Source organism: Pseudomonas fluorescens (genome assembly GCF_019212185.1).
Classification (GTDB): domain Bacteria; phylum Pseudomonadota; class Gammaproteobacteria; order Pseudomonadales; family Pseudomonadaceae; genus Aquipseudomonas.
Genome location: NZ_CP078138.1, coordinates 2,683,211 through 2,913,896 on the forward strand (window position 1 = coordinate 2,683,211; position 230,686 = coordinate 2,913,896).

At 62.7% G+C, this 230,686-nt stretch carries 175 protein-coding genes, 2 tRNA genes and 6 pseudogenes (2 of these 183 cut by a window edge); 103 read left to right on the forward strand and 80 right to left on the reverse strand.

What is annotated here, in order from left to right; translation table 11 throughout:
- Window positions 1–1,202, forward strand: the 3' portion of a protein-coding gene (locus KW062_RS12255) for an amino acid deaminase (RefSeq protein WP_105755725.1). 13 nt of this gene lie to the left of the window's left edge; the window shows 1,202 of its 1,215 coding nt (coding positions 14–1,215); its start codon lies off the left edge, out of view; its stop codon occupies window positions 1,200–1,202.
- A 10-nt stretch (window positions 1,203–1,212) separates the two neighbouring features.
- Here the strand turns inward: KW062_RS12255 and KW062_RS12260 are convergent, their stop codons facing one another.
- The 13 genes from KW062_RS12260 to KW062_RS12320 form a co-directional block, all read right to left on the reverse strand.
- On the reverse strand, window positions 1,213–1,488 hold the full coding sequence (locus KW062_RS12260) for a peptidylprolyl isomerase (protein ID WP_027620338.1): 276 nt from the start codon (window positions 1,486–1,488) through the stop codon (window positions 1,213–1,215).
- A 52-nt stretch (window positions 1,489–1,540) separates the two neighbouring features.
- Window positions 1,541–4,075 (reverse strand): PAS domain-containing hybrid sensor histidine kinase/response regulator, encoded by a 2,535-nt coding sequence (locus KW062_RS12265; protein WP_105755726.1) that lies wholly within the window; start codon window positions 4,073–4,075, stop codon window positions 1,541–1,543.
- A 196-nt stretch (window positions 4,076–4,271) separates the two neighbouring features.
- Window positions 4,272–6,227 (reverse strand): acetoacetate--CoA ligase, encoded by a 1,956-nt coding sequence (locus tag KW062_RS12270; RefSeq protein ID WP_105755727.1) that lies wholly within the window; start codon window positions 6,225–6,227, stop codon window positions 4,272–4,274.
- 39 nt (window positions 6,228–6,266) lie between these two features.
- Window positions 6,267–7,040: a 3-hydroxybutyrate dehydrogenase gene (gene hbdH / locus KW062_RS12275; protein ID WP_027620335.1), complete on the reverse strand. Its 774-nt coding sequence runs from the start codon at window positions 7,038–7,040 to the stop codon at window positions 6,267–6,269.
- Window positions 7,041–7,047: 7 nt separating this feature from the next.
- Window positions 7,048–8,439, reverse strand: coding sequence for a GntP family permease (locus KW062_RS12280; RefSeq protein ID WP_027620334.1), 1,392 nt, complete (start codon window positions 8,437–8,439; stop codon window positions 7,048–7,050).
- Window positions 8,440–8,725: 286 nt separating this feature from the next.
- Window positions 8,726–10,141, reverse strand: coding sequence for a sigma-54 interaction domain-containing protein (locus KW062_RS12285; RefSeq protein WP_105755728.1), 1,416 nt, complete (start codon window positions 10,139–10,141; stop codon window positions 8,726–8,728).
- 31 nt (window positions 10,142–10,172) lie between these two features.
- A complete protein-coding gene (locus KW062_RS12290) occupies window positions 10,173–11,750 on the reverse strand; it encodes an ABC transporter ATP-binding protein (protein ID WP_105755729.1) in 1,578 nt (525 codons plus the stop codon).
- 14 nt (window positions 11,751–11,764) lie between these two features.
- On the reverse strand, window positions 11,765–12,787 hold the full coding sequence (locus tag KW062_RS12295) for an ABC transporter permease (protein WP_105755730.1): 1,023 nt from the start codon (window positions 12,785–12,787) through the stop codon (window positions 11,765–11,767).
- On the reverse strand, window positions 12,787–13,851 hold the full coding sequence (locus KW062_RS12300; protein ID WP_027620330.1) for a microcin C ABC transporter permease YejB: 1,065 nt from the start codon (window positions 13,849–13,851) through the stop codon (window positions 12,787–12,789). Before KW062_RS12300 ends, KW062_RS12295 begins: the two co-directional genes overlap by 1 nt.
- On the reverse strand, window positions 13,851–15,719 hold the full coding sequence (locus tag KW062_RS12305) for an extracellular solute-binding protein (RefSeq protein WP_105755731.1): 1,869 nt from the start codon (window positions 15,717–15,719) through the stop codon (window positions 13,851–13,853). The genes KW062_RS12300 and KW062_RS12305 overlap by 1 nt, the downstream gene beginning before the upstream one ends.
- Window positions 15,720–15,810: 91 nt before the next feature.
- On the reverse strand, window positions 15,811–16,092 hold the full coding sequence (locus KW062_RS12310) for a peptidylprolyl isomerase (protein ID WP_008369704.1): 282 nt from the start codon (window positions 16,090–16,092) through the stop codon (window positions 15,811–15,813).
- A 130-nt stretch (window positions 16,093–16,222) separates the two neighbouring features.
- Window positions 16,223–17,104 carry an esterase/lipase family protein gene (locus tag KW062_RS12315; protein ID WP_027620328.1) on the reverse strand — a complete coding sequence of 294 codons (882 nt, stop codon included), beginning with the start codon at window positions 17,102–17,104 and terminating at the stop codon, window positions 16,223–16,225.
- Between the two features lie 192 nt (window positions 17,105–17,296).
- On the reverse strand, window positions 17,297–18,382 hold the full coding sequence (locus KW062_RS12320; RefSeq protein WP_027620327.1) for a 3-deoxy-7-phosphoheptulonate synthase: 1,086 nt from the start codon (window positions 18,380–18,382) through the stop codon (window positions 17,297–17,299).
- Window positions 18,383–18,995: 613 nt separating this feature from the next.
- On the opposite strand from KW062_RS12320, the gene KW062_RS12325 reads away from it, so the two are divergent.
- The 7 genes from KW062_RS12325 to KW062_RS12355 all read left to right on the forward strand — a co-directional run bounded on the left by KW062_RS12325 (window position 18,996) and on the right by KW062_RS12355 (window position 25,714).
- Window positions 18,996–19,754, forward strand: a complete 759-nt coding sequence (locus tag KW062_RS12325) for a carbon-nitrogen hydrolase family protein (RefSeq protein WP_105755732.1) — start codon at window positions 18,996–18,998, stop codon at window positions 19,752–19,754.
- 163 nt (window positions 19,755–19,917) lie between these two features.
- Window positions 19,918–20,559: a response regulator transcription factor GacA gene (gacA, locus tag KW062_RS12330; RefSeq protein ID WP_027620325.1), complete on the forward strand. Its 642-nt coding sequence runs from the start codon at window positions 19,918–19,920 to the stop codon at window positions 20,557–20,559.
- A 2-nt stretch (window positions 20,560–20,561) separates the two neighbouring features.
- Complete coding sequence (gene uvrC, locus KW062_RS12335) at window positions 20,562–22,385, forward strand: excinuclease ABC subunit UvrC (protein ID WP_027620324.1); 1,824 nt, start codon at window positions 20,562–20,564, stop codon at window positions 22,383–22,385.
- Window positions 22,386–22,417: 32 nt separating this feature from the next.
- Window positions 22,418–22,978, forward strand: coding sequence for a CDP-diacylglycerol--glycerol-3-phosphate 3-phosphatidyltransferase (pgsA, locus tag KW062_RS12340; RefSeq protein WP_027620323.1), 561 nt, complete (start codon window positions 22,418–22,420; stop codon window positions 22,976–22,978).
- A 62-nt stretch (window positions 22,979–23,040) separates the two neighbouring features.
- Window positions 23,041–23,116: transfer RNA gene (locus KW062_RS12345), tRNA-Gly, on the forward strand.
- A 230-nt stretch (window positions 23,117–23,346) separates the two neighbouring features.
- Window positions 23,347–24,444 (forward strand): carboxynorspermidine decarboxylase, encoded by a 1,098-nt coding sequence (locus KW062_RS12350; RefSeq protein ID WP_027620322.1) that lies wholly within the window; start codon window positions 23,347–23,349, stop codon window positions 24,442–24,444.
- 28 nt (window positions 24,445–24,472) lie between these two features.
- Complete coding sequence (locus KW062_RS12355) at window positions 24,473–25,714, forward strand: saccharopine dehydrogenase family protein (RefSeq protein ID WP_027620321.1); 1,242 nt, start codon at window positions 24,473–24,475, stop codon at window positions 25,712–25,714.
- A 246-nt stretch (window positions 25,715–25,960) separates the two neighbouring features.
- Here KW062_RS12355 and KW062_RS12360 read toward each other — a convergent pair whose 3' ends face one another.
- Together KW062_RS12360 and KW062_RS12365 are read right to left on the reverse strand one after the other, a co-directional pair.
- Window positions 25,961–26,467: an AAA family ATPase gene (locus tag KW062_RS12360; protein WP_105755735.1), complete on the reverse strand. Its 507-nt coding sequence runs from the start codon at window positions 26,465–26,467 to the stop codon at window positions 25,961–25,963.
- Window positions 26,468–26,542: 75 nt separating this feature from the next.
- Window positions 26,543–28,282, reverse strand: a complete 1,740-nt coding sequence (locus KW062_RS12365) for a dipeptidase (protein WP_105755736.1) — start codon at window positions 28,280–28,282, stop codon at window positions 26,543–26,545.
- 325 nt (window positions 28,283–28,607) lie between these two features.
- Between KW062_RS12365 and KW062_RS12370 the strand changes: the two genes are divergently transcribed.
- The 9 genes from KW062_RS12370 (at window position 28,608) to KW062_RS12410 (ending at window position 37,653) form a co-directional block, all read left to right on the forward strand.
- Entirely contained in the window at window positions 28,608–30,026 is a 1,419-nt protein-coding gene (locus tag KW062_RS12370; RefSeq protein ID WP_105755737.1) for an LLM class flavin-dependent oxidoreductase, read from the forward strand.
- Window positions 30,013–30,960 carry an AMP-binding protein gene (locus tag KW062_RS12375; protein ID WP_105755738.1) on the forward strand — a complete coding sequence of 316 codons (948 nt, stop codon included), beginning with the start codon at window positions 30,013–30,015 and terminating at the stop codon, window positions 30,958–30,960. The genes KW062_RS12370 and KW062_RS12375 overlap by 14 nt, the downstream gene beginning before the upstream one ends.
- Window positions 30,957–31,724 carry an ABC transporter ATP-binding protein gene (locus tag KW062_RS12380; RefSeq protein ID WP_105755739.1) on the forward strand — a complete coding sequence of 256 codons (768 nt, stop codon included), beginning with the start codon at window positions 30,957–30,959 and terminating at the stop codon, window positions 31,722–31,724. Before KW062_RS12375 ends, KW062_RS12380 begins: the two co-directional genes overlap by 4 nt.
- On the forward strand, window positions 31,724–32,605 hold the full coding sequence (locus KW062_RS12385) for a branched-chain amino acid ABC transporter permease (RefSeq protein ID WP_027620315.1): 882 nt from the start codon (window positions 31,724–31,726) through the stop codon (window positions 32,603–32,605). The genes KW062_RS12380 and KW062_RS12385 overlap by 1 nt, the downstream gene beginning before the upstream one ends.
- Before the next feature lie 4 nt (window positions 32,606–32,609).
- Entirely contained in the window at window positions 32,610–33,674 is a 1,065-nt protein-coding gene (locus tag KW062_RS12390; protein WP_105755740.1) for a branched-chain amino acid ABC transporter permease, read from the forward strand.
- Window positions 33,675–33,749: 75 nt separating this feature from the next.
- Complete coding sequence (locus tag KW062_RS12395; protein WP_027620313.1) at window positions 33,750–35,090, forward strand: ABC transporter substrate-binding protein; 1,341 nt, start codon at window positions 33,750–33,752, stop codon at window positions 35,088–35,090.
- Between the two features lie 54 nt (window positions 35,091–35,144).
- Window positions 35,145–35,921, forward strand: a complete 777-nt coding sequence (locus KW062_RS12400) for an ABC transporter ATP-binding protein (protein WP_027620312.1) — start codon at window positions 35,145–35,147, stop codon at window positions 35,919–35,921.
- A gap of 129 nt (window positions 35,922–36,050) precedes the next feature.
- The gene (locus tag KW062_RS12405) at window positions 36,051–37,283 is read left to right on the forward strand and encodes an SfnB family sulfur acquisition oxidoreductase (protein ID WP_105755741.1); all 1,233 of its coding nucleotides are present in this window, start codon (window positions 36,051–36,053) and stop codon (window positions 37,281–37,283) included.
- A 10-nt stretch (window positions 37,284–37,293) separates the two neighbouring features.
- Window positions 37,294–37,653: a hypothetical protein gene (locus KW062_RS12410; protein ID WP_027620310.1), complete on the forward strand. Its 360-nt coding sequence runs from the start codon at window positions 37,294–37,296 to the stop codon at window positions 37,651–37,653.
- 46 nt (window positions 37,654–37,699) lie between these two features.
- Here KW062_RS12410 and KW062_RS12415 read toward each other — a convergent pair whose 3' ends face one another.
- Window positions 37,700–38,941, reverse strand: a complete 1,242-nt coding sequence (locus KW062_RS12415) for an acyl-CoA dehydrogenase family protein (RefSeq protein WP_105755742.1) — start codon at window positions 38,939–38,941, stop codon at window positions 37,700–37,702.
- Between the two features lie 264 nt (window positions 38,942–39,205).
- On the opposite strand from KW062_RS12415, the gene sfnG reads away from it, so the two are divergent.
- The gene (gene sfnG, locus KW062_RS12420) at window positions 39,206–40,300 is read left to right on the forward strand and encodes a dimethylsulfone monooxygenase SfnG (RefSeq protein WP_105755743.1); all 1,095 of its coding nucleotides are present in this window, start codon (window positions 39,206–39,208) and stop codon (window positions 40,298–40,300) included.
- Between the two features lie 97 nt (window positions 40,301–40,397).
- Here the strand turns inward: sfnG and KW062_RS12425 are convergent, their stop codons facing one another.
- The 12 genes from KW062_RS12425 to KW062_RS12480 all read right to left on the reverse strand — a co-directional run bounded on the left by KW062_RS12425 (window position 40,398) and on the right by KW062_RS12480 (window position 55,061).
- Window positions 40,398–41,498 carry a sigma-54 interaction domain-containing protein gene (locus tag KW062_RS12425; RefSeq protein ID WP_027620307.1) on the reverse strand — a complete coding sequence of 367 codons (1,101 nt, stop codon included), beginning with the start codon at window positions 41,496–41,498 and terminating at the stop codon, window positions 40,398–40,400.
- 9 nt (window positions 41,499–41,507) lie between these two features.
- On the reverse strand, window positions 41,508–42,695 hold the full coding sequence (locus KW062_RS12430; protein ID WP_027620306.1) for an acyl-CoA dehydrogenase family protein: 1,188 nt from the start codon (window positions 42,693–42,695) through the stop codon (window positions 41,508–41,510).
- 17 nt (window positions 42,696–42,712) lie between these two features.
- On the reverse strand, window positions 42,713–43,276 hold the full coding sequence (msuE, locus tag KW062_RS12435; RefSeq protein ID WP_027620305.1) for an FMN reductase: 564 nt from the start codon (window positions 43,274–43,276) through the stop codon (window positions 42,713–42,715).
- A 321-nt stretch (window positions 43,277–43,597) separates the two neighbouring features.
- Entirely contained in the window at window positions 43,598–43,822 is a 225-nt protein-coding gene (locus KW062_RS12440) for a hypothetical protein (RefSeq protein ID WP_105755744.1), read from the reverse strand.
- A 127-nt stretch (window positions 43,823–43,949) separates the two neighbouring features.
- Window positions 43,950–44,900, reverse strand: a complete 951-nt coding sequence (locus KW062_RS12445; protein ID WP_105755745.1) for a LysR family transcriptional regulator — start codon at window positions 44,898–44,900, stop codon at window positions 43,950–43,952.
- A gap of 216 nt (window positions 44,901–45,116) precedes the next feature.
- Window positions 45,117–46,466, reverse strand: a complete 1,350-nt coding sequence (locus tag KW062_RS12450; RefSeq protein WP_105755746.1) for an amidohydrolase family protein — start codon at window positions 46,464–46,466, stop codon at window positions 45,117–45,119.
- A 529-nt stretch (window positions 46,467–46,995) separates the two neighbouring features.
- The gene (locus KW062_RS12455; RefSeq protein WP_218424842.1) at window positions 46,996–48,396 is read right to left on the reverse strand and encodes an NCS2 family permease; all 1,401 of its coding nucleotides are present in this window, start codon (window positions 48,394–48,396) and stop codon (window positions 46,996–46,998) included.
- 206 nt (window positions 48,397–48,602) lie between these two features.
- Complete coding sequence (locus tag KW062_RS12460) at window positions 48,603–49,238, reverse strand: glutathione S-transferase family protein (RefSeq protein ID WP_105755557.1); 636 nt, start codon at window positions 49,236–49,238, stop codon at window positions 48,603–48,605.
- Window positions 49,239–49,250: 12 nt separating this feature from the next.
- Window positions 49,251–50,963, reverse strand: a complete 1,713-nt coding sequence (locus KW062_RS12465) for a Rieske 2Fe-2S domain-containing protein (protein WP_105755558.1) — start codon at window positions 50,961–50,963, stop codon at window positions 49,251–49,253.
- Window positions 50,960–51,835 carry a (2Fe-2S)-binding protein gene (locus KW062_RS12470; protein WP_105755559.1) on the reverse strand — a complete coding sequence of 292 codons (876 nt, stop codon included), beginning with the start codon at window positions 51,833–51,835 and terminating at the stop codon, window positions 50,960–50,962. Before KW062_RS12470 ends, KW062_RS12465 begins: the two co-directional genes overlap by 4 nt.
- 213 nt (window positions 51,836–52,048) lie before the next feature.
- Window positions 52,049–53,833, reverse strand: a complete 1,785-nt coding sequence (locus tag KW062_RS12475) for an IlvD/Edd family dehydratase (protein ID WP_105755560.1) — start codon at window positions 53,831–53,833, stop codon at window positions 52,049–52,051.
- Window positions 53,834–53,879: 46 nt separating this feature from the next.
- Window positions 53,880–55,061, reverse strand: a complete 1,182-nt coding sequence (locus tag KW062_RS12480; protein WP_027620296.1) for a fumarylacetoacetate hydrolase family protein — start codon at window positions 55,059–55,061, stop codon at window positions 53,880–53,882.
- Between the two features lie 113 nt (window positions 55,062–55,174).
- Here KW062_RS12480 and KW062_RS12485 point away from each other — a divergent pair, with 113 nt between their 5' ends.
- From KW062_RS12485 to KW062_RS12525, 9 genes are all read left to right on the forward strand, one after another.
- On the forward strand, window positions 55,175–56,125 hold the full coding sequence (locus KW062_RS12485; RefSeq protein WP_105755561.1) for a LysR family transcriptional regulator: 951 nt from the start codon (window positions 55,175–55,177) through the stop codon (window positions 56,123–56,125).
- A gap of 243 nt (window positions 56,126–56,368) precedes the next feature.
- A complete protein-coding gene (locus KW062_RS12490) occupies window positions 56,369–57,949 on the forward strand; it encodes an aldehyde dehydrogenase (NADP(+)) (RefSeq protein ID WP_105755563.1) in 1,581 nt (526 codons plus the stop codon).
- 95 nt (window positions 57,950–58,044) lie between these two features.
- Window positions 58,045–59,415: an MFS transporter gene (locus KW062_RS12495; protein ID WP_027620293.1), complete on the forward strand. Its 1,371-nt coding sequence runs from the start codon at window positions 58,045–58,047 to the stop codon at window positions 59,413–59,415.
- Window positions 59,412–60,152 carry an SDR family oxidoreductase gene (locus KW062_RS12500; protein WP_105755564.1) on the forward strand — a complete coding sequence of 247 codons (741 nt, stop codon included), beginning with the start codon at window positions 59,412–59,414 and terminating at the stop codon, window positions 60,150–60,152. The genes KW062_RS12495 and KW062_RS12500 overlap by 4 nt, the downstream gene beginning before the upstream one ends.
- Window positions 60,153–60,181: 29 nt before the next feature.
- Window positions 60,182–61,030 (forward strand): ureidoglycolate lyase, encoded by an 849-nt coding sequence (locus tag KW062_RS12505; protein ID WP_105755565.1) that lies wholly within the window; start codon window positions 60,182–60,184, stop codon window positions 61,028–61,030.
- 191 nt (window positions 61,031–61,221) lie between these two features.
- A complete protein-coding gene (locus KW062_RS12510) occupies window positions 61,222–61,674 on the forward strand; it encodes a YMGG-like glycine zipper-containing protein (RefSeq protein ID WP_027620290.1) in 453 nt (150 codons plus the stop codon).
- 174 nt (window positions 61,675–61,848) lie between these two features.
- A tRNA-Gln gene (locus tag KW062_RS12515) sits at window positions 61,849–61,923 on the forward strand.
- A gap of 141 nt (window positions 61,924–62,064) precedes the next feature.
- Entirely contained in the window at window positions 62,065–62,445 is a 381-nt protein-coding gene (locus KW062_RS12520) for a RidA family protein (protein ID WP_105755566.1), read from the forward strand.
- A 117-nt stretch (window positions 62,446–62,562) separates the two neighbouring features.
- Window positions 62,563–63,204 (forward strand): hypothetical protein, encoded by a 642-nt coding sequence (locus tag KW062_RS12525; RefSeq protein WP_027620288.1) that lies wholly within the window; start codon window positions 62,563–62,565, stop codon window positions 63,202–63,204.
- A 20-nt stretch (window positions 63,205–63,224) separates the two neighbouring features.
- Here the strand turns inward: KW062_RS12525 and KW062_RS12530 are convergent, their stop codons facing one another.
- From KW062_RS12530 to KW062_RS12545, 4 genes are read right to left on the reverse strand one after another with little or no spacing between them, the layout of a single operon-like run.
- The gene (locus tag KW062_RS12530; RefSeq protein WP_105755600.1) at window positions 63,225–63,488 is read right to left on the reverse strand and encodes an Ada metal-binding domain-containing protein; all 264 of its coding nucleotides are present in this window, start codon (window positions 63,486–63,488) and stop codon (window positions 63,225–63,227) included.
- Window positions 63,485–64,096 carry a DNA-3-methyladenine glycosylase family protein gene (locus tag KW062_RS12535; protein WP_105755567.1) on the reverse strand — a complete coding sequence of 204 codons (612 nt, stop codon included), beginning with the start codon at window positions 64,094–64,096 and terminating at the stop codon, window positions 63,485–63,487. The genes KW062_RS12530 and KW062_RS12535 overlap by 4 nt, the downstream gene beginning before the upstream one ends.
- Window positions 64,097–64,132: 36 nt before the next feature.
- A complete protein-coding gene (locus KW062_RS12540) occupies window positions 64,133–64,885 on the reverse strand; it encodes an SGNH/GDSL hydrolase family protein (protein ID WP_105755568.1) in 753 nt (250 codons plus the stop codon).
- Between the two features lie 9 nt (window positions 64,886–64,894).
- The gene (locus KW062_RS12545; protein WP_105755569.1) at window positions 64,895–65,515 is read right to left on the reverse strand and encodes a LysE family translocator; all 621 of its coding nucleotides are present in this window, start codon (window positions 65,513–65,515) and stop codon (window positions 64,895–64,897) included.
- Between the two features lie 265 nt (window positions 65,516–65,780).
- On the opposite strand from KW062_RS12545, the gene KW062_RS12550 reads away from it, so the two are divergent.
- Window positions 65,781–66,716 (forward strand): LysR family transcriptional regulator, encoded by a 936-nt coding sequence (locus KW062_RS12550; protein ID WP_105755570.1) that lies wholly within the window; start codon window positions 65,781–65,783, stop codon window positions 66,714–66,716.
- Here the strand turns inward: KW062_RS12550 and KW062_RS12555 are convergent.
- The gene (locus KW062_RS12555) at window positions 66,701–67,147 is read right to left on the reverse strand and encodes a GlcG/HbpS family heme-binding protein (RefSeq protein WP_105755571.1); all 447 of its coding nucleotides are present in this window, start codon (window positions 67,145–67,147) and stop codon (window positions 66,701–66,703) included. The two genes, KW062_RS12550 and KW062_RS12555, sit on opposite strands and share 16 nt — an antisense overlap.
- Window positions 67,148–67,158: 11 nt before the next feature.
- A complete protein-coding gene (locus KW062_RS12560; RefSeq protein WP_105755572.1) occupies window positions 67,159–68,508 on the reverse strand; it encodes a metal-dependent hydrolase family protein in 1,350 nt (449 codons plus the stop codon).
- A 249-nt stretch (window positions 68,509–68,757) separates the two neighbouring features.
- On the opposite strand from KW062_RS12560, the gene KW062_RS12565 reads away from it, so the two are divergent.
- On the forward strand, window positions 68,758–69,141 hold the full coding sequence (locus KW062_RS12565; RefSeq protein WP_027620279.1) for a nuclear transport factor 2 family protein: 384 nt from the start codon (window positions 68,758–68,760) through the stop codon (window positions 69,139–69,141).
- 155 nt (window positions 69,142–69,296) lie between these two features.
- Here the strand turns inward: KW062_RS12565 and KW062_RS12570 are convergent, their stop codons facing one another.
- Both KW062_RS12570 and KW062_RS12575 read right to left on the reverse strand, forming a co-directional pair.
- Window positions 69,297–70,454 carry an alpha/beta hydrolase family protein gene (locus KW062_RS12570; RefSeq protein WP_105755573.1) on the reverse strand — a complete coding sequence of 386 codons (1,158 nt, stop codon included), beginning with the start codon at window positions 70,452–70,454 and terminating at the stop codon, window positions 69,297–69,299.
- 58 nt (window positions 70,455–70,512) lie between these two features.
- Window positions 70,513–71,475, reverse strand: coding sequence for a LysR family transcriptional regulator (locus tag KW062_RS12575; RefSeq protein WP_027620277.1), 963 nt, complete (start codon window positions 71,473–71,475; stop codon window positions 70,513–70,515).
- Between the two features lie 257 nt (window positions 71,476–71,732).
- Between KW062_RS12575 and KW062_RS12580 the strand changes: the two genes are divergently transcribed.
- The 13 genes from KW062_RS12580 (at window position 71,733) to KW062_RS12640 (ending at window position 87,515) form a co-directional block, all read left to right on the forward strand.
- Window positions 71,733–72,671 (forward strand): VOC family protein, encoded by a 939-nt coding sequence (locus KW062_RS12580; protein WP_027620276.1) that lies wholly within the window; start codon window positions 71,733–71,735, stop codon window positions 72,669–72,671.
- Window positions 72,672–72,828: 157 nt separating this feature from the next.
- On the forward strand, window positions 72,829–73,239 hold the full coding sequence (locus KW062_RS12585; protein ID WP_105755574.1) for a Rieske (2Fe-2S) protein: 411 nt from the start codon (window positions 72,829–72,831) through the stop codon (window positions 73,237–73,239).
- Between the two features lie 87 nt (window positions 73,240–73,326).
- Window positions 73,327–74,451 carry an FAD-dependent oxidoreductase gene (locus tag KW062_RS12590; RefSeq protein WP_105755575.1) on the forward strand — a complete coding sequence of 375 codons (1,125 nt, stop codon included), beginning with the start codon at window positions 73,327–73,329 and terminating at the stop codon, window positions 74,449–74,451.
- Between the two features lie 57 nt (window positions 74,452–74,508).
- Window positions 74,509–76,206, forward strand: coding sequence for a DUF1302 domain-containing protein (locus tag KW062_RS12595; protein WP_105755576.1), 1,698 nt, complete (start codon window positions 74,509–74,511; stop codon window positions 76,204–76,206).
- Window positions 76,207–76,218: 12 nt separating this feature from the next.
- Window positions 76,219–77,607, forward strand: a complete 1,389-nt coding sequence (locus KW062_RS12600) for a DUF1329 domain-containing protein (RefSeq protein WP_027620272.1) — start codon at window positions 76,219–76,221, stop codon at window positions 77,605–77,607.
- A gap of 63 nt (window positions 77,608–77,670) precedes the next feature.
- Entirely contained in the window at window positions 77,671–78,777 is a 1,107-nt protein-coding gene (locus tag KW062_RS12605) for a WD40/YVTN/BNR-like repeat-containing protein (protein ID WP_105755577.1), read from the forward strand.
- A gap of 3 nt (window positions 78,778–78,780) precedes the next feature.
- Window positions 78,781–81,240 carry an efflux RND transporter permease subunit gene (locus tag KW062_RS12610; RefSeq protein ID WP_105755578.1) on the forward strand — a complete coding sequence of 820 codons (2,460 nt, stop codon included), beginning with the start codon at window positions 78,781–78,783 and terminating at the stop codon, window positions 81,238–81,240.
- Window positions 81,230–82,474 carry an MFS transporter gene (locus tag KW062_RS12615; protein WP_105755579.1) on the forward strand — a complete coding sequence of 415 codons (1,245 nt, stop codon included), beginning with the start codon at window positions 81,230–81,232 and terminating at the stop codon, window positions 82,472–82,474. Before KW062_RS12610 ends, KW062_RS12615 begins: the two co-directional genes overlap by 11 nt.
- A gap of 13 nt (window positions 82,475–82,487) precedes the next feature.
- Window positions 82,488–83,069, forward strand: a complete 582-nt coding sequence (locus KW062_RS12620; RefSeq protein ID WP_105755580.1) for a cupin domain-containing protein — start codon at window positions 82,488–82,490, stop codon at window positions 83,067–83,069.
- On the forward strand, window positions 83,066–84,049 hold the full coding sequence (locus KW062_RS12625) for a fumarylacetoacetate hydrolase family protein (protein WP_105755581.1): 984 nt from the start codon (window positions 83,066–83,068) through the stop codon (window positions 84,047–84,049). The genes KW062_RS12620 and KW062_RS12625 overlap by 4 nt, the downstream gene beginning before the upstream one ends.
- Window positions 84,050–84,059: 10 nt before the next feature.
- Window positions 84,060–85,064 carry an NAD-dependent epimerase/dehydratase family protein gene (locus KW062_RS12630; RefSeq protein WP_105755582.1) on the forward strand — a complete coding sequence of 335 codons (1,005 nt, stop codon included), beginning with the start codon at window positions 84,060–84,062 and terminating at the stop codon, window positions 85,062–85,064.
- Complete coding sequence (locus tag KW062_RS12635; RefSeq protein WP_027620265.1) at window positions 85,042–85,836, forward strand: cyclase family protein; 795 nt, start codon at window positions 85,042–85,044, stop codon at window positions 85,834–85,836. Before KW062_RS12630 ends, KW062_RS12635 begins: the two co-directional genes overlap by 23 nt.
- Before the next feature lie 44 nt (window positions 85,837–85,880).
- Window positions 85,881–87,515 (forward strand): arylsulfatase, encoded by a 1,635-nt coding sequence (locus tag KW062_RS12640; RefSeq protein WP_105755583.1) that lies wholly within the window; start codon window positions 85,881–85,883, stop codon window positions 87,513–87,515.
- Between the two features lie 213 nt (window positions 87,516–87,728).
- Here the strand turns inward: KW062_RS12640 and KW062_RS12645 are convergent, their stop codons facing one another.
- The 3 genes from KW062_RS12645 to KW062_RS12655 all read right to left on the reverse strand — a co-directional run bounded on the left by KW062_RS12645 (window position 87,729) and on the right by KW062_RS12655 (window position 91,596).
- A complete protein-coding gene (locus tag KW062_RS12645) occupies window positions 87,729–88,964 on the reverse strand; it encodes an aromatic ring-hydroxylating oxygenase subunit alpha (protein WP_027620263.1) in 1,236 nt (411 codons plus the stop codon).
- Between the two features lie 199 nt (window positions 88,965–89,163).
- On the reverse strand, window positions 89,164–90,501 hold the full coding sequence (locus KW062_RS12650) for an MmgE/PrpD family protein (RefSeq protein ID WP_105755584.1): 1,338 nt from the start codon (window positions 90,499–90,501) through the stop codon (window positions 89,164–89,166).
- Between the two features lie 135 nt (window positions 90,502–90,636).
- The gene (locus KW062_RS12655) at window positions 90,637–91,596 is read right to left on the reverse strand and encodes a LysR family transcriptional regulator (protein ID WP_027620261.1); all 960 of its coding nucleotides are present in this window, start codon (window positions 91,594–91,596) and stop codon (window positions 90,637–90,639) included.
- A 372-nt stretch (window positions 91,597–91,968) separates the two neighbouring features.
- Between KW062_RS12655 and KW062_RS12660 the strand changes: the two genes are divergently transcribed.
- The 9 genes from KW062_RS12660 to KW062_RS12700 all read left to right on the forward strand — a co-directional run bounded on the left by KW062_RS12660 (window position 91,969) and on the right by KW062_RS12700 (window position 102,610).
- Window positions 91,969–93,003: a quaternary amine ABC transporter ATP-binding protein gene (locus tag KW062_RS12660; RefSeq protein ID WP_105755601.1), complete on the forward strand. Its 1,035-nt coding sequence runs from the start codon at window positions 91,969–91,971 to the stop codon at window positions 93,001–93,003.
- Window positions 93,004–93,048: 45 nt separating this feature from the next.
- Entirely contained in the window at window positions 93,049–94,002 is a 954-nt protein-coding gene (gene proW, locus KW062_RS12665; RefSeq protein ID WP_027620259.1) for a glycine betaine/L-proline ABC transporter permease ProW, read from the forward strand.
- A gap of 57 nt (window positions 94,003–94,059) precedes the next feature.
- Window positions 94,060–95,085 carry a glycine betaine/L-proline ABC transporter substrate-binding protein ProX gene (gene proX, locus KW062_RS12670; RefSeq protein ID WP_027620258.1) on the forward strand — a complete coding sequence of 342 codons (1,026 nt, stop codon included), beginning with the start codon at window positions 94,060–94,062 and terminating at the stop codon, window positions 95,083–95,085.
- The gene (locus KW062_RS12675; RefSeq protein WP_256351003.1) at window positions 95,042–96,196 is read left to right on the forward strand and encodes a GlxA family transcriptional regulator; all 1,155 of its coding nucleotides are present in this window, start codon (window positions 95,042–95,044) and stop codon (window positions 96,194–96,196) included. Before proX ends, KW062_RS12675 begins: the two co-directional genes overlap by 44 nt.
- Before the next feature lie 138 nt (window positions 96,197–96,334).
- A complete protein-coding gene (locus tag KW062_RS12680; protein WP_027620256.1) occupies window positions 96,335–97,651 on the forward strand; it encodes an NAD(P)/FAD-dependent oxidoreductase in 1,317 nt (438 codons plus the stop codon).
- Between the two features lie 67 nt (window positions 97,652–97,718).
- Window positions 97,719–99,047, forward strand: a complete 1,329-nt coding sequence (locus KW062_RS12685) for an MFS transporter (protein WP_105755586.1) — start codon at window positions 97,719–97,721, stop codon at window positions 99,045–99,047.
- Window positions 99,048–99,113: 66 nt separating this feature from the next.
- Window positions 99,114–100,016, forward strand: a complete 903-nt coding sequence (locus tag KW062_RS12690) for a dihydrodipicolinate synthase family protein (protein ID WP_027620254.1) — start codon at window positions 99,114–99,116, stop codon at window positions 100,014–100,016.
- Between the two features lies 1 nt (window position 100,017).
- The gene (locus KW062_RS12695; protein ID WP_027620253.1) at window positions 100,018–101,508 is read left to right on the forward strand and encodes an aldehyde dehydrogenase; all 1,491 of its coding nucleotides are present in this window, start codon (window positions 100,018–100,020) and stop codon (window positions 101,506–101,508) included.
- Between the two features lie 88 nt (window positions 101,509–101,596).
- Window positions 101,597–102,610, forward strand: a complete 1,014-nt coding sequence (locus tag KW062_RS12700) for a GlxA family transcriptional regulator (RefSeq protein WP_027620252.1) — start codon at window positions 101,597–101,599, stop codon at window positions 102,608–102,610.
- A gap of 83 nt (window positions 102,611–102,693) precedes the next feature.
- Here KW062_RS12700 and KW062_RS12705 read toward each other — a convergent pair whose 3' ends face one another.
- A complete protein-coding gene (locus KW062_RS12705) occupies window positions 102,694–103,272 on the reverse strand; it encodes a DJ-1/PfpI family protein (RefSeq protein WP_105755587.1) in 579 nt (192 codons plus the stop codon).
- Between KW062_RS12705 and KW062_RS12710 the strand changes: the two genes are divergently transcribed.
- On the forward strand, window positions 103,214–105,034 hold the full coding sequence (locus KW062_RS12710; RefSeq protein ID WP_256351007.1) for a lytic transglycosylase F: 1,821 nt from the start codon (window positions 103,214–103,216) through the stop codon (window positions 105,032–105,034). The genes KW062_RS12705 and KW062_RS12710 overlap by 59 nt on opposite strands.
- A 525-nt stretch (window positions 105,035–105,559) precedes the next feature.
- On the opposite strand, the gene KW062_RS12715 is transcribed toward KW062_RS12710, so the two are convergent.
- Window positions 105,560–106,609 carry an NAD(P)-dependent alcohol dehydrogenase gene (locus KW062_RS12715; protein WP_105755588.1) on the reverse strand — a complete coding sequence of 350 codons (1,050 nt, stop codon included), beginning with the start codon at window positions 106,607–106,609 and terminating at the stop codon, window positions 105,560–105,562.
- Between the two features lie 160 nt (window positions 106,610–106,769).
- Here KW062_RS12715 and KW062_RS12720 point away from each other — a divergent pair, with 160 nt between their 5' ends.
- The 4 genes from KW062_RS12720 to KW062_RS12735 all read left to right on the forward strand — a co-directional run bounded on the left by KW062_RS12720 (window position 106,770) and on the right by KW062_RS12735 (window position 111,539).
- A complete protein-coding gene (locus KW062_RS12720; RefSeq protein WP_105755589.1) occupies window positions 106,770–107,678 on the forward strand; it encodes an AraC family transcriptional regulator in 909 nt (302 codons plus the stop codon).
- 81 nt (window positions 107,679–107,759) lie between these two features.
- Window positions 107,760–108,215, forward strand: a complete 456-nt coding sequence (locus KW062_RS12725; protein WP_027620248.1) for a (2Fe-2S)-binding protein — start codon at window positions 107,760–107,762, stop codon at window positions 108,213–108,215.
- Window positions 108,215–110,464: a xanthine dehydrogenase family protein molybdopterin-binding subunit gene (locus tag KW062_RS12730; protein ID WP_105755590.1), complete on the forward strand. Its 2,250-nt coding sequence runs from the start codon at window positions 108,215–108,217 to the stop codon at window positions 110,462–110,464. Before KW062_RS12725 ends, KW062_RS12730 begins: the two co-directional genes overlap by 1 nt.
- A 37-nt stretch (window positions 110,465–110,501) precedes the next feature.
- Entirely contained in the window at window positions 110,502–111,539 is a 1,038-nt protein-coding gene (locus KW062_RS12735) for an XdhC family protein (protein WP_105755591.1), read from the forward strand.
- A 546-nt stretch (window positions 111,540–112,085) separates the two neighbouring features.
- Here KW062_RS12735 and KW062_RS12740 read toward each other — a convergent pair.
- On the reverse strand, window positions 112,086–112,568 hold the full coding sequence (locus KW062_RS12740; protein ID WP_027619455.1) for an Lrp/AsnC family transcriptional regulator: 483 nt from the start codon (window positions 112,566–112,568) through the stop codon (window positions 112,086–112,088).
- 135 nt (window positions 112,569–112,703) lie between these two features.
- Between KW062_RS12740 and KW062_RS12745 the strand changes: the two genes are divergently transcribed.
- Window positions 112,704–113,333 carry a LysE family translocator gene (locus KW062_RS12745; protein WP_105755592.1) on the forward strand — a complete coding sequence of 210 codons (630 nt, stop codon included), beginning with the start codon at window positions 112,704–112,706 and terminating at the stop codon, window positions 113,331–113,333.
- 187 nt (window positions 113,334–113,520) lie between these two features.
- Here the strand turns inward: KW062_RS12745 and KW062_RS12750 are convergent, their stop codons facing one another.
- The 5 genes from KW062_RS12750 to KW062_RS12770 form a co-directional block, all read right to left on the reverse strand.
- Window positions 113,521–114,144: a glutathione S-transferase family protein gene (locus tag KW062_RS12750; RefSeq protein WP_027618193.1), complete on the reverse strand. Its 624-nt coding sequence runs from the start codon at window positions 114,142–114,144 to the stop codon at window positions 113,521–113,523.
- Between the two features lie 154 nt (window positions 114,145–114,298).
- Complete coding sequence (locus tag KW062_RS12755) at window positions 114,299–114,913, reverse strand: LysE family translocator (protein WP_105755593.1); 615 nt, start codon at window positions 114,911–114,913, stop codon at window positions 114,299–114,301.
- Between the two features lie 151 nt (window positions 114,914–115,064).
- Window positions 115,065–116,378 (reverse strand): NAD(P)/FAD-dependent oxidoreductase, encoded by a 1,314-nt coding sequence (locus KW062_RS12760; RefSeq protein ID WP_105755594.1) that lies wholly within the window; start codon window positions 116,376–116,378, stop codon window positions 115,065–115,067.
- Between the two features lie 693 nt (window positions 116,379–117,071).
- The gene (locus KW062_RS12765) at window positions 117,072–118,295 is read right to left on the reverse strand and encodes an FAD-dependent oxidoreductase (protein WP_105755595.1); all 1,224 of its coding nucleotides are present in this window, start codon (window positions 118,293–118,295) and stop codon (window positions 117,072–117,074) included.
- A 181-nt stretch (window positions 118,296–118,476) separates the two neighbouring features.
- Window positions 118,477–118,899, reverse strand: coding sequence for an NUDIX hydrolase (locus KW062_RS12770; RefSeq protein WP_105755596.1), 423 nt, complete (start codon window positions 118,897–118,899; stop codon window positions 118,477–118,479).
- Window positions 118,900–119,031: 132 nt separating this feature from the next.
- On the opposite strand from KW062_RS12770, the gene KW062_RS12775 reads away from it, so the two are divergent.
- From KW062_RS12775 to KW062_RS12785, 3 genes are all read left to right on the forward strand, one after another.
- Complete coding sequence (locus KW062_RS12775; protein WP_105755597.1) at window positions 119,032–119,553, forward strand: sigma-70 family RNA polymerase sigma factor; 522 nt, start codon at window positions 119,032–119,034, stop codon at window positions 119,551–119,553.
- Window positions 119,550–120,515 carry a FecR domain-containing protein gene (locus tag KW062_RS12780; RefSeq protein ID WP_105755598.1) on the forward strand — a complete coding sequence of 322 codons (966 nt, stop codon included), beginning with the start codon at window positions 119,550–119,552 and terminating at the stop codon, window positions 120,513–120,515. The genes KW062_RS12775 and KW062_RS12780 overlap by 4 nt, the downstream gene beginning before the upstream one ends.
- Before the next feature lie 96 nt (window positions 120,516–120,611).
- Window positions 120,612–123,080, forward strand: coding sequence for a TonB-dependent siderophore receptor (locus KW062_RS12785; RefSeq protein WP_105755599.1), 2,469 nt, complete (start codon window positions 120,612–120,614; stop codon window positions 123,078–123,080).
- 144 nt (window positions 123,081–123,224) lie between these two features.
- On the opposite strand, the pseudogene KW062_RS12790 reads toward KW062_RS12785, so the two are convergent.
- The 6 genes and pseudogenes from KW062_RS12790 to KW062_RS12825 form a co-directional block, all read right to left on the reverse strand.
- Window positions 123,225–124,210 (reverse strand): annotated as a pseudogene (locus KW062_RS12790) (peptide ABC transporter ATP-binding protein).
- Window positions 124,210–125,190 (reverse strand): annotated as a pseudogene (locus KW062_RS28905) (ABC transporter ATP-binding protein). Before KW062_RS28905 ends, KW062_RS12790 begins: the two co-directional pseudogenes overlap by 1 nt.
- Before the next feature lie 10 nt (window positions 125,191–125,200).
- Window positions 125,201–126,114 (reverse strand): annotated as a pseudogene (locus tag KW062_RS12810) (ABC transporter permease subunit).
- 10 nt (window positions 126,115–126,124) lie between these two features.
- Window positions 126,125–127,148 (reverse strand): annotated as a pseudogene (locus tag KW062_RS12815) (ABC transporter permease subunit).
- A 75-nt stretch (window positions 127,149–127,223) separates the two neighbouring features.
- Window positions 127,224–128,825: an ABC transporter substrate-binding protein gene (locus tag KW062_RS12820; protein WP_105755320.1), complete on the reverse strand. Its 1,602-nt coding sequence runs from the start codon at window positions 128,823–128,825 to the stop codon at window positions 127,224–127,226.
- A 361-nt stretch (window positions 128,826–129,186) separates the two neighbouring features.
- Window positions 129,187–129,753, reverse strand: a complete 567-nt coding sequence (locus KW062_RS12825) for a helix-turn-helix domain-containing protein (protein WP_027618482.1) — start codon at window positions 129,751–129,753, stop codon at window positions 129,187–129,189.
- A gap of 160 nt (window positions 129,754–129,913) precedes the next feature.
- Here KW062_RS12825 and KW062_RS12830 point away from each other — a divergent pair, with 160 nt between their 5' ends.
- From KW062_RS12830 to KW062_RS12840, 3 genes are all read left to right on the forward strand, one after another.
- Complete coding sequence (locus KW062_RS12830) at window positions 129,914–131,131, forward strand: M24 family metallopeptidase (protein WP_105755319.1); 1,218 nt, start codon at window positions 129,914–129,916, stop codon at window positions 131,129–131,131.
- A gap of 604 nt (window positions 131,132–131,735) precedes the next feature.
- On the forward strand, window positions 131,736–133,106 hold the full coding sequence (gene chrA, locus KW062_RS12835) for a chromate efflux transporter (protein WP_105755318.1): 1,371 nt from the start codon (window positions 131,736–131,738) through the stop codon (window positions 133,104–133,106).
- A 175-nt stretch (window positions 133,107–133,281) separates the two neighbouring features.
- On the forward strand, window positions 133,282–133,941 hold the full coding sequence (locus KW062_RS12840; RefSeq protein WP_105755317.1) for a carbonic anhydrase: 660 nt from the start codon (window positions 133,282–133,284) through the stop codon (window positions 133,939–133,941).
- 110 nt (window positions 133,942–134,051) lie between these two features.
- Here the strand turns inward: KW062_RS12840 and KW062_RS12845 are convergent, their stop codons facing one another.
- From KW062_RS12845 to KW062_RS12855, 3 genes are all read right to left on the reverse strand, one after another.
- The gene (locus KW062_RS12845) at window positions 134,052–135,266 is read right to left on the reverse strand and encodes an aldose 1-epimerase family protein (protein ID WP_027618474.1); all 1,215 of its coding nucleotides are present in this window, start codon (window positions 135,264–135,266) and stop codon (window positions 134,052–134,054) included.
- 105 nt (window positions 135,267–135,371) lie between these two features.
- Window positions 135,372–135,746: a tautomerase family protein gene (locus KW062_RS12850; RefSeq protein WP_027618473.1), complete on the reverse strand. Its 375-nt coding sequence runs from the start codon at window positions 135,744–135,746 to the stop codon at window positions 135,372–135,374.
- Between the two features lie 6 nt (window positions 135,747–135,752).
- On the reverse strand, window positions 135,753–136,088 hold the full coding sequence (locus KW062_RS12855; RefSeq protein WP_027618472.1) for a carboxymuconolactone decarboxylase family protein: 336 nt from the start codon (window positions 136,086–136,088) through the stop codon (window positions 135,753–135,755).
- 107 nt (window positions 136,089–136,195) lie between these two features.
- Here KW062_RS12855 and KW062_RS12860 point away from each other — a divergent pair, with 107 nt between their 5' ends.
- Entirely contained in the window at window positions 136,196–137,074 is an 879-nt protein-coding gene (locus KW062_RS12860; protein WP_027618471.1) for a LysR substrate-binding domain-containing protein, read from the forward strand.
- 16 nt (window positions 137,075–137,090) lie between these two features.
- Here KW062_RS12860 and KW062_RS12865 read toward each other — a convergent pair whose 3' ends face one another.
- The 5 genes from KW062_RS12865 to KW062_RS12885 form a co-directional block, all read right to left on the reverse strand.
- Window positions 137,091–137,474: a DUF6632 domain-containing protein gene (locus KW062_RS12865; RefSeq protein ID WP_027618470.1), complete on the reverse strand. Its 384-nt coding sequence runs from the start codon at window positions 137,472–137,474 to the stop codon at window positions 137,091–137,093.
- A gap of 302 nt (window positions 137,475–137,776) precedes the next feature.
- Window positions 137,777–138,214, reverse strand: coding sequence for a GNAT family N-acetyltransferase (locus tag KW062_RS12870; RefSeq protein ID WP_090326913.1), 438 nt, complete (start codon window positions 138,212–138,214; stop codon window positions 137,777–137,779).
- A gap of 226 nt (window positions 138,215–138,440) precedes the next feature.
- Window positions 138,441–139,061, reverse strand: a complete 621-nt coding sequence (locus tag KW062_RS12875) for a tyrosine-type recombinase/integrase (protein WP_105755316.1) — start codon at window positions 139,059–139,061, stop codon at window positions 138,441–138,443.
- Between the two features lie 356 nt (window positions 139,062–139,417).
- Window positions 139,418–140,317 (reverse strand): DMT family transporter, encoded by a 900-nt coding sequence (locus tag KW062_RS12880; protein WP_105755314.1) that lies wholly within the window; start codon window positions 140,315–140,317, stop codon window positions 139,418–139,420.
- Window positions 140,318–140,396: 79 nt separating this feature from the next.
- Window positions 140,397–141,476, reverse strand: a complete 1,080-nt coding sequence (locus KW062_RS12885) for an SDR family oxidoreductase (protein WP_105755313.1) — start codon at window positions 141,474–141,476, stop codon at window positions 140,397–140,399.
- A gap of 74 nt (window positions 141,477–141,550) precedes the next feature.
- On the opposite strand from KW062_RS12885, the gene KW062_RS12890 reads away from it, so the two are divergent.
- Window positions 141,551–141,940 (forward strand): MerR family transcriptional regulator, encoded by a 390-nt coding sequence (locus KW062_RS12890; RefSeq protein ID WP_027618465.1) that lies wholly within the window; start codon window positions 141,551–141,553, stop codon window positions 141,938–141,940.
- 101 nt (window positions 141,941–142,041) lie between these two features.
- Here the strand turns inward: KW062_RS12890 and KW062_RS12895 are convergent, their stop codons facing one another.
- A complete protein-coding gene (locus tag KW062_RS12895) occupies window positions 142,042–143,082 on the reverse strand; it encodes an alpha/beta hydrolase family protein (protein WP_105755312.1) in 1,041 nt (346 codons plus the stop codon).
- 228 nt (window positions 143,083–143,310) lie between these two features.
- On the opposite strand from KW062_RS12895, the gene KW062_RS12900 reads away from it, so the two are divergent.
- The 6 genes from KW062_RS12900 (at window position 143,311) to KW062_RS12925 (ending at window position 152,950) form a co-directional block, all read left to right on the forward strand.
- The gene (locus KW062_RS12900; RefSeq protein WP_105755311.1) at window positions 143,311–146,592 is read left to right on the forward strand and encodes a non-ribosomal peptide synthetase; all 3,282 of its coding nucleotides are present in this window, start codon (window positions 143,311–143,313) and stop codon (window positions 146,590–146,592) included.
- 40 nt (window positions 146,593–146,632) lie between these two features.
- Entirely contained in the window at window positions 146,633–148,297 is a 1,665-nt protein-coding gene (locus KW062_RS12905; protein ID WP_105755310.1) for a cyclic peptide export ABC transporter, read from the forward strand.
- A gap of 72 nt (window positions 148,298–148,369) precedes the next feature.
- Window positions 148,370–150,589 (forward strand): TonB-dependent siderophore receptor, encoded by a 2,220-nt coding sequence (locus KW062_RS12910; protein ID WP_027618462.1) that lies wholly within the window; start codon window positions 148,370–148,372, stop codon window positions 150,587–150,589.
- Window positions 150,590–150,823: 234 nt separating this feature from the next.
- Complete coding sequence (locus KW062_RS12915; RefSeq protein WP_105755309.1) at window positions 150,824–151,132, forward strand: hypothetical protein; 309 nt, start codon at window positions 150,824–150,826, stop codon at window positions 151,130–151,132.
- A complete protein-coding gene (locus KW062_RS12920; protein WP_105755308.1) occupies window positions 151,132–152,679 on the forward strand; it encodes a PepSY-associated TM helix domain-containing protein in 1,548 nt (515 codons plus the stop codon). The genes KW062_RS12915 and KW062_RS12920 overlap by 1 nt, the downstream gene beginning before the upstream one ends.
- On the forward strand, window positions 152,672–152,950 hold the full coding sequence (locus KW062_RS12925) for a DUF3325 family protein (protein WP_105755307.1): 279 nt from the start codon (window positions 152,672–152,674) through the stop codon (window positions 152,948–152,950). Before KW062_RS12920 ends, KW062_RS12925 begins: the two co-directional genes overlap by 8 nt.
- A gap of 288 nt (window positions 152,951–153,238) precedes the next feature.
- On the opposite strand, the gene KW062_RS12930 is transcribed toward KW062_RS12925, so the two are convergent.
- Genes KW062_RS12930 through KW062_RS12955 form a run of 6 tightly spaced genes read right to left on the reverse strand, consistent with a single transcriptional unit; the run spans window position 153,239 to window position 176,743 of the window.
- Window positions 153,239–157,864: a non-ribosomal peptide synthetase gene (locus tag KW062_RS12930; protein WP_105755306.1), complete on the reverse strand. Its 4,626-nt coding sequence runs from the start codon at window positions 157,862–157,864 to the stop codon at window positions 153,239–153,241.
- A 55-nt stretch (window positions 157,865–157,919) separates the two neighbouring features.
- On the reverse strand, window positions 157,920–158,972 hold the full coding sequence (locus KW062_RS12935) for a TauD/TfdA family dioxygenase (protein WP_105755305.1): 1,053 nt from the start codon (window positions 158,970–158,972) through the stop codon (window positions 157,920–157,922).
- Window positions 158,973–158,975: 3 nt separating this feature from the next.
- The gene (locus tag KW062_RS12940) at window positions 158,976–163,745 is read right to left on the reverse strand and encodes a non-ribosomal peptide synthetase (RefSeq protein ID WP_105755304.1); all 4,770 of its coding nucleotides are present in this window, start codon (window positions 163,743–163,745) and stop codon (window positions 158,976–158,978) included.
- Between the two features lie 4 nt (window positions 163,746–163,749).
- Entirely contained in the window at window positions 163,750–166,824 is a 3,075-nt protein-coding gene (locus tag KW062_RS12945; RefSeq protein WP_256351012.1) for a non-ribosomal peptide synthetase, read from the reverse strand.
- Between the two features lie 8 nt (window positions 166,825–166,832).
- Window positions 166,833–175,760, reverse strand: coding sequence for a non-ribosomal peptide synthetase (locus tag KW062_RS12950; RefSeq protein ID WP_105755302.1), 8,928 nt, complete (start codon window positions 175,758–175,760; stop codon window positions 166,833–166,835).
- A 5-nt stretch (window positions 175,761–175,765) separates the two neighbouring features.
- On the reverse strand, window positions 175,766–176,743 hold the full coding sequence (locus tag KW062_RS12955; RefSeq protein ID WP_105755301.1) for a TauD/TfdA family dioxygenase: 978 nt from the start codon (window positions 176,741–176,743) through the stop codon (window positions 175,766–175,768).
- Window positions 176,744–176,944: 201 nt separating this feature from the next.
- On the opposite strand from KW062_RS12955, the gene KW062_RS12960 reads away from it, so the two are divergent.
- Both KW062_RS12960 and KW062_RS12965 read left to right on the forward strand, forming a co-directional pair.
- Complete coding sequence (locus KW062_RS12960) at window positions 176,945–177,160, forward strand: MbtH family protein (protein WP_027618454.1); 216 nt, start codon at window positions 176,945–176,947, stop codon at window positions 177,158–177,160.
- 25 nt (window positions 177,161–177,185) lie between these two features.
- Window positions 177,186–178,580 (forward strand): diaminobutyrate--2-oxoglutarate transaminase, encoded by a 1,395-nt coding sequence (locus KW062_RS12965; RefSeq protein ID WP_105755300.1) that lies wholly within the window; start codon window positions 177,186–177,188, stop codon window positions 178,578–178,580.
- Between the two features lie 243 nt (window positions 178,581–178,823).
- Here KW062_RS12965 and KW062_RS12970 read toward each other — a convergent pair whose 3' ends face one another.
- From KW062_RS12970 to KW062_RS12980, 3 genes are all read right to left on the reverse strand, one after another.
- Window positions 178,824–179,480, reverse strand: coding sequence for a hypothetical protein (locus KW062_RS12970; protein WP_146118237.1), 657 nt, complete (start codon window positions 179,478–179,480; stop codon window positions 178,824–178,826).
- A gap of 61 nt (window positions 179,481–179,541) precedes the next feature.
- The gene (locus tag KW062_RS12975) at window positions 179,542–179,721 is read right to left on the reverse strand and encodes a hypothetical protein (protein WP_105755298.1); all 180 of its coding nucleotides are present in this window, start codon (window positions 179,719–179,721) and stop codon (window positions 179,542–179,544) included.
- An 808-nt stretch (window positions 179,722–180,529) separates the two neighbouring features.
- A complete protein-coding gene (locus tag KW062_RS12980) occupies window positions 180,530–183,166 on the reverse strand; it encodes an N-acetylmuramidase domain-containing protein (RefSeq protein ID WP_218277060.1) in 2,637 nt (878 codons plus the stop codon).
- Window positions 183,167–183,461: 295 nt separating this feature from the next.
- Between KW062_RS12980 and KW062_RS12985 the strand changes: the two genes are divergently transcribed.
- On the forward strand, window positions 183,462–184,283 hold the full coding sequence (locus tag KW062_RS12985; protein WP_027618453.1) for a hypothetical protein: 822 nt from the start codon (window positions 183,462–183,464) through the stop codon (window positions 184,281–184,283).
- A gap of 338 nt (window positions 184,284–184,621) precedes the next feature.
- Here the strand turns inward: KW062_RS12985 and KW062_RS12990 are convergent, their stop codons facing one another.
- The gene (locus KW062_RS12990) at window positions 184,622–186,931 is read right to left on the reverse strand and encodes an Ig-like domain-containing protein (RefSeq protein WP_105755296.1); all 2,310 of its coding nucleotides are present in this window, start codon (window positions 186,929–186,931) and stop codon (window positions 184,622–184,624) included.
- A 35-nt stretch (window positions 186,932–186,966) separates the two neighbouring features.
- Complete coding sequence (locus tag KW062_RS12995) at window positions 186,967–188,358, reverse strand: hypothetical protein (protein ID WP_105755295.1); 1,392 nt, start codon at window positions 188,356–188,358, stop codon at window positions 186,967–186,969.
- A 500-nt stretch (window positions 188,359–188,858) separates the two neighbouring features.
- Between KW062_RS12995 and mnxG the strand changes: the two genes are divergently transcribed.
- From mnxG to KW062_RS13050, 11 genes are all read left to right on the forward strand, one after another.
- The gene (gene mnxG / locus KW062_RS13000; protein WP_256351015.1) at window positions 188,859–194,687 is read left to right on the forward strand and encodes a manganese-oxidizing multicopper oxidase MnxG; all 5,829 of its coding nucleotides are present in this window, start codon (window positions 188,859–188,861) and stop codon (window positions 194,685–194,687) included.
- Window positions 194,688–194,858: 171 nt separating this feature from the next.
- Window positions 194,859–196,313 (forward strand): PAAR domain-containing protein, encoded by a 1,455-nt coding sequence (locus KW062_RS13005; RefSeq protein ID WP_218277059.1) that lies wholly within the window; start codon window positions 194,859–194,861, stop codon window positions 196,311–196,313.
- On the forward strand, window positions 196,310–196,921 hold the full coding sequence (locus KW062_RS13010; RefSeq protein ID WP_105755294.1) for a hypothetical protein: 612 nt from the start codon (window positions 196,310–196,312) through the stop codon (window positions 196,919–196,921). The genes KW062_RS13005 and KW062_RS13010 overlap by 4 nt, the downstream gene beginning before the upstream one ends.
- Window positions 196,918–197,526: a hypothetical protein gene (locus tag KW062_RS13015; RefSeq protein ID WP_218424862.1), complete on the forward strand. Its 609-nt coding sequence runs from the start codon at window positions 196,918–196,920 to the stop codon at window positions 197,524–197,526. Before KW062_RS13010 ends, KW062_RS13015 begins: the two co-directional genes overlap by 4 nt.
- A gap of 41 nt (window positions 197,527–197,567) precedes the next feature.
- Complete coding sequence (locus KW062_RS13020; protein ID WP_256351122.1) at window positions 197,568–198,131, forward strand: hypothetical protein; 564 nt, start codon at window positions 197,568–197,570, stop codon at window positions 198,129–198,131.
- On the forward strand, window positions 198,116–198,739 hold the full coding sequence (locus tag KW062_RS13025) for a hypothetical protein (protein ID WP_218424843.1): 624 nt from the start codon (window positions 198,116–198,118) through the stop codon (window positions 198,737–198,739). Before KW062_RS13020 ends, KW062_RS13025 begins: the two co-directional genes overlap by 16 nt.
- A 41-nt stretch (window positions 198,740–198,780) precedes the next feature.
- On the forward strand, window positions 198,781–199,347 hold the full coding sequence (locus tag KW062_RS13030) for a hypothetical protein (RefSeq protein ID WP_256351123.1): 567 nt from the start codon (window positions 198,781–198,783) through the stop codon (window positions 199,345–199,347).
- Complete coding sequence (locus tag KW062_RS13035; RefSeq protein ID WP_371321453.1) at window positions 199,344–199,955, forward strand: hypothetical protein; 612 nt, start codon at window positions 199,344–199,346, stop codon at window positions 199,953–199,955. The genes KW062_RS13030 and KW062_RS13035 overlap by 4 nt, the downstream gene beginning before the upstream one ends.
- Complete coding sequence (locus tag KW062_RS13040) at window positions 199,952–200,560, forward strand: hypothetical protein (RefSeq protein WP_105756138.1); 609 nt, start codon at window positions 199,952–199,954, stop codon at window positions 200,558–200,560. Before KW062_RS13035 ends, KW062_RS13040 begins: the two co-directional genes overlap by 4 nt.
- Window positions 200,557–201,168 (forward strand): hypothetical protein, encoded by a 612-nt coding sequence (locus KW062_RS13045; RefSeq protein WP_371321435.1) that lies wholly within the window; start codon window positions 200,557–200,559, stop codon window positions 201,166–201,168. Before KW062_RS13040 ends, KW062_RS13045 begins: the two co-directional genes overlap by 4 nt.
- Window positions 201,165–201,773 (forward strand): hypothetical protein, encoded by a 609-nt coding sequence (locus tag KW062_RS13050; protein ID WP_105755323.1) that lies wholly within the window; start codon window positions 201,165–201,167, stop codon window positions 201,771–201,773. Before KW062_RS13045 ends, KW062_RS13050 begins: the two co-directional genes overlap by 4 nt.
- 39 nt (window positions 201,774–201,812) lie before the next feature.
- Here KW062_RS13050 and KW062_RS13055 read toward each other — a convergent pair whose 3' ends face one another.
- The 3 genes from KW062_RS13055 to KW062_RS13065 are packed head-to-tail and all read right to left on the reverse strand — an operon-like array spanning window position 201,813 to window position 204,691.
- A complete protein-coding gene (locus tag KW062_RS13055; protein WP_105755293.1) occupies window positions 201,813–202,376 on the reverse strand; it encodes a TetR/AcrR family transcriptional regulator in 564 nt (187 codons plus the stop codon).
- 6 nt (window positions 202,377–202,382) lie between these two features.
- Complete coding sequence (locus KW062_RS13060; RefSeq protein WP_105755322.1) at window positions 202,383–203,711, reverse strand: spinster family MFS transporter; 1,329 nt, start codon at window positions 203,709–203,711, stop codon at window positions 202,383–202,385.
- Complete coding sequence (locus KW062_RS13065; RefSeq protein WP_105755292.1) at window positions 203,708–204,691, reverse strand: flavin reductase family protein; 984 nt, start codon at window positions 204,689–204,691, stop codon at window positions 203,708–203,710. The genes KW062_RS13060 and KW062_RS13065 overlap by 4 nt, the downstream gene beginning before the upstream one ends.
- Before the next feature lie 171 nt (window positions 204,692–204,862).
- Between KW062_RS13065 and KW062_RS13070 the strand changes: the two genes are divergently transcribed.
- The 5 genes from KW062_RS13070 (at window position 204,863) to KW062_RS13090 (ending at window position 212,476) form a co-directional block, all read left to right on the forward strand.
- Window positions 204,863–206,326: a coniferyl aldehyde dehydrogenase gene (locus tag KW062_RS13070; RefSeq protein WP_256351124.1), complete on the forward strand. Its 1,464-nt coding sequence runs from the start codon at window positions 204,863–204,865 to the stop codon at window positions 206,324–206,326.
- 113 nt (window positions 206,327–206,439) lie between these two features.
- On the forward strand, window positions 206,440–208,008 hold the full coding sequence (locus KW062_RS13075) for an amidase (protein WP_105755290.1): 1,569 nt from the start codon (window positions 206,440–206,442) through the stop codon (window positions 208,006–208,008).
- Between the two features lie 271 nt (window positions 208,009–208,279).
- Window positions 208,280–209,995 carry an FAD-dependent oxidoreductase gene (locus tag KW062_RS13080; RefSeq protein ID WP_105755289.1) on the forward strand — a complete coding sequence of 572 codons (1,716 nt, stop codon included), beginning with the start codon at window positions 208,280–208,282 and terminating at the stop codon, window positions 209,993–209,995.
- A gap of 10 nt (window positions 209,996–210,005) precedes the next feature.
- The gene (locus KW062_RS13085) at window positions 210,006–211,703 is read left to right on the forward strand and encodes an FAD-binding protein (RefSeq protein ID WP_105755288.1); all 1,698 of its coding nucleotides are present in this window, start codon (window positions 210,006–210,008) and stop codon (window positions 211,701–211,703) included.
- A complete protein-coding gene (locus KW062_RS13090; RefSeq protein WP_105755287.1) occupies window positions 211,700–212,476 on the forward strand; it encodes an SDR family oxidoreductase in 777 nt (258 codons plus the stop codon). Before KW062_RS13085 ends, KW062_RS13090 begins: the two co-directional genes overlap by 4 nt.
- A gap of 149 nt (window positions 212,477–212,625) precedes the next feature.
- Here the strand turns inward: KW062_RS13090 and KW062_RS13095 are convergent, their stop codons facing one another.
- Window positions 212,626–213,411 carry an enoyl-CoA hydratase gene (locus tag KW062_RS13095; protein WP_105755321.1) on the reverse strand — a complete coding sequence of 262 codons (786 nt, stop codon included), beginning with the start codon at window positions 213,409–213,411 and terminating at the stop codon, window positions 212,626–212,628.
- A 142-nt stretch (window positions 213,412–213,553) separates the two neighbouring features.
- Between KW062_RS13095 and KW062_RS13100 the strand changes: the two genes are divergently transcribed.
- From KW062_RS13100 to KW062_RS13150, 11 genes and pseudogenes are all read left to right on the forward strand, one after another.
- Window positions 213,554–214,339 (forward strand): SDR family oxidoreductase, encoded by a 786-nt coding sequence (locus KW062_RS13100; RefSeq protein ID WP_105755286.1) that lies wholly within the window; start codon window positions 213,554–213,556, stop codon window positions 214,337–214,339.
- Window positions 214,340–214,395: 56 nt separating this feature from the next.
- Window positions 214,396–215,364, forward strand: coding sequence for a bifunctional MaoC family dehydratase N-terminal/OB-fold nucleic acid binding domain-containing protein (locus KW062_RS13105; RefSeq protein WP_105755285.1), 969 nt, complete (start codon window positions 214,396–214,398; stop codon window positions 215,362–215,364).
- A 9-nt stretch (window positions 215,365–215,373) separates the two neighbouring features.
- Window positions 215,374–216,507 (forward strand): acyl-CoA dehydrogenase family protein, encoded by a 1,134-nt coding sequence (locus tag KW062_RS13110; RefSeq protein WP_105755284.1) that lies wholly within the window; start codon window positions 215,374–215,376, stop codon window positions 216,505–216,507.
- Complete coding sequence (locus KW062_RS13115; RefSeq protein ID WP_105755283.1) at window positions 216,479–216,898, forward strand: MaoC family dehydratase; 420 nt, start codon at window positions 216,479–216,481, stop codon at window positions 216,896–216,898. Before KW062_RS13110 ends, KW062_RS13115 begins: the two co-directional genes overlap by 29 nt.
- 17 nt (window positions 216,899–216,915) lie before the next feature.
- On the forward strand, window positions 216,916–218,094 hold the full coding sequence (locus KW062_RS13120; protein WP_105755282.1) for a lipid-transfer protein: 1,179 nt from the start codon (window positions 216,916–216,918) through the stop codon (window positions 218,092–218,094).
- A 10-nt stretch (window positions 218,095–218,104) separates the two neighbouring features.
- Entirely contained in the window at window positions 218,105–219,274 is a 1,170-nt protein-coding gene (locus KW062_RS13125) for an acyl-CoA dehydrogenase family protein (protein ID WP_105755281.1), read from the forward strand.
- A 68-nt stretch (window positions 219,275–219,342) separates the two neighbouring features.
- Window positions 219,343–220,548: an acyl-CoA dehydrogenase family protein gene (locus KW062_RS13130; protein ID WP_105755280.1), complete on the forward strand. Its 1,206-nt coding sequence runs from the start codon at window positions 219,343–219,345 to the stop codon at window positions 220,546–220,548.
- Window positions 220,545–221,687, forward strand: a complete 1,143-nt coding sequence (locus KW062_RS13135; protein WP_105755279.1) for an acyl-CoA dehydrogenase family protein — start codon at window positions 220,545–220,547, stop codon at window positions 221,685–221,687. Before KW062_RS13130 ends, KW062_RS13135 begins: the two co-directional genes overlap by 4 nt.
- Before the next feature lie 193 nt (window positions 221,688–221,880).
- Window positions 221,881–223,563 (forward strand): class I adenylate-forming enzyme family protein, encoded by a 1,683-nt coding sequence (locus tag KW062_RS13140; RefSeq protein ID WP_105755278.1) that lies wholly within the window; start codon window positions 221,881–221,883, stop codon window positions 223,561–223,563.
- Window positions 223,564–223,655: 92 nt separating this feature from the next.
- Entirely contained in the window at window positions 223,656–225,038 is a 1,383-nt protein-coding gene (locus KW062_RS13145) for a DUF1329 domain-containing protein (protein WP_105755277.1), read from the forward strand.
- A gap of 112 nt (window positions 225,039–225,150) precedes the next feature.
- Window positions 225,151–226,115: pseudogene (locus KW062_RS13150) on the forward strand (IS3 family transposase); the annotation flags it as partial.
- 7 nt (window positions 226,116–226,122) lie between these two features.
- Here the strand turns inward: KW062_RS13150 and KW062_RS13155 are convergent.
- Entirely contained in the window at window positions 226,123–227,499 is a 1,377-nt protein-coding gene (locus KW062_RS13155) for an IS30 family transposase (RefSeq protein ID WP_081786355.1), read from the reverse strand.
- 64 nt (window positions 227,500–227,563) lie between these two features.
- Between KW062_RS13155 and KW062_RS13160 the strand changes: the two are divergent.
- Window positions 227,564–227,824: pseudogene (locus tag KW062_RS13160) on the forward strand (integrase core domain-containing protein); the annotation flags it as partial.
- Between the two features lie 274 nt (window positions 227,825–228,098).
- Here KW062_RS13160 and KW062_RS13165 read toward each other — a convergent pair.
- Together KW062_RS13165 and KW062_RS13170 are read right to left on the reverse strand one after the other, a co-directional pair.
- Complete coding sequence (locus tag KW062_RS13165) at window positions 228,099–228,533, reverse strand: nuclear transport factor 2 family protein (protein ID WP_105755952.1); 435 nt, start codon at window positions 228,531–228,533, stop codon at window positions 228,099–228,101.
- 70 nt (window positions 228,534–228,603) lie between these two features.
- Window positions 228,604–229,932 (reverse strand): spinster family MFS transporter, encoded by a 1,329-nt coding sequence (locus tag KW062_RS13170; RefSeq protein WP_105755953.1) that lies wholly within the window; start codon window positions 229,930–229,932, stop codon window positions 228,604–228,606.
- Window positions 229,933–230,164: 232 nt separating this feature from the next.
- On the opposite strand from KW062_RS13170, the gene KW062_RS13175 reads away from it, so the two are divergent.
- Window positions 230,165–230,686 carry the beginning of an alkene reductase gene (locus KW062_RS13175; protein WP_105755954.1) on the forward strand. Its footprint extends 552 nt past the window's final position, so 522 of the gene's 1,074 nt are visible here — the first part of the coding sequence; it begins with the start codon at window positions 230,165–230,167; the stop codon falls past the right edge of the window.

Consider the following 230,686-nt stretch of genomic DNA (forward strand, 5'->3'; position numbering starts at 1 on the left):
TGAATACGGTCGTGGAAAAAGGCGCGGCGCCAGCGGGTGCCCATTTGGTGCGCGACGTCAGTCTGCCGGCATTGGTGCTGCACCGCGAGGCGCTGGAGCACAACATTCGCTGGATGCAGCAATTCGTCACGGCCAGCGGCGCCGAGCTGGCGCCCCACGGCAAGACCAGCATGATCCCGGCTTTGTTCCGCCGCCAACTCGACGCTGGCGCCTGGGGCATCACCCTTGCCACTGCCGTGCAGACCCGCGCCGCCTATGCCCATGGCGTGCGCCGGGTGTTGTTGGCTAATCAGTTGGTCGGCGCGCCGAACATGGCCTTGATCAGCGAGCTGTTGAGCGACCCAGACTTCGAGTTTCATTGCATGGTCGATCACCCGGACAACGTCGCCGAGCTCGGGGCGTTTTTCGCCGGGCGCGGTCAGCGCTTGAACGTAATGATTGAGTACGGCGTGGTCGGCGGGCGCTGCGGCTGCCGCACTGAGGCCGAGGTGCTGGCCCTGGCGGCGGCGATCAAGGGGCAACCGGCGCTGGCACTCACCGGCATCGAGGGCTATGAAGGGGTGATTCACGGCGAGCAGGCGGTCAGCGGGATTCGCCAGTTTGCCCATTCGCTGGTGCGCCTTGCGGTGCAACTGCAGGACAGCGGCGCCTTTGCCAGCGAGCGGCCGATCATCACCGCCTCGGGCTCGGCCTGGTATGACCTGATCGCCGAATCCTTCGCCGCGCAGAACGCCAGCGGGCGCTTCCTTAGCGTGTTGCGTCCCGGCAGTTACGTGGCCCACGACCACGGCATCTACAAGGAGGCGCAATGCTGCGTGCTGGATCGACGCAGCGATCTGCACGAAGGCCTGCGCCCGGCGCTGGAAGTCTGGGCCCATGTGCAGTCGCTGCCGGAGCCGGGCTTAGCCGTCGTCGCACTGGGCAAGCGCGACGTCGCGTATGACGCCGGGTTGCCGGTGCCGTTGCTGCGTTACAGGGCTGGTGTTTTACCGGCATCAGGGGATGACGTCAGCGCCTGTCAGGTCACCAAGGTGATGGACCAGCATGCGTTCATGACCGTTGCGCCGGGAGTCGAGTTGCGGATCGGCGACATCATCGCCTTCGGTGCTTCCCACCCCTGCCTGACCTTCGACAAATGGCGCAGCGTCTTGTTGGTGGATGAGCAGTTGCAGGTGATCGAGAGCCTGGACACCTGCTTCTAGTCGGCATGCTTCAGTCGCGGAAAAACACCTGCACCAGGTGGTAGCCGAACTTGCTCTTGATCGGCCCGTGCACCACCCGCAACGGCTTCTTGAAGATCACCGCATCGATGGCGCCGACCATCTGCCCCGGGCGCACTTCGCCGAGGTCGCCACCGCGCTTGCCGGAGGGGCAGATGGAGAACTTCTTGGCCAGCACGTCAAAAGCTTCGCCCTTGGCGATGCGCTGTTTGAGCTGTTCGGCCTCGTCAGAGGTCTTCACCAGAATGTGGCGGGCTTGGGCTTTCATGGGGCAAATACCTTGCAGCGGTGGTGACGGCGGGGCGCGATTATGCCTGATCTCAGTCGTTGTGGCTGATCATCTGACGAATCTTGCCGGCCAGTTGTTCAATGGTAAACGGCTTGACCAGCAGGTCCATGCCCTCCTCGAGAAAGCCCTGGCGCTCGGCGGCCTTTTCCGCGTAGCCGGTCATGAGCAGCACCTTGAGCCCGGGGCGATGCTGGCGGGCGATCTCGGCCAACTGCCGGCCATTCATGCCCGGCAGGCCAACATCGGTGACCAGCAAATCGATGCGCGTCGGCGATTCCAGCAGCGGCAGGGCACTGTTGGCGTTTTGCGCTTCATGGGTGGCGTAGCCCAGTTCGTGCAGTACATTGAGCACCAGCAGGCGCACCGCCGGGTCGTCCTCGACCAGCACCACGCATTCGCCGGCGGCGGCAAAATGGCTGTCGAGCTTCAGTGAGTCGTCCGAGATCGGCTGCGTCGGGTTGTGCAGGCGTGGCAGGTACAGGCGCACGCAGGTGCCCTTGCCGGGTTCGCTGTCGAGGGTCACGTGGCCGCCAGACTGCTGGGCAAAACCGTAGATCATCGACAGCCCGAGGCCGGTGCCCTGGCCAATGGGCTTGGTGGTGAAGAACGGATCGAAGGCCTTGGCCAGCACCCGCGCGGTCATGCCGGAGCCGTTGTCGCGCACGCCGAGCATCACATAGTCGCCGGCCTTGACCGGTTCCAGGGTGCTGATGTCGCTGCCGTCGAGGTAGCTGTTGGCGGTTTCGATCAGCAACTTGCCGCCGTCGGGCATGGCGTCGCGGGCGTTGATCACCAGGTTGAGCAGGGCGTTCTCCAGTTGCCCGGCGTCGGTGTTGACCGGCCACACGTCCGGCGCCAGTTCGAACGTGAGCTCGATGTGTTCGCCCTTGGTGCGGCGGATCAGTTCTTCCAGCGAGCGCACCAGGGTGTTCGGGTCCAGTGGCCGGCGGTCCAGCGACTGGCGCCGGGAGAACGCCAGCAGGCGGTGGGTCAGCGCCGCCGCACGGTTGGCCGAGGACACGGCTGCGTCGGCAAAGCGGCCGATGTCCTCGATGCGACCTTCGCCGATGTAGCGCTGGATCATGTCGAGGCTGCCGATGATCCCGGTGAGCATGTTGTTGAAGTCGTGGGCGATACCGCCGGTGAGTTGCCCCACAGCTTCCATTTTTTGCGCATGGCGCAGGGCGTCTTCGGCCCGTTCGCGCTCGAACATTTCGTTCTGCAGGCGATGGTTGAGCTCGGCCAACGCCTCGGTGCGGGTGGCGACCCGTTCTTCCAGGGTTTCATTGAGATTGCGCAGGGCTTCCTCGGTCTGTTTGCGCTCGGTCTCGTCGATCACGAAGATATAGAAACCGTTGACCGCGCCGTCGGGACCGAAACGCGGCAAGTATTTCATCAGTGCATAGCGTGGCCGGCCATCGCGGTGCGGCGAGTAGGCTTCAAAGCTGCACGGCTTACCGGCCAGCGCGGCGCGTATGTGTTCGACGCGGGTGGCATAGATCTCCGGCCCGAGCACTTCGAGAATGGTCTTGCCGTACAGCTCCTGCGGGGTCTTGCCGTACCAGTCGAGGTAGGCACTGTTGTTCAGGCGAAAGCGTTGCTCGTGGTCGACATAGCTGATCAGCACCGGCATGGCGTTGATGATCAGTTGCAGTTCGGTCTGGCTCTGGCGCAGTGCCTGTTCGGTGTGCTTGCGTTCGGTGAGGTCGAGGGCCGCGCCAAGAAAGCGCATTGGCCGGCCATGGTGATCCTTGTAGCAACGGCCCCGAGCGAACACCCAACGGACCTCGCCATCGGCTTGTTGCAGGCGGTATTCCTCGGCGTATTCGGTGCCTTGGCTGATGCAGTGCTTGATGCTGCGCGCGACGATAGCGCGGTCTTCCGGGTGGACGCCGTGCAGGTACTCGCTGATCGGTAGTTGATTGGCCAGCGTCGGGTCGACGCCGTGCAGCTGGGCGAAGTGCGCGTCGGCGATGAAGCGGTCGCTGCCGATATCCCAGTCCCAGGTGCCCACCGCTTCGGTGGCGGCGAGGGCCAGTTGCAGGCGCTGCTCGCTGTCCTGCTGGGCGCGCAGGCTGGCTTCGGAACGCTGCTTGAGTTCGAGGGCGATGCGTCGGCGTTCGTTGGTCTCGATAGCGGTGACCAGGATCCCGGCGACCTCGCCGAGTTCGTCGCGGATCGGGCTGTAGGTCAGGTCGAGGAAGAATTCCTGCTCGTGCTGTTCGCGTTGCAGGACGAAGCGCTGCTCGCTAAAGAAACGCACCTGGCCTTGTAGTACGGCATCGTAGATCGGCGTGGTGAACTCGCGAAGCTCCGGCCAGGTGTCGTGGATCGGCTGACCGAAGGCATGCGGGTGCTTGTTGCCGGCCAGCAGGGCAAAGCCGTCGTTGTAGATCTGCGACAGCTGCGGGCCCCAGAGCAGGAGCATCGGCATCGGCGAGTGGATCACGATGTCGACGGCGGTGCGCAGGCTCTGCGGCCAGTGACTGGCGTCGCCCAACGGGCTGCGTGCGCCATCGAGTCGGGCAATCAGGGCCTGGGCGTCGCCGGTAGGGGATCGGTTCATCGAGGTTCCTGAGTCCTTCATCCAGTGCGTGTTGAGGATGTAGACGTCGGCGGGCGGGAAAAGTCTCGTTGGATGTGTATTTGAGTGTTGGGCGCGGCTCAGTTCCTTTGTAGGAGCCAGCCTGCTGGCGATGAAGTTGATGCGGTATGGCTGATGGCCTCATCGCGAGCAGGCTCGCTCCTACAGGGGGGGGGGGTCAATCCCGCAATTCCGGGCGATCGCGGTATTGCTCCAGCGCCTCGGGATTGGCCAGGGCGTCGGTGTTTTTTACCTGCTGGCCATGCACCACATTCTTCACCGCCAGCTCGACGACTTTGCCGCTGATGGTGCGCGGGATGTCGGTGACTGCGACTATCTTCGCTGGCACGTGGCGCGGGGTGGTGTTGGCGCGGATCACCTGGCGAATCTGCTGCTGCAACTCGTCGTCGAGCACCACGCCATCCTGCAAGCGCACGAACAGCACCACGCGTACGTCGTCCTGCCATTGCTGGCCGATGGCGACGCTGTCGAGCACCTGCGTGACTTTCTCGACCTGGCGATAGATCTCGGCCGTGCCGATTCTCACCCCACCCGGATTGAGCACCGCATCGGAGCGCCCGTGGATCATCCAGCCTCCGTGGGCCAATTCCTCGGCATAGTCGCCTTGGGCCCAGACTCCCGGGAACTGGCTGAAATACGAGGCGCGCAGCTTTTCCCCGTCCGGGTCATTCCACAAGCCAATCGGCATGGCCGGGAAGTGGCGGGTGCAGACCAGTTCGCCTTTCTCGCCGATCACCGGCTGCCCGGCGTCGTTCCACACTTCGATGGCCATGCCCAGGCTCTTGCCCTGCATCTCGCTGCGGCGCACCGAGGTCAGCGGGTTGCCGTTGACGAAGCAGGAGACAATGTCGGTGCCGCCGGACATAGAGGCCAGGCACAGGTCAGCCTTGATCTCGCGATAGACGTAGTCGTAGCTCTGCGGCGACAGCGCCGAGCCGGTGCAGAGCAGGGTTTTCAGGCTGCTCAGGTTGTGGCTCAGGCGCGGTTGCAGACCCTGGCTTTCCAGGGTGGCGAGGTACTTGGGACTGGTGCCGAAGACGGTGATCGACTCGCGGTCGATGAGGTCGAGCAGGCGCTGCGGCCCGGGCTCGAACGGCGAGCCGTCATACAGTACGACGCTGCTGCCCACCGCCAGGGCCGAGACCAGCCAGTTCCACATCATCCAGCCACAGGTGGTGTAGTAGAACAGTCGATCGTCATGGCCGAGGTCGGTGTGCAGGCCGTGCTCCTTGACGTGTTGCAGGAGCACGCCACCGGTGCCGTGGATGATGCACTTCGGCACCCCGGTGGTGCCGCTGGAATAGAGGATGTACAGAGGATGGGCGAAGGGCACCGGGACAAATTCCGGTTCGCCGCCGGCCTCGTAGAACGCGTCCCACAACGCCACTCGGGCCTCGGTGTGATAGTCCGTTGGCTGCGCCTCGGGGCGGGCGTAAGGGACGATCAGCAGTTGCCGCAGCGACGGCAGGCGGGCAAGGATTTCGTTGACCTTGGCGGTCTGGTTGAGGGTCTTGCCGGCATAGCGATAACCGGCGCAGGTCATCAATACCTTGGGTTCGATCTGGCCGAAACGGTCGATCACCCCCTGGGTGCCAAAGTCCGGCGAGGAGCACGACCAGACGGCGCCGAGGCTGGTGGTCGCGAGCATGCCGACCAGGGTCTGCCAGGTGTTGGGCATGCACGCCGCGACCCGGTCGCCGACGCCAACACCGGCGGCTTGCAGGCTCTTTTGCAGGCCGGCGACGTGGGATGCCAGTTCGGAAAAGGTCAGTTGTTCGCGCTGGCCGTCCTCACCGATTGCCACCACCGCCACGCCGTCGTCGCGGCGGCGCAGCAGGTGTTCGGCAAAGTTCAGGGTCGCTCCGGGAAACCACTCGGCGCTGGGCATCTTTGGGCCTTCGCGCAAGACCGTAGCGGGCGGTTCGACGAAGCGCACATCGAAGAAATCAACGATCGCCTGCCAGAAGTCTTCGCGATGCTCGATGCTCCATCGATGCAAGGCCGGATAGTCGTCGAGGTCCAGCCCGAGGCGCTGGTTGCACAGGCGCCGGAACCCATCCATGCGTGTGTTGGCGATGCGCTCGGCGCTGGGTTGCCACAAGATCTCTGACATTGGATTTCCCTGATTTTTATTGTTGTCGGGTGTCGCTGTTTACTGCGCCAACCAACCACCGTCGATGTTCCAGGCTGCGCCACGCACCTGGCTGCCGGCCTCGCTGCAGAGGAACAGTACCAGCTCGCCGAGTTGCGGCGGGGTGACGAATTCCAGTGACGGCTGCTTCTCGGCCAGCAGGTCGTGTTGTGCCTGTTGCGGGTCGATGCCACTGGCGATGCGGTCGTCGATCTGCTTCTGTACCAGCGGCGTCAGCACCCAGCCGGGGCAGATCGCGTTGCAGGTGACATTGCTGGTGGCGGTCTCCAGGCCAACCACCTTGGTCAGGCCGATCACCCCGTGCTTGGCGGCGACGTACGCGGCCTTGCCCAGCGAACCGACCTGGCCATGCACCGAGGCAATGTTGACGATCCGCCCCCAGCCCTTGGCGCGCATGCCCGGCAAGGCCAGACGAGTGCTGTGGAACACCGACGACAGGTTGATCGCGATGATCGAATCCCAGCGCTCCACCGGGAATTCTTCCACCGCCGCGACGTGCTGGATGCCGGCGTTGTTGACCAGAATGTCGACACCGCCGAACTCGCGTTCGGCGTAGGCGAGCATGTCGGCGATCTGAGTCGGGTCGCTGACGTCGGCCGGGTGATGGCCGACTTTTCCGCCAAATTGTGCGACCTCGGCAATCACCTTCGAGGCGTCGCCGAAGCCGTTGAGAATCAGGTTGGCGCCAGCCTTGGCCAGGCTCAGGGCGATGCCCAGGCCGATGCCGCTGGTGGAGCCGGTGACCAGTGCGGTCTTGCCATTCAGGGTGGTCATGGTTGCCTCACACAATGCCGGTGGCATAGAAGGTTGCGATTACGACGAAGACCGCCAGCGTCTTGATCAGCGTAATACAGAAAATGTCTTTATAGGCTTCGCGGTGGGTCAGCCCGGTGACCGCCAGCAGGGTGATCACCGCGCCGTTGTGCGGCAGGGTGTCCATGCCGCCGCTGGCCATGGCGGCGACCCGGTGCAGCACTTCCAGCGGAATGTTCGCGGCGTGGGCGGCGGCGATGAAGTCATTGGCCATGGCGGCCAGGGCGATGCTCATGCCGCCGGACGCGGAACCGGTGATACCGGCCAGCAGGGTCACGGTGATCGCTTCGTTGACCAGCGGGTTGGGGATGCTTTTCAGCCAGTCGGCCAGTACCAGGAAGCCTGGCAACGAAGCGATGACCGCGCCGAAACCGTATTCCGAGGCGGTATTCATCGCCGCCAGCAAGGCGCCGCTGACCGCGCTTTTGCTGCCTTCGGCGAGCTTGCTGCGAATCGCCTGGAAGCCAAACACCAAGACCATCAGGATGCCCACCAGCAACGCCGCCTGAACCGCCCAGATCGCGGTGAGCTTGGCGATTTCGGTGGTCACCGGTGCGCTCATGCCCGGCAGGCTGAGGCTGTGGGTCTTGCCATACCACTGGGGAATCCAGTGGGTGAACAGCAGGTTCATGACGCCCACCGCCAGCAGCGGCGAGATCGCCAGCCAGGGGTTCGGCAGTTTCAGGTCTTCAGCGGTTTCCGGCTCGTTGCGCAGTTCAGTGCCGTAGCCTTCGCCGTTGCGCAGCGCCTTGTTGCGCTGGCGCTGGAGGAACAGCATGCCGGCGCAGAACACGAAAATCGTGCCGATCAGGCCCAGCCACGGTGCGGCCCAGGCGGTGGTGTTGAAGAAGGTGCTGGGGATGATGTTCTGAATCTGCGGGGTGCCGGGCAGGGCGTCCATGGTGAACGAAAACGCACCGAGGGCGATGGTCGCCGGGATCAGCCGCTTGGGGATATTGCTCTGACGGAACATCTCGGCGGCAAACGGGTACACCGCGAACACCACCACGAACAGCGACACGCCGCCGTAGGTGAGCAGGGCGCAGACCAGCACGATCACCAGCATCGCCTGGCGGGTGCCGAGCACGCGGATGGCGGCGGCGACGATCGAGCGCGAGAAGCCGGACAGCTCAATCAGCTTGCCGAACACCGCACCGAGCAGGAATACCGGGAAATACAGTTTGATGAAGCCGACCATTTTCTCCATGAACACGCCGGTGAAGGCGGGCGCAACGGCGGAAGGGTCGGTGAGCAGGACGGCGCCAAGGGCGGCAATGGGGGCGAAGAGGATAACGCTGTAGCCACGGTAAGCGGCGAGCATCAACAGCGCGAGGGCTGCCAAAGCGATGATCACACTCATGGTGTGTCTCCTGGATTGTTATTTTTTTGAGGTGAAGCGTGTGGGAGAGTGCTATAGCGGGATTTGTGCCAGGTTTATAAGTTGTTGATTTATAACAATTAGTTTCTATTATTGTGATGTTTTCTCAAGATTTATCTCTGTTTTGAGATGTTTGTTGGCTGTTCCGGCCCTTTCGCTGCGATGCGGCGACCCGACAAACCAGCCAAGGGCACGCGCGGCCCCCTGTAGGAGCTGGCTTGCCAGTGAAACGCGTAAAGCGCGTCTCTAAAGGAAGACTTGGGTCTCTCTATTGAGACTCGCCAATCCCCAACGCCACCATCTTCTTATACAAGGTTGATCTGCCCAGCCCCAACCGCGCCGCCGCCTCGATCACCTTGCCGCCACATTGCGCCAAAGCCTGCTCAATCAACTGCCGGTCAAAACGCTCGCGGGCGGCGCTGAAGGTCTCGTTCGCCAGCGGTAGAATGGCGGTCGAGGCGCTGTGCGACACCGGGACCAGGCTGCCAATCGCCGCACGAATTTCCCCGGCGTCAAGCACCAGGTCATCACTCAACAGCGCCGCCCGCTCCAGCACATTACGCAACTCACGAATATTCCCCGGCCAGGCATGCTGGCCCAGCAACGTCAGCGCTTCGCCATTGAGTTCATGTTGGCTGCGCAACTCTTCAAGAATCGCTTCGCTGAGTGCGGGCAAATCATCGAGACGTTCGCGCAGCGGTGGCACCTGGATCGGCAGGACATTGAGCCGGTAGTAGAGGTCGGCGCGGAACTCGCCACGGCGGATCGCCGCTTCGAGGTCGATGGAGGTGGCGGCGATGATCCGCACATCGCTCTGCAGCATTTCATTGGAGCCCACCGGTTCGAATTCCTTCTCCTGCAACACCCGCAGCAACTTGCTTTGCAGTGGCAGGGGCATGTCGCCGATTTCATCGAGAAACAGCGTGCCGCCCTGGGCGATCTGCAGTTTTCCTGGGCGGCCCTTGCGGTCGGCGCCGGTAAAGGCGCCGGGGGCGGTGCCGAAGAACTCGGCTTCCAGCAAGGCCTCGGGAATCGCCGCGCTGTTGATGCTGACGAAGGCCTTGTGCGCCCGTGGCGACGCACCGTGGATCGCCTGGGCAAGCAATTCCTTGCCGGTGCCGGTTTCGCCCAGCAGCAACACCGGTGATTCGGTGCTGGCGCTACGTCGTGCGCGGCGCTTGACCTCGAGGCTGGCGGCACTGGTGCCGATGAAGTGGGCAAAGGTGTACTTGGCCTGGCGCGCCCGCAGCAGTGACCGGGTCGAGGCCAGTTCCTGTTGCATGCTCAGGTAGCGCTTGAGCATGGGCGACAGGCTGTGCAGCTCGTCGAACAAGGCAAAACCAATGGCGCCGATCACCGCGCCGGCGTCGTCGTGAATCGGCAGACGCATCACCACCAGCGGCTCTTTGGGGGTGTCCTGCATGTCCAGCAGGATCGGCCGCCCGGTGCGCACCACCTGGCGCAACAGGCTGCCGGGGATCACGCTTTCACAGGGCTTGCCGATCGCCACGTCGGCCGACTCGAGGCCAAAGCGCCGGGCGTAGCGCTCGTTGATCCAGACGATATTGGCGTCACGGTCGACCATCACCGTGCCCTCGCTGGACTGCTCGATGATCTCGAACAACGAGCGGATCGCCAGGCTGCGGACTCGTTCGTAGTCGGGGAGGGCGTCGGGGGTGGTCATGGGGGTGTCCAAAGGTTAATTGTGCTCAAGATCAGGCGCCAGGATGCGCCGCCGCCAGCAATTCCCGGGTGTACGGATGCTGGGGCTTTTCAAACACATCATGACTGGCACCACTCTCCACCACTTTGCCATCCTTGATCACGATCATGTCATGGGCCAGGGCGCGGACGACCGAGAGGTCGTGGCTGATGAACAGGTAGGTCAGGCCGTGTTTGTCCTGGAGTTGGCGGAGCAGGGCGACCACCTGTTTCTGCACGGTGCGGTCGAGGGCCGAGGTCGGTTCGTCGAGCAGGATGAGTGCCGGCTTGAGCACCAGGGCGCGGGCGATGGCGATGCGTTGGCGCTGGCCACCGGAGAACTCGTGGGGGTAGCGGTGGCGGCTTTGCGGGTCGAGGCCGACTTCCTTGAGCGCCTGGATCACCTGCGCATCGCACTGCTCGGCGCTGGAGTGGCTGTGCACTTCCAGGCCTTCGCTGATGATTTGCGCCACTGACATGCGCGGGCTGAGGCTGCCGAACGGGTCCTGGAAGACCACCTGCATTTTCTTGCGCCACGGCCGCAGTTGCTTCTGATTGAGGCGGTCGAGGGCTTCACCCTGGAAGCGGATACTGCCCTCGGAGTCGAGCAGGCGCAGGATCGCCTGGCCGAGAGTGGATTTGCCCGATCCCGACTCGCCGACGATGCCCAGGGTCTTGCCGCGCTGCAGGCTCAGGCTGATGCCGTCCACGGCCTGCAGCCACTGCTTGCGCTGGAACAAGCCGCCACCCAGCGGGAACCGCACGCTGAGGTTGTCGACTTCCAGTACCGCCTCTCGCTCGTCGCGGGCCAGGGCTTCGCCTTCCGGCTCGGCGTTGAGCAGCACGCAGCTGTAAGGGTGCTGCGGCGTGCTGAACAAAGTCTCGCAGGGCGCTTGCTCGACGATCTCGCCGGCGCGCATCACGCAGACGCGCTGGGCGATGCTGCGCACCAGGTTGAGGTCGTGGCTGATCAACAGCAACGACATGCCCAGGCGCTGCTGCAGCGACTTGAGCAGCAGCAGGATCTTGCGCTGCACCGTAACGTCCAGCGCGGTGGTCGGCTCATCGGCAATCAACAACTCCGGCTCGCAAGCCAGGGCCATGGCGATCATCACCCGTTGCCGCTGGCCGCCGGACAGTTGGTGCGGGTAGGCCTTGAGGCGCTCAACAGGTTTCTTGATGCCCACCAACTCGAGCAGTTCGAGGATGCGTTGTTGCGCCGCCTTGCCGCCCAGGCCCTTGTGCACCAGCAGGGTTTCGCCGATCTGCTTTTCGATGCTGTGCAACGGATTGAGTGAGGTCATCGGCTCCTGGAAGATCATCGCAATACGATTGCCGCGCAACGAGCGCAGCACGCTCGGATCGGCGCCGAGCAATTGCTGGCCGCGATAGCGAATGCTGCCGGACGATTTGGTGCCGGTTTCGGGCAGCAGTTGCAGGATCGAGTGGGCCGTCACCGATTTGCCCGACCCCGATTCGCCCACCAGCGCCAGGCACTCGCCGGGACGGATATCCAGGCACAGGTTGCGCACCGCCACCTGGCCGTTGAAGGCGACGCCGAGGTCACGGATTTCGATCAGGTTGTCGCTCATGGCTAAAGTCCGCCTCAAGACCTGGGATCATAGGCGTCGCGCAAGGCTTCGCCGATAAACACTAATAAAGAAAGTATCAGCGCCAGGGTAAAAAACGCCGTCAGGCCGAGCCACGGCGCTTGCAGGTTCTGCTTGCCCTGGCCGATCAATTCGCCCAGCGACGCGCTGCCGGCGGGCATGCCGAAGCCAAGGAAATCGAGGGCGGTGAGGGTGGAGATCGCCCCGGTGAGAATGAACGGCAGGTAGCTCAGGGTGGCGTTCATCGCGTTCGGCAGGATGTGCCGCACGATCACTTTGCGGTCGCTCAGGCCCAGGGCGCGGGCAGCCGTGACGTACTCCAGGTTGCGCCCACGGAGGAACTCGGCGCGCACCACGTCCACCAGCGCCAGCCAGGAAAACAGCGCCATGATCCCCAGTAGCCACCAGAAATTCGGTTCGACGAAACCCGACAGAATGATCAGCAGGTACAGCACCGGCAACCCCGACCAGACCTCAAGCAGACGCTGGCCGATCAGGTCGACCCAGCCGCCGTAATAACCCTGCAGGGCGCCGGCGGCGATGCCGATCAGGGCGCTGATTAAGGTCAGCGCCAGGGCAAACAAGATCGACACCCGCGCGCCAAAGATCACCCGCGCCAGCACGTCACGCGCCTGGTCGTCGGTGCCCAGCCAATTGACCCGGGACGGCGGACTCGGCGCGGGCTGGTTGAGGTCGTAGTTGGGTGTGTCGTCGCTGAACGGGATCGGCGGGAACAGCATCCAGCCGCCGTCCTGCTTGATCAGCTTCTGCACATATTCACTGCGATAGTCGGCCTGGAACGGCAGTTGCCCACCAAACTCCTGCTCGGTGTAGCGCTTGAAGGCCGGGAAATACAGGCTGTTCTGGTAGCTCAGCACCAGGGGTTTGTCGTTGGCGATCATCTCGCCGCCGAGGGTCAGCAGGAACAGGCCGATAAACAGCCACAGCGACCACCAGCCACGGCGGTTTTTCTTGAAGCGTTCGAAGCGGCGGCGCGCCAGGGGCGAGAGCGTGAGCATCAGGCGTTCCTCGCGGCGAAGTCGATACGCGGGTCGACCAGGGTATAGCACAGGTCGCCCACCAGCTTTATCAGCAGGCCGAACAGGGTGAAGATGAACAGCGAACCGAACACCACCGGATAGTCCCGCGACACCGCCGCCTCATAGCTCATGCGCCCGAGGCCATCGAGGGAGAAGATCACCTCGATCAGCAGCGAGCCGGCAAAGAACACGCTGATGAATGCCTGGGGAATCCCCGAGACCACCAGCAGCATCGCATTGCGGAACACGTGGCCATACAGCACCCGGCGCTCGCTCAAACCCTTGGCGCGAGCGGTGACCACGTACTGGCGGGTGATTTCGTTGAGGAACGAGTTCTTGGTGAGGATGGTCAGGGTGGCGAAGCCGCCGACCACCAGCGCGGTCACCGGCAGCACCAGGTGCCAGAAGTAGTCGGTGATCTTGCCCAGGGTCGACAGCTGTTCGAAGTTTTCCGAGACCAGGCCGCGCACCGGGAACCAGTTGAGCGAGGTGCCACCGGCGAACACCACGATCAGGAACATGGCGAACAGGAAAGCCGGCATCGCGTAGCCGAGAATAATCGCGGTGCTGCTCCAGACGTCGAACGAGCTGCCGTGATGCACCGCCTTGCGGATGCCCAGCGGGATCGACACCAGGTAGGTGATCAGGGTCGCCCACAAGCCGAGGGAAATGGTCACCGGCATTTTTTCGAGGATCAGATCGGTGACCGTGGCGCCGCGAAAGAAGCTCTTGCCGAAGTCCAGTTGCGCGTAGCTCTTGAGCATCAGCCACAGGCGTTCGTGGGCTGGCTTGTCGAAGCCGTACTGTTTCTCGATGTCCTTGATCAGTTGCGGGTCGAGGCCACGACTGGCCCGCGACCCTCGGCTCAGGCCATCCCCGGAACTGCCGACGACACTGGCGCCGCTTCCGATCCCCTGAAGGTGGGCGATGGCTTGTTCCACCGGGCCGCCGGGTGCGGCCTGGACGATGATGAAGTTGACCAGCAGGATGATCACCAGCGTTGGAATGATCAGCAGCAGGCGCCGCAGGACGTAGGCCAGCATCAGTGAGGTCCTCCGGGTTGGCCGCGCTTGATGCGCTCGGCGGCCATCTGCTCATTGGTCAGCGCGGTGCTGCTCATTTCCCACCAGGTCTCGATGGCTTCGTCGTTGCTCGCCGGAATCGCCGGCATGCCGAAGCGATTCCACCACACGGTGGAAGTGCCTGGCGGGTAGTAATTGGGGATCCAGTAGTAGTTCCATTGCAGCACCCGATCGAGGGCATGGGCATGGCGGAGCATGTCGGTCTGAGTGGTGGCCCGAACCAGGCCGCTGATCAATCGATCGACCGCAGGATTTTGCAGCGCCATGTAGTTGTTCGAGCCAGGGTCGTTGGCCGCCGCCGAACCAAAATAGTTGAATAGCTCGCCGCCCGGCGAGGTGGTGACCGGGTAGCCGGTGACGATCATGTCGTAGTCGCGGCTCATCAGGCGGTTGACGTATTGCGAGGCGTCGATCAGGCGAATGTTGAGGTTGATGCCGATCTGCGCCAGGTTGCGTTTCCACGGCAGCAGCAGGCGGTCCATGCCGTTCTGGCTGATCAGGAAAGTGAATGCCAGCGGCTCGCCCCGGGCATTTACCAGGCGATCGCCGTCGGGTTTCCAGCCGGCTTCCTCGAGCAGGGCCAGGGCTTGCAGTTGCTTGTCGCGGATCAGCCCGCTGCCATCGGTTTTCGGTGCTTCGAAGACCTGGCTGAAGACCTCGTCGGGAATCTGCCCGCGCAGCGGTTCGAGAATCGCCAGTTCGGCGGCATCCGGCAACTGGCGGGCGGCCAGTTCGGTGTTGGAGAAGAAGCTCTGCTGGCGGATGTACAGGTTGCGCATCATCTGCCGGTTGCTCCACTCGAAATCCCAGAGCATCGCCAGCGCCTGGCGCACGCGGCGGTCGTGGAAGATCGGATTCTGCAGGTTGAACACAAAACCCTGGGACGGCTGCGGACCCTGTTTGGCCAGATGGGCCTTCTGCAGGCGGCCATCGCTCAGGGCCGGGCTGTCGTAACCGATGGAGTAGGCGGTGGCGGAGAACTCGCGGTTGTAGTCATAGGCACCGCCGCGCAGCACCTGGCGGGCGACGTCGGTGTCGCCGAAGTACTCGATGCTGAAGCGGTCAAAGTTGTGCAGGCCGCGGCTCACTGGCAGGTCCTTGCCCCACCAGTCAGGGTTGCGCTGGAAGCTGATGCTGCGCCCCGAATCGACCTTGCTCACCCGATACGGACCGCTGCCCAGCGGGGCTTCGTAGCCGCCGCCGTTGGCGAAGTCGCGGGTCTTCCACCAATGCTCGGGAAACACCGGCAGGGTCGCAATGTCCAGCGCCAGGGTACGGTTTTCATTGTTCTTGAAATCAAAGCGAACGACGCGCGGCGATTCGACTTCGACGCCTTTGACGTCGGCGAATTGTGCCCGGTAGCGCAGGCTGCCCTGGGTCATCAGCAGGTCGAAGGTGTAACGCACATCCTCGGCGGTGATCGGGGTGCCATCGGCGAAGCGCGCCTTGGGATTGAGGTAGAAACGCAGCCACAAACCGTCTTCGGCGCGCTCCATTTTTTCCGCCACCAGGCCGTACACGGTGTAGGGCTCATCGAGGGAGCGCTGGGCCAGCGGCGAATAGACCATGCCGTCGAGCTGACTGACGCCGATGCCTTTGTCGATGTAGGGCGAGACATGGTCGAAACGACCGATTTCAATCGCCGAGCGACGCAGGCTGCCGCCCTTGGGTGCGAGGGGGTTGGCGTAGGCGAAGTGGCTGAAATTGGCGGGGTATTTGGCCGGTTCGCCGTACACGGTCAGGGCGTGCTGGGGACTTGCGTTCACGGCTGCGGCGTTCAGCAGCAAGGCCAGGGCGGTGAATATGAAGGAGGAGAAAGCCAGTCGCATTGTCAGCCTTAAGAGCCGGGTGATCGATGGTCCTATACAAACACAACGGCCCACCAAAAGGTGGGCCGTTGTTCAACTCAGGCGCGAGGGATCAATCCTGGCGGCTGGTCACTTCCAGCAGGTGGTAGCCGAACTGGGTCTTGACCGGGCCCTGTACGGTGTTGACCGGTGCGCTGAACACCACTGTGTCGAATTCCTTGACCATCTGGCCAGGACCGAACGAACCCAGGTCACCGCCCTGGCGGCTCGATGGGCAAGTGGAGTTGGCTTTGGCAACTTCGGCGAAATCAGCGCCGCCTTCGATCTGGGCCTTGAGTTCGTTGCACTTGGCTTCGCTGGCAACCAGGATGTGACGGGCAGTGGCTTTGGCCATGGGAAGAATCTCCTTTCAATGTTCGGTAAAGATGCTGAGCCTACCGGATTCAGTGGGCTATTTCTTGTCAATCTAACGCCTGATCCGCCAGCAACCGGCCGCTGGTCGAAAATAACCTGCAACAGGCGGATCAAAGCCCCTGCTTTTTCAAGCGCTCGGCGTGTTCAAGGTACAGGTCGACGGGGTCGATGCCGCTGCGTACCAGGCCGGCAGTCTGGTTGATGCTGTCCATGTGGTCCATGGGGTAGTCGGAGCGCAGCACGGTGCCCAGGTGCGAGCTGAAGCGTCCGACCATGCCGTCGTTCTGCCCGGCTTCGCGATCGAAGAACTGCGAAAACCCACGACAGAATGTGTGAAGCGGGTCGAGGGCATTGAGGCCTTCCTTCCATATCGGTCCCTGCAGCGTTCCGCTCCAGGAATAGTAGTGAACCTCGTTGACGATTTGCGCGCCCTGGCCACCCCAGGTGCTCGGCAGCCCTTGGGGGTACTGTTCGTTGAACAGGGCAACGCCTTCGGTGGTCAGGGCGTTGAGGGCGGCGATGGCATTGTGCGGGATCTGTTGCCGGCCACTGAGGTAGCCGAGGAATTCGACAAACAGCGTCGAGGCGGCGACGGCGATGTACTCGGGCAGCTCCCCGGGCTTGAGTGCCTTGCGCAGACAATCGGCCAGTTCCGAGCCGTGGTTGGGACCGCTCACCGAAGTGACCGAAGCCACCTTGTCTGGCGCCACCGCCCCGGCATAACGCGCCGCGAGAGCGCCCTGGCTGTGGCCGATCAGGTTGACTTTGCGTGCTCCTGTACCGGCCAGGACCCGGTCGATCTGCTCGAGCAATTGTTGCCCGCGCATTTCATTGCTATGGGTGGCCGAAAGGAACGGGATGAACACCTGGGCGCCGGCATTTCTCAGGGCCTGGCGGATTCCATGGAAGAGATCGAATTTGCCGATGCTGTCGAAGCCGAAAAGGCCATGCACCAGCAGGATGGGATAGAGCGTGCTTGCATTCCGTTGCATAGGCGTGCCTGTTTGTGAGTTCTGAGGGGGTGTCACCGCCTAACTCTAATCCAGGCCCGCCAGGGGCGGCTGTGTGAAAAAGCCGCTGTCAATAGTCGAAGACGTAGCAGTGATAGTAGGAGCAATCGCCGAGGACGCCTGCCCAAGCCTGCTAACAGAGGCGAAAGCGGCATCCGTCGGTCGGCGTTGGACTCAGGCGTTCGCCACCCTGGCGCATGCCCGCAATTGCTCGCTTGCGCCCCGCAGCATACGCTCGGTCGCCTCCCAGCCCAGGCAGCCGTCGGTCACCGAGACGCCGTAGCGCAAGTGTGCGCCGAGCGGCTGGCAGCCTTCGAACAGGTGGCTCTCGATCATCATGCCGATCAGCGACCGATTGCCGCCCAAACGCTGGGCCAGCACGTTGGCGAAGACCTCGGGTTGGCGCAGCGGGTCTTTGCCGCTGTTGGCGTGGCTGCAATCGACCATGATCCGCGACGTGATGTTCAAACGCTGCAGGTCGCCCTCGATCTGCGCCACGCTCTGCGCGTCGTAGTTGGGGCCGCGATGTCCGCCGCGCAGCACCAAATGGGTGTCGGGGTTGCCCGGGGTCTGGATGATTGCCGGGTGTCCCTGGCTGTCGACGCCGAAGTGGCGGTGCGGATGGGCGGCCGAGCGCATGGCATCGGTGGCCACGCCAACACCACCGTCGGTGCCGTTCTTGAAGCCCACGGGCATGCCCAGGCCGCTGGCCATTTCCCGGTGAATCTGTGACTCGGTGGTGCGCGCGCCAATCGCCACCCAGCTCAACAGGTCGTCGAAGTAGCTGGCGGCCATCGGTTGCAGTAGTTCGGTGGCAATCGGCAGACCGAGCCGCAGCATTTCACGCATCAGTTCGCGGGACAGGGTCAGGCCGCCGACCATGTCGTCGCTACCATCCAGGTGCGGGTCGTAGGCCAGGCCTTTCCAGCCCACGGTGGTGCGTGGTTTTTCGACGTAGGCGCGCATCACGATCAGCATTTCATCGCTGACGTCGGTGGCCAGGCGAGCCAGGTTGGCGGCGTATTCGAGGGCTGATTGCGGATCGTGAATCGAGCAGGGACCGACTACGACCAGCAGGCGCGGGTCCGTGCCGTCGAGGATGGCGCGTACGGCCTGGCGATGGGCGGCGACCTGTTGGCTCAGGGCCAGGGTCAGGGGCAGTTGTTGCTTGAGCTGCAATGAGCTGGGCAGACGCTGGGTCAGGGCTTCATTGGCCGAATTCAGGGTGGTCAGTGGCAACGCGCAGATGGACGAGTTCATGTTCAGGCTTCCTCGGCTGGCGGCGGGTTCATGCCCGCGCGCTCGGCCCTACAGGGGTGTTCGACAATTGGCCGTATTGGCCGGATGTGAGTGCGTGCCACCGATAGGCGACCGATCGGAGGCGGCAGGCTGTCCCGAACGGAGCTTGCTAAATCGCCAGGCGCTGAAGTCGTAACGGTAATAAGTGGCGTAGTTCATGTCGTTGTTCCTTGAAGTCAGTGATGTCGCGAAAAGTTGAGGGGCTGAAAAAACAAAACCCCCGGTCGGGGAGCCGACCGGGGGTTGAGAATTCTCTGGCAGGCGACCCCTTGAGTAGTGGCCGCCGTGTCGGTATCAGGCGCGCCAGTGGCTAAACCAATACCCAAAATAAAACGCTGCCGGAGTGCAGACACCGTTCGCCCGCGCAGCCGCAACCGAGCGCAGGGCGCTGACGGTGGATAGCTGGGAAGGGCAATGCAACATGGGGTCTGTCTCCGTTCAATTCGTCGAGCTTACTAGAGGCAGGTGCAGGGTTTCAATGGGAAATTGCTATCGCGGTGAATGACTGAAGTCGAGCAGCGCTTTATGCCAGACTCGGCGATTGCTTCACGCACCCCATCAAGGAAAAGCACTGATGAGCACGTTGACGATCGCCGCGGCCCAATCGATCTCCATCGCCGGCGACCTGCCGGCCAACATCCTCCGGCACCAGCGCTTCATCCAGGCCGCCGCGGAGCAGGGCGTGCAGTTGCTGGTGTTTCCCGAATTGTCGCTGACCGGTTACGAGCCTGACCTGGCCGCAGACCTGGCAATCGCCCCGGACGCCGCAGTATTGCAGCCGTTGCGCGAACTGGCGCGGGAAATGGCTGTCACGGCGGTGGTTGGCATGCCGATTCGCCTCAACCCCGAGGGACCGGTGCTGATTGGCGCGCTGGTGCTGGCTGCAGATGGCTCATTGGCGGTCTACAGCAAACAGCATCTGCACCCGGGCGAGGAGCGGGCGTTTGCCGCGGGCAACGGTGGTGCGCCCTTGACCCTGGATGACACCCGGGTGGCGCTGGCGGTGTGCGCGGACTTCTGCCATGCCAGTCATCCCGCTGCGGCGGCGGCCGACGGCGCCCAGGTGTATGCCGCTGGCGTGCTGATCAGCCCTGCGGGCTACGGGGTGGACAGCGCACTTCTGCAAGGCTACGCCGCCACGCACTCGATGCTGGTGTTGATGGCCAACCACGGCGGTGCGACCGGTGGCTGGGAGTCGGCGGGACGCAGTGCGGTCTGGACGGCGGACGGCGCGTTGCTCGCTGCCGCTCCCGGCGTCGGCGATGGGCTGTTGATCGCCCGGCGTGAAGTGCAAGGCTGGGGCGCTGAGTGGCGCTCGTTGGCGGACGCTTGAAGATCGGTATCCAGGACTGTGACGAAACGTCTGTAAGGCGTTTGCCACAAGCGCTGCAAGTTGTGTCGAAAGCTTTTTTTATCGCGCCTGCCGCTAGGTCTGCCGGATGCTTTTTGCTAAGGTGTCCGGCAACCAACAAAAGACTATATCGCGGGGTGTCTGCTTGATTAGGGTGCTAGTAGTCGATGACCATGATCTCGTTCGTACAGGTATCACGCGAATGCTGGCGGACATCGATGGCCTGCAAGTAGTCGGCCAGGCCGAGTCAGGTGAAGAATCCCTGCTCAAGGCGCGCGAACTGAAACCCGATGTCGTGCTGATGGACGTCAAGATGCCTGGCATCGGCGGCCTCGAAGCCACCCGCAAACTGCTGCGCAGCCACCCGGACATTAAGGTCGTGGCGGTCACCGTCTGCGAAGAGGACCCATTCCCCACGCGCCTGCTGCAAGCAGGCGCCGCCGGCTATCTGACCAAGGGCGCCGGGCTCAACGAAATGGTCCAGGCGATCCGTCTGGTGTTTGCCGGCCAGCGCTACATCAGCCCGCAAATCGCCCAGCAACTGGCGATCAAGTCGGTGCAGCCGAGCAACGACTCGCCGTTCGACAGCCTCTCCGAGCGCGAGATCCAGATTGCCCTGATGATTGTCGGCTGCCAGAAGGTGCAGATCATTTCCGACAAACTCTGCCTGTCGCCAAAAACCGTTAACACCTACCGCTACCGCATTTTCGAAAAGCTTTCGATCAGCAGTGACGTCGAGTTGACGCTGTTGGCGGTGCGTCATGGCATGGTCGATGCCAGCCTCTGACAATGACTGATCCGTTCGATTCTGCTGCCTTCCTCTCGACCTGCAGTGGCCGCCCCGGTGTGTATCGCATGTTCGACAGCGATGCGCGCCTGCTCTACGTGGGCAAAGCCAAAAACCTGAAAAAACGCCTGGCGAGCTACTTTCGCAAGACCGGTCTCGCGCCGAAAACCGCCGCCCTGGTGGGGCGTATCGCCCAGGTCGAAACCACCATCACCGCCAACGAGACCGAGGCGCTGCTGCTCGAGCAGACGCTGATCAAGGAATGGCGGCCGCCCTACAACATCCTGCTGCGTGACGATAAGTCCTATCCGTACGTGTTCCTCTCGGATGGCGCGTTCCCGCGCCTGAGCATTCATCGCGGCGCGAAAAAGGCCAAGGGCAAATACTTCGGCCCGTACCCCAGCGCCGGTGCGATCCGCGAAAGCCTGAGCCTGCTGCAGAAGACCTTTTTCGTCCGCCAGTGCGAAGACAGTTACTACAAGAACCGTACCCGGCCGTGCCTGCAATACCAGATCAAGCGCTGCAAGGCTCCCTGTGTCGGCCTGGTGGAGCCCGAGGTGTATGCCGAGGATGTGCGGCACTCGGTGATGTTCCTCGAAGGCCGCAGCAATGCCCTGACCGACGAGCTGTCGGCGAGCATGGAGCAGGCGGCCAGCACCCTGGACTTCGAGCGCGCGGCGGAATTTCGCGACCAGATTTCCCTGCTGCGCCGGGTCCAGGACCAGCAGAGCATGGAAGGCGGCACTGGCGATGTCGACGTGGTCGCCGCGTTCGTCAATCCGGGTGGCGCCTGCGTACACCTGATCAGCGTGCGCGGTGGCCGGGTGCTGGGCAGCAAGAACTTTTTCCCGCAGGTGGGTATCGAGGAAGAAGTCGCCGAGGTCATGGCGGCATTTCTCGGACAGTATTTCATCAGCAGTCCGGAACGCGACTTGCCCAGCGAGCTGATCGTCAACGTGGTCCACGAGGACTTCCCGGCACTGATCGAAGCCATTCACGAGTTGCGTGGTCGCGAGTTGACCATCAGCCACAGGGTGCGCGGCACGCGGGCGCGCTGGCAGCAGCTGGCGGTGACCAATGCCGAACAGGCGCTTAGCGCGCGCCTGGCCAATCGTCAGCACGTCGCCGCACGCTTCGACGCCCTGGCCGAAGTGCTCAAGCTGGATGAGCCACCGCAGCGCCTGGAATGCTATGACATCAGTCACTCCAGCGGCGAAGCCACGGTGGCGTCCTGCGTGGTGTTCGGGCCGGAAGGGCCGCTGAAGTCCGACTACCGACGCTACAACATTGAAGGCGTGACCCCGGGCGATGACTACGCGGCGATGCACCAGGCCCTGACCCGGCGCTTCAGCAAACTCAAGGACGGCGAGGGCAAGTTGCCGGACATCCTGCTGGTGGACGGCGGCAAGGGCCAGTTGTCGATGGCCCGCGATGTGCTCAATGAATTGGCGGTGCCCGACCTGATTCTGTTGGGCGTGGCCAAGGGCGCGACGCGCAAGGCCGGCTTCGAAACCCTCTACCTGAATGACGCCGCCCACGAATTCACCCTGCGCGGCGACTCGCCGGCGCTGCACCTGATTCAGCAGATCCGTGACGAAGCCCACCGTTTTGCGATTACCGGTCACCGTGCCCGTCGTGGTAAAACCCGTCGCACCTCGACGCTCGAAGGCGTGGCTGGGGTAGGGCCGACCCGTCGTCGCGACCTGTTGAAACATTTTGGTGGATTGCAGGAGCTGTCTCGTGCAAGCATCGAAGAGATCGCCAAAGCACCAGGGATCAGTAAAAAGCTCGCAGAGTTGATTTATGCAAACCTGCACAGCGAGTAGAATGCCCCCTCACCTCGTAGCCAGTTGTGCCGATGAATATCCCTAATCTGATCACCGTTCTACGCGTCCTGCTTATCCCGATCTTTATTTTGCTGTTCTACATGCCATACCACTGGAGCTATATGGCTGCCAGTTCGGTCTTTGCCTTCGCCGCGGCGACGGACTGGCTGGATGGTTACCTGGCGCGCCGGCTGGAACAGAGCACACCGTTCGGGGCGTTTCTCGACCCGGTGGCCGACAAGCTGATGGTCGCCGTGGCCCTGGTGTTGCTGGTCCAGGAGCACGCCAACCTGTGGCTGACTTTGCCAGCGGCGGTGATCATTGGTCGCGAAATCGTCATCTCCGCCTTGCGCGAGTGGATGGCCGAAATCGGCGCACGGGCCCAGGTGGCCGTGTCCAACCTCGGCAAATGGAAAACCGCTGCGCAAATGCTGGCGCTGGTGATCCTGCTGGCCAATCCGTCGGACTTCAGCTTTTGGGTGTTGGTGGGCTACGTCCTGCTGATGCTTTCCGCCGGCCTGACCTTGTGGTCGATGGTGCACTACCTGCGCGCCGCCTGGCCGCACCTGAAAACCGATCTGGACAAAAAATAAAACTATTTTGAATCAAGGGCTTGACGCGTATTCGAATTTCGCTAGAATACGCCCACCAAGACGCGGGAATAGCTCAGTTGGTAGAGCACGACCTTGCCAAGGTCGGGGTCGCGAGTTCGAGTCTCGTTTCCCGCTCCAAGTTCTAAAAAAGCCACTCAATCGAGTGGCTTTTTTTTGCCTGAAATTTGAGTTCAAGTGGACCCCCGCACTGTAGGAGTGAGCCTGCTCGCAAAAAAACTACGGCATTTCCCCTCCCTCAAAGCCCCACCCACCGGCCCTGCAGACCGCTTGCAACCGAATGCCTTTCGATATCCGTCCGTTGTAGGCACAATACCGCTCTTTTTTGGCTGGCCTAGCCGGAGGCTGGAATGATCAAGACCCCTTACTACCTCATCGATAAAACCAAACTGCTGACCAATCTGCAGAAAATCGCCTACGTACGCGAGCAATCCGGGGCCAAGGCTCTGCTGGCGCTCAAGTGCTTTGCGACCTGGTCGGTGTTCGATCTGATGCAGGAGTACATGGACGGTACCACCTCGTCGTCGCTCTACGAGCTCAAGCTTGGCCGCCAGAAGTTTGCCGGCGAGACTCACGCCTACAGCGTGGCCTGGGCCGATGACGAGATCGAGGAGATGCTCGACAACAGCGACAAGATCATCTTCAACTCCATCAGCCAGCTGCAGCGTTTTGCCGAACGCAGCGAAGGCAAGGTGCGTGGCCTGCGCGTCAACCCGCAGGTGAGCAGCTCCGACTACCTGCTGGCCGATCCGGCGCGTCCGTTCAGTCGCCTGGGCGAATGGGATCCGGTGAAGATCGAAGGCGTGATCGAGCAGATCTCCGGCTTCATGTTCCACAACAACTGTGAGAACGGCGACTTCAGCCTGTTCGACAAGATGCTGTGCACCATCGAAGAACGCTTCGGCGAACTGCTGCACAAGGTCAAGTGGGTCAGCCTCGGCGGCGGCATTCACTTCACCGGTGAAGGCTATGCCCTGGACGCATTCTGCGCGCGCTTGAAGGCGTTTTCCGAGAAGTACGGCGTACAGGTTTACCTGGAACCGGGCGAAGCGGCGATCACCAACAGTGCCTCGCTGGAAGTCACCGTGCTCGACACCCTGTACAACGGCAAGCACCTGGCCGTGGTCGACAGCTCCATCGAAGCCCACCTGCTGGACCTGCTGATCTACCGCCTGAACGCCAAGCTGGCGCCGAGCGACGGCGAGCACACCTACATGGTCTGCGGCAAATCCTGCCTGGCCGGCGATATCTTTGGCGAGTATCAATTCGACCGTCCATTGGCTATCGGCGACCGCCTGTCGTTCATCGACACTGCGGGCTACACCATGGTCAAAAAGAACTGGTTCAACGGCCTGAAAATGCCGTCCATCGTAGTGAAACAACTCGACGGTACAGTCGAAGTGGTTCGTGAGTTTGGTTACAACGACTACCTGTCCAGCCTTTCGTAAGCTGGCGCAAGAAGGAGAGAGAGAGAAATTGAAGAAGAACGTACTTATCATTGGTGCAGGAGGTGTCGCCAAGGTGGTGGCCCACAAGTGCGCGCAGCACAACGACGAACTCGGTCGTATTGCTATCGCGTCGCGCAACATCTCCAAATGCCAGGCCATCATCGACAGCGTCAACCTCAAAGGCAGCCTTAAAGTGCCTGCCGAGATCAAAGCCTATTCGCTCGACGCGCTGGATATCGAAGCGACCAAGGCACTGATCCGCGACACCGAATCACAGATCGTGATCAACGTCGGCTCACCTTTCATCAACATGTCGGTGCTGCGTGCCTGCATCGATACCGGCGTGGCTTACCTGGACACCGCGATCCACGAAGAGCCAGGCAAGATCTGCGAGACCCCACCCTGGTACGGCAACTACGAGTGGAAACACCTCGAGGAATGCCAGCAGAAGAACGTCACCGCCATTCTTGGCGTGGGCTTCGATCCGGGCGTGGTCAATGCCTATGCGGCACTCGCGCAACAACAGTATTTCGACAGCATTGATTCGATCGACATTCTCGACGTCAATGCCGGTTCCCACGGCAAGTATTTCTCGACCAACTTCGATCCTGAAATCAACTTCCGCGAATTCACCGGACAGGTATGGAGCTGGCAGAACAGCCAGTGGACCAGCAACACCATGTTCGAAGTCAAGCGCACCGACGACCTGCCTGTGGTTGGCGTACAGAACCTGTACCTGACCGGTCACGACGAAGTGCACTCGATCTCGAAGAACCTCGGCATCGCCAACGTGCGCTTCTGGATGAGCTTCGGCGAGCACTACATCAACGTCTTCAGCGTCCTGAAAAACCTCGGCCTGCTCTCCGAGCAACCGGTCAAGACCGCCGAAGGCCTGGAAGTCGTGCCGTTGAAAGTGGTCAAGGCCGTGCTGCCGGATCCAGGCTCCCTGGCCCCGGGCTACACCGGCAAGACCTGCATCGGTAACCTGGTCAAAGGCACCAAGGATGGCCAGCCGCGCGAAGTGTTCATCTACAACGTCGCCGACCACGAAGAAGCCTTCGCCGAAACCGACAGCCAGGGCATCTCCTACACCGCCGGCGTGCCTCCTGTCGCCGCCGCACTGCTGGTCGCCCGTGGCGATTGGGACGTCAGCCGCATGGTCAACGTCGAAGAGCTGCCCGCCGAGCCGTTCCTCGCGGCACTGGAAGTCATGGGTCTGCCGACCCGCATCAAGGACGAAACCTCGGACCGCGCGCTGAACTTTGCCTGATAGCAGACAAGGTTATTGAACGACGGTTTCCGGCCGACTGCTGCGCTTTGTGGGCGTGGTGGTTGGGCCGGGGGTTGAGTCCTGTCTCCGGCATCAAATCCCTGTAGGAGCGAATCTGTCGAATCGTCGCACCGTAGCGATGGACGTCAACGATAACGCGTGCTGTCTGTATGCACGCGGCGGCCTCAGGTTCATCGCGAGCAGGCTCGCTCCTACAAAATGGTGCTGCTAGAACTTTTCGCGACGCTATCGCTCGAGCCGCAACCGCTCGACAATAACCGCAACGGCTTGCGCTGCAGATGCTTGAGCAGTGTCCAGGCAAAACACCGCCTCATTCCACTGTTCATATTCGTGGCCCAGCACTGACTCCCAGGTCGGTGGCATCAGGCCCGGTATGTCAGAAATCCTGGTTTCGACACGGCGCCGGTGTTCATCTGCATCGGAGCAAATCACCTGCACATTGGCCAATTCCACCCCCGCGTTGGCGGCGATATCGCTCCATGCGCTTCGGCTTTCTGCGACGGGGTTGACGCAATCCACGACAACGGTTTGGCCAAGCAGAAGGTTGCTCAGCGCCAGCTCATTGGCGACTCGGTAGCCACTGCATCCAACGTCTCGCGCAAGTACCTCCGAATTGCGAATCGCTTGCTCGATCGTATCGACCCTCAGGTAAACGGCAGCCGTTGCAGCGGCGAGCGCCTTGGCGATGGTGGTTTTTCCTGTGCCGGGAAGTCCGCTGAAGACGATTAGCATGCCGTGCCCTTGGATTTATGAGATGGCCCAGTGTACGCGGCGGACCCACCCCAACAGCAAGCCCGCACCCATCCATCAAAGCTTCGGCAACTGCCCAATCCGCCCCATCATCTCGGTCACAATCTGCAGATCCAGCATGAACTGTTCAACCGTCTTGAACTCGTTGTCGTTGTGCCCGGTGTATTTGACGTCGGGCATGGCCAGGCCGAATTGCACGCCGTTGGGCAGTTCGTGGACCGAGGTGGCGCCGGCGGAGGTGCCGAATTTGTGCGGCATGCCGAGGTTTTCCGTGGCCACGGCGAGCAGCGCCTTGACCCATTCGCCTTCGGGGTTGCGGTACATCGGTTCGGCGATGGAGTAGTCGAAGGTCACGGCGGTGTGGGTGCTCTTGCTCCAGGCGCTGAGTTTGTCGGCGATCTCGGTCTTGAGGGTTTCCGGCGATTTGCCTTTCGGTACGCGCAGGTTCACCGCCAGTTTGAAGGCCTTGTTGTCATTGCCGACGTAGGTTAGCGAGGTGGTCAGCGGGCCCATGAAGTCATCGGCAAAACCGACCCCCAGTTTGTTGCCCAGGTAGTCCAGGCCCCAGTTGTCGGCGGCGTAGCGTGCGGCGTCGGTGTAGGCGTTGTGCTTGAGGGCGACCTTGCCGTCGAGGCTGTTGAGCAAGTCGAGCATCCGCGCCACCGGGTTGACCCCTGACTCGGGCTCGGAGGAGTGGGCGGACACGCCGGTGACGACCAACTGCACATCCTTGCCGACCACCTTGGCGCTGACCTTGAAGTCGCCGCCATTGCGTTTGGCGTAGTCACTACCGGCCTGTTGCAGGCTTGCCGCCAATTCGGCGGGCTGCTCAGTGACCAGGGTCACCACCGAGGTCGAGGGGATCTGGTTGGTCGCCAGGCCGCCGGTCATCGAAGTGATCTCGGCGCCTTTGCCCTCGGCCTTGCGCAAAGGGAAGTTGGCCATGACCGTGCCGTAGCCTTTCTCGGCAATCACCACCGGGTAGCCACCGTCCAGCGCCAAGTTGTAGTTGGGCGTCGGGTTGTGCTCGAAGTAGTAGGGGATGGCATCGCCGGTGGTTTCCTCGGTGGTGTCCACCAGCAGTTTGAAGTTGCGCGCCAGCGGCAGTTTTTCTTCCTTGATGATCTTCATTGCGTACAGGGTCACGACGATGCCGTTCTTGTCGTCTTCGGTGCCGCGCCCGTACATGCGGTCGCCGATCAGCGTGACCTTGAACGGATCGAGCTTGGTGCCGTCTTCCAGCACCCAGTTTTCCGGCGTCACCGGCACCACGTCGGCGTGGGCGTGAATGCCCACCACCTCGTCGCCGCTGCCGGGCAGGGAGATTTCGTAGACGCGGTTGTCGACGTTGCGAAAGCTCAGGTTGAAGGACTCGGCCAGGCTCTTGATCTTGTCGGCGATCTTGATGAATTCGGGGTTGTCGTGCTGGGCCACGCCCTCGACCTGAAAGGTGGGGATGGCCACCAGTTCGCGCAGGGTCTCGGTGGCGGCACTGCCGTATTTCACTCGGGCGTACAGGCCCAGCAGGCGATAGATTTCATTCTGCTGTTCGGCGCTCAGGCTCTTGTTGTCGAGGAAAGCATTGATGGCCGGGCGGAGGTCGTCAGTCTTGGACAGATCGCTTTTCGCCAGGCTACCGAGGAAATCGCGGAAGTCCTTCACTGATGGGTCGTTGAAGGTCTTGAGAATGGCCGCACTCTGTTGTGGGGTGATGTTGGCCTGGGCCGGCGTGGTGACCGCCGCGAGGCTGGCGAGCATCAGGGTGGTGGCGGCCAGGTGCTTGAGTGAAAAGTCCATCGTGGGGGGCATTCCTTTGCGGAGTATTGAGTAGGAAGTGTCGTGCAAATGAAACAGGACATTTCCAAGCTAACACCACGAAGATAAGTACGGCAGTCCCACAACTGCGATCTGTCCCACAGAAATACAAAAACGACGCATAAACCTACTGTCCGTGCAGCAACAGTCGTTCAACAGGCTGTTGTCGTGCAGGCATTGCTTCGGGCATTTAAGAACTACATAACCTATTGAATATAAACAATTAAATTTATTGGCATGAATCCTGTTTAGCTGAATCAAGACGCGTCGCAAGATGCCATCAAGTTCAGCGAAAAGGAGCTGCACCGTGCCCCGTGAAATCCGTTTGAATGCCTTCGAGATGAACTGTGTCGGCCACCAGTCACCTGGCCTGTGGGCGCACCCCAAGGATCGCTCCTGGCAATACAAGGACCTGGAGTACTGGACCGATCTGGCAAAGTTGCTGGAGCGCGGCAAGTTCGACGGGCTGTTCATCGCCGATGTGATCGGCATTTATGACGTGCTCAATGGCAATGGCGAGGCTGCCATCCGCCAGGCCACCCAGGTGCCGGTCAACGATCCGCTGGCGCTGATTACGCCGATGGCGGCGGTCACCCAACACCTCGGCTTCGGCCTGACCGCCTCGCTGAGCTTCGAGCATCCGTATCCCTTCGCCCGGCGCCTGTCGACCCTCGATCACCTGACCAAGGGCCGCATTGGCTGGAACATCGTCACTTCGTATCTGGACAGTGGCGCGCGCAACCTCGGGCAGAAAGCGTTGAGCGATCACGATGCCCGCTACGACTACGCCGACGAATACCTTGAGGTGCTGTACAAACTCTTCGAAGGCAGTTGGGAAGACGACGCGGTGCTGCGTGATCGTGAGCATCGAGTGTTCAGCGATCCGAGCAAGATTCACGAGATCCGCCATCAGGGCAAATACTTCCAGGTGCCCGGCATCCACCTCTGCGAACCCTCGCCGCAGCGCACGCCGGTGCTGTACCAGGCAGGCGCTTCCAGCCGTGGCAAGAGCTTCGCGGCCGGGCACGCCGAGTGCGTGTTCGTCGCCGCACCGTCGAAAGTGATCTTGAAAAAAACCGTGGCCGATATCCGCCGCCGCGCCGCCGAGGCCGGGCGTGATCCGCGCAAGATTCTGATTTTCAACCTGCAGACAGTGATTGTCGACGAGACCGACGCCAAGGCCCAGGCCAAGTGGCAGGAACTCAAGTCCTACACCAGCTACGAAGGCGCGTTGGCGCTGTTGTCCGGCTGGACCGGGATCGACTTCGGCCAGTACCAGCCCGACCAGGTGCTCAAACACATCCATACCAACGCGATCCAGTCGGCGGTCGAAGCCTTTTCCACGGCCGACCCGAACAAGCAATGGACCGTGCGTGAGTTGGCCGACTGGGTCGGTATTGGCGGCTTCGGGCCGTTGACCGTCGGCAGCGCGCAGACCGTGGCCGATGAGTTGCAGGCCTGGGTCGAGGAAACCGACGTCGACGGTTTCAACTTCGCCTACGTCCTGGCCCACGAAACCTTCCGCGACGTGGTCGAACTGCTGGTGCCCGAGCTGCAAAAACGCGGGGTGTACAAAACCGAATACGCCGCCGGCACCCTGCGCGACAAGCTGTTCGGTGACGGCCCGCGCCTGGCCGACAACCATCCTGCCGCCAGTTATCGCGACCTTGGCAAGGGCCACAGCACCAGTGCCATCAAGCGGGAGCCAGCCCATGAGCGTGCATGAACTCAGTCCGCGGCAGGTCGATGACGTGCCGGATTTCGCCTTGAGCGCCTTGCGCCGCTGGGCCACCGAAAAGCCGCTGCAGATCGCTTTGCGTCACCGTCGCCAGGGCGTGTGGAAGGCCTGGCGCTGGATCGACGTGCTGCGGGAAGTGGAGCGCGCGGCGGCCGGTTTGCGTCAGCAGGGTTTTACCGACACGTCGCGCCTGGCCTTGAGTGGAGCCTACGAACCGTCGTTGCTGATCCTCGCTCTGGCGGCCCATAGCCTCGGCGGGATCAGCCAGGTGATCAGCCCACAGGCCCGTGGCGAAACCCTGCAACGCCAGGTGCGGCTGCTACGTCCCGATTTCGCTTTCGTCCAGCGTCGCGAAACCGTGGCGCTGTGGCGTGAGGCCCAGTTGCAGCGCTTCGCTCCGTTGCAGGTGTTCAGCGCCCAGGCCAGCAAGGCCGGCGAGGGCGGGCTGCACGCGGCGCCCTTGAGTGTGTTGTTCAGCGGTCCGCTGGAGCAGGCGCAGCAGGGCTGGTCCCAGGTCGCCAGGGACCCGGTGGTATGGGTCGACGAAGACACCCACTGGCCGCTCGGCCTGCAGCATGTACTCAGCCGCTGGTTGCAAAGTGGCGAAGGTCTGGCGTTCCCCGAAACCCTCGAGTCCGCCAGTCGCGACCGCCAGGACATCGCCCCGACCGCGCTGTTGATGTCCAGCGAGCGCGCCCGTCAGGTGGCCGATGAGATCGAGGCACGGCTGGCGCCCCAGGGCACCTGGCGCCGGCGTCTGTGTGAGTGGGTGCTGGCCGATCCGCGTCGTGGTCTGCGCCGCTGGCTCAAGGCTCGGGTGCGACACTTGCTGGGTTTGCACCGGGTCAGCCGTATCGACACGCCGGCCAGTGCGCCGGCGCGTCTGGACTGGCTGCACGACGTGCTGGAGCGTGCGGCATGAGCGCATTGTTGGAGGTGCGCAATATTTCCCTGTCGTTCAAGGGCGTGAAGGCGATCAACGATTTATCGTTCGCCGTACAGCGCGGCGAGATCTGCGCCTTGATCGGCCCCAACGGTGCCGGTAAGAGTTCGTTGCTGAATATCCTCAATGGCGTGTATCGCGCCGACGCCGGTGAACTGCTGTTCGACGCCGAGCCGTTACGCCGGCCCCATCCCCTGACTGCTGCGCGTCGCGGCATCGGACGGACCTTCCAGAACAACGCGCTGTTCAAGAAGATGAGCGTGCTCGATAACCTGCTCACCGGCCTGTCGCGCCTGCAACGCACGCTGTTCATCGAACAGGCGCTGGGTCTGCCACGGGCGCGGCGTGAGGCGCGGGAGTTCAATGCGCGGGCCGAGCAGGTGCTGGATTTTCTCGCCCTGCAACCCTGGCGCGACGTGGCAGTGGGCAGCCTCGCCTACGGCCTGCAAAAGCGTGTGGAGTTGGGGCGGGCGCTGATCGCCCAGCCGACCCTGCTGTTGCTCGACGAGCCCATGGCCGGGATGAACGCCCAGGAGAAACAGGAGATGAGTCGGTTTATCGCCGACATCAATCGCGACCTGGGCACCACGGTGATTCTGATCGAACACGACATCCAGGTGGTCATGGACCTCTCGGCCCACGTGGTGGTGCTCGACTACGGGCGCAAGGTCGGTGACGGTACGCCCGCCGAAGTCCAGGCCAACCCCGAGGTGATCGCGGCTTATCTGGGGACGGTGCACTGATGAATCTGTTTCTTGAAACCCTGATCGGCGGCCTGCTCGCCGGCACCATGTACTCGTTGGTCGCCATCGGCTTCGTGCTGATCTACAAAGCCAGCGGTGTGTTCAACTTTGCCCAGGGCTCGATGCTGCTGTTCGCCGCACTGACCTTTGTCAGCCTGCACGAGCAGGGCGTACCGTTCGCCCTGGCGCTTGCCCTGACCCTGCTGGTGATGATCATCGGCGCGCTGCTGATCGAGCGCCTGGTGCTGCGCCCGCTGGTCAATCGCTCGCAGATCACTCTGTTCATGGCCACCCTCGGCCTGTCGTTCATCATCGAAGGCTTGGCCCAGGGCCTGATGGGCGCCCAGGTGCGTGCGCTGGACCTGGGCATCGACGATGTGCCGGTGTTTCTCGGCGAGATCATGATCAGTCAGTTTGACCTGGTTGCCGCCGGGGTCTGTGCGGGGCTGGTGACGGTGCTGGCGCTGCTGTTCAACAAAACCCGGATCGGCATCGCCCTGCGCGCCGTGGCCGATGACACCCGGGCCGCGCTGTCCCTGGGGATCAACCTCAACCGCATCTGGCAGATCGTCTGGGCCGTGGCCGGGATGGTCGGGCTGGTGGCCGGGCTGCTCTGGGGCGCGCGCCAGGGCGTGCAGTTCTCGCTGTCGCTGGTGGTGCTCAAGGCGTTGCCGGTGTTGATCATCGGCGGCTTTACCTCGATTGGCGGGGCGATTGTCGGCGGGCTGATTGTCGGCGCCGCGGAGAACCTCGCAGAAGCCTATATCGGTCCGCTGATCGGCGGCGGCATCACCCCCTGGTTCGCCTATTTCCTTGCCCTGGCGTTTCTCTATATCCGCCCGGCCGGCCTGTTCGGCGACCGTGCCATCGAGCGAGTGTGACCCCATGACGACGACTACCACGGGCATTCCCGCGAGTTTCGACGATGCGCCCCTGACCCTGCTGCGCCGCCGCTGGCCGCTGAGCCTTGGCCTGTTGCTGCTGGTGGCCTTTGTCGGCCTGCCGCTGCTGGGTAATGACTATTGGCTGAACGCGATCCTGATCCCGTTCCTGGTGCTGTCACTGGCCGGCCTCGGCCTCAACCTGCTGACCGGCTACACCGGGCAGACCTCGGTGGGTGCTGCCGGCTTCATGGCCGTCGGCGCCTTCGCCACCTACGGTTTGCTGCTGCGGGTGCCGGGCATTCCACTGCCTTTGGCGCTGCTGGGCGGCGGTTTGATCGCGGCGTTTGTCGGCCTGCTGTTTGGCATTCCCAGCGCGCGGATCAAGGGCTTCTATCTGATGGTCACCACCCTCGCGGCGCAGTTTTTCCTCGAGTGGGTGTTTGCCAAGTTTCCCTGGTTCTACAACTTCGCCTCGTCCGGCACCATCAGCGCGCCGCGCTTGGAACTGTTCGGCTACAGCCTGGCCTCGCCGGTGGGGCGCTACCTGCTGACCTTGAGCTGCGTGGTGCTGCTGACCTGGGTCGCGGTCAACCTGGTGCGCAGCCAGGTTGGGCGCAACTGGATGGCGATCCGCGACATGGACACCGCCGCCTCGGTAGTCGGCATCCCGGTGGATCGCTACAAACGACTGGCCTTTGCCGTGAGTTCGTTCTACCTGGGCATCGCCGGCGCGCTCTGGGCTTTCGCCTACCTGGGCACCGCCAGCGCCGGCAGTTTCGACATCAACCGCTCGTTCCAGATCCTGTTCATCATCATTATCGGTGGCATGGGCAGCATCGCCGGCAACTTCATCGGCGCGGCCTTTATCAGCCTGCTGCCGATCCTGCTCAACCATGGCGGGCAATGGCTGTTCGGCGGCAGCGTCGACGCCGGACAGTTGCAGAACCTGCAGAAAATCATCTTCGGCACGCTGATCATCTGGTTCCTGATCAAGGAGCCGGAAGGCCTGATCCGCCTGCTTGGCGACCTGCGCGAACGGCTCAAGACCTGGCCGCTGCGCTTCTAGACATTTCATCTTCCACGCCTTGACCCGACGACGGGAGGGGACACCTCACACCTCATGCAATAGAAGTGATCCCTCATGCGCAAACCCTTGCAACGTACCCTTATCGCAGCGGTGCTCGGCCTCGGCCTGCAGGCCCTGCTGCCGACCCTGGTCCAGGCGGCCAGCGACGAACAATTCATCCCTATGGCCACCTACCGCGTCGGTGCCTACGCCTCCAGCGGGATTCCGGTGTGGGCCGGGATGATCGATTACCTGCGCTACATCAACGAAGTCGAGGGCGGGATCAACGGGGTCAAGCTGGTCTGGCAGGAGTGCGAGACTGAATGGACGGCGGAGAAGGGCATCGAGTGCTACGAGCGCTTTAAGAACGGCCTCAATGGTGCGCCGGTGGCGGTCTATCAACCCAACGGTGCGCCGGCGGCCTATGCCCTGGCGAGCAAGGCCGAGGCCGACAAGATCCCGCTGATTACCCTCGGCTACGGACGCACCGAAGCCACCGATGGCAGCATTTTCCCCTACAACTTTCCGGTGATGCTGACCTTCTACAGCGAGGCTTCGGCCTTCATCAATTACGTGGCCCAGCGTGAAGGCGGGCTGGACAAACTGCGTGGCAAGAAGATCGCCACGGTCTACCACGACTCGGCCTATGGTCGTGAAACCCAGGGCCCGCTGGCGCTGCTGGCGGAGAAATATGGCTTCGAAAATATCCAGATCCCGGTGGCCGATCCGGGCAATGAGCAGGCCGGGCAGTGGCGGCAGATCCGCCAGTTGAAACCGGACTGGGTGTTCCTGCGCACCTGGGGTGTGTCGACCCCGGTGGCGATCAAGACCGCTGCACGTTTCGGCTTCCCGGTGGAGCGTATCGTCGGTGACATCTGGGCCAGTTCCAACGAAGACGTGTTGCCCGCCGCTGAAGCCGGCAAAGGTTATCTGGCGCTGACGCCGTACCCGGGCGGGAGCAATTTCGACATCCACCAGCGCATCAAGGAACACATCCTCGACAAGGGCAAGAGCGACCTCAAGGACCCGAAAAGCTTCGGCAGCGTGTACTACAACTCTGGGCTGGTGAACGCAGCGATTGCCGTGGAAGCGATTCGAGCCGGACAGAAAAAGTTTGGCAACCGACCGCTCAATGGCGAGGAAGGACGCTGGGGCCTGGAGCACCTGGACCTGGGCGATGCGCGGCTCAAGGAGATCGGTTTTCTCGGCCTGATGCAGCCGCTCAAGCTGTCCTGCAGCGACCATGAGGGCGGCGGCGCGGCCAAGGTCCAGCAGTGGGATGGTGCGCAGTGGACGCTGGTGACCGACTGGATTCAGGCGGATCGCGCGACCTTGCGCCCGTTGATCGATGCCAAGGCGGCCGAGTACGCCAAAGAGAAGGGCGTGACGGCCCGCGATTGCAGCGTTGAGCAGTAACACCGAGCACCCACTGATCAGCGGGCGCTTGCTGTGCCCGGGAGGTATGCCGTGATGAACCCGCGTGTTCAGCCCGTCATCAGCGCCAGCGAATTGTTGGCGGTGGACGACATCGAAGTGATTTACGACGGCGCCATTCTGGCCGTCGCCGGGGTGTCGCTGAAGGTCGAGCAGGGCGGCATCGTCGCGCTGCTGGGAGCCAACGGCGCCGGCAAGAGCACCACTCTCAAGGCGATTTCCGGGCTGGTCCAGGCGGATCGCGCCAAGGTCAGTCGCGGACAGATTCGTTTTGCCGGGGCGGATACCGCCGGGGTCGCGGCCAATCAGCTGGCGCGCCAGGGCATCGTCCATGTGCTGGAGGGGCGACATGTTTTCGCCCACCTGACCATCGAGGAAAACCTGCGCAGCGGCGGCTTCCTGCGCAAGCCGTCACGACTTGAACTGGAGCAGGACCTGGAGCGGATCTACGCCTGGTTCCCGCGGCTCAAGACCAAGCGCAAGACCCAGGCCGGCCTGACCTCTGGCGGCGAACAGCAGATGCTCGCCATCGGCCGCGCCCTGATGACCCGGCCACGCCTGGTGCTGCTCGACGAGCCGTCCATGGGACTTGCGCCGATCATTGTCGAGGAGATATTCGAGATCGTCGCCCAACTCAACGCCCGCGAAGGCATGAGCTTCCTGATCGCCGAACAAAACATCAACGTCGCCCTGCGCCATGCCAGCCATGCCTACATCCTGGAAAACGGCCGGGTGGTGGGTGAGGGCGCGGCGAGCGAGCTGGCGGCGCGGGAGGATATTCAGCGTTTTTATCTGGGGGGTAAGGCGGGCTGAAGTGCCCTGACCAAGCCGGACCACTGCGGTAAATGCAGACATCACGCTGTTCACCCAGCCACACCGCTTCAACACTTTGCATGGGCGCGTGCTCGTGCTTCCAGAACCGCCATCGAATGGAGTCAACCCATGAGTGCCACATCCCCATCCCACCTGCCCGAGCAGGCCACATCGGCTCCCAGGCGCCCGGCCCATATCATCCGCAGTGACGCCGAAGCCATTGAGGTGGCGCAGCGGCTTGCCGAGGATTTTGCCCGTGAAGCCCTGGAGCGCGACCGTGACCGGCGCCTGCCGTGGGCCGAGCTGGAGCGTTTTTCCGAAAGTGGCCTGTGGGCTATTACCGTGCCGCAAAGCCATGGCGGCGCCGGGGTGTCCTACCGCACCCTGACCGAAGTGGTGGCGATTATTTCCGCTGTCGACTCGTCGCTGGGGCAATTGCCGCAGAACCACTTTGGCGTGCTCAACAACCTGCTGCTCACCGGCAGCGAGGCACAGAAAACCGAATACCTGGCCAAGGTGCTGGCGGGGTATCGCTTTGGCAATGCTTTTTCCGAGGCCAAGAGCAAGACCGTCACCGCCTTTGAAACGCGGATCCGCTTCGACGGCGACAGTGCCGTGCTCGACGGCGAGAAGGCCTACTGCACCGGCGCGTTGTTCGCCCATATCGTGCCGGTGGCCGGTGTCGACGAACTGAACCGGCCGTTCGTAGCCTTTGTCCCGCGCGAGACACCGGGCCTGCAAGTGATTGACAGCTGGGACGGTTTCGGTCAACGCATCACCGCCAGCGGCAAGGTTCTGCTCGATGGCGTGCGCGTTCCCGCCAGCGCCGTCATACCGGCCTGGAAAGCCTACGATCAACCGACCGCCGACGGCCCGGTGTCGCAGATTATCCAGGCCGCCGTAGACACCGGCATTGCCCGTGGCGCCTTTGCCGAGACCCTGCGCGTCGCTCGCCTGGCCCGACCCTGGGCCGACAGCGGCCTCGAGCAAGGTCGCCAGGACCCCTTGAGTCAGGCCGCCATCGGTGACCTGGCCTGGCGCCTGCGCGCCGCCGAAGCCATTCTCCAGCGCTCGGCGCAAGCGGTCGATCTGGCCCTCGCCGAGCCCAGTGAAGACAGCGTCGCCCACGCCTCGGTGATCGTTGGCCAGGCCAAGGTGCTGTCCACCGAAATCGCCTTGCTGGCGTCCACACGCCTGCTGGAACTGGGCGGCACGCGCACGGTGACCGCCAGCCAGGGTCTGGATCGTTTCTGGCGCAATGCCCGCACCCACACCCTGCACGACCCGGTGCGCTGGAAGTTTCACCTGATCGGTAATCAGCGCCTCAACGGCGTCAAACCTTCTCGCCATTCCTGGAACTAAGGAGCCTCCCATGCCTAATTCAACTCGCCGCGCCGATTTGCAATTTGCCGAAAACACCCTACGGGCGCTGGTCGAGCACCTGCAAGCAGGGCCATTGAAAAACGACAGCCTGGCGATCGCCGCTGTCGGTGATCTCGAGGTGCGGGTCGCCGCCGCCCAGGCCCTGCTGGACTGGGCCGAGCACTCGCCAGCCGCGGCCATCGAGGCGCGTCTGGCCGCCGCTGAAGCGGCGCAACGGGGCAGCGAACTGCATCTGGAATGGAGTGGCCGGGCACTGCACAGGCCGAGTGCCGAAGGGCAAGGTGTACCGCCGGCCCATTTGCGTCGCCGCCTGGGTGACCACTACCTCAATGGGGCGGCGCTGGACTGACCGAGTTAATCCGAGGCGCCCCGTCGAATGCGGGGCGCCTTGGGTTTCAGCCTTGCTTGGCGCCACCACCGATCTGCCACACATAAGGCGGTTCGGTACCGTTGACGTGCCAGTCGCCGATGATCCGTTCCTTATAGATCACCGGGTTGTGGGAGGCCGCGGTGCGCGCGTTGCGCCAGTGCCGGTCAAGCTGCTTGGCGGTGCTGGTCCCCGACGCGCCGAGTGTGTTGAACAGGTCGCTGGTGGCGCGCAGGATCAGCTCGACCGCCGCCACTTGGGCTTGGGCTGACTCCAATTCAGCGGCGATATTGGCCTGGCGTTCGGCCTCAGCGTCGCCGGCGAAGTGCGCGAGGTAGGCCTCCTGTGCCGCCTGGGCGGCGCGCAGGGTGGCGGCCTCGCTGGCATAGACCTGGCCGGAAGCCTTGCCGATCACTTGCTGGATCTGCGGGTCCTCGGCGGTGGACGCGGCAGCGCCATGACTGAACACCCGGGTGCGCTTGCCCACCTCGTGCGAGAAGTCGCGCAGGGCGGCGCGGCCGGAGCCCACCAGTACCGCGAGCAAGACCAGTTGATAGAAGGCGGTCTGGTATTTGAAGCGAGTGCTGAAGTCGATGAGGTTTTCTTCCTCGACCACGGCGTTGACAAATACCGAGGTGCCGCTGCCGGTGGTGCGCTGGCCGAAACCGTCCCAGTCGTCGCTTTGTTGGACGCCCGGTTGTTGGGTGCGGATGGCCGCAATGACGTCGGCGCCAGTGTCGTCGCGGCGGGCGAACAGATCGATCCAGTCGGAATAGAGGCTGCCGGTGCTGTAGTACTTGGTGCCGTTGACCCGCCATTGATCGCCCTGGCGCGACACTCGGGTGATGACCTCACCGATCTTCACCGCGCCGATTTCGGTCCAGGCACAGCCCACCAGATCACCCTCGACGAAGCGCTGCAACCACACCGCCTGCGAGCCGCTGGCCTGGGCGTTGAGCCGGTCCTCGACAAAGGCGAAGTGGCCGCGCAGGGCCTGGGCAATATTGGAATCGGCTTCGGCCAGTTCGATCAGCAGTTGGAACAATTGCGGCAGGGTCGCGCCGCCGCCACCGAATTCAAGCGGTACGCGCACGGCGCCGAAGCCGGCTTCCTTGAGCCACTGGATCGGCTCGTGGGGCAAGCTGCGCTCGCGCTCGCGGGCCACCGTACCGGCGGCAATCCGCGCAAATATCGGGCGGAATCGTGCGGCGAGGGTGTTGTAGTCGACGCTGCTGGCGAGCGACGGCAGGTGTTGGGCTTGGGCAGTCATGTGAACTCTCCTGGGACGGCAATCTGGACCTGAGTCATTGCACAGGCCGTGCCGTTACCGGGAAGTCCGTGTTTACAGGGGATTGCTCGGCGAGGTGGGCATGCGGACTGTTGAATCCTCGGACAGCTTGTTGATGCACTGTTGATGGAGCAACAGCTGCGGGGCTACGTATTTGGCCTATCTTATTGAAATAAAACACAATTTATACCTGGCACAGTTGCTGCTCCCGTTATGAGAAACCGAGTCATCACTGGAGTACTTGCCATGAGCCAACAACCGATCAAATTCGCCTACTGGGTACCCAACGTCAGCGGTGGCCTGGTGGTCAGCAAGATCGAACAGCGCACCCGCTGGGACATCGACTACAACCGCGAACTGGCACGGATAGCCGAGCGCTCGGGGTTTGACTACGCGCTGTCGCAGATTCGTTTCACCGCCGGCTACGGCGCGGATAATCAGCACGATTCAGTGGTCATCAGCCACGCGTTGCTGGCCGCCACCGAGAAGCTCAAGGTGATCGCCGCGATCCTGCCGGGCCCGTGGACGCCGTCGCTGGCGGCCAAGCAATTGGCGACCATCGACCAGTTCACTCAAGGACGGGTGGCGGTGAACATTGTCTCCGGTTGGTTCAAGGGTGAGTTCCGCGCCATTGGCGAGCCGTGGCTGGACCATGACGAGCGCTATCGTCGTTCGGAGGAATTCATCCGCGCCCTCAAAGGCATCTGGACCCAGGACAATTTCAGCTTCTCCGGCGATTTTTATCGCTTCCACAACTACAGCCTCAAGCCCAAACCGCTGCAGCGTCCGCATCCGGAAATCTTCCAGGGGGGCAGTTCGCGAGCTGCCCGGGACATGGCTGCGCGGGTCTCCGACTGGTACTTCACCAACGGCAATACCGTGGAGGGCATCAAGGCACAGGTCGACGATTTGCGGGCCAAGGCGGCGCTTAACGGCCATTCGGTCAAGGTTGGGGTCAACGCCTTTATCATCGCCCGTGAAACCGAAGCCGAAGCGCGGGCAGTGCTCGCCGAAATCATCGACAAGGCTGACCCGCAAGCCGTGCAAGGTTTTGCCGGCGAAGCAAAAAACGCCGGTGCGGCCAGCCCGGAAGGCGAGGGCAATTGGGCGAAGTCGAGCTTTGAAGACTTGGTGCAGTACAACGACGGTTTCAAAACCAACCTGATCGGCACCCCCCGGCAGATTGCCGAGCGTATCGTCGAGTTGAAAGCCATTGGCGTCGACCTGATCCTCTCGGCCTTCCTGCATTTCCAGGAAGAGGTCGAGTACTTCGGCAAACACGTGTTGCCGCTGGTGCGCGAACTGGAGCAGGCCCGCGCCGAGGCGCTGGAACCGGTGTAACACCTGCGGCCGGTGGTGATACGAAAATCCCTGTAGGCGCTGGCTTGTCGGGCCGCCGCATCGCTGGCTAGCCAGCTCCTACAGGAATCGCAGCCCTTCAAATCGACAGATTGATCACCCGGTTGCCCTGTGCACTTTGCCCCGGGCGCCGCTTGTTGACCATCAGTTCGCCAATGCGGATCAGGTGTGCGCGGGTGATGTTGCGCGACAGCCCGAGCAGGCTGGCGGTGTGAACCTGGTTGTGGTGGCAGAAGCGGTAGGCGGTGCGCAACAACGCATCCTCGACCTTCTCGTGCAGCGCGCCGCTTTGTTCCTCGAAGAGTTTGTTGAAGGCCCGTTGCAGCAGTTCTTCGGCGCTTTCCTCGCGCGGACGGTCGTCGTTTTCACGGGCGATCCGCAGGTTCGACAGGTGCAGGTTATCCGCGCGAATCAGGCGGTCGCGGCAGATCAGCAGGGTGTGGTGAATGACGTTCTCCAGCTCGCGGATGTTGCCCGGCCAGTCGTAGCTCGCCAGGCGCTGCACGGCATCGTCGGCGAGGCTGACATCCTGATAGCCGAGACGGCGGCTGTATTCGGCGATGAAATGGCGGGCCAGCGGCAGGATGTCCCCCGGGCGATCACGCAAGGGGTGCAACTGCAGGCTGACCACATTCAGGCGATAGTAGAGGTCTTCGCGAAAGTGCCCGGCGTTGATCGCTTTCTCCAGGTGGACGTTGGTCGCCGCCAGCACCCGTACATTGATCGGAATGCTCTTGCGCGAACCCAGGCGCACCACTTCGCGCTCCTGCAGGACACGCAGCAGCTTGACCTGAATCGGCATCGGCAGATCGCCAATTTCATCGAGAAACAGCGTGCCGCCATTGGCCTCCTCGAACCAGCCGGCCTTGGCCGCCAGGGCGCCGGTGAAGGCGCCTTTTTCATGGCCGAAGAGTTCAGCTTCCACCAGATTTTCCGAGAAGGCGCCGCAGTTGACCGCCATGAATGGCCCGTTGCGCCGGCCACTGAGGTTGTGGATGTGGCGCGCGACCAGCTCCTTGCCCGTGCCGGTCTCGCCGATGATCAGCACACTGGCTTCACTTGGCGCGACCTGCTGCACATGGGCCAGCAACGCTTGTGATCGCGGGTCTTCGAAGACCTGGGCGGTGGCCCTGATCGAAGTGGCCAGGGTCGGGGACGGGGGCAGGGTCAACAGTTGCATAAGCGTGCCTCAGGAATAGAAAGACGGAATTGGGCGTTTGCCGCTCAGCGCCCATTCACCCAATTCGTGCACGCGGTAATCCACCGGGTCGTGCAGGGTCTGGGTGCGCAGGTTGCGCCAGTGGCGGTCGAAGCGCAGGGATGCGTGGGTGGCTCGGGCGCCGGTGACTTCGAACAGGCGGTTGCAGATGTCCAGGCCGTTGCGGGTCGCGGCGACCTTGGCGGTGCCGATAGACAACGCCAGTTGTGCACGCTCCTCGGCGCTCAATTCCTCACCCTTGGCCCAGGCCGCATCGAGCTGGGCGGCGGCCCGTTCGATCAGCAATCTGACGCTTTCCAGGCCGACCCAGAACTCGCCGTAATGGCGCAGCACGTAAGGGTCTTCGCTGCTATGGGCGGCGCTGGAACGGAACCACGGGCGACTTTCCTTGAGCGTGTAATTGCGCGCTTCCTCGAAGGCCCCTTCGGCGATGCCGAGAAACAGGTTGGAGAAATGCAGCTGTGCGATCAGCGGCCGCAGACCGGCGAAGGGCGTGCTCAACGGACCGGGATCGAGCAGCAGTTCGCCGTGCTCGACGCGCACCCGTTCGAAGGTCGCGCTGCCGCTGTCGGTCTGGCGCTGGCCAATGTTGTCCCAGTCGCCGTGCAGGGTGATCCCGGAGCGAGCGCTGGGAATCGCCGCGATCAGTAGCTTGCCACCGGCCCGTTCGTCGATGGCCGAGGCGATCAGCATCTGCGAATCACTGGCGCCGGAGCAGAAGCTTTTCTGCCCGGAGAACTCGTACCAGCCGTCGAAGGTGCGCATCACCGTGCGGGTGTCCAGGGGGTTCAGGGCGTTGCCCCAGAACCAGTTTTTGCGCGCGGTCTGCTCGAACCAGGGTTGCCATTGCTCGGGGCGCGAGAACAGGCGCACGGTGGCCAGCATCAGGTGGTGAAACCCGAACACGTGGGCCAGGGAACTGTCGACCCGGGCGAACTCGCGGGTCACTGCCAGGGTTTCGCTCCAGCTGGCGCCCAGGCCGCCGTATTGGCGGGGGATGCTCAGGGCCAGCAGGCCACTGGTGCGCAGGGCATCGCGCTCGATCTTGGGCGTGCCGCCGCGGGCATCGCGCTCGACCGCGGTCTCGGCAAATTGCGCGGCCAGCAAGCGCGCGGTCTGCAGCGGGGTCGACTGCGCAGGGTGAAGATGAACACTCATGTCGGCTTCCTTGCTGATCAGGCAGTCTTGCGCAGGGCGCGGGCGGAGTCGGCGAACAGCGCGGCGGCACGCTCGGCGGCCAGGCGAATGCGTGTGGCCAGGGCTTCGCTGTTGATGCGGTAGTCGAGGAAATCGCCCTGGCTGGCGTACACGCCAATCGGCAGGGTCAGCGCCTGGAGGAAGCTGAACAGCGGCCGCAACTGGTGATCGAGCACCAGCGCATGGCGATCGCTGCCACCGGTGGCAGCCAGCAGCACCGGGGTATCGACCAGCGCGTCCTGTTCGATCAGGTCGAACAAATGCTTGAAATGCCCGGGAAAGCTGCCGCGATAAACCGGCGAGGTCACCAGCAGCAGGTCAGCGTTTTCGATCAGGCGCAGTTGCTGCTCGACCTCGGCCGGCAGCTCCGAGCGCCATAGCGCAGCCCCGAGCGGACGGGCAATCTCGCCCAGTTCGATGAGGTGGATTTTCACCGGCAGGTGCTGACTCAGTTCGGCCAGGATCGACTCGGTCAGTGCCAGGGTGCGCGACGGGCGGCCGGTGCCGCCAGAGACGGCGACGACATTCAACGGTGTGCTCATTTCAGGTAGTCCTGTTGTCTGTTGCGAGGAGTACAGAACACAGAGCAAATGTTGTGCCTGCTTGATAATTACTTATTAATCAATAGGTTGTCGTTATGATTCAACAGTCACGATTGTTGCTGTCGAAGCTGTTCTGCTGATCCGCTGTTGCCCTGCGGGCACTTCAACGAATGTTGGTACGCGGACAGTGATAAAGGATTTTTGATATTTCTAAAAATACTAACTGGTAATATTTAAATAACATTTAGAAATATGTCGGTGGGCATCGGGTCAAAGCGAGGCCCGAACGGTTCGCAGCGGTGGGCGTGATGGGGAGGCGCGTCAATCGTCGCTGTAATCGACTTGCCGTTCGCTTGATGGCGGTGTGCCAAGGGGCGGCGGGGCAGGCTCGTATTCACTGAGAACAGACAATTCAATGCGTTTGCAGCGCGGGCACAAGGCTCGGACCTTGGCCTTGGCGTGGCGATCAGAGTCGGCGAGCACTTCACCGTAGATGGCGTGGTCGGTTCGTTTACGTGGATAGGCGGTGTAATCGTAGAGGCGCATGCTTCAAGCCGTCCCTGAAAAGCGTGCACCTTGGCATGGCTCGCCGGCGCCGAATTCAAGGTATAGGTGGCCGTGCCGGGTTCGTCCACTGTCAAAGTTGACAGGTGCCCAACGGCAAGCTTTTGGCTCAGACTGTCGAGGCGCTTTGTGTGGCGCGAAACTGTTGCAGTTCCTCGGTGATTTCCTGAGCCACCGCGTTGATTTCGCCCCGCAGCCACTTGTGTGCGGGGGCGGCGTGCAGGCGTTCGTGCCAGACTTGGGACACGGTGAAACCGGCCACGGCCACCGGCGGTTCAAACACTTGCAGGGGAATCTCCCGGGCGATGCGCAGAGCGGTCAGCTCAGCGATCATGCCGATCATGTCGGTCTGCGATATCAGGATATGCGCCAGCAGGAAGTGCGGCACCGTCAGCGAGGTCTTGCAGCGGATCTCGTGTTGTTCGTAGAGGCTGTCGATGGCCTCGCGCACTGCCCCGTGATTGCTGCTGATGCGCAGGTGCTGACCGTTGCGGAACTGTTCCAGGGAGAGGCTGCCGTTGATCTGTGGGTGGCCGACGCGTACCACCGACTTCAGGCGGTCGCTGAACAAATCGCGCACATGAAAGTTCGCCGGGGCGCTTTTTTCGTTCCAGATGATCAGGTCGAGCTTGCCGTCCTTGAGCAGGTTCAGGTCTTCTTTCGGGCGCAGCGGCTGGATGTTCAATTCGGCGCCGGGCGCGTTCTGCGCCAGGCGTTGCATCAGCCGGGGCAGGAGGATGAAGCCGATGTAGTCGGTGGTGGCGATTTCAAAACTGCCCTCGAAGCTCAGCGGGTCGAAGGTTTTGATCGGCTCGATCAGCTTGTGCAGTGCATCCAGGCTTTGCTGCAGCGGCTCCACCAACGCCAGGGCACGACTGGTGGGCAGCATGCCGCGGCCCATCGAGACGAACAGCGGGTCATTGAACAACAACCGCAAGCGCGCCAGGGTATGACTGACCGCCGACTGGGTCATGTTCAGTTGCTGCGCGGTGCGGGTGACGTTGCATTCGTTGAGCAGGCAGAAAAATACCTGCAGCGCTTTCATATCGACGTTTTGCATGGGCCGGGCCTGAGGGAGGGCGGCGGTCACTGTACCGGGGATTGCTCATAAATGCAGGCGTGCGCCGATTTTGTGATCCAGCACAAACCCCTGTAGGCGCTAGCTTGCTAGCGAAGGCGTCGTGTCAGTCGACATTAATGTTGAATGTGCTGGCCCCATCGCGAGCAGGCTCGCTCCTACCGTTTTAGATCAGGTCAGCTCGGTGCGCCGCCTGCCTCAAACCATCGGCACCAGCGTATGCGCAAAATCCTTGCGTCGTTCCATCAGCAGCAGGGTCTGCGCCTGGGCAGCTGCGAGCACGGCGGCTTCGTCGACCTGGGTGCTGCGGCCGTTTTCCAGGAGGATCTTGCCGTCGACCATTACGGTCTTCACATTCGAGCCACGGGCCGAGTACACCAGGTTCCACAGCACGTTGGTGTTGGTGCCTTCCCAGACCACCGGGCACATGTTCGGCTGGGCGAGGTCGAGCAGCAGCAGGTCGGCGCGCTTGCCGACTTCGATCGAGCCGATTTCCTGGTCCATGCCCAGCACTCGAGCACCTTCGATGGTCGCCATGCGCAGTGCGACGTTGGCTGGCAGCGCGGCGGCGTCCAGGCGGTGGGCCTTTTGCAGCAGCGAGGCGAATTTCATTTCTTCGAACAGGTCGAGGCTGTTGTTGCACACATTGCCGTCGGTGCCGAGGCCGACGCGGATGCCGGCGGCGAGCATGTCCGGGACCCGGGCGATGCCGCTGGCCAGCTTGGCGTTGCTGCTCGGGCAGTGGGCGATGGCGGTGCCGGTGTCGGCGAGGCGGCGGATTTCTTCATCGTTGAGCCATACGCAGTGGGCGATCAGGGTCTTTTCACCGAGGATGCCCATTTGGTCGAGCATGGGGATCGAGCGTTTGCCAAAGTGTGCGAGTACGGCGGCTTCTTCTTCCTTCTGCTCGCAAGCGTGGGTGTGGATGCCGATCCCGTAGTCGCGCGCGCAGTCGCGGGCGTGGGCATAGGATTTCGGTGAGCAGTAGAACAGGTGTTCCAGGCCCATCCACACCCGCACGCGGCCGTCGTGGGCCATGTGGTGGGTTTCGATGAGTGTGCGGTTGGCTTCGGGGCTTTCGAAGAAGTCTTTGCCCGGCAGATCGGCGGCGTAGGGCGCGAGGTGAACGCGGATGCCGATTTCCCCGGCGGCGTCGGCGCAGCGGTGCATGAAGCGGTACATGTCCATGACGCAGGTGGTGCCGCTTTTCAGCGCTTCGAGGTAGCACAGGCGTGCGGCGTGGTAGGCGTCCTCGGCGTTCATGGCGCGGTGTTCGAGTTGGTAGTAGGGCAGCCATTGCATCAGTGGCATGTTTTCGGTGATGCCGCGCATCAGGCTGGAGTGGGAGTGGGCGTCGACCAGGCCGGGCAGCAGGGCCATTTGGCCTTTGCAGTCGATGATGGTGGCGTCGGCGGGCAGGGGCATGTGGTCGCCCTGGCCGATGGCTTCGATGCGGCCGTCGCGGATGACCACGTGGCCGTTGGCGAGGACTTGGTCCTGGGGGTTGATGGTGAAGATGATTGCGTTGCGGATCACGGTGTAGGTCATGGCTGGGGCCTTGTTTTAATGGGGGTTGATCGACCACTGTGGGAGCTGGCTTGCCAGCGATGGCTGCTTAACGGTGTACACATCCCTTCCTGCAGAAACGCGCGTTGAACTGTAGGAGCTAGCCTGCTAGCGATGGCGTACTGACGGTGTACATATCCATTCCTGCGGTAACGGCTAATTATGGTTTCGCTTTTACAGCGAGTCCCTTTTCCAAACGCCGAAAAGGAACCAAAAGGCTTTGCCCCAGCGTCCGGCCCCTCGCTTAGGCTCGGGGTACCTTCGCTCCGGCATCCATCCGTGGGTCATCGCCTCCGGTTGGCTTCGCTGGCACCTCCTCTCGATGACTGCGGCTTCGCCGCACCGCGCTACGCGCTCCCCCCGGATGAATACCTCCACTCAGCCTTCCGATGGGGCCTGTGGATCAAGATCACAAGCCAGATCAAAAGCCAGATCAAGAGCGGCAGGCGAGCTAACGCTCGGCCTGTTGAGTGGTTGGGTTTGTCCGGTGATTGGTGTGGTTATCTTTTTTTTAGTACTGCACTCGCATCACCAAAAACACCGACAGCGCCGCCACCCACCACATAATTGGCTTCACTGTATTGGCCTTGCCAATCAGCAGTTTGAGCAGCACGAAGACGATGAAACCGAGGGCGATGCCCAGGGTAATGGAGTACGTCAGCGGGATCAGCAGGATCACCAAAAACGCCGGTATCGCTTCCTCATAGGAGTGCCAGTCGATTTTGGTGATGGTGTCCATCATGAACACGCCGATCATGATCAGTACCGGGGCGGTGGCGATGGATGGCACCAGGGACAGCAGCGGCGACAGGAACAGAAACGGCAGGAACAGCAGTGCCGCGACCAGGGCGACCAGGCCGGTGCGGCCGCCTTGGGAGATGCCGGCGGCGGATTCGATGTAGGCGGTGGCGGGGCTGGTGCCCAGGGGGGCGGAGGCGAGGGCGGCGAGGGCGTCGACGTGCATCGATTGTTTGATGTTGCGCGGGTTGCCGTCGGCGTCCTTGAGGTTGCCGGCTTCGGAGATGCCGAGGAAGGTCGACAGCGATTCGAAGAAGTTGGTGAACACCAGCACGAAGATGTACGGCAGGTATTCCAGGCGCAGCGAGCCGAGCAGGTCGACCTGGCCGAGGAAGCTGAAGTCCGGTGCGGCGAACAGGCCGCTCCAGTTGACCAGGGTCACGCTGGCCGCGCCTTCCGGCCAGTAGGCAGTGGCGTCGCCCCACAGGCGGCCGATCGGGATCGCCATCAGGGTCGTGGCGATGATCCCGAGGATCAGCGCGCCGGGGACTTTGCGTGCGACCAGGGCGATGGTCACCATCAGGCCGGCGAGGAAGGTCAGGATGATCGGGTTGAAGGGCGCGGCATGGACCACGGTAAACGGGTCGGCGCTGATGAACTTGGCGTTGACCAGGCCGATTAGTGCGATGAACAGGCCCATGCCGCAGGAGATCGCATTGCGCAGACTGGCCGGGATGCCGTCGATCACGGCCTGGCGGACGTTGAAGAAGGCCAGCACGGTGAAGATCACGCTGCCCCACAACACGCAGCCTAGTGCGATTTGCAGGGGGATCTTGGCGCCGACCACCATGGTGTAGGCGAATAGGATGTTGATGCCCATTCCCGGCGCGATCAGGATCGGGTTTTTCGCGTACAGCGCCATCGCCAGGGTGCCGAGGAAGCTCACCAGCACCGTGGCCGTGACCCCGGCGGAGAACGGGATGCCGGCCGCCGAGTTGATGTCCGGGTTGACTACGATGACGTACGCCGCGGCGAGGAAGGTGGTGGCGCCGGCGATGACTTCTCGCCTGAGCGTCGAGCCCTGACCTTCGATGCCGAAGTAGTTTTCCAGCCAGAACCTGAGTTTTGCGATAAAGCCGATGGGCGTATCGCGCAAACTGACCGGTTGGTTCATGTTTATCTCCTCACATCCGCCAGGCATGGGTGCCCAATGTCCACCAGTCAACCTGCAACACCTGTGGGAGCGGGCTTGGCCGCGATGAGCAACGCTTGCGCATTCGGGGCTTTCGCTGGCAAGCCAGCTCCTACGGGGTTCTCTTGTTGCACATTCGATTGGCGGTTATCAGGCTTATTTTTTTAGGGTGTTGAAACGGTCCTGCTTCACGCTGCCGTGGCAAATATCCCGGACATCACGATAAATCCGGGCAAGCGTTTGATCCGGTCGGTCCAGCGTCTGATCGCCGGGTAGTCGATCAGGCTGATGCCGCCTTCGTCCGAGAGCATCACGTAGGGAAAGCAGGCGATGTCGGCCACGGTCGGCCGCTCGCCGCTGCAGACCCAACCCGAGTGCTCGCGCTCGTTGAACCACAGTTGTTCTTCCAGTACTCGCAGCAGGGCATGGGCGCCAGCGCGGGCTTTTTCGGCGTCGAGATCATAGTTGAAAACATCTGCCAGGCGTGCGGCCGATGCGGTGCCGGTGAGGCTGTCGGCGAACGCCAGCCACATGTTCACTTCACCCAGGCGCTTCGGATCTTGCACCGGGTACCAGTGGCCGCTGGCATCGTAACGGGCGGCCAGGTAGGTGAGGATCGCCTGGGCATCGCGCAGTACGTAGCCATCGTCGTCGAGCGTCGGCAACTGGCCCAGCGGGTTGATGGCGAGGAAGGCTTCGCCCTTGTGTTCCTTGCCCGGGTAGAACTCCAGGTCCACGGTGCGGTAGCTCAGGCCCAGCAGGTTCATCAGCAGGCGCAGCTTGTAGCAGTTGCCGGACAGTTCGTAGTTGTAGAGGGTGATCACGTCGCTGCTCCTTTAAAGATCGAGTACCAGCAACTCGGATTTGCTGCGCGACACGCAGGGCATCAGGCAGCGGTTGGATTGCTGTTCGCCGCGACTCAGGCAGACGTCGCGGTGATCCGGTTCGCCATCGATGACCTCGGTGCGGCAAGTGCCACATACCCCTTGCTCGCACGAGGTATCGACTGCGATCCCGTGGGCCTTGAGGCAGTCCGCCAGGCTGACCCCGGCGGGCACGGTGAACTGTGCGCCGCTGCGTTGCAGGCGTACGTCGAAGGGGCGGTCCTGCGCGTGGCTGACGGTGTTGGCAAACAGTTCGAAGTGGATGTCCGCATCGTTCCAGCCGGCCTCGCGGGCCAGGCTGCTGACCACGTCGATCAACACCTTGGGGCCACAGACGTAGAGCTGAGTCTGCGGGTCCGCCTGCTGCAGGACGATGCGCAGTCGCTCGCCGGTCTGCTCGGGGCTGAGGCCGGTGTGGATGCAGTTGTGGCGCAGGCGATGCAGGCGCTCGGGGAAGGCAACGTGGGCCTCGCTGCGCACGAAGTAATGCAGCTCGTAGGCCTGGCCGCAGGCTTGCGCAGCGGCGCCCATGGCCAGCAAGGGGGTGATGCCGATGCCGCCGGCAATCAGGATCGCGGCGCGTTCGGGGACCAGGCGGAAATGGTTTTTCGGTTGGGATATACGCAGGCGATCGCCGGCTTTCAATTGTTCATGCAGTGAACGCGAGCCGCCGCGCGACGCTTCTTCGAGTTTGATCCCGAGCACCAACTGTTCGCGTTCATCCGGGGCGTTGACCAGCGAGTACTGACGCACATGGCCGCTGGGGGTGTGCAGGTCGATGTGCGCGCCGGCCTCGAAGGTTAGGGCGCTGTCGGCGGGTAGCGCGAGTTTCAGCCCGAGGATTTCACCGGCGGTGTTCCAGCGTTCGACCACCGTAGCTTCCAGGTGCTGGGGGTCGCGGCGTTGGCCGGGGCTGGTGGCTGCGGGCCTGCTGTCTTCAGTGTGCGAGCGGGCGATCACGCCGTTGCTGTTTTCCAGGCGACGTCGAGCATCGGTCAGCAGGCGGTTGTGCCAGCGCACCTCGTCGATGCCCAGGCGCAGGTCGGCGGTGCTGCTGTGGACGATGGTGCGCCGGGCGCTCGCCGGTTGCAGGTAGAAACGCACCTGGCACAGCTGCTCGCCACTGCGCCAGGTCAATTGCAGTTCGTGCTCGGTCTGTTGCAGATGCAGCGAGTCCACCACGCATTGCGGGTCCAGCAAGGCGTAGCCGGCCAGGGCTTGGCGCACCTCGGCCAGCGGGGCATGGAAGGGCAGACTGCGCAGGCGCTGTGCAAACGGGGCGAAGCTGGGCGCCGGCAGGTCGCCGGGGACTGCCGGTTGCAGCTTGATCCAGATGAAACCGTCCTGTTCGCGCACCGCGTAAGGCTGTGCGCACAGACTGGCCGGCGGCGTGCTGTTGGACGCGGCCGGGATCAGCGTACAGCGGCCATCGCCCGCCTGATACTGCCAGCCGTGGTATTGGCAGCGCAGCCGCGAGCCCATGTTGACCCCCAGGGTGAAGCGCACGCTGCGGTGCGGGCAACGGTTCTCCCAGGCGTTGACCTGCTGCTGGTCGTCGCGCCACAGCGCCAGTTCGACACCTTGCAACTGGCCGTGGAAGACGTGGCGCGGCACCAGATCGTTGCTCTGGGCCACCGGAAACCACGGGTTCTGCTGCTGATTCATGCCTGGACTCCTGCCTGTTCGACCGGTTGATAGGTGCCGTAGCGCACGCCCTTGTCGCGCAGCCAGCGGCGGTAGGCGCTGGACATGGCGTCGGCGCGGGTCGGGATTTCGAACTTGGGGTCCAGTGGCAGGGTGCGCGGCAGGTGGTTGGAAAGGATCATCAGGTCCTGGCTGAAAATGGTCTGCTGGAACAGCCGCAGGTCGCGGTCGCTGCTGGTGCTGTCGATGTACGCCAGCACCACGTGGGCGATGCACCATTGCTCGTCCAGCGGCTGCACAAACAGGCAGATCGCATCGCGGCGCTCAGGTTGTTCGGGGCTGGTTTTGTAGAGGATTGCGACGTAAGGGCGGGTGACGCGATAGACGTAGTGCGCCTCGATCGCTTCGGTGGACGCGGCGGCCGCCATGGGCTGGAAGATCCGGCAATCGGTGGCGAGGATTTCATCCAGCAACGGATCGACGTCGACCTGATAGGCGCTGATATCGGTGTAGGGTTCGGCGCCGAGAAAACCGGCATGCACGTAGGGGAAGTGGGCCATGTCGAGAAAATTCTCCACCACCCGCAGGCCCGAGGCATGCACTTTCATCGACCCAGCACCGAGCACCCGACGATCCGCTTCGGCGAATTCGGGAATCAGGAAGAAGGCGTCGCAGGCTTCACCGAGGCACACCCAGTGGGTGTGATAAAGGGTCTTGCTGGTGTATGGGTGGCCGCTGTCATCGGCCTGCCATACGCTGAAATGGCCATCGGCATCGCACTGGTAACTCAGTTCTACTCCCAAGAGGCGGGTGCGATAAATCTGGCTAGCCACCAGGTCCTCGACAACCGCCAGTGGATACCACTGGTTCCAGATGCAGGGTTCGATACTCATGGGGTCTCACCGGGCTTATTCTAGTTTGCCCCGAGAGTAGAGATATCCATGGCATGAAACTAACGAGTAATGCTAATGGCAGGTATGAAGGAATGTACTAGCTCGTTTCTCGATTCCTGTGTAGGAGCTGGCTTGTCGGGCCCCTTCGCTGGCAAGCCAGCTCCTACAAGGATCGGGGCGCCCCCTCAATTCACATCCGGGGGCGATCCACCATCAATGCGAATGCCGCGGCTCACCGCTGCGGGCGATGATGCGCAGGTGCAGGGTCGCCGGTTCCAGACAGCCGCCGGTGGAGAGTTGGCCGACCAGTTGCCGGTAGAGCTCCTGCCACGGGGTTTGCGAGGCCGGGATGTTCGGTTTCCACAGCGCCCGGCGGCGGGCCATTTCGGCTTCGTCCACCAGCAGGTTGACGCTGCGGGCGTTGAGGTCGACCACCAGTCGGTCGTTGGTTTCCAGCAACGCCAGGCCACCGCCGACCGCTGCTTCCGGTGACATGTTGAGGATCGACGGGCTGGCCGAGGTGCCGCTCTGGCGACCGTCGCCGAGGCAGGGCAGGGAGTCGATGCCTTGCTTGATCAACGCTGCCGGCGGCGCCATGTTCACCACCTCGGCGCTGCCCGGGTAGCCGACGGTGCCGGCGCCACGGATCACCAGGATGCAGCGCTCGTCGATGTCCAGCGCCGGGTCGTTGATTCGGGCGTGATAATCCTCCGGACCCTCGAACACGATAGCCCGCGCCTCGAATGTGTTCTCCGCGCCAGGTTCGGACAGGTAGGTCTTGCGGAAGGCCTCGCCGACCACCGACATTTTCATGATCGCGCTGTCGAAGAAGTTGCCGCTGAGCACGATAAAGCCGGCGCGGTGTTTCAGCGGGGCTTCGAAGGGGTGAATCACATCGGCGTTGCTGGTCAGGGAATCGCGGACGATCTGGCCGATGGTCTGGCCGCTGACCGACGCGCAATCTTCATGCAGACGCCCGGCCTTTTGCAGTTCGTGCATCACCGCCGGAACGCCGCCGGCGCGGTGGAAACCTTCGCCCAGGTATTTGCCGGCCGGCATGCAGTTGACCAGCAGCGGCACGTCTTCGCCGATCCGCTGCCAATCGTCAAGGCTCAGTTCGACGCCCATGTGCCGGGCGATGGCGATCAGGTGCGGCGGGCAGTTGCTCGAGGCGCCGAGGGCCGAGGCCACGGCAATCGCGTTCTCGAAGGCTTCGCGGGTCATGATCTGAGACGGCCGCACGTCCTGGCGCACCAGCTCGCAAATACGCTTGCCGGTGGCATAGGCCATTTGTCCGCGCTCGCGGTACGGCGCCGGAATGCTCGCGCAACCGGGTAGCGACATGCCCAAGGCTTCGGCCAGAGCGTTCATCGACAACGCCGTGCCCATGGTGTTGCAGTGTCCCACCGACGGCGAGGCGGCGGTGGTCATTTCCATGAAGCCTTCGTAGTCGATTTCACCGGCGGCCATCAGGTTGCGTGCATGCCAGAGCACGGTGCCGGAACCGATCAGCTCACCCTTGTGGTGACCGTCGAGCATCGGCCCGCCCGAGAGCACGATGGCCGGCAAGTCGGTGGTGGCGGCGGCCATCAGGCAGGCCGGGGTGGTCTTGTCGCAGCCGGTGGTGAGCACCACGCCGTCCAGCGGATAGCCATGGAGGATTTCCACCAGCCCCAGGTAGGCCAGGTTGCGGTCCAGGGCGGCGGTGGGGCGGCGAGTCTGTTCGGCGATCGGGTGCACCGGGAATTCCATGGGAATGCCGCCGGCGTCGCGGATCCCGGCCTTGATCCGTTGCGCCAGTTCCAGGTGGTGGCGGTTGCACGGAGTCAGGTCGCTGCCGGTCTGGGCGATGCCGATGATTGGCCGGCCCGACTGCAACTCTTCACGGGTCATGCCGTAGTTCATGTAGCGCTCGACGTAGAGCGCGGTCATGTCGGCATGGGCAGAGTCGTTGAACCATTGCTCGCTGCGCAGCGGGCGTTTTGGAATGTCGGTCATGTTGTTTTTTCTCTTGTAATGGGCGAATCGACAAGCTGTCTGGACGTTATCGGGCAAGCAGGCCGCGGGCTGCCAGGTTGCGCATCAGCGCGCTGACGCCAAAGGTCCAGGGTGCTGCGGTGCTGCTATGGGTCACGCGGTTGTGCAGGCTTCCGAGCAACGGGCTGCTGATGCGTACCTGGTCGCCGAGCTTATGGGTAAAGCCGCTGCCGACGTGATCACGATCCTCGGTCGGGGCGAACAGGGTACCGAGAAACAGCAGGAAGCCGTCGGGATATTGATGGTTGGCGTTGAGCGTCTGCCCGGCCAGGTCCGCCGGATCGCGGCTGATCTGGTTCATCGAACTGGAGCCGTGCAAGCGATAACCGTCCTCGCCCTCGACCTGCAGATCGACCACACAGGCCCGCACATCGTCGAGGCTGAACTGCTCGTCGAACAGGCGAATAAACGGGCCGATGGCGCAGGAGGCGTTGTTGTCCTTGGCCTTGCCCAGCAACAGCGCGCTGCGGCCTTCGACGTCACGCAAGTTGACGTCGTTGCCCAGGGTCGCGCCGTGGATCTGCCCACGGCTGTTGACCGCCAGCACCACTTCCGGCTCGGGGTTGTTCCATTGCGAGCCGGGGTGAACGCCGATCTGGCTACCCGTGCCGACGGCGGCCAGCAGCGGAGACTTGGTGAAGATCTCGGCGTCCGGGCCGATGCCGACTTCCAGGTATTGCGACCACATGCCCTGTTCGATCAGCAGTGCTTTCAACTGCAGAGCCTGGGTTGAACCCGGGACGATCGAGCGCAGATTGTCGCCGATCACCCCGTGGACGATCTCGCGAACTTCTTCAGCCTTGGCTGCGTCGCCACCGGCCTGTTCCTCGATTACCCGCTCGATCATGCTCGCGGCGAAGGTCACCCCGGCGGCCTTGATCACTTGCAGGTCCAGCGGCGGCAGCAGGTGGGCCTGGTTCGGGTCGGCATGGGGGCCGGTGTTGGCCAGTAACGCCTCGACGCTGCCGATGAACGTACCCGGGCTTCGGCGCACGGCCGCCACGGGTTCTTCGGTTTCCAGCAGGTCGCTGAGGGTCGGGAAATGCGCCGAGAGGTCGAACACACCATCGCCGCGCAGCACGATCAGCGACGGCCCGGCAATCGCCCCTGGCACCCAGGCGCGACCAATCAGGGTGCCGGATACGCCGTCGATCGGCAGGGTGTTTTCGGGGGTGAGCAGTAGCGACATGGCGAAACTTCCTGGTGGGTGAAGGCTTCACGCTATGACTGGCAGTCGATAAACTCCAATGAGATCTTTTCAGTAATCGATAACGTATGGTTATTGTTCGCCGAGGAACCCCCATGTCGGAACTGTCCTTCTCCAGCTTCTGCGGCTGGCTCAAATTCAGGCACCTGCTACTGATCGACACCCTGGGGCGCACGCGCAACATGCACCTGGCGGCGCAGCAGATGAACCTCAGCCAGCCGGCAATCAGCAAGATGCTCAAGGAAATCGAAAGCTTGCTGGGCTTCGCCCTGTTCGAACGCCAGCCGCGCAGCATGCCGCCGACGGCGCTGGGCGAGCACGTGTTGCGTTACGCGCAGATTGCCTTGAACGATGCGCGCTCGTTCGTCGAGCAGATCGGCAGCCTGCGCGAAGGCGGGCATGGCCATCTCAAGGTCGGCGGGATCTTCGCCGCCACCGCCATTGCCTTGCCCGAGGCGATCCTGCAGATCAAGCAGCGCTGGCCGCTGTTGTCGATCGAGGTGGTGGAGCAGACCAGCAACCACCTGATGGAAATGCTCGAAGAGAAAAAACTCGACCTCGCCGTGGCGCGCTTCACCGAGCAGGGCCAGCAGCAGCGCTACGACTTCCAGCCGCTGGCCCCGGAGCCGTTCTGCATCGTGGTCAACAGTCAGCATCCGCTGGCGGAGGCGGGGCCGACCTCGTTGCAGCAACTGGTGGACCTGCCGTGGATTCTCTACCCGGTGGGCACGCCGATTCGAGCGCGCATGGAGCGGGCGTTTGCCGAAGCCGGGGTGGCGATGCCGAAAAACACCGTCGACACCATTTCCATGCAGACCTTCCTCCAGGTGCTGCGTCGTGGCCCGATGATCGGCATGCTGCCCGATGCGATGGTCGACTCGCTGCTGGAAAGCGGCCAACTGAAAACCCTCGACACGCCCCTGCACCTGGCGCCCCAGGATTACGGGATCCTGACGCGCAAGGGTGAGCCGTTGGTGGGAGCGGCGCTGGAGTTTGCCGAGATTCTCAAGGAAAACGCGCGGTTGGCGGGGAATGCGGTTGGGTGATAGGGGAGTAACTCGACAGTCCCCTGTAGGAGCGAGCCTGCTCGCGAAGGCGGTATATCAGCCCACATTCATATTGGATCTGACGCCGCCATCGCGAGCAGGCTCGCTCCTACAGGTACTGCACCAATCCAGGCAAAATTCGATAACCAAACGTTATCACTTAATCCAAAAATGCCATTGGGAATGAATCGATTCGCGGCAGTAGAGTACCGACCAGATTTCACTCTGGGTCAGGAGACTGTCATGCCCGAACTGTCTGGTCACAACTTCATCGGCGGCGCCCGCAGCGCGGCTGGCTCCGTGGTCCTGCACAGCGTTGATGCGACTACCGGGCAGTCATTGCCCACCGGCTTTATTCAGGCCACCGCAGAAGAAGTGAATGGCGCCGCCCAGGCGGCCCATCAGGCCTACTCCGTCTACCGAAACCTGCCAGCCACGCGTCGCGCTGAATTCCTCGACGCCATTGCCGATGAGCTGGACGCCCTGGACGACACCTTCGTCGCCCTGGTCTGCCGCGAAACCGCCTTGCCGACAATGCGCATTAAAGGTGAGCGGGCGCGAACCAGCGGCCAGATGCGCCTGTTCGCCCAGACCCTGCGCCGTGGCGATTTCCTCGGCGCCCGCATCGACCTCGCTTTGCCGCAACGCCAGCCCTTGCCGCGGGTCGACCTGCGCCAGTGCCGCCTGGGCGTTGGCCCGGTGGCAGTGTTCGGTGCGAGCAACTTCCCCCTGGCTTTTTCCACCGCTGGCGGTGACACCACCGCCGCGCTGGCCGCCGGTTGCCCGGTGGTGTTCAAGGCCCACAGCGGCCACATGGCGACCGCCGAGCAAGTGGCCGAGGCGATCATTCGCGCCGCCGAAAAGACCGGCATGCCCGCCGGTGTGTTCAACATGATCTTCGGCGCCGGGGTCGGTGAAGCGCTGGTCAAGCACCCGCTGATCCAGGCCGTCGGTTTTACCGGCTCGCTCAAGGGCGGCCGGGCACTGTGCGACATGGCCGCCGCCCGTCCTCAACCGATTCCGGTGTTTGCCGAGATGAGCAGCATCAACCCGGTGTTGGTATTGCCCCAGGCGCTGCAGGTACGCGGCGAGCGTATCGCCAGCGAACTGGCAGCCTCGGTGGTGATGGGCGCGGGCCAGTTCTGCACCAATCCCGGGCTGGTGATCGGCATTCGTTCGCCTGAATTCAGCTTGTTCCTGCAGTCCCTCGGCGGGCTGATCGCCGAGCAACCGGGGCAGACCATGCTCAATGCCGGCGGCCTGCGCAGCTATGTGCAGGGTTGCCAGGGCTTGCTCGAGCATCCACAGATCACTCATCTGGCCGGGCAGCCGCAGCAGGGCAATCAGGCCCATGCGCAACTGTTCCAGGCCGATGTCGAGCTGCTGCTCAGCGGCGACGAACTGCTTCAGGAAGAAGTCTTCGGTCCGGCCACCGTAGTCGTCGAAGTGGCTGACCGCGCGCAACTGCTGGCGGCCCTGCAAGGCCTGCGCGGTCAGTTGACCGCGACCCTGCTGGGTGAGCCGGACGAACTGGCACAGGCCGGCGATCTGGTGGCGCTGCTCGAGCAAAAGGTCGGTCGCGTGCTGGTCAATGGCTACCCGACCGGTGTCGAAGTCTGTGATGCCATGGTCCACGGCGGCCCCTGGCCGGCCACCTCGGATGCCCGTGGCACTTCAGTGGGCACCCTGGCCATCGACCGCTTCCTGCGCCCGGTGTGCTACCAGAATTTCCCCGACGCCTTGCTCCCGGAGGCCCTGCAAAACCGCAATCCACTGGGGCTGATGCGCCTGGTCAACGGAGAAAAAACCACCCAGGCACTCTAGTCCGACGGCACTTCAACGCCGGGTGCGATACCCGCCCGGCGTGACCCATTCGATAAAAACAATCAGGCATGTCCACATGCCCAGGGGTTACCTACATGCAAACCGTATCCGAGCATCTGCCCGCTCAGGCGCACGCCAGCGAACTCGATTTCGAGGACCGCACTTACCGCAAGGTCATCTGGCGCATCCTGCCAGTCCTGTTGCTGTGCTACATGGCGGCCTACCTGGACCGCGTCAACATCGGCTTCGCCAAGCTCGACATGCTGGCCGAACTGCAATTCAGCAACACCGTTTATGCCCTCGGCGCCAGCATGTTCTTCTGGGGCTACTTCCTGTTCGAAGTGCCGAGCAACCTGTTGCTGCATCGCTTCGGCGCGCGCTTCTGGATCGCCCGGATCATGCTCAGCTGGGCAGTGATTTCCATGGCGGTGGCCTACACCGTGCCACTGGCCGCGTTCTTCGGTATCGAATCAAGCACCATGTTTTACGTGCTGCGCTTCCTGCTGGGGATCTGTGAAGCCGGGTTCTTCCCAGGCGTCATCCTCTACCTCAACTACTGGTTCCCGACCCATCGCCAAAGTCGCGTGATGTCCGGGTTCCTGATGGCCATGCCGATCAGCCTGACCCTCGGCGGCATTCTCTCCGGCTGGCTGATGACCAGCATGCAGGGCGTGCACGGCCTGTCCGGTTGGCAGTGGATGCTGATCATCGAGGGCATTCCGTCGATCATCATGGCCTTCGTGATCATCGTCTGCCTGTGCGACAACATCGATAAGGCCAAGTGGCTCAACGCCGCGGAAAAAGCCTTGCTCAAGGCCAATCTGCAGACCGACAACCAGGGCAAGGTGTCGCGCCTGAGCGAAGTGTTCTTCAACCCGCGCGTATGGCTGCTGGTGCTGATCCTGCTGACCTTCAACACCGGTTTCTACGGCCTGGCGTTCTGGATGCCGTCGATCATCAAGAGCACCGGCATCACCAACAGCCTGCACATCGGCCTGCTGACCGCGATTCCCTACGGCGTGGCGACCGTGGTAATGCTGCTGAATGCGCGGCATTCCAACCGCACCGGCGAGCGTCGTCTGCATGCGGCAATCCCGGCGTTCATCGGCGGCCTGGGGCTGATCCTCAGCGCGTTCTTCGCTGACAATCTGGTGCTCTCGGTGCTGTTCCTCAGCGTCGCGGCCTCGGGGATCCTCAGCCTCATGCCAATCTTCTGGACCCTGCCGGGCACCTTGCTCTCGGGTGTGGCCGCCGCAGCCGGGATCGGCATGATCAACGCCATCGGCAACCTGTCGGGCTTCACCGGTTCGATGATCACCGCCGTCGCCGAGAACCTCACCGGCAATATCAACAACGGCACCTACGTCCTCGCTCTGTGCCTGTTCGTCAGCGGCGGGCTGATCCTGGCGATTCCTGCCGGCATGCTCGGCAAGGCGGCGAAAAGCACAAAAATGGAGAAACAATGAACATGCACAACAAGCGGGTGCTGGTGACGGCAGCCGGGCAGGGCATCGGCCGGGCGAGCGCCATCGCCTTTGCCGAGGCGGGCGCGCAGGTGTTCGCCAGCGACATTGATGTGACGGGGCTGCAAGGTATCGCCGGGGTCGAGGCGATCACCCTCGACGTGACGTCGCCCGAGGCGATCAACGTAACCTGCCAGCGAATCGGCGGCCTCGATGTGCTGTTCAACTGTGCCGGCTATGTGCACAGCGGCAATATCCTCGACTGCGACGAAGCGGCCTGGGCGCGCTCCATGGAGATCAATGTCACGGCCATGTACCGGCTGATTCGTGCGGTGCTGCCAGGCATGCTGGAACGTGGCGGCGGCTCGATCATTAACATGTCGTCGGTGGTCTCCAGCGTCAAGGGTGTGCCCAATCGCTTTGCCTACGCCGCGAGCAAGGCGGCGGTGGTCGGCCTGACCAAGGCGGTCGCCGCCGACTTCATCGGCCAGGGCATTCGCTGCAACGCGATTTGCCCGGGCACCGTCGAGTCACCGTCGCTGCGCCAGCGCATCGCCGAACAGGCGGCACAGCAGGGCGTCGCCGAGGCGCATGTGTACCAACAGTTTCTCGCACGTCAGCCCATGGGCCGCATCGGCAGCGCCGAAGAAATCGCCCAACTGGCTTTGTACCTGGGCAGCGACGCCTCGGCCTACACCACCGGTGGCGTGCACGTCATCGATGGCGGCATGAGTATCTGAAGCCTCTTTATCTAGTAGCAGGAGATCCCATGAAATTATTGCGTTATGGCGAAAAGGGTGCGGAAAAACCCGGACTGCTGGATGTCCACGGGCAGATTCGCGACCTCTCGGCACACGTCCCGGACATCGCCGGCCTGGCGCTGGGCGCCGACAGCCTGGCCAGATTAGCGGCCATCGATCCGCAGAGCCTGCCTCTCGTGTCGGGCCAGCCACGGATCGGTGCCTGCGTCGGTCAGGTCGGCAAGTTCATCTGCATCGGCCTGAACTACGCCGACCATGCCGCCGAGTCGAACATGGAAGTGCCGAAGGAGCCGATCATCTTCAACAAGTGGACCAGCGCCATCTGCGGCCCCAACGACGACATCGAGATCCCGCGCGGGTCGGTCAAGACCGACTGGGAAGTCGAGTTGGGTGTAGTGATCGGCAAGGCCGGGCGCAACATCGATGAGGCCAACGCCATGGAGCACGTGGCCGGCTACTGCGTGATCAACGACGTCTCCGAGCGCGAGTGGCAACTGGAGCGCGGCGGTACCTGGGACAAGGGCAAGGGCTTCGACACCTTCGGCCCGATTGGCCCGTGGCTGGTGACCCGCGACGAAATCGCCGACCCTCACGCCCTTGACCTGTGGCTGGAAGTCGACGGCCATCGCTACCAGCAAGGCAACACTCGCACGCTGATCTTCAACGTGCCGCAACTGATCGCCTACCTCAGCCGCTGCATGAGCCTGCAACCCGGCGACATCATCTCCACCGGCACCCCACCGGGCGTCGGCCTCGGCATCAAGCCCAACCCGGTCTACCTGCGCCCCGGCCAGACCATGCGCCTGGGCATCGCCGGGTTGGGTGAGCAACGGCAGGTGACGGTGCAGGCAGACTGATGACTGCTTATCAGGCGCTGCAGGTGTTGGATGTGCCGGCTTGTCTGGCACACCGAGGTGTTTGAATCGCTGCGATGCGGCGTCTCGACAAGCCAGCTCCCACAGGGCTGTGAACTGCACCCCGGCACAACCCTCCAGAACAGGTGATCTACACTGCATTGACCCAATGCAATCACCGCTCGGAGGTCATCATGAACAGGTTGTCGTCCATTAGCCTGTGCGTCGCGTTGTCGGTCGCCGCCACCCAGGGATGGGCTGAAACGGTGGTGCCGATGAAGGGCCAGAACTCGCAGCAGGTCCAACTCGATATCAACGAATGCCACAGCATCGCCGCCAGCCAGGGCACTTCGACCACCGGTACTTCCGGTGGTCGCCTGCGTGGGGCGGCCGTCGGCGCGGCGGCGGGTGCGGTGGGCGCGCAGGTCCGGGGTAATCAGCGAGACGAGGTGTACGACCGCGTCGATGACGACGTCAAACAGGAATACCGCCAGGATCGCGCCAAGCAGACCGCCGCTGCCGGTGCCGTGGTCGGCGGCTCGCGGCAACGCCAGGAGCGTCGGGCGGACGCCAAGGCCGGTAGTTCTGCCAGCTCCAGCGCCTACACCAGTTGCCTGCAGGGCAAGGGCTATCAGGTCACACCTTGAGTCGGGCGGGGCGCTTTAGCGGGCTGGCAAACCGCTCAATTCATGGTTCAAGGGAATAAGTAGCTGTTTTCAAAACAATTTGTTTGCTCGGGGGGTTCACAGACACAAGAAATGTTGGTAAATTGCCGCCCACTCGCACAGAGGCCAGCCAAAGGCCAATGATCGAAGTGCTACAGGGGCGTCGCCAAGCGGTAAGGCAGCAGGTTTTGATCCTGCCATGCGTTGGTTCGAATCCAGCCGCCCCTGCCATATTCTTCCTGCTCTTCCCGGTAAAACGAGACAGAGCAGACAAAAAAACGCCAAGGCCTTTCAGCCTGGCGTTTTTTTTTGCCTGCGGGGTGGGGCGCGGTAGACTGGCCGGCCTTTTTCCTTCTCAACGCAGAGACCCCGATGACCAACCAAGACATCACCTTCACCCCTGATCCGGATGCCGATTCGATTTCCTCCGACGTCGCCGGCTTCAACGGCGTGCTGGTCTCCACCCAGATCCCGACCCGCGCCGACGGCAGCCTCGAACTGGGCGACATCACCCTGCAAAGCGAATGCACCCTGCAGGCACTGAAAGTGGCCCTGGAGCGCGCCGGCAGCTCGATGGACCGGGTTATGCACCTGACCATTTACCTCACCGACATGGCCGATCGCGCCGCCTTCAACGAAGTCTACAAACGCTTCTTCGCCAAGCCATGGCCCGTGCGCGCCGCCGTCGGCGTGGCCAGCCTGGCGGTCGAAGGCATGCGGGTGGAAGTGACGGCGATGGCGGCCAAGGGTTGAGCCCAGCGCCCCATAGTGCCTTGCAGTGATGGCGTTGTGGCGTTACTGCAAAGTCCCTAAGCTGACGGTTCGTCTCGAAATCGGCCCTGTACGGCACCTGTGACCAGGATTGAAGCAATGGAATACACACTTAGCGATGCCGAGCAGAATTTCGGTTTCAACCTCCGTTACCCACTGATCACCCGGCAGTTGGGCGAGTTTTATTCCTTCGAACGGGCCATGGATTATCTGCGCGCAATTGTCTTGCTCGACGAGGCGGCGCTTTACGAGCCCCATACCTTCACCTATGAACGTGAAGAAGCGCCGCACAGCGCCAGGGCGATTGTGGTGATGGGTGAGTTTGGTTATCTGATCGGCACGCTGGCGCAGGAGGATGACGATGTGGTCCGTGCAGTGATCATCTCGGAAAAGTATGCCGAGTTGATCGACGGACTGGGCTGGTTCACTCACGAACTTTCGGAACCGTTCTATGCCATCCTCGTGAGTGGCTTGCCGCTGGGTGGGTTGGTGAAAATGCTCGATTACTGCTCCACTGACCCTGAATGTAAGGAAGTCATCGCGGAAAAAGGCTTCACGCCCGAGCACTTTCCTGATGATTGGGCGACTCCACTATTTCGCTATGTCAAAGCCCTGGAACCGGGCATTTCGGTGGCGATGCGCAAGCTGCGCGGTGCTCACATTGACTCTCTACCAAAACCCCGGAAATACGGAAAAGCGGTTCCCAGACGCATGAGTGTTGCGACTGATGATTCTGAGTAGTCTCCCATAGCAGATGCTCGCTAGCGCGGCACCTGCAGACTCTTCCACCGCCCATAAGCCTCGCGCAAGCACACCGCACACGGCCGATACCCGGCGGCGATTGCGGCGTCCTCGTCGGCAAAGAACACCCGATGCCTGACATAGCCGCCACGGGCGATGGCGCGCAGGGCGCCGGGGCAATCCAGGCGACCGTAGATTTTCGAGCGTCGGTGGCCGCCGAGCAGGCCGGGTTGGTCGCTGGCGACGGGCTGGCCGTGGGCATCGAGCAGCCAGTAGATTTTCAACCCTTGGGCACTCGCCACAAGTACCAGGCGGCTGCCGTGCGGTGCGGGCTCCAGGCTGCGCCGAGGTCGCTCATGGCCCGTGGTTTGGGCGCGTCGCTCAAGCCTTTGAGGCGGCGATAGCCGTCCCTCACGCCAAAGTCGTCGGCGGGCAGGATGTCCTCTCGTTCGAGGGTATAAATGAGCAGCATCTCCACGGTCCAGCGACCGATACCGCGCAAGCGGGTCAGGCGTTCGATCAGCGTTTGATCGTCCATGGCCTGTGCTTCCCGGTAGGCCGGCACCGTGCCCTTCAAGGTCGCGGCGGCGATGCCGTGCAGGGTGGCGATTTTGCTAGCGGAAAAGCCGCAACCGCGCAGCATCGTAATGTCGCTGACCAGCAACTGCTCAGGGCTGGGGAACACCTGCTCGGGAAACAGTGCCAACAGGCGCGCGACAATCGCATCGCCGGCACGGGCGTGCAGTTGCTGGTAGGCGATGGCCCGCACCAGCGCCTCGTAGGGCTCGCGGGCGGGTTTTGGTTCATGCAGGCAAGGGCCGATGGCCGCGACATGGCGCGCCCAGTCCGGGTCGAGGGCGGCGAGGAACTGGCTGGCGGTGGAGTAGGGCATGGTGGGGTTCGCGAACGTCGGGATAACCTGGGCAGGTTAGTCGCCTGCGCGCTGCGTCGCACCCGCCGTCTTGCGTTCAAATTCAACCGGCGAGGGCTTTCCAATCGCACGGGCGGCGTGTTCGGCCCATTGGCTGTAGATCGCCGGGCCGGGATGGAACCCGTCGCGCGCCATTTGCCCGGCCGTTGGCGACAGGTTGATGTCGAGCAAGGTGCAGCCGGCGGTCTGCTCCACCAGCGTCGCCAGATGCTGGTTGAAGCGTCTGCTGCGGCTGCCCAGGTAACCTCGCAGCGGACGCGGCAAGGCCGGGAACAGATGCATCGGTGGCAGCGGCGAGACGATAATCTGGTTCACGCCGAACTTGTCACGCAACAGCTGCAGCAGGCGTTCTTGCAGCATCAGCCATGGCTCCAGACGGATCCGACTGGTGACGTCGTTGACGCCAATCGACAGCAGCGCCACATCGAAAGGTTGCGCGTCTTGTGCCTCCAGCAGCGTCAACAGCGCCAGGGAATTCAGGCCCGATTGCGCCCACAGCATCCAGTCGACTTGATAGTCGCCCGCCAACTGCGCCACCAGCCGACCGCAGAGCGCTTCATCCTGGGTCTGTGCGCCAACCCCGGCGGCTGCCGAGTCGCCGCCAATCAGCAGTCGCAAGGGCGAGCCGCTGCCGGCCTGACCCTGGCGTTCACCGCTCGCCTCCGGCAGTCGGGGCGTGACCCAGCGGGTATAAAGACCCTGCAATAAAAGCAGCGGACCGAGCACACGCTCGGCGAACTGTTCATTCATGACGACAACTCAGGCCCGACGCGCCAGCAACAACACACTGGCCGCCGCCGACAGCAGGCCGGCGCAGCAGCGATTGAAAAGGCGCTTGCCCCGTGGCTGGCTGAACCAGCGGCGCATGTGCAGGCCCATGTAGGCGTAGGCCGCGATGGCGATCCACTCCAGGGCCAGGAACAATGCGCCAAGCACGGCGAATTGCGGCGCGACCGCCTGGCTTGGATCGACGAACTGCGGCAGGAAGGCAGTGAAGATCAGGATGGCTTTTGGATTCCCCGCCGCCACCAGAAACTCTTGGCGCGCCAACCCGAGCAAGCCAACCTCGCTGCGCTTGGTCTGGGCCTCGACCTGCACGTCGGCGGTCCACAGCTGCCAGGCCAGGTACAGCAGGTAAGCGGCGCCAGCGATCTTGATCCCGTAGAACAGCCACTCCGAGGTCTGCAACACCACCGCCAGGCCGGCGGAGGCGAGGGCGATCATCGCGGCGAATGCGAGCAACCGACCACCGCCGGCCAGGCACGCGGTGCGATAGCCGTAGCGCGTGGCATTGCTGACCGACAACAGATTGTTTGGGCCAGGCGCCATGTTCAGGGCGAAGCAGGCGGGGAGGAGCAGGGTCAGGGTGGCGAGGTCCATTGGTGGCTCCGGGCGAAGGGGCGATGGGGCGAAGAGGGAGTGTGCATCATTGGGGGCGGGGCTGATAGCCGCGTGCGGTGTGCCAGGCTTATCGAATGACGGCCATCGCTGGCAAGCCAGCGCCCACAGCGTTTTCCAGTCTGCCGCAGCGGGCGCAGCTCCAGGCATCGCAATCCCCACTACCTGCCATCTCGACACACGATTGGTCCGCCGCCTTTGCTCCACGTCACCCTAGCGCCTTCGACGAATAAAGGCCTGCTGCAGCATGCGTTACCGACGTCTTGACCTGAACCTGCTGGTGGCCCTGGATGCCTTGTTGACCGAATGCAGCGTCAGCCGGGCGGCCGAGCGCTTGTGCCTGGGGCAGTCAGCGACCAGTTCGGCGCTCGGGCGTTTGCGCGAGCATTTCAATGATCCGTTGCTGGTGCAAGTGGGTCGGCGTCTTGAGCCGACGGCGATGGGCCTGGCGTTGGCGCCCAAGGTCCAGCAAGCCTTGGCGCTGACCCGTGAAATTGTCGATGCGCCGCTGGATTTCGACCCGGTCAATTGCACTCGGCAATTTACCCTGGTGGCCTCCGACTATGTGGCCGGGGTGCTGTTGCCGGCGATCAGTCGCGAGCTCGCACGGGTGGCGCCGGGAGTGCGTTTGAGTCTGCGCGATCTGCCGGTGCCGCGTGACGGCGATGTGGTCAGTGAAGCCCTCGACTATCGGCGCAGCGATTGTGTGATCGTGCCCCAACGTCGTTTGAACCCGGCCTACCCCCAGGTGCCGCTGATCAGTGACGTGCTGTGCTGCATGGTCTGCGCGCAGGCGCCGCAGTATGCCGAGGGCTTGAGCCTGGCGGACTTCTGCGCCGCCGAACATGTGGTCCGCGAGTTCGCCGACGGCCGCAACCTGGCGATGGATGCCCTGCATCTGCAGGAGCTGGGTATTGATCGGCGGGTAGCAGTGGCGTTGGAAAGCTTTGCGCTGATGCCGGAATTCGTCGTCGGTACGGCGCGCATCGCCACCCTGTTCCGGCGTCAGGCTGAGGGGTTTGCCCAGCGCTATGGGCTGCGCATTCATCCCGCACCGTTGGCGTTTCCGCAGGCCGTGCAGGTGTTGCAATGGCATCCGTATCAAGAGCGCGATCCGGCGCTGATGTGGTTTCGCGGCCTGTTGCTGGAGCAGGCCGCGTTGCTCGATCAACCCGACGACTGATCGCCGGTATCAGCCACCAGCCCGGCCAGCTCGATGGCCTGCACCGCGCAGCGTTCGTCGTTGTCCGAGGTGTCGCCGCTGATACCGATGGCACCGACTATCATGCCTTCGGCATTGCGGATCAGCACCCCGCCGGCCACCGGAATCACTTCGCCGGCGGTCAGGCTGTTGATCGCGTCGAAAAACGCCGGCATCGCCTGCGCCCGCCTGGCCAGCTCACGCCCGCCAAAGCCCATGCCCAGGCAGCCACGGGCTTTGCCGTTGGCGATCTGCGGACGCAGGAAGCTCGCCTGTTCATCGCGCAACATTGCCAGTGGATGAGCGGCGGCATCCAGTACCACGGCGGCCAAGGGTTTGACCCCGATGTCCCGGGCGATGCGGATCGCGCTGCTGGCGATCTCGACGGCGGTGTGTAAATCCAGAGTGCGCATGCTGTCCGTCCTCATATTGCCCACTTGCCCAGTTGGGCGACGCGGTCGCGGGTGTACAGGTCGGTCCATTTCAGCGAGTTGAAATCCGACACCTGCTTGGGGTTGTAGGGGCTGCGTTCCAGGCGCACCGGCTGGCCGGCCTTGTACACCGCCTTGAGGCGCGAGCGGTCCTGGAGGATGCGGATATCCTGCAGCGGCGAGCCGTCGAGCAGCAGGAAATCGGCCTGCTTGCCCACTTCCAGTGAACCGAGGGTCTCGCCACGGGGCATGCAGCGCGCGCCGACGGCGGTCGCGGCATACAGGGCTTCGGCGGGGGTGAAGCCGAGGCGGCTGACCAGCAGTTCCAGTTCCCGGGCGTGCCATTCGCCATAGGGGGTCACGGCAAAGCCGCTGTCGCTGCCACAGGCGAAAGGCACGCCGGCGGCCTTGGCGCGCTTGAGCACCGCTGAACCGACTTCCAGGGTGCGTGCGCAATAGCCGGCATAACCGGTGCTGATCGCCGGGTCGTGGGCCTGGCAGAAGTCCACGGTGTTCTGCGGGAAGGTCATGGTCGGCGCCAGGATGCTGCCGGCTTCGAGCAAGGCTTCGATGCAGGCGTCGTCCATATAGAAGGCGTGGAACACCAGGTCGACCCCGGCGCGGGCGGCGTACATCACCGCCTCGCGGCCGTAGGCGTGGGTCGCCACCTTGCAGCCGAGGCGATGGGCCTCTTCGACCATCTCGCGGGTTTCGTCGGCGGTGAATGCGGCGATGATTTCGCCATTGGGCCGGCGGTGGGTGCCATCCATGGCGATCTTGATCAGGTCCACGCCATCCTTGGCCTGCTTGCGGATTTCCGCCAGGGCTTCGCTGCGGCTGGTGACCAGGCGGGCGGTGAAATATTCCGGGGCGCCGACGCGGCTGGGGAACCAGTCGTTGAGGCTCTGGCGATTGGTGATCACCCGGCTGCTGGCGGCAATCCGCGGGCCTTCGAACAGGCCAGCCGCGACCGCATTGCGCACGGCAATGCTGAGTTGGCCGCTGTCGCCGGGGCAGACCATGCTGGTCACGCCGGCAGCCAGCACGTGTTGGGCGAAGAACATCCCGCGCAGCGCACGGAATTCGTCGCTGGTCCAGATATCGATGTCTTCCTCGCTCTGGGCGTTGCCGAACGCCAGGTGGGTGTGCACGTCCACCAGGCCCGGCATGACGAAGTTGTCGCCGGCATCCACCACGCGGTCGCCCGCTTGTGGCTGCGGGGCCATGGCGGTGGGGCCGACGTAGCTCAGCAGGCCGTTTTCCACCACCAGGGTTTGCTGTTGGCGGGTGTGCAGGCCCGTCCCGTCGAACAGGGTCTGGCATTTCAGGTGCAGGGCGTTCATGGCGTTCTCACGTTGTTTTTGGTTATGCCGGGCGAGGCTAGGGCGCGGCCGGGGAGGGCACCAGCAACTTGCGTCAATGCTTGGGTATTGATGGGGTCGATAGTGGCTGTGGGGCAGGCACCGTGGGCCTTGGCGATGTTGCGGGGCGGGTATCGCGAGTGACGATGGCTGGCATCGTGATCGGCGATTTTTTGTCGATCGGAGCTGCCGACTATGGTGCGCGCTCAATCCACGCAGAGAGCGCCTGACATGACCACCGAAACGCTGAAAAACCAACTCCTGGCCCTTGAACAGGAGCGCCGTCGGGCGCTGATCGAAGAAGACCATCCACGGGTCGCCGAGCTGTTCGCCGATGACCTGGTGTATGTGCACACTACCGGGTTGGTGCAAGACAAGGCGCAGTACCTGGAGTACGCGAAAAGTGCTGTCGAGTATCTGGAGATCGAGCGGGGCGAGTTGCTGATTCGGTTCTATGGCGAGCGCCTGGCGGTGATGACCGGCAGCCAATGCAATACCCTGCGCAAACGCGGCGGCGAGCAGTCGATTCGCGGGGATGGCTTTGCCACGCAGGTGTGGACGTTGGGGGAGGCGGGCTGGCAGATCAGTTCGTTTCAGGGGACGCGGGCGATGTGACCCATCATTGGTAGGAGTGATCTCCCAGGTTTGCTGCTGATCACAGATTCTGTGGAGCTTGCACAGAATCTGTAGGAGCCAGCCTGCTGGCGATGAAGTTGATGCGGTTTGGCTGCTGGCCTCATCGCGAGCAGGCTCGCTCCTACAAAGGGCGGTCAGGCGGTGTGACCACCCAGATTCTCCGCTACCCAATCCGCAATGTACTGCCCGGCATTGATGCTGTTGTCAAAGCTCGAATGCTGCACGCCGCCCTCGCGTTCGGTGAAGATTTTCAGTTCGCGCTTGGGGCTGTTGACCAGTTGCTCGTAGGTACGCTGCGCCCATTTCAACGGGATCTGCGAATCCTTTTCGCCGTGGGTGACCAGGAACGGCACCTTGATCCGGTCCAGCACGCCGTCGAGGTGGACGTTCTCGGCGATCGCCATGAATGCTTCCATGTCCTTGGCGCCCCACACCCATTGCACGTGCGCCCAGTAGTGCGGCACCGGGAAGCTGCCTTCTTTTTCCAGGCGGCGCTTCTGCACGTCGCGCCAGTCATGGTTGGCGCCCCAGACCACGCCGCAGGCAAAGCGCGGTTCGAAGGCCACCGCGCGCGGGCAGTAGTAGCCGCCCAGCGATACACCTTCCAGGCCGATGCGTTTGGCGTCTACGTCGCTGCGGGTTTCCAGCCAGTCGACCACGCGGCTGGCCCAGTGCTCGCTGTCGTAGCGGGCGATCAGGTTGTGCAGGCGCAGCGCTTCACCGGTGCCGGGCTGGTCGATGATCAGCGATGACACGCCGCGCTTGGCCAGCCAGGCCGGCAGGCCGACGCGGTATTTCATTTCCTTGGTGGAATCCAGGCCGTTGACCTGGACCAGGATCGGCGCCGGGCCGTTCACGCCTTCGGCGCGCACCAACAAGCCGGAAATGTGTTTGCCCTCGTATGGGATTTCAACGCGCTCGCAGTTCTCCCGCGACAACTCGATGCCACGCTTGAAGGTCTGCAGAAAACGCTGGTACAGCTCGCTGCGGCCCGGCGCGCCATGGGCTTGCAGGCGCTCGCAGGTGAGGTAATAGGTGGCGGCGCGGTTGTATTTTTCACCGGCAGAGAGCAAACGGCCCTGGCCTTCGTCTTCCTCGGCCAGGCCGCAGAGTTTGTCGGCCATCTTCGCCCAGGTCTCGCGAAAGGCCTTGGTGCCCGCGGCATCGGGTTGCAGGGCGGCTTCCTGCAGCGGTGCGCACATCTCTTCGATTTCGCCCATGCGCGCGCCCATTTCAATGGCCAGGTTGACGGAGAGATTCCACACGTAATTGGTTGGGAAGTAGCGGAACATGATGTTGTTGTCCTTATGGTTGCCTTGGCGTTCTCAAGGCACGTTAAGGACGCCCCGGCTAGTTGACCAATCGTGACTCGGGATGCGAGGTATCACCGGCGGCGATAGGAGCCTGTTCCAGGTGCTGGACAAACTCGCTGATGCGCTCGCGCAGCCAGCGGTGCATCGGGTCGCCGTCGACACTGCGGTGCCAGAGCATGCACTCGCGCATCACCGGGATTTTCACCGGCGGATTGAGGATGCGCAGCGGCAAATGCTCGGCGTACAGCCGCGCCAAACGCTGGTGCATGGTAGCAATGCGCTGGGTGCCGACCACCAGTTGCGGCAAGGTGTTGAAGTCATTGGTGATCACCTCGATACGGCGATTGAAGCCGTACTGATTCATGAACCACTCCTCGATGCTCAGGTGCCGGGTACGGCCAAACCCGACCGAGACATGGCCCATGTCCATGTACTGCTCCAGGCTCAGGCTGTCGCCGACCAGGGTATTGCCGTTCCACACCACGCACACGTGTTCTTCCTCGAACAGCAACTGGTGCGGGTGGCCGTCGATGATGTAGCGCTCGGGCACGATCATCAGGTCCACCTCGCCGCGCACCAGCAGCTCGCCGGAGTTGTCGCCGGGGCCGAGCATTTCGAAGGTGATGTTCGGCGCTTCCTGGTGGATCTTCTGGATCACCTGGGCGAACAGCACGCTGATCAGGTAATCCGAGGTCACCAGGCGGAAGTGGCGTTTGCTGGTGGTGGGGTCGAACACCGGCTTGGCGGTGATTGACGACTGAATCGTCAGCAGCACTTCGCGGATCGGCTTGGCCAGCTCCTGCGCATAGGGCGTGGGCTGCATCTTGCGCCCCACCTGCACCAGCAATTCGTCTTCGAAGTAGTTGCGCAGCCGACCGAGCACGCCGCTGGTGGCCGATTGGGTCATGTGCAGGCGTTCGGCGGCACGGGTGATGTTCTGCTCTTCGAGCAGGACATCGAGTGCCACCAGCAGATTGAGGTCCAGGTGGTTGAAACGCATCAGGCATGTCCGCTTTTGTATTTATTTTCGCGATACATTCCGGTGATTTCATTGTGCCGTCAACCCCGCCTGCAAGTATCGCGTTTGCCGATAGGTCACATCCCCACTCGCGATTAGTCAGCTGCCCTGCGCCACGTCAATCTTCGCCGCAGTCGGACCTGTGGCCGACACCACCCGCGGATTCCATGCGCCGCCCAACGCCCGATTCGAGCGTTCGGCCGCCGTCTGCGGATAATAATTTCAACGGAGTGGTAGCCATGAACATCATTGGTCTTGATGCCCTGATCTTTGGCGTCGATGACGTCCAAGCCTGTAGCGCTTGCCTGAGCGACTACGGCCTGGCGCCGGTCGACGTCGACAGCAACGGCGGGCGCTTTGAAGCACTGGACGGCACGGCCGTGATCATTCGCCGGGCGGATGACCCGAGCTTGCCTGCGGCCATCGGCCCAGGCCCATCGATTCGCGAGACGGTGTACGGCGTTGCCAGCGCCGCCGACCTCGACGCCATCGAAGACGAACTGGCCCGCGATCGCCAGGTCAGCCGCGACAACGGCGTGCTGCACAGTGTCGACGACATGGGTTTTGCCATTGCCTTCCAGGTCACTGTGCGCCGGCCGTACAGCGCCCCGGACGACCTGAGCAACGCCGCCGGCCACGCGCCGCAAAGGCCGCTGAACCAGCCCGGGATCACCCTCGACATGCAGGCGCTGCCGCGCACCTTGTCCCATGTGGTGTATTTCGTGCCCGACGCAGCCAAGGCCGAAGCCTTCTATGCCGAACGCCTGGGTTTCCGCACCACCGACACCTTTGTCGGCGCCGGCCCGTTCATGCGCCCGGCAGGCTCGGACGATCACCATTGCCTGTTCATGATCCAGACCCCACCGCACATGAAAGGCTGCGAACACTTCACCTTCCACATGGGCAGCGGCACCGAAGTGCTGCTGGCCGGCACCCGCTTCGAGCAGAAAGGCTGGACCAGTTTCTGGGGCCCGGGCCGTCACCTGTTTGGCTCCAACTGGTTCTGGTACTTCAACAGCCCGTTGGGTTGCCACATCGAATACGACGCGGACATGGACAAGCATGACGACGCCTGGGAGGCCCGTCGCGCGCCGCTGTCGGCGGATAACTCGCAGCTGTTCCTGTTCAATTCGAAAGCCAAATGGGCACCGGGTGGGCCGCCGCCGAAGGGGGTGTGACCACGGGTTTTGCGATCAGCCACCACCCACCCCCTTTAGGAGCGAGCCTGCTCGCGATGAGCCTGAGGGCACCGCGCTCCTCCAGATTGAACGCGTCATCGTTGACGACCATCGCGAGCAGGCTCGCTCCTACAGGGTATGTGTGTGGAGGTTAATTATGAGTCATGCCGATTTTCCACTGTGCCTGCTGGACGATTTGCACGAAGGCCAGGCCCGCGGATTCGATCCGTTGCAGCGCGGCAAGGACAGTGTCTTTGCCCTGATTCACCAAGGACAGCCAAGGATTTACCGCAACAGTTGCCCCCATCTGGACGTGCGCCTGGAGTACCGCAAGGACCGGTTTTTATCCGCAGACGGCCAGTTGATCGTCTGTTACGCCCACGGTGCGCAGTTCCTGCCGGGGACCGGGGAATGCGTCTACGGCCCCTGTCTCGGGCAGCAACTGGAGGCGTTGCCGTGGCGGGTGGAGGAGGGCTGGCTGGTGGTGCGGATGCCGGTCGTGGAGACAAATCCGCCGCCGTTTGAGGTATCGCGTTTGCAGATACATCACATCCCTACTCGCGATTAGTCAAATCCCTGCTTTGCCGGGAAGCTGGACCCAACGACGCAGTGCCCGACGCTGCAGCGAACCACAAGAATAAAAAGTGAGAACCCCATGAATGCAGTGAGCAAAGTTCTGATTGTCGGCGGTGGCATTGGCGGCCTGTGTGCGGCCATCGCCTTGCGGCGCAAGGGCATTGAGGTCGATCTGGTCGAGCTTAAGTCGGAGTGGACGGTGTACGGCGTCGGCATCATCCAGCAGAGCAACGTGGTCCGCGAGATGGCCAAGCTCGGCGTGCTCGACGGCTATCTCGACGCCGCCTACGCCTTCGAAGACGTCGCCATCTACGGCCCGGCCGGCCAACAACTGGCGCGCATCCCGGGGCAGCGCCTGGCAGGCCCGGAGTACCCGGCCAACGTTGGCATTTCACGCCTGGCACTGCACAACGTGCTCTGCGAAACCACCCTGCAACTCGGTGCCCAGGTGCGTCTGGGTCTTAGCGTTGAAACCCTCGACGAACGTGGCGACAAGGTCGACGTCCTGTTCACCGATGGCAGCCGCGCGGAGTACGACCTGGTGGTCGGCGCCGATGGCCTGTTCTCGAAAGTTCGCGGCCTGATCTTTGGCGACACCTACAAGCCGCGCTTCACCGGCCAATCGGTGTGGCGCTACAACTTCCCGCGTGCGCCGCAGATCGATCACCTGGCCAACTACCAGAGCGCCGAAGGCAATGCCGGTCTGGTGCCCTTGGCCGGTGACCTGATGTACCTGTTCCTGACCTCCCACGAACCGACCAACCCATGGATGGACCCAGCCACCCTGGCCGAGCAGATGCGCCAGCGCCTGCAGGGCTTCAGCGGCCTGATCGGCGAATTGCGCGAGCAAATCAGCGACAGCAGCCAGGTGGTCTACAAGCCGATGGAAGTGGTGTTCGTCAACGAGCCCTGGTACCGCGGGCGGGTGCTGCTGATCGGTGACGCCGCCCACGCCACCACCCCGCACCTCGGCCAGGGCGCCGGCATGGCCATCGAAGACGCCATCGTCCTCAGCGAAGAACTGACCGCCGGCGGCGACGTCGAGCAGCAGCTGCAGCGCTTTATGGCGCGGCGTTTCGAGCGCTGCAAGTACATCAGCGAAAGCTCGATCCTCGCCGGCGACAAGGAAATGCAACACGACCGCGAGTTCGACCGCATCGGCCTGGTCAAGCAGATGCTCGCCCGGACGGCGGAGCCGATCTGATTCGGCACAGCCCTTCACCCACAGCAGTTACCACTATAAAAACAAGAGGTTAACGCGATGGTTAGTTCCCCGACTGCGACGCTTGCGCGCCGCCCGGTCTGCACGTCTGCACCCTTTGCTTTCAGTCTGGCCGCCGCCCTGGTGCTGTGCAGCCAGGCCGCACAGGCCTTCCAGGTCGACACCGGCAATCCGGATTTCAAGCTGCGCTGGGATAACACGGTTAAGTACAGCGCGGCCTGGCGCACCCAGAATCCCAGCCACAAACTGACTGAAGGGCAGGTGGCGCTGAACCAGGACGACGGCGATCGGGCTTTCGAAAAAGGCCTGATCTCCAACCGTACCGACATCCTCTCCGAGCTGGACATGTCGTTTAAAAACGTCGGCACGCGCCTCAGTGGCGCCGCCTGGTACGACACCGTCTACCAGGATGACAACGACAACGACAATCCGGCGCGGGCCAACGCCCGTTCGGTGGGTTACGACCAGTTCACCGACGACACCCGCCACCTGCACGGCGGCGACGGCGAATTGCTGGATGCCTTCGTCTACTGGAACGGCGAACTGGCCGAGCACGCTACCTCGTTCCGCGCCGGTCGCCACGGCCTGGTCTGGGGTGAAAGCCTGTTCTTCGGCGCCAACGGCATTGCCGGTGGCATGAGCCCGGTGGACGTGGTCAAGGCGCAGTCGGTGCCCAACACCCAGTTCAAGGAAATCACCCGCCCAGTCAATCAACTCTCGGGTACTTTCCAGCTCACTGACGACGTGTCACTTGGCGCCTACTACCAGCTCGAATGGGAGCAGACCCGCCTGCCGGGTGCCGGCAGCTACTTCTCCACCAGCGACACCATTGGCGAAGGCAACGAACGGCTGATCGTCGGCGCGCCATTCCCGGCATTCCTCGGCGGCAATCCAGGCAGCCCGGCGGCGTTCTTCCACGGCAACGACAAGGAAGCGCGCAGCTCGGGGCAGGGCGGCCTGCAGTTGAAGTACAACGCCGAGACGGTGGAGTACGGCCTGTACGCGATCCAGTACCACGACAAGACGCCCAAACTGTACCTGCGACCCTCTACCGGTGCGCCGAACTTCAGCACCGGGCAGATCGGCGAGTATTACTGGGTCTATCCGGAAGACATCCGAGCCTTCGGCGCCAGCTTTTCCACCACGGTCGAGGAGTACAGCTTCGCCGGTGAAGCCTCGATGCGCTGGAACATGCCGCTGGTTTCCAACGGCCAGACCGTGCTGCCCGGGGTCGAAGCCGACAACGACGATCACCCGCTGTACGCCGTCGGCCGCACCGCTCACGTCAACCTCAACGTGCTGGCGTCGTTCGGTCCCAACTTCATCGCCAGGGAGTCCGGCCTGGTCGGCGAAATCGCCTGGAACCGCCTGCTCAGCGTCACCAAAAACCGTGAGGCACTGGACCCCGGCGCCACCGATGACGGCCTCGGTTTCAAGGTGGTCTACACCCCGACCTACCGGCAGTTTTTCTCCGGCGTCGACATCAGTCTGCCGGTCGGCCTCAGCTACTTCCCCCTGGGCAAGTCGGCGGTGGTCAGCACCTTCGGCGCCGATCGCGGCGGCGACATGAACATCGGCATCACCGCCACCTACCTCGACCGGGTCACCGCCGGCCTCACTTACACCCACTACTACGGCCCCGAGGACACCAACCTCAACGGCGTCAGCCAGTTCAATTTCAAGCAAGCGCTGAAAGACCGGGACTACCTTGCCTTCTCCATCAAGACCACGTTTTAAGAGGACTTGCGCATGACCCATAACAATAAATCCGGGGCGTTCAAGCTCAGGACCCTGTGCTTTGCCTTGCTCGGCAGCCTGACCCTGTGCAGCCAGATGACCCTGGCGGCGACGGCTGAAGACGCAGCCAAACTGTCGAAAAATCTGACCCCGTTCGGCGCCGAACGCGCCGGCAACGCCGATGGCTCGATCCCGGCCTGGGACGGCGGCTACACCAAGGTCGACCCGTCCTTCAAAGAGGGCGGCAAGCGTTCCGACCCGTTCGCTGCCGACAAACCGCTGTTCAGCATCACCTCGAAAAACCTCGCGCAGTACGCCGGCAAGCTCAGCGCCGGCACCCTGGAAATGTTCAAGCGTTTCCCTGACACCTACCGCATCGATGTCTATCAGACCCGGCGCACCGCCGCCGCGCCGCAGTGGGTCTACGACAACACGCTGAAAAACGCGACACGCGCCAAACTGGTGGAGAGCAGCGCCGGGCCGGTGCCCGAAGGGGCCTATGGCGGCATCCCGTTCCCGATCCCGCAGAACGGCGCCGAAGCCATGTGGAACCACGTCCTCAACTGGCGCGGCACTTCGATTTCGATGCACTTCCGTCACTACCTGATGACCGCCGATGGCAAGCAGGTGATGACCACCGACGGCCAGGCCATCCAGGAAATGCCCTACTACTACCAGGACGGCACGCCGGAATCCTTCGCTGGTGACTACTGGTTGTTCCGCCTGCTCAACGTCGGCCCGCCGTTGCGTGCCGGCGAGCAGATCATGGGCCGCACCAATATCAATGGCGACCTGTCCCAGGCCCACGTCTATCTGACCGGGCAACGCCGCGTGCGCAAGCTGCCGAATGCCTGCTGCGACACGCCGACGCCGGCGACTGCCGGGGTCATGTCGTTCGATGAATTGAGCGTGTTCCAGGGCCGTATGGACCGCTTCAACTGGAAGCTGGTGGGCAAGCAGGAGATGTACATCCCCTACAACACCAACAAGGTGCAGGCGGCGGCGAAACCCGAAGACCTGTTCCTCGCCCACCACCTGAACCCGGATTACGTGCGCTGGGAACTGCACCGCGTGTGGGTGGTTGAAGCCGATCTGGCGCCGGGCAAGCGTCACCAGTTGCCGAAGGGCCGCTACTACCTCGACGAAGACACCTGGCAAGCCATGCTCGGCGACCGCTGGGACGCCAACGGCCAACTGGCCAAGACCCTGTGGTCCTTGCCTGCCGTACTGCCTGACCTGCCTGCGCAAGCTCAGCTGTCCTCGGGCTTCTACGACCTGACTTCCGGCGCCTGGTTTATCCAGAACGTCTACACCGGCCTGCCAGAGCAGTACGGCCTGGTCGATCGCTACCGCGCTTCCGAGTTCTCGCCAGCGGCGATGGCGGGTGCCGGGGTTCGATGAGTGTCCGGGCGGATCGCGGCGGGTACGGCGCGATCCGCTTTCAATCGGTTTTTCGAGGTGGGTATGAACAGAATTTGTCGGCGCGTGGGGCGGCTGCTCTGGCGTGTGGCGCTGCCTTTGATCTTGCCAATGGGCCTGGCGCAGGCCGCGGCGGTGGGCGACGCGCTCGCCACCCCGGCGATGCAGGCACCGCAGGCGACCTCCGCAGTGCTGCTGGACCTGGCCCGTGCCGGCGCGCGGCTGGTGGCGGTGGGGGAGCGGGGCATCGTCCTGCTGTCCGATGACAACGGCCTGAGTTGGCGCCAGGCGGAGGTGCCGGTGTCGGTCAGCCTGACGGCGGTGCAGTTTGTCGACGCCGAGCAGGGTTGGGCGGTGGGGCACGGCGGTGTGGTGCTCGCCACCCGCGATGGCGGTGAACACTGGCGGGTGCAGTTGGACGGGGTGCGTGCAGCGCAACTCGAACTGGCCGCCGCCACCGAGGAACTGCCCAAGGCCAGCGACCAGGACGCTGCCAGCGCCCGCCTGCAAACCGCCGAGCGGCTGGTGGCCGAAGGTGCTGACAAGCCGTTTCTCGCCCTGCAATTCATCGACGCCCAACACGGCCTGATTGTCGGCGCCTACGGCCTGGCCCTGCGCACCGAGGATGGCGGCAACAGCTGGCACTCGCTGATGGGCCAGATCGACAACCCCATGGGCGCGCACCTGTCGGCCATCGCCCAGCAAGGCGAGCACTGGTTCCTCGCTGGCGAACAGGGTTTTGTGGCCCGTTCCGATGATGGCGGGCACTCGTTCAGCCAGTTGCAAAGCCCGTACCCGGGGAGTTTCTTCACCCTGCAACTGCGCGATGACGGTGTGCTGCTGGTGGCCGGCCTCAAGGGCAATGCCTTTGCTTCCAGCGACCTTGGCCAGAGCTTCCAGCCTGTGCCGGTGAACATGCCGGTGTCGTTCAGCGATGCCATCCGCAGCGCCGACGGCCAACTGCTGCTGGTCAATCAGAGCGGCGCGCTGTTTCGCACCAGCGGTCAACCTGGCGCCTTGCTCCAGCCTTACGGCAAGCCTTTGGGCAAGCCCGTCGCCAGCGTGATCGAGGCCGCCGACGGCAGCCTGACCCTGGCTGGTTTCACTGGACTGACGCGCCTGCCGCCGTCCGTCACCACCGCTTCGGAGTGAGTCATGAAGTCTTTCGACAACGCCACGGCCAGCCTGGCGAATTTCGATCCACGCTCCGGCTCGGTGGTCGAGCGCACGCTGTTCAACCACCGCCTGTGGGTGTTGCTGGTGTGTGTGCTGACCACCCTGGTGCTGGGTTATCAAGCGACCCGGATCGAGCTCAACGCCAGCTTCGAGAAAATGATCCCGACCCAGCAACCCTACATTGCCAACTACCTTGAGCATCAGAAGCAGCTCACTGGCCTCGGTAATGCGCTGCGCATCGTGGTCGCCAACCGTCAGGGCTCGATCTACGACGCCGAATACCTGAAGACCCTGCAGGCCCTGAGCGACAAGCTGTACCTGCTGCCGGGCGTCGATCGTGCCTACATGAAATCGCTGTGGACCCCGGCCACCCGCTGGGTCGCGGTCACCGAGGACGGCCTCGATGGCGGCCCGGTGATCCCCGACGACTACAGCGGCAGCGCCGCCAACCTCGAAGCCTTGAAGCGCAACGTGCAGCGCTCCAATGAGCTCGGGCAACTGGTGGCTTTCGACCAGACCTCGAGCATCATCTACGTGCCGCTGCTGGCCACAACCGCTGACGGTAAGCCGCTGGATTACGCGGTGTTGTCAGGGCAACTGGAGAGCCTGCGCAGCACTTATCAAAACGCCAATATCGACATCCATATCACCGGCTTCGCGAAGAAAGTCGGCGACCTGATCGATGGCTTGAAGCAGATCCTGCTGTTCTTCGCCGTGGCGATCCTGATCACCACGGCCGTGCTCTACTGGTACACCCGCTGCCTGCGCAGCACCCTGCTGGTGGTGCTCTGCTCGCTGGTGGCGGTGGTCTGGCAGCTCGGTTTGTTGCCCTTGCTCGACTACCAGCTGGACCCGTATTCGGTGCTGGTGCCGTTCCTGGTGTTCGCCATCGGCATGAGCCACGGCGCGCAGAAAATGAACGGCATCATGCAGGACATCGGGCGCGGCATGCACCGGGTGGTGGCGGCGCGCTTTACCTTCCGCCGGTTGTTCCTCGCCGGGCTGACCGCGCTGCTGTGTGACGCGGTGGGCTTTGCGGTGCTGATGCTGATCAAGATCCAGGTGATCCAGGACCTGGCGGTGATCGCCAGCATCGGCGTCGCGGTGCTGATCTTCACCAACCTGATCCTGCTACCGGTGTTGCTCTCCTATGTCGGCGTTTCACCCCGCGCGGCGCAGCTGAGCCTGAAGAGCGAACAGGCCGAGCAGGGCGGCCAGGTACGCCATGCGTTCTGGCGCTTTCTCGACCTGTTCACCCAGCGCCGCTGGGCCAGCCTGTGCATCGCCATCAGCCTGGCGCTGGCCGCCCTGGGTTTCATTGTCAGCCTGCAACTGAAAATCGGTGACCTCGACGCCGGCGCCCCGGAGCTGCGCGCCGACTCGCGCTACAACCAGGATGACGCCTACCTGACCCGGCACTACGGCGCCAGCAGCGACCTGTTCGCGGTGATGGTCAAGACCCCGGCCGGCAGCTGTGCCCGCTACGACATCCTCGCCAAGGTCGATGCCCTGGATTGGCAGCTGCGCGCGTTGCCGGGTGTCGATTCGACCAACTCGCTGGCGCTGCTCAACCGGCGCATGCTGGTCGGCCTCAGCGAAGGTAACCCCAAGTGGTACGAGCTGCAGAACAACCAGGCGATGCTCAACATGATCACCGCCAGTGCGCCACGCGGCCTGTACAACGAAGACTGCAGCCTGCTGACCCAGTACGCCTACCTCACCGACCACAAGGCCGAAACCCTGACCCGGCTGGTCGAGCACGTGGAAAAATTTGCCGTGGCGAACAACACCGCCGAGGTGCAGTTCCTTCTCGCCGCCGGTAACGCCGGGATCGAAGCCGCGACCAATATTGTGGTCAAGCAGGCCAACCGCGAGATGCTGGTGTGGGTCTACGGCGCGGTGATTGTGCTGTGTCTGATCACCTTCCGCTCCTGGCGCGCGACCCTGTGTGCGGTGATTCCGCTGATGCTCACCTCGATCCTCTGCGAGGCGCTGATGGTCTGGCTGAACATCGGGGTCAAGGTCGCCACGCTGCCGGTCATCGCCCTGGGCGTGGGCATTGGCGTCGACTATGCGCTGTACGTGATGAGCATCCTGCTCAGCCATCTGCGCCAGGGCGCGAGCCTGTCCGAGGCCTATTACCGGGCACTGGTGTCCACCGGCAGAGTGGTGATGCTGACCGGTATCACCCTGGCAATCGGCGTCGCCACCTGGATCTTCTCACCCATCAAATTCCAGGCCGACATGGGCGTGCTGCTGGCGTTCATGTTCGTCTGGAACATGGTCGGCGCGCTGCTGTTGCTGCCGGCGCTGGCGTACTTCCTGTTGCCGGTGCGCCGTGAGGCAACCGTCACGGTAGACAACGCCAGCGTTTCTGAAGCGGCACCGGTCGCCCCTGTCCATCACTCGCGTATCTCGGAGCCTTGCCATGCCCGCTAATGCCGTTATAGAAAGCCCGAGCCGCCAGGCCGGCTGGCCGCAGTCGCTGCTGTTGCTGCTGGGCAGCTGTCTGCCGGTGCTGGGCGCAGTGTTGCTGGCCCCGGTGTTACCAAGGATGCAAGCGCATTTTGCCGAAGTGCCGGGCAGTGCGGTGCTGGTGCCGGTGGTGTTGACCTTGCCGGCGCTGGTGATTGCCTTGCTGGCGCCATTTGCCGGGATCATCGCCGACCGCCTCGGGCGCAAGCCGCTGCTGTTGGCGAGCATGCTGCTGTACGTGCTCTGCGGCGTACTGCCGCTGTGGCTCGAGTCGCTGCCGGCAATCGTCCTCAGCCGCGCCGGCATCGGTCTGGCCGAGGCGGGGATCATGACCTGTTGCACCACGCTGATGGGCGACTACTACAGCGGCGCTCGACGGGAGCGTTTGTTTGCCCTGCAAATGGTCGCCACCTCGCTGTCGGCGGCGGTGTTTATCGCCCTCGGCGGATTCCTCGGGCAAAACGATTGGCGCACACCGTTTGCCTTGTACGCCGTCGGCCTGGTGTTCCTGCCGCTGATGGCCTGGCTGCTGTGGGAGCCGCAGGCTCGTGTGCAGTCAGCGCAAACGATGCCGGTGGCAGCTCGGTTTCCATGGCGTGCACTTGCACCCTTGTACGGGCTGTCGCTACTGGCCGGCCTGAGCCTGTTCATCGTTCCGGTGCAGGCCGGTTATCTGCTCAACCTGCTGCACGTCGATGCGCCGGAGCAGATCGGCATGACCATGGGTGCCAACCAACTGGGGGTGCTGATCGGCGCCCTGAGTTTCCGTCTGCTCAGCGGCCTGCGTGGCCAGTACCTGCTGCTGATTGCCTATGTGCTGGCAGGCCTCGGCGGCTTGCTCATGGCCAGCGCCCAGAGCCACGTGCAGGTGGTGGTCGCCGTGACCATCAACGGCCTGGGCATCGGCCTGATGTTGCCGACCTTGATCACCTGGATCATGGCCCAGGTGAGCTTCCACCAGCGCGGTCGGGCGGCTGGTTGCTTCACCGCGGCGATCTTCGCCGGCGAATTCATCAGCCCGCTGGTGGTGCTCGGCATCACCCATGGCGAGGCTGCGGTGCTGCCTTTTGCCTTGGCCATCATCGGCGGGCTGCAACTGCTGGTGGCGCTGGTTTGCCTGGCGCTGCCGCGACTCGCGGGCCTGGCGCAGCGCACGAATGTTGATGTCGGTGGTTCGACCATCGGCAACGGAAATTGAACGAGGATTTTCCATGCAAGCGCTTCCCGAATTCAAACGCGTGGTCACCGGTCACAACCAGCAGGGCCTGGCCATCGTCGCCAGCACCGGCCCGACGCCCAACGTATTCCCGCTGTCGGCGGTGCCCGGCACGGTGTTTCATGAACTGTGGAACAGCAGCGCCAGCCCGGTGCCGCTGGACAACGCCAGCGACCCCACCAGCAAACCCCTGCAACTCAGCCCTGGGCCCCAGGGCAGCGTGATCCGCGTGGTGGATATTCCGCCGGACAGCGTGCAGAACCAGGTCAGCGCCGAGGAGGCCGCCGCCGTCTTCGCCGAAATCGGCCAGTCCCACGCCGGCACCGGCCAGGCCAATTCACGGCACAAATTGATGCACCGCACCGAGACCCTCGACTACGGCATCGTCACCGAGGGTGAAGTGTGGCTGGTGCTCGACGAGGAAGAGGTGCACCTCAAGCGTGGTGACGTGGTGGTGCAACGCGGCACCAACCACGCCTGGAGCAACCGCACCGACGCCATGGCGCGCATGGTGTTCATCCTGCTCGACGGCCGCTATGCCGCCGAATTGAACGACCGCCTGGGAGCCTCGGCATGAAACTCGCTACCTTGAAAAATGCCACCCGTGATGGACGTCTGGTGGTGGTTTCCCGGGATCACGCCTGGGCTTTGGACGCCAGTAGCGTCGCGCCGACCCTGCAACGCGCCATCGAACACTGGAGCGACTGCGAGCCGCGCCTGCAGGCTTTGTCTCGCCAGTTGAACGATGGCGCAGCACCGGATGCCTTCGCCTTCGATCCGGCGCAGGCCATGGCCCCCTTGCCACGCGCCTACCAGTGGTGCGACGGCTCGGCCTTCCTCAGCCACGGCGCACTGATGCAAAAAGCCTTCAACCTCGACCCCATCGATGGCGCCGAAAGTACGCCGCTGATGTACCAGGGCGCCGGTGACGACTTCATCGGCCCGCGTGACGAGATCGCGCTGCCGAGCGAAAGCCAGGGCATCGATTTCGAAGGCGAGTTCGTGGTGCTGGTGGATGATGTGCCGCTGGGCTGCGATGCGCAAACCGCGTTGCAGCACATCAAGCTGGTGCTGCAGATCAACGACGTCAGCCTGCGTGCCCTGGCCCCCCGGGAAATGCGCACCGGCTTCGGTTTCCTCCAGGCCAAGCCGTCATCCAGTTTCGCGCCGCTGGCGATTACCCCGGACGAACTGGGCGAAGCCTGGTACGACGGCCGGGTGCACCTGCCATTGCAGGTGCACTGGAACGGTGAGTGGTTCGGCCATCCCCACGGCGGGCAAATGAACTTCGATTTCGGCCAACTGATCGCCCATGCGGCGCTGACTCGCCGCCTCGGCGCGGGCACCTTGATCGGCTCCGGCACGGTGTCGAATGCCGAACGCAGCGCCGGCTCGGCGTGCATTGCCGAGCGCCGGGCAATCGAGATGATCGAGCACGGCAGCCCACGCACCGGTTTCATGCGTTTTGGTGACCGGGTGCATATGGATGTGCTGGGCAGCGACGGCCAGTCGTTGTTCGGCGCCATCGATCAATGCGTCGTCCAGGCCCGGGGCTGAGGAGCCGCTTATGCGAGTGTTGATTACCGGCGCCAATGGTTTTGTCGGTCGCGAACTGGTGCGCTGTCTGTTGGCGCGTGGCAGCCTGCGTGGACAGCCGATTGACGCCTTGCTGGTGCTGGATCGCGACCTCCACGGCCTGCCGGATGACACCCGAGTGCGCCGGCATTTCGGCAGCGTCACCGATCCGGCGTTGATGCGTCGGGTGCTGGCCGATGGCATAGACGTCGTATTCCATCTGGTGAGCATCCCCGGCGGCGCGGCGGAAGAGCAATACGACCTCGGCTATCAGGTCAATCTGTTGGCCAGCCTGGAACTGCTCAACCAACTGCGCAACAAGCGCCGGCCGCCGGTGCTGGTGTACGCCAGCAGCGTCGCGGTGTATGGCGGGCAGTTGCCGGCGCGGATGAGCGAGAGCGCCGAACTGCGACCGGAACTGTCCTATGGCGCCCACAAGGCCATGGTCGAATGCGCGATCAATGACCTGGCCCGGCGCGGCGAGGTCGATGGCCGAGCGTTGCGCCTGCCGGGCATCGTCGCCCGGCCCCGCGAGCCCAATGGCCTGCGCTCGGCGTTCATGAGCGACCTGATGTGGGCTTTTGCCGAGGGCGAGGCTTATTGCTGCCCGGTGTCGCCGCAAGCCACCGCCTGGTGGATGTCGGCGCGCTGCTGCGTAAACAACCTGATCCACGCCGCCGAGTTGGACGGCGCGGTGTTGGGCCCACAGCGGGTGTGGCAGCTGCCGGTGTTGCAGTTGTCCATCGCCCAAGTGATCGACGCCCTGGCCGAACGCTACGGCGAGGAACGCCGCACACGGATCAGTTTCGGCCCTGACGCCGGGCTTGAAGCCTTGTTCGGCAAGATGCCCGCTTTGAAAACCCCGCACGCCCGCGCCGCCGGCTTCCAGCACGACCGCAACGCCACCGCCCTGGTACGCAACGCCCTTAATCCCGCGGCCCCCAAACACTTGCCGCTGACCGGAGAGACCCTTGATGTCACTGCCAAACACGCGTAAACGCCGCCTCGTTGACCTGTCGGTGACCCTCGACAACAACCCCTACACCGATCCGCCGCCGCTGCTGCCGAAGATCGACTACATGGATCACCAGCAGGGCTGGCCGGAAATGGCCGCGATGTTCCCGGGCCTGCAATTGGAACAGATGCCGGGCAACGAATCCTGGGCTGCCGAGCGCCTGCAGATCACCACCCATAGCGGCACGCACATGGACGCGCCCTGGCATTACGCGTCGACCACCGACGGCGGCCAACCGGCCTTCGGTATCGACGAGTTGCCGCTGGACTGGTGCCTGCAACCGGGAGTTAAGCTGGACTTCCGGCATATGGAAGATGGGCATGTGGTCACCGCCGTCGAAATCGAAGCCGAGCTGGCGCGCATCGGCCATGAGCTGCAGCCGCTGGACATCGTGCTGGTCAACACCCGCGCCGGCGCGCTGTTCGGCCAGCCGGGCTACCTCGATGCTGGCGTGGGTATTGGTCGTGAAGCGACGATGTACCTGCTGGAACGTGGGGTGCGGGTGGTCGGCACCGACGCCTGGAGTTGGGACGCGCCGTTCAAGTACACCCGCGAGCGTTTCGCCGCCAACGGCGACGCCTCGATCATCTGGGAAGGGCACAAGGCCGGGCGCGATATCGGTTACGGGCAGATGGAAAAACTGGCTAACCTTGAGGCCTTGCCGGCCAGTGGTTTCCAGGTCTCGTGCTTCCCCTACAAGATCAAGCATGCGTCAGCCGGGTTTGTCCGGGCGGTGGCGATTTTCGAAGAGTAGGGCGCGCATCAGCCTTTGATCAAAAGCATAAGAAGAGAGAACCCATGGCTCGTTTGCCTCTGCCTCACACCTTGCTGACCGCCGCGCTGGCGTTGACCAGCAGCCTGGCCCTGGCGGCCTCGGCACCACCGAACATCCTGCTGATCGTCGCCGATGACCTGGGTTACTCGGACCTCGGCAGCTACGGCGGCGATATCAACACCCCGACCCTGGATAAACTGGCCAGGGACGGGCTGCAATTCACCAATATGTACGCCGCGCCGACCTGTTCGATTACCCGTTCGATGCTGATGTCCGGCACCGACAACCACCTGGTCGGCCTTGGCACCATGGCTGAGGCGCTGCAGCCTTTCCAGCGTGGCAAGCCGGGTTACGAGGGCTATCTGAATCCTCAGGCCTACTCGATTGCCGAGCTGCTGCAGCAGGGCGGCTACAGTACGTCGATGGTCGGCAAATGGCACCTGGGTCTGGAAGCCGATCAGGGTCCGGATAAACGGGGTTTCCAACAGTCTTTCACCTTGCTTGAAGGCGGAGCGCCGCACTTCAAACCGGCGACTGTCGATCCGGCCAAAATCGAACAGGTGCACTACCGCGAAAACGGCCAGGCCGTGGCGTTGCCGGAGAATTTCTATTCCTCGGACTTCTACACCGACAAGCTGATCAGCTACCTGCAGAACAGCAAAAAGGAAGGCAAACCCTTCTTCGCCTACGCCGCGTTCACCGCGCCGCACTGGCCGTTGCAAGCGCCCAAGGAATACCTCGACAAGTACCAGGGGCGCTTCGACCAGGGCTATGACAGCGTGCGCCTGGCACGTATCGAGCGGATGAAAAACCTCGGTGTCCTCGCCAGTGATGCCCAGCCCGCCAAGCCTTTGCCGGTCAATCCGAAACTGCCGGGCTGGGACCAATTGACCCCGGAACAGCAGAAGCTCGAAGCGCGGAAAATGGAAATCTACGCCGCCATGGTCGACAACCTCGACCACAACATCGGTCGCCTGGTGGACTATCTGCGTCAGAGCGGACAGTACGACAACACCCTGATCGTGTTCATGTCGGACAACGGCGCGGCAGGCGAGAACCACAGCCAGTTCTATCCGCTTGGCGCTCATACCGACAACAGCCTCGCCAACCTTGGGAAGAAGGGTTCGCAAATCGACTACGGCCTGCGCTGGGCCGAAGTCAGCGCCGCGCCGTTCCACCTGTTCAAAGGCACTACTGCCGAGGGTGGCATCAGCGTGCCGGCTATTGTCCAGTTGCCCAAGGCTATGAGTCGGCAAGGTATCGAACGCGGCATCGCAAGGGTTGACGATTTGGCGCCGACCTTTCTTGAGGTAGCGGGGATTGCCCAGCCACAGGTTGCAGGCAAACACCCGATCACCGGTAAATCGATGCTGCCGCTGCTGGCTGGCAAAGGCAGTCCGCACAGTGACGGGCGTCTGGCCGGGGAGCTATTCGGTAACGCCTATTACCGCGAAGGCGATCTGAAGCTATTGGGCATGCGCCCGCAGGCAGGGTTTGGCGATAACGTTCAGCCATTGCAGTGGCAGCTGTTTGATCTGGCACGCGATCGCGGCGAGACCACGGATCTGGCGGCCGCGCAGCCGGACACGGTGGAGCGGCTCAAGGCCGAGTGGATGAAGTATGCGCAGGAGGTGGGCGTGGTGTTTGCGCCGCGCTGAACGCGATTCTTGTGATCGCTCCAAACCCCTGTGGGAGCTGGCTTGAAGCGAAGAGGGGGTGTCAGCCACCGATGATGTCGGCTGTGCCGCCGCCTTCGCCAGCAAGCTGGCGCCTACAAGTGTGATCAACCACATACACCTTGTGGGAACAGCTCGGGCGGCGCTCCCATAGGGTTGGTCGATCACAAGATCAGCGTCCACTGCTGCAGGGTGTCAGCCAACTGACTTCAACGGAATTGGCCCTTGCAGGCGATTCAGCATGGTTGCGCAGTACCAGTCATCGAACTGGCATACGCCGGTTTCCGCCGTTTCGGAATAAGGGCCTGGCTCGTAGGACGGCGAGGTCACGCCACGCTGGGTGCCTTCGACCAGGGTGCGGTCCTGATCGTTGGTGGCGATCCAGACTTTGGTCAGCCGATCGATATCATAGTCGACACCTTCCACCGCATCCTTGTGCACCAGCCATTTGGTGGTGACCATGGTCTGCGTGGCGCTGATCGGCAACACCCGGAAGCTCAATGCGTGGTCGCCGAGGAAGTGATTCCAGGTCGACGGATAGTTGAAGTAGAGCAGGGCGCCGATATCGGCTTCGCCGCTTTTGTCCAGGCGGCTGGTGACCGCAGGCTTGCCGTCCATGGTGTAGCTCACCGCGCCTTTGGACAGCGGAATGCGGGTCATCCGGTATTGGCCATTGATGTCCATCACCAGGCGGCTCGGCAGGCCGGCTTTTTCGCACTTGTTCCAGTAGGCGGAGAGTTCCGGATCATCATCGCCGCTGGTGCCGCCCACTGAGAGGTTGTCAACGAACGATTGCAGCAGTTCGGGATGCGAGCCGTCGCAGTGGTAGCACTCACGGTTGTTCTCGAACACCAGCTTCCAGTTACCACGTTCTATGATGCTCGACTCGAATGCGACTTTGCAGTCATCCAGATTGTGCGGGGCAACGAAGGGGGCGACGGCGCTGCGGAAGGGTTCGAAGTCCGGTGCCTTGGTCGCCACACAGACGTAAATAAAGGTGTGGACGATTTCGCAGTGCACGCTTTTCAGGTTGTATTGGCTCTTGTCGAAATCCTGGCCCATGTTGCCGGCAAACAGCAGGTTGCCATCCAGCTCGTAGGTCCACTTGTGGTAGGGGCAAACCATCTTCGCGACTTTGCCGTGATCGGCCTCGCAGACCTTGGCGCCACGGTGGCGGCAAGCGTTGTGGAAGGCGCGTACCTGGCCATCCTTGCTGCGTACAACGACGACCGGGTAATCGCCGACTTGCAGGGTGAAGTACTGGCCGGGTTTTTCGAGTTCAAAGGTGTGCCCGGCGAAAATCCAGTCACGATGCCAGATGTGCTCAAGGTCCTGGCGATAGACGTCCTCACTGCTGTACAGCGCGCCCGGGAGGGAATGCCAGGCTTTGCGTTGGGAAATCAGCTTATAAACGGTTTCTTTGTTATCCATCTTATCCTCCCAGGATATATACCTTGAGCGGTCACCTTTGAAGGTGACTTATATTGTTTTCAACTGACTCATCAAGTTGCCGCCTGGCTCGATCGGCTACCGGTCACGATGGGCGCAGCCTATATCGGCCGCGCCGGGCGCCACAAACGACATTTAGGGGAGGCAATCCATGATGTGTAGTTATCGGTTGGACCCTAAATCAATCCACTGCATCAAACAGCGGAGCCAGGGCGGTAATAGCTGACGCTGCATGATCGAGCTGAGTGATCGCCTGTTTCACCGCCAGGCTTCTTTTCTGCCCGAGACCGACAGAGAACAGGTCAAATTTCTGATCCAACTCTTCGGCGCTCAACGCGGTATGCGGGTCGCCTTTGGCGGCGGTAGTTGGGCTGATGAGCACCGTGCCGTTCTTCAGTGTCAGGGTCAGGCGCGAGAGGATTTCGTCCGGGAATCGCGCCGAGATATCGGCGGCTTCGACGATCTCGATTCGTGCGCTCATGGACAGAATGTCGGGCGCGGTAATGGCTGCGCCGGTGACTTCTTCCGGGCCGAGCTTGCCCCTGACGATCAGTGCCGCGAGCGGGAAAGCCAGTGCGTATTGGGCTTGATCGGCGTTGGACGGGGTGTGGCCTTGCAAGCACATCGACTCGTAGAAAGTCTCTACACGCAGGGTTTCGATCGACTGCGCGTCAACTTCAGGGTGCTCGTGCTGCAGCGCCAGCATGGCGGTCAGCGCCGGCTGCGCCCAGCGGCAGACGGGCCAGGGTTTGAAGTACTGGCTATCGATCTCCCAGCGCTGGCCGATGTCGCGCCAATGCTCGGCGACGCTCGGGTCTTCCACGGTTTCGGCGGGCGCACCGGTCAGGCCTTCCCGGGCCATCAGCAGCGCATTCAGACCGACGAAGGCGCCGGCGCCGTGGGCATCGCGCAGCATGGTCGGGGCCTGAACCACTCGCATCATCGGGCAACGAGCGCTGAAGTATTCGGCGATGCCCAGGGCGTGGCGGAATGTTTGTTCATCGAAACCCAGCAAGCGCGAGCCGGCGCAGACCACACCGATTGCAGAGAAGCCACCCGAGGCGTGATAGGTCGCAGACGTGGCCATCAACGCGACGCCAGCGCGCAGGCCAGTCTCGTAGCCGATGCACAGTGCGCTGAGAAACTCATGGCCGCTGATGGCTTTGCCTTGGGCGTGCAGGGCGTCGGCAAGTGCCAGCAGGGCGGGTACGACGGTGGCGCCGGCATGGCCCTTGGACAGGAAGTGGCCTTCATGGGCGTCCAGGCTGTCGGCGGAAAAGCCACCGGCCCACGCCGCGCCCAGCACATTGACCCGCCGGCCATCGAACACCATCCGGCTGGTATAGGCCCCGGCCGGGTAGTGCAGCGTGGCGAAGCGCCGCATCAGTTGGCTGGTGTCATTGCCCGCCGCGCCGGCCATGACCCCGACGATATCGAGCAGGCTGTTCTTGAGGATTTGTCGGGTCTTGGGCGGGGCGTCGAGGAAATCAAAGTCGTGGCAGAAGTGGAAAAGTGACATTAAAGCAGTCCTTCCTGTGGTTGGGCCCGCTTAACAATGGGCCACAGGAGGGGATGGTTCTAGCAACTTTTTGGTAGAGCAATTGATAACCAAAACGGATGGAAAGATCGCTCCCACAGGTATCATGTATCGCCATTACCGGCGTGGAAATTTTGAGAGGATCCATTCCCGGAATCGGCGCAGTTCGTCTTCATTGTCGGCATTCTCCCGACAGTTCAAGTAATGCCAGCTGTTACGTAACTGCACCTCCTGTTCAATCGGCCGCACCAGCAAACCTTGCTCCAACAGCCGCGCCACCAGGTGATTCCAGCCCAGCGCTATTCCTTGGTGAGTCAGCACCATACTGATCAGCAGGTTGTAGTCGTTGGCATTGAAAATCTGCGGGCTGCTGGCGGGGCGGTCGTCGATGTCGATGGCCTGGAACGCCAGCCAGACGCCCCAATCCACATGCTCGGCGACCTGGGAGCGGCCATAGGGGCTGAGGTTCAACAGCGCTGAATCGCGCACGCCTTCGATGGTCGAGATTTCCGGGTGCTGCTTGAGGTACTCCGGTGAACAGACCGGGTAAATGACGTCCTGGCACAGCGGGTAGCTTCTATAACCGTCGCGTATGCGCGAAATCTTGGTAATGAAGATATCCGGCTGAACCCCGGGCTCCATGGTCAGGAAGTTCTGGGTGGTGATCAGGTTGAGTTCGATGTCCTGACTCTGCGCGACAAATTCGGGCAGGTGGCTCGACAGCCAGAGTGCGGAAAAGGCCGGGGAGCAGCAGATGGTCAAAACCTTCTTCTGCGACTGGCTGCTGCGGATACGTTCAGCCGCTTGCGCAATGTTGACGAAGGACAACTGGGCGGCATCGAAAAACAGCGCGCCGGCCGGCGTCAGTTCCACGGCGCGGCCAACCCGGGTAAACAACTGGGCGCCCAGATAACCCTCCAGCTCGCGGATCTGCCGACTGATCGCGGCCTGGGAAACGCACAAGGCCTCGGCCGCACGGGTGAAGCTTTCGTACTTGGCGGCCGCCACAAAAGCCTTCACAGCCCTCAACGAAGGCATCTTCAGCAGGATCGTGTCGGGATCGACATGCTTGGACATTTACTACGTTCTCCTAACGGCACGGCTCCCCAGCGAAGCGCGGGGAGGGTAACGGAACCCTGATGCTGCGGCTACGTTGACGTCGCTGTCGGACCATGGTCGGTCGCACGTGAGCGGTGGGGCAAGGGGTGCGATCAGGCGGCGCCGATCTATAACCCGACGTTATCAAAATATCCCTGTAAATGTAGTTGGATTTGAAAAGGCGATGCTAATAAATTTGAAACATCCCTCTTTCCTGGGCTTTAAAAATAATAAAAGGAAGATCGTCGTGAAACTACGTAATGACTACCGCTGCCGTTCAAAAATAAATCCGCTGTTTAGCAGTTCGCTTGAGGCGGATCCTGCTGAACACCAAGGAGGCAAGGTATGAATATGAATGACATCGACGAGATTATTTCCGTCAAAAACGTTTTTAAAGTATTTGGTGCGCAACCCCAACTGGCCATGAAGATGATCGGGGAAGGCGCCACCAAAGCTGAAGTCTTCCAGAAAACCGGCCAGGCCATCGGCGTGTTTGACGCGAATTTCGCCGTTCGCCGTGGTGAGATTTTTGTCATCATGGGCTTGTCGGGCTCTGGCAAATCAACCATGGTCAGATTGTTCAACCGCTTGATCGAACCTACGTCCGGATCGATCTTTCTGAATGGCAAGGAAATCACCGGGCTGGGCGACAAAGACCTGTTGCAAGTGCGTCGCAAAGACATGGGCATGGTCTTTCAATCCTTCGCGCTGATGCCCCACATGAGCGTTATCGATAACGTCAGCTTTGGTCTTGAAATCAGTGGCGTCAGTGAAAAAGAACGCTATTGCCGGGCCATGGGTGCTCTTCAACAAGTCGGGCTTTCCGGCCAGGAATACAGTTTCCCCCATCAGTTGTCCGGTGGCATGCAGCAACGTGTAGGCCTGGCGCGCGCCCTGGCCAACGACCCGGCGATTCTGCTGATGGACGAAGCCTTCTCGGCCCTGGACCCGATGATCCGCAGCGAAATGCAGGGTGAGTTGATCAAACTTCAGGCCGAGCAGAACCGCACGATCATCTTTATTTCCCACGACATCGAAGAGGCCGTGCGCATTGGCCACCGCATCGCAATCATGGAAGGCGGGCGTGTCGTGCAGATCGGGACACCGCGCGAGCTGCTGTGTAACCCGGTCAATAACTATGTCCGCGACTTCTTCAATGGTTTCGATACCAGTCGAATTCTCAAGGCCGGGGATATCGCCCAGCAAGACTCGACGATCACCTATCAACCCGGCCGCCAGACGCCTGTCAAAGCGGACGCTTCCTTGAGAGAAATACTGCATATCGTCGCTGCCTCGGCAACTCCAACTCCGGTGGTTGATGAAATTGGCCTGTACAAAGGCTGTATTTCCCAAGGCCATCTTCTGAGCTGTCTGAATAACCATTAATTGCAATGATCAGAAGGCTTGTTAGTTCTGAGGCGAGGAAGAATCATGTCGGACTTTAACTTTTTGGACCCCTTTCAAACTTTCAATATTCCATTGGGGTCGTGGGTTGAAACAGCTCTTAAATATCTGGTTCACAACTTCCGGGAAGTGTTCCGGTCGATTCGTTGGCCGGTAGACCAGGTGCTCGATGGTGTGCAGTGGGGATTACTCTCAGTACCGCCTCTGGTCTTCATCATTATTGCCGGCTTGATCAGTTGGCAGATCGGCGGTAAACGCATCGCTATCTTTAGCGTGGCCACCCTGACCGGAATCGGACTGATCGGCGTGTGGAACGATGCCATGGTCACGTTGGCGCTGGTACTGACTTCGCTGTTGTTCTGTGCGGTTATCGGCATTCCCCTCGGCATCCTGTGTGCCCGCAACGATCGCACCGAAATGATCGTCCGCCCGGTGCTGGATGCGATGCAAACCTTGCCGGCCTTCGTGTACCTGGTGCCGGTGGTGATGTTGTTCGGCATCGGTAACGTGCCCGGTGTGATTGTCACCATCATTTTCTCCGTGGCACCGCTGGTGCGCCTGACCAATTTGGGCATCCGCCAGGTGCCGGCCGACAAGGTCGAAGCGGCGCGGGCCTTTGGCTGTACGGCCACGCAGATGCTTATGAAGGTCCAGTTGCCGCTGGCGGCGCCGACCATGATGGCGGGTTTGAACCAGACCCTGATGCTGTCCCTGTCGATGGTGGTGGTCGCGTCGATGATCTCAGTCGGCGGTCTCGGCCTGATGGTATTGAGCGGCATCGGTCGCCTCGACATGGGGCTGGCCAGTGTCGGCGGTGCAGGCCTGGTACTGCTCGCGGTATTCCTCGACCGTCTGACCCAGGCCATGGGGCAGCGTAGCAGTGATTTGGCCTCCGGACAGCGTTGGTACGAGACCGGACCTGTGGGCCTTGTCCTGAAACTCAAGAAAAAGAAAAGCGTGACGCGCCCAGTGACTAATTAAGGTGCCGGTTCAACTATTCCTGCCCACTAAAACTACAACCCAAAGCGTGGTGAAAAAATGAAACTTGCAGATCTCAAGAAAACGCTCGTTGCGAGTCTGGTTGCTTCGGTGTTTGGTGCAATTGCCTGTTCGGCGGTATATGCCGCTGATGCAAACAAGCCAGGGGCCGGCGTTTCCATCACGCCGATCTTCCCGACGATCGCCGAGGAGCGGTTCCGTGGCGAAATAGCCATGGCCGGCCTCAGAGACCTGGGTTATGACGTCAAACAACCCAAGGAAACCGACTATCCCGCGATGTTTTTGGCGCTGTCCTACGGCGACGCGGATTTCACCGTCCACGAGTGGGAGCACCTGCATGAGGATTTCTACGACAAGGCCGGTGGCGATGATTCGATGACCAAGGTCGGGCAGGTCATGAAAGGCGTCCTGCAGGGTTACGTCATCGACAAGAAAACCGCTGACGCTTATCAGATCAAGGATCTTGCCGACCTGAAGAAACCGGAGATTGCCAAGCTGTTCGACAGCAATGGCGACGGCAAGGCCGATCTGACCGGCTGCAATCCGGGCTGGGGGTGTGAGGTGATGATCGAGCATCACATGAAAGCCTATGGCCTCGGCCCGACAGTGGTCGACAACCGCGGTTCGTACTTTGCGCTGATGGCCGACACCATCGCCCGTTTCCAGCAAGGCAAGCCGGTTCTGTATTTCACCTGGGTCCCGCAGTGGATCGCCAGCGTGCTGGTTGAAGGGCGTGACGTGGTCTGGCTGCCGGTGCCCTTCACCTCATTGCCGGATGGCAAGGAAAGCAAGGACACCTTCTTTCAAGGGAAAAACCTCGGCTTTCCGGTGGATACCATCAACGCCGTGGTGAACAAGGAATTCGCCGAGAAGAACCCGGTAGCGGTCAAGTTCCTCTCCGAATACCAGATCACCACCGACGACGAAAGTGCGCAGAATCTGCGCATGCAGAAGGGTGAAAAGTCCCTCGCCGACATCAAGCGACATGCCGCCGAATGGATCAAGGCTCACCAGAGCGAGTATGACAAATGGCTGGCTGACGCGCGGGCTGCCGCCAAAAACTAAATATGGCTTGCCAACGTTTCAAGTGATTGTGATCAGGTGGAAAATAATGGGTACCTTCCAAAGCACGTTGAAGTTCCAGAACAGCGGATTTCGGCAAACTACAGATTCAATAGGTCATGAAAAAGTAGTGCAGGTTGCATTCATTCTGCTTGATCACTTTTCACTGACCACGCTTTCAACGGCAATGGATGCCCTGGCCACCGGCAACTTGATCAGCAGCCAGACGATTTACAAGGTTTCCACTTACTCGCTGCAAGGCGGTCTGGTTGAAAGTGATATCGGCGTCGCGCTTTCTTCGGAACGGCTGGTGCCGGAGCAGTTTAACTGCGACGCGGTGATTGTCGTAGGAGGGCAGCGTGTCAGGCTGTTCGCCAATCCTTTACTGCGTCGGGTATTGAAAAAGACCGCCACTGGCAAGGGTATCGTCGCCGGCGTCTGGAATGCCGCGTTCTACCTGGCGGACGCCGGTTTGCTCGATCGTCAGGACAGTGCGTGCCACGCCGATAGTTGCGCGTTGATGTACGAGTATTTTCCTCAGGTGAAAATCACCGCTGCGGATTTTGTCTTCGAACAGCGCCGTGGCACCTGCTCCAGCGCAGCCTCGGCACTCGACATGACCCTGGCGATCATGCAGGAGCTGGGTGCTCGGGGCGATGCCGGGCTGACCGGGGAAATCAGGCGCGTGCACCAACCCAAGGCCGCGCAACACCGCGAGGCGGGGGTCGCCCTGGTGGCGAAGGCGATTCCGCGGCCGCTTAACATCGCGCTGAACCTGATGGAAAACCATATCGAGGCGCCGATGGAAATCGAAGAGATCGCCAGTCAGGTCGGTGTCTCACGGCGGCAACTTGAACGACGCTTCGCACGCTATTTGAATGCCGCGCCCAATCGCTACTACCTGGAGTTGCGTCTGACCCGGGCACGACAACTTATTGTGCAAAGCGATCGCTCGTTGACCGATGTTGCATTGGCCACCGGATTTGTCAGTTACCCGCATTTCTATAAACGCTTCAAGGATCTGTTTGGCCTGCCGCCCATGACCTATCGCGATAATTATTATTGTGATGACGCTGCCAGTGCCGGGAGATATGCAATTGCCACGAACTGTTGACGGACGTCGACACGTACTGACACCACGACTTGTTTGGAAGTAATCAATGGTGGGCATGAAGTTGCCTGGCAAGGCGTCGAGTGGGCGATCGGCAGTGGGTTTCAATTAAAGCAATTCAATAATAAGCGGTCCAAGACTATGAAAGTTACTTCGTTACCCGCCGATGATAAAAGTTGTGGCTGGTTTCACCTGAGCCGCCCGCGCATACCGCAGCCAGCGCACCAGGGACATACCAGCGCGCGCTGGGTGATTATTGGCGCGGGGTTCACCGGACTGGCCACTGCGCGCCAACTGGCGCTTAATTTTCCTGATGACGAAGTGGTATTGGTCGAGGCACAGGAAGTGGGCCTGGGTCCATCCGGGCGCAACGCCGGCTTTGCCATCGATTTGCCCCATGACATCGGTGCCGACGACTACATCGGCGATATCAACCTCGCCCGCACCAGCCTCAAGCTCAATCTGGCCGGGCAGTCGATCTTGCGTGAGCTGGTCAGTCAGTTCGACATTGATTGCCAGATGAAAGCCTGCGGCAAGTACCAGGCGGCCGTGGAAGATCGCGGCATCGCGGTGCTCGAGGCGTACCGACGAGGGCTGGATAAACTCGAACAGCCTTATCAGATGATCGACGCCGAAGAGTTGCCCGGGCATCTGGGCACGCACTTTTATCGCAAGGCGTTGTACACCCCTGGCGCGATTCTGATTCAGCCATCGGCGCTGGTGAAAGGGCTGGCTGACAGCCTGCCGGACAACGTCAAGCTGTATGAGCGCACACCGATTCTGCAAGTGGAGTACGGCGCGAAAACGCTGCTCAAGCACGCCAACGGCAGTATTAGTGCCGACAAGCTGATTTTGGCCAATAACTCGTTCGGCATGCGCTTCGGCTTCCTCCAGGGGCGCATGTTGCCCATCTACACCTACGCCAGCATCACTCGCCCGCTGAGTGAAGAAGAACAGGCACGTCTGGGGGGTAAGCCGTACTGGGGCGCCATTCCGGCAGATCCGTTCGGTACCACCGTCAGGCGCACCCCGGATAACCGCCTGCTGATCAGAAATAGTTTCAGCTTCAACCCGGACGGGCGCAGCAACAGCAAATACAACGAGCGTTTTGTCCGTCGCCATAAAGCCTCGTTCGATCAACGCTTCCCGATGCTCCCTGGTGTGAATTTCGAATACACCTGGGGCGGAGCACTGGCCATGTCGCGTAACCACAACGGTTTCTTCGGTGAGTTGGCGCCCAATGTCTACGGCGCCCTGGGTTGCAATGGCCTGGGTGTAACGCGCGGAACAGTGACTGGGAAACTGCTTGCCGACTGGCTCGCGGGCGACCGCAGCGGGCTGATCGAGTTTCTGTTGCACGCACCAGGGCCGAACAGTAATCCGCCCGAACCTTTTCTTTCGCTGGGGGTGAACATGAACCTCAAGTGGGGGCAATTCCGCGCTGGCAGAGAAAGCTGAGTCACCTCATCCGGACACCCACTTGCAAGTGCGATGCGCTTTCCGATGTCGAATACAAGGATAAGAAATGAACAACGTTGGTGTTTCAATTGAGGATGTCCCGCTCAACCGCTTCCATCGTCTGCTGACGGTTCGCGCGGCGGGTGGTTCCTTTGTCGATGGCTACGTCCTCAGCATCATCGGCGTCGCGCTGATACACATGTCCAAGTCCCTGGCCCTGGATGATTTCTGGGAGGGCATGATTGCCGCTTCGGCGCTCATCGGGATCTTTTTCGGCGGCTTCCTCGGCGGTTGGCTCACCGACATTCTGGGGCGCAAACGCCTGTTGTTCGCTGGCCCCAGCATCTTCATCGTCGCCTCCCTGGCCCAATACTGGGTCGACTCGGCCATTGCCCTGTTTTTCCTGCGGCTCTTGCTCGGCGTGGCGGTGGGCATTGAATACCCGGTGGCCACCTCGCTGTTGGTGGAGTTCCTGCCGCGCAAATACCGTGGCCCACGCCTGGCGATGCTGACCATCATGTGGTTCACCGGTGCTGCCATGGCCTATATCGTCGGCGAACTTATGTTCAAGCTCTGCGGAGCGGACGCCTGGCGTCTGGTATTGGCCAGCGCTTCGATCATCGGTGCGCTGCTGTTTCTCGTGCGCATTGGTACGCCGGAATCGCCCCGCTGGTTGCTGAGCAAGGGCCGCCCCGCCGAGGCAGACGCTATTATCAAGCAGGTCTACGGTACGGACTTTTCCCTGCAGAACCTGCCGGAACAGTCCAGCGGCGGGAAAGTCAGCATCGCCCATCTGCTGCATTCCGGCTACGGCAAACGCATGCTGTTCGTGGTGGTGTTCTGGACCTGTTCGGTGGTCCCGTTGTTCGCCGTCTACGCCTTTGCGCCAAGGGTATTGGCCGCCCTGAACCTGCAAGGTGACTGGGCATCGCTGGGCTCGATCGCCATTACCCTGTTCTTCGTCATCGGCTGCGTGATCTCTACACGAATCATCAATCGGGTGGGGCGGCGCAATCTGCTGATCTACAGCTTCCTGTGTTCCGGCCTAGCGCTGCTTGGCCTGGCCATCGGTCACGCCGGTCCAAGTGGCCTGGTGCTGTTCTTCTTCATTGCCTACGCGCTGTTCATTGGCGGCGCCCAAGTGCTGACGCTGGTGTACCCCAACGAATTGTTCCCCACGGAAATTCGCGCCTTTGCCGTGGGGATGGGCACCTCGCTGTCACGCGTCGGCGCTGCTGCCGGCACGTATCTGGTGCCGATTTCCCTGAGCACTTTGGGGATCGCCGAAACGATGTATGCCGCTGCGGGCGTCACCCTGGTCGGGCTGCTGCTGTCCTGGGTCCTGGCGCCTGAAACCCGGTCGCTGAATCTGCAACAGGCTGCATCGCTGAATTAACCGTTTTTCCAACCCGACTGATGACAGTCGAGGGCAACCAACCTGCAAACCACTGGAGACAACCTCATGAACTTCGACGGCATTTTTACCCCTGCGATCACGCCACTGACTGCGGATGGGCAGATCGATCACCCGGCCTTCGCCGAGGTGCTGGAGTACCTGATCGAGTCCAGGGTCCACGGCATCGTCATTGGTGGTTCTACCGGTGAGTATTACGCGCAGACCGCGACCGAGCGCGTCGAGCTGGCCAAGCGCGCGAAGGATGTGATCAACGGGCGCCTGCCGCTGGTCGTCGGTACTGGCGGTATCCGCACCGAAGACTCTGTGTACTTCGCCGAAAAGGCCAAGGAGATCGAAGCCGATGCGCTGCTGGTGGGATCGCCGCCTTACGCCTTGCCGACCCAGAAGGAAATCGCCTCTCATGTGCTGGCCGTGGATCAGGCCGCCGGGCTGCCGATCATGCTCTACAACTATCCGGCACGCATGGGCGTGGCCATGGGCGACGAGTTCTTCGCTGCGGTGGCCCAGTGCAAGAACATCGTCGCGATCAAGGAAAGCTCGGGGGAGATGAGCCGTCTGCATCGGCTGGCGCATTCCCATCCCCAGATTCAGATCTCCTGCGGTTGGGACGATCAGGCCCTGGAGTTCTTCGCCTGGGGCGCCCGCAGCTGGGTTTGCGCCGGTTCCAACTTCATCCCGCGTGAACACGTGGCGCTCTACGAAGCCTGCGTGATTGAAAAAGACTTCGCCAAGGGGCGTCGCATCATGTCGGCCATGTTGCCGCTGATGGACTTCCTCGAAAGCGGCAAGTTCGTCCAGTCGATCAAACACGGCAGTGAGTTGAACGGACTGCGCACCGGTGGCGTGCGTGCGCCCTTGCAACCGCTCGAAGCGTCCGAGAAGCAGGCGTTGAAAGAGGTGATCCAGACCCTGAAACAGAACGTCGGCGCTATCGTCGGGGAGGTTTGAAATGGCAGATTTATTGACCAAAGAGGCCTATCGCGACCTGGCCGGCAAGCTCGAGTTTCGCACTCAGGCCTTTATCGACGGCCAGTTTCGCGCTGCGCAATCGGGCAACACCTTCACCACGACCAACCCGGCCACCGGTGATGTGCTGGCCGAGATTGCTGCCTGCGATTCGCGGGATGTCGACGTGGCCGTCGCGGCAGCCAAGGCCGCTTTTGACGACGCGCGCTGGCATGGGCTGGCGCCTGTTGCACGCAAGTCCGTGTTGCTACGGTTCGCGCAACTGCTGGAAGACAACGCCCATGAACTGGCGGTGCTCGAAAGCCTGGACAGCGGCAAACCCATTCGTGAATGCCAGAACGTCGACGTTCCGGAGACCATCCATACGTTGCGCTGGCATGCCGAGCTGATCGACAAGGTTTATGATTCGACTGCGCCGACAGGCTCTGGCGCGGTCACCATGGTCGTGCGCGAGCCCATCGGCGTAGTCGGCCTGGTCCTGCCATGGAACTTCCCGCTGCTGATGCTCGCCTGGAAAATCGGCCCGTCTCTGGCCGCCGGTTGTTCGATCGTGGTCAAACCGGCCAAGGAAACCACCTTGAGTACGCTGCGCGTGGTCGAGTTGGCCTATCAGGCGGGAGTCCCGGCGGGCGTGTTCAACGTAGTGCCTGGCGGTGGCAAGGAGGCGGGCGAACCATTGGGCCGGCACGCGCATGTGTCGATGGTCAGCTTCACCGGCTCGACCGACACCGGGCGGCTGTTTCTCAAATACTCCAGTGAATCGAACCTCAAGCGCATCGTGCTGGAGTGCGGCGGCAAGAATCCGGCAGTGGTGATGGATGATGTCGAAGACATCAATCAAGTCGCCCAGCACGTGGTCAACGGTGCCTTCTGGAACATGGGCGAAAACTGCTCGGCGTCGTCGCGCCTGATCGTTCACAAGGATATCAAGGACGCGTTGTTGCAGCGCGTTCAGGTGCACCTGGCCGATTGGCAAATGGGTGATCCACTCGACCCGCAAAACCGTCTGGGGTCGATGATCAGCAAGGCTCACTTTGAAAAAGTGCGCTCTTACATCGAACATGCCAAGCAGGAGAAACTCGAGGTGCTCGCCGGTGGGAACACTGCCGGGGAGATCTTTGTGCAGCCGACCATCGTCGACGGAGTAGGGCGCGACAACCGCTTGTTCCAGGAAGAAATCTTCGGCCCGGTGCTGAGCGTGACAACCTTCAGTACCCTGGACGAAGCGATCGAACTGGCCAACGACACCGCCTACGGCCTCGCCGCGTCGGCCTACACCGGCAACCTGCGCAACGCCTTGAAGCTCTCTCGCGGCATTCGCGCCGGCATCGTCACCGTCAACTGTTTCGGTGAGGGCGATGCGTCCACGCCGTTCGGCGGGTACAAGGAATCCGGCTTCGGTGGTCGGGACAAGTCCATCTGGGCCCACGACCAATACACCGAGCTGAAGACCATCTGGATCGACGCATCCTGATAGACATTTGAATGTTGTGATGCAAGGATCGCCTCAACCTCATTGGTTGGGGCGATCCTCGTGCTGGTTCGAGCGGAGTGGGTTTTCAGTGATAGAACAACGCAATTTTTGCGGAACCATCAAGGGCAAGAATCTCCGCTATCTCAAGGATGACAATCCGGCGCCTGCTTCACGTGCGGCGGTGGGTTTTATCCTGCTCGATCACTTCTCCCTGCCGTCTTTCACCAACGCACTCGATGCGCTGGTGACCGCCAACCTGTTGCGGGCGGATCTTTACAGCACCTGTACCTTTACCCTCGATGGCCAGGAAGTGATAAGCGACCTGGGTATCATCATCCGCCCGGACCACGATCTTGCGACCTATCCGCTGGCGGATTTGAAGTTGTTGGTCGTCTGCGGTGGCCTGCGCACGCCACTGCGCGCCGATGCGCAGTTGCGCACTTTGTTGAAGAAAGTGGCCGACAAGGGCGTGGCGCTCGCCGGCCTGTGGAACGGTGCCTGGTTCATCGGGGAAGCGGGTCTGCTGGACGCCTACCGCTGTGCCATTCACCCGGAACATCGGCCAGCGCTGGCGGAGGCTGCGCAACACAGCCAGGTCACCAGCGAAAGCTTCATGGTCGATCGCGATCGTTACACCGCGGCCAGCCCCGGCGGGGCGTTTCACATGGTGCTGGAATGGATTGGCCAGGCCCACGGCGCGGGCCTTGTGGAAGGCATCAGCGATATCCTCGCGTTTGAAGCCTCGAAGTATCGACGGCTGAACCCGACGCTGCACGTCAAGATGGCGGCGCCGTTGCGCGAGATCGTCAAACTGATGGAGGCGAATCTGGAGGAGCCGCTGGATCTGGGACAAATGTCGAGTCTGGTCAAGCTGTCCCGGCGGCAGATCGAGCGGCTGTTTCGGTCGCAATTGGGGACGACGCCGTTGCGTTATTACCTCGAACTTCGGGTCACCGAAGCGCGGCGGTTGCTGCAGCATTCCCGGCTGTCCATCGTCCAGGTCGCGGTGGCGTGCGGGTTCGTCTCGCCGAGCCATTTCAGCAAGTGCTACACGGCTTATTTTGGTAATTCGCCGTCCAGAGAGGTGCGGTTGGAGTTTTGACGGAGGTTACCCGGGAATGGGAGCTTGCGATCTGTTGCGGCGATGCGCCGCCCGCAGCAAGCTCGCTCCCTCAGGGGACGGTGCTAAGCGCCGATCCCATGCTCCGCCGCCAACATCGATCTGAACTGCGAAACGCTCTCTGCAGCGAGCCCGGCCGCTTCGAACACCGGACAGGTGAAGCTGACCGGTGCAGTACCTGGCGCCGTGATGATGCGCTCTGCTGACACGGCTACCGCGCTGCTTTGATAAAGGCCGTGGCCTGCATACCCTTCGGCATGCTGTTGCAGGAACTCAGCGCTGTTCGAGGTATGGGAAACGGTATCGAGCAGCCCGGCCCGCGCCAATGCCAGGGTCCCGCCGCAGATACCGGCAAGGGTCGCGCCACTGGCACGACTGGCCTGCAGAAAGTCTCGTAGATCCGGCGCTGCCGGACCCTCCCAGGCAAATCCGCCAACCACCACGACCACCTCCGGTTGCCAATCAAGACAGTCCTGCAGACTGCTTTGAACGATGACGGTCAGTCCACCTTGCGAGCACAGCTGCCCGGGTTCGGGGGTGAAAAACCTGAGATCTATCCCGTAGAAGGGCGCTGCGGTTCCTGCGATGAATGCGTATTCCCAGTCCGCAAAACCGGGGGTCAGTATCAAGCCTATCCGTGCCATCGTCACAACGCTCCATGAATGCCGAGATTACAGAACGGCAGCATACAGAACTCATCCTCCCTTGCCGCGCATGCAGTTTGCAAAGCCCATCAGTCGCGCTCGAAAGCTCAAGTCTGAACTAAACTTTCAGGTGCACTGGCGAATGCAGAGTGCGGGCACGGATGTACCAAAAGCGGGAGCAACCAGTCAGACCAAAACAACCTGTGGAGCACTGACCATGTTGGGCGCGCGCGATCTGCCGGAACACCGTCCGCTGCATTCACCTGCACGCCCTGCATCGATCATCCTCACCCTTGCGGCGCTCGTGCTCAGTCTGTGCGCTGGCGTGACTCATGCCGCAACTGAGGCCGCACCGCGTGAACAACTGAGCGTTCCGATCGACAGCGCGATGATTCCGTGGACGGGCGATCTCGACGCAATGATCGATCGGCAGCTCATTCGCGTGCTGACGGTCTACAGCAAGACTTTTTACTTTGTCGACCGAGGGGTTCAGCGTGGCACGACCTACGATTTTTTTCGTGTGTTCGAGGAGGATCTGAACAAGCAACTGGCCAAGGACAAGAAGCTCAAACACAAGGCGCTGAAGGTGCGGGTGGTGTTCATTCCCGTCGCCCGCGATGAGCTGCTGCCGGCGCTGGTTGCCGGCAAAGGCGACATTGCAGCGTCCAACCTGACTGTGACGGAGCAACGCCAGCAGTTGGTGGATTTTACCTCACCCCTCTATCGCAACGTCAGTGAAGTGGTGGTCTCCGGGCCCAGCTCGCCGACCGTTTCCAGCGTGGACGACTTGGCGGGGCAGGTGGTGTTCGTTCGAAAATCCTCCAGTTACTACCAGAGCCTGATGACCCTCAACCAGCGTTTCGCCGGCGAGAACAAACCGGCGGTCATTCTCAAGGAGGCACCAGAGACCCTGGAGGACGAGGACCTGATCGAGATGCTCAACGCCGGGATGATTCCTCTGATTGTCGTGGATAAACACAAGGCGGATTTCTGGAAGAAGGTCTTCCCGCAGATCAAGGTGCATGACGACGTCGCCGTGCGCACTGGCGGCGAGATTGCCTGGGCCATTCGCAAGGGCAGTCCGCAGTTGCAGGCCGCTGCCAACGTCTTCATTGCCGGTCACGGCCAAGGGACCACCTTGGGCAACATGATTCTGACCCGTTATTTCAAGAACGAAAAATATGTGAAGGCTTCTGTTTCCGAGGCCGAACGCAAGAAATTCAGCGCACTGGTTCAGTACTTCCAGCAGTACGGCGATAAATATGATGTCGACTGGTTATTGATGGCCGCTCAGGGTTATCAGGAGTCGCAACTGAATCAGGCCGCCAGGAGCAAGGTGGGGGCCATTGGGGTCATGCAGGTGATGCCCGCCACCGGCAGGGAACTCAATGTCGGCAACATCGCGGAAGTTGAGCCGAACATCAATGCCGGGATCAAGTACATGCGCTGGATGATCGACCAGTATTACGGCAATGAACCCATGACCCGCCTGGACAAGGCCTTGTTCGCCTTCGCTTCCTACAACGCGGGGGCAGGCAGAATTTCCAGACTTCGCAAGGAGGCCGCCAGCCGCGGGCTTGATCCGAACGTGTGGTTCCACAACGTGGAATACATTACTGCCGAGAGGATCGGTGCAGAGACCGTTACTTACGTCAGTAATATCTACAAGTACTACATCGCCTACCAATTGATCATGCAAGCCCAGGCAGCAAAGGAAGAGGCCACGCAGACGCTCAAGAACCAGGGCAAAGAGGCACTGTGACCGATCAAGCGCGTTTTGCGCGTTATTGAGCTCTGTTCATCCTTGGCTGGATTTGCACGCGCGGCACCATCCCGGCCCCGGTCCGATTGGGGCCACCGTTGAGCGCTGGATTGTTCGCAGAGTTGTCCTGGTCCTTGGGGTCGTGGCAGGACGCACCGCCAAGACAGATGGCGACGGCGAGTACAGCGAGCGGACTCAGATACGCTGACTTGAACATGGGAATCTCCCGACCAGGGTGCTGACAATTCTTGGTGAATCGCGATGTTCGCACTGTAAGCCTAGGTGGTTTCGTTGGTTTATCTATCCGCGTCGATGCCCGGTAGTCGGCACATCCAGCATTGTGCTGACTGAGACACTGCTATCGCCAGCAGGCTGGCTCCTACAGGGGATTGCGTCGGATGCAGATCTTGTGATCGATCACAAAACCTGTGGGAGCTAGCCTGCTAGCGATGGGGCCGACACATTCAACAGGGTTTTGCAGTGGCAGCAGATTCTGTGATCGACCACACCCGTTAATAAAACCCGCTACCCCCCCAACGTCCCGTTATCAATCACAAACCGATACTTCACATCCCCCTTGAGCATCCGCTCATACGCTTCATTGATCTGCTCCGCCCGGATCAACTCAATGTCCGAAACGATGCCGTGCTCTGCGCAGAAATCGAGCATTTCCTGGGTTTGCGGGATGCCGCCGATCATCGAGCCGGCGAGGGTGCGGCGTTTCATGATCAGGTTGAACACGTTGGGCGCGGCGTGGGGCGAGGCCGGGGCGCCGACCAGGGTCATGGCGCCGTCGCGTTTGAGCAGCACCAGAAAGGCGTCGAGGTCGTGTGGGGCGGCGACGGTGTTGATGATCAGGTCGAAACTCTTAAGGTGCGCGGCCATCTGCTGCGCATCGCTGGACACCACCACCTCATCGGCCCCCAGGCTTTTCGCGGCCTCGCGCTTGGACTCGGAGGTGGTGAACGCCACGACATGGGCGCCCAAGGCGTGGGCGAGTTTGATGCCCATGTGACCTAAACCACCGATACCGACCACGCCGACCTTCTTGCCGGGCCCGGCGTTCCAGTGGCGCAACGGCGACCAGGTGGTGATCCCGGCACACAGCAGCGGAGCCACCGCCGCCAGTTGATCCTCGGCATGGCGGATCCGCAGGACGTAGCGCTGATTGACCACGATCGACTGCGAGTAACCGCCGAGGGTCCAGCCGGGCGCATCCGCCGTCGGAAAGTTGTAGGTGCCGATCATGCCGTCGCAATAGTTCTCCAGACCGGCGTCGCACTCTTCGCAATGCTTGCAACTGTCGACTATGCAGCCGACACCCACCAGGTCACCCGGTGCAAAAGCGCTGACATGGGCGCCGGTGGCGGTCACACGGCCGACGATTTCGTGGCCGGGTACACAGGGAAACTGCGTGCCCTCCCATTCGGCGCGCACCTGGTGCAGGTCGGAGTGACAGATACCGCAGTAAGCGATCTCGATCTGCACATCGTCGACGCCGGGGGCACGGCGGGTGATGCGCAGGGGTTCGAGGGGTTTATCCGCCGCGTGGGCGCCATAAGCGAAGACTTGCATAGGGGCTCTCCTGTAACAGTTCGACACATTCTCGGGGTCAAGTGGCGCCGGTCCTAGTGCAATCCGCTTGAATCCTTGCCTATTCCTATGGACATAAAGGGCAGCGGATAGGAAACGCCGCGACCGCGAGCTAGAGTCCGTTCAACAGGAGCAAGCCGCCATGATCCACAGCCAACGTCGCCAGGAATCGCCCCTGGCACTGAACATCGACCCGCGCGTGAGCGTGCCGGGTGACTTCGCCACGGCGATCCCCGGGCTGTCGCTGTTTCGCCGCGACCAGCCAGCGCCACCCGTGGTGTGCATGATCGAGCCGAGCGTGATACTGGTGGGGCGTGGGGAGAAACGTCTGTGGATCGGCGGCGAAGGCCACAGCTACGATTGTTCGCGGTTTCTGGTGACCTCGCTGGACCTGCCGGCCAACTCCGAAGTGCTGGTCGCCAGCCCCGAGCAGCCCTGTGTCGGCCTGGTGCTGAAGCTGGATGTCAGCATGCTCGCCGAAGTGATTGCCAAGGGCAGGCAGCAGGCTACGCGCGCTCGGCCCACGGCCACCAGTGTCGGCATCGGCCAGTTGGCGCCCTCGCTGGAAGGCGCACTGGATCGTCTGTTGAGCTTGCTCGACGAACCCGAAGCCATCGAGGTCCTCGCGCCACTGATCTTGCGGGAAATCCATTATCGGTTGCTCAACAGTAACCAGGGGCCGCGGCTGCGCCAGATCACCGCGGTCGATGGCCAGGGCTATCGCATCGCCAAGGCGATCGACTGGCTCAAGATCAATTACGCCGAGGGCTTGCGCATCGATGAGCTGGCGGCCCGGGTGCAGATGAGTACGCCGACCTTTCACCATCATTTCCGCCAACTGACCGCCATGAGCCCGTTGCAGTATCAGAAATGGTTGCGCCTGAACGAGGCGCGGCGGCTGATGCTGGTGGACCATCTGGACGTTTCGCGGGCGGCGTTTGCCGTTGGCTACGAGAGCCCGTCGCAGTTCAGCCGCGAATACGGTCGCCTGTTCGGCACGGCACCCAGTCGCGACATGGCGCAACTGCGCGGCCAACCGCTCGAGGCCTGAGCGAACCACCTGAATTTCAACCAGTGACTGGCCTCGCTGCCCATCACAATGCCCTTCAACCGATGATCACGCGGGTGAGCCATGGAACTACGAATCAACCAGAAGACCTACCAGGTCGATGCCGACGCCGACACGCCTTTGCTGTGGGTGATCCGCGATGACCTCGGCATGACCGGCACCAAGTACGGCTGCGGTCTGGCGCAATGTGGCGCCTGTTCGGTGCTGGTGGACGGCGCCGTGGTGCGCTCGTGCATGATGCCGGTGGCCGGTGTGGTCGGCCGCGAGGTGACCACCATTGAGGCGATCGAGAGCGATGCCGTGGGCAAGCGAGTGGTCGCCACCTGGGTCGAGCAACAGGTCGCCCAGTGCGGCTACTGCCAGTCCGGGCAAGTCATGGCCGCCACCGCGCTGCTCAAACAGAACCCCACTCCCAGCGATGCGCAGATCGAGGCGGCAATGGTCAACCTATGCCGCTGCGGCACCTACAACGCGATTCATGCCGCGGTGCATGAGCTGGCCGGCAAGGGGACTGTGTGATGAGCGTGCGAATCGATCCTGCTCTGGCAGACGTTGCGTTGTCGCTGACCGACCCGGTCAATCTGTCCCGTCGGCGTTTCCTCACCGGCACCGCCATCGGCGCCCTGGTGCTCGGCTTCGGCCTGCCGCTGGGCTCGGTCCGCGTGCAGGCTGCAGTGGCGGCCAGCGTTGAACGGGGCACCCAGGTCCCGGCGTTTCTGGAAATTCGCCCGGACAGCAGCGTGCGTCTGCTGTGCCCGTTCATGGAGGGCGGGCAGGGCATCTTCACGGCGATGGCGCAGATTGTCGGCGAAGAACTGGACGTCGATCCGGCGAGCTTCCTGGTCGAAGCCGCACCGCCCGGCGAAGCCTACGTGGTCATGGCCAACGGCATGCGCATCACCGGCGGCAGTATGTCGGTGCGCATGAGCTATCCGGTGATGCGCCGCCTCGGCGCGCTGGCCCGGGCCATGCTGCTGCAGGCCGGCGCGCAACAGCTGCAAGTGCCGCTGAGTGAGCTGACCACCGAGCCCGGTAAGGTGCTGCACGCCGCGTCGGGTCGCTCATTGGCCTACGGCGAACTGGCCGAGCGAGCGATGGACCTGCCGGTACCGGATGTCGACAGCGTGCAACTGCGCGACCCCAGCCAGTTCCGTTGGATCGGCAAGCCGGTCAAGCGCATCGATGCCTACGACAAGTCCACGGGCAAGGCGCTCTACAGTATCGATCAGAAGGTCGACGGTATGCTCCACGCTGCGGTGCAACATGCGCCCCGCCTGGGCATGACCGTGGGTCAACTGCGCAATGAAGAGCAAGTGAAGGCCATGAAAGGCGTGCATTCCGTGCACCGCCTTCCGGGTGCGGTGGCGGTGGTCGCCGAGCGTTGGTGGCACGCGAGGCGCGCGGTGGAGGCGATGCAGGTCGACTGGCAGGAGCCCACCGCCGACAGCAAAGTGCGGCCGATGCCGGCGGACTTTTCCAGTGACGCTTACCTGACGCAATTGGCCGCCGCAAAAGGCTCGGCACGCGATGACGAAAACGAAGGTGACGTGGCTGCCAGCCTGGCCAGCGCCAAGGCCCGGGTCGAAGCCACTTACCACAATCAGTACCTCAACCACGCCCAGTTGGAACCGCCGTCGGCGCTGGCACGCTTCAACCCGGACGGCAGCCTGGAAGTCTGGCTGCCGAACCAGGCGCCCGATATGTTCCGCGCAGATATCGCCAAGCGCACCGGACTTGATCCGGCGCAAATCACCGTGCATTCGCCGCTGTTGGGCGGCTTCTTCGGCCGGCATTTTCTCTACGACAGCGCCAGTCCCTATCCCCAGGCGATCGCCCTGGCGAAGGCAGTGGGGCGTCCGGTCAAGCTGATCTGGAGTCGCGAGGAAGAGTTTTTGCGCGACGTGCTGCGCCCTGTGGCTGCCGTGCATTTTCGCGGCGCGCTGGGCAACGACGGTTGGCCGGTGGCGATCGAAGCCATCAGCACCACTGAAGGGCCGACTGAAGCCATCGCCGGCAAGCAGGGCGAAAAGCTCGATCCTTCGGCCCTTGAAGGCTTATCGGGCAAGTCATACGCCATTGCCAACAAGCGCATTGCTCAGCTCTACGTCAAAGGCCCGGCGATGCTCGGCTACTGGCGTTCGGTGGGCAACTCCCTCAACGACTTTTTCTACGAGTCGTTCCTCGACGAACTGGCCGACAAGGGCGGCAAGGACCCCTTTGAGCTGCGCCTGCACCTGCTGCGCGATAACCCGCGTCTGACTACCTTGTTGCAGGCGGTGGGGGAGTTGTCGGGTGGCTGGAAGCGCGGTCCGTTCACCGCCGAGGACGGCAGTAAGCGTGCACGTGGCGTGGCCATGGCGTCGCCGTTCGGCTCGCAGGCGGCGGTGATCGCCGAAGTCTCGATCGAGAACGGCCAAGTCAAGGTGCACGACATCTGGCAGGCCATCGACCCGGGCAGCATCGTCAACCCGGCGATTGTCGAGGCGCAGGTCAACGGCGCCGTGGCGCTGGGGTTGTCGCAGACCCTTGTGGAGGAGGCGGTGTGGGTCGATGGTCAGCCGCGGGCGCGCAACTTCGACCGCTACCCGATTTTGCCGCCGGCGCGGATGGCACGGGTGCATGTGCGGGTGGTCGAGAGCGGCGAAAAAATGGGTGGCATCGGCGAACCGCCGCTGCCGGCGGTGGCCCCGGCGGTGGCCAATGCGGTGGCGGCACTCACCGGTCAGCGCATCCGCAGCCTGCCCATGAGCCGCCACACCTTCACCTGATCAGCCACGGCGCGCCCTTGCGCCAGAGGAGAGCCTGATGGAAAGCATCGACCTGCTGGTCCTGCGCACTGCGCGGGATTGGCTCGCCGCTGGCGAGCGCGTGCTGCTGGCAACCGTGGCGCGTACCTGGGGCTCATCGCCGCGCCCGGTGGGGTCGATGATGGCCCTGCGTAACGACGGGCGCGTGGTCGGCAGCGTGTCCGGCGGCTGCATCGAAGACGACCTGATCCACCGCTACACCAGCGCCCATGGCGGGCTGGGGATGCAGGACGGCTTGCCCGAAGTAGTGCGTTACGGCGTCAGCGCCGACGAAGCTCATCGCTTCGGCTTGCCCTGCGGCGGCACCCTGGAACTGGCCCTCGAATTCAACCCGTCCTGGCACTCGCTGGAGCAACTGCTCTACGCCCTCGACGCCGGCCAACTGGTGCAGCGCCGCCTGACATTGACCAACAACCAGGTCACCCTCAATCCCACCACAACCCCCCAAGCCTTCAGCTTCGACGGCCAGCGCATGCTCAACACCCTGGGCCCTGGCTATCGCATGCTGCTGATCGGCGCCGGCGCACTGGCCGAATACCTGGCCACCATGGCCTTGTTCAACGGCTTCAAAGTCTCGATCTGCGACCCGCGCCCCGAGTACATCGAGGCCTGGGCCATCAATGGCGTCGAACCCCTCATCGGCATGCCCGACGACATCGTCCGCGACTACGCCGTCGACCAGCGCACCTGCATCATCGCCCTGAGCCACGACCCCAAACTCGACGACCTCGCCTTGCTTGAGGCGCTGCATGGGCCGGCGTTCTACATCGGCGCGATTGGCTCGCGGCGCAATAGCCAGCTAAGGCGGGAGCGGTTGATCGAGCATTTTGGCGAGACGCAGGAGTCGTTGCAGCGGCTGCGGGGGCCGATCGGGATTTTTATCGGCAGCAAGACCCCGGCGGAGATTGCGGTGAGTGTGATGGCGCAGGTGCTGGCGGTGCGGAACGGGGTTGGGTTGGGGGGAGAGATGACTGTGGCCGAGGGGAAAGGCGTGGTTGAGGCTTGTGCCCATAGGGGATTTGCGGTGGATGCATAATCTGCGTCCGCCACCAATCCAAACTGTAGGAGCGAGCCTGCTCGCGAAGGTGGCGTGTCAGGCGATGCATATGCCGGATGTACCGGCCCCATCCCGAGCAGGCTCGGTCCTACAGGGGATTGGCGGTGGATGCATAATCTACGTCCGCCACCAATCCAAACTGTGGGAGCGAGCCTGCTCGCGAAGACGGCGTGTCAGGCGATACACATGCCGGATGTACCGGCCCCATCCCGAGCAGGCTCGGTCCTACAGGGGATTTGCGGTGGATGCATAATCTGCGTCCGCCACCAATCCAAACTGTAGGAGCGAGCCTGCTCGCGAATACTGTGTGTCAGGCTATACACATGCCGGATGTACCGGCCTCTTCCCGAGCAGGCTCGGTCCTACAGGGGATTGGCGGTGGATGCATAATCTGCGTCCGCCACCAATCCAAACTGTAGGAGCGAGCCTGCTCGCGAAGGCGGCGTGTCAGGCGATGCATATGCCGGATGTACCGGCCCCATCCCGAGCAGCGGAGCGCCGCCCGGGCTGCTCCCACGCCGAGACTCAATCCGGCAAATGACCCAGTGGCAACGCGCTTTGCGCCTTGACCGTCTGTATCGCGAAGTTGCTCCGGATATCACTCACCCCAGGCAACTTGAGCAAAGTCCCGGTAAGAAAACGCTCATAGCCTCGCAAATCAGGCACCACCACATGCAGCAGGAAATCCGACTCGCCCGATACCAGAAAGGCCGAGATGACTTCCGGTAGCGCCGACACCGCCTCGCGGAAACGCTCGGCCTCTGTTTCGTGATGACGCTCGACCTTGATGCCGACGAACACCGTCAACCCAAGCCCGACCTCATCAGGATCGAGACTGGCCCGATACCCCTTGATCACCCCCGCCTCTTCCAGTTGACGCACCCGGCGCAGACAGGGTGAAGCGGACAGCCCGATTTCGTCCGCCAACTGCACATTGGTCAAACGACCGTCGCGCTGCAGCGCGGCCAGAATTCGGCGGTCAAAGGCATCAAGTTTGGTTTTTGGCATAGCTGAGCTGCTCACTGACAAATATTGGCAGAATATACCAACTCAAAGCTTTTAAGGGGTCGAATCCGCAACCACCTGCCCTGGGTTTCAAGCTTAGACTTTTGTTCACCACTCACCCCTATGGAGTACCGAACAATGGAAAACCCAGGCTTGTATTTGCTGGCGCTGGCGATGATCTACTTGCTGCCAGGCCCCGACATGATTCTGCTCCTGCAAACCGGCGCCTCACAGGGGCGGTCGGTGGCATTGGCAACGGCCCTGGGGCTTGCCATCGCTCGTAGCTGTCATGTGGCGCTGGCCGCGATGGGCCTGGCGACCTTGTTCAAAGTGGCGCCGTGGACCTTCGATGTGGTGCGTATTGCGGGGGCGGGCTATTTGCTGTGGATGGGCCTGCATTTATTCAAGAGCAACACGTTCGTCTTGTCAGCGGACGGTGTCCAGACCCAGCACAAAGCGCCCTGGAAATCGGCGATTCAACGGGGCGTGTTGACCAACCTGCTCAACCCCAAGGCGTTGCTGTTCTGCTCGGTACTTTTGCCGCAGTTCATCACCCCTGGCGCGGCGCCGGTTATGACCCAGTTTGTGCTGCTCGGCGTGATTTTGGTGACGGTAGGGTTAGTGTTCGACAGCAGCTACGCGCTCGCGGGAACCTGGGTCGGCCGGTGGGTGCGGCGCAATCCTACGGCGCAGCGGGTGCAGCAGTGGTTGTTTGGTGGGTTGTTGATAGGGTTTGCGGTGCGGCTGGCTTTTATGCAGCAGGCGTGAAGGGCGGGGGTGCGGCGTTTTCTGCCTCGCGCGATGGGCAGAAAACGGCCAGAAGCAGACACTCATAAGCGGCTGCTTCCGGCCAGGAGCTGACGGTACCTACAGGCAGAAATCGACCCAATGCGGACATCTGGAACGAGTAGTAACCGATCTGCCTGAAATGCGATCAAACAACTCTGCTACAGCGTTATGGCGTTCCATTCCTTCCGTACAGCCGGTAGCTTTGTCGCCGACTCAGACGTTCGTAATAGTCGCTCACGGCAGGAAAGTTCGGATGAGCGAAGGGTGTTTCAAACCATCGATTAACCGAAAGTCCAATCGGTATGTCTGCAAGAGAAAACTTGTCACCAATGACGTAGGCCCCGGTTGAGTCGAGCTGTCTATCGAGAATCTCCATGTGCCTCGACCAGTCATCGCATGAGGTTGCCAATGCATGGCTGTCTTGATGGCCATGCGAATGCCTGACCAGCGACATAAAGGCATAACTCCACGATTTGTTGAGATCCGACGCTTGCCAATCGATCCATTGATCCACACGCGCTTTGGCCCTTGCTTCGATCGGGTACAAGCCGGTGTCGTCGTAGCGAGACGCCAGGTAGCGAATAATCGAGTTTGATTCCCAGAGAATGAAATCGTCATCTTGGATGACCGGCACCATGGCATTGGGATTCAACGCCATGAATTCGGGCGTTTGCGTCGACCTGAATCCAGAACCCCAATCCTCCCGCTCAAAGGGGATTCCAATCTCAGCGCAAGCCCAGAGTACTTTTCGTACATTGATCGATGATGCCTTACCCAGTACGCGCAACACTCCTTGTCCTTACAGTTGATGGCTGGTCGTGTCGACAATATCGCCTAGTGGAATCGGGTGTCCAGCGACCGCTCATGGCCGATTGCTGCCCTTCGTGAAGGCCAGCTTAGAATCAACAGCGCAATTTCCCCACCTCCCGCAATCGTCTCACCACTCAGCCCAATTGCCGCACGCCCAACCCCAGAATCAACCCACCACACAGGCGATCAATCGCTTTCCGCGCCTTTTGATACGCCGAGGAAATCCTCGGTTGCGACAACGCCAGCGCAACCAGTCCATACCAGGTCAGCGAAACCACCACCACCACCGCCAGCATTGAGACGAAGGTGCTGAGCGAGGGGTGGGTGGGGGCGGCGGCTGAAAAGACGGCGGCGTAGAAGGCCATGGATTTGGGATTGCCAATATTGGTGACGATCCCCTGAAAGAACGATTTCCGGACGCTGCCCGCCGGACCCTCGCAGGGGCGCATTGCTGGTTGCTTGCCGGCGTTAACGATCAGGCGTAGGCCAAACCACATCAGGTACGCCGCGCCCATGATCTTCACAACCAGTGCCGCCCATGGCAAGGCTGCAAACACCAGGCCCAGGCCCGCGATCGCACAGGCAGACCAGAGCAGATTGACGGTCACGATACCGGCGACCAGGGCCAGTGCCTCGGTGCGTGTCGCGGCGACTGCCTTGTGAACCACGGCGACGAAGTTCGGCCCCGGAATCACTACGCCGGCCAGATAAACCCAGAAAACGGTGAGCATCGCCGCAGTGTCGAGCATGTCGAGCCCTTTTTGGTGCTGATCGGTATAGCGTCCATGCTAGCGAGCGACGGGGCCGACTGGCAGACACAGATCCCACAATAAACTCGGATACAGTGACCTTTTATGCGGAGTAAGTCTTGCCTGGTGATGAGGCGATCAGGGATCGCCATTAGCGAAGCTTCTCCAGCATCTGGTAGTACCACATCCCCACCGCCAGCATCGGATTGCCGAACACATCGCCCAGCGGCACCTTGATGTGCTTGCAGCCGGCAAAGGTGTCGAATTTCGCCAAGGTGCCCGTCAACGCCTCAGCCATGATCTCGCCCATGATATGGCTGGTCGCGACGCCATGCCCCGAATAGCCCTGGCAATACCAGACGTTGTCCGAAACCTTGCCCAACTGTGGAATGCGATTCATCACAATGCCCATCGCGCAACTCCATTGGAACTCGATGTCCACGCCCTTCAGCGCCGGGAAAGTGCGTTCGATGCACGGGCGCAGTTCCGCGGCGATGTCTCGCGAGTCGCGTCCGGAATAGTTGGCTCCGCCGCCAAACAGCAAGCGACCATCACCGGTCAGGCGGTAGTAATCGAGGACAAACCGACAATCGTAAACGGCCAGGTCGTGCGGGTTGATCTTGCGGGCCAATTCGCCCAGCGGCGCGGTGGTGACAATCCCGCCCATGGCCGGGAAGATCTTGCCCTTGAGCTGTTTGCGCTCGAGCTTGTGGTAGACGTCGCCGGCCAGCAGAACCTGGCGCGCGTCGATCCGGCCCTGGGCCGTGACAACGGCGGGTCGGTCGCCATGGACGATCTCCAGGACCTCGGAGTTCTCATAGATCAATGCGCCCAGGCTATGGGCGGCGCGAGCCTCACCCAGGCATAGATTGAGCGGATGCAGGTGCAGGTTGCGCGTATTTTTCAGGGCGCCTTGATACAGCTCGCTGTCCAGATGCTGGCGCACGCCGGCCTGATCAAGGAGAGTGACCTGATCGCCCATTCCACGTCGTTGTGCTTCATCGTGAAAGGCTCGCAGCTCGTTCATGTGCGAGGGTTTCATCGCGGTATGCAGATGACCGCGCTTGAGGTCGCAGTCAATTGCGTACTTTTTCACCCGTTGCTCGATGATTTCATGGCCTCGCCAGCGCAGGTGCCAGATGAAATCGTCGACCTCATCGCCCAGACGGCTGCGCATCTGTTGCCGCATGGCCTCGTCGCCCGAAAGGCTGCCGGTGACCTGGCCGCCATTGCGTCCGCTGGCACCCCAGCCGATACGGTTGGTTTCGACAATCGCCACCTTGAGCCCGCGTTCGGCCAGCTCGACGGCGCTGGCAACACCGGTGAAACCGCCACCGATAATCACCACGTCGACGCTGACCTGGCCTTGTAAGGTCGGGTACTGGATGGGGTCATTGAGACTGGCCGTGTAATAGGAGGCGCTGCGTTGGGCGGTGCCGATGGCATTGTGTAGGGCGACAGTCATGTAATCGATTCCTTTTATGAATGCTGATCAGGCGTGGGGCGGCGCACTGCCTGAAGTGGGGTGCAGACAGACCTGCACGGCTGCGCCAGGGATCAGCCGCCTGCCGGCAGCGGCAGACAAGTTGTCAGCGGATTGAAGTCGGCCGTGAGTGGGCCAACGGATTCAGATCGATGCGAGAGCCGCGTCGGGTGGGCGCGCATGACTGCAATGCCATAGCGCCCAGAAGGCCAGAATGATGGGGAAGAGGGGATTTACGCAGGGACGGGCTCGCACCTTCGGGAAGGAAGGCTGGAGCGGGCGACGGATCAAGCGCTGGTGCGGAATCATGGTTCCGGATACTCCCACCGCTCGAATGTGGGTTAAATCGGCATTTGTGAACCTTGGGTTATTGCTGGACTAAACAATCGTGCCGATGGGGCTGGATCGTGTTCTGGAGTGAAACCTGAAAGGCGTTCGTCGATACTCAGACCCTTCCTGCGTGGGGGTGTCAGAAATTTTGTGTTCGGGCAAAACATGAGTAAGAGGTGCCTGCTGCTCGGGTCGGGCCGGCCGTTGTTCGGCAGCCTGGCGCAGGATGTTGATTTGCAAATGGTCTCCAGCCGAAGTTTCCCGTCGGGCCTGGTGCAGTCGACTTATCGGATTGCACCCTGAGCCGCAGGAGTACGGGGCAGTGGTGGGACTGCCCCGGCATGCTCAATCCAGCGGATTCAGCACCGCCCGCAACAGCGCCTGCGCCTCTTTGGTCACGCCCTTGCTGATCATCTTCTCCGGCAGGCGGGAGTGATCGAGGAAGAAGTCCCGCAGTCGATTCAAGGGTGCCGGCACGCCGTGATACAGCCGCCCGAGGAAGCGCGCGAAGGCGGTGGTCTGGTTGGTGTAGTCGACCCGTTGCTGGTCGTAGCGCCGCAAGCCGGCTGCCAGTGCCTGGGGATCGCTGAGGTCGCGTCCGCGCAGGTATTTGGCCAGGAAGTAGCCGTCTTCGATGGCCATGCCGGCGCCGTAGGCGGCGTAGGGCGAGGTAGGGTGTGCGGCGTCGCCCATGATGGTCACGCGGCCTTTTGACCATTGCTTGAGTGGGTCGCGGTATTTCACTACCCAGCGGAACAGGTTGTGCGAGGTGTCGGTCGCGTCGAGGATCTGCGGCACCGGGTAGGAGAAGCCATTGATCCGCTCGCGCACGTAGGCAGCCGGGTCTTGCGGTTCGGGCTGGTTTTCATCGCACTTTTCGACGAACCACCATTCGAAGCAATCCTTGTCCTTGTAGCGCAGCGGCGCGTAACCCATCTGGTAGGAGTGGTTGTGCTGGATGACGATTTTCTTGCGCTCGGGCCCGTCCAGTTCGCACCAGCCGAGCCAGACGGCGATGCCCAGGTGCTTGAGTTCCGAGGCGCCCCACAACTGCTCGCGTACGCTCGATTGCACACCGTCAGCGCCGATCACCAGGTCGGCTTCATAGGCCTGGCCTTCGGCAAAGTGTACGGTCACACCGTCGGCGTGTTCCTGGTAATGACTGAAGCTGTGGTTGGGCGCGACCATACCGGCTGGTGCTGCCGCCAGCAGTCGTTCGTAGAGCTCGCTGCGCATCATGCCGGACTGCCAACCGGTGACGCCGGCCTGTTTCAACAGCTCCATGTCGATGTCAAAGTTGACCCTCACCCGACCATCGTGGCGACGAAACTCCGGTAGGCCGGCGGCAAAAATATCGTCGACCTGCACCCCGAGGCTGCGCAGGATGACGATGCCGGTGGCATTGAGGATGATTGCGCCACCCAGCGGCCGCAGTTGCGGGTGACGCTCGAATACCTTCACCGAAAAACCCGCCTGATGCAGCGCCACACCCGCCGCGATACCGCCAGGGCCGGCGCCGATCACCGCCACGCGCTTGCCTTTGACTCCCAAACCTACCGACTCAATCATCTGTGCCTACCTCGTCGTTATTGTTATGAGTGCGCTGCAGGTACGGGCGTCAGCGCAGTGCCAATAACCTTAACGACCCTGGTGGCAGCCGCGCCAATCGCATCCTTCGCTATCAGGCATCGTAAAGCGCGATGCCAGGTATCTGGATTTATCGTGGATGTTGTGAGCACGAAGGGGTGGCTCAGATGTGTCCTCGTGCTTTCAGCTCCTCACGCAAAAACACCAGCGCTCTGCAAAACACCGGGTGGCAATCGTCATCCGGCAAAGGGTCAAGCGGCGCCCAGAAGAACTCGAACCGGTGGCCATGGTCATCGAGGGTCTGATGCGCCCAGTGCTCCGGCAGTGGGGCATCGACCTGACACAGGTGAAACGACCAGACCTGCCCGTGGTGCCCGGATTGCCAACAGCCCATATCGTCCTTGATGGCGGCGGCGCGCAGGCCGGACTCTTCCCACAGTTCACGCAGCGCCGCTTGCTGCGCCGTTTCCCCCGGCTCAATGCCGCCTTTCACCAGTTGCACCCCGGCCTGGGGATGGCGGAACAGGAGGATCCGTGGCGGCGATTCGCAGGACAGCACGACGGCGCAGGCCTTGTCGGCAAGCATGGCGATTTCCTTATCGATGATAGAGGCGGTGCATTCTACGCGTTGCTGGGGTGCTGCGATTCGACGCTTGCAAATCGATCCTTATGCGCATGACAATAAGAGTCATTATCAATCACGAATCCTTCCATTCCCATGTCTGCCAACCCTTCAGCGCTGCACAGCGCCGTCAATGATCTGTATTGCGACCATCACGGCTGGCTCAAGGGTTGGCTGCGCAAGCGTTTGGGCAATTCGTGCGATGCGGCGGATCTGGCGCAGGACACTTTCGTGCGGGTGATCAAGGCGCGTAACGCGCTGGAGATCCGCGAGCCGCGGCCGTACCTGTCGAGGGTTGCCAAGGGCTTGCTGGTGGATCTGTTCCGTCGCCGTTCGCTGGAGCAGGCCTGGCTCGAGGCATTGGCCAATGTGCCGCAGATCGAGCAGCCGTCCCTGGAAGAGCAGGCAATTCTGTTGCAGGCGCTGCTGCAGATTGACCGCATGTTGCAAGGCTTGGGGGCGAAGGTCAGACAGACGTTTATCCTGTCGCAGTTCGACGGGTTAACCTACCCGCAGATCGCTGAGCGCCTGAATATCAGCGTGCGCAGCGTCAACAACTACATGGCCAAGGCCATGGAACATTGCTGCCTGATGCAGATCCAGTTGGAACTGGCATGAGCCTGTCGCCGGCCGAACGCACGGCGATCAGTGCAGCAGCCCAGTGGTATGCGCGCCTGCAATCGGGCATCGCCAGCGACGCTGACCGTGCCGGTTGGAATGAGTGGCTGCAGGCGGATCCGGCGCATCGCCAGGCCTGGCAGCGCATGGCGGCGGTGGGTGAGCAAATGGCGAGTGTGCCGGGCAACCTGGCGGCGCCGGCGTTGCGCGGTGTCGAGCACTCACGGCGCCAGTTGTTGCGCAGCGTGGTGGTGCTGGCGTCGGCCGGATCGCTGGGCTGGCTGGGGTGGCGCAGCGACGCCTCGCAGCAGCTGTTGGCGGATTATCGGACCGGGGTCGGCGAGCGTCGGCAGTTCCGCCTGGCCGATGGCAGTTCGTTGCTGCTCAACACCGATACCTCGGTGAACCTGCGTTTTGATGGCCGGCAACGGCTGCTGCAGTTGCTGCACGGCGAGATTCTGGTGAGCACCGCGGGCGATTCGTTGCAGCGGCCGTTCAAGGTCCTGACCCGACACGCCGAAGTGCTGGCGCTGGGCACGCGTTTTATCGTCCGGGCCGAGGAGGCAGGGGGTGAAGTGGCGGTGTTGGAGAAGGCGGTGCAGGTCACCGCTTTTGGTGGGGGCTCATCGGTGCGTCTGGAAGCCGGGCATTCCCTTGGTTTCAGTCAAGGTGCTGTGGGTGCGGTACGCCGCAACGATGCCTCGGTCGGGGCCTGGCAACAGGGCAGCATCATTGCGATCAATCGGCCGCTGGGTGAACTGCTCGCCGAGCTGTCGCGCTATCGTCCGGGTGTTGTGCGCTGTGATCCGGCGATTGCCCAGTTGAAGGTCTCTGGCGCCTTTCCCATCGATGACACCGACCTGGCGCTGTCGGCGCTGGAGAGCGGGTTCTCGCTGCAGGTCAGGCGCTTCAGCCGTTATTGGGTCACTGTCTCGGCACCGGCCAGCAGCGCTGTGCTCTGATCAAAATTTTCTTTCCGCGTTTTGCACTATTCATGTACGCCGTCCGGCTCATCCCTCAATGAGTTTTTATTCAGCGTTTCTGGGGGGAGGGTAAGCATGTCATCGGTGTTCAAATCGGCGCGTCTGGCATTGGCGGTGAAGGTCGGCGTATTGGCACTTGCGGTCAGTGGTGTTTGCGCAACGGCAGCCGTGGCCGCGCCACAGCAAAGCGTGGTGCAGTCGTTTAATATCGGCGCCGGCAGTCTGACGGAAGTCCTCAGCCGTTTCGCCAGCGCGGCGGGCGCGGCGATTTCCTTCGATGCGCGGCAAACCGACGGCATGAACTCGGCCGGACTCAAAGGCAGCTACGGCGTCAGTGAAGGCTTTGCGCGGATTCTCGCTGGCAGCGGCCTGCAGGCCGAACCCCAGGCCAATGGCACCTATGTACTGCGTGCGGTGCCGACTTTCGGTTCGGCACTGGAACTGGGCGCCACCAACATTAATGGGCAGATGCTCGGGGCGACCACCGAGGACAGCGGTTCCTACACCACAGGCGCGGTGGCCATCGGCAAGGGGCAGCACTCGCTCAAGGAGACGCCGCAATCGGTCACGGTGATGACCCGCAAGATGCTCGACGACCAGAACCTCAACACCATCGATCAAGTCATGGAGAAGACCCCGGGCATCACCGTCTACGACTCGACCATGGGCGGCAAATACTTCTATTCCCGTGGCTTCCGCATGTCCGGCCAGTATCAGTACGACGGCGTGCCCCTGGACATGGGCAACCTCTACGTTCAGGCCGACAGCTTCAGTGGCGACATGGCTTATTACGACCGGGTGGAAATCCTCCGCGGCGCCGCCGGCATGATGAAAGGCGCGGGCGGCACGGCCGGTGGCGTCAACTTTGTGCGCAAACGCGGGCAGGCGACGCCGAGTACCGAGATCACTTTGTCCGGTGGCAGCTGGGACAACTACCGTGGCCAGGTCGACACCGGCGGCCCGCTGAATGACGCCGGAACGATTCGCGGCCGGGCGGTGGTTGCCGAACAGAGCCGGCATTACTTTGTCGACGACGCCAGCCGCAAGGACCAGGTGTATTACGGCGCCCTCGACTTCGACCTGAATGCCGACACCACCCTCGGCCTGGGCGTTGCCTATGAAGACGTGGATGCCAATCCGTGCTGGGGCGGCCTGCCGCGCTACAAGGATGGCAGCGACTTGAAACTCGGCCGCTCGACCTGTCTCGATCCGTCCTGGAACACCTGGCGCAGCCAGCGCACCACGGTGTTCAGTGATCTTGCCCATCAGCTCAACGACAACTGGGCGCTGAAAGTCGCCAGCGTTTACACAAAGAACACCCAGGACATCAAGTACGCCTTCGCTTCCGGTGCGGTGTCGCCGGGCGTCGGTACCACCGGCATGCTCGGCAGCATGTACGACTACGATCAGGTCGATTACGGTCTCGATGCTTACGTCGATGGCAAGTTCGATGCCTTTGGCCGCCAGCACGAGCTGGTGGTGGGCGCCAACGCCAGTCGCGGCAAGAAAGACGACTTCTACTCGGTGGCCTTCCTGCCGCAGCGGCAGAATGTGTTCAACCCGAACAAACATATTCCTGAGCCGGACGACAGCTACTTCATCGACAATTCGTCGCGCGGTGGACCGGTCAATTCGTTGACCAAGCAGAAGGGCGTGTACTCGATCCTGCGCTTGAAGCTGGCGGATCCGCTGACCCTGGTTGGCGGTACTCGCGTGAGCTGGTACAGCTCGGACACCGACTATGACTTCATCAACAGCGGCACCTCGGAACACGCCAGCACCAAAGAGACCGGGCAGGTCACGCCCTTTGCCGGGGTGCTGCTGGATCTGAACGAGAACCTCACGGCCTATGCCAGCTACTCGGACATCTTCACCCCGCAGGGCAATTACCGCTCCGAAGACGGCTCGGCGCTCAAGCCGCTGGTGGGTCAGAGTTACGAACTGGGGATCAAGGGCGCTTGGTACGAAGGGCGCCTGAATGGCTCGTTCAATCTGTTCCGCACGATTCAGAAGGATCAGGCGCAGACTGACTACAACTCGTCCTGCCCGTCATCCGACGGCTATTGCTACGTCAACGCCGGCAAGGTCCGCGCCCAGGGCTTTGAAGCTGAGGTCAGCGGTGAAGTCATCGAACGCCTGCAACTGCTCGCCGGCTACACCTACACCCAGACCAAGACCCTCGACGACATCGACGACAGCCTCAACGGCGCGGCCTTCAACACCTACGTGCCGCGACACATGCTGCGACTGTGGGGCGATTACCAGTTGGACGGTGCGCTGGAGCGTTTCACCCTGGGGGCCGGGGTCAATGCGCAGAGCGACAACTTCCGGGTCTCGCCATCGAGCGGTGAGAAGATTACCCAGTCGGGTTATGCGGTATGGAATGGTCGCATCGGCTACCGGATCGACGACACCTGGTCGCTGGCCTTGAACGGCAACAACCTGTTCGACAAGCGCTACTACTCGACCATCGGCACCGAGACCTTCGGTAACTACTACGGCGATCCGCGTAACTTCATGGTGTCGGTGAAGGCGAGTTTCTGAGGTTGTTGCGGATGGCCCGCGTGTCATGACCGACCACAAACTCGATAGGCATCACACTCCACTGGCGTGAGCCTGTCGAATCGTCGCGATGCGGCGGCCCGACAAGCCAGCTCCTACCGTTTGTCTTTCAATTCAGGGGGGGCTTTAGGCAGCCCCATCCACAAACTGCTCCGCGTAATGACACGCCACCTGCCGACTGTCCACCAACCGCAACGCCGGCTCTTCACTGCTGCAGCGCTGCGTCGCATACGGGCAGCGCTTGTGAAACGCACAACCCGGTGGCGGGTTCAGCGGGTTGGGCAGTTCGCCGACGATTTTGATTTTCGGCTTGTCCGGGTCCGGGTGGATGGTGGGGGTGGCGGACAGCAGCGCCTGGGTGTAGGGGTGCAGGGGGCGGGCGTAGATGTCGTGCTTGGGGCCGATTTCCACCGGGCGGCCGAGGTACATGACCATCACGTCGTCGGCCACGTGTTGCACCACGGCGAGGTTGTGGGAGATGAACACGTAGCCGGTGTTGAATTCCTGCTGCAGGTCCATGAACAGGTTGAGCACCTGGGCCTGGATCGACACGTCGAGGGCCGAAGTCGGTTCGTCCGCCACCAGCACTTTCGGTTGCAGCATCATTGCCCGGGCGAGGGCGATCCGTTGCCGCTGGCCGCCGGAGAACATGTGCGGGTAGCGCTGGTAATGCTCGGGGCGCAAGCCGACCTGCTTCATCATCGCCTGGACTTTCTCGCGGCGTTCGGCGGCTGATAGTTGGGTGTTGATCAACAGCGGCTCCGCCAGTTGATCGCCGATTTTCTGCCGTGGATTGAGCGAGGCGTACGGGCTCTGGAACACCATCTGCACGTCTTTGCGCAGCTGCTTGCGCTGGGCCTTGTCGGCGCCGGCGACTTCCTGGCCGGCGATTTTCAGTGAGCCTGAGGACGGCTCTTCGATCAGCGTCAGGGCGCGGGCCAGGGTGGATTTGCCGCAGCCCGATTCGCCGACCACGGCCAACGTTTTGCCGGCCTCCAATTCGAACGACACGCCGTTCAGCGCGCGCACGGTGGCGTGGCCCTTTGAACAGGCCACGGGAGACTTCGTAGTGACGGACGGGTCAGGTCACGGGCGGTAAGGACGACGGCCATTACGCCACCTCCTGATTCAAGGGATAGAAGCAGCGGGCGAGGCTGTGGCTTTTCGGGTCGAGGGTCGGACGGAGGGGGGGCGGGGCGCGGCAGCTGTCCTGTACGTAGGGGCAGCGCGGCGACAGCAGGCAGCCGTGGGGACGGTCGTAGCGGCCGGGGACGATGCCGGGCAAGGTTGCCAGGCGCGTCGAGCCGAGGCTGTGCTCGGGAATCGCCTTGAGCAGTGGCCTCGCTATAAGGGTGCGCCGGGATGTCGAACAACTGCGGCACCTGGCCGACTTCCACCGCCTGGCCGGCGTACATCACGCAGACGCGCTGGGCGGTTTCGGCGACGACGGCGAGGTCGTGGGTGATCAGCACCAGGCCCATGTCCTGCTCTTTTTGCAGGGCCAGCAGCAGGTCCATGATCTGCGCCTGAATGGTCACGTCGAGGGCGGTGGTCGGTTCGTCGGCGATCAGCAGTTTCGGTTCGCCGGCAATCGCCATGGCAATCGCCACGCGCTGGCTCATGCCGCCGGACAGTTGGTGCGGGTAGGCGTCCATGCGGCTGGCGGCGCCGGGGATCTCGACTTTTTCCAGCAGTTCGATGGCGCGTTTGCGCGCGGGCGCGGCCGGACATTTTCAGGTGCAGGCGCAGCACTTCCTCGATCTGGAAACCGACGGTGTAGCTCGGATTCAGTGCCGTCATCGGGTCCTGGAAGACCATGGCCAGGTCCTTGCCGACGATCTTGCGGCGCTGGCGGTTGCTCAGCTTGAGCATGTCCTTGCCGTCGAAGCTCAGGGCGTCGGGCGGTGACGATGCCGGGGTGTTCGATCAGGCCCATCAGCGCCATCATGGTCACGGATTTGCCCGAGCCCGACTCGCCAACGATGGCTAACACTTCACCCTTGTCGACATTGAGGTCGAGGCCGTCGACCACCGGCACGGCGGTCTTGTCGCCAAAGCGCACGTTGAGATTCTTGATTGCTAACAGTGACATGGGAATCTCCTCAGGCGGCATTCTTGAGCTTCGGATCCAGCGCATCGCGCAGGCCGTCGCCCATCAGGTTGATTGCCAGCACGCTGAGCAAAATGGTCAAACCGGGCAGGCTGACGACCCACCAGGCGCGTTCGATGTAGTCGCGGGCCGAAGCCAGCATGGTGCCCCACTCAGGGGTCGGCGGTTGCACGCCCAGGCCGAGGAAGCCCAGGGCGGCGGCATCGAGAATCGCCGAGGAAAAGCTCAAGGTGGCCTGGACGATCAGCGGTGCCATGCAGTTGGGCAGCACGGTGATGAACATCAGGCGCGGCAGGCCGGCACCGGCCAGGCGTGCGGCGGTCACGTAGTCGCGGTTCAGTTCGCCCATCACCGCAGCACGGGTCAGACGCACGTAGGACGGCAACGAGACGATGGCGATGGCAATCACGGTGTTGATCAGGCCAGGGCCGAGGATCGCGACAATGGCCACGGCAGCAGCAGCAGCGACGGCAGGGCGAGCATGATGTCCATCAGGCGCATGATGGTCGGGCCGAGCAGGCGCGGGAAGAAGCCGGCGAACAGCCCGAGGAGGATCCCCGGGATCAGCGACATGACCACCGACGACAAACCGATCATCAGCGACAGACGCGAACCCTGGATCAGTCGCGACAGCAGGTCACGACCCAGTTCGTCGGTGCCCAGCAGGAACTGTATCTGCCCGCCTTCGAGCCAGGCCGGCGGGGTCAGGAGAAAGTCGCGGTACTGCTCGCTGGGGTTATGCGGCGCAACCCAGGGCGCGAAGATCGCGCAGAAGATCACCAGCAGCATGAACATCAGCCCGGCGACGGCGCCCTTGTTGCGGGAAAACGCCTGCCAGAATTCTTTGTATGGGGATGGGTACAGCAGGCTTTGATCGACTGCTGACACTTGAGTTGGACTAGTCATGGTCATGATCTCAGCGCTGGTGACGGATGCGTGGGTTGGCAAAGCCGTAGAGGATGTCCACCACGAAGTTGACCAGGATCACCAGGCAGGCGATCAGCAAAATACCGTTTTGCACCACCGGATAATCCCGGGCGCCGATGGCCTCGATCAGCCATTTGCCGATGCCCGGGCCAGGAGAAAATGGTCTCGGTCAGCACTGCACCGGCAAGCAGCGTACCGACCTGCAGGCCGACCACCGTCAGCACCGGGATCAGCGCGTTGCGCAGGCCGTGGGACGAACACCACGCGCGCCGGCGACAGGCCTTTGGCCTTGGCGGTGCGGATGTAATCTTCGCGCAGCACTTCGAGCATCGAAGGGTCACGGGTCATCCGCGCAATCACCGCCAGCGGGATGGTGCCGAGGACGATGGCCGGCAGAATCAGGTGGTGCAGGGCGTCGAAAAACGCGTCCGGCTCGTCGGCCAGCAGGGTGTCGATCAACATGAAACCAGTGCGCGGCTCAATGTCGTAGAGCAGGTCGATCCGCCCGGACACCGGGGTCCAGCCCAGGCTCACGGAGAAGAAGAACATGATGATGAGGATCAGGCCCCACCAGAAGATCGGCATCGAATAACCGGCGAGGGAAATCCCCATCACCCCATGGTCAAACAGCGACCCTCGCTTGAGCGCCGCAATCACCCGGCCAGCAGGCCGAGGATGCTGGCGAACAACAGCGCAGCCATGGACAGCTCGAGAGTCGCCGCCGGGAACAGCGAAGTGAACTCGGTCCACACGCTCTCGCGGGTGCGCAGCGATTCACCCAAGTCGCCCTGGGCCAGTTTGCCGACGTAGTCCAGGTACTGGGCGTACAGCGGCTTGTTCAATCCAAGGCGTTCCATTGCCTGAGCGTGCATTTCGGGGTCGACACGGCGTTCGCCCATCATGACTTCCACGGGGTCGCCGGGGATCATGCGAATCAACGCGAACGTCAGCAGGGTGATGCCGAAGAACGTGGGGATCAGCAGTCCCAGTCGGCGGAAAATAAAACTCAGCATTAGGGCGAGTCACTCCTTGTCGTGTGGGTCATGCAGGGGGATGGATAAAGGGGCCGGCGTACCGGCCCCGATGACTTAGTTCTGATTGGCGACGCCATAGAAGCTGCTGAGGCCGAAGGGGCTGATCTGGAAGTCCTTCACCGTGGTGCGCATTGGCTGGTAGACCGTGGAGTGGGCGACCGGGGTGATCGGCACCTGCGCCTTGAGCACATGCTGCGCTTCTTTATAGAGTGCAGTGCGCTGCTCCACGTCGGCGGTCGCCGCGGCGGCCTTGACCAGTTTTTCGTAGCCTGGATTGCACCACTTGGCGAAGTTGTTGCCGTTGACCGAGCTGCAGCTGTAGAGGGTGCCCAGCCAGTTGTCCGGGTCACCGTTGTCGCCGGTGAAGCCGATCAGCATGACGTCATGCTCGCTGTTGTGGGCGCGCTTGATGTACTCGCCCCATTCGTAGCTGGCGATTTTGGCCTTGATGCCGATTTTCGCCCAGTCGGCCTGGAGCATTTCCGCCATCAGCCTGGCGTTGGGGTTGTAGGGGCGCTGGACTGGCATGGCCCAGAGGGTGATTTCCGTGCCTTCTTTCACCCCGGCAGCGCTCAGCAGTTCCCGGGCTTTCTGCGGGTTGTAGGCCGGGTCCTTGATGGTCTCGTCATAGGACCACTGGGTCGGCGGCAGGCCATTGACGGCCAGTTGGCCGGCGCCCTGGTACACGGCGTCGATGATCGCTTTCTTGTTGACCGCCATGTCCAGCGCCTGGCGCACTTCAAGCTGGTCGAACGGCTTGCGGGTGAAGTTGTAGGCGATGTAGCCGAGGTTGAAGCCCGGCTGACTGGGCATGCGGATGTTCTTGTCGGCCTGCAGCGGCTTGATGTCGGCCGGGCGCGGGAAGGCGGTGATCTGGCACTCGTTCTTCTTCAGCTTTTGCGTGCGCACCGAGGCGTCGGTGGTGATGGCGAAGATCAGGTTGTCGATCTTCACGTCTTCCGGCTTCCAGTAATCCTTGTTGCCCTTGTAGCGAATCTGCGCGTCTTTCTGGTATTTGCTGAACACGAACGGACCGGTGCCGATCGGCTTCTGGTTGATCTCCTGGGCCTTGCCTTCCTTGAGCAGTTGCTCGGCGTATTCGGCCGACTGGATCGAGGCAAAGCTCATGGCCATGTTCTGGATAAAGGCGGCGTCGACGTCCTTGAGCGTGAAGGCGACGGTGTGTTCGTCGAGTTTTTCCACCTTGGTGATTTTTTCGTTCATCCCCATGTCGGTGAAGTAGGGGAACTCGGTGGGGTAGGCCTTGCGGAACGGCATGTCCTTGTCGAGCATGCGGTTGAAGGTGAACAGCACGTCGTCGGCGTTGAATTCGCGGGTCGGCTTGAAGTAGTCGGTGGTGTGGAACTTGACCCCTTCACGCAGGTGGAAGGTGTAGGTCCGGCCATCGGTCGAAAGATCCCAGCGGGTGGCCAGCCCCGGGATGACTTTGGTGCCGCCACGCTCGAACTGCGAGAGACGGTTGAACACGGTTTCGGCCGAGGCGTCGAAGTCGGTGCCCGTGGTGTATTGACCCGGGTCGAACCCGGCCGGGCTGCCTTCGGAGCAGAACACCAGGTTGCTGGCGGCGTAGGTGCAGCCGGAGCCGAGGATCAGGCCAGTAGCGATCAGGGTTTTGAGCGTGGTTGTCTTGCGCATGCGAACCTCATTGTTGTTATTTTTGAGGGCGGCAGATCAGGTCGTTCGTGGCTGGGGGGATGCACCTGACCCTGCGGTTTTTCGGACCTTGGCTCGGGTGGTAGCGCAGAGGGGAGAAGGGAGCCTCGCGCCGACACCGGCCGAGGCAGAATTTAAGTGAATCTAAAATTAAGTTCAACTTAAATTCAGTGGTGCTTACTTTTTGATTCAGAGGTCCCTTGGGGGAAACAACTCACCCCTGTGGGAGCGAGCCTGCTCGCGAAAAACGTTAACGATTACGCGAGCTGTCTGGGTGTGCGCGGCGGTCTCGGGGCCTTCGCTGCGATGCGGCGGCCCGACAAGCCAGCTCCAGCCAGTGCCCTCAGCCCGCGGGATGGTCGTCCAGCAAACCACCCATGGTGGTCACCACCAGCACTTCGGCCACCTCATCCCCAGCGTTGGCAATGGAGTGCGGCTTGGTCGAATCGAAATGCACCGAACCGCCCGGGCCGAGCGGGTAGGGATGGCCTTCGATGGTGTAGACGATGTGTCCGCAGAGCACGTAGGTGAATTCGGCGCCGTCGTGGGAGATCAGCTCGGACTGGTAACCCACCGCCATGGTCATCTTCATCGCGTTGAGCAGATTGCCCGGGAAGCTGCTGGACAGGCGCTCGTACACCAGCGGCTGGTTGCCAATGGAGTAACGCACCCGCTGGCCCGGGTGGGAGTCCGGCTGGGGCTGGGTCGGCTGGTCGAACAGGGTATTGAGGGGAATGCCCAGGGAGCCGGCGATGCGCGCCAACGAGGAAATCGACACGCCAGTGAGGTTACGCTCCGCCTGCGACAGGAAGCTGGCGGTGAGGCCTGCTTCGGAGGCGACTTGGTTCAGGGTCTTGTTGGCGGCGCGACGGTAGCGACGCAGCCGTTCCCCGATCTGCTCTTCAGTCATTGGCGTGGCTCGTGATCACAAAGGCGCCAGTATAACGGGCGACGCCTCGCAGAAAAGGCTTTTCGCCTCGCGGAAATTAAGTGTGACTGAAAAGACGCCTTGACGATTATTTAAGTCGGGCTTAAATTTCTGCCGGCGCAACATCACTTGGGAGAACGCGATGACAGTGGGTGTAGGTGGCAAAACTGCGGAACAGGCGCTGGCTGGCCTGACGAACATGACTGCGGGCATGCAGCCCATTGACCTCGATGAATACCAGGCACGCATCGCCAAGGCCCAGGGCCTGATGCGCGAGCAGGGCATTGCCGCCCTCTACCTCAATGCCGGCAGCAACCTGCGCTACTTCACCGGGGTCAAGTGGAGCCCGAGCGAACGCATGGTCGGCGCGATACTGCCCGCCCATGGCCCGCTGGCCTACATCGCCCCGGCGTTTGAAGAAGGCACCATCCGCGATTTCCGCGAGGTCGACGGGGTCATCCATGGTTGGCAGGAACACGAGAACCCCTACCGCCTGCTGCTCGACATTTTCGCCGGCTTGGGCATCGCCGCCGACGCGGTGGTGGGTCTGTGTCCGTCCCTGGCGTTCTTTATGTTCGACGGCATCCGTCGCCTCGGATCAGGCTTCGAGTTCGTCGACGGGTCTTGCGTGATCAACCCGTGCCGCTATCACAAATCCGCGACGGAACTGGCGCTGATGCAGCGCGCCAAGGACATGACCCTGGAAGTGCAAAAGGCCGCCGCCAGCATCCTGCGCGCCGGCATCAGCACCACCGAGGTCGCCGAGTTCATCCGCGAGGCGCACCGCAAGGTCGGCGCCCCGGGCTCGACCTTCTGCATCGTGCTGTTCGGCGAGGCCAGCGCTTTCCCCCACGGGGTGAAACACGCGCAGGTGCTCAAGGACGGCGACATGGTGCTGATCGACACCGGCTGCCTGCTCCACGGCTACCAGTCGGATATCACCCGCAGCTACGTGTTCGGCAACCCGAGCGAGCGTCAGCGCGCCCTGTGGAACCTGGAAAAAACCGCCCAGCAGGCCGCCTTCGACGCTGCGCGCCTGGGCCACGCCTGCGAAGCAGTGGATGCCGCTGCACGCCTCAGTCTGGAGGCTGCCGGCCTCGGACCGGACTACCAACTGCCCGGCCTGCCGCACCGCACCGGCCACGGCATCGGCCTGGACATTCACGAAGGGCCGTACCTGGTGCGCGGTGACCAGACGCCGCTGGCCGAAGGCATGTGCTTCTCCAACGAGCCGATGATTTGTGTGCCGGGGGAGTTCGGCATTCGCCTGGAGGATCACTTCTACATGACCGCCACTGGCCCGCGCTGGTTTACCCAGCCGAGCCATAGCGTGGACGATCCATTCGGGTTGCAGGCCTGAGGAGAGGCGGGTTCCCGGCGGACGCAGCGCACTCCTGGCGCTGCGTCTCGTGAAGCGCCGATGAACGAACCGTCGCGCCGTTGTAAGTGCCGAAGAAGAATAAGAAGTACAGCAGCCTGCACGGTTGCCATTACGCCCCTGGTCCTGGAGTTGATTCTGCATCTTGCCGAAGAGCAAACGGCTTCCTTTCTCGAGAGCAAAAACGCGCGACTGGTTGCAGTGCATTCATCACGATGTTCAAGAGAGCATTGGGTAAATCGCCTACACAGCATTTTTCCTCGCTGGGTACACATTTGACTGAGTGATTTCAGCCAAATCCGCCAGCTCAGGATTATTTCGTTCCCTGGTATTCGTGCAAGGAAATGCCGTGAATAAGTGGCTGGTTCTGAAAGGGGGAGGTGGCTGAAAAAGCTGGAAAAAGGGCAGGAGCTGTCTTCCTCGGTCGGCAGTTAACGGTCAAAAAATGAGACGGTGGACATTACCCACGCCAAAGCGCTAGCGTCTGCTCCTTCAATTCGAGGGCTACACTATCGCCGGTGCGTCGTGGAGCTTTGGGAAACCGTATTTGGCCTGCTGACAGCGTTCGCAACGGAAGAGGTCGAAAATGCTTGATCCCACCTGCGCAACAAACGGACAGCCGCCACCTCAGGCGACTCAGCACTCGGTTGGCCTCTATCAAGCCTTCCTGTTCTGGCTCAAGTTGGGCTTCATCAGCTTTGGCGGGCCGGCCGGGCAGATTTCGATCATGCACCAGGAGCTGGTGGAGCGTCGGCGCTGGATCAGTGAGAAGCGCTTTCTCCACGCGCTGAACTACTGCATGTTACTGCCTGGCCCTGAGGCCCAGCAGCTTGCCACCTACATCGGCTGGCTCATGCACCGTACCTGGGGCGGGGTGATTGCTGGCGCCTTGTTCGTGTTGCCGTCGCTGTTCATCCTGATCGGGTTGTCCTGGATCTACGTCGCCTTTGGCGAAGTGCCGGTGGTTGCCGGGGTGTTCTATGGCATCAAGCCAGCGGTCACAGCGATTGTCGTTCACGCGGCCTACCGGATTGGCTCGCGAGCCCTGAAGAATGGCAGGCTGTGGGGCATGGCAGGGGCCTCGTTCGTGGCCATCTTCGCCCTCAACGTGCCGTTCCCGCTGATCGTGCTGATGGCAGCCATCATTGGTTATGTTGGCGGGCGCATCGCCCCGGACACATTTGTCATCGGTGGCGGTCATGGCGCCGCGCAGAGCAGCTATGGCCCGGCCCTGATCGATGACGACACCCCGGCGCCCGAACACGCCCGTTTCAGTTGGGGGCATCTGCTGCGTCTGCTGCTGGTCGGTGCCGCACTGTGGCTGTTGCCGATGGGGCTGCTGACGTTGTCGTTTGGCTGGGATGGCACGCTGACGCAGATGGGCTGGTTCTTCACCAAGGCCGCATTGATGACCTTTGGCGGCGCGTACGCAGTGTTGCCCTACGTCTACCAGGGTGCGGTCGGGCACTATGGCTGGCTGACGCCGACCCAGATGATCGATGGTCTGGCCCTGGGGGAAACCACCCCTGGGCCGCTGATCATGGTGGTCGCCTTCGTTGGCTTTCTCGGTGGCTATGTGTACCCGATGTTTGGAGCGCAGCACCCATTCCTCGCCGGCGCAGTCGCGGCGAGTCTGGTGACCTGGTTCACCTTCCTGCCGTCGTTCCTGTTCATCCTCATCGGTGGTCCGTTGGTGGAGTCGACCCACAATGAGCTGAAATTCACTGCACCGCTGACGGGGATTACGGCCGCAGTGGTGGGCGTGATCCTCAACCTCGCGATGTTCTTCGGCTACCACGTGCTGTGGCCCAAGGGCTTGAGCGGGACGTTTGACTGGCCTTCGGCGCTGATCGCGGTGGCAGCAGCGGTGGCGTTGTTGCGCTTCAAGCGAGGTGTGATTGAGGTGCTGTTCGCCTGCGCATTGGCCGGCCTGACAGTCCACCTGGTGCGTGGATGAAACCGGCGGATCAGCTCAGCGGGGCTTCTCCGCGTCAAGGGCCGTGGCGGCGCGATGCCCCTCGTTGATCGGGTAAAGCCAAGGCGCGCGACCTCTGTAATAATGATGGGCATTGCGGCGCGAGGGCCTATCGAGTGCTCGTGCCACCATCGGCAATTTGGCTTTGGAGGACTCCATGCGTGACATTATTGACGGCTTTCTGCGCTTTCAGCGCGAGGTTTACCCGCAGCGGGTCGAACTGTTCAAGCAACTCGCCACGACACAAAATCCAAAGGCGTTGTTCGTCACCTGCTCGGACAGCCGGGTGGTGCCCGAGCTGCTGACGCAGCGCGAACCGGGCGAACTGTTCGTGATTCGCAACGCGGGTAACATTGTGCCGTCCTATGGTCCGGAGCCAGGCGGCGTCTCGGCCACCGTCGAATATGCCGTCGCCGTGCTCGGCGTGGAAGACATCGTGATTTGCGGTCACTCGGACTGCGGTGCCATGGGCGCGATTTCGCGCTGCACCTGTCTGGATCATATGCCGGCGGTCGCCAACTGGCTGCGCCACTCGGACGCTGCGAAAGCGATCAACGCGGCCCATGAATTCGACTCGCCTCGGGCCAAGCTCGACGGCTTGGTGCGCGAAAACGTCATCGCGCAGTTGGCGAACCTGCGCACCCATCCCTCGGTGGCACTGGCGCTGGAGCAGGGCCGCATGAATCTGCACGGCTGGGTTTACGACATCGAGGCAGGCTGCATCGATGCGCTGGATGGTGCGACACGCAAGTTCGTGTCACTGGCGGATTCGCCGACCACCGTGGCGATCGCTGCGCGTAACGGCAAACAGATGTAATGGCAACAGGCAGGAGAGGGTGGTTGCTCAAGGTCGCGCCCATGCGGGCGGACCTTGAGCACGTCGATGGGATCGGGCGTGAATAGTTGGCCGAGGGGCTGCAGACGGTATCACCCCTTGGTCAGATCAACCAACGGCGTCTGCCGCACCTCGGTCTCGCGCCCGGCCTGAATCTCGCTCACCTGCTTCAAGGCCTTGTCCACCGCGGCCTTATCCGACAACAAGCTGTAGCTGATGCGGAACTGCTTGTGCTCCTTCGGCCCAATGGTCGGAACCAGGTTCAGTGGCCGCTGATAACGGCGGTTGTAGGAAAAACTGGTTCCCGGCTCCAGCCCCGTGACATATCCCTGGCCTTGGGTGTCGGTGTTTTTCCAGAGAGAGAACACCGGCAGTGTCTGCGTATTGAAGCCGACCGAAACGCCCAGGCTGCCGGCCTGGTTGTGCAGCACGGTCAAGGTATCGCCCTTGGCATCGGCATAGGGCACTACGTTGTAGACCGTTTCGTCGTAGTCCTTGGTCGGTGCGCGGTAGGTTTGCCAGTCCGGCAGATCGCCCTTGGCCTTGTCGTTGAACGGCGACACCTGTTTCACCGGCGCGGCGAAGCGAGCGCCTTGCTCGAGGAATGGGGTACTGAAGTTGCTGTGATACAGCGCCTGGTATTCCTTCGGATAGTCGCCGTTGTTGGTCAGCGTGTCGTTGAGGGCGAACGTCACGCTGCCGGGTTCGGTAACCAGTTCGGTCGCGACGGAGAAGTCGACTTTCTTGAACGCCTGCTCTTTCAGTTCGCCGCGCAGGGTGATGGCGTACGGTGGCTTTTCATCAATGTGCAGGGTGACTTTGTTCGCCGGAATGTTGGCAGCCCGACCGTGCAGGGTCAGCAGTTCGCCGTTGTCGATACCCGGGTGGCCGACCCATTCGTAGCCGCAGCGGGTCACCAGTTCATTGAAACCTTCCAGCCAGCCCAGACCACCGCGGCCATTGAGTTCGATGAAGGCCGGATTGACCACCTCCTTGACCGGCGAATCCCAGCCCATGCGCACCTGGCCGACCGAGGCCTGCAAGACGTTCATGCCGCGTGTCGGCACCACCGAGAGTTTCATCGTGCCGTTATCGATGTCGACAATGCTCACGCCCTCCTGCCGACCGCCGTGCAAGGTGCGCAGCGACACGCTGAAGGGTTTGTCGGTTTTAATGCCGAGTTGCTGGCTGGTGATCTGCCAGTTCTGTGCAGCTTTGTCGGTGTCGAGCAGAACGTAATCCCAGGCCATGGCGTGGGAGGCGGCGGACAGTGCACTGAGGGCAACAACGAGTTTGAGCGGGGTCATGGCGGCAGCCTTTCTTGGAGTTGTGGCGATTTTATAAACCGGGTTAAACGATTCAGTAAGCGTAAAATCGACATGTCAGGCGACGCACATGCCGCACCTCCACCGCTAGTTGCCCCGTCCTCCCGCAAATGACCACTCATCGCTGGCCGTGGTGGTGATGACCACCATCACATCCTCTGCGTTCAGCCCCGTGGCCCGCCCCAGCTTCTCGACCAGATCGCGGTAAAAGCGCTGTTTCGTCTCAGCACTTCGTGGACGGCCAGCGGTGATCGCGATCAGCACAAAGTCATGGCTGCGCGGTCCGCCCAGGTAGTGGGGATCAAATATCAGTTCGCCGGCCGCATGCTGGTGAATGACCTGAAACCGGTCAGTCTTCGGCACTTCGAAGCTCTCGACCAGGGCCTCGTGTAATCCCTCGGACAATGCCCGCAGATACTCCGCAGACTTCCCCTGGTGCAATGAAATTCGGGCAAAGGGCATCAACCGTTACTCCTGACAAGTTGGCTGGCAAGCCTGTAGTTCACTGAGCAGGTTCAGCGCCGACGCAGCGGTTGGCCATCCGGAGTAAAACGCCAGATGGGTGATGACTTCCGCCAGTTCATCGACAGCCAGACCATTGTCCCGCGCACGTTTGAAATGGAAGGGCAGTTGCTCCAGACGGTACAGCGCCACCAAGGCGGCCACCGTCACCAGACTGCGATCCCGGGGCTTGAGTTGTGGACGGTTCCACATGTCGGCAAACAGCACCTTGTCGGTGAGTTCGGTAAATTTTTGCGGGTAGCTACTCGGGCTGTCCGGCCCGTTGACTGTTGATGCACTCATGTTTATTTCCTCGGTGATTGGCGATGACGGAGAAAAATTAACAAGTCGCAACCATTCCGAATATCAGATTTAATGGCGCTCATCATCCTGTTTTAGTGGACTATCCAATGCGCCGTCCCACCTTCGATCTCGAGGTATTGCGGACCTTCGTCACCGGCGTCGAGTACAACAGTTTTGCCAAGGCGGCGGATCGACTTGGTCGGTCGACGTCTGCGGTCAGCGCCCAAATGAAGAAACTCGAAGAACAGGTCGGTACGCCGATATTGGCCAAATCCGGGCGCGGACTGGTCCTGACCGCCATGGGGGAAACACTGCTCAGCCATGCCCGTCGGCTGCTGGAGCTGAACGATGGGATCTTCCAGACGCTGCGCGAAAACCAGACCGCCGGGACCCTGCGTCTGGGGCTGCAAGAGGACTTCGGGGAACATTTCCTGAGCGATATCCTGCGACGCTTCGTGCAGACGTATCCACGGGTCAATCTCGAAATCCGGATCGCCCGAAATGCCGAACTCCTTGCTCTGGTCGAAAGCGCCGGTCTGGACCTGGCGTTGGCCTGGGACACCGGGCACTTGCCGCCTCATGCCACACGGCTGGGCGAAACCCCGATGCACTGGATCGGAGCCCGCGATCGGCCACAGGCATCAACCCTGGATAACGCGCCGTTACCCTTGATCCTGTTTGACGCGCCTTGCGTAATGCGCAGCACCGCCACCCAGGCGCTGGATGGCGCAAAAATACCCTGGCGGATTGCCCTGACCAGCCCCAGCGTCGGTGGTCTGTGGGCAGCGGTCGCCGCCGGACTGGGGCTGACGCTGCGCACCCGGATCGGACTGCCGTCCCATCTCAGCGTAGTCTCGGGCCTGCCCGCGCTGCCAAGCCTTGGCTATGTGCTGCACAGCAGTGGCGAAGAACTGCCACCTGCTGCCCGGTTTTTGGCTGCATTGATCAAGACGAGTCTGCAAGAACAGGCATTCGTTTCTCGATGACGAGCTGAAGGAGGAGTCAAGCGTGTTCGGCGGACAGCCCGCAGGTCAAGATGGCCAAGGCAATCGCCACGATGAACAGCGCCGGCACGTCACCGACCAAGTGCCCCATCTGCGCTGGCTGGGTGAGCGCCTGGACAGCCATGATCGCCCCGTGTACGGCGCTGGACCACACGGTGAACCAGATCAGGCTCAGATTGGCCAAGGGGTCACGTGCGGATCGAATGAGGAAAACCCCAAGGGTGGCGTAGAGGCCAACGATCATCATCGGGTAGTCCGAGTGACCGTCGTGCCAGGCCCAGCCGGACGGCCAAAGCAACATGAGCGGGTAGAGCGCAAGGCACGCCAGGCCAGTCAAGACCAGCGCGATGCGCAAATACCTGAGGCAATCGACGGCGGTCATGGCGGACTCCTCTGTGGGCCAGACGTCGAATCAACCCCAAGTGGGCTATTGACGTCTTCACGAGCTGTTGGACCGAGATGTAGACCAAGAATAGCTACCACCCACAATTGGCGAGAACAAAATAACCCTACTCACTGGCCGGACTTCACTTGTGGTTTCAATGTGTCGTGACAGGTAGAAAACGGCCGATTTCTGCCGGTCGCGACCGGCAGCTGCCGACCCGAAGCGGACTCTGACCAGCATTTGGTTAAGGGGGGCTTTAGCCCGTCCCATTGAGCGAAGTGAACGATTTGAACCAGTTGTTATGCATGTTTTACTAGCCGTTTCTTTAAATGATACAGGTTAGTCCCGATTGGGCGATCCTCAAGAACACCATAAATCTCATATCCATGCCGCTCATAGAACTTTTTAGCATCAACGGTTTTTAAGAATGCAACTACTGCTCCATTGTTGGCACCAATCGCTTCTGCTTTTTCCAAAAGCATAGATCCTACTTTTTTACCGCGATGAGATTCCTTAACCCAAAAGGTGTCAATTTCTAAGCCATCCCAGTAACAGTTACAGCTTATTGCACCGATGTAGTCGCCTACTTCATCGTGTGCAACCACCATAAATATTTTATCTTCCGATTCTGGTGGCAGATTTGGATATTGAATTCGAAGATATTCTGAAAACCTATTATTCAGAACTCCTTTATCCTTTTCTGTTGGAGAACCCAATACATCAATCTTGATTTCCATTTTATTGCTCCTTAAATTCAACTTTTAGATGCCGAACGGCTTTTGGCATAACATCCTATGTTCATGCGTAATCCATTGAGCAATCAAAAAATCGACATTGTAAACGCGACATCAAGAAGGGGGAAAACGACATATTACTTAGCACATTACTGACGTGTTAGCTGCGTGTCCATGGTCTGCTTTTGGCCGGATAGCGACGGTCTGGCTCAGACCGTCGCAGTGTTGGTTAAACCTCTGTCTGCTCCGCCATTTCCAAAGCATCATCGACCTCGATGCCCAAGTACCTGACAGTGCTTTCGAGTTTCGTATGACCAAGCAGGCGTTGGACAGCTCTCAGATTCTTCGTCCTGCGATAGATCAACGATGCCTTGGTTCGCCGTAGCGTGTGAGTACCGTACATGGTTGGGTCAAGGCCAATCGCGGCCACCCACGCTTTGACTATTCGAGCGTACTGTCTGGTGGAAAGATGGTCTGAGTCGTGCAAGCGGCTCGGAAACAAAAAATCCTCGCTTCGGAGACGCGCCCGATGCCTCCAAGCTTCCAATACCGTTCGGGTTTGTTCAGTGATTTCGAATTGCACTGGATGCTGAGTTTTCTGCTGCATCACGATGGCCCGTGACGACACATGCTCCCCATGGGCGATGTCTCGGACTCGCCGCTTGGTTAAGTCACAGGCACGTAGTTTGCTGTCGATGGCCAAGTTGAAAAGCGCCAAATCACGTGTCTTCTCTGCAAGCTGGCGTCTGATCCGGATGGCCCAGATATCTCTGATTCGGAGCGGGGCTTTCTGCCCGACAAGCTTTCCCTTGTTCCAAGGCTGATGGCGGGATCTAGTAGCGGTATTCATGGCGTGTGCATTTGGACAGCGAAAACATCGGTGACCGCAGCCTTGTCCGTAGTGATACCGAAGGCGTACTCATCGTTCGTCAAGCGCTTGGGGCATGGTTTGCGCATCAGAAAAGTACGCGTCCGAGATTGAAATCTTTACTTTTAGCAGAGGCTTCCAGGCGCGGACTTCACGTAGCAGCGTGCAAAAAAGGCGTTTTCACCCGTCAATGGTCAGGCAGTTTGTGCAGGCCGACTTTTTCAACAGAATCGGCCGAATTCAGCCTGTCGCCAAAAGCTGAAGTCGGCCAATAACCTTCAGTCGCTCAAACCACCATATAACGCTGGTTTGCAACGTCCCAGGCATCTCAAAACAACTCACTCTGTCGAAGCCACAGCTCCCTTCCTGCCCAGGCGAATCAATTCGTTGGAGAAACACAGCCCGGCGATGATCAGCGTCGCCCCCGCGTACAGGCTGTCGCGGGGTACTTCGTTGAGCGCGACAAACGCCAGCAGGGCAGCGAACAGGGGTTCGGTGAGCTCCAGTGCCTGTACCTGGGAGGGCTTGAGATACTCGATGGCTTTGGTGGTGCAGAAGAAACCGAGGATGGTCGGCAGCGTGGCCAGGGCCAGCAGGGCGGCGATTGCCAACGGCGACAGCTCGCCGATCGCGAAACCATCGGCCGCCGCCGGCATCAGCAGGTACAGGCTGCCAAAGAACAGCAATTGGCGGGTGAAGTGCAGTCCTCCGGACACGCCCATCCGCTTCATGGCCACCGAAAAGGCCCCATAGCCGCAGCCGCCCATGGCGGCGAGCGCGGCACCTTGCAGGGTAAAGCCTTGCTGCAGGTCGGCGCCGAAGATTACCGCGATCCCGGCGATCGCCAGTGCGGCGCCGACGGTGGCGTTGGCGGTGATGGCGTCCTTAAGAAACATCCGCCCCAGAATAATCGAGGAGATCGACGCGCTGGCCATCAGTATCACCACCACACCGGCGGCCGCGTAGTGTCGGTAGGCGGCGGTTTCGAAATGGAACAGCACAAAGATGCCGAGGAATGCGCAGATGGCCGACTGAGTCCATTTAATCGACGGCCCCGGACGCCTGAGGAAAAACAACAGGCTCGACAGCAGCAGGCAACCCAAAACGGTCTTGATGAAAGCCACACTGCTGGCGCTGAAACCACTGCTCATCAGTACTTTGCTGAGTACACCGATGGTGGCGTTCAGTGCCGCAGCGCAGAGCGCAAAGACGACGCCTTTGCTGAAAGTCGATTGCATGGATAACGATCCCTGTTGTTGATGGTTTATTCGGTGGAATGCCGCTCTGGATCGACGGCGTTGAGGTGCGAATCAGCCGTCAGCGGGCCTGGCCCTTGGCGACGTAATACAAATTGACGAACCTCGCCGTGTGCAGCACCGACTGACCTATATCCGGTTTGGCGATGCCATGCCGCTTGGCAAATTGCTCGAGCGCCGTGGTATCAAATCGAGTGGTCTGGATAAAGTCCAGGGCTTCGGGTTTTGAGTTGAGGCATCGCGCAACGGGCGCAATGCTCAGGAGCAGCTTCAGCACGGGCAGCGGAATGTGGTACCGGGGAGATTTCACGCCAACGGGTCGTGCCACCTGTACCAGTAGTTCACGCAAGTTGGGCGTCTGGTCATCCAGCGCCAGCAACTCCTGACCCGCCATGGCCGGATCAAACGCACTCACCGCCACCAGCTCGACCAGGTGATCCACAGTCACCAGGGGCAGCCAATGCCTGGCGCTGCCGGGCACTGCCGTGAGTTTTCCCTGCACCAGGTTGCGGATCAGGTCCACCAGCGGCTGACCTTCAAGAATATGCCCGGTGCGGCTGTGACCACAGACCGTGGAAGGGTGGACCACGGTGATCTCGCCGCCCTTGGCCGCCATCAGCTCGAGGGTCGCGAAATGCGCCTCCAGCTTACTGCCCTCATAACCACCGACGCGCCGGTACACGGCAGACCAATCGGTGCGCTGCGGATGATGAGGATCAATGCCGATGCGTTGCAGGTGCTGATGATTTTTCAGCATGTAGCCGCCGATCATCACCATCCGGCTGTGTTGCTCAGCCGCCAGCAACGCCACGCGCTTTGCCCCTTGAACATTCACCGCTCGTGATTGCTCGACGGTAAGCCCCCAGGCGAAATGAGCGCCGAGGTGGAACACCACGACGGCCTGCCTCAGCACTTCCCGGTCAGCCAGACTCAGTCCCAGGTTGTCCTGTTCGAGATCGCCCGCCACAGCAAAAATTCGCCTGCCGCTGCCGCCCAACTGGTCGACTTGCTCGCGCAGGGCTGCCAGTCGCTCGGGGCGGCGCATCAACACCCGAACGGTGTGACCTTTTGCACTCAGGTTCGCCAGCAAATGTTGACCGATGAAGCCGGTCCCCCCGGTGACAAAGCACTCCACGCTCATTTTCCAGCTCCTGTTTAAGGTTAGAAATCAAGCGTAAACTATCGACCCAACTCTACAGTCAAGCGGTGTTTTTCATGAAAATCGGCGAACTCGAGGCCCGCAGCGGCGCCAGCCGTCACACGTTGCGTTACTACGAACAAATCGGTCTGATCTCAGCGCTGCGGCAAACCAACAACTACCGTCGTTACACCGAACAAACCCTGCAGGATCTGGTGTTTATCCAGCGTGCGCAAAGCATGGGTTTTTCCCTGGGGGAAATCGGCGAGATCCTGCAGGCCCAGCGCAACCAGCTGATCGATTGTGCTGAAGGCGCCAAGCTGATTGAAAGGAAGATGGCGCAAATCAAAGAGAAAATTGCCAACTTCCAAAGCATCTATCGCTATCTGGATCAGGAGCGCTTGAACCTTGAGGCCAGTGCTGCCAGGCAACTTGAGCTGCAGCGGTTGAACAGTGCTGCCAACTGAACGGTCAGCTTCTGGAAAGATCGCGCTGCGGCCTGTCTCCGCTTTCAAACAATTTTGAAGATCCCACTCCTCACAGCACCGGGTTGCCAGGCTTTTTCCTTTTAAGGCGTCCGCGGCGCAGCCTTCGCCAGAAAATCAGTCACCAACCCCACCACCTCCCGCTGAATCTCCTCCCGCGACCGTGCGTTCTCGCCATCCCGGCAAATGATTCCATCACCCGGTGCATCTTCTTCCAGCATTTCAATGGCGCCCGGTTTGCAAATCGACGCGAAGCTGAAGTGAGTGGCGTCTTTGATCTCGACATAACGGGTGCTGGCCGCTGGCAGGCGTTTGGCCAGGTCGGCGGATTCCAGTTGCGCGGGTAGATCGTCGGAGGGGGCGCCGGCGGCAATCACCAGGGTCGGCACCGGCAGCGTCGCGAGGCTGGCGTCGGTCATGCCGCGTGACAGGCCGAGGTCCAGCGAGACGATGGCGGTGACTGCCGGGTAGCGTCTGTCCGCCGCCAACTGGGCCTTTGCCTGCGCGGTGCTGGCGGGGCTCATCTGTTGGTAGACCCTGCAACTGCTGAGATTCGTATGGACTTTGCAGTCCTCGGCGAAACGCTCGGGGTCGAAACGTGCGCCAGCAATCTCCAGTGCGGTCCAGCCACCGAGGGAGTGGCCGACCACGGCAATGCGCTGCGGTGCGACCGTGCCAAATTGCTTGGGCTTTGCCTGCACCGCTTCGATCGCTCGACGCAGGTCAATCGGCCGTTGCCACAACTGCGCTGCGGCTTGCGGGCTGCGGTCGTGGGTGGTGCTGCCGGGATGATTGACTGCCGCGACGATGTAGCCCTGATCGGCCAGGGCCGTGGCGAGCCACATCTGGTTGGTCCAATTGCCGCGATAACCGTGGGACAGCACCACCAACGGATGCTCGCCAACGGTCGGTGGCGCGTCGCGCACGGCAGAGGCACTGACGAACACCGGGTTGTCGTCGATCAATTGTGCCTTTGCAGTGGTGTTCGCCGGGTACCAGACCACCATTTCCAGCGGCCGCTGTGGGTCCGCCAGGGTGGTGCGGTAAAAGGCGATGGGGTGGGTGTCAGCGAGGGTGGTGGCAGACAGGCCGATCAGCAGCAGGGCGCCGAGAGCTGTTTTCAATGTTGATTCTTCCTTGATTGCATAGGGTGGTTTCAGGTGAAACGCCCGGCAGATTCGCATAAGCCGAGGTTACTGGCGAATCCTCCTACGCATTACCACGAACATCGTTCAGCAAGGTGCTAACGACGTAAAACCGAGAGCCTTGAACTCAATTGACATTAATTATCATTTGCTCCTAAGATCGCATCCGCAAAACTGGTCGGGTTTTTTAGGGACATCTGAGTGCCGATGGACAATATCGATGATGCGCTGCTTGCCTTGCTGCAAGGCGACGCCCAAACCCAGCTCAACCCGCTCGTGGCGCGTGTCCATGACGGTCCGCAGCTGCTCTCGTTTGCCCAACAGCGCCTGTGGTTCCTGCAGCGCCTGGCACCGCTTTCCACCGCTTACAACCTGACCCGCGCTTTTTTGTTCGACGGCGAACTGAATGTCCAGGCCCTGCAACAGGCATTCGCTGCCCTGGTCGAGCGCCACGGCGTGCTGCGCACCCGTTTCGTCGAAGTCGACGGCGAACCCCGCCAGGAAATGTTGGCCGAGACAGCCTTTGCCCTGCAGCAGCGCTCCATCAGTGGCGTGGCGCAGGGCGAGCGCCGCGAGCATCTGCAGGGCTTGCTGGGCATCGAGGATGATCGCGCCTTCGACCTGTCCCAGGCGCCCTTGCTCAAAGTCGAGCTGATCCGCTATGACGCGACGAGCCACGGGCTGCTGCTGAAGATGCATCACATCGTCAGCGATGCCTGGTCCAACCCGATCCTCGTCGCCGACCTGGCCAGCGCCTACGCCCAGGGGCTGCGCGGCAACACCTCGCGCCTGCCAGCGCTGCCGGTGCAGTACATCGATTACGCGCTGTGGCAGCGCGAGCGCTTGCAAGGCACCGAGCACGAGGTCGACCTCGACTATTGGAAGCAGTACCTGGGCACACAGGTGCCGGTGCTGGAAATGCCCACGGATTTTCCTCGCCCGGCGCAGCCAGGCCAGCGCGGACAACGCTTGCGCTGGCAACTGCCGGGCGCGCAGGCCGAGCGGATCCAGACTTTCTGCCGCAGCCGTTCGAGCAGCGCCCTGGTGATCCTGCTGGCCGCGTGGCAAGTGTTATTGGCCCGCTATAGCGGCCAGCCAACCTTCGCCGTGGGCGTGCCCCATGGCGGGCGCAATCGTGAAGAGCTCGACAACCTGCTGGGCTTTTTCGTCAATACCCTGGTGTACCGGGTCGATCTGCAGCCGCAGCTGACGGGTCGCGCGCTGTGTGATCGCCTGCGCGACGAGTCGCTGAAGGCCTTGCAGCACGCCGAACTGCCGTTCGAGCTGCTGCTTGAACACCTTGAGGTCGAACGCGATGTCAGCCGCACTCCGGTGTTCCAGGCGATGTTCAATCTGAGCAGCGGGGCGGCGGTCAACTTCGCCCTTGACGGCTTGCAAGTCGAGCGCGTGCTGCCGGTCCGGGACAGCGCCAAGTTCGACCTGACCCTGGATGTCGCGGTTCGCGCTGAAGGGATCTTTTGTGAACTGGAGTACAGCCTGGAGCTGTTCGCCCCAGCCACCATCGAGCGTTTAGCCACCAGTTACGGCTTGCTGCTGGACGGTCTGATGAGTCAGCCCGAGACGCCGGTGTGGCAGTTGCCGCTGCTTGACGATGGGCAACGCCAGCAGCAACTGGAACAGTGGAACGCCAGTGAGCAGGCTCTGCAGCCGGGCGAAGACATGCTCGCGCTGTTCGAACGGCAGGTGGCGGCTGCACCGCAGCGCTGCGCCCTGATCTGTGCCGAGCAGCCCCTGAGCTACGCCGACCTCGACGCCCGGGCCAACCGCCTGGCCCATTGGCTGGTGGCCAATGGCGTGGGTTGCGATGAGCGTGTCGGCATCTGCCTGGAGCGCGAAGCCGAGCTGCTGGTGGCGCTGTTGGCCGTGCACAAGGCCGGCGGTGCCTACCTGCCGATCGATCCCGGGCAACCGGCTGCGCGCAACAGCGACATCATCGAACAGGCGCGTCCACGGTTGGTACTGACCCGCGCTAATTTGCAGCCTGTCGTGGGCGAATCAGGTCGAGTGGTGCTGCTGGAAACCCTTGACGAAGCCTTGGCCCAATTGCCCCAGAGTCGTCTTGGGCTGCCGGTGCATCCACGGCAGTTGGCCTACACCCTTTATACCTCCGGCTCTACCGGGCGGCCCAAGGGCGTCGACATCGAGCGCCAGGCGTTCGTCAATTTCCTCCATGGTATCCAGGCCCACGTGCAACTGAGCGCTGGCGAGCGGTTGCTGGCCGTGACCACCCTGGGCTTTGATATCGCCGGCCTTGAGCTGTTCCTGCCACTGGTCCACGGCGGCACCGTGGTCCTGGCCAGCCGTGCCGACAGCCTCGATCCGGCGGCATTGCTGGGGTTGATGGAGCGTCATCGCATCAATGTCATGCAAGCCACGCCCGCGACCTGGCAGATGCTGGTCGAGCACGACTCGCCAGCCTGGGCCGGTCTGCGTTTGCTGTGCGGCGGCGAAGCGCTCAAGGCCGAGCTGGCCCAGCGGCTGTTGGCGCGCCAGGTGCGCCTGCTGAACGTCTACGGCCCCACCGAAACCACGGTCTGGTCATCGGTGCAAGCGGTCGAACAAGTCAGCGCGGCGACCCAGCCGATTGGTCGGCCGCTGGACAACAACCGCCTGTACGTCCTCGATGACCACCTCGAACCGCAGCCCATCGGTGTCGCCGGCGATCTGTACATCGGTGGCGCCGGCGTGGCCCGCGGTTATGCCGATCGCCCCGAGCTGACCGCCGCCGCCTTTGTGCCCAATCCCTTTGCGCAGCCATCGGCTCCGGGCGCGCAGGCCGGCAGTCGGCTGTACCGCACCGGTGACCGCGCACGCTACCGCGCCGATGGCAGCCTGGAGTTCCTCGGGCGCAGCGACTTCCAGGTCAAACTGCGCGGTTTCCGCATTGAACTGGGCGAGATCGAAAGCGCACTCGTGGCCTTGCCAGGGGTGTCACAGGCCGTGGTGACCTTGCGTCAGGCAGCGGCCGGCCAGGACCTGCTGGTGGCTTACCTGTGCCTGGATGCGACCCGCTTTGACTCGCTCGCGGCGCAGCAGCAACTGCGCCTGAGCCTGCCGGCCTACATGGTGCCGAGTGCATTCGTGGTACTGGATAACCTGCCGCTGAACGCCAACGGCAAGGTCGACCGCAAGGCGCTTCCCGAACCGTTGTGGGAGGGCGCCGACGAAGCCGACGACGAACCGCTGAGCGGGCCCTGGCAACAGGGCTTGGCGCAGATCTGGCGTGAGGTGCTGGGCCTGTGGCCGATCGCCCCGCGCGCCGAGTTGTTCCGCCTCGGTGCGCAGTCCCTGCAACTGGTGCGGATCCAGGCGCGGATTCGCCAGCAGTTCGCTTGCGATGTGGCCCTGGCCCAGCTGTTTGCCAACCCGGTGCTGGCCGACATGGCCGCGCTGATCGAGCAGGCCTGCGCCACGCCGGTGGTGGATGAACTGGCCGAGATTGAAAAACTGCTGCTCGCCTTCGAGTGAACCATTAGGGCCGGCGCACGGCCCGCCCCGAGGATTTGCCATGCCCCTGTTCCTGTCACTGCTCAAGCGTCATCGCGGCCTGCTCGGCCTGGGCCTGCTAGCCAGCCTGGTCAGCGCGGCGGCCGGTATCGGCCTGATCAACGAGATCAACCAGTTGATCGCCGGCAGCACGAGCATGGACGCGACACTGGGGGCGACGTTCTTCGGCCTGCTGGTGTTGTTGTTTGGCTGTGGTTTCGGCGCCCAGGCACTGCTCACCGCGCTGGGCCACCGGGTGGTCTACGAATTGCGCCTGCAGATGGTCAAGCGCCTGCTCGACACCTCCATCGAGCAACTGGAAAAAATCGGCGAAGCCAGTCTCTACGCGACCCTGAGCAAGGACATCGTCAGCATCGGCCAGGCCTTCAACCGCATGCCGTTCGTGTTCTACAACCTGGTGCTGATGCTCGGCGGCTGCCTGTACATGGCCTGGCTATCCTGGCCGTTGCTGCTGATCTGCGTGGTCGGCCTGGGCCTGGGGACCTGGCTGGCGAACGGCTGGTTCGCGAAAATGCGCGAGCTGATGAAACAGGTGCGCGAAACCGACGACCGCCTGTATGCCGCCTATCAGGGGGCAATCGAGGGGCGTTTCGAGTTGGCCCTGAATGCCCGACGCAAAGAGCGCTTCTATGCCCTCGACCTGCAGCCGGCGGCCGAGTTTGCCCGGCGCAACGAGGTGCACGCCGACCGCTACTGGACCTTGAGCCTGAACTGGACCGCAGCGCTGATCCTGGCCCTGGCCGGCGGACTGTTCGCCGCCGGGACCTGGCTTGGGGTCGGCAATGGGGTGATCGGCGCCTTCGTGCTGGTGCTGATGTTCCTGCGCATGCCGCTCAACGACCTGATCGGCAGCCTGCCGACGCTGGTGGCTGGCAATGTCTCGCTGGCGAAGATCCAGACCCTGGCCTTTGCCGACTATCGCAACGAATTCAGCACTTTCAGCGGTGAAGCCGATATCAACCAGCCGCTGCTTGAGCTGCAAGGATTGGGCTACGACTACCCGCATCAGGCCGACGATTACGGCTTTCGCCTGGGGCCAGTGAACCTGAGCGTCGCCCGGGGCGAAATCCTGTTCATCGTCGGCGGCAACGGCAGTGGCAAGTCGACCCTGGCCAAGCTGCTCACCGGGCTCTACGAACCCAGCGCCGGCACCTTGAAGTTGCAAGGCGTAACTATCACGCCAGAACTGCGCGACTGGTATCGGGCGCACTTTTCCACGGTGTTCTCCACCTTCTACCTGTTCGAGCGCCTGGTCGGCCCACGCGGTGACTTCGACCCACTGCTGGCCCAGGCCTGGCTTGAGCGCCTGCGCATGCAGCGCAAGGTCAGCATCGACGCGCAGGGCGGGCTGTCCACCACGCGTCTGTCCCAGGGCCAGCGCAAACGCCTGGCGCTGCTGGTGGCGCTGGTCGAGGAACGGCCGGTGTTGTTGCTCGACGAATGGGCCGCCGATCAGGACCCGGGTTTCCGCGCGTTCTTCTATCGCGAGCTGTTGCCAGAGCTCAAGGCCCTGGGCAAGACCATCATCGCCATCAGCCACGACGACCACTACTTCTCCATCGCCGACCGCGTACTCAAGTGCGACGGCGGACAGCTTTACCCCTTTGATCACAGCACCGTCAGCACCGCCCCGGAGACGCCTTGCGAGCGTCCGGTGAGCGCGTAGCAGGGCCGATTTCTGTCGCACAACACTTAAAAAAACAAATGGTCCGCAAGGCCATGTAAAGGAGCTCGTGGTATGTACCAACTGAAACTGGGGCGTCAGCCAATCAAGGCGGGGAATTGGCTGCTGGCTCCTCTGGTGAGCAGCAGCATCCTGCTCACCCCGATGGCCATGGCCGAAGAAAACACCGAGGAGCAGGCGCCGCCGGCGTCGATCACGCTGCCGGAGCAATCCATCGTCGGCATGCAGACCGAAGCGCCGACGGTGTCGGTGGGGACCAAGGTGCCGCTGAGCCTCAAAGAAGTGCCGCAGACCATCAACGTCATCGGCCAGGAGCGCATCCAGAAGCAGAACCTCTACACCCTCGAAGATGCCCTGGGCAAAGTCGGCGGCGTGACCGTGCAGCGCATCGACGCCAGCCGCCTGAGCTTCTTCTCCCGTGGCTTCGAGATCACCTCGCTGCAACTGGACGGCACCCCGACCACCATGGACAACCGGATCTTCCTGTCCCCGGACCTGACCATGTACGACCGCGTCGAAGTGCTCAAGGGCCCGGCCGGTAGCCTGACTGGCGCTGGCGGCTCGGGCGGCAGTATCAATCTGGTGCGCAAGCGCCCGATGGCCGATGCGGCCGTGTCGGCGGAAATCAGCGCCGGCTCCTGGGACGCGTACCGGGGCATGGTCGATGTCACCGGCCCGTTGACCGAAACCGGCAACATTCGTGGGCGCCTGGTACTCAGCGAAAACAAAACCGCGTTCCCCTACGACGGCAGTGGCAAGCGTGAGACCAGCCAGGTCTACGGCATCGTCGACATCGACCTGACCCCGGACACCGTCTGGACCATCGGTGCCAGTAACCAGAACACCGACATCAATGGCGCCCAGCGTTCGCTGCCGGCATTCCGTTACACCGGCAGTGATGGCAAGCCGGCGATGTCGCTGCCGGATGTATCGCGCAAGAACTTCTACGGTGCCAACTGGAACCGCGATTACTTCTGGAGCACCTCGGTGTTCACCGAGCTCGAACACCATCTGGGCGGCGACTGGAAAACCAAACTGTCGGTGCGTCACGCCGACAACAACTATGACCTGACCCAGGCCTACGCGCGCAATGGTGGCGGTATCGATCCATCGGACAACCTGGTATCGATGAACTCGATCATGTTCGACTACCGCGAGAAGCAGGACGAAGTCGACCTGTACGCCGACGGCCCATTCAGCCTGTTCGGCCGCGAGCACAAGTTACTGGTGGGGACCAACTATTCCCGTTCGGAGTTCTCCTCCAACGGCGGCTACTTCTCCAACTTCCTCGGCGACGTCGACCTCTACGACCCACAGGCGAACTTCGCGTATCCGGAATTCCCCGACGACGATCGCCTGCCTACCAGCGTTGCCAACAGCCGCGCCAAAGCGGTCTACGGCAACATGCGCCTGAGCCTGGCCGACCCGTTGACCCTGGTACTTGGCGGTCGCGTCACCTGGCTCGACATGCACCGCAGCCAGCACCAGCCTGAAGCGGGCTCGCCGTCGGAGAAGAGCAGCCAGAGCGAGTCGCAGAAGTTCACCCCGTTCTACGGCCTGATCTACGACCTCAACGATACCTACTCGCTGTATGCCAACTACGCCGAGGTGTTCAACCCGCAGCCGGTCAGCAACCTGGACATCAACAACAACATCATCGCGCCGATCGAAGGCACGCAGCATGAAGTGGGGATCAAGGGTGAGTTCCTCGACGGCGCGGTCAACGCCTCGTTGGCTGCCTTCCAGATCGAGGAAGAAAACCGCGCCATCCCGGACATGAACGACCCGTCGTCGCGCGCCGTGGAAGCCGGTGGCAAGGCTCGTACTCGCGGCTTCGAGATGGAAGTCAGCGGCCAGATGACCCCGGACTGGTTCCTCACCGCCAACTTCACCCACACCTACAAGCGCTACGACAGCGCCAACGAGCAGCTGCAGACCTACCTGCCGAAGAACATGCTGCGCGTCTGGACCCTCTACAAGCTGCCTGGCGAACTGGAGAAGTGGAGCGTGCAAGGTGGCGTGAGTGCGGTCAGCGAAACCTTCAACAAGCTCGACGTGCCGAGCATCGATATGGACGGCACCAAGCTGCGGCAGAGCGGCTACGCCCTGTATGACGCGGGTGTCGGCTACCAGATCAACGAGAACCTGTCGGCTGACCTGCTGGGCACCAACCTGGGTGACAAGAAGTACTACCAGCGCATCAACACCTTCCAGGACGGCAACATCTTCGGTGATCCACGCGCGGTATCCCTGACCCTGCGCGCCAAGTTCTGACGCACGACAGCGGTGCGCCCAGCCGGCATACTTGGCCGAGGGTGCATCGCTGGCCTTTTCTTTTGTAGGAGCGAGCCTGTCGAATCGTCGCACCGTCGCGTTGGCAGTGTGTCAGGCGATGCATATGCCGGAAGTACCGGCCTCTTCCCGAGCAGGCTGCTCCTACAATCATCCTGCGTGAATACCCTTGGCGTTACCCGCCAGCCCCAACTTTTTCCCACCAAGGAGACCAGAGTGAAACGACCTGCTTCGAACCAGGCCCGCACCCAGGGTTGGCAGCGTGGGCTATGGCTGTTGCTGGCGCTGCTGCTGGCCTACCTGTTCACCTGGGCGCTCAGCGCCCAGGTTGCGTTGGGCCTGGCGTGGCTGGGGCAAGCACCCAGTGAGGCGGTATTGAGCAGTTCGATCGCCGCCTTTGTGCTGTACCCGGCGCTGGTGCTGTGGTTGCTCTGCGCCCGCCGGGCCCGGCGTAACGCCCTGTGGCTGGGCGGCCTGGCGGTGGCGCTGCTGGCCACGCAGCGCGTGCTGGTCGGGACGGGCTGATGTTCGACAGTGTTCGCCAGGCCATGCTGTGGGCGCACCGGGTCCTGGGCCTGGGCTTTTCCGGGCTTTTACTGATCGCTTTCTTCATGGGCAGCCTGGCCTTGTACGACCGCGAACTGGACAGCTGGATGCTGCCGTCGTTGCGCGCTGCACCATCGACCACCGCGCTGTCGCTGGATCGCCAGGTGCTGCCCCAGGTTGCCAGCCTCAGCGAGGGCAAGGCGCTGTTGCAGTGGTACGTCGAATTGCCCGACGCGCGCCGCCCGCTGATGCGCTTCCAGGCCTGGAGCGTCGAGCGCGAAGGCTTCAGCCGTTTCCTGCTGCCGGGCAAGGAGGGCGCGCTGGAGGTTGCCGGCAGCCGCGGCGGCGACTTCTTTTACCGGTTGCACTACACCCTGAATATCCATGCCGGGAACCTCGGCGCCCGCCTGCTCGGACTGGCCGCCATGGTCGGGTTGATCAGCCTGATCGCCGGGGTCTTTATCCATGCGCGGCTGTTTCAGGACCTGTTCACCTTGCGTGCCGACAAGGCTCCCCGGTGCCTGCTCGACCTGCACAACCTGACCGGGGTGTTGGCCTTGCCGTTTCATGCGCTGATCATGCTCAGCGGTCTGCTGATTCTCTTCCCGTTGTACCTGCCGGCGGCCATCGACGCGCTGTACCCCGGCCAGGCCGGGCAGTTCGCGGTACAGGCCGACGCCGCCTACAGCCGCCCGGCGACTGGCAACCCAGGGCCAATGGCCTCGCTCGACGGCATGCTGGTCGAGGCGCGCCAGCACTGGGGCGGTGGAGAGCCGGCTTTCGTCCGGGTCTGGCACCCGGGCGACGCCAACGCCTATGTCGAGGTCAGCCGCAGTGTCGCCGACCGCCTGAGCGTGGACGGCCAGACCCTGTACTTCGACGCTGCCAGTGCCCGCCTGCTGCATGCATCGCAACTGCCGCCGGCGGCCGCGACCCTGGATGTGCTGGCCGGATTGCACGTGGCGCACTTCCACCAGCCGGCGTTGCGCGCGCTGTACTTTTTCGCCGGCCTCAGTGGCTGCGTGATGCTCGCCAGCGGTTTGCTCTATTGGTTGGCCAAGCGCCGCCTGCAACACCCTGCCCGGGAGTGGGGCGGGATGTCGGTGACCCTGCTGTGCAGCGTGCTGATCACCGGCATGCCCCTGGCCACCCTGGCGATGCTGGTGGCCAACCGTTGGCTGCCCCAGGCGTTGGCCGGGCGTGCCGAGTGGGAGGTGCAGTTGTTCTTCAGCGCCTGGCTGCTGGCCGGGTTGCACGCCGCGTGGGTGATCGGCCGCTGTGCCCAGGCCCGCGCGCCTTGGGCAAGCCAGTGTCTGGCGATCAGTGCCCTGGCGTTACTGGCGCTGCTGTCCAATGCCTGGAGCACCGGCGATCACCCGTGGCGCGCGCTAGATCAAGGGCTGTGGGCAGTGGCCGGGGTCGACCTGACGCTGCTGGCCTGTTCGGTAGTGGCGTGCAGTTTGGGCTGGCATTTGCGTAGGGGCGGGGTAAGGGCGCAGCGGTTGGCGGAGGTCAAGGATGTTTGAGGCACTGGTCAGCGTCGCGGTCCTCGGCTTGCAACTGCTGGGCCTGGCGCTGCTGGCTCTGAGTCAGTCGGTGCATTGGCAGCGGGTGATGACACCACGCCCGTTCCCCGGCACTCGGGGCCTGCGGGTGGCGGCCTTGCTGGTGTCGGGTTTGGCATGGTGGGTGAGCCAGACCGACCTGGGGCTGGCCATGGGCACGCTGTTCTGGGTGCTGGCGCTGTTGCCTTGTGGCTTGAGCGTTGCGCTGTTGTTGTACTGGGGGAAGGCTTGATGCCGGGCAGCCTGTCGAATCGTCGCACTATGCCTATTAAGCGGGCGGCCCCATCGCTAGCAGGCTAGCTCCTACAGGGTTTGTGAGCGGCGCCGTCCTTCCAGAATAGGCCGGCCGGTAGGCCGCCTCGGTTGCTTTTGATTTTGATCCACCGGCCCCGTTACAGAAGTCTGAGTGGAGGCATGCATCCGAGGGGAGCGCTCCTACAGGGATTGTGGTCTATTACATGCCTTTGTGGGCCAGCCTGCTGGCGATGAAGTTGATGCGCTTCAGCAGGCTGGTTGCGGGTCAAACGCTGGCGTGGCGGTAGCGGCTCAGTATGTTTAGCAGGTCGCCCAACCGTGGGTTGAGGAACACCAGGTGCGCCGGTACCTGGGTACCCCACAACTGGTGCACTCGCGCGCACAGCAGCACGGCCTTGAGTGAACTTCCGCCGACTTCGAAGAATTGCGCCTGCTCATCCAGCACCTCCAGTTCCAACACTTCGCACACCAGCGCCGCCACCTGTTGGCGGGCCGGCTCAGGTTGTCCGGTCTGCGCCACGGGCTGTGGCTGCAAGCGTTGCACCAGCGTCTCGAACGACGCCGCCGGCTGGCCGGGAAGGGCTTCGAGCAGGGTCCGCAGATCCTCGCCCAAGGCCTCGATGCTGGCCGGCTGGAACAGGTCAGTGCTGTAGGTGAAGGTGGCGATCAAGCCCTCTTCGCGCTCGCTGACATCCAGCATCAGGTCGAACAGCGTGCTGCGCTTGCCATGGTCTTCCTTCAGCGGCTCGATGCTCAGGTTGCCGAACGCCGACGAGCGCAAGTTTCGCTCCTGATGCAGGTCGAACATCACCTGGATCAGCGGCACACCGTGCTGCTGGGCGCCTGGCAGGGCCTGCAGCAATTGCTCGAACGGCAGGTCCTGATTGGCATGGGCATGCAGCAGGTTGTCGCGGACTTGGTGCAGCAGACTGTCGAACTGCGGGTTGCCAGACAGGTCGGTGCGCAGCGCCAGGGTGTTGACGAAGAAGCCCACCAACCCCTCCAGCTCATGGTGATGCCGGTTGGCAATCGGGATGCCGATGCGGATCGCCGACTGCTGGCTGTGGCCGGCCAGCAACACGTTGAACGCAGTCAGCAGGGTCATGAACAGCGTGCAGCCCTGTTCGCGGCTGTAGGCGTGCAAGGCCTGGCTCAACGGCGGGTCGAACACCAGGCTGTGCTCGGCGCCGCGATGGCTGGGCAGGGCCGGGCGCGGCAGCATGCAGGGCAGTTGCAGCAGGCTGTGGTCCTCGCCCAGGTGGTGCAGCCAGAAGTCCAGTTGCGGCTTGAGGGCCGCCGGGCTCAGTTCACGGCGCTGCCATTGAGCGAAGTCGGCGTATTGCAGCTGTGGCTCGGCCAGCGGCGAGGGTTGGCCGCTGCTGAAGGCGCTGTACAGCGCGATCAGCTCGCGGGTGAACACGCGCATCGACCAGCCATCGAAGGCGATATGGTGCAGGGTCAGCCACAGCACATGTTCGTCCGCCGCCAGTCGCACCACGCCCGCCCGCAGCAGCGGTCCGCGCTCGAGATCGAAGCGCTGCGCGGCCTGGGTCTGCAGTTCCTGTTGCAGGCGCAGGTCGCGTTGGGCGACGGGCAAGCGGCTGAGGTCGATCAGGCTCAAGGCAAAGTCCTCGGCCACCTGTACCTGCTGCGCCGGCCCGGCGGTCGTGAGGACGAAGGTGGTGCGCAGGCTTTCGTGGCGCTGCAGCAGCACGCTGAAACTGTGCTCCAGGGCCGGCAGGTCGAGCGCACCTCGCAGTCGTACGGCTTCAGGCACGTTGTAAGTGGTGCTGCCCGGATGCAAGCGGTCGAACAACCACAGGCGTTCCTGAGCGAACGACAGCGGCAGGGGCGTATCGCGACGCTGCGGGGTGATCGCGGGCAGCGTCGAGGCCACGGCCTTCGGCAGAGCTTGTTCGACGAACGCGCCGAGGGTCGAGTGCTGGAACAGCGCCCGCACCGGCACCTCGATACCCAGGCTGCTACGCAGGCGCGAGACCAGCCGGGTGGCGGTCAGCGAATGGCCGCCGAGCTCGAAGAAGTTATCGTCGAGGCCCACCTGTTCCACCCCCAGCACCTCGGCCCACAGCGCCGCCAGCGAGGCTTCGCGTTCGTTGCGCGGCGCCCGGTAGCTGGCCTGGCGCTCGCGCACCGGAGCCGGCAGGGCTTTGCGGTCCAGCTTGCCGTTGGGTGTCAGCGGGAAGGCACTGAGCATCACGTAGGTCTTCGGCACCATGTGCTCGGGCATGTGCAGGCCGAGGTGCGCTTGCAAGGCGATGGCCCCCGGGCAGACGTCACGGGCCACCACGTAGGCGATCAGCTCAGTGTCGCCGAGCTCGTTGGCGCGGGCGACCACGGCGGCCTCGCGCACCCCGGGATGGGTCAGCAGGCGCGCTTCGATCTCGCCCAGTTCGATACGGAAACCGCGAATCTTCACCTGGTCGTCGATGCGTCCGAGGAATTCAATGTCGCCCTGGGCGTTGACCCGCCCGAGGTCGCCGCTGCGATAGAGACGGCCGGCGCCTGGGTTCAGCGGGTTGTCGAGGAAGCGCTCGGCGCTCAGGTCCGCGCGGCCCAGGTAGCCCTGGGTGATGCCGGCGCCACTGAGGTAGATTTCGCCGCTGACTCCAGCCGCCACCGGGCGCAAGTGGGCGTCGAGCACGTACACCTGCATGTTGGCGATCGCCTTGCCGATCGGCAGCACGCCCTGTTCGTCACCACGGGCGCGGTAATAGCTGCACCACACGGTGCCCTCGGTCGGGCCGTACTCGTTGTACAACTGCGCCTGGGCGCACAGCTGCTGGTGCTGGCGGGCCAGGCTGGCCGGGCAGGCTTCACCGGCGACGATGGCGCAACGCAGGCTGCCCAGTTGGTCGGCGGCCTGTTCCAGCACTTGCCCGTAGAGCGACGGCAGCATCAGCGTGTGGCTGACCTGCCGGGCGGCGATCAAGCGGCCCAGGGCCAGGGCGTCCTGCACCTGATCGTCCTGCGGCAGGCACAGTTGCCCGCCCTGGGTCAGGGTCCAGAACAGCCCGGCCACCGAACTGTCGAACGCCAGCCCCGACACCAGCAGGAACGCCTGCAGCGGTTCCTTGTAGGCGAGCAGGCGCGCCGAGGTCGAGTGCACGGCGTTGCGGTGCGAGACCATCACGCCCTTGGGCCGGCCGGTGGAGCCGGAGGTGAAAATCAGGTAGGCCAGGCTGTCACTGTCGGTCACCGGCGCGGGACGCTGCACGGGCAGGTCCTGCTCGGCGAGACGGTCGAGCCACAGGGTGCTGTAGTCGCCTTGGGGCAGGCGGCTTTCAAGGCTGCTCAGGCTCAGCAACAGGGTCGCGCGGGTCTGCTCGAGCATGTCGCTCAGGCGCTCGGCCGGGTAGCTCGGGTCCAGCGGCAGGTAGGCGCCACCGGCCTTGAGAATGCCGAGAATGCCGACGATCGCCTCAAGGCTGCGGCCCATAAACAGACCGACGGCCTGACCCGGTGCAAGGCCGGCGTTGCGCAGTTGGTGCGCCAGTTGATTGGCCCGTGTCTCCAGCGCCTGGTAGCTCAGTTGCGCCTCGCCGTGGCTGACCGCAATGGCCTCGGGGCGGACAGCGACCTGCTGTTCGAATAACTGGTGCAGCAGTGCCGGCGTTGGCTGCTGCACCTCGGTGTGGTTGAGCGCCGCGAGCCAGGCCTGATGCGCGGCACTGATGCCTGAGGATTCGCCCAATGCTTGCTGACTGGCGGCGCTGGCCTGCTGGCAGAGGCTGATGAACTGGTCGAGCAACAGTCCGGCGGCATCGGCGTCGAGGCGGCTGGCATCGTAGTGCAGCTGGAAGCTGAAGCCTTCGGGCTGATCCAGTACTTCCAGCAGCAGCGAATGCGCACAGCGTTCACCTTGCACCGCGAGTACCGGCCAGGCCGAGGCCAGCGGCTGGCGCAGGCGGAAGCCGAACGGCGTGTCCGGCGTCAGGGCCGGCCACTCTTCTTGCCAGGTGCGGGCCTGCTCAAGCACCTGCGCGAATGCCGCCAGGGCCTTGGCCAAATCGTCCTGATCATCCGGCTCCAGGCGCAGCGGCAAGGACTTGCCGTAAGGGCCGAAGGCGTTCGCCGTGGCGCTGTTACGACCATCGTGCGCCCAGCCCAGCAACACCTGCGGCTGCCCCAGATGCCGTTTGAGTAACAGTGCCCAGCACCAGCCGAACAGCGCGTCAGCCGAAGCGTCGAGGCCGGCAAGGGCGCTGCGGATGTGATCCTGAAACGCTGCGTCCGGGGTCTGTACCAGGCAGCTCGGCTGTGCCGGCGCCATTGCTTCGCAGCGCTGAAACGGGTGTTGGATCAGGTACTGGTCGGCGGCTTGCTGGCGCTGCCAGAAGGCTCGTCCGGCGTCGCTGTCGCTGCTGCCCAGGTGTTCGAATTGCCACTCGGCGAAGTCGGCGAATTGCACCGCTTCCTCGTCTGTTGGCTGGCCCTGGTACGCCGCCTGCCAGGCGTTGAGCAGCAGTTGCAGGGTGCTGTGGTCGGCGTTGGCGGCCGGCACCGCCAGGCAGGCCCGCAGCGCTGCGCCACGAATGACGGCAACGGCCAGGCTGGCCTCCACGAGCGCTTCGCTGAGCAAACGGTGCAGTGCCGGCGGCGTCAGATCGTCGGCAACTTCACGCCAGTCGATCTGCAACTGTTCGGCGATGACCTGCACCGGCTGCTGCATGCCCGGGCTAGCCAGCAGTCGGGTGCGGAGAATTTCCTGCTGTTCCAGCACCTGCGCCAGGCTCGCCTGCAAGCGTGCAAGGTCGCTGCCCTCGGGCAGGGCGAAGGTCAGGAACAGAGCGTCGGCGCGCCGGTCAGTGTGGGACCAGTGGGCATTTTGTTGCAGGGCGGGGCGAAAGCCCTCGATGGCGATGCTGGACATGGCGTGGAAACCTTGAATAGGGGCGGAGTGGAAAACCGTGAACCTCGGCGGCGCGTCAGGGCTTGAGCGCCACATCCTGGCTGTTCAGGGCTTCAGCCATCGACACAAGGATGCGTCTAGGGCTGTCGTATTCATTGCGGGCATGCACCGAGAGCATGTTGTCCAGCAGCAACACGTCGCCGTGGCGCCAGGGGAACTCGGTCATGTGCTGCAGGTAGAGGCCACGCAGGTGCTCCAGCACTGGCGGCTCGATCGGGCTGCCGTCGCCATAGAAGGTGTTCTGCGGCAAGTCGTCGTCGGCAAAGTCGGCCTGCAGCGCATCGCGCACGCTCGCCGGCAGGGTGCTGACATGGAAGAACGTGGCGTGGTTGAACCACAACGTCTCGCCGGTACGCGGGTGCTGCACCAGGGCCGGGCCGACCTGGCGGGTGCGCAGGCGACCGTCGGCTTTCCATTCGGTGTGGATACCGACGCCGGCGCAGTAGGCATCCACCTGGGCGCGGTCGTCGGTCTGAAACACGGTCTGCCAGGGCAGGCCGAAACCGTCACCGTAGTTGCGCACGTACATGATGCCCAGGCGGGCGAAGCGCTCGCGAATCTCGGGGTCGATGGCGCGGGTAATGGCCCGGGTGTCGCCGATCGGGGTTTCGCCCCGCGACAGCGGCGCGATATCGCACCACAGGAAGATTTTCAGTGGGAACACCGGCGAGTAGGAGTGTTCGTTGTGGGGGAAAATCCGCTGGTCCTTGGGGTAGTCGGTGGAGGTATAGATGTTCAGGCGTGGGTCGACCTGGGTGCGTGGCGAGGCGCGGAATTTGTACTCCAGGGCACCGCCGGACAGCGCGCTGATGCAGTCGTCGAAGGCCTGGGCGGTGTCGACCTGGAAGTCGCGAAACAGCAGCGCGCCATGCTCGAGCAGCTTGCGCTCGATCAGTTCGCGGTTGGCCTGGGCCCACGCCACCAGGCTGATGCCGGGGCGTGTGGGTTGGCAGACGGCGGTGTAGACGCTGTCTGGATTGAGCGGCGTGAAACGCACCAGCGAATCTTCATCCACACGGATCGGTTTGCGGCGCATGCCGCCGAGCTTGGCAATCGCGGGGCCATTCATGTCTTATCCCTCCATAGAGTCGATGGTGATGCGGGTGCGGCGACGGCTGCTGCCCAGACGGGCCAGGCTCTGTTCGCTACGCGCGCTCAAGTGCTGCAGGCGTTGTTCGAGAAGCAGCGCGCGCAGCGGCTGGATCAGCGCTTCGATTGGCCGCTCGGGGTCGCTGACCACCTGCTCGAGCAGGCGGCTGAACGCTCCGGCAAAGGCCTCGGCGCTGTGCCCGTCGAACAGCTCGGTGTTGTACTTCAGGGTGCAGGCCAGGCCGCCCCGGGATTCCTCGATGCTCAGGTGCAGGTCCAATTGCGATTGACCGTGCTCGATACGTTCCGGCAACACCCTCAGGCCCGGCATTTCGAGAGCGCTGTCGGGTTGGTTCTGCAGCACCAGCTTGACCTGGAACAACGGGTTATAGGCCAGGCTGCGCGCAGGGTTGAGGGCTTCCACCAGGGTGTTGAAGGGCAGTGCCTGATGGCTGAACGCATCCAGCACCTGAGGCCGCAGGCGTTGCAGCAGGGCGTTGAAGCTGGGGTCGCCGCCAACGTCGCCTCGCAGCGCCAATTGGTTGATGAAAAAGCCCACCAGGCCTTCGGTCTCGCTGCGTTCGCGGTTGGCCACGTCGGTGCCGATCACCGCCTGGGTGCGGTTGCTGTGCAGGTACAGGCTCAGTTGCAGCACTCCGAGCAAGCCCATGAACAGAGTGGCGCCATGGCTCAGGCACAGCTGTTTCAGCGCCTGGGCAGGGCCGGCGTCGATCTGGAACGCCAAGCGTGCGCCCTGGCCGCCGAGCACCGACGGTCGCGGCCGGTAGCTGATCAGCTCGAGCGGTGGCAGGGGGTCGCCCAGTGCCTGACGCCAGTAATCCAGGTGCTGTTGGCGGGCGCTGGTGTCGAGCTGTTCGCGTTGCCAGGCGGCATAGTCGCTGTATTGCACCGCCAGTGCCGGCAAGGGCGCGGTTTCGCCATTCAGGGCGGCGCTGTAGAGCTGGCTAAGTTCGCGCACCAGCACGCCCATCGACCAGCCATCGGAAACGATGTGGTGCATCACCAGCAACAGCAGGTGTTGCTCAGCGTCCAAGCGCAGCAGATGCAGGCGCAGCAGCGGTGCCTGGCGCAGGTCGATCGGCCGCGTCGCCAGTTCGATCAGCAACTGTCGGGCGCTGGCCTCCTGCTCGGCCTGGGGTAGCTGGCTGAGGTCATGCAGGTCCAGCGGCAGCTCGATGGCGTCCTGTACCTGCACATGCAGTGTGCCGTCCTCTTCGTGGAAGCTGCTGCGCAGCGCCTCGTGGCGCAGGCTGAGGATCTGGAACGCCTGCTGCAAAGCGCCAAGGTCAAGCCGGCCCAGCAGCCGGGCGGCGCTGGGGATCAGATAGGCCGGGCTGTCGGGCTGCATCGCCTGCACCAGCCACATGCCCTGTTGGGCATGGGACAGCAGGCGACGGCCGTCGGCGGGCAGCGCGGCGAGGCCGATCGGCGCCTGCTGGTCAGCGTTGGCGTCGTCCAGCAGGGTGGCCAGTTGGGCGATGGTCGGCGCCTCGAACAGGCAGTGCAGTGGCAGCTCAAGCTTCAGCGTCAGGCGAATGCGCGCCATCAGTTGCGCGGCCAGCAGCGAGTGGCCACCCATGGCGAAGAAGTTGTCATCCATGGCGATTGCCTGCTGGCCGAGGACCTCTTGCCAGAGCGCCAGCATCTGCTCTTCACGGGCGCTTTGCGGCGCGCGCTGGCTGCTGCCCTGAACGCTGTAGTCGGGCACCGGCAGGGCCGCGCGGTTGAGTTTGCCGCCAGGGGTCATGGGCATCTGCGCCAAGCTCACGAACGCCGAGGGCAGCATATAGTCGGGCAAGTGGGCGGCCAGGTGCTGGCGCAGTTCGGCGGCCTCCACCGGCTGGTCGTGCGACACCAGGTAGGCCACCAGTCGGCGGTCGCCGGGACGGTCTTCGCGCACCAGCGCCAGGGCCTGGCGGACGTTCGGGTGGCTGCGCAGGTGCGACTCGATTTCGCTGAGCTCGACCCGAAAACCGCGCAGTTTGACCTGCTGGTCGATCCGCCCCAGGTACTCGTAGGTGCCGTCGTCCAGGCGCCGCGCCAGGTCGCCGGTGCGATACATCCGGCTGCCGGGTGGGCCGTACGGATCGGGGCAAAAGCGCTCGGCGGTCAGGCCGGGCACATCGTGGTAACCGCGCGCAAGCAGCTCGCCACCGATGCACAGCTCGCCCGGAACGCCCGGCGGCGCCAGGTTGTCGTCGCGGTCCAGCAGGTAATAGGCGCGACCCCGCAGCGGTGCGCCGATCGGCAGTTGCAGCGGCAGTGGCCCGCGGGCCAGCAGCGCGCTGCAGTCCTGGATGCTCGAGACCACGGTGATTTCCGTGGGGCCGTAGATGTTCAGCAGGCGCACCGGGGCCAGGCCGGCCTTGCGCCAGGCGTCCACCCCGGCGCTGGGCATGGCTTCGCCGCCGACGCTGACCAGGCGCAATTCGCCGTAGGCCGCGTACGGTTGCTGGGCGAAATCCTGGGCCAGCTGGAACCAATAGGCGGTGGTCAGGCAGGCGGCGACGGTGATCCGGTGGCGATACAGTCGCCCATGGAACTCGCGGCTGTCCCACAGCTCGGGGCCGCGCACCACCAGGGCCGCGCCGCACATCAGTGGTGGGAATAGCTGATCGACGAAACCATCGAAGTTGAAGGTCGAGAACTGCAGCACCCGATCATCGGCCTCGACGCCGTAGTAGGTGCGCGCGACTTCGGTGTAGCCGGCCAGCGAACGATGGGTGATCGCCACGCCCTTGGGCTTGCCGGTGGAGCCGGAGGTGTAGATGACATAGGCCAGTTGTTCGCGATGCACCGCACGGCTGCTCGGCACCCCGGCCAGCGCTGCGGCGTCGGCGTCCAGGCCGGTGACGTCGAGGCACGGGCGCTGGTACGGCGCCATGATCGCTGCGGTCTCCGGGGCCACCAGCACCAGGCGGATGTCGGCGTCGTCGATCATGTGGGCCAGGCGCTCGCTGGGGAACTGCGGGTCCAGCGGCACGAAAGTCAGGCCAGCATTCAGCGTGCCGAATACCGCCGCGACAATGTCCAGGCCGCGCGGCAGGCACAGGCCGATGCGCGCTTCGGCGGGCAGGTCCAGCGCCAGCAGGTGGCGGCTGATCAAGTCGGCGCGCTGCTGCAGGGTGGCGTAGCTCCAACTGCTGTCGTCATGGATCAGCGCAATGCGCTCAGGCTGTGCCGCCGCTTGCGCGGCGAGGCGCAGGTGCACCAGTTGCGGCGTCGGCTCGAGGACCAGCGACGCCTGGCAGTCGGCCAATAGCCGTTGCTGTTGTGCGGCACTGCACAGCGGCAGTTGGGCGATGCAGCTTTCCGGCGCCTGGACCAGGCTTTGCAGCAAGCTGGCATAGCTGGCGCCGTGGCCGGCGAGGGTGGCAGGCTCGAACAGGTCGGCGTTGCCGGTGAGGGTCAGTTCCAGCGCGTCCGCCCGTTCGACCACGGTGAGCACCAGGTCGAACTGCGCGCTGACCTGGTTGCGTTCGATCTCGTCGACTTCCAGCCCTGGCAACGCCAGGCGGCGTGGGGTCTGGCCGTCAAGCAGGTTGAACATCACCTGGAACAGCGGCGAATGCTGCAGCTGGCGCTCGGGCTCCAGGGCTTGCACCAGGCGCTCGAACGGCAACTGCTGGTGGGCCAGTGCCTGGCGGCGGCTCTGTTCGACCTGGTCCAGCACGGTGCCGAATGGCTGCTTACCGTCGAGTTGGCAGCGCATGACCAGGGTGTTGATAAAACAGCCGATCAGCCCTTCGGTCTCGACCCGGGTGCGGTTGGCCACCGGCACGCCGACGCGCAGGTCAGTCTGCCCGCTGAGGCGGTACAGCAGCACATTGAAGGCGCTCAACAGCACGCTGAACAGCGAGGTGCCACGGGCCTGGGCCAGCTCGCGCAGGGCCTTGCACAGCGGCGCGTCAATGCGCAGTTGCTGACGGCTGGCGCGCCCGCTCGGATGCCGGGGGCGCGGGTGGTCGGTGGGCAATTCCAGGGTGGGATGGACCTCGCCCAATTGCTCACGCCAGTACGCCAGCTCCGGCGCCAGGGCGCTGTCACTGTGGCCGGTCTGCTGCCAGACGGCGTAGTCGTGGTACTGAATCGGCAAGGCCGGCAGGTCGCTGTCGCGGCCTTGTAGGGCGGCGCTGTAGAGCGCGGTCAGCTCCTTGACCAGAATGCCCAGCGACCAGCCGTCGGCGACGATGTGCTGGGCGTTGAGGATCAGCACATGCTCGTCGACGTCGAGCTGCGCCAGCAGGCCACGCAGCGGTGCCTGGCTCAGGTCGAAGGGCCGATTGCTTTCGCTGTCGATCAGCTGTTGCAGGCGCATGGCGCGTTGCTCGGCGGGTATCGATGAGAGGTCCGCCCGGGTCAGGGGCATTGGCAGCGAGGCGTGCACCGTCTGGCGCGGTTGGCCGCTGACTTCATCGAAGGTGCTGCGCAGAATCGCGTGCCGGGCGATCAACTGGTCGAAGCTGCGTTGTAGCGCGGCGCTGTCCAGGCTGCCGCGCAGGCGCAGTGCCGCCGGCATGTTGTAGGCGCCGCTCTGCGGGTCCAGGCAGTGCAGGAACCACAGGCGCTGCTGCGCCCACGACAGCGGGTGCGGGCCGGGCTCGCTGGCGGCAACGATCGGCAGGCGGCTGAGGGCGTAGCCTTGAGCGGCGAGGGCGGCGGCGAAGGCCTGGCGTTTTTCCGGGGCGAGCCTGGCAATCCGCTCGGCCAGTTGTTGGGGGTCGAGTTGCATGGCATCAGCTCCGGGAAGGGTTGGCGGACTGCGCGCGGACCTGCAGGGCCTCGCGCTCTTGCGGCGACATGGCCGCGAGCATGCGTCGCAGCTCGGCGACTTTCAGCAGCTTGCCCGGCTGGCTTTCGCCGGCGCGCATGGCCTCGGCCAGCGCCGCCACGCTCGGATGGTCGAACACCAGCGCAGGTGGCACTTCCACTTGCAGCAGGCTGCGCAGGCGGGTGCACAGCTTGATGACGATCAGCGAATGGCCGCCGAGGTCGAACAGGCTGTCGGTGATGCTCAGGCTCGGACGTTCCAGCAGCTCCTGATACAGGTCGGCCAGCAGCGCCTCGAGGGCATCCCGTGGCGCCACCTGCTCGGCGATCTGGCGATTGGCGCTGGGCAGTGCGGCGAGGTCGACCTTGCCGTTGGCCAGGCGTGGCAGTTCGCTCAGGCAAAGCAATTGCGCCGGCAGCAGATAATCCGGCAGCCGTGCGCGCAACTCGCCGATCAGCGTGGCGCTGTCGCGCGGGCTCACGGCATGGGCGAGCAACTGGCCGTCGCGGTACTGCACCACCGCCTGGCTGACGCCCTCGAGGCTCAGCAGCGCCGCTTCCAGTTCACCGGGCTCGACCCGGAAACCACGGACCTTGATCTGTTTGTCGACGCGCCCAGCCAGATGCAGTTGGCCGCTGGCCGATAGCCGCCCCAGGTCGCCGCTGCGGTACAGGCGCTGGCCCGGTTGCAGCGGGTCGTCGACAAAGGCATCGGAGGTCCGATTCAGGTAGCCACGGCAGACTTGCGCGCCGCCGATGTACAGCTCAGCCAGGGCGCCAATCGGCGCGTGCTGCAGGCCGCTCGGGGTGGCTTCCAGCAGCCGGGTCCAGGTATTGGCCAGGGCGTGTTGCAGGGGCAGCGCGACCCGTGGCTCGGTGCTCTGGTCGAGGCTGTAGAGCACGCCGACCGTGGTTTCGGTCGGGCCGTAATGGTTGTGCACGCGGCTGCCGGGCGCCAATTCGCCGATGCGCTGGCGCAGGGCGCCCAGGCAGGCTTCACCGCCAAGGATCAGCACCGGTGGCAGGCTGATCGCCTGCTGGCCTTCAAGCAGCGCGGCCAGGTGCGAGGGGACGATCTTCAGGCAGTCGATCTGGCTGGCGTCGAGGAAGCGGGCGAAGGCGGCGGCATCGCGGCTGGCCTGATCGTCAGCCAGCACCAGGCAACCACCGGTCCACAGCGCCGCATAGAGGGTGGTGTTGCCCAGGTCGGCGGCTACCGAAGAAATCAGGGCGAAGCGGCTGCACTGTGCAAGGTCCAAAGCCTCGCTGACCGCAGCGCTGTAGTTGAGCAGTTGTCCCTGTTCGATGATCACGCCCTTGGGCTCGCCGCTGGTGCCGGAGGTGTAGAGCAGGTACGCCGCATCATCGAGGGCGACAGTGCGGTTGACCGGAGCGGTGGCGGGGCTGTCGAGCAGTTCGGCGAGGGGGATGCCCTGGGCGTCACCAATCAGCAGTTGCGGTTGGGCGTCGGCGAGGATCCGCTCAACGCGTGCCGCCGGCCATGCTGGGTCCAGCGGCACATAGGCGGCGCCGGCGCGCTGCACGGCGAGCAGTGCCAGCAGCAGCGGCGCCGAGCGTGGCAGCAGCAACGCGACATGGCTGCCGCGACCGATGCCGCGTGCCTGCAGCACGCCAGCCAAGTGTTCGACCTCGTGGTGCAGTTGCGCATAGCTCAGGCGTTGCGTGCCGTCCTCCAGCGCCGGGGCATCCGGAGTGTGCTGCGCCCAGTGGGCCAGGCGCTCGATCACCGGGCGGTTGCCAAAGTCGCGTTGCGCGCCGCACAAGTGTTTGTGCAGGGCCAGGTGCGCCGCAGTGCTCAGTGGCAGTTCGCTCAAGGCACACTGATGCGGTTGTTCAAGCAGTGCCTGGAGCAGTTGGACATATTGCTCCAACAGAATGCGCAAGTCGGCCTCGGCGTACTGCGCGGTGGGCGACTGTACGCTCAAGGACTGCACCCGGTCGTGTTCGTCGACGCTCACTTGCAGCGCCAGTTCGAAGCCCGGGTCGACCGCAGGCAGGGCGTCGACCGACCAGTGCAGGCCGCCGCTGACCCATGGCGCAGCGTGGCGCACGAGGCTGAAGCCGACTGTACGCTGAGACGTCACGGCGGGATCGGCGACGTTCCAGTGTTCCTGCTGCTGAGTGTGGTTGTCGAGCTGTTCGGCGAACTGGTGCAGCCAGGTGCTGAAGGGCTGTTCCAGCTGCGGCGCGAGGGCCAGTGGAAGGATTTTTTCGTAGACGCCGATGCCGTTCGCCATGACCTCATAGTCGAAGCGGCAGTCCTGTTGCCAGCCACCCATGAGTGCGTGGTTGCCGCTAATGCGCGCCAGCAGCGCCCACCAGGCAGCCTGCAGCAGCGTGCCCGGGGTCTGATCGAAACGCGGTGCAAGTGCCTGCAGCGCATCGGGCAGGGCTTGCTCGACGGCGTTGCCCGCTGCGTCCGCCGCCGCTTCCAGGCGGCCGCCCAGGCGCAGCGGCGCCAGCTCGTCCAGGCCGAGGCTGGCCCAGTAGGCGCGGCCGTCCGGGGCGTGTTCGTCGGCGTCCAGGTCGTGGCGCCACTCCACGTACTGGCTGTACTGGAAGGCATCGTCCAGCACCGTGTCGGGCTGGGCATACAGCGCGGCCAGTTCGCCCAGCAGGTTCTGCAGGCTCAGGCGGTCAGCGGCGCAAGCGGCGACGTACAGGTCCAGGCGCCAGTGCTCGGCAGCCAGAGGACGCAGGATGGCGCGCACCAGGCGTCCCTGATCGATGGCCAGCGGTTGCGCGGCCAAGGCCTCGGCTGCGGCCTGCTGGTCGATTTCCAGTTGATGCCAGTCGAGGGCGCTGTCGACCAGGCTCTGGCGCAGATTGCGGTACAGGGTCGAAGGCCGCAGGGCCACGCGCAGGCTGTCGTGGCGTTCAATCACCTGCAGCAAGGTCTCGTACAGGCGCCCGGCCTGCAACGGCCCGACCAGGCTGATGCCGAGGTGCAGGGGCGCGCGGTCAAGGTGGATGGCCAGGGCCTGTTCGGCGCTCAATGGCAGGTCTTGGTGCAGTTCCATGGAGTCGTTCATTGGGTGATCTGATCCTGCAGTTCGGTTGCGTCATGGCGGGCGGCCAGCCGGGCCGGTTCATGCATGTCGCCCATGGCGACAGCGATCTTGCGTGGACCTTCGTACGGGTCGCGGGCGTGGGCGGCGATCAGGTTGTCGAGCATCACCACGTCCCCGCGCTGCCAATCGAAACGCACCGCGCAGGCTTCGTAGAGCTCGCCGATCAGGGCCATGCTGGTGTCGTCAATCGGGCTGCCGTCGCCGAAGTACACCTGACGCGGCATGCGCTCCTGGCCCACCATGCTCAGCAGGTCCTGACGTACCTGGGGCTCGAGGCAGAAGGTGTGGTGCAGCTGCAACTGGTTGAAGAAACTGCGCTCACCACTCAGCGGATGACGGATCACGGCCGGGCAGCGGGTGCGGGTTTGCAGCTCGTCATTGGCAAGCCAGCGCAGCTCGGTATGGCTGGCCCGGCACAGGGCTTCCACCTGCTCGCGGCTGTCGGTCTTGAAGAATTCCCGCCAGTTGACGTCGAGGCGCTCGGTGAAGGTGCGCACGTAGAGCAAGCCCTTGCGTTCGAAGGCCTCGGCCAACTCCGTCGGCAACTGCCGGTACAGCGTGCGGCAGTCGACAATCGGCGTGGCGCCACCCACCGGCGATGGCTGCTCGCAGTAGAACCACTGCTTGCGCGGCGAGCGCGGCAGGTGCGAGCTCTCGTTATGGAACAGGATCATCTCGCGCTCGGGGTAAGGCGTGGAGCGGTAGATATTGCGACCGCCTTCCTTTTTCGGCAGGTCGCCGTAGCCACCGAACAGCCCGGGATGAATGGCTTCGGCAAAGGCTTCGAAGGCTTTCGGATCGTCGAGGGCGAAGCCACGGAACAACAGGCCGCCGTGCTGGCACAGCAGGCTATCGATCAGGTCCCGCGAACTGTGGGCCCAGGCCACCGGGTCGAGGTCGGCGGCAACGGGTTCGATCAGCAGCGGGAACTCGTGGCCCGGCAACAGCGCCGAGGTGCGAATCAATGGCCGTGGGGCAGCGGCGCGGGTCGGCAGCTTTTTCAGCTTGTCGAGCTTGCTGGATGAAGGGGCGGGTTTGGCCAAGGCCGGTGTCTCCACGGAGGGCAGCGTGACGGTGAATTGGGTCAGGGCGGCGTGCGGTTGCTCGACCACCTGGTGCAGCAGTTCCAGCCAGGCGCCGATCAGCGCGTCGATGCGCTCGCCCTTGAACAGCGCACGGGCGTACACCCAGTCGCCGCGCATGAGGTCGCCGTCACGCTCGAGGAACAGCGCCATGTCGAACTTGCTGGTGCGCTCGGCCGCAGGCTGCATGCGCACCTCGAGCCCGGGGATCGAGAACGCCTGGGTCGGGGTGTTCTGCAGCACGAACAAGGCTTGCACCAGCGGGTTGCGGCTGCGCTCCCGTGGCACTTGCGCGGCCTCGACGATACGGTCGAACGGCAGCGCCTGGTGCTCCAAAGCTTGCAGGCAGGTGTCGCGGGTGCGGCCGAGGAACTCGCGCAGGGTCTCGCCGGCCAGGCGCCGCGAGCGCAACGGCAGGACGTTGACGAAGAAGCCAATCAAGCCTTCCAGATCGGCGTGCTCGCGGCCGGCGACGTCGGTGCCGAGCAACAGGTCGTCGGCACCGGTGACGCTGTGCAGCAGCAGTTCGAAGCTGGCCAGCAGCAGCATGTACAGGCTGACGCCTTCGGCCAGGGCCAGGGCGTCGAGGCGCGCCAGCAGCGGCCCAGGGATCTCCAGCGCTTTGGCGGCGCCACGGGCGTCAGCCTGCGCGGGGCGTGGCCAGTCGCACGGCAAAGCCAGCACCTGGGGCGCGCCTTGCAGTTGGCGTTGCCAGAAGTCGACTTCGCGCTCCAGCGCCGGGCCTTGCAGGCATTGCCGTTGCCAGGCGGCGTAGTCGGCGTACTGCACCGCCAGGGCCGGCAGCGATGCCTGCTGGCCGTCGCGATAGCTTGCATAGAGCAGGCTGAATTCATTGACCAGCACGCCCACCGACCAGCCGTCAGCGACCATGTGGTGCAGTGCCAGCAACAGCAGGTGCTGTTGATCGCCGAACTGGAGTACCCGGGCGCGGATCAGCGGCGCCTGGCGCAGGTCGAACGGCAGGCGCAGGTTGTCCAGGCTCTCCTGTTCGGCGATCTGCAGGCGCTGGGTTTGATCCATGGCGCTGAGGTCACGCAGGCCGACCTCCAGCTCGAGGTGCTCGGCGATCAGCATGATCGGCTCGCCGTCGATGTCGTGGTAGGCGCTGCGCAGGACTTCGTGACGGGCGAGCAGCGCATTGAAAGTGGCACGCAGCGCAGGCATCTCCAGTGGACCGCTCAAGGTCAGGCTGGCGGCCATGTTGTAGGACGCCGATGGGCCGTGCAGGCGGTCGACCATCCACAGCCGTTGCTGACTCAGCGACACCGGCATATGGGCCTGGCGCGGCAATGCCAGCAACTGCGGACCCGCCACAGCCTGAGAGGGCTCGGCGGCCAGCGCGTCGAGACGCCCGGCCAGTTGCCACAGCAGCGGGGTCTCGAACACGCTGCGCAGCGGCAGTTCCAGGGCGCAGCGCTGGCGGATGCGGGCGATCAAGCGGGTAGCCAGCAGCGAGTGGCCGCCGGCTTCGAAGAAGTGGCTGCTGCGGCCCAGAGGCTGCTCAGGCAACAATGCCGCCCACAACTCGCCCAGCAGATGCTCGTGGGCGCTGACCAGGGGTTCGACCTCTGCGTGTTGCAACGACGGCAACGGCAGGGCCTTGCGATCGACCTTGCCGTTGGCGTTGGTCGGCCAGCTGTCCATGGCCACCCACAGTGACGGCACCATGTACGCCGGCAGGCTATCGCGCACGTGTTGGGCCAACTGGGCGTCCGTCAGCCCATGGCCGCTGCGGCCTTGCCAGTAGCCCACCAACAGGTCGCTGCCACCGAGGTTTTGCAGGTTGACCATGGCCCGCAGTACGTCGGGGTGGCGCTCCAGATGCGCCTCGATCTCCCCCGGTTCGATGCGGAAACCGCGCAACTTGAGCTGGAAGTCTTTGCGCCCCAGGTACTGCAGCACGCCGTCGGCGTCCCAGCGGGCCAGGTCGCCACTGAGGTACAGGCGGCTGCCCGGTGCGCCGAACGGATTGGGGATGAAGCTGGCGGCGGTGCGCCCAGGGTCACCCAAATAACCACGGCTGACACCGATGCCGCCGATGGCCAGCTCGCCGACCACCCCGGCGGCGACCGGTTGCAGGTCGTGACCGAGGACGTAGAGTTCGGCGTTGGCGGTGGGTCGGCCGATGGCCACGTTGGCGCCTTGCGCGGGTGCCTGATACAGCGGCTGGAAGGCCACGTCATCGGAGCATTCGGCCGGGCCGTAGGCGTTCATCATCGGTATCTGCGGGTAGTGACGGAACCACAGTTGGGCGGTGGCCACCGGCAGTGCTTCGCCGGTCGGCAGGACCCAGCGTAAATGGGGCAGCGCCAGTGGCTGGTCATCGAGGCTTTCGAGCATGGCCTGGAGCAATGCCGGCACCGGTTCGAACAGGCTGACGCGGCGCTCGCGCAGCAGTTGCAGCAGGGCTTGCGGATCACGCACCAGCGCGTCGCCGATGATCTCCACGCAGGCGCCGAACAACGGCGCGGTGAGGGTCTGCCAGACCGAAATGTCGAAGCAGGCCGGGGCGGTCTGGGCGATCACGTCGTCGGCGTTCAGGCCCAGTGGCTGCAGCTTGGCCAGCATGTTATTGAGCATGCCGGCCTGAGGCACCATCACCCCTTTCGGCTGGCCGGTGGAGCCGGAAGTGAAGAGCACGTAGGCCAGTTGATCGGGGCGCGCCGGCTGCTGCGGGAGGATGCCGGTGGCGCTCATTTCCAGCAGGTCCGAGGGCCGCGCGCGGTGGCCCTGGTAGACCGAAGCCAGCGGCTCGGCATAGGCCTCGCTGCAAATCACCAGCGGCTGCTCCAGGCGCGCCAGCACCTGCTGCCAGCGCGCGGGCGGCTGCGAGGGTTCCAGCGGCAACCAGCCACAACCGGCACGCAGGGTCGCGACCATCAGGCAGAACCATTCGATGCCACGCTCGGCCAACAACGCCACCGGTCGCTCGGGTTGCGCGCCCAGCGCTTGCAGGCCCCGGGCCAGGCGTTCGGACTGCTGCCACAGCTGGGCATAGGTCAGCGACTGCCCGGCGCAGCGCGCGACGATGCGCTCGGGGTGCGCGGCGACCTGAGCGGCCACCCGCGCTTCCCAGCTGTGCTCGAGGTCAAAGTCGGCCGGGTTCAGGCCCCAGTCGAGCAGGCGTTGATGCTGGGTCGGGCCGAGTGTGCTCAGTTGTTCCAGGCGGGTGTCCAACGGGCTGTCGAGTGCCAGCAACAGGTTCAGCAGATCGTCGCTCAGACGCTCCAGCGCGGACGCAGGGAGGCGTTGGGCATCGGCGCTGAACAGCACTTCCAGGCAGCGCCCGGGCAGCACTTCGACGGTCAGGCCGTAGCTGGTTTGTTCGAGGTTATCGAGGACCTTGAAGGTCAGCTCGCCCGCCTGCAACTGGCGCTCGCTGAGGGCCGGCAGGTTCTGGAACACCAGCAGGGTGTCGAACAGCCCGGCACCCCGTGGATGCTGTTGGAGGATCTGCGCCAGCGGCGTTTGCTCGTGCTCGCGCATGGCCACGCTGATCGCCTGCACCTGTTGCAGGTAGTCGCCCAGCGCCATGCCCGGGGCGATCTGCAGGCGCAACGGCAGGGTGTTGATGAACACGCCGAGCATCTGCCCGGCATCGGCCAGGGCGTCCGGGCGGCCACTGCTGGTGACACCGAACAGCACCTCGGTGTGGTTGTTGCTGCGCGCCAGCAACAGGCCCCAGGCCGCTTGCATCAGGGTGTTGAGGGTCACTCGGCAGGCCTTGCCAAGGGCGTTCAGGCGGCTGCTTTGGGCTTCACTCAGGCGCAGGCTGCGGCTGTGGTAGCGGGATTGGCTGCCGGGTTCGGCCGGGTTCAGCGCTGGCAGCGTACCGACGCCTTCAAACTGCGCCAGGTGTTGCTGCCAGTACTGCAGGCTGTGCTCGGCCGGCTGCGCAGCGAGCCAGGCGATGTAGTCGCGGTAAGGCGGACGCGAGGGCACGGCGAGGCCGTTGTAGCGGGCGAGGATTTCCTCCATCAGCATCACCGAACTCCAGCCGTCGGCGATCAGGTGATGGCGGCTCCAGATCAACCAGCTGTGCTGTGCGCCTAGGTGGATCAGCGCCACGCGTTGCAGCGGCGGGCGCTGCGGGTCGAAACCTTGCGCGCGGTCGGCCTGGCAGTAGTCATCCAGGGCCTGCTGGCGTTGCGCCGGGGTCAGCGCGCTCCAGTCCAGGCGTTGCACGGGCAGGGTCAAGGCACTGCACACGGCTTGCACCGGCTCATCCAGACCTTGCCAGACAATTGCCGTGCGCATCAGCGGATGGGCGGCGAAGGTGGCGTGCCAGGCCGCCAGGTAGCGTTCGGCGTCCAGCGGGCCTTGCAGTTCGGCCTGCAACTGGTTGACGTACACGCCGCTGGCGCCTTCCAGCAGGCTATGGAACAGCAGGCCTTTTTGCAGCGGCGACAGCGGGTAGGCGTCTTCCAGGGCAGTGCCGAGCAGGGCTTGCAGCGGTTGCCGTTGCTCGACGCTGAGTGCCACCGACGGCAGGGCGGGCGCTGCCACAGGCGCGGGCTGGGCCGCTGGGCGCTGAGTGAGGAGCAGGGCCAGGGCGTCGATCCGTGGCTGGGCGAACAGTTCTTTCGGGCTGAATTTCAAGCCCCGCTTGCGCGCCTTGGCGATCACTTGCAGGGCGATGATCGAGTCGCCGCCGACGCTGAAAAAGTCGTCCTCGCGGCTGAGGTCCGGACGCTCCAGGACGTCCCGCCAGACGGCCAGCAACTGCGCCTCCAGGTCTTTCAGCGGTGAGTCCAGGGTGGCCGCGAGGCGAGCGATGGTGGGGTGGGCGAAGAAATGTTTGGGGGTGAACTTGAGCTGTGCCTTGCGCGCCTTGGCGATCAGTTGCAGGGCCATGATCGAGTCGCCACCGAGAGCAAAGAAGTCGTCGTGAATCGACAGCGCCGGCTTGTCCAGCACCTCGCACCAGAGCGTCAGCAACAGCGCTTCGACCGGGTCGCGCGGGGCGCTGAGGGCCTGGGTCGGGGCTTGCTGGGGGACCGGCTGGGGCAGGTTGTGCCGGTCGACCTTGCCGTTGCCCAGGCGTGGCAGACGTTCGAGTTCGACGTACAGGCTCGGCAGCAGCGGCTCGGGCAGGCGCTCGGCCAGTTGCTGGCGCAGCTGCGCAAGGTCCAGCCCGGTCTCGGTCACCAGGTAGGCGATCAGCCGGGGAGCTTCGCCTTCGCCCAGGGCGCGGGCGATCACCGCCGCTTCGCGCACCCCGGCACAGGCGCGCAAGCCGGCTTCGACCTCGCCTGGCTCGACACGAAAACCACGGATCTTCACCTGATCGTCGATTCGGCCGAGGAACTCGATGGCGCCGTTACCCAGCATGCGCACGCGATCGCCGCTGCGATAGAGGCGCTGGCCGTTGCCGGCGAATGGGTCGGGAATGAATTGCCGGGCAGTCAGGCCGGGTTGACCGAGGTAGCCGTCAGCCACCCCGGCGCCGCCGATGTACAACTCACCGACGCTGCCCAACGGCAGCAGCGCCAGGTGCGGGTCGAGCACGTGCACCTGGACGTTATCCAGCGGCAGGCCAACCGGGGCGAAGCCGGAAAGGCTCGGGGTCTGGTCCTGCACGGCGTGGGTCAGGCAGCCGACGGTGGTTTCGGTGGGGCCGTAGTGATTGACGATGCGGCAGGTCGGTGCAAGGTCGCGCAGGCGCTTGACCAGCGCCAGGTCCAGGCCTTCGCCGCCGAGCACCAGGCACTGGCGTGGCAGCAGGCGTTGCGGCTCGGCCACGGCGAGCAGGGCCGCCAGGTGCGACGGCACGATCTTCAGGCAGTCGACCGGGTTGGCCGCCCAGTACCGGGCGAGTTCTTCCGGGTCGTTGGCCAGATCGTCGCTGATCAATTGCAGGGTTCGACCGCTGAGCAGCGCACCGAACCAGGCGGTGTAGCCCAGGTCCGCAGCGACGCTGGCCAGGGCGGTCAGGCTGGCCTCGGGATTCAGGGCCAGCGGCTTGAGCACGGCGTCGGCGTAGTGCAGCAAATTGCTTTGGGTGACCCGGACGGCCTTGGGCGTACCGCTGGAGCCGGAGGTGTAAATCAGATAGGCCAGTTGCTGCGGATGGGCGACGCCCTGTGCAACCTGGGTGCCTGGGCGCAGGCTGTGGAGGGTCTGCGCGGGGTCGATGAGTACGCTGGCGCCGCTGTCGTCGAGCAGTTGCTGTTGGCGCGCGGTGGGCAGGGCAGGGTCGAGGCACAGGTAGGCGGCGCCGAGTTTCCAGCTGGCGAGCATGGCGGTGATCAGCGCGCGGCTGCGCGGCAAAGCGATGGCGATGATCTGCCCGGCAGCAGCACCGGCTTCCCTCAGGCGTCCGGCCAGTTCGCTGGCAGCTTGATCCAAAACGCTGTAGCTCAGGCTCCCGTCGGCGTCGCGCAGGGCGATGCGCTGGCCGTGGGCTTGCACTTGGTGCTCGAAGGCCGCCACGGCGGTGGCGAAGGCGGGCGCCTGGCTGGCCCCGACGCGGCGTGCGCGGTTGGCCGGCGGTGTGGCGGCCAGTTGGTGCACCGGGCTGTCGACCTGAGCGAGGGCATTGCCGGCGAACCAGGCGAAGTCCTCGGCCAACTGGGCGATGCGTTTGGCGTCGAACAGGTCACTGCGATAGCGCCACTGCGCGAGCAGGTGCATGCCGTCGTCCTGCCAGCGCAGGTTGAGTTCGTTGGCCGCGCCGCGCTGGGTAAACAGGTGCTCGCGCAAGCTGTAGTCAGCGAAGGCGTCGTCACGGCGGCTTGGCATGTAGGTCATCATGCAATGAAACAGGGGACCGCTCTCGATCTCCTGCTGCAGGCGCGCCGCCGGATAGCGGCGATGACGCAGGCCCTCGCGCATTTGCTGGGCGGTGTCGCGCAGGCAATCGGCCAGGCTCGGGGCATGGGCGAAGCGCGCGCGCAGCGGCAGGGAGTTCAGGGTGAAGCCGATCAGGTGTTTGTAGCGAGCCTTGTGCCGGTCCATGGTCGGCGTGCCGATGAGGAAATCATCCTGGCCGGTGTAGCGGTGCATGAACACCTGGAACAATGTCGCCAGCACCACGTACAGGCTGACGCCTTGCTCCTCGGCGAGCTGGCGCAGGCGGTTGCTGAGGGCCGGGTCGAGCAGGCGTTCGACTTCGCCGCCGGCGAACCCGGGCGTGCGTGGACGTGGGCGGTCGGCAGGCAGCGCCAGCGCGCTCGGGCTGCCGCTGAGTTGATGGCGCCAATAGCTGGCTGCCGCGCTGAGTTTGTCCTCGGCCAGCAGCGCCCGCTGCTCGTCCAGCCAGTCGAAATACAGCCCGGCGGCTGGCAGTTCCAGGGTTTCACCGTTGAGCTCGGCATGGTAGGCGGCGAAGGTCAGCTTGAGCATCCATTCGACGCTGAGAAAATCCCCGCTGATGTGGTGCGCGGCCATGCACAGGTACAGCCGGCCGTCGCTCTGCAACAGGTGAAAGCGGCAGATGTCCGCCGCTGCCAGGTCGAACGGCTGGTCGGCGTGCGCCTCGATCCAGGCGGTGACGCCGGCGCTGTCGAGGCCGTCGATGCGCTCGATGCGGGTGTTCACCTGGAGCTGTTCGGGGCGGTACATCCACAGCGTGCCGTCCTGCTCGCGGTAACCGCAGTACAGGGTCTCGCAGTGTTCGACCAGTCGGGTGAAGGCCCGGCACAGGGCGGCGGGGTCGAGGTCGGCGCGCAGCTCGCGGGCGGCGACCATGTTGTACGCGGCGCTCGTCGGGTTGAGCTGGTGGTTCTGCCACAGCGCCTGCTGGCCGGCGCTGGCCTGATGCAACGGGTAGGCGGTTGTCATCGGGGTCACTCCTGAGCCGGTTCAGCCATGGCCACGATCACTTGCCGCGGCCCTTTGAAACTGGCGCGACCATGGGCCACCAGCATGTTGTCGAGCATCAGCACATCGCCTTGCTGCCAGGGGAAGCGCACGGTGCACTGCTCCAGTACCCCACGGATTTCCGTCAGCGCGCTGTCTTCCAGCTCGCTGCCGTCGCCGTAATAGACATTGCGCGGCAAGTCGAGCGGATCGTCGACCACATCCAGCAGGCTTTCACGCACCGCAGGCGGCAGATTGGAGACGTGGAACAGATGGGCCTGGTTGAACCACACCCGGTCCTGTGTGACGGGGTGGCGAGCGGTGGCCTGGCAGACCTGGCGGGTGCGCAGTTCGCCATCGTCCTTCCATTGGAATTCAATCTGGTTGGCCCGGCAGTAAGCCTCGGCGACGGCGCGGTCTTCGGTGTTGAAGGCCTGCTCCCATGGCAGGTCGAGACCGTTGCCGTAGTTGCGTACGTACATCAGGCGCTTGTCTTCAAAGCGTTGGCGCAGGGCGGGGTCAAGCTGGCGGAAAATCTGCCGGCTGTCGGCAATCGGCGTTTCGCCGCCTTCGACGCTGGGCTGGACGCAGTGGAACCAGATCTTCATCGGCCACTGCAAGGTGTAGGACTGCTCGTTGTGCAGCGGGATGACCTGGTGCGCCGGGTATTCGGTGGAGGTGTACACCCCCTGTTCGATCGCCTTGCGCGGGGTGGAGCCGAATTCGTAGTTGAGCAGCGGGTGGCCGAAGCTGCGGACCAACGCCTGGAATGCCTGTTCGCCGAGGACATCGAAACCGCGCAGGAGCAGGGCGCCGCTCTCGTGCAGGCTGGCGTCCACCAATGCCTGCAACGCTTCTACTTGCCAGGCCCCCGGCTGGTCTGGCGTGACCAGCAACGGCAGGTTGCGGTCCGGCAAAAGTGCTTGCATCGACAGGCCATTGATTTGCCCGACACCTCGTCCCATGAGCTTGCTCCTCTGTTCTTATCGTGGTCATGGCGTAAGGCCATTACGGGGCCGTCAACGGCCCGGGCAGAAATATATACGAAAGATATGGTAAGTGTTAATGATATTAATTAGCATTCGCAGCGCACTATTGCACCTCGGCTGCAGCCTCGTTTCGGGCCGCCGGGATCCATTGAAAAACGCTCGTTCAAGGACTCTGAAATGAATTGGGATAAGGCTGACAGCGGGTTCGTGGTGGTGGTCAATCACGAGGAGCAGTACTCCATCTGGCCGGACTACAAAGTCCTGCCCGAAGGCTGGCGTGCGGTCGGCCAGCAGGGCGACAAGGCCCAGTGCCTGGCCTGGATCGAACAGAACTGGACGGACATGCGCCCGCTGAGCCTTCGCCTGGCCCTGCAATCGGCCGACCCGCGCTGATCGCGCGCCACTGAGGGAATGCTCCATGGAAGACGTTGAGTTTTCGCCGTTCAGCCTTGCCCATTTTCGTCGTCAGACCCCGCGCCATTTCGACGCTGACCCACTGCTCGAACGCCAGGCAGCCCGCGAGTCGAATGCGCGCTCTTACCCACGGCGCATTCCGCTGGCGCTCAAGCAGGGGCACGGGATCTATGTGCAGGACACCCGTGGGCAACTGTTCATGGACTGCCTGGCCGGTGCCGGCACCCTGGCGCTGGGGCACAACCATCCGTGCACGGTGGCGGCGATGCGCGCCACCCTGGACAGCGGCGTGCCGCTGCACACCCTGGACCTGACCACCCCGGTCAAGGATCTGTTTGTCGAAACCCTGTTCAAGGCCTTGCCGCCCTCTTTCGCCCAGGCGCGGATCCAGTTCTGCGGGCCGACCGGAGCGGACGCCATCGAGGCGGCGATCAAGCTGGCGAAGATCGCTACCGGGCGCAAGGGCGTGTTCTGTTTCTCCGGCGGCTACCACGGCATGACCCACGGCGCCCTGAGCCTGATGGGCAATCTGGGGCCGAAACAACTGCCGGGCTCGCTGATGCCCGATGTGCAGGTATTGCCGTACCCCTATGACTATCGCTGCCCGTTTTCGATTGGCGGCGAGGCGGGTATCGACGCGGGGCTGAGCTACATCGAGCAACTGCTGAGCGATCCGGAGTCCGGCGTGCCGCTGCCGGCGGCGGTGGTGGTGGAGGTGGTGCAGGGCGAGGGCGGGGTGATCCCGGCGCCAACCCGCTGGCTGCAGGGGCTACGCAAACTGACCCAGGCCCACGGCGTGGTGCTGATCGTCGACGAAGTGCAGAGCGGTATCGGCCGCACCGGGCGGATGTTCGCCTTCGAGCACGCCGACATCACGCCGGACGTGGTGGTGATTTCCAAGGCCGTCGGCGGCGGCCTGCCGCTGGCGGTGGTGGTCTATCAGCCAGAACTGGATCTGTGGAAGCCCGGTTCACACGCCGGAACCTTCCGCGGCAACCAACTGGCAATGGCCGCCGGCACAGCAGCCCTGAACTTCATCGAGGAGCAGGGGCTGGTGGCCAACGCCGAGCGCATGGGCGACTACCTGATGACCCGTCTGCGCCAGTTGCAGCGGGATTTCCCGTGCATCGGCGATGTGCGTGGGCGCGGCCTGATGGTCGGGATCGAGATCGTTTCCACGGCTGCCGGCCAGGGCCGGGTGCCGGCAGGCGACGGCGTGCTGGCCAAGGCGATTCAGCACAATTGCCTACGCGAAGGCGTGATTCTCGAACTGGGCGGGCGACATGGCGCCGTGGTTCGGTTTTTGCCGCCGTTGACCATTGGTGTCGCGCAGGTGGATACGCTGGTGGAGAAGCTGCAGTTGGCTTTGATGGCCAGTCTTGCTGCGACGACGGAGTGAGGGGGGCAGTCCTTTGTGAGGGTGGGCAGGGCAGCCAGTAGGTTGTCCTGTTCCACAATAAGGTTTTCTTAGCTTTTTCTGGGACTGCAATCCACTCAAAACAAGCTTTATCCAAACAACACAATGGGCATTCTTAATATAATCGCGCCGCCCCCCTGACCTTTTTTCGAATCACTGGTCGCGATACTTCTCCAGACATCATCGCCACTGAAGAACTCAAGATGCAGTCGCTGTTTCGAATGCTTAATTGCAATCTTCAGCGGCCAGCCTCCTCAAATCCTCCCCTTGCATTCTTTGCACTTGAATAGGGCCTTTGAAATCAATCAAGTCAAGATACATTGGTTTTTTGCCTGGCCCGTTGAGAAAAACCATAAAGCCGACTTTATTTTGAAAGTCATAACACCCTGAGGGTCCTCTTATTATTTTTTTCGGCATAGCGTTTTCCAAATCACTCAAAGACGAATATCTATCGTAGATTTTTACACCTCCTATTTCCCCCAGCAAGTAGTCACGTGAATAGCCGTCGCTTGATATATCTTGGGTATCGAACGAAAAAATTGTCTCTTGCCATTTATTGGAAAAATCTTGCGCAACATCTTCGTATTCTGCGCCAGGCTCTATACGCAATCCACATACGCCTGCAGAAACTCGTGCGCCGTTCGACGAATTGCGTGCATCGGCGTAGGCACAGTCTATGTACAACCTGGCACCATCAACAGTTAACGTATAGTAAAAATCATCCCGACCACTGACTTGCAATGCCGGCAAATCATTTATTGTTATTAGAGTCCGATAGACCCCCTCTTTACTCCCCGTTAAGCCATGATAGGTTTTTTTGTGCTCGCCACTAACAACGGTGATGTCGCCCGATACTTTGTCTTCATTCAGTTCAACTGCCATTGGCCCAGTGCATAAAAATGGGCTACACAAAGATAAAAAGATAATTAGCTTTTTAAACATATCAAAAGCCCTCTGACAGCGTGGACGTTTCTTTCAGGATGCGTTCGAATCGCTCTGCATATGAGGCAATCAATTCTGCCTTGTCAGAGCCATTTATTATTTTTCTCGCCGACTTGTAGTCAACGCCATTAGGGTTGAAGTAATGATTGAGTTTCTTGCCTGTAAATAGACCATTGGTCATACCCACAATCATTATGGGTACAGGGTATTCAAATTTTGATACTTAGTCGGGGCTGGAAACAAAATCAAAAAATAATAGCTCGGAAAATTTCGATAGTTGTTCTTCCACGTCAAATGCACACAGTCTCGTCCTCGATACTTATATCCATCGCCTGCTTGAGTGTTCCCTTGGCGCCGGGCTCGTTCTCTATGCTCATAACTACTCGCAAGAACAGAGTCGTAAGTGACTGCCCCAATGACTTACGTCGACCGAGCTTGCCATTCAACCTCATACGCACTGCATCACAAAAACTCCTCAAACGCCAAACCCTCAGCATCCCAAAGCATCTCCAGCATCGCATTTCAAGTAAGGTATTAGGTTCTGAAGAGAGTTTATGTGTACATTTATACACGCAACACTTATATCAACAGCCTCAGCCGAATTAGAAACTGTAACCCCTGAAGTATTAGTCATCCCAAAGGACTCCTCCCCATTATAGTTAGCATAAAGACTGTAAGTGTACGCCCCTCTAGAAAAACTGACTCGTTTATAATCCGTCATGGAACGGAAGTAATGATTGTATCGAAAATCCTTGAAAGAAAAGCTAGACTGAGGGTAAGCCAATTCGATAACCCCACGCCTCCAGAACCGATATTGGACACCAGCAAGTTCACCTCTCAGATAACTTGGGCATAGCGCTATAGCGCCACCTCGGGCCACGTCACAATGAAACAGAGGACGTTCGCCTTCACAAATATTTTCTTGTTTTGCCAGAATCTGGTTCGTCCAGAATAGAGAAATAACGCAGACTGATATCCTCACAGAAAAACTACTTTTGTTTGAGCGCATTGTAATTATCCCTCATTTTTATATCATAACCTTGCTGTTCCAGGCCGTTATATCTCAAGGCAAACTTTAACCAGTCTTTTTTAACAATTGCAGAGGACAAGGAAGGATCACTTTTTATGAAGCTAACGAAACCTTTGAGATGGTTTTTCTCGGAGCGACTATGGTCACGCACAAAATCTTCAACTGTTCGATACCCAGCACGCTCATGATTGCTCCCCATAATCTGAAAACGCCCCCAAGAGGTAGATTTCAGAGCAGCGTCCGGGCTCAGTTTATATGCCCTAACAAGTTTCTCGTATTGTGCGGAATATGATCCGTAACCACCTGAGCTTCTGTCTGACAAATCAGATTGGGATGCATCAAAACGCCCTCCCGTTAGACGATGAAAATAGTGACGCTCGTATAAAATAGCTACAACCTGATCATCTCCCGATTTCGAAAAATAACTTCCTGATGATCCAGTCTCTGTAATAGCAACCGCTTTTATCGCTTCAACCTCACAACCCAGTTCGGCTGCCGCCGCGATATAATCACTTTCCTCAATCATTGAACCATCATATAAATCCAAAAATTCAAGTGATACTTTCACACGATCTACAAGAATTTCTGGATACTGCTTTGTATTCTTGAAGAGTCCCACCAACCCCACCGGATGAAAATGATAAGGCCTCCCCCAACTCGGCAACCCCACCTTCTCCGCCACTTCACTCCACCACCCAAGCTGCTCGATCCGCTGTTTCTCCGCCACCCAGTTCAACTCCGGCGTCGACCCGCAGTGCCCCAGCAGTTCATCCAGCCCATCCCACTTCTCCTTGGTGTAAAACCACTCGCTTTCCTTGCGCAGGACCATCTGTGAAATGGCTTGTGCATGGGCCGGTAGTTGCAGGGCGGTTTGCAGTTCGTCGGCGGTGATGTGGCCGTCGCGGTTGCGGTCGATGATGTCGTACAGGCGTTGTTTCATCGGGCTGGCGATGTCTTTGTCGGCCAGGGGTTTGAAGCGTTGGCATTGTGCGTCGGTAAAGTCGCCGATGATGGTGAGAAACGAGGCGGTGTTGTGGCGCGGGGGGCTGTAGTCGAAGAGCACGTCGTAGCCTTCCCAGGCCCAGGGGCTGACGGTCGGGGTGATGCCGATTTCTTCGCAGACCCAGCCGTTCAGCAGGTTTTGCTCGGCGTCGTGCAGCAGACCATCGAGGCGGTACCAGTGGCGGTCGTTGTGGCCATCGCGCCCGGGCACCTGGATTTTGTGCTCGGCGGAGAGTCCGTCCAACAGGCTTCTGGGGATCAGCAAGTCGGCGTCGCTGAGCGGGCTGGTTTCGCTCCAGGTTCTGAGCAGGGGCCCGGTGACATTGTGCCGATGCGGCACCACGGCGGTGCCTTTGGGCAGTTTCAGCCAGGTTTTTTCTTTGGCGGGCAAGCGCTGGGCCCAGGCACGGCTGGCTTCGAAGTACAGGTCGATGTCATCGCCACTGAAGACCTCAAGGTGCAGTCGCTGTTCCGGGCGCTCACTGTGGCCGTCCTGATAGTCGCCGATATGGCCGATCAGGGCGCCGGCCTTGATCGGTACCGGTTGCTCCAGCACGACGATTTGATCGACCGTTTGCGGCGCGAGCTCGCTTTCCAGGTCGGCGAAGTACAGGTACTGATTGATCCGCTCCAGCTTGCGGAAATCGCCTTCGCCACTGACGGTAAGCACCGTACCGGTGGGCAATTCCAGCAGGATGTCGCTGAGAATGTTCGGCTCGGCGCGCACATTGACCCGCTCTCTCGACGAGACGATGCGGTACTCGCCATCAGCCTCAGGGCGCAGCAGGCTGGCGGCAATATAGCCTCGCAGTGCGCCGTCGGCGTCGAGCAATGCGCTCGGGCCGAGACGATTTTCCAGCTTGCGGTAATACCCTCTGCCGCTGACCACCACTTCGGTGCCACGCGGCAACAGGTCGATGACCTTGCCCTGATAGTCGGCGTTGCGCAGATTCAGGCCGACCTCTTCGGGGTGGCCGGGGCGACCATCGTTGGCCGTCTGCTTGACGCGAAAGGTCGGACTTTGCGGCCAGAAGGGAGGACGCGCTTGTGTAGGATTGTCCTGATACACCGCCCAATCCTGCAGGTGCATATAGAAGCTGTAGAAGGTCAGGCTCGGCGGCACATCCGGGCTGCCGTGGATGTGCGGCGCCTGCAAGTGGTGGCGCACCAGCACGAAATTTCGCGAGAAAGGCAGGTCGAGGGTTATGCCTTCGACGAAATAGCGGGTAGTCGGCGAACGGGTGTCGACGCGATAGGCCACCACTTCACCGTCCGCCAGACAGTGCACGCTGGACTGATCCAGGGTGCCGGCGGTGCCGCCATCGAAATGCACGCCGCCATGGAACATGCCGCTGCGCCCGAGCGGGTAGTAACCGGCGGCGGCCTTGGCCATGTGGGTCAGTTGCTGCAGCGGGTCACGGCTGTCCTTGAATGGGTGACTCCAGTTTTTCAGCGGGGTCAGCTTGGGCGTTTCGGGCAGTTTTGGGTTGAGGCCGTTATCGCGGATGGGCAGAACTCGCGGCGCTGGCCGACTCCTGGGCGCGTCTTTGCGCACATCGGGAAGGCCGAAAAAGAAAGAAAGCCAACTGGCCATGTTGAGTGTCGCTCCTTGTTTTGCGAAGAATCAGGCAGGTAAATCAGAAGGTTCAGGGCTTCTGATTTGTGCTTGTTCAAGGGAGCAAGGAGAACTTTTCCTATCCTCGTTCAAGCGCTGGACAGCTTTCACGAAGGCAACTACGGATGGAATCAGATGATTCCGAGCCGGACGTAGGAAGGGTCTGAGTATCGACGAACGCCTTCCTGCTGATTCTCACCCTGATTGCACATCACCCTCCAACACCTACGCTTACCCCTTGCTGCGTTTCAGTCACCCACAGGGGGCATCACCCATGCGCTCAAACAGGCAAAACCGCTTCACCTCTTCAGCCTTCGCCGCTGCCTTGTGCCTCACCCCCAACGCCCAGGCCGAAGACTCGGCAGAACTGGCGAAAAAAGCCCTGAACCCGGTGGCGGCGATGTACAGCCTGCCGGTGCAGTACAACTGGGATCAGAAGATGGGGCCGAGTGGCGAGGGCATGCACAGCGTGGCCAATATCCAGCCGGTGCTGCCGTTTGCCCTGAATGATGAGTGGAACCTGATTTCGCGGACGATCCTGCCGATCATTGATCAACATGGCCTGGTGGACGGTGGCGGGGCGGACAAGTCCGGGGTGGGGGATATCACCCAGAGTTTTTTCTTTTCGCCGAAGCAGCCCACGGCCAGTGGCTGGATCCTCGGTGCCGGTCCGGCGATTCTGATTCCCACCGGCAGTGATGAATTGCTTGGCAGCGAGCAGTGGGGCATGGGGCCGACGGTGGTGGCGTTGCAACAGGCCAATGGCTGGACCCACGGCGTACTCGCCAACCATATCTGGGGCCTGGACGGCAGCCCGCCGGATGACAAGCAGAAGATCAATCAGACGTTCCTGCAACCGTTCCTGTCCTTTACCACCAGCACTCTGACCACCTACGGGGTGAACACTGAATCCACCTACGACTGGCAGTCGCGGGAGTGGGCTGTGCCGGTCAATTTGACGGTGACCCAGTTGCTGAAAATCAGCGGACAGCCGCTGACGGTGCAGGCCGGGCCGCGGTATTGGCTCGACAGCCCGGAAGATGGGCCGCAGGGGTGGGGCTTTCGTTTTGCCGTGACCTTGTTGTTTCCAAGGTGAGGAGAGGGCCGCCATCTGTGCGGGCCAGAAAGGCCAGCCCCGGCAGGGTTTCGCGGCAGATCACACGCTATGCAGGCACCCTGAATCCCCTGTGGGAGCGAGCCTGCTCGCGAAAGGGCCAGCACCCTCAAAATAGATGTTGAATGTGCCGCCGCCATCGCGAGCAGGCTCGCTCCCACAGTTGAGTTCAGGCAACGGCAAATTCTGTGACTGAGCATTTTGCTGGTGTCTAGTGAAGGGCCGAGCGGCGAGGGGAGAGGCGGTCCATCGACTGCTATCGATGGACCGTATTGCGGGGATTGGAAATCCGCCTCCGTTGAAGGAGGCGGGGTCGGTTGCTATTGGACCACCAGCGGCGCGGTGCGCACGGTGCCCAGGGACGAGCGCAGGGTGACGGTCGGGTTGGTGGCGCTCGGCACGATGGTCGTGGTGGTCGCCGTCAAGCGCCAGCGGCCAGTGACCGGGACGGTCGCGGTGCCCAGGGTGACCAGGCCACTGGCAGTACTGACCTGCACAGTGATGGTGTTGCCGACCACTGCCGAGGACGTCCCGGAGATGTCCCAGGTGAAGCGGTTGTTGGAACGTGACCGGGCCTCGGCGGTGGTCAGGACCAGGGTCTCCTGGGTGGCCAACGGAGTGACCTGCACGGTGACCGTGGCCGGTGTCGACAGTGCCCCCAGCGAATCCCTCACCTGATAGGTAAAGGTGGTGGTAAAGGCACTGGTGAGCGGCTGCGGTGCGGTGTAGTTCACCACGGTGCCGTTGGTGGTCACGCTGCCCCTGCCGGCTGCCGGCTGGCTCAGGATGATCACGGTCAGCGGGTTGTTGCCTTCTGGGTCGGCGTCGTTGGCCAGGACGTTGATGGTCGCGGTCCCACCTTGGCTGGCGGCGGTGTCGTTGTTGGCCACCGGTGCCTGGTTCGGACTGACGCTGACCGTGACCTGGGCCGGTTCCGAGGCCAGTCCTTTGCTGTCCCGGGCGATATAGGAGAAGGTCGCGGTCACCGGCACGTTGGTGGTCGGTGGGGTGTAGGTCAGGCTGGTGGTGCCGTTAAGTGCCACCGTGCCTTGCCCTGTACCCGGCTGCGTGACGCTGCCAATGGTCAGCGGGGTGTCTTCGTCGGGATCGCTGTCGTTGGCCAGGACATTGACCGTAATCGGTACGCCCGAACTGGTGCTGGCGTTATCGGCCACCGCCAGTGGCTTGCCGTTCTCGCCAGGTGCATCGGCGATACCACCGACCACCACCGGTTCGCTGTCCACGCCGCCGGCAGCTGACTTGACCGTCACGCTTTCCGGTGGCTGCGGCACATCGTTGATCACCAGATTGCCGTTGCCCGGCAGCGGACCGTAACCCTGGGCAATCAGGTCAGGTTTGAGCACCTGATCGCTGGAGGTGGCGCTGATGGTCAGGCGGTGGTTAGCCGGATCGTATTGCGCGGCACTGATTTTCACCACATCGATCGGGGTCCGTGAAACCGCCGTGGCTTTGGTGGTTCCGCCCGTTTCGCTGGCGGTCAACACCACCACTGAAGGCGGGGCGGCCGGTGTGACGAAGCGGGTGTAGAAGTAGCCATTGTTGTCCGTGGCCAGGTTTGCACCGGCGATGCACGGCCCACCCGGGGTGCCCACCAGGGTCAGAGTGGTGCGGTAGCAGACCGCCGACGCCGCCGGGCTGGTGACATGGGTACTGTCGTTGGTGCGGTGCGAGTCGGCGAACACCTCGACCTGCGAGCCGCTGGCGTCACGCTGGTAGGTGACGCGTTCGACCTCGATCGGGGTCTGGGTGCGGTCGTCGTAAAGCTTGCCGGAGATCGCCAGCAGGTTGGTGCGCAGGGTGCCCGCCGGACCGGAAATCTCCAGGTAGTTCTGCGGGTTGCCCTGGGCATCGAGCACCGGACTGCCGCGCACCGTATCGGTGATGTTCGGGTCGCCGATGAACTTGTCCTGCACCCCGGTTTCCGGGTTGGGCTCGGTGAAGTAGCGGGCGATTTCCGCGCCGGCTGCGTTGGTCATTATGTTGGGCGCGGTGGCGCTGTAGAGGAACGGGCCGAGGGCGCCCTGCAAGGCACCGGAGTAATTGAGCGTGGCGATACCGACGTCGCTGGTATCGTTGATCGCCCGCCGTCCAACGTCAGCGGCAGCCACCACATACGTTTTGGTGCCATAGGGGTGGCGCACGGTGTACATGCCGGCGGTAGGGACGGCGGCCCGGATCCTGATCCGGGCGAAGTTGTGCTGTTCGCCATCGACGATCTCGCCTTCGCCGGCGACCGCTTCCAGGGCTGCCACATATTGCTCGATGCCGTAGGTACGATCACCGACGCTGCCGTCAGCGGTGAACCAGAAGCTTTCGCCTGGCCAGTTGTTCGGGAAGATGATCGGCTCTGCGGGATTGAACGTGCCTTCCGGAGGAATGGTGCACATGTAGCCCGGGGCAGCTGGGGTGCCCGGTGCCCGCGAACTGACGGTTTTCGCCAGGCACAGCTCGAGTTTGACGTTGCTGAAGTCCTGATACCACATCGGGAATCGACCGGTGGCAAGGGTGTAGGGCCCCGGGTCGAAACTCTGCAGGGCGGCACTGGCACTGCCGGCCATGGCGATGGACAGGCTCAGTGTGTTGAAGATGAAACGTGGCCACGTGTTCATGAAACCTCCTGGCGCTCTATTCGAATTCGAAAGGGTCATGGGACGATGACCACTTCTTCTGTATCGCTACCGCCGTTCGCCGAAGTCACCCGAATGGTCGCCGGCGGAACGGTGCCGCCGGGCGGTGACAGGGTCTTGTCGGCGGCGCCGGCGAGTTCACCGATCAGCGCACCACTCCTGCCGGCATAGGCTTTCAGGACGGGTGGGGTGAGGCGGTCACTGGTCGAGGCGTCGATGGTCAACAGACCACTGCCGCGGCTGTACTGGGCGCGGGTGATGGTGACCAGGTCGGTCAACGGCACGGGCACGGTGGTGGGCGGGAGGGCGGTGGGGATTGCCAGGTGGTTGTCGGCAGTCACTTGCAGGGTGGCCGGTACCGTCGGGTTGACGGCCGACTGGCCAAACCAGCTGCCGGTGGTATTGGCCTCGGTCATGGTCACGGCCGTGCCTGCGCTGTCGAGGAAGGTCACCGTGCCAGGTGGCGGCGGCGCCAGGGTGAACACGTCCTGGTGCGCGACCACACCAGTCGGTGTATTGCCCCGCGAGTAGCTGGCGCGTTTGACCAGGGCCGGAGCCGGCAGATCGACGGCGCTGAGCTTGCCGGAAACGGCGAACACATCGCTGCGGATATCGATGCCGTTCGGGCCCTGGATCCGCAGGAAGTTGGTATTGAACGGGCTGCCGGTGACTTGCTCTTCGACGTTCGGGTCGCCGACAAATTTTTCCTGCTGGCCGGTATCCGGGTTGGTCTCGGTGTAGGGGCCGTTGACGCTGCGCAGGAACGGGCCGATGTCGCCTTTCAGCGCGCCGGTGTAGTCGCCGGATGGGCCGATGCCGATGTCGCGGGTCATGTTGATCGCGCGGGTGCCGCCGGTGTCGGCGAACTCTTCGGGGGTGACGTTGAACACGTCGACGCCATAGGGGTGGGTGACGGTGTAGACGCCGGCAACCGGCACATCCACGCGAATCCGAATCCGCGCAAAACTCTGCTGGTTGCCATCGGCGACTTCGCCGTTGAACGCGGCTTCGATGGCCGCGCCGTAGCCCAGGTCGATGCCTCGGGCGGCGTCGGTGATCGAACCGTCGGCGGCGAACCAGAAGGTTTCATCGGGGAAGTTGGTTGGAAACACAACCGCCTGGGTGTCATCGAACTGGCCCGGTGCCGGGTTGAGGATGCACATGTACGAAGGCACGCCGGGCGCCCCGGCGACTCGCGAGCTGACCGCTTTGCTCAGGCACAGGTCCAGGGTCCGGCCATGGGTGTCCTGGTACCACGCGGCATAACCGGTCTTGTTGCCGCTTTCGAGAGGATAGGGACGCGCACCGGGAACTCCCGGGTCTACGGCGTAGAGTGCGGCCTGTGTCGTCCCGCTGCTGAGTGACGCAAGCAGGATCGAACTTGCCAGTAGGGTCAATCTGTTGTGCATGATGCAGTCCTCTCGAAATGGCGCTGGCTGAGGTACAGCTCGGTCGAAGGGTGTCGAATCGGCTTGAGCAACGATCGTGCCGATTTGCTTGGAAGGACCACAAAGCGGGTGATTCGAGCGGGTGCAGCTGACCAGGCGGTATAAAGAGAGGAGGGCGTTGACGGCATGCCGCAGGTCACGGCGTGAGGTTCTATAAGGGGTGCGCGCGGAAACCCGGGCCGTGGAAAAGTGAAGTTGTGTCCAAATATGACGATTAAGTTGCCAATGCACCCTTGGAGCAGGCAAAAAAGTGGGTGCAGGGGCAAGTGCCCCATTGCTGGGGAAAATTTCCTCCGCAGTGGGGACGCTTTTTCATGCCAGAAGTGGGGGACGTCGGACAAATAGCTGCCCATGCTCGGGAGTGGCTGCCAACTCGTTGAATCAAAACCGATTTTTTTTGTGGCGCAGATTTTGCCAAGCCAAGTCAGACATTGGATCCACTGACTGGGAGGCCTGCCGACATGATCTGCGCCCAACTGCACACTGGAATTGAACTCGAACGTATCCGCACCTGGTTGCGAAAACCCCAAGGCCTGGCGGTCCTTGCCGGCGTGTGGTTGGCCGGGGGTGAATTCGCCGAAGCCGCGGTGCAGTGCCAGCGCACTCTGGTCGCCAATGTCGTGGCCATGGACCAGCCGCTGATGTTCAACCGGCTCGGCGCGCACAACCCCAACGGCATGATGTACGCCCTGCGCGCCGACGTGGTCGACAGCAACGGTCTGCTGATCACCCAGGGCGGCAGCGCCACCCCCGGTCAAGTCACCCTGCGCCCGGACAAGCGTCCGCGCCCCTTGGTGCTGCGGGTCGCCGCCGGTGATTGCCTGACGGTCAACCTGCAAAACCTGCTGGGGTTCCAGGCCAACCCTAATGGCCAGGGCAACGACCACGAGAACCCGGCCCTCGGCGAGTTGCACGTCGATGCCCAAGTCGCTGATCGGCATGTCGGTTTCCAGGTCAACGGCCTGCAGGCGTTCGGTTCGATCAACGATATTTCCGCCAACAGCGGGCGCAACGACAACACCCTGCTGTCCCCCGGACAAAGCCGCAGCTACACCCTGTACGCCGAACGCGAAGGCACCTTTGTTGCCACCAGCTACGGCGCCACCTTCGGCAGCGAGGGCTCTTCGGGCAACGTCGGCAACGGCCTGTTCGGCCAGGTGGTGGTGCTGCCCAAAGGCGGTCGCGCCTATCACAACACGGTCACCGAAGAAGACCTGCGCCTGGCCACCCGCGGGCGCACGCCGGCGGGGCAGCCGGTGATCGACTACCAGGCGCGCTACCCGGTGCAGCAACCCTGGATTGCCGAAGGCAAGGCCGGCAAACCGATCCTGAGCATGGTCGATGGCAACGAGATCATCGCCAGTAATGCCGACGCCATCGTCATGGGACCGAACGCCGATGGCAGCTTCCCACCGACCACCTATCCCCTGGAAAGCCAGGGCCGACGCAACCCCAGCCTGCCCAATCGGCTGGAACCGTTCCGCGATTTCGCGGCGGTGTTCCATGATCAGTCGGCGGTGATCCAGGCGTTCCCCGGGTTTTGGGGCGACCCGGTGTTCGGCCAGATGCTCGACCCGGCGCGCGACGCCTTCATGGTCAACTACGGTTCCGGCGGCATGGGTGCCGAGGTCATCGCCAATCGCGTGGGGGTCGGGCCGATGCATGACTGCCTGTCCTGCGCCTACGAAGAATTCTTCCTCAGTGCCCACGCCACCGGCGATATCGCCATGCAGGTCGATGTCCCGGCCAACACTGGCCTGGAAACCCTTGCGCCGAGCCAGACACCGCCGGCCGACAGTGTCGGGATCAAGGCGAGCATGGCGCTGTACCCGGCCGAGCCGTCCAACGTCGCCCACAGTTACCTCGGCGATGCGGTGAAATTTCGCAATATCAGCGTCGGCTACGAGCAGCACGTGTTCCATCTGCACGGCCATCAATGGTTGTTCAACCCCAACGATGACAACTCCGACTACATGGACGCCCAGGGCGTCGGCCCGGGTTCGGGATACACCTACGAGATCGCCCACGGCGGCTCCGGCAACCGCAATCGGGTGGTCGGCGATGCGATCTATCACTGCCATTTCTACCCGCATTTCGCCCAGGGCATGTGGGCCATGTGGCGCATCCACGATGTGTTTGAAGAAGGCACGCGGCTGGCGGTGACCCAGGACGGCATCAACGACTACCACGCCGAGCCGTTCGCCTTGCGCAGCGGCCTGCCAGCCACGGGTGCGCGGGCCCTGCCCGATGGCGAAATCGTCGCCGGTACGCCGATTCCGGCGGTCGTGCCGTTGCCGGGCAAAGCCTTGCCGCCGATGCCGGGTAAAGTGGTGGTGATTCCGAAAATCAGTGGCGAAACCCAAGTCGCCGAGCACGAGGCGGGCGACGATGACTCGCCTCACGGTGGACCGAAAGTGGTCGGCTCGCTGGCCCTGGTCGACCGCAGCGAAGCCAACCGCAACGCCGATGGCAGCTTGAAAAACCCTGGCTATCCGTTCTGGATCGGCGGCCTCGAAAGCACCGTCGGCCAACGCCCGCCGACTCCACCGCTGGACATGCTCGACGCACCTACCGCCACCGCCCTGCGCGACAGCGGCAAGGCCTTATGGTCGGCGCTCGATCCGGCCCAGGCCGGTGGTTGGGACGGCGGTCTGGCACGGCATGGCCTGGATGGCTGGGCGGCGGGCGGTGAGGCGCAAGTGAGCACTACTTCGCTGGACATGAGCAAGTCGCTGGAGCGGGCCAAGCCGGTGTATTTCCCGGAGGAGGGCACCGAGGTCGAACAGGCGGCCATGGCCTTCCACGCCAAGCCGTCCCACCCCAGCTTCGCCGTGCTGCCCAGCGGTGAACTGCAGCCGCGCAACTTTCTCACCAACGGTGCGCCGCCGGTGGCTGGTGCGCCGTTCTTCGAGCCGTGCATGGACGACCGGCAAAAGCGCCTGCTGCGCAGCGCCGGTGCCGGCATGTTCAACAGTGGCGAGCGTCTCGACGCCCAGTCATTCAGCGGCGCCTCGCCGTTCAGTGCCGATCACCCGCGCGTTTACAAGGGCGCGAATATCCAGTTCGACGCGGTGTTCAACAAGGTCGGCTACCACTTCCCGCAAACCCGCATCCTGACCCTGTGGGAGGACGCCTGGCCGGTGATCACCAAGCAGCGTCCGCCGGAGCCTCTGGTGATGCGCATGAACACCTTCGACTGCACCCTATACCAGCACACCAACCTGGTGCCGTCGGTGTATGAGCTGGACGATTTCCAGGTGCGCACGCCCACCGATGTCATCGGCCAGCACATCCATCTGCCCAAGTGGGACCTGACCGCCGCCGACGGCTCGGCCAACGGCTGGAACTACGAGGACGGGGTGCTTTCGCCGTCCACTGTGATCGAGCGCATCCACGCCATTCGCCGCTTCAACAATTGCCAGGCCGGCGATCCACGCGAAGGTTCCGGCGATTGCCCGGTGGCCAAGCAGCACCCGTTCTTCGGCCAGTTCAACCGCGCCGACTGGCTCGGCGCGCGGACCATGTTGCAACGCTGGTTCGCCGACCCGGTGCTCAACGTCCACAACATCGATCGCGGCCTGGGCAACATCTTCACCCATGACCACCTCGGCCCATCGACCCATCAGCAAGTGGGCATGTACGCCACGGTGCTGGCCGAACCGGCGGGCTCCAAGTGGTACCACGCCGAGACCGGTGAGTCCCTGTACAACGGCGGCGGGCGCCAGGACGGCGGTCCGACGTCGTGGCAGGCGGTGATCGAAACCGGCGACCTCGACGGCGACAGCAAGAACGACAGCTTCCGCGAGTTCTTCCTCGAGTTCAGCGACTTCCAGCACGCCTATGAAGCCGGCGTGTATGTCGGCGCCGGCCCCGATGGCATCCCCAATGCGGGCGCTTTCCCGGCTACCGCCGACAGCTTCCGCTACGCGATCAACCCGCCGGGGCGCAAGGCGGCGGCCAATCGGCTGGACTCGGTGCTGGAAGTGGCCAGCGGGCAATTGCTGACCTGCCCGACGCGGCCCTGCCCGCAGGCGATCTCGGCCTCCGATCCGGGGATCTTCGTCGTCAACTATCGCCACGAACCGCTGGGGCTGCGCATCTACGACCCGAACAAGATCGCGCCGGATGGCAAGCCCGGGATGCAGGCCGATGGCTTGGCCGGTGACCTGGCCTACGCCCTGCAAAGCCGCACCGACCGGGCGATCCCGGCGCTCAACCTGGCGCCCAGTGCGATCCGCTCGGCGACCGGGCCGACTGGCGGGGTCACGCTGATGCCGGCGCACATCAATCGCGGCGACATGCCGGGCGATCCGTTCACCCCGACCTTGCGCACCTACACCGGTGACAACGTACGCCTGCGGGTGAATGCCGGTGGCCATGAAGAGGAGCACAACGTGACGATGCACGGGGTCAAGTGGCTGCATTCCGGCAGCGGCTTTGGCAACAGTTCCAACACCGGCTGGAAGGCTTCGCAGATGATCGCGATTTCCGAGCAGTTCGGCTTCATGGCGCCGGTGGCGATGATGTCCAGCGCCGCCAGCGACACCGGCGACTACCTGTATTCCATGGATGCGTCCCTGGAGGGTTACTGGAGCGGCCTGTGGGGCATCATGCGCAACTACTCGCAGAGCCGCAGTGACCTGTTCCCGCTGCCTAACAACCCGCGGCCGGTGACCGCGCGCAACACCGCCAACTTCAATGGCGTGTGCCCGCGCGTCGGACCCAATCCCAACGGCATTGGTACCCGGCCAACGGTGCAGCGCAACTATGAAGTGGTTGCGGCGCTGGCCAACGACATCCTCGCCAACCCGCTGGGTCTGACCATTGGCGATGCCGCAGGCGAGGGCCAGCATGTCGGCGGTCCGCTCAATCCGCTGGGCGGCACCCTGGTCTACAACCCAAGGCCGGTGACGGTGCCGCAGGTAACCGTCTTCGATCCCGAGGATGGCGAGACCTTCACCATTGGCGGGCAGTCCGGGCCGCTGCATGACCCGACCGCGATCCTCTATGTGCGCAAGGCCGACCTCGACCCAGTCAGCGGCAAACTCAAGCCCGGGGTGCCGATCGAGCCGCTGGTGCTGCGCGCCGCTGCCGGCGATTGCATCAACATCACCCTGGAAAACCGTCTGCCGCTGGTGATGCCGGACCTGGTCAACAACGCGGTGATGCAAGGCACGGTCAAGCGTGATCGTTCCGGCGCGCAGGGTTCGAGCACTTTCAACAACAACCTGATGCGGCCTTCCAGCCACGTTGGCCTGCATGCGCAGTTGCTGACCTACGACGTCAGCAAGTCCGATGGCTTCAACGTCGGCGGCAACCCGGTGCAAACCGTGGCGCCACGGGTCGGCAGCAGCGGGGCCTGGCCGAGCCGCACCTACCAGTACTACGCCGGACACCTGGAGCGCGCCGGTCAACCGGTGGCCTCGCAACTGGGGCGCAACGTCGACGTAATCCAGGCCACGCCCATCGAGTTCGGCGGCCTCAACCTGATGCCGGCCGACCCGATCAAGCAACCGCAGAAAGGCCTGGTGGCGGCCATGACCATCACCCCGCCGGGCTCGACCTGGCAGGAGGACGCCGCGTCCCGGGCCTCGGCCACGGTGCAGGCGCCCGGTGGCACTCCGTATCGCGATTTCGCGATGGTCTGGCAAAAGTCGCTGAACATGCGCTGGGCCAACGGCTTGCCGGTGGAGAACATGGCGTCGGAGGGGCCGGGCGTGCCCAACGACCCCAAAGACAACTCGGACATGGCCATCAACTACAAGAGCGAGCCGCTGTGGTACCGCTTCGCCCGCGCCCCGGACGCACCCTTTGGCCAGGCCGGCGGCAATGGTCTGGGCGCGGTGCCCGATGCACACCGGGCCTACAGCAACAGCCTGGTGGGTGGCGACCCGGTGACCCCGATCCTGCGGGTCAAACCCGGCCAGCCATTCCGCACCCACATACTGATGCCCTCGGGCGGCAGCCGTGGCGCGACGTTCCAGCTCGACGGCCACATCTGGGCGTTCAACCCGTTCCAGGCCGAACGGGTCGACCTTTGGGGCTATCCGATGAAAGACGCCGGCATCGGCTCGGTGCGCTTCGGCTACAACCCCATGGCCATGTACATCGGCGCCCAGGAAAGCGTACTCCCCGCTGCCCACTTCAGCTTCATGTTCCCCAGCGCCGGCGGCGCCAACGCGGTGGCAGGGGATTACCTGTACCGGGATTATGCGGCGTTCGGCAATTTGGGCGGGATGTGGGGGTTGTTGCGGGTGAGTGATGAGCCGCTGCCGGGGGTGGCCCAATAGCGAGTGGAGACAAAACAGCCTGGAGGCGAAAGTCCCCAGGCTGCTTTTCTCTTAAGGAGAACACAATTACGGAAGCGGATTACAGCATCCAAAGAAACGTCTGATTTATTTCCAATCTGCGCCTCCTCTAGCGTGCGTCCTTTCGAAAAAAACGATAAGGACATACGTCGAATGGAGCGCTTTCACATCATGGTCGGTGACAAAACCACCGCCGAAGGCACTGTTACAACCGGCAACCCCCGCTGCACCATCAACGGCCAGCCCATGGCGTGTGAAGGCGATGAAGTCTGGTGCCCCAAGTGCGAAAGCACCGGCTACATCGCCATCGACGGTCCACACCTGATCGATACCATTGACGGCCGCCATGCCGCACTGGGTGACGACCTCTGCCGCTGTAACTGCGATCCCTCACCACGACTGGTTTCCAGCCAGACCATCCGCAGTCAAAGCTTTGAAGGCACCGTCGCACTGCCGCGCAATCACCCGGCCTACGCCGAACCGCCCTTGCCTGATGCACCCGCACCCTCAGCATTCACCCAGGCCTCGCAGCCCGCCCCGGCGGTGTTTTCAACCCCGCAGACCCAAGGTTGCGAGCACGCCTGGCGCGCCTACCAGAAAATGGCCGAAGCCATAGTCGCCCCCGGCGGCACCTTGATCGCCGACCCCAAGGCCCGCAACCGCGCAATCAACGCCGCCTACGCCCGCTTATGGCTGGAGGACCCGCGCTTGCAATGGGCCGGCCTCGCGGCCTTCGCCTCGAAACAGGTCGGCTGCGGCCTGCTGCATGCCGCCGGCTCCATCGACAAGATCGAGACCGAACAGCAAACCTTTGCTGAGCGTAAGGACAGCGCCAGGCGGGGGTTCTTCGGCCTGTTCGGCGGTGGTGCACGGGAGCGTGAAAGGAAATTGCAAGAGTTTGAACAGGCCCGCCGCGAGCACGAGCAGGCCAGCCGAGACAACCCGTTGCCGGGGATTGATTGGCGTCGTGAAGGGGAGTCGCTGTCGTCGGTGCAGCAGTTGTACAGGCACGTGTACGACATGCTTGCGATGGGCAATACCACGCTGTTTTTGGATGTGTATCCGTTGCATGTGTTTTATATGCAGCAGGGGTTTGGGGCGTTGGAGTCGTGTTTGAGGGTGCGGCAGGATATTTATCACGATGGCGCGGGTTCGGTGTTGTGGCCGGTGGAGCAGGAGACACTTAAGTTCGGTGGTAACTATGTTGAAATCCTGAACGCTTTCAGGGCTGTGGAGATGGGCAGGATTGCGGAAAGTGTTGTGCATCTGGCTTGGCACGAGCAGCAAAACATTCTACAGCCATCGATGTACAGCGATTCATTGTTGGTTGCTTTGCTTCGCGGCAATCACTTGGCGTACGTGACCAACTTGTTGCCTGGTGCTGCTCAGCCAATCGAATTGACCCTCGCCAGTCAGTGTGTCGCCGTCGATGACGGGCGCACCATTGACTTCGGCAATAATCCACTGGCCGACCTTTCCGATATCAACCAACGCATGCCCTTTGTGCTTAGAGCAGCGGCCCAATTTCATCAACTCCTGCATTCTGGTGATTACTACAAAATCGAGCGGGCGATCAGGGATATTGCCGCTGGAGAGGGAGTGCGATGAACTATTTGCGCCCCAGAGGCAAGTGGCGCTTCGTATGGGGACTGGTCATGCTCGGACTATTGGTCTGGGCCATCGAAGCACAGTCGGAAAAGGAAATCGCGCTGGTGATTGGTGAGCCTTGGGAAGACATGCGTCAACGATCCAGTGCAAGCATCGGCCCCGCAATTGCCGGAAGTTTTTGGGGACGCTCGCCTGACTCGGACGCCCGGTTGCGCTTCACAGACCCGCGGTATGGGTTTGTGACGCCCGTGGCACGTTATCTTGCAGTCACGTTTACCAGCGCTGGCTCAGTCGGTAGCGTCCGCATGTCCCCGCAAATCGAGCCGCTGTTGCTCGACGACATCCTCAAAGTCGCGCTCGATCTTCAGGAGCAGTGGCGCCAAGGCGGCTGGGTTCCCACGCTGCCCAATGAATCCCCACCCATCGCCGACACTGCACAATGGCGTGCCAAACTGCGTGATGTGAGGAGAGGGGGCACTACGTACTGGCAAGCCGGTGATCAGTACCAGATCATGATGATGGTGCATCGATTCAAGGACGATAGGCATCCCACGCAAGAGCGGTACTTGATCACCTTGAGTATTGGTGAACCATGGGTGAAACCTTGAGCCTGGCAGGACCCGTAGGCCCGAAACGGTGGGCCTGGGGCTTGGTATTGCTCGGGCTGTTGGTCTGGTGGATCGAAGCACAATCGGAAAAAGAAATCGCTTTGGTGATTGGCGAGCCTTACGAGGACATGCGCCAGCGTTCCAGTGCATCCATTGCTTCTGCTATCCCCGCAGAGGTGTCATTCAACATCCCGAAGTCTGATGCCAGACTGCGCTTCGTCGATCCGAAGTTTGGCTTTGTGACCCCTGCAGCACGTTTTTTCGCGATCTTCTACCGGGATGATCGAATTGGTAGCGTCCGCATGTCCCCCCAAATCGAACCACTGCTGCTCGACGACATTTTCAAAGTCGTGCTGGATTTGCAGGATCAATGGCGCAACGCCGGTTGGGTACTCACTCGCCCCGATCAATATCCTGCGCTCGCCGACACGCCACAATCGCGTGCCAAATTCAGCGGGCCCAGGCCCATGGGGACGACCTATTGGCAGGCCGGTGATCTTTACCAGGTGATGATGTCGGTGCGTCGATTCAAGGATGACAAGCGGCCTACGGAGGATCGTTACCTGATTACCTTGAGCATTGCCGAACCCTGGATGAAGCCGTGAGGTTTCGTCGCCCTGTGAACGGGCATCGGTGGGCCTGTGGCTTGGTATTGCTCGGGCTGTTGGTCTGGTGGATCGACGCACAGTCGGAAAAGGAAATCGCTTTGGTGATTGGCGAGCCTTATGAGGACATGCGCCAGCGTTCCAGTGCATCCATTGCTTCTGCTATCCCCGCAGAGGTGTCATTCAACATCCCGAAGTCTGATGCCAGACTGCGCTTCGTCGATCCGAAGTTTGGCTTTGTGACCCCTGCAGCACGTTTTTTCGCGATCTTCTACCGGGATGATCGAATTGGTAGCGTCCGCATGTCCCCTCAAATCGAGCCGCTGTTGCTCGACGACATCCTCAAAGTCGCGCTCGATCTTCAGGAGCAGTGGCGCCAAGGCGGCTGGGTTCCCACGCTGCCCAATGAATTCCCGCCGATCGCCGACACGCCGCAATGGCGTGTCAACCTGCGTGATGTGAGGCGAGGCGGCACCACTTATTGGCAGGCAGGTGATCAGTATCAGGTGATGATGGTGGTGCATCGATTCAAGGACTATAGGCATCCCACGCAAGAACGGTACTTGATCACCTTGGGTATTGGTAAACCATGGGTGAAACCTTGAGCCGGCCAGGGGTCGTAGGCTGGAAACGGAGTGCTTGGGGACTATTCGTTCTCGGGCTGTTGGTCTGGGCCATCGAAGCGCAATCGGAAAAAGAAATCGCGCTGGTGATTGGCGAGCCTTGGGAAGACATGCGCCAACGCTCGAGCGCATCGATTGGTCCAACCATTCCTGGGTATATCTCGTTCAGCATTCCTAAATCGGATGCCCGATTGCGCTTGATTCACCCGCAGTATGGGTTTACCACGCCGTTGGCGCGCTTCTTCACCGTGAGTTTTGGCCGAGATGAGCTGGTTGATGGCGTCCGCATGTCCCCCCAAATCGAGCCACTGTTGCTCGACGACATTTTCAAAGTCGTGCTGGATTTGCAGGATCAATGGCGCAACGCCGGTTGGGTACTCACTCGCCCCGATCAATATCCTGCGCTCGCCGACACGCCACAATCGCGTGCCAAATTCAGCGGGCCCAGGCCCATGGGGACGACCTATTGGCAGGCCGGTGATCTTTACCAGGTGATGATGTCGGTGCGTCGATTCAAGGATGACAAGCGGCCTACGGAGGATCGTTACCTGATTACCTTGAGCATTGCCGAACCCTGGATGAAGCCGTGAGGTTTCGTCGCCCTGTGAACGGGCATCGGTGGGCCTGGGGCTTGGTATTGCTCGGGCTGTTGGTCTGGTGGATCGACGCACAGTCGGAAAGGGAAATCGCGCTGGTGATTGGCGAGCCTTGGGAAGATATGCGCCAACGCTCGAGCGCATCCATTGGTCCAACCATTCCTGGGCATATTTCGTTCAGCATTCCTAAATCGGATGCCCGATTGCGATTCGTTCATGAAAAATATGGGTTCACCACGCCATCGGCACGTTTTTTTACCGTGGGTTTTAGCCGTGATGAGTTGGTCGGCAGTATTCGTATGTCCCCGCAAATCGAGCCGCTGTTGCTCGACGACATCCTCAAAGTCGCGCTCGATCTTCAGGAACAGTGGCGCCAAGGCGGCTGGGTTCCCACGCTGCCCAATGAATCCCCACCCATCGCCGACACTGCACAATGGCGTGCCAAACTGCGTGATGTGAGGAGAGGGGGCACTACGTACTGGCAAGCCGGTGATCAGTACCAGATCATGATGATGGTGCATCGATTCAAGGACTATAGGCATCCCACGCAAGAGCGGTACTTGATCACCTTGAGTATTGGTGAACCATGGGTGAAACCTTGAGCCTGGCAGGACCCGTAGGCCCGAAACGGTGGGCCTGGGGCTTGGCATTTCTCGGGCTGTTGGTCTGGTGGATCGAAGAACAGTCGGAAAAGGAAATCGCGCTGCTAATTGATGAGCCCTGGGAGGACATGCGCCACCGATCCAGTGCGTCTATCGGTCCCGCTATCGCTGGACACGTTTGGTTCAATGTCCCCGCTACGGATGCCCGTTTACGCTTCGTTCATCCGCAGTATGGGTTTACCACGCCACTGGCGCGCTATTTCACCGTTAGCTTTAGCCGTGATGAGTTGGTGCATGGCGTCCGCATGTCTCCACAAGTGGAACCGCTGTTGCAGGATGACACGCTCAAAGTTGCGCTCGACTTGCAGGACCAATGGCGGCAAAGCGGCTGGGTGCCCACACTGCCTCATCAGTTCCCCCCGATTGCCGACACACCGCAATTACGTGTTGATTTGCGCGAGGAAAGCAGAGTCGTAAAAACCTATTGGCAGGCCGGTGATCTGTATCAGGTGAGGTTGGAGATTAATCGGTTCGAGGACTATAAGCGCCCCTCAGAGGAGCGATATCTGATCTTGCTGGACATTGCCAAACCATGGGTGAAACCTTGAGCCTGGCAGGACCCGTAGGCCCGAAACGGTGGGCCTGGGGCTTGATATTGCTCGGGCTGTTGGTCTGGTGGATCGACGCACAGTCGGAAAGGGAAATCGCGCTGGTGATTGGCGAGCCTTACGAGGACATGCGCCAGCGTTCCAGTGCACCCATTGCTTCTGCTATCCCGGCAGAGGTGTCATTCAACATTCCGAAGTCTGATGCCAGACTGCGCTTCGTCGATCCGAAGTTTGGCTTTGTGACCCCCGCAGCACGTTTTTTCGCGATCTTCTACCGGGATGACAAAATAAACAGCGTCCGTATGTCTCCACAAGTCGAACCTCTTTTACTCGATGAAATTCTCAAAGTCGCCCTCGATTTACAGGATCAATGGCGCCAAGGCGGCTGGGTGCCCACACTGCCTCATCAGTTCCCCCCGATTGCCGACACTCCGCAAGTGCGTACTGATTTACGTGAGGAAAGCAGAGTCGTAAAAACCTATTGGCAGGCCGGTGATCTGTATCAGGTGAGGTTGGAGATCAATCGATTCGAGGACTATAAACGCCCCTCTGAGGAGCGCTATCTGATCTCGCTGGGTATTGCCCAACCTTGGGTGAAACCTTGAGCCTGGTAGGATCCGTAGGCCCGAAACGGTGGGCCTGGGGCTTGGCATTTCTCGGGGTGTTGGTCTGGTGGATCGAAGCACAATCGGAAAAAGAAATCGCGCTGGTGATTGGTGAGCCTTGGGAGGATATGCGTCAACGATCCAGTGCGAGCATCGGCCCCGCAATTGCCGGGAGTTTTTGGGGACGCTCGCCTGACTCGGACGCCCGGTTGCGCTTCACAGACCCGCGGTATGGGTTTGTGACGCCCGTGGCACGTTATCTTGCAGTCACGTTTACCAGCGCTGGCTCAGTCGGTAGCGTCCGCATGTCCCCGCAAATCGAGCCGCTGTTGCTCGACGACATCCTCAAAGTCGCGCTCGATCTTCAGGAGCAGTGGCGCCAAGGCGGCTGGGTTCCCACGCTGCCCAATGAATCCCCACCCATCGCCGACACTGCACAATGGCGTGCCAAACTGCGTGATGTGAGGAGAGGGGGCACTACGTACTGGCAAGCCGGTGATCAGTACCAGATCATGATGATGGTGCATCGATTCAAGGACGATAGGCATCCCACGCAAGAGCGGTACTTGATCACCTTGAGTATTGGTGAACCATGGGTGAAACCTTGAGCCTGGCAGGACCCGTAGGCCCGAAACGGTGGGCCTGGGGCTTGGTATTGCTCGGGCTGTTGGTCTGGTGGATCGAAGCACAATCGGAAAAAGAAATCGCTTTGGTGATTGGCGAGCCTTACGAGGACATGCGCCAGCGTTCCAGTGCATCCATTGCTTCTGCTATCCCCGCAGAGGTGTCATTCAACATCCCGAAGTCTGATGCCAGACTGCGCTTCGTCGATCCGAAGTTTGGCTTTGTGACCCCTACAGCACGTTTTTTCGCGATCTTCTACCGGGATGATCGAATTGGTAGCGTCCGCATGTCCCCCCAAATCGAGCCACTGTTGCTCGACGACATTTTCAAAGTCGTACTCGATTTGCAGGAACAATGGCGCAACGCCGGTTGGGTACTCACTCGCCCCGATCAATATCCTGCGCTCGCCGACACGCCACAATCGCGTGCCAAATTCAGCGGGCCCAGGCCCATCGGTACGACCTATTGGCAGGCCGATGATCTTTATCAGGTGATGATGTCGGTGCGTCGATTCAAGGATGACAAGCGGCCTACGGAGGATCGCTACCTGATTACCTTGAGCATTGCCAAACCCTGGATGAAACGCTGACCGTCTCGCCCCCCGCTGGCAGGGAGCGGGGGGGCAGTCCTATGTCGAACGAACCGCCGACGCCAAACCCACCAGCCGCCTCACCCCCTCACTCACCTGCGCCTCGCTCGCCACCGCGCTGTACCAATGCGCCTGCCCGAACAACAGCCCAATCACCGCATTAGCCATTCCGCCCTCGGCGTCGCCAATGATCCCCCGCAGCAGCGCCGCATACTGCTCCTTCAAACCGACAATGCGCCGCTTCTGCCCCTCGTCCAGATTGGCAAATTCACGGCAGATCAAGCTCAACGGGTGCGGTTGCTCGGCATGAAATTCCATGAACCCGCGCACGAACAATTCCAGGCGTTTGCCAGGGCTGCGTGCGCCTTTCAAGCGTTGGCTGGTGTGCTGCACAAGGTCGCTCAAACCGCTCTCGATCAGCTCGAAGAGCAACGCCTGTTTGTTGTCGATGTGGTGGTACAGCGAGCCGGGTTGCAGGCCGAGGTGGCTGGCCAGGTCGCGCAGGCCGATGGCTTGGTAGCCGTGCTCGGCGAACAGTTCGGCGGCGGCCTCGAGCAGGCGTTCGCGGGGGCTGGGCAGGGCGGTGGCGAGGTTTGTGGCCATGGCAGCTTATCCGGCGTGGCGATAGTGGGAGGGGGCGGCGTGGCGGGCGGTGCGCAGCAGCAACAGCACGGCGCAGAGGATCGGCAGGTTCACCAGTAGCAGCGCGTAGCGCAGTGATTGCTGGCCGAATTGCGGCAGCAACAGGTCACTGAGCAGGCCGGTGAGCAGCGGTCCGACGCCGACCCCGAGCAGGGTGCTGACGATGGTCTGCAGGGCCATGGCGGTGCCGCGGCGGGGGGCCGGGACCAGCTGGGTGACCAGGTTGTACGACGGCGCGACCCACCACACGGCGAAGAACGAATACAGCGCGCACCAGAGCATGGCAGCGGGAATCGGCACGTTGCCCAGGCGCGTCAGCAGGGTGTCAGACCACAGCAGGTAGGGGACCAGCGCACACAGGGCCGTCAGGTGGCCGATCACTGGAATCGACACCTGCCAGTGCGGATGACGCCGGCACAGGCGGTCGCTGAGCCAGCCGCTGAACAGCCCGCCAATACCCGCCGAAATACCGCAGATGACCCCCGCCAGCAAGCCGGCGTGTTGCAGCGACAGGCCATGGGAGCGCACCAGAAAACTGGTGTTCCACATGCCCACCGCATAGGAGCTGAGGGTGGTCAGGCCGCCGGCGAGGATCAGGCAGCGGTAGGCCGGCAACGCCCACAACTTGCGGGCTTCGGCACCCATGCCGAGCAGCGCCGGGTGGGCCGGGGCGTGGGGTGTGAGATCCCAGCGCCCGCGTTGTGGTTCACGGACCAGCGCGGCGAGGATGGTGCAAAACACCAGGGCCGGCAGGCCGAGGGCGATAAATGCGCTGCGCCAGCCGTAGTGCTCGACCACCCAGGCGCCGATGCTCAGGCCGATGATCGAGGAAAAGGTCGGCGCTGCGGTAAAGCAACTGATGGCGAACGAACGCCGTTGCGGCGGGTACAGGTCGGCGATCAACGACAGCGAGGCCGAGGTGGTCGGCGACTCGCTGATCGCCACCAGCATCCGCGCCACCGCCAGCGCCACGAAACTGCCGGCCCAGCCACAGGCGATGGTCGCCAGCGCCCACAGCAGACAAGACAGGGCCAGCAGGCGCACGCGCGGCATGCGGTCCACCAGCCGACCCGCCGGCAGGCCCATCAGCGCATAGACCGCGGCAAACGCCAGGCCGGAGATCAGGCCGATGGCGGTATCGCCGACGCCGAACTCGGCCTTGATCGGCTCGACCATCACCGCGAGGATCTGCCGGCCGACGAAGTTGTCGGCAAACACCAGGGCCAGCAACAGCAGCAGGCCATGGCTGCGCCAGCCGACTTTGGCCGCCGGCAACGCGCCCTGGTGCACGGTCATCGCGGCGCCCACAGGTCAGGCAAGCCAGGGTCACTGACCACGATCAGGCGCTTGAGCAGGACTTTCAGGGCTTGCGCGTCGGCTGCACCGAGCTTGCTCGACAGGTCCTCTTCCACGGCCTTGGCCAATGCCAGTTGATGCACCGAGACTTCGCGGCCCTGGGCTGTGAGCACAAAGCGCAGCGCTTCGCTGCTGCCTTCGAAGGCGACCAGGCGCTGGCGCTCGAGGAAACGCATGCTCGCCAGGGTCACTTCACGGCCGGTGTAGGTGACGAAGGTGTTGATTTCGTCGAGGGTCATGTTGTCGCGGATGCACAGGATCGACAGCACAAAAAACGACTGCTCATCCAGTTGCTGGCTGTTAAGCAACTGGCGCAAGGCGTTCAACGCCTGGTAGTGCGCACGGCCCAGCAGATAGCCGAGCAGGTCTTCGGTGTAGCTGCACTCCGGTGGCGGCGGGGTGGTCGCCAGGCGCAGTTCGCTGCGTGGCTTGCGCGTGGCCAGGGCATATTGACCGCTCTGGAACGCCAGCGGCGCGCGGTCGCTGTGGTCGAAGGCGAGCACTTCGCCAACGAAAATCACGTGGTCGCCGCCCTCGTACTGGAACGCCGTGCGGCATTGGAAACGCGCGGTGCAATCCTGCAGCAACGGTGCCTCGCTGACGCCGTTGTCCAACTCGATTTCGGCGAATTTGTCTTCGCCCTGGGTGGCGAAACGGCCGGACAGGGTCTCCTGCTCGGTAGACAACACATGCACGTTCCAGTGCTTGCCGTTGCTGAACACCGGCAGGCTGCGCGCCTGCTTGGACAGGCTCCACAGTACCAGCGGCGGATTCAGCGACACCGAGTTGAAACTGTTGGCGGTGATGCCCACCGGCGAGCCGTCTTCGCTCTGGGTGGTGATGATCGTGACCCCGGTGGTGAAGGTGCCAAGCGCGGCACGGAAGGCCTGGGGATCGAAACTGATGTTTTGCATTGCCATGACTGGCCTCATGGGGTGGGGATTTTCGTATGGCCAGTATTGGGCGATTGTGGCGGCCAAACATCGTCTCAACGGACTAACGCTAATGCAGGGACATCGTCCGATTGGACGTGGTCGCACAGGGCGCGGCGCGGTTAGGGTAGCGCCAGGCGCATCGGGCGCTCACTGGCCATCGAGCCAACCTGCAAGGGGATAACAATGAGTTCAGCGACGTCTTCACCACAGGCCCTGGGCAGCCTGCTGGCGCAACAGCAAAGCGCCTTTGCCAGCGCCGGCCACGTCAGCGCCGACACCCGCCGCCAGCGCCTGCAACAGGTCATCGATTTGCTGGTGCAGCACCACGAGGCATTGACCACCGCTATCGACCAAGACTTTGGCGGACGTCCCGCCGGTTTTTCGTTGATGAACGACGTGCTGGGTGCGCTGGCCTCGCTCAAATACGCTCGCGATCATTTGCAGGCATGGATGCAGGATGAGCCGCGTGAAGTGTTCGCGCCCTATGATCAACTCGGCGCCCGCGCCTGGGTGATGTATCAGGGCAAAGGCTCGGTGGGCATCCTCGGCACCTGGAATGCGCCGCTCTATACCCTGTTCAGCCCGCTGGCCTCGGCGTTGGCCGCCGGCAATCGGGCGATCCTCAAGCCCTCGGAAGTGGTGCCGCGCACCGCCGAACTGCTGGCGAAGTTGTGCGCCGAACACCTCGACCCGCGGGTGGTGGCGGTGGTCAACGGCGGGCCTGAGTTGGGCGAAGCCTTCAGCAGCCAGCCGTTCGATCACCTGGTGTTCACCGGCAGCACGGCGGTCGGTCGACTGGTCATGGCCAACGCCGCGAAAAACCTGGTGCCGGTGACCCTGGAGCTGGGCGGCAAGTCGCCGGTGATCGTGTCGCGCAGTGCCGACCTGCAGAAAGCCGCCTTCAGCATCGCCGCCGGCAAGGCCAGCAATGGTGGGCAGATTTGCATCAACCCGGACCTGGTCTACGTGCCCAATGCTCAGCTTGAAGACTTCCTCGCGGCCTTGCGCGGTGCCTATCGCGACCTCAACCCGACAGTCGCAGGTAATCCGGATGTGGTGGCGGTGGTCAATCAGCGTCATTTGCAGCGGGTCGAAGGCCTGGTGGCGGACGCCGAGTCCCGTGGCGCGCGTATCGAATGCCTGCCCGAAGTCCTGCCGGTGGACAGCGAAGACCGCCGTCGACCGCTGCGGGTGGTGGTGGATCCGCCGGCGGACAGCCAGATCATGCACGAGGAAATCTTCGGCCCGGCCATGGTCGTGTTGAGTTACCACGACCTGGATCAGGTCATCGCCCAGATCAATAGCCGGCCACGGCCGCTGGCGCTGTACTACTTCGGCGAGGACCACGCCGAGCAACGCCAGGTGCTGGAGCAGACGCTGTCCGGTGGGGTGACCATCAACGACGTGATGATGCACGCCGCCCTGCACGATGCGCCGTTCGGCGGTATCGGCGCTTCCGGCATGGGTCATTACCACGGCCGCGAAGGCTTTCTGCAGTTCAGTCATATGCGCACCGTGTTCAAGGCCCCGGCCCACGATCCGCGTCGCGAATGGGGCCTGCTGCCGCCCTATGGCGAGCATTACCTGGCGGCCATGCTGGCTGGGGTCACCTGCGACTGATTGCAGCGCCGGCAAGTCGCTGGCGCAAATCCGCTGCGGCACCGATGATGTGACCCGCAGCGCCGACCGCGAACCACTTCCCGATCACTTACGACAAGGGCGCGACCGTACCCATGGAAAACCAAGACAACCCCGTACCACCATCCACCACCGGCTGGCCGCGCCGCAGTGTGCTTAAGGCCGGAGCCGTCGCTGTTGGCGTCGGCCTTCTGGGACGCTTCGCCGAGGTCCGTGCCCAAGGGCTGTCGGCCGGCGACTACCAGGCCATGGATGCCTGGGCCATGAGCCAAGCGATCCGCAGCGGTGAACTGAGCGCCGACGAGCTGCTGGCGGCGGCTCTGGCGCGTTACAACGAGGTCAATCCCAGGGTTAATGCGGTGAACATGCTGCACGAGGCCTACGCCCGCGACGTGCTCGCCCGCCGCCGCGCCGCGGGCACCCTGAACCAGGGCGCCCTGGCCGGCGTGCCGCTACTGATCAAGGACCTCAATACCGGCCTGCAGGGCACCGTCACCAGCAACGGCAGCCGGATGTTCAAGGACTCGCCACCGGCGGCCCGCACCAGCACCCTGATCGCCCGCTACGAGCAGGCTGGCGCGGTGCCGTTCGGCAAGACCACCTGCCCGGAGTTCGGCCTGACCACCACCACCGAATCCCTGGCCTGGGGCCAGACCCGCAACCCATGGAACCTGGCCATGAGTGCCGGCGGCTCGTCCGGTGGCGCGGCGGCGGCAGTGGCGGCGGGGATTGTGCCGGTGGCCCACGCCACCGACGGCGGCGGCTCGATACGGATTCCGGCGTCCTATTGCGCACTGGTCGGGCTCAAGCCTAGCCGCTACCGGACGCCGAGCGGACCGCTGCATTTCGAAGGCTGGTTCGGTGCCAGCGTGGCCAATGTGGTCTCACGTACGGTGCGCGACACCGCGCTGTTCCTTGATGCCGGGCACGGCCATGAAGCGGGCAGCGCCTATTGGCTGCCGCCGCTGGCACGGCCATATGTCGAAGAACTGCAGCGCGAACCGGGCAAATTGCGGGTCGCGGTGGTCCGCCAGTCGCTGACCGGTGCGCCGCTGGAACCGGCGATTGCCGCGACTCTGGAGCAGACCATCAAGCAACTGCAAGCCCTCGGCCATGAACTCGACGAGCTGACGCTGAATGTCGATCCACGGCAGTTGTTCGGCGCCCACGGCATGGTCATCGGCACTGCGCTGCGCAGCCTGATCGAGGAGCGTCAGCAAGTGCTTGGTCGCGAGGCCACGGCCCAGGATCTGGAACAGATCACCCGGGTCAACCTGCAACGCTCGAAAGGCGGCAGCGGCGTCGACCTGTACCGTGCACGGCAGTCGTTCGAAAGCATTGGCGCGACCATGGAACAGCACTTCGAGCGCTTTGACGTGATCCTGTCGCCGGTCACCGGCAGCCTCACCCCGAAACTCGGCCTGCTGTCCCTCGACCAACCCTGGGACACCTATGTCAACCACGCCATGGGCAGCGCCGGCTTCACCGTGCTGGCCAACGTCAGCGGCCAACCGGCAATCTCCCTGCCGCTGGGCCAGAGCGACAGCGGCATGCCGGTGGGCATGATGTTCACCGCACACCTGGGCGGCGAAGACGTCCTGCTGCGACTCGCCGCACAACTGGAACAGGCCCATCCGTGGGCGGCCAGAAGGGCCAGGGTGTAATCCCCATTTCCTGTGGTGAATGGGTTGGCCTCATCGCTGGCAAGCCAGCTCCTGCAGGGATCGCGGTGCACGCAGAAATTGTGTTCGACCGCAACCCCTGCAGGGGCGGGCTTGCCAGCGATGAACCCGAGAGCGATGCGGATGACTGCCCCTAGTCCAGATTGACGATGAACCCCTCCCTTCGCACCCCTGATCATGGGCTGCACTCCGCCAGCGCACCCGCTGCGTCGTCGGCGGTTTCTTCCTGACCTCAGCTAATGGCATAACAACAATGACGGCTCAAGTTCAGTCTCAGGCCCGGTACGACGTGATCGTCGTCGGTTCGGGCGCCGGTGCGATGACCTCGGCGGTATTTCTGGCCGACCAGGGTTTAAGCGTCCTGGTGGTGGAAAAAAGCAACCAGTACGGCGGCACCTCGGCGATTTCCGGTGGCGGTATCTGGATCCCCAACAACCACTACTTCGCCCGCATCAACGGCAACGACAGCTATGCTACCGCGCTGACCTACCTCAAGGCCGCGGCCGGCGAGCATGTCGAGGAAGTACGCCTGCGGGCCTACCTGGACAACGCGCCGAAGATGATCGAAGCGCTCACCCGCACCAGCCGGGTACGCTATGCGGTGGCGGCCAAGTACCCCGATTATTACCCGCACCTGCCAGGCGCCCTGGCCGGTGGTCGCACCCTTGACCCGGAATTGTTCGACACCAGCTTGCTCGGCGATGAACTGGCCAACCTGCGCAAGCCGTCGCCCTCGACACTGTTGATGGGCTGTATCGCCTGGACCGCGCGGGATGCGCACAAGGTCATGGCTCGCAGTTTCGGCTGGCGCCTGCTGATCATGAAGCTGATGCTGCGCTACAAGCTGGACTTCAAATGGCGGCGCAAGAGCAAAAGCAAAATTGATCGCCGCGCCTCCCTCGGCAGTTCGCTGGTGGCCTCGCTGCGCCGCTCGCTGATGGATCGTCAGGTGCCGCTGTGGCTCAACACCGATTTTTGTGGACTGATTAGCGACAACGGTCGGGTCACCGGGATCACCGTGCAACAGGGGGAGACCGTGCGCCAGCTGTATGCGCGCCGTGGGGTGATCCTCGCCTCGGGCGGTTTCGAGCAGAATCAGGCGCTGCGCGACCAGTACCTGCCCAAGCCCAATCGCCAGGCCTGGAGTGCCACTCCGCCGGGTAATAACACCGGCGCGGCACTCACCGCAGGCCTTGGACAGGGTGCGGCCACTGCGTTGCTGGACTGGGCCTGGTGGGCACCGACCATTGCCGTACCGGGTGAAGATAAACCCCGGGGGATCTTCGCCGAACGCGCGTTCCCCGGCGCTATCGTGGTCAACGGCCAGGGCCAGCGCTTTGTCAACGAAGCGGCGCCGTACCTGGAGTTCGTCGATGCGATGTACAAGGACGACAACAGGACCGGCGGCAAATCGGTTCCAGCCTGGGTGATCTTCGACGCGCATTTCCGTTTCAACTACGCCATGGGCCCGCTGATGCCGGGTCAGGTGGTGCCCGACAGCCGCCTGCGCAAAGAGTGGTTGAACAAGCTGTACTGGAAGGCCGAGACCCTGGAGGGCCTGGCCCGGCAGATCGGTGTCGATGCCGCCGGCCTGGAAGCCACCGCGCGCAAAATCAACGATTACGCCAGCTCCGGTGTCGACCTCGACTTCGGCCGTGGCGGCAACGTCTTCGACCGCTATTACGGCGACAGTAACGTCAAGCCCAACCCGTGCCTGGCGCCGCTGCGCAAAGGCCCGTTCTATGCGATGCGCCTGGATGCCGGCGATATCGGCACCAAAGGTGGTCTGCTGACCAACCAACACGCCCAGGTGGTGCGCGAAGACGGCAGCGCCATCGACGGCCTGTATGCGATCGGCAACTGCTCGGCATCGGTGATGGGCACCAGCTATCCGGGCGCCGGCGGCACTCTCGGGCCGGCCATGACCTTCGGCTACGTCGCCGCCAATCACCTGGCGCGCCAGGGTTAGGAGGTGGGCTATGTCGATGTCTGAAAATCTTCCCGCCACAGAGGTGCTGCCAGCCTTGCACGTGGACGACAGCAGCAGCGTCGCCTGGGACCAATTGTGCGATGTGCTGGTAGTGGGCTGGGGCGCGGCCGGTGCCTGCGCCGCCCTTGAGGCATGCGCCCGAGGTGCCGACGTGCTGATCGCCGACCGCTTCACCGGCGGCGGTGCCAGCGCCAAGAGCGGCGGGGTGGTGTATGCCGGTGGCGGCACCCGTCATCAACAGGCGGCCGGCTTCAACGACAGTCCCGAAGCCATGTTCGACTACCTCAAGCATGAAACCTGCAATGTGGTCAGCGACGAAACCCTGTGGCGCTTCTGTGCCGACAGCGTGAGCAACCTGCAATGGCTGGAAGGCCACGGCGCACCCTACGGACACCAGATGCCGCCGGGGGGAAAGACTTCCTATCCGTCCGATGGCTACTTCCTTTATTACTCGGGTAACGAGCTGGTACCGAGCCACAGCGGGCCGTTGCCGCCAGCGCCACGCGGGCATCGCACCGTGGGCAAGGGCCAGGGTGGCGCGGTGTTGTTTGCCCATCTCAAGGCAGCATGTCTGAAAGCCGGCGCCCGACCACTGTTGCAGGCCGCCGCACGGCGCTTGGTGGTTGATGCGCAGGGGCGGGTGCTGGGTGTCGAGTTCTGGTGCCTGGCCGAAGGCAGTCGAGAAGCGCAATTGCATGCCCGCCTCGCGGCGCGCGCTGAACGCCTGCAGAACTTTGCCCCGGGCTACTGCAACAAGCTGCGCAAGAAAATCTGCCAGCTGGAACGGGATTTCGCACGACCACGCCGGGTTCGGGCACGCAACGGGGTGATCCTCAGTACCGGCGGTTTCATCTTCAATCGGCAGATGCTCGAACAACACGCGCCGAAATTTCGTCGCAACTTCAAGGTCGGCGCCACCGGTTGCGATGGCAGCGGCCTGCGCCTGGGCGCCAGTGTTGGCGGGCAGGGCATCGGGCTTGAGCGGGTCTCGGCCTGGCGCTTTCTCAATCCGCCCTACAGTTGGCACAAGGGCATCGTCGTCAACCGTCAAGGCCAGCGCTTTTGCAACGAAGAAGTCTACGGCGCCACCCTCGGCCAGCCATTGATGGAAGAGCAGGGCGGCAAGGCCTGGCTGGTGCTCGATGCACCGTTGCGCAAGAAGGCGATTCGCGAGGCGTTGTTCGGGGGCTATTGGTGGTTCCAGAGTTTTCCGGCGCTGGCACTGATGCTGTTCAAGGTGCGCAAGGGCCAGAGCTTGAGCGAACTGGCCGGCGCCACCTTGATGGATCCGGCAGCGTTGCGCGATTCGGTGTTGGCCGCCAACGCCGCTGCCCGTGGCGAGGCGCCGGAGCCGTTCGGCAAGTCCGAGGGCGGGCGTCAGGTGCTGGAGCAGGGACCGTTTTACGCCTGCGATATTTCCGTGACCAACCCGGTGTTTCCGCTGGGCGCCTTGACCCTTGGCGGGCTGCGGGTGGATGAGGGCAGTGGCGCGGTACTGGATGACCAGGGCCAGGCAATTGCGGGACTGTATGCGGCCGGGCGCACAGCCTTGGGCATCCCTTCGCACCTGTACATCAGCGGCCTGTCCCTGGCTGACTGTGTGTTCTCCGGCCGGCGCGCCGGGGCCAGCGTGGCCCGTGCTGCGCAGCCATCCCCCTCGACCCACGCACATGAGATGACACCATGACCGACTCAACAAACAGCAACGGCCGGGTTCACGGCAAGGTGGCGCTGGTCACCGGTGGCGCCAGGGGCATCGGCGCCGCCAGCGTGCGGGCGTTGGTGGCCGAAGGCGCTCGGGTACTGATCAGCGACCTCGATGTCGAAGCTGGCCAGGCCCTGGCGACCGAACTCGGCGCGGCGGCCGCCTTTATCCGCCACGATGTCAGCAGCGAGGAGCAGTGGCGCGAGGTGATCGGCCATCTGCGCGAGCACTACGGACGCCTGGATATTCTGGTCAACAATGCAGGGATCCTGATCTGCGGTAGCCTCGAAGAAACCAGCCTCGCCGACTGGCACAAAATGCTGCGGGTGAACGCCGACAGCGTGTTCCTCGGCTGTCGTGAAGGCATTGCGTTGATGAAGGACCGCGGTGGCTCGATCATCAATCTGTCGTCCATTGCAGCCCTGGCCGGGCGTGACGATTACCTGGCCTATAGCGCCTCCAAGGGCGCCGTGGCGGCGTTGTCGCGCTCGGTGGCGGTGCTGTGCCGGCGGCGCAAATACCGCATCCGCTGCAACACCCTGCACCCGGATGGAGTGCTGACCGATATGACCCGCGGCGGATTTCCCCAGGGTGTCGACCCGGACCGTCTGACCATCGACAGCGACCCGATGAACCGAATGTGCCGGCCCGAGGATGTGGCGGCCAGTGTGTTGTTTTTGGCCAGTGACGAGGCGAGGGCGATCAATGGGGTGGAGTTGCGTATAGACAGCGGGCAGATGGTGATGAGTATCTAAGCGATGGGTTCGCTCCTTTGCTTCCCTGCTCCTGTGTAGGAGCGAGCTTGTTCGCGATGGCTATCTTTCGGCGTACACCGGAAAAAAGCCATCGCTAGCAGGCTAGCTCCCACAGAATATTCGCAGCTCACATGACGCATCGCCCGCGCCTAACTCCCCACAAACCGCGCCCCTCGTTTTTCAATAAACGCCTGCATCCCCTCCTTCTGATCCCGCGAAGCGAACAACAGCGCATTGGCCTTGCGCTCCAGCGCCAGGCCCGCCTCCAGCGGTGCATCCATGCCGGCGAGGATTACCTCCTTGATCTGCTCGGCAGCGAGCGCCGGCATTGCCGCGATGACCCGCGCCAACTCCAGGGCATGGGCTTGCACCTGATCATCATCCACCAGATCACTGACCAGGCCGGCCACCCAAGCCTCTTCAGCAGTGATCGGCTGCCCGGTCAGCGCCATGCGCATCGCCTTGACCTTGCCCACCGCGCGCACCAGGCGCTGGGTGCCGCCGATGCCGGGCATGATGCCGATGCGGATCTCTGGTTGGCAGAAGCGCGCGCTGCGGCCGGCGACGATCAGGTCGGCGTGCATCGCCAGTTCGCAGCCGCCGCCATAGGCATAGCCGCAAACCGCCGCGATCACCGGTTTCGGGCAATGCTGGATCGGCCCCCAGACTCGCTCAGTGTGGCGCTTGTAGATATCAATGGCACCGACCCCGGCCATGCTATTGATGTCGCCCCCGGCCGCGAACACCTGGTCGCCGCCGGTCAGGACGATGCAACGCACCTGCGGATCGAGCGCCAGTTCGCTGAAATGCTCTGACAGCAGCGCCTGCAACTCCAGGCTCAGGGCGTTGGTCGCCTGGGGCCGGTTGAGGCGCAGCAGGGCAACGCCGGGCAGGGGGTGTTCCAGCAGGACCGGTGTAGCGGACACGTCGGACATGGTCATCCTCTTAAGCCTGAAAAAGCCGTAAATGGTCGCCAGTGTCCTGTTCGCGAGGGCGAACTTTCATCGTCCGTTCAGACGTAGTTTGCCCTGCAGTTCCTCCCTAGAGTGAGCCTTGTCAGTAGAAAAGGAGCACATGATGGAGCTGCATTCGGGTCTTGATTTCAGCGCCAAGGTGATACTCATCACCGGTGGCACCAAAGGCATCGGCGCCGGCATCGCGCTGGGATTCCTGGCGGCGAACGCCCGGGTGATTGTCTGTGCCCGGCGCGAGCCGGAACAGCTGCCAAGCGTCGGCGACAGGCGCGCCACCTTCATCGCGGCCGATGTGCGCGACCCCGATTCGCTGCAGCGCCTGTTCAACTGCATCGAGCGCGACTTCGGTCGTCTCGACGTGGTGATCAACAACGCCGGTGGCAGTCCGGCCGCCGATGCGGCCACGGCCTCGCCGCGCTTTCACGAAAGCATTATCAACCTGAACCTGATCGCCCCGTTCAACGTCGCCCAGCACGCCAACCGCCTGATGCAGGCCCAGGCGCAGGGCGGTTGCATCGTGTTCATCGGCAGCATCAGTGCGCTGCGTTCCTCGCCGGGCACCGCCGCTTACGGCGCGGCCAAGGCCGGGGTGCTGGCGTTGGTGCAGTCGCTGGCGGTGGAGTGGGGGCCGAAGGTACGGGTGGTCACGGTCAGCCCCGGGCTGGTACTGACCGAACAGGCTCATCTGCACTACGGCACCGAAGCCGGGATTGCCGCCGTGGCGGCGGGGATTCCGGCTGCGCGCATGGCAGTCGCCGAAGACATCGCCAACGCCTGCCTGTACCTCGCATCGCCCCTGGCCAGTTATGCCAGCGGCTGCAACCTGCTGCTGCACGGGGGTGGCGAACGCCCGGCATTCCTCGGTGCCGCGCAAGTATTGCCGACCTGATCGACCTACTGCGGCGACCGAGTTCGGGCGCCGCCTTCATTCTGAAGGAGACGACTTTGGCTGATCCACAATTGCTATCCAATGTGCGCGCCCTGGTGGGCCGCCAGTACGGCCGCGTGTACGCCTGGGACGAAATCAATGCGCCGATGATTCGCCAGTGGTGCGAAGTCATGGGCATCGACAACCCGCTGTACACCGACCCGCAGTTTGCCCTCGGCACTCAGCATGAAGGCCTGATTGCCCCGCCTGCGATGCTCCAGGTGTGGACGATGGAAGGCCTGCACGCCAACAACTATCCGCCTGGCTCCACCGACGAGAACCCCTACGAGGTGCTCAAGGAGATGGAAGCCTACGACTACAGTTCCACGGTGGCGGTCAACTCCGAGCTGAGCTTCACCCGTCCGGTGCGCCTCGGTGAAAAGCTCTACTACACGACGCGCCTGGATGCGGTCAGCGACGAGAAAACCACCGCCCTCGGCACCGGTTTCTTCGTCACCCTGGTGATGAGCCACTTTGTCGAAAAGGCCAGCGGTGACGAGCCGGTGGGCGAGTTACTGTTTCGCGTGTTCAAGTTCCGCCCGGCGCATGCTCAGGCACCTGCCAAGGTCGACGCTGCACCGGTCAAGCCCAAGCGCCCGCTGCCGGGGATCAGCGATGACACGCGGTTCTTCTGGGAAGGCTGCGCCCAAGGCCAACTGCTGATCCAGCGTTGCAGTGCGTGCCAGACCCTGCGCCATCCGCCGGCCCCGGTGTGCATCGAATGCCACAGCTTCGACTGGGACACCGTGCAAGCCAGCGGAGAAGCGACTCTGTATTCCTTCGTGGTCATGCATTACCCGCAAGTGCCGCCGTTCGACTACCCGAATCCGATCGGCCTGATCGAGCTGGCCGAGGGCGTGCGCCTGATCGCCGGGCTGGTGGGCATCGAGCGCAGCGAATTGAAGGTCGGCCAGCGTCTGCAGGTCGAGTTCCAGACCTTCGATGACCAGCAGACCCTGCCGCTATTCCGGCCGGTAGAGGCATAGGAGCCCCCAATGGATTTCGAATTGAGCGAAGACCAGCGCGCCATTGCCGAGATGGCCGACGGACTGTTTGTCGACCACTGCCATGACGACTACATGCGCCAGTGGGATGTCAGTGGCGAGCCAATGATGGCGCCGCTCTGGGCGTTGTGCATCGAGACTGGCCTGCAGGCCCTGGCGATTCCCGAGGAGCATGGCGGCAGTGGCCTGGGTATGACCGAGCTGATGCTGGTGCTGCAGGCCCAGGGCAAGGCCCTGGCCCAGGTGCCGTTGTGGCGGCATCAACTGGCGGCGGCAACCCTGGCGCGTTTTGCTGCCAGCGAGCATGGCCACTGGATTGCCCGGGCGGCGTCCGGCGCAGCCTTGCTGAGCCTGTCCCTGGACGGCCTGAACAACGCGCTGGGCATCGAGTTGCAGGCGCAACCGATGGCAGAGGGTTGGAGCTTGAGCGGTCGGGTCGCGGCCCTGTCCCTCGGCGATCAGGCCGCAGCAGCGCTGCTGGTGGTGCAGGCCGAAGGGCAGCCACGGCTGGTCCTTCTCGACCTCTCGGCGCCGCAGATCAAACGGATCCCGGCGGTGCTGACTCACGGCGAAGCCGTCACCGACCTGCACATCGACGGGCTGACGGTGGACTCTGCGGCGTTGTTGCCCAGTGACGCGGTGGCCTGGCTCGAGCTGCGCAGCGTCGCCGCCCTGGCCGCCCTGCAACTGGGCAGCAGTGAAGAGCAGATCCGCCGCACCGTGGCCTATGTCAGCGAGCGCCGGCAGTTCGAGCGCAGCATCGGCAGCTTCCAGGCAGTGCAGATGAGCATGGCCGACACCCATATCGCCGTCGAAGCCTTGCGCACCGCCTTGTGGCAGCTGGCCTACCGAATCGATGCCGACCTGCCAGCGCCCAGCGAGGCCCTGGCCACTGCCTGGCTGGCCTGTGAAGCCGGGCACCGCATCGGCCATGCCGCACAGCATGTGCACGGCGGTATTGGCGTCGACCTGACGTACCCGATTCACCGTTTTCTCTACTGGAGCCGCGGCCTGAGCCTTGCCTTGGGCGGTTCGGCGGCAAACCTGGAACGCCTCGGCGACTGGCTCAACGATAACGACAAGCTGGGATGGAAATATGACCTCCAAGAACACCAAGCGCTTTGAAGACGTGCGGGCCGGCGAAGCCCTGCCGGAACTGGCGGTGCCGATTACCGTGACCCTGATCAACGGCGGTGCTATCGCCACCCGCGACTACTTCCCCGGCCACCACGATGCGCAAGCGGCGCGGGAACTGGGCTCGCCGCACATCTTCATGAACATCCTCACCACCAATGGCCTGGTGCAGCGTTTCGTCGAGCAGTGGGCCGGTCCGCTGGCGCAGTTCACCGCGCTGAAAATCAAGCTCGGTGCGCCGAATTACCCCGGCGACTGCATGACCTTCAGTGGCAGCGTCAGTGCTGTCGATGCGCAGACTCGCTCGGTGGAAATCACCTTGAGCGGCAAAAATTCCATGGGCAACCACGTGACCGGCACGGTCGCGCTGGTCCTGCCCTGATAGCCGGAGACACACAGATGACTGATTCATCGATTTCCGGGCGTGCCGCGATCGTTGGTCTGGGCGCGACCGAATTTTCCAAGAACTCCGGGCGCACTGAATTGCGCCTGGCCATGGAGGCCACCTTGAGCGCGCTCAAGGACGCCGGCATCGACCCGAGTGAGGTCGAGGGCTTCAGTTCCTATTCGGTGGACAAGGTCCCGGAATACGAAATCGCCCGGCTGCTGGGGTGCAAGGACGTCAAGTTTTTCTCCCAGGTGCCCCATGGCGGCGGCGCGGCTTGCGGGCCGGTGATGCACGCGGCGATGGCGGTGGCGACCGGCGTGGCCAAGGTGGTGGTGGTCTATCGGGCGATGAACGAACGTTCCTGGTATCGCTTCGGCACTGGCAGCTACGGTTTTGCCTCGACGCCGACCTTCGACAACGTCAACTACGGCTGGTACATGCCCCACGGCTTCCACACGCCGGCGGCCTGGGTCGGGATGTTCGCCCAGCGCTACATGCACACCTATGGCGCCACCAGCGAAGACTTCGGCCGGGTCGCGGTGGCGGCGCGGGATTTCGCCGCGACCAACCCCCAGGCGTTCTTCCACGGCAAGCCGATCACCCTTGAAGAACACCAGGCCTCGCGCTGGATCTGCGAGCCGTTGCACCTGCTCGATTGCTGCCAGGAGTCCGACGGTGCGGTGGCCATGGTCATCACCTCGGCCGAGCGCGCCCGTGACCTGCGACAAAAGCCGGTGACCATCAAGGCTGGCTCCCAGGGCATCAGCCATGGCCAGCAGAGCATGACCTCGTTCTACCGCGAAGACATCACCGGGCTGCCGGAAATGGGCGTGGTTGCCCGGGAGCTGTATCGCCAGTCGGGTCTGGGGCCGGAGGCGTTCCAGACCGCAGTGATCTACGACCACTTCACCCCGTTCGTACTGCCGCAGCTGGAAGAGTTCGGTTTCGTCAAACGTGGCGAGGCCAAGGAGTTCATCCGTGCCGGGCACCACGCTCGCGGCGGCAAGTTGCCGATCAACACCCACGGCGGGCAACTGGGCGAGGCCTATATCCACGGCATGAACGGCATCGCCGAAGCGGTGCGCCAGGTGCGTGGCACGGCGGTCAACCAGGTGGCGGATGTGCAGAACGTGCTGGTCACCGCCGGTACCGGCGTGCCCACCAGCGGCCTGATTCTCGGCGCAGCCTAAGGAGCAGCAGATGTTCGTCGACCTCACTCCCGAACAACACGCCCTGCGCCATAAGGTGCGGGACTATTTCCAGGCCCTGATGACCCCGGACATGCGCGACCAGCTGCGTGGCAAGGAAGGCGGCGAGCTGTTCCGCCAGACCATCCGGCAGATGGGTCGCGATGGCTGGCTGGCGGTGGGCTGGCCCAAGGCCCATGGCGGCCAGGGCTTCGCCGCCACCGAGCAGTTGATCTTCTTCGAAGAAGCGAACATCGCCGGCGCGCCGCTGCCGTTCGTCACCATCAGCACCGTCGGCCCGGCCTTGATGACCCATGGCAGCGCGTTGCAGAAAGAACGCTTCCTGCCAGGCATTGCCGCCGGTGAAATCATGTTCGCCATCGGCTACTCGGAACCGGGTGCCGGCAGTGACCTCGCGGTGCTGAAAACCAGCGCCCGCCAGGACGCCGACGGCTTTGTGGTCAACGGCAACAAGCTGTGGACCTCGGGTGCCGAATCCGCCGACTTCATCTGGCTGGCGGCCCGTACCGACCCCGAGCAGGCGCGGCACAAAGGCATTTCCCTGCTGATCGTCGACACCACCACGCCGGGCTTCTCCCACACGCTGATCCCGACCACCAGCATTCCGACCACGGCCACTTACTACGACAACGTGCGGGTGCCCAACGAGATGCTGGTGGGCGAGCTGCACGGCGGCTGGAAGCTGATCACCTCGCAACTGAACCACGAGCGCCTCGGCCTGGGCACCTGGTCGGACAAGGTGGTGGCGCTGTTTCGTCGGGTCTACCTGTGGGCGCGGGCCTGCGACGAACAAGGGCGGAGGGCGATGGACAAGGCCTGGGTGCGCAGTTCCCTGGCCGAGTGTTACGCGCGGCTGGAGGCGATGCGCCTGATCAATATGCGCATCGCCGCCGACCTTGAACACGAGCGCATGGACGTGGCCCTGAGTTCGACCACCAAGGTGTTCGGCTCGGAATCGGCCATCGAGATCCTGCGCAAGCTGGCGGCCATCGTCGGCGCCAATGGTTCGATGCGCAGCGGCTCGGCGGCGACCCTGCTGCAGGGCGAGCTGGAGTACGAGCTGCGCAGTTCGGTGACCCTGACCTTTGGCGGCGGCACCAATGAAATCCAGCGCGAGCTGATCGCCCAGTTCGGTCTCGGCATGCCACGGGCGCAGCGCTGACGCTGGTCCCAATCCAACAAAAAGAACCGTACTCGCCCTGCATCCGGGGCGAGTCGTAGGGGACATTGATGAGCACTATCGAGCAATTCCGGCACGACACCCGTGCCTGGCTGGAGGCCAACTGTCCGCAGTCGATGCGCACCGCGATGGCCGAAGGCGATGTGGTGTGGGGCAGCCAGAATCCGGAGTTTCCCAGCGCAGACGCGCAGCTGTGGTTCGAGCGCATGCGCGATAAGCGCTGGTTCTGCCCCGAGTGGCCCGAGGAGTACGGCGGCGCCGGCCTGAGCGAAGAACAACTGGCGGTGCTGGAAAGCGAGATGCGCCGGATCAAGTGCCGGCCACCGCAGATCAACCTCGGCATCTGGATGCTCGGCCCGGTGTTGCTGGCCTACGGCAGCGAACAACAGAAGCGCGACCTGCTGCCGCCGATTGCCCGTGGCGAAGTGCGTTGGTGCCAGGGTTTCTCCGAGCCGAACGCCGGCTCCGACCTGGCCAGCCTGAAAATGGCCGCCCGTGATGCCGGCGATCATTTCGTCGTGGACGGCAGCAAGATCTGGACCTCCTACGGCGACAAGTCCGACTGGATGTACGCCCTGGTGCGCACCGATTTCAGCGCGCCGAAACACGAAGGCATCAGCCTGATTGTGCTGGACATGCGCAGCCCCGGCGTCAAGCCGCAGCCGATTGATTTGATCAGCGGCAAATCGGCGTTCTGCCAGGTGTTCTTCGACGCCGTGAAAGTGCCCAAGAGTCAGTTGATCGGCCCGTTGAACGGCGGCTGGAACCTGGCCAAGTACCTGCTGCAACACGAGCGTAAGGCGATGTCGAAGTTCGGCGAGTTCAGCCTGCCGTCCCACGTCGACCTGCTGGGCCTGATGCGCGAGTACGTACCCGCACCACAGAGCCAAAGCGAGCACGCCTTGCACGCTCGGGCCACCGCCTGCGCGATGAACGAGCAGGCCTACAACCTCACCGTGCAGCGCATGGGCGAGGAGGGGCGGGCGGGTGAAGACGTCAGTGGCCTGATGTCGATCATGAAGCTGGTGCACACCGAGCAGGAGCGCGACAAGTTCGAAGTGCTGCTTGATGCCATGGGCGGCACGGCGTTCGGCTGGCACAGCGAGGCGTTCAGCGAACAGCAGTTGGCGGTGACCCGCTCCTGGTTGAACAGCTACGCGCTGACCATTTCCGGCGGCGCCTCGGAGATCCAGTTGAACGTTATCGCCAAGCGCGTGCTGGGCTTGCCCGACGCGAAGAAAGGAGCCAATCAATGAGCCTGCGTTATAGCGATGAACAGCGTTTGCTGGCCGACAGTGCCGGGGATTTTCTCGCTGCCCGTAGCCCGGTCACGGCCCAGCGTCGACTGCGTGATGAGGCCGCGCCTTTGGGCTTCGACCCGCAGCTGTGGCGCGACGCAGTGGAGCTGGGCTGGAGTGCGATTGCCTTTCCGGAAGCCTTCGGCGGCCTGGACTTCGGTTGCAAGGGCTTGGGGCCGATCTTCGAGGCCATGGGCCGCAACCTGTCACCCATGCCGTTGCTGTCCAGCGTGGTCCTCGGCGGCTCGCTGGTGCACCTGGCAGGCAACGCGCAACAACAGACTCATTGGCTGCAGGCGCTGATCAGCGGCGAACAACGCCTGGCCCTGGCCGTCGACGAACAGTCGCGCCACGAACCACGGCGAATCGCCCTGCAGGCCGTGGTCGAGGGCTCGGGGTATCGCTTGCAGGGGGACAAGGTGGCGGTGGTCGATGGCCTTGGCGCCGATGCCTATGTGGTGGCGGCGCGCACGTCCGGGCAACTGGGCGATACCCAGGGCATCAGCCTGTTCCTGCTGCCGGCGGATGCGCCGGGCCTGAACGTCAGCGCGGTGTCGTTGATCGATTCGCGCAATGTCGCACGCCTGCAACTGGATCAGGTGCAGCTCGGCAGCGACGCCTTGCTGGGCGAGCTGGGGCAGGGCTGGTCGGTGCTCGAAACGGCATTGGACCGTGGTCGTGTGTGTCTCGCGGCGGAGTTGCTGGGAATGGCCGAGCAGTTGTTCGCCACTACCCTGGAATACCTCAAGACCCGCGAGCAGTTCGAGACCCGCCTGGGCAGTTTCCAGGTCCTGCAGCATCGCGCCGCGCAGATGTACGTCGACCTGGCATTGAGCCGCAGCGCATTGATGGCCGCGCTGGGGAGCCTCGACGACAGCAGTGTCGATGCGCAACAGCGCGCGCGCCTGGTCAGCCTGGCGAAATGGAAAACCGGCGACACCGCGATCAAGGTCGCCAACGAAGCGGTGCAGATGCACGGCGGGATCGGCGTCACCGATGAACTGGATGTCGGCCTGTACCTCAAGCATGTGCGTGTTGCGCAGGCGTGCCTGGGGGATCGGGATTTTCATTGTGAGCGGTATGCGGCCAATACCTGAGCCCCGGCATTGAGCACCACCCAAATCCCTTGTGGGAGCTAGCCCGCTAGCGATGGCGGAGTCTCAGGCCATGCAGAGGGTGGATGTGCCGGCCTCATCGCTAGCAGGCGAGCTCCACAGGGGTCGCTGGGGCATTCGGCAGTTGAGTAGACCCAATCCCACAGACCCTTCAGCTGTTCTGGAGACAACAACAATGAACATAGAACCCTGGCAAACCGCCTGGCGGCAATTGATTGCCCCCGGTGCGCCATTCGAGGTGGTGACCCCCGATGACGGCGCGCCACGCTACTTCCGGCATGCCGCGCAGAACCTGCTGCAGGTGCTCGATGCCGGGCGGGTTCACGGTGACCGTGAATTCCTGGTCTGGCAGACCCAACGCCTGACCTTCAAGCAATACTTCGATCAGGCCGACCGCCTGGCCGGGCAGATGATTGCGCAGTTCGCCATTCAACCTGGCGAACGCGTGGCAATTGCCATGCGCAACCAGCCGGCGTGGCTGGTGGCGTTCGCCGCGATCCAGCGCTGTGGCGCGGTCGCTGTCCCGCTCAACAGCTGGGGCCTGCGCGACGAGTTGCAATACGCCCTGCAGGACAGCGGCTCGCGCCTGCTGCTGTGCGACCAGACGCGCCTCGACACACTGCGCAGCGACCTCGACCGCGAACAGCGCGCGACCATTGTGGTCGGCGCCACGCAAGGCCCGTTGCCGGAATATTGCCGGCGTTATGAAGCACTGATCAGTGCCCCGGCACAACCACTGCCCAGCCTGCTGATCGATCCTGATTCGGCCGCATTGATCCTCTACACCTCCGGCACCACCAGCCGTGCCAAGGGCGCCGTGTCCAGCCATCGGGCGATCTGCCAGGCGCTGTTTGCCCTGGAGTTCCAGGGCGCATTTTGCGCCATGAGTTCCCCGGAACGGATCGGCGTGGTGATCAACAGCGGTTTCGCCCCGACTACCCTGGCCGCGGTCCCGCTGTTTCACGTCAGCGGCCTGCATGCGCAGTTTCTCTCGGCCCTGCGCGGCGGCCGGCGTTTGCTGCTGATGTACAAGTGGGACGTGGAACAGGCGCTGGACCTGGTGCGTGACGAACGTTGCACCCAGTTCAACGGTGCGCCGGTGATGATGCAGCAGTTGCTGGCTTCACCGCGCTTCGGCACCGAGCACACCGCCAGCCTGTTCGGCCTCGGCCTGGGCGGCGGTGCCTCGTCCGCCGGGGTGCTGGACAACATGCTCAAGCTCAAGCCCGACGTGATCGGCGGCGCCGGTTATGGCCTGACCGAAAGCAACGGCATCGGCGCGGCAATCGGTGGCGATCCCTTCGTCTACAAACCGGCCACCGCCGGCTGGGCCTTGCCGATTGTCGATATCCGTATTGGCGATGACCCCCAGCGGCCGCAACCGGCTGGCACCCGAGGGCTGATCTGGCTGCGCTCGCCGACCCTGATGAGCGCCTACTGGAACTTGCCCGAGGCCAGCGCGCAAACCCTGCGTGATGGCTGGCTCGACACCGGCGATATCGGTTATCTCGACGACGAAGGCTTCCTCAGCATCACCGGGCGGGTCAAGGAGTTGATCAATCGCGGTGGCGAGAAGATCTCCGCGGCGGAAATCGAGACCTGCATCCTCGACATGAGCGGTGTGCTCGAAGCGGCGGCCTTCGCCATGGCCGATCCGTTGCTCGGTGAGGTGGTGGGGTTGGCGGTGCATGGCCAGTCAGGCTCGCTGCCCCATGAAGAACAGATCCGCGCTTTCATCGCCACGCGCCTGGCCGCCTACAAGGTGCCGGCCCAGGTCTATCGCTCCCTCGAACCCTTGCCACGCAACGCCACCGGCAAGGTGCTCAAGGCACAACTGCAGGAAAAATTGGGCGTATGACGCCTGCTTAGTCTTTCCGGACGATGTTGGGGCCGGCAGAAGGCGAACAATGGCTGCATCCCACACAGCCTTATCAGCGAAGGAGGCAATACATGAAAATAACAAGAACAGGTCTCATGCTCGCGGTCGCCGTCACAGCCAATACCGGGCTGCTGAGCGTCGCGCACGCCGAGGTATCCCCCCAGGAAGCCGCCAAGCTGGGCAAGGAACTGACCTGCGTCGGCGCCGAGCAGGCGGGCAACGCGGCAGGCACCATCCCGCCCTACACCGGCAAGTACCTGGGCGAGGTGCCGGGCTGGAACCATGTGAAGTACTCCGGCGACCAACCAGTGGATCCCTATGCGGCGGAGAAGCCGATCCTGGTGATCACCGCGCAGAACATGGGCCAGTACGAGGCGAACCTGACCGAGGGCCAGAAAGCGCTGCTGAAGAAATACCCGACCACTTACAAGATGAACATCTACCCCGGTCATCGGGATTTCCGTTATCCCGACTACGTCTGCCAGCGCGCGATGAAAAACGCGCTGAACGCCAAGCTGGTGAATGAGGGTGCGGGCTTTGAGGGCCTGGGCCAGGTGCCGTTCCCGATTCCGAAGAACGGCATGGAGCTGCTGTGGAACCACCAGTTGCCAGCGCGTGCCTACACCGAGGAAAAAACCACCGACCTGGCGTCGGTCCTGCCCAACGGCAGCATCGGTTGGGGTCGTGCTTATGCGCGTAACCTGTCGCAGGCCAACTCGCCAACGGTCGAGCCCGCGACTGAGGGTAAGATCCAGGCGATGAGCAACAACATGACCCTCAAACCGGCGCGCGACAACGGCACGCTGAGCATTGCCCACGAGCCCTATAACTTCGTCACCGAATCGCGCCAGGCCTGGTCCTACAGCCCCTCGACCCGGCGTGTGCGGCAGTTGCCGGGCTACGGCTACGACCAACCGATGATCGGCACCAACGGCACCATGACCGTCGACGAGGACCGCCTGTTCAATGGCTCGCCAGAGCGTTTCAGCTGGAAGCTGATCGGCAAGCGCGAGATCTACACCCCGGCCAACGCCTTCAAGCCCAACTCAGGCACCCTCAAGTACGCCGACATCCTTACGCCCAACCATCCCAATCCGGATGTGATGCGCTACGAACTTCGGCGTGTCTGGGTACTGGAGGCGACCTTGAAAGAGGGCTTTCGTCACGTCTATGGCAAGCGCGTGCTGTTCATTGATGAGGACACCTGGAACGCAGTCATGGCCGATAACTACGATGCCCGTGGGCAGCTGTGGAAACATGCCATGGTCAACTACTACTACCACCCTGACATGAGCGGCTGGCAGGCCGGCTCGCAGTTCTTCATGGACCTCAACTCCGGGCAGTACACCGGCTACGGCATGTCCAACGAAGCGAAAAAAGGCCCGATCCTCAACGAAGGCAAGTTCACTCCGGACCAGTACACCGCCGACGCGGCGCGGGCGATCGGTCGCTAATCGCAAACCGCAGTGATAAAGGCCTCGCCGGGTAACTGGCGAGGCCTTTTTTTGTCGTATGTCTCGTCCTGAATAAGGTTTACACCTTCTGACTTATCTTCAGGAGGAACCAATGGATACGGGAAAAAGGCGCAGCCAACGTGATTACACGCTGGGCTTTAAATTGGCAGTCGTTGATCAGGTCGAAAAAGGCGAGTTGAGTTATAAAGAGGCTCAACGGCGCTATGGGATTCAGGGGCGGTCGACTGTGCTGGTGTGGTTACGCAAGCATGGGCGGCAGGACTGGAGCCAAGGCGCCTCTATTCGTACCCAGAGGAGCCGACCGATGGACGAGCAAAGTTTGCCTCTGACGCCTGAGCAGCGAATCAAGGAGCTGGAGGAAAAGCTAGCCCTTGCCAATCAGAAAGCCCAATTCTTCGAAGCGGTGGTTGACGTGTTGAAGAACGATTACGGGGTTTCTATCGTAAAAAAGCGATCCGGCAAGTCCTCACCCAAGGGCAAGTCCAAGGCCTGAGTATTCAGAGGGCTTGCCAGTTTCTGGGTATATCCCGGCAGGCGTACTACAAACGAAACCGGGCTTATGACGCGCAAGCCAGTCATGCTCAGAAAGTGCTGGGTTTTGTCCTGGAAACACGTCTTCAGATGCCCCGGTTGGGCACTCGTAAGCTGCATGGCCTTATGCAGGCGGAGCCTGAGCTGACGCAAACGGTAGGTCGAGATCGGCTATTCGATATCTTGCGAGACAATCGGCAACTGGTTCCTCGCAAGCGCGCCTATCACAAGACCACTGACAGCCATCATCGCTTCCGCCGACATCCGAATCGGTTAAAACCTGGCCCTGATCAAGTGACTGCTACGGGCCCCGAGCAGGTCTGGGTGGCGGACATCACCTATTTGCCTACCCAACAAAGCGTTGCCTATGTGAGCTTGGTGACCGATGCCTACTCTCGCAAAATCGTCGGCCATCACGTGCATGAAACCCTGCACACCGAATCGGTCATACAGGCAATGAACAAGGCTCTAAGGAACAGAAGAACGGATCAGGCGCTGGTGCATCACTCAGATCGCGGCTCGCAAGGCGGATTCAACCGGTCGTCGCAACACTGGATTGTTGTACAGACTTTAGATACTCATTCAGTGCTTCGGCAGGTGTTTTCCAGCCGAGTGTTTTTCGAGGTCTAGTGTTAAGTACGTGAGCTACCGCCTGTATTTCTTGAGCACTCCAACGAGAGAGGTCAGTGCCTTTCGGGAAGTATTGCCGTAGAAGGCCGTTCGTATTTTCGTTTGTGCCGCGCTGCCATGGACTATGTGGATCAGCAAAGAAAACCTTTACTCCGGACTCGATGGTAAATCGAGCGTGATCCGACAGCTCCTTTCCACGATCCCAGGTCAAAGATCGCCACAGCTCGATGGGAAGATCAGTCACCGTCTTCTTCAATGCATTGGCCATACTAACAGCCCCATAGCCAGCCAGCGCCGGGCCGTTCTTCGTGCGGGGAATTAGCCCATAACCTTTCTCGCGGGGCAGATGGACGAGCATGGTAAATCGAGTTGAGCGCTCGACCAGAGTTCCAATCGCAGAACGGTTCAGACCGATGATCAGGTCGCCCTCCCAATGCCCGGGTACAGCCCGATCTTCTACCTCAGCAGGGCGACTGGAGATCATGACGTCCTCGCTGACGTGTGCCCACACTTTGGCCTGCGCTCTGGCTCTCGGCACGCGCAATGCTCGTCCTGAGCGCAGGCAGCTCACCAGTTCGCGCTTGAGAGCTCCTCGACCCTGAATGTAGAGCGCCTGATATATGGCTTCATGAGAGATGCGCATGGATTCATCATCCGGAAAATCGATCTGGAGCCGGTTGGCAATCTGTTCAGGCGACCAGCCATTGACCCATTTACGGTCACTGCGATGCGGTTTATTTCGACCTTTGAAGGGCGCTTGCCGAGGCCCAGAGATGTCACGACCATCGGCGTCTTGAACCTTGCCCTCAAGGCGGTCGCGTACGTACTGGTGCAGTCGCGGGTTAGTGACCAGCTTTGCTGGTTTCGGCCTCTTGGCCACCAGTTCTGCCTTCCATTGCGCTACTGACGCTCGATATTCAAGCCGACCGCAACGGGTAGCAGCATTTCGTGTCAGCTCCCGTGAAATTGTCGATGGGCTTCGTCCAAGGCGACGGGCGATCTCACGAACGCCAACACTTTGCGCTCGAAGCAGCCCAATCTCTTCTCGCTCTGCAAACGATAAGTAACGTCCTGATATGTGATTCGACATGAATAATGGCATCCCGCCTCGATGACGGAACCAGCGTGTACCTACCGCTGTTGATACGCCAACGGCATGTGCTGCCTTTTCGCTTGTGATACCTGTTGCAATCTGCACCCAAAATAGCCGCTCGATCTCATTACGAAGTGAGGGTGCACCTGGAGAACGCATCGCTCCCCGGCCCGTCAATTTTTGCATCCATCCTGCGGGTCGTCCCATAAACACCTCGATCAAGGTGTTGCGACGACCGGTTGAATCCGCCCAATACTGCTCTGATCTTTACCAGAAGTTGCATGCCAAACATGGCGTCAGGTGCTCCATGACCGACGGGTACGACTGTTATCAGAACGCTTTGGCGGAGCGTGTAAACGGGATCTTGAAGACAGAGTTTCTGCTTCACCGACCTAGAGATCTTGCCGAGGCGATTCGAATGGTCGACGAGTCGATAAGCATCTACAACAGCAAACGTCCGCACCTATCGTTGAAATGCAAAACGCCCGATGCGGTGCATCGGGCGTTTTGAGGGTGAAACAGGTGTAAACCTATTTCAGGACTAGACAGTATGCACAACTCCTTTAGGAGCCAGCTTGCTGGCGAAAAACGTTAACGATAACGCGGATTGTCTGGATGTACGCGATGGCGGTGTGTCAGGCGACACACATGCCGGATTTGCCGGCGCCATCCCGAGCAGGCTCGGTCCCACAGAGGGCGTGGTGACCGCCGATCTTGCGACCAGCCACAAAACCCCGTGGGCGCTGGCTTGTCGGACCGGTCCCACAGTTGAACGCCATCCAGGTTTACCCTGCCAGATGCCCGCTCAAATCCCCGCTCATTTCCAGGTATGAATAATCACGGAAACTGAAACGCCAGATCCCGTCCACGCACTGGAACTCATCCACATACCTTCCGGCCGCAATGATCTGCAGCGGCAGGCTGTCAGTGGCCTGCAGCACCGTGTACGACGAGCGCACCGTCGCCGTCTGCGAAGCCTGGTCAATCTCGATGATCGGGTTGCTGATGAGGTGCTTGCTACGTGGCGTGCCGCAGGGGTACAGCTTCAGGCGCTGTTGCCAAATGCCCAGCAGGGCCTGGTGGTCGATAAACCCGTCATGGTTGTGCAGCTTGATCCGCGCATGGCGGAACAACTCGGCTGCGGCGACCAGTTGGCCGCTGTCCAGGTAGTCGGCATAGCGGTACAGCAGATTGCACAGCTCAATGGCGTTGTTGTTCATGAAATCACCTCATAAAAAAGCCGCTGCGACCCGGGCAGGTGGCAGCGGCGTGATGGCCTGAAAAGACCGATCAGGCAGTGACGCTGGCGTGCGCGCTGACCGCCGCCGCAGGCTGCTTGATCTGCTGCCGATAACGCGGCAGCGCCAGGGCCAGAAACACGCTGGCCAGCACCAGCATCGACACCGAGGCCGCCAGGGCATAGCGCAGGGATTCACTGCCCAGGGTCGGAACGAAGAAGTCGCTGAGCATGCCGACGAACAGCGGGCCGACGCCGACGCCGAGCAAGGTCATGGCCATCACGAAAATCGCCGTGGCCTGGGCCAGGCGGGTCGCCGGGAACAGGTGGGTGATCGCGCTCAGGCACGGCGTCGCCCACCACACGCCGAAGAAACCGAAGGCGCTGTAGAACAGAAAGGCTTGCGGTACCGCAGTGCTGCCGATGTAGAACGCCGTGCCCTGGGGCCAGAGGAAGTAGGCGAGGGCGAACGGAATGCTGATCAGCGTGCCCAGCAGCGGTACGCCGATCTGCCAGCCGGCATCGCGGCGTGCCATGCGGTCGGTGAGTACGCCGCAGACCAGGGTGCCGATGGTCGAGCCGGTGCCGCCGACCACCCCCACGAGAAAACCGGCCTGTTGCAGATTGAGGCCGTGGGAGCGGATCAAAAAGCTCGGGCTCCAGGTGCCGATGGCGTAGCCGGCAATCGCCGCCGCGCCGCCGGTGAGCACCAGCCAGACGAAGGAGGGCATGCGAAACAGCTCGACCAGAGTCGCCAGCCAGCCGTCCTCGGCCGCCACCGTGTTGCTCACCGGCATCACCCGCTTGGGCGCACGTACGGTCAGCAACAGCAGCAAGCCGAGGAAAATCCCCGGCGCACCGATCAGCAAAAAGGCGTAGCGCCAACCGTGGTGCTGGGCAATCCAGCCACCGAGGCCGAGGCCGACGATCGCCCCCAGGCTGGAACCGAGCATCAGGAACGCCAACGCCGTGGAGCGGCGGTTGGCCGGGTACAGGTCCGAGACCATCGCCACCGAGGGCGCCGTGCCGCCGGCCTCGCCAACCGCCACGCCAATGCGTGCCAACAGCAGGGTCATGAAGTTACCGGCCATGCCGCAGAGCATGGTCATCAGGCTCCAGGCAATGCAGCTGAAGGCGATCACCGGCTTGCGCCCGACCCGATCCGACAGGCGTCCCAGCGGGAAGCCGAACACGGTATAGAACACCGCGAATGTCACCCCCGACAGCAGGCCGATGCCGGTGTCGGAAATACCGAACTCCAGCTTCACCGGCTCGATCAGGATCGCCATCAACTGGCGGTCGATGTAATTGAACACATAGATGCTGGCGAGCACGAACAACGCGTAGTGCGTGCGCCATGTCACGGGGGGGGATTGGTTCACTGCGGGTGCTCCGGTTCTTGTTCTGGTGGTCGCGATGCTCGGTTGCCTGCAGTTTATTTTCATCGTCCATTCAGACCATTTCCTGCCGGTGGGGCCAACCGTTCGACACCATAGCCGACCTAGTCTTGTCGGACGATGTTTCGCGTCTGCCCAGCGTCAATCATTGCGCTCATCTTCGCTGGCGTGGCGAGTCCACGACAGCCTGCAAACAATAAGAAGCTGAGGAATTGCAATGAGCGTCTTGTTCGAGCCGGTCACCCTGGGTGAGCTGCAACTGGCCAACCGCATTGTCATGGCGCCCATGACCCGCAGCCGGGCCCTGGCCGATGCCGTCCCCGGCAGCGACATGGTCGAGTACTACCGCCAGCGGGCCAGCGCCGGGTTGATCGTCGCCGAAGGCACGGCGCCGTCCGCCAGTGGCCTGGGCTACTGCCGCACGCCGGCGATCTACAGTGTCGAACAGATGGCCGGCTGGCAACGGGTAACCGACGCGGTGCACGCCGAGGGCGGGAGCATTGTCCTGCAACTGATGCACGTCGGCCGCGCCGCCAGCCGCCACAACAAACCCCAAGGTGCCGCCACCGTGGCGCCATCGGCACTGCGCGCACGGACCCAGGTGTTCAGCGACAGCCACGGCCTGGTGGACACCGACGAGCCCGAAGCCCTGACGCTGCACGCCATCAATCAGGTCATCAACGATTACCGCCAGGCCGCACTGAATGCGCGCCAGGCCGGTTTCGACGGGGTCGAACTG

Coding starts and splice junctions, on each gene's coding strand:
- KW062_RS12500 (WP_105755564.1), top strand. CDS start 59,412: ATGAACATGCACAACAAGCGGGTGCTGGTGACGGCAGCCGGGCAGGGC.
- KW062_RS12875 (WP_105755316.1), bottom strand. CDS start 139,061: ATGAATACCGCTACTAGATCCCGCCATCAGCCTTGGAACAAGGGAAAG.
- KW062_RS12570 (WP_105755573.1), bottom strand. CDS start 70,454: ATGTTCCGCTACTTCCCAACCAATTACGTGTGGAATCTCTCCGTCAAC.
- KW062_RS12265 (WP_105755726.1), bottom strand. CDS start 4,075: ATGAACCGATCCCCTACCGGCGACGCCCAGGCCCTGATTGCCCGACTC.
- KW062_RS13005 (WP_218277059.1), top strand. CDS start 194,859: ATGGAGCGCTTTCACATCATGGTCGGTGACAAAACCACCGCCGAAGGC.
- KW062_RS12525 (WP_027620288.1), top strand. CDS start 62,563: ATGGAATACACACTTAGCGATGCCGAGCAGAATTTCGGTTTCAACCTC.
- KW062_RS12450 (WP_105755746.1), bottom strand. CDS start 46,466: ATGACCTACACCGTGATCCGCAACGCAATCATCTTCACCATCAACCCC.
- KW062_RS13135 (WP_105755279.1), top strand. CDS start 220,545: ATGAGCCTGCGTTATAGCGATGAACAGCGTTTGCTGGCCGACAGTGCC.
- KW062_RS12285 (WP_105755728.1), bottom strand. CDS start 10,141: ATGACCACCCCCGACGCCCTCCCCGACTACGAACGAGTCCGCAGCCTG.
- KW062_RS12710 (WP_256351007.1), top strand. CDS start 103,214: ATGAATGCGTATTCCCAGTCCGCAAAACCGGGGGTCAGTATCAAGCCT.
- KW062_RS12325 (WP_105755732.1), top strand. CDS start 18,996: ATGAGCACGTTGACGATCGCCGCGGCCCAATCGATCTCCATCGCCGGC.
- KW062_RS12880 (WP_105755314.1), bottom strand. CDS start 140,317: ATGCAATCGACTTTCAGCAAAGGCGTCGTCTTTGCGCTCTGCGCTGCG.
- KW062_RS12475 (WP_105755560.1), bottom strand. CDS start 53,833: ATGACCGACATTCCAAAACGCCCGCTGCGCAGCGAGCAATGGTTCAAC.
- KW062_RS12785 (WP_105755599.1), top strand. CDS start 120,612: ATGTCATCGGTGTTCAAATCGGCGCGTCTGGCATTGGCGGTGAAGGTC.
- KW062_RS12635 (WP_027620265.1), top strand. CDS start 85,042: ATGTCACTGCCAAACACGCGTAAACGCCGCCTCGTTGACCTGTCGGTG.
- KW062_RS12720 (WP_105755589.1), top strand. CDS start 106,770: ATGATCCACAGCCAACGTCGCCAGGAATCGCCCCTGGCACTGAACATC.
- sfnG (WP_105755743.1), top strand. CDS start 39,206: ATGAGCCAACAACCGATCAAATTCGCCTACTGGGTACCCAACGTCAGC.
- KW062_RS12840 (WP_105755317.1), top strand. CDS start 133,282: ATGCGTGACATTATTGACGGCTTTCTGCGCTTTCAGCGCGAGGTTTAC.
- KW062_RS12540 (WP_105755568.1), bottom strand. CDS start 64,885: ATGAATGAACAGTTCGCCGAGCGTGTGCTCGGTCCGCTGCTTTTATTG.
- KW062_RS12320 (WP_027620327.1), bottom strand. CDS start 18,382: ATGAACTCGTCCATCTGCGCGTTGCCACTGACCACCCTGAATTCGGCC.
- KW062_RS12870 (WP_090326913.1), bottom strand. CDS start 138,214: ATGGAAATCAAGATTGATGTATTGGGTTCTCCAACAGAAAAGGATAAA.
- KW062_RS12885 (WP_105755313.1), bottom strand. CDS start 141,476: ATGAGCGTGGAGTGCTTTGTCACCGGGGGGACCGGCTTCATCGGTCAA.
- KW062_RS12660 (WP_105755601.1), top strand. CDS start 91,969: ATGAATGACATCGACGAGATTATTTCCGTCAAAAACGTTTTTAAAGTA.
- KW062_RS12575 (WP_027620277.1), bottom strand. CDS start 71,475: ATGCGTTTCAACCACCTGGACCTCAATCTGCTGGTGGCACTCGATGTC.
- KW062_RS13055 (WP_105755293.1), bottom strand. CDS start 202,376: ATGGCCACAAACCTCGCCACCGCCCTGCCCAGCCCCCGCGAACGCCTG.
- KW062_RS12465 (WP_105755558.1), bottom strand. CDS start 50,963: ATGAATCAGCAGCAGAACCCGTGGTTTCCGGTGGCCCAGAGCAACGAT.
- KW062_RS12865 (WP_027618470.1), bottom strand. CDS start 137,474: ATGACCGCCGTCGATTGCCTCAGGTATTTGCGCATCGCGCTGGTCTTG.
- KW062_RS12910 (WP_027618462.1), top strand. CDS start 148,370: ATGTACCAACTGAAACTGGGGCGTCAGCCAATCAAGGCGGGGAATTGG.
- KW062_RS12385 (WP_027620315.1), top strand. CDS start 31,724: ATGAATCTGTTTCTTGAAACCCTGATCGGCGGCCTGCTCGCCGGCACC.
- KW062_RS12485 (WP_105755561.1), top strand. CDS start 55,175: ATGTCGGAACTGTCCTTCTCCAGCTTCTGCGGCTGGCTCAAATTCAGG.
- KW062_RS12695 (WP_027620253.1), top strand. CDS start 100,018: ATGGCAGATTTATTGACCAAAGAGGCCTATCGCGACCTGGCCGGCAAG.
- KW062_RS12610 (WP_105755578.1), top strand. CDS start 78,781: ATGAAGTCTTTCGACAACGCCACGGCCAGCCTGGCGAATTTCGATCCA.
- KW062_RS12555 (WP_105755571.1), bottom strand. CDS start 67,147: ATGCGCACTCTGGATTTACACACCGCCGTCGAGATCGCCAGCAGCGCG.
- chrA (WP_105755318.1), top strand. CDS start 131,736: ATGCTTGATCCCACCTGCGCAACAAACGGACAGCCGCCACCTCAGGCG.
- KW062_RS12620 (WP_105755580.1), top strand. CDS start 82,488: ATGCAAGCGCTTCCCGAATTCAAACGCGTGGTCACCGGTCACAACCAG.
- KW062_RS12425 (WP_027620307.1), bottom strand. CDS start 41,498: ATGCAACTGTTGACCCTGCCCCCGTCCCCGACCCTGGCCACTTCGATC.
- KW062_RS13120 (WP_105755282.1), top strand. CDS start 216,916: ATGACTGATTCATCGATTTCCGGGCGTGCCGCGATCGTTGGTCTGGGC.
- proW (WP_027620259.1), top strand. CDS start 93,049: ATGTCGGACTTTAACTTTTTGGACCCCTTTCAAACTTTCAATATTCCA.
- KW062_RS12365 (WP_105755736.1), bottom strand. CDS start 28,282: ATGGACTTTTCACTCAAGCACCTGGCCGCCACCACCCTGATGCTCGCC.
- KW062_RS12935 (WP_105755305.1), bottom strand. CDS start 158,972: ATGAATGGCCCCGCGATTGCCAAGCTCGGCGGCATGCGCCGCAAACCG.
- KW062_RS12640 (WP_105755583.1), top strand. CDS start 85,881: ATGGCTCGTTTGCCTCTGCCTCACACCTTGCTGACCGCCGCGCTGGCG.
- KW062_RS12820 (WP_105755320.1), bottom strand. CDS start 128,825: ATGCGCAAGACAACCACGCTCAAAACCCTGATCGCTACTGGCCTGATC.
- KW062_RS12725 (WP_027620248.1), top strand. CDS start 107,760: ATGGAACTACGAATCAACCAGAAGACCTACCAGGTCGATGCCGACGCC.
- KW062_RS12755 (WP_105755593.1), bottom strand. CDS start 114,913: ATGCTCGACACTGCGGCGATGCTCACCGTTTTCTGGGTTTATCTGGCC.
- KW062_RS12380 (WP_105755739.1), top strand. CDS start 30,957: ATGAGCGCATTGTTGGAGGTGCGCAATATTTCCCTGTCGTTCAAGGGC.
- KW062_RS12945 (WP_256351012.1), bottom strand. CDS start 166,824: ATGGAACTGCACCAAGACCTGCCATTGAGCGCCGAACAGGCCCTGGCC.
- KW062_RS12455 (WP_218424842.1), bottom strand. CDS start 48,396: ATGAACCAACCGGTCAGTTTGCGCGATACGCCCATCGGCTTTATCGCA.
- KW062_RS12740 (WP_027619455.1), bottom strand. CDS start 112,568: ATGCCAAAAACCAAACTTGATGCCTTTGACCGCCGAATTCTGGCCGCG.
- KW062_RS12545 (WP_105755569.1), bottom strand. CDS start 65,515: ATGGACCTCGCCACCCTGACCCTGCTCCTCCCCGCCTGCTTCGCCCTG.
- KW062_RS12440 (WP_105755744.1), bottom strand. CDS start 43,822: ATGCGCCTCTACGATTACACCGCCTATCCACGTAAACGAACCGACCAC.
- KW062_RS12860 (WP_027618471.1), top strand. CDS start 136,196: ATGCGCCGTCCCACCTTCGATCTCGAGGTATTGCGGACCTTCGTCACC.
- KW062_RS12350 (WP_027620322.1), top strand. CDS start 23,347: ATGATCAAGACCCCTTACTACCTCATCGATAAAACCAAACTGCTGACC.
- KW062_RS12400 (WP_027620312.1), top strand. CDS start 35,145: ATGAACCCGCGTGTTCAGCCCGTCATCAGCGCCAGCGAATTGTTGGCG.
- KW062_RS12310 (WP_008369704.1), bottom strand. CDS start 16,092: ATGGCCAAAGCCACTGCCCGTCACATCCTGGTTGCCAGCGAAGCCAAG.
- KW062_RS12985 (WP_027618453.1), top strand. CDS start 183,462: ATGCGCTCAAACAGGCAAAACCGCTTCACCTCTTCAGCCTTCGCCGCT.
- proX (WP_027620258.1), top strand. CDS start 94,060: ATGAAACTTGCAGATCTCAAGAAAACGCTCGTTGCGAGTCTGGTTGCT.
- hbdH (WP_027620335.1), bottom strand. CDS start 7,040: ATGACCACCCTGAATGGCAAGACCGCACTGGTCACCGGCTCCACCAGC.
- KW062_RS12890 (WP_027618465.1), top strand. CDS start 141,551: ATGAAAATCGGCGAACTCGAGGCCCGCAGCGGCGCCAGCCGTCACACG.
- KW062_RS12520 (WP_105755566.1), top strand. CDS start 62,065: ATGACCAACCAAGACATCACCTTCACCCCTGATCCGGATGCCGATTCG.
- KW062_RS13025 (WP_218424843.1), top strand. CDS start 198,116: ATGGGTGAAACCTTGAGCCGGCCAGGGGTCGTAGGCTGGAAACGGAGT.
- KW062_RS13165 (WP_105755952.1), bottom strand. CDS start 228,533: ATGAACAACAACGCCATTGAGCTGTGCAATCTGCTGTACCGCTATGCC.
- KW062_RS12920 (WP_105755308.1), top strand. CDS start 151,132: ATGTTCGACAGTGTTCGCCAGGCCATGCTGTGGGCGCACCGGGTCCTG.
- KW062_RS12675 (WP_256351003.1), top strand. CDS start 95,042: ATGACAAATGGCTGGCTGACGCGCGGGCTGCCGCCAAAAACTAAATAT.
- KW062_RS12845 (WP_027618474.1), bottom strand. CDS start 135,266: ATGACCCCGCTCAAACTCGTTGTTGCCCTCAGTGCACTGTCCGCCGCC.
- KW062_RS12535 (WP_105755567.1), bottom strand. CDS start 64,096: ATGCCCTACTCCACCGCCAGCCAGTTCCTCGCCGCCCTCGACCCGGAC.
- KW062_RS12730 (WP_105755590.1), top strand. CDS start 108,215: ATGAGCGTGCGAATCGATCCTGCTCTGGCAGACGTTGCGTTGTCGCTG.
- KW062_RS12830 (WP_105755319.1), top strand. CDS start 129,914: ATGACAGTGGGTGTAGGTGGCAAAACTGCGGAACAGGCGCTGGCTGGC.
- KW062_RS13080 (WP_105755289.1), top strand. CDS start 208,280: ATGACGGCTCAAGTTCAGTCTCAGGCCCGGTACGACGTGATCGTCGTC.
- KW062_RS12780 (WP_105755598.1), top strand. CDS start 119,550: ATGAGCCTGTCGCCGGCCGAACGCACGGCGATCAGTGCAGCAGCCCAG.
- KW062_RS12375 (WP_105755738.1), top strand. CDS start 30,013: ATGAGCGTGCATGAACTCAGTCCGCGGCAGGTCGATGACGTGCCGGAT.
- KW062_RS12585 (WP_105755574.1), top strand. CDS start 72,829: ATGAGTCATGCCGATTTTCCACTGTGCCTGCTGGACGATTTGCACGAA.
- KW062_RS13115 (WP_105755283.1), top strand. CDS start 216,479: ATGACCTCCAAGAACACCAAGCGCTTTGAAGACGTGCGGGCCGGCGAA.
- KW062_RS12760 (WP_105755594.1), bottom strand. CDS start 116,378: ATGACTGTCGCCCTACACAATGCCATCGGCACCGCCCAACGCAGCGCC.
- KW062_RS12960 (WP_027618454.1), top strand. CDS start 176,945: ATGAATTGGGATAAGGCTGACAGCGGGTTCGTGGTGGTGGTCAATCAC.
- KW062_RS13090 (WP_105755287.1), top strand. CDS start 211,700: ATGACCGACTCAACAAACAGCAACGGCCGGGTTCACGGCAAGGTGGCG.
- KW062_RS12410 (WP_027620310.1), top strand. CDS start 37,294: ATGCCTAATTCAACTCGCCGCGCCGATTTGCAATTTGCCGAAAACACC.
- KW062_RS13075 (WP_105755290.1), top strand. CDS start 206,440: ATGGAAAACCAAGACAACCCCGTACCACCATCCACCACCGGCTGGCCG.
- KW062_RS13085 (WP_105755288.1), top strand. CDS start 210,006: ATGTCGATGTCTGAAAATCTTCCCGCCACAGAGGTGCTGCCAGCCTTG.
- KW062_RS12825 (WP_027618482.1), bottom strand. CDS start 129,753: ATGACTGAAGAGCAGATCGGGGAACGGCTGCGTCGCTACCGTCGCGCC.
- KW062_RS13095 (WP_105755321.1), bottom strand. CDS start 213,411: ATGTCCGACGTGTCCGCTACACCGGTCCTGCTGGAACACCCCCTGCCC.
- KW062_RS12305 (WP_105755731.1), bottom strand. CDS start 15,719: ATGCGACTGGCTTTCTCCTCCTTCATATTCACCGCCCTGGCCTTGCTG.
- msuE (WP_027620305.1), bottom strand. CDS start 43,276: ATGAGCACACCGTTGAATGTCGTCGCCGTCTCTGGCGGCACCGGCCGC.
- KW062_RS12445 (WP_105755745.1), bottom strand. CDS start 44,900: ATGCAAAACGTCGATATGAAAGCGCTGCAGGTATTTTTCTGCCTGCTC.
- KW062_RS12595 (WP_105755576.1), top strand. CDS start 74,509: ATGGTTAGTTCCCCGACTGCGACGCTTGCGCGCCGCCCGGTCTGCACG.
- KW062_RS12705 (WP_105755587.1), bottom strand. CDS start 103,272: ATGGCACGGATAGGCTTGATACTGACCCCCGGTTTTGCGGACTGGGAA.
- KW062_RS12495 (WP_027620293.1), top strand. CDS start 58,045: ATGCAAACCGTATCCGAGCATCTGCCCGCTCAGGCGCACGCCAGCGAA.
- KW062_RS12650 (WP_105755584.1), bottom strand. CDS start 90,501: ATGTCACTTTTCCACTTCTGCCACGACTTTGATTTCCTCGACGCCCCG.
- KW062_RS12395 (WP_027620313.1), top strand. CDS start 33,750: ATGCGCAAACCCTTGCAACGTACCCTTATCGCAGCGGTGCTCGGCCTC.
- KW062_RS12480 (WP_027620296.1), bottom strand. CDS start 55,061: ATGTCGCTACTGCTCACCCCCGAAAACACCCTGCCGATCGACGGCGTA.
- pgsA (WP_027620323.1), top strand. CDS start 22,418: ATGAATATCCCTAATCTGATCACCGTTCTACGCGTCCTGCTTATCCCG.
- KW062_RS12630 (WP_105755582.1), top strand. CDS start 84,060: ATGCGAGTGTTGATTACCGGCGCCAATGGTTTTGTCGGTCGCGAACTG.
- KW062_RS12300 (WP_027620330.1), bottom strand. CDS start 13,851: ATGCTGGCCTACGTCCTGCGGCGCCTGCTGCTGATCATTCCAACGCTG.
- KW062_RS12510 (WP_027620290.1), top strand. CDS start 61,222: ATGAACAGGTTGTCGTCCATTAGCCTGTGCGTCGCGTTGTCGGTCGCC.
- KW062_RS12315 (WP_027620328.1), bottom strand. CDS start 17,104: ATGCAACGGAATGCAAGCACGCTCTATCCCATCCTGCTGGTGCATGGC.
- KW062_RS12430 (WP_027620306.1), bottom strand. CDS start 42,695: ATGAGTGTTCATCTTCACCCTGCGCAGTCGACCCCGCTGCAGACCGCG.
- KW062_RS12735 (WP_105755591.1), top strand. CDS start 110,502: ATGGAAAGCATCGACCTGCTGGTCCTGCGCACTGCGCGGGATTGGCTC.
- KW062_RS13125 (WP_105755281.1), top strand. CDS start 218,105: ATGTTCGTCGACCTCACTCCCGAACAACACGCCCTGCGCCATAAGGTG.
- KW062_RS13060 (WP_105755322.1), bottom strand. CDS start 203,711: ATGACCGTGCACCAGGGCGCGTTGCCGGCGGCCAAAGTCGGCTGGCGC.
- KW062_RS12855 (WP_027618472.1), bottom strand. CDS start 136,088: ATGAGTGCATCAACAGTCAACGGGCCGGACAGCCCGAGTAGCTACCCG.
- KW062_RS12680 (WP_027620256.1), top strand. CDS start 96,335: ATGAAAGTTACTTCGTTACCCGCCGATGATAAAAGTTGTGGCTGGTTT.
- KW062_RS12270 (WP_105755727.1), bottom strand. CDS start 6,227: ATGTCAGAGATCTTGTGGCAACCCAGCGCCGAGCGCATCGCCAACACA.
- KW062_RS12505 (WP_105755565.1), top strand. CDS start 60,182: ATGAAATTATTGCGTTATGGCGAAAAGGGTGCGGAAAAACCCGGACTG.
- KW062_RS12615 (WP_105755579.1), top strand. CDS start 81,230: ATGCCCGCTAATGCCGTTATAGAAAGCCCGAGCCGCCAGGCCGGCTGG.
- KW062_RS13130 (WP_105755280.1), top strand. CDS start 219,343: ATGAGCACTATCGAGCAATTCCGGCACGACACCCGTGCCTGGCTGGAG.
- KW062_RS12775 (WP_105755597.1), top strand. CDS start 119,032: ATGTCTGCCAACCCTTCAGCGCTGCACAGCGCCGTCAATGATCTGTAT.
- KW062_RS12405 (WP_105755741.1), top strand. CDS start 36,051: ATGAGTGCCACATCCCCATCCCACCTGCCCGAGCAGGCCACATCGGCT.
- KW062_RS12685 (WP_105755586.1), top strand. CDS start 97,719: ATGAACAACGTTGGTGTTTCAATTGAGGATGTCCCGCTCAACCGCTTC.
- KW062_RS12280 (WP_027620334.1), bottom strand. CDS start 8,439: ATGAGTGTGATCATCGCTTTGGCAGCCCTCGCGCTGTTGATGCTCGCC.
- KW062_RS12930 (WP_105755306.1), bottom strand. CDS start 157,864: ATGTCCAGCATCGCCATCGAGGGCTTTCGCCCCGCCCTGCAACAAAAT.
- KW062_RS12690 (WP_027620254.1), top strand. CDS start 99,114: ATGAACTTCGACGGCATTTTTACCCCTGCGATCACGCCACTGACTGCG.
- KW062_RS13155 (WP_081786355.1), bottom strand. CDS start 227,499: ATGCAAAAATTGACGGGCCGGGGAGCGATGCGTTCTCCAGGTGCACCC.
- KW062_RS12260 (WP_027620338.1), bottom strand. CDS start 1,488: ATGAAAGCCCAAGCCCGCCACATTCTGGTGAAGACCTCTGACGAGGCC.
- KW062_RS12715 (WP_105755588.1), bottom strand. CDS start 106,609: ATGCAAGTCTTCGCTTATGGCGCCCACGCGGCGGATAAACCCCTCGAA.
- KW062_RS13100 (WP_105755286.1), top strand. CDS start 213,554: ATGGAGCTGCATTCGGGTCTTGATTTCAGCGCCAAGGTGATACTCATC.
- KW062_RS12490 (WP_105755563.1), top strand. CDS start 56,369: ATGCCCGAACTGTCTGGTCACAACTTCATCGGCGGCGCCCGCAGCGCG.
- KW062_RS12645 (WP_027620263.1), bottom strand. CDS start 88,964: ATGGATAACAAAGAAACCGTTTATAAGCTGATTTCCCAACGCAAAGCC.
- KW062_RS13010 (WP_105755294.1), top strand. CDS start 196,310: ATGAACTATTTGCGCCCCAGAGGCAAGTGGCGCTTCGTATGGGGACTG.
- uvrC (WP_027620324.1), top strand. CDS start 20,562: ATGACTGATCCGTTCGATTCTGCTGCCTTCCTCTCGACCTGCAGTGGC.
- KW062_RS12600 (WP_027620272.1), top strand. CDS start 76,219: ATGACCCATAACAATAAATCCGGGGCGTTCAAGCTCAGGACCCTGTGC.
- KW062_RS12980 (WP_218277060.1), bottom strand. CDS start 183,166: ATGGCCAGTTGGCTTTCTTTCTTTTTCGGCCTTCCCGATGTGCGCAAA.
- KW062_RS12955 (WP_105755301.1), bottom strand. CDS start 176,743: ATGGGACGAGGTGTCGGGCAAATCAATGGCCTGTCGATGCAAGCACTT.
- mnxG (WP_256351015.1), top strand. CDS start 188,859: ATGATCTGCGCCCAACTGCACACTGGAATTGAACTCGAACGTATCCGC.
- KW062_RS13140 (WP_105755278.1), top strand. CDS start 221,881: ATGAACATAGAACCCTGGCAAACCGCCTGGCGGCAATTGATTGCCCCC.
- KW062_RS13065 (WP_105755292.1), bottom strand. CDS start 204,691: ATGGCAATGCAAAACATCAGTTTCGATCCCCAGGCCTTCCGTGCCGCG.
- KW062_RS12990 (WP_105755296.1), bottom strand. CDS start 186,931: ATGAACACGTGGCCACGTTTCATCTTCAACACACTGAGCCTGTCCATC.
- KW062_RS12590 (WP_105755575.1), top strand. CDS start 73,327: ATGAATGCAGTGAGCAAAGTTCTGATTGTCGGCGGTGGCATTGGCGGC.
- KW062_RS12975 (WP_105755298.1), bottom strand. CDS start 179,721: ATGACCAATGGTCTATTTACAGGCAAGAAACTCAATCATTACTTCAAC.
- KW062_RS12580 (WP_027620276.1), top strand. CDS start 71,733: ATGAACATCATTGGTCTTGATGCCCTGATCTTTGGCGTCGATGACGTC.
- KW062_RS12390 (WP_105755740.1), top strand. CDS start 32,610: ATGACGACGACTACCACGGGCATTCCCGCGAGTTTCGACGATGCGCCC.
- KW062_RS13145 (WP_105755277.1), top strand. CDS start 223,656: ATGAAAATAACAAGAACAGGTCTCATGCTCGCGGTCGCCGTCACAGCC.
- KW062_RS12550 (WP_105755570.1), top strand. CDS start 65,781: ATGCGTTACCGACGTCTTGACCTGAACCTGCTGGTGGCCCTGGATGCC.
- KW062_RS12995 (WP_105755295.1), bottom strand. CDS start 188,358: ATGCACAACAGATTGACCCTACTGGCAAGTTCGATCCTGCTTGCGTCA.
- KW062_RS12290 (WP_105755729.1), bottom strand. CDS start 11,750: ATGAGCGACAACCTGATCGAAATCCGTGACCTCGGCGTCGCCTTCAAC.
- KW062_RS12655 (WP_027620261.1), bottom strand. CDS start 91,596: ATGTCCAAGCATGTCGATCCCGACACGATCCTGCTGAAGATGCCTTCG.
- KW062_RS12565 (WP_027620279.1), top strand. CDS start 68,758: ATGACCACCGAAACGCTGAAAAACCAACTCCTGGCCCTTGAACAGGAG.
- KW062_RS12295 (WP_105755730.1), bottom strand. CDS start 12,787: ATGCTCACGCTCTCGCCCCTGGCGCGCCGCCGCTTCGAACGCTTCAAG.
- KW062_RS12605 (WP_105755577.1), top strand. CDS start 77,671: ATGAACAGAATTTGTCGGCGCGTGGGGCGGCTGCTCTGGCGTGTGGCG.
- KW062_RS12360 (WP_105755735.1), bottom strand. CDS start 26,467: ATGCTAATCGTCTTCAGCGGACTTCCCGGCACAGGAAAAACCACCATC.
- KW062_RS12560 (WP_105755572.1), bottom strand. CDS start 68,508: ATGAACGCCCTGCACCTGAAATGCCAGACCCTGTTCGACGGGACGGGC.
- KW062_RS12940 (WP_105755304.1), bottom strand. CDS start 163,745: ATGCAACTCGACCCCCAACAACTGGCCGAGCGGATTGCCAGGCTCGCC.
- KW062_RS13110 (WP_105755284.1), top strand. CDS start 215,374: ATGGATTTCGAATTGAGCGAAGACCAGCGCGCCATTGCCGAGATGGCC.
- KW062_RS12970 (WP_146118237.1), bottom strand. CDS start 179,480: ATGGCAGTTGAACTGAATGAAGACAAAGTATCGGGCGACATCACCGTT.
- KW062_RS12925 (WP_105755307.1), top strand. CDS start 152,672: ATGTTTGAGGCACTGGTCAGCGTCGCGGTCCTCGGCTTGCAACTGCTG.
- KW062_RS12770 (WP_105755596.1), bottom strand. CDS start 118,899: ATGCTTGCCGACAAGGCCTGCGCCGTCGTGCTGTCCTGCGAATCGCCG.
- KW062_RS12765 (WP_105755595.1), bottom strand. CDS start 118,295: ATGATTGAGTCGGTAGGTTTGGGAGTCAAAGGCAAGCGCGTGGCGGTG.
- KW062_RS12625 (WP_105755581.1), top strand. CDS start 83,066: ATGAAACTCGCTACCTTGAAAAATGCCACCCGTGATGGACGTCTGGTG.
- KW062_RS12950 (WP_105755302.1), bottom strand. CDS start 175,760: ATGACAACCGCCTACCCGTTGCATCAGGCCAGCGCCGGCCAGCAGGCG.
- KW062_RS12470 (WP_105755559.1), bottom strand. CDS start 51,835: ATGAGTATCGAACCCTGCATCTGGAACCAGTGGTATCCACTGGCGGTT.
- KW062_RS12745 (WP_105755592.1), top strand. CDS start 112,704: ATGGAAAACCCAGGCTTGTATTTGCTGGCGCTGGCGATGATCTACTTG.
- KW062_RS12900 (WP_105755311.1), top strand. CDS start 143,311: ATGGACAATATCGATGATGCGCTGCTTGCCTTGCTGCAAGGCGACGCC.
- KW062_RS12965 (WP_105755300.1), top strand. CDS start 177,186: ATGGAAGACGTTGAGTTTTCGCCGTTCAGCCTTGCCCATTTTCGTCGT.
- KW062_RS12850 (WP_027618473.1), bottom strand. CDS start 135,746: ATGCCCTTTGCCCGAATTTCATTGCACCAGGGGAAGTCTGCGGAGTAT.
- KW062_RS12415 (WP_105755742.1), bottom strand. CDS start 38,941: ATGACTGCCCAAGCCCAACACCTGCCGTCGCTCGCCAGCAGCGTCGAC.
- KW062_RS12905 (WP_105755310.1), top strand. CDS start 146,633: ATGCCCCTGTTCCTGTCACTGCTCAAGCGTCATCGCGGCCTGCTCGGC.